The sequence below is a fragment of the Microbispora amethystogenes genome (assembly GCF_016863015.1).
GTDB lineage: Bacteria > Actinomycetota > Actinomycetes > Streptosporangiales > Streptosporangiaceae > Microbispora > Microbispora amethystogenes.
On record NZ_BOOB01000014.1, the window covers coordinates 57672 to 285094 of the forward strand.

The following is a 227423-nucleotide window of genomic DNA, read 5'->3' on the forward strand; positions in this document are numbered from 1 at the left end:
CAGGTACGTCTGGGACGGCGACGACAACAGCCAGGTCTGGATGGCCAGGGCCGCCCAGAGGTACGGGGTGAACCGCTTCTTCGCCGACGCGTGGAGCGCGCCCGGCTACATGAAGGACAACGGCGACGCGAGGAACGGCGGCACGCTGCTGCCGGAGTGGCAGCGGGCGTACGCGAACTATCTCGTGCAGTACACGAAGTTCTACGCGCGGGAAGGCATCAGGATCACCGACCTGGGCTTCACGAACGAGCCCGACTGGACGGCCGGCTACGAGTCCATGCGTTTCACCCCCGAGGAGGCCGCCCGGTTCGTGAAGGTGCTCGGCCCGGTCGCCAGGGCCGCGGGCGTGAACATGGTGTGCTGCGACTCGTTCGGCTGGGACCAGGCCAAGACGTACACGCAGGCGATCGAGGCCGACCCCGAGGCCGCCCGCTGGGTGAGGGTGCACAGCGGCCACTCCTACGCCAGCTCCCCGACCTCCCCACTGCCGACGGACCGCAACACGTGGATGTCGGAGTGGGGCCCCGGCGGCAGCACGTGGGACGAGAAGTGGGACGACGGCAGTGGCCAGGACGGCATGACGGTCGCGCAGGCCGTCAACGACGCGCTGACGCTCGGCGACGTCTCCGGTTACATCTACTGGCTGGGGGCTTCGAGCGGGGCCACCAGGGCGTTCATCCGCATCGACACCACGACGAAGACCTACCAGGTGTCGAAGCGGCTGTGGGCGATGGCCGCCTACAGCAGGTTCATCAGGCCCGGCGCGGTGCGGCTCGGGGCGACGGCCTCCGACCCCGGCCTGAAGGTCTCCGCGTTCCGCAACGCCGACGGTTCCCGCGTCGTCGAGATCCTCAACACGGGTACGGAGCCCGTCACCTGGGACAAGATCAAGGGCCACGGCCGGGCCAGGGCCTATCTGACCGACGAGAACAACGCGGTGGCCCCCATCCCCCTGCGGGACAAGGGCGTGACGATCGCGCCGCGCGCCCTGACGACGATCGTCCTCGGCTGAGCCGCCCCGTGTCGGTGCGGCTCGCCTCCGCCAGCCGGGAATGACATCGGTGGTTCCCGTGTTGCCGCAGCCATGGTCATCGGATTCATCGGCAGCGGCAAGATCGGCGGCACCCTGGCGAAGCTGGCGGTCGACGCCGGCCACTCAGTGGTGCTGAGCAACTCCCGCGGGCCCCAGACGCTCTCCGAACTCGTGGCCCGGCTGGGCCCGGCCGCGCGTGCCGCCACCCCGGCCGAGGCCGCGGAGGCGGGCGACATCGTCGTCGTCACGATTCCCTTCGGGCGCTACCGGGAGGTCCCGGCCGAGCCGCTGCAGGGCAAGACGGTGATCGACACGAACAACTACTACTTCGAGCGGGACGGCCGATTCCCCGAGATCGACGCGGACGAGACCAGCGACAGCGAGGTGCTCGCCGCGCACCTGCCGGAGGCCCGCGTCGTGAAGGCCTTCAACTCCATCAGCCACGTCCACCTGGCCGAGCAGGGCCTGCCCGCGGGCGCGGAGAACCGGCGGGCGCTGCCCATCGCGGGCGACGACGCCGAGGCGAAGAAGCAGGTCGCCGAGCTGATCGACTCCTTCGGTTTCGACGTGGTCGACGCCGGCCCGCTCGCGGAGGGACGCCGCTTCCAGCGGGACAGGCCCGCGTACGGCCCGCGTCTCACCGTCGCGGAGCTGCGCGCCGCGCTCGCCGAGGCCTGAGCGCCGGTCAGCCGGTCAGCCGGTTTCGAAGGCGATCCGGCCGGTGAGCCAGCGGTAGAACTTGATCGAGAACCTGACCCAGTGGGCGATCACCGTGCTCAGGTGCTCCCTGGTCACCCCGGCGCCGATGTAGAGCTGGGAGTCTCCGACCAGCCGGAGGGCGCCGTTGTCCTGGGTGAAGGTGTAGACCTTCGGCCACATGGTGTCGGCGTTCCACTCGTTGAGCGCCGTGAGCAGCATCGGCTTGTCGTCCACCGAGTACGGCCTGTCGTAGAAGGTGCGGACCGTGAACAGGTCTCCCTCCTTGCCGAACAGGAAGAAGATGGTGAGGTGGGCGGTGGAGATCGCCAGGTCGCCCTCTGTGTCTATCGTGTGCTCGATGTCCAGCTCGTCCAGGATCTCTTCGACGAGTTCCCGGTCCGGCTGGACGACCGCTGGGGAAGGCGTCACGGATCCCATCCTGCCGCATCGGGCGTACGGCACGGGGGCGGTCGTGACAGGCGAGCCGGCAGTGGAGTGAGGGGGCCACCGATCCGGGGTGTGTGGTAGGCGCGCTTACCGAAAGGTGATTGAACGGCCACGAAGCGTCACTTGCGCTCACGCCATGAGCATCCCCACCGAACCCATCGGCAGCATCCCCCGCCCGGCGTCCCTGCTGGCCGCTCTGGCCGGTCACGCCGAGGGGCGGGTGAAGGACGGCGAACTCGCCGCGCTGCAGGAGAAGGCCGTCGCCGACACCATCGGCAGGCTGGAGCGGATCGGCTGCCCGGTCGTGGTCGACGGCGAGCAGGCCAAGCCGAGCTTCGCCACCTACCCCGTCGCGGGACTGGAGACCCTCGATCCGGACGGCGCGGTCATCCCGTTCGCCGACGGCCACACCAGGCAACTGCCCCGGCTCGCCGAGGGGCCGTTCCGCTACGCCACCCGCGCCGACACGTACCTGCTGGCCGCCCGGCGGCACACGGATCTGCCGGTCAAGCAGGCCGTGATCGCGCCCTCCGCGCTGAGCCTGCTGTATCCGGCCGAGGGCCTCGACGGCTACTCCCGAGAGGAGTTCCTCGACGACCTGGTCGCCGAGGCCGAAACGGACATCCGCGCCTGCCTCGACGCGGGCGCCCACGTGGTGCAACTGGACTTCACCGAGGGCCGCCTGTCGCTCAAGCTCGACCCCTCCGGCGGCCTGCTGGACGATTTCGTCGCGCTCAACAACCGGGTGCTGGAGCGCTTCACGGCGGCCGAGCGCGCTCGGATCGGCGTGCACACCTGCCCGGGCGGCGACCAGGACTCCACGCACAGCGCCGACGTGGACTACGCCGATCTGCTGCCGAGGCTGTTCCGGCTGCGGGCGGGCAACTTCTACGTCCAGCTCGCCAGCGAGCCCGACCGGGAGCGGGTGCTCGCTGTCATCGCGGACGTCCTCCCGGCCGACGCCAGGATCTTCGTCGGCGTCGTCGATCCGATCGATCCCGTGGTCGAGACGAGCGAGCAGGTGCGCGACCGCGTCCTGGAGGCCGCCCGGCACATCCCGCCCGAGCGGCTCGGCACCTGCGACGACTGCGGGTTCGCGCCGTTCGCCGACGACACCTCGACGTCGCGGGAGACGGCGTTCGCCAAGATCAACGCTCGGCTGGAGGGCACCAGGCTCGCCGAGCAGGCGCTGGGGCTGTGACCCGTCAGGGGCGTGCTGCGGCCTCCACCTTGGGCGGCTCGGCCACATAGCCCTCCGAGACGATCCACTGGGCGACGGCGGCGTACCCGTCGGGGTCGTCGGGCGCGACCGTGGCGAGGCCGTCGACGTAGCGGTTGAACATGCAGAAAGCCGCGGCGATGAGCACGGTGTCGTGGATCTCCAGGTCGGTCGCGCCCTCGGCCAGCGCCGCGGCCACCTCCTGCTCGCCGACCTCGCGCCCGCCGCGCTGGACGGCCGCGGCGATGCCCAGCAGGGCCCGCAGCTTGGCCGGGATCGGGGCCGTCGCCGGGTCCCGCCGCACCTGCTCGACGAGCGTCATCCCCTGCGGCAGCTGGGCGGCGGCGAAGGCGGCGTGGGAGGAGTAGCAGAAGCGGCACTCGTTCAACGCCGACACGTACGCCGCGATCAGCTCCCGCTCGCCCCGCGACAGGGTGCTGTCGCCACGAAGCAGCGTCTCCACGAGCGCGTTGAGCGGCCGTGCGGTCTCGGGGCGGAACTCGAAGAGGCCGCGGATTCCCGGCGCGTCCGACCCCAGGGTGATGTGAGGCATAACCGCTCTCCTTTGCCGGCGGATGAGGAACAGGCGTTCTTCCAGCAGCGTCGGACGGCGCGGCGCCCCGCGACAACTCCCCCCGTGCTCACCCGACCCCCCACCGCGCTCACGATGCCCTCACCACCCACTCGACGCGGGGACACACGTCGAGTACTATCAGTGACGACGCCGCCGCTTCTCGGAGCGGTTGGAAGTGAGCCCGGGAAGATCCCTCCGGACGGTGGGGTCCCGGGCTCGCGGCTTTCACGGGCCGATGTAGTGGATCTCGATGCGGCCGTCCAGTCGCTTGATGTAGCCGGGATCTCCAATGCGACTCGCCACCACCGCTCCCGCCAGGCAGTCCGCCACCCAGAGCAACGGCTCCAGCGCACCGGCCATGTGCCGGACGCGAGCCCGCTCGGGCACCCGGCGTCGCGCGAGCAGCGCGTCCATGAGAGCCCGATCCTTTTTGTTCTGCGATGCCTCACGGGATTCAAGGACGATCTCTGCGACTCCTGACCTCGACAACTCCCAAAGCAATCGGTCCAGGCACTTTCGACGCCGTCGTTCCATGCTCGAGTTCGGGTCGCCCTCGTGCACCACGACGCCGAAGAGCACGTCGAGGTCTTCCAGAACGGCCATGATCTCCATGCGTCGGCATGCGGACTCCTTGGCCCAGTGAAGCTTGCGTTGCCCGTCCAAGCGGAGGTCGGCCATGCGTCGGCGGATCACCGGAAGTGCGGCACAGTGAACGGTGACTGCGGCAAGGAGATAGACATGGGGGTCGAGCCGCTGGTTGGACTCTGACTCGTCGATGAAGGCAACCCAGGAGTCGGCATCGATTGCGGTGAAGCTGTGGTGGGAGGACAGCACGTCGCATACTCTACGCAGTCGATCGAATACTCAATGTGCCATTCGATCGCGAGCGGAAGCCGCATCGAACTTTCGCAGCTGGAGGCTCGGCCGTTCAGGGGCCGGGGCGGGTGAGGATGTGCGGGGGGATGGGGTGGTGGGCTGCCCGGGGATCGGTTACGGGGGGTTGCCACGATGTTGTGAGCGGCAGGATTCCGGCCCAGACGTCGTGCGGGTCGCCGGCGTCGTCGGGGTGGCCTTCACGTACCTTCACCGACGCCTCGTCGAGCGGGATCGCCAGGATTGTGGTCGCGGCGAGTTCCCTGCGGTTCGGCTGGCGGGCGTGGTCCCACTGGCCGGGGGCGACGTGCTCGGTCAGGAGGCGCAGGGCGGTGAGCTTCTCGTCGCCCTCCAGCACGCGCGGCACGCCGTAGATCATCGCGCTGCGGTAGTTGACCCCGTGCTCGAAGACCGAGCGGGCCAGCACGAGGCCGTCCACGTGGGTGACCGTCACGCAGACCGTCGTGCTCCGGGTGAGGCTCTGGCTGGCCACCGAGCCGTGTACGTAGAGATGGTCGGCGTCGAAGCCGTAGACGGTGGGCACGACCATGGGATCGCCGTCCACCACCACACCCAGATGGCAGACGAACCCGGCCTGAAGCACCTCGAACAGCGCCTCCCGGCCGGTGCGGCCCTGCTCGCGCAGACGGCGATGCCGGGTCCGCTCCGTGGCCGACAAAGGGGCCGACAAAGGGTCGGGCAAAGGAGCCGACGAAGGAGCCCACAAAGGGGTGGACGAAGGGGTGGACGAATCGCTCATCGGGGGACATTCAATCAGTGAAGCGCCCGGCCCGCCCGGCGGGCGCGCCGGGCGGGCCGATCAGCGCGAATCGAGCAGGGTCAGGCCGCCGAGGTGGGACCCGCCGTCCGGGGAAAACGGATGACGTTCCCGCCCGTGTAGGCCCTGAGGTCGACAATCTTCCTGTCCTGCTGCTTGGGTCTGCGGCGCAGCGCGGGCCTGATGTCCCTGACCTTCGCGAGCGACGGCACCACCGTGACCATGTTGCATCCCCCCGACCGTGATGGTTCCGTTACCTTTCCGAATAAATACAGGAGGACGGGTAAAGCGGGCGTAAAGCTTCAGCCGTCACAGGAGTCTCAGTAGGGCAGGCGCCGTCCGGAGGGCGTGCGCAGGTCGAGATCGGCGGCGGGCCGGCGGATACGGCGAGGCCTCTGGATCCTGGTACGTCTCATGACCCTTGTCCTTCCGTGACACACGCAGACTATTCGCCCCGCCCGCCACCGTCCTCCTGTTTTTGCGCGAGCGCCCCGTTTTCCCGGTTCCGCCAGGTCAGACCCCCGAGCCGGGGACCGTACGGCTGATGACGCAGATCCGGTTCCAGGCGTTGATCTGCGCGACGGCCACGGTCAGAGCTGCCAGCTCCTCCGGGGAGTAGTGCCGCGCCGCCTCCGCCCAGACCTCGTCCGGCACCGGGTCGGGCCGGTCGGCGAGCCGGGTCCCGGCCTCGGCCAGCGCCAGCGCGGCCCGCTCGGCGTCCGTGTAGTACGGCGCCTCCCGCCAGGCGGCCACCGACCACAGCCGCTCGTCGCTCTCCCCGGCCTTCTTCGCGTCCCTGGCGTGCATGTCCACGCAGAAGGCGCAGCCGTTGATCTGGCTGGCCCGGATCTTGACGAGCTCCAGGGTGGCGTGCGGCAGGCCGCATCCGTCCAGGAACCGCTCCACCCCCCGCATCGCCTCGATCGCCTCCGGGGCCAGCTCACGCACACGGATTCTCGCGGTCATCGTTGGTTCCTCGTCTCGTCGGCCCGCGTCAGGCGGGCGAGTTTCTCCGGATTGAGGACCATGTCGACGGTGGTGATCCGGCCGTCCGCGACGGTGAGCCCGATCACGGTCGCCAGCCGGCCCTCGCGGTAACGCAGCAGCCCGGGCCGGCCGTTCACCGAGGCGCGCACGATCTCGAATCGGCCGAACCTGCGCAGGCCCATCAGCAGCCGGGCGACCTTGGCGGCGCCCAGGACGGGCCGCCGTGCCGCGCGCACCACTCCGCCGCCGTCGCTGCGCAGCACGACCTCCGGGTCGAGCAGCGCGAGCAGCGCGCCGACGTCGTCGCCGAGACAGGCGCGGGCGAAGGCGTCCACCACCCGCCGGTGCGCGGAGGGATCCACGTCGAACCGGGGAGCGCGGGACGCGACGTGCGCCCGCGCCCGGGCGGCGAGCTGCCGGCAGGCGGCCGGGCTGCGCCCGACCGCCTCGCCCACCTCGGCGAACGTCAGGCCGAACACGTCGTGCAGCACGAAGGCGGTCCGCTCGGCCGGGCTCAGCGACTCCAGCACGACGAGCATGGCCATGCTGATCGACTCGTCCAGTGTCACCCGCTCGGCGGGCCCGGTGGCGATCACCCCACCGGTCACGGGACCGGTGAGAACGGGCTCGGGCAGCCAGGGCCCCACGTACTCCTCCCGGCGGTGCCGGGCCGAGCGCAGCACGTCGAGGGCGAGCCGGGAGACGGTGACCACCAGCCACCCGGTCACGTCCTCGATCTCCGCGCCGCCCTCCTCCTGGTGGCGGCGCAGCCGCAGCCAGGCGTCCTGCACGACGTCCTCAGCCTCGTCGAGGCTGCCGAGCAGCCCGTACGCGACGCCGAGCAGCCGAGGCCGCAGCGCCTCGAACCCGGCGCCCCTGCCGGTCACACTGTCGATCACGCCGTCGTCATGGTCGTCCACGTCGTGAGGACGAGACAGCCCCTCCATGTGTGACATCGCCTCGCCCCCGAGGTCAGGCGGAGTCGCGCACGACCAGCGTCGTGGGGAGGATGACCGGGTCGACGCGGTCGGCGCCGTCGACCAGTTCGAGCAGCAGGCGTACGGTCTCCTCGGCGACCTGGGCGAGCGGCTGCCTGATCGTGGTCAGCGGCGGGTGCGTGGAGGCGGCGATCGACGAGTCGTCGAAGCCGCCCACCGCCACGTCGTCGGGCACACGCCGGCCCGCCGCCCGCAGCGTCGCCAAGGCTCCGGCTGCCATCAGGTCGGAGGCCACGAACACGGCGTCGAGGTCGGGCGTGCGCTCCAGCAGCCGCGCCATCGCGCTCTCGCCGCTGAGCCGGCTCCAGTCGCCGTGCTCGATGAGCCGCCGGGACGCCTTGCGGCCGAGCACGTCGGCGAAGCCCTCCAGCCGCTGGATGCCGCCCGGGGTGTCCATCGGGCCGGTGATGGTGGCGATTTTCCTGCGTCCCCGCTCGACCAGGTACCGCGCCATCTGCCGGGCGCCTTCGCGGTCGTCGGCGGCGGCGTACGGGATCGCGTTCTCCCGTCCGACCACCGCGCCCTGCGCGACCGCCGGCACCCTGGTCTTCACCAGGGCGTCCGCCAGCGCGTCGCCGGCGTGGGCGGACACCAGGAAGACGCCATCGGCGTGGCCGCCGCGCACGTAGCGCAGCACCCGCTCGCGGTCTCCGTCGTCGCCGGCCAGCATGACGACCAGCGAGACGTCGCGCTCGGCCAGGCGGCGGATCGCGGTGCGGATCAGCACGCCGTAGTTGGGGTCCTCGAAGACCTTCTCGTGCGGTTCCGACAGCACCATGACCACCGACCCCGTCCGCCGGGTGACCAGGCTGCGGGCGTTGCGGTTGACGATGTAGCCGGTCTCGGTGATCGCCCGGCGGACGGCGGCGTGGGCGGCGGGGCTCACGTACCGGTCGTCGTTGAGCACACGGGAGACCGTGCCGCGCGAGACGCCGGCCGCCGCGGCGACGTCGTGAATGGTCGGACGCTTCCCCATATCCGTAATTGTCCCCCGGCCGATCAGCGCGTTTCCCCCGCTCGTCAGCTTTTCACTGCTCCGCCGGACAGGTCGGCCCGCCAGTGGCGCTGCATGGTGAGAAACAGCGCGACGAGCGGGACGAGCGACAGCAGCGTCCCCGTGATGATCAGGTTGTAGAGCGAGGGCTGGTTGGCTCCGGCGGCGAGCAGGGTGTAGAGGCCGACCGTCAGCGGGAACCGGTAGTCGTCGCCCAGCATGATGAACGGCAGCAGGAAGTTGTTCCAGATCGCGACGAACTGGAACAGGAAGATCGTCACCATGGCCGGGGTGAGCATCGGCAGCGAGACCCGGTGGAACAGCCGCCACTCGCCCGCGCCGTCCAGCCGGCCCGCCTCCAGCAGCGACGCCGGGATCGCGGCCCGCGCGTAGATCCTGGCCAGATAGACGCTGTACGGGCTGAGGATCTGGGGCAGCAGCACCGACCAGTAGGTGCCGGCCAGGCTGGCCTCGGAGAACAGCAGATACTGCGGGATCGCGAGCACGACGGGCGGCACCAGGATCCCGCCGACGAGCAGGTTGAAGATCAGGCCGCGGCCGCGGAAGGCGTACGTGGCGAGGGCGTACCCCGAGACGGTCGCCACCGCGGTCGCCAGGACCGCGCCGCCCCCGGCGTACAGGACGGTGTTGAGCAGCCACAGCCAGAAGACGCCGTCGCGGTAGGCGAACAGGTCGGCCAGGTTGGACAGCAGGCCGGTGCCGGGCGCGAAGGTCGGGGTGGAGAAGAGCTCGGCCTTCGACTTGGTGGCCGCGACCACCACCCAGCTCACCGGAAACAGGGTGTAGACCGCGCCCAGCACGAGCACCCCGGTGGGGACGATCCCGGCCGGCCGGCGTGTCCCGGCCGGTGCGGTGGTGGCCATCAGCCCTCCCCGACCCATCAGTCCTCCCCGAACGCGTGGTTCTTCACGACCCGCAGAAAGCCGAACGACACCGCGAGGGAGATCCCGGCGATCGCCATGGACGTCGCGGCGGCGGAGTGGAGGTCGCCGGTGACGAACGCGTCGCGGTAGACCTTCATCAACGGGCTCCAGGTCGAGCTGATCGTGTTCGTCAGCGGCCGCAGCGTGGTCGGCTCGGTGAACACCTGGATGGTCGCGACGACGGAGAACACGGTGGTCAGGATGATCGCGGGGACCAGGATCGGGATCTTGATCCGTAGCGCGATGCCCAGTTCGCCCGCGCCGTCGATCCTGGCCGCCTCGTAGTACTCGCGCGGCACGGCCCGCAGGTTCGTGTACAGGACCAGCATGTTGAAGCCGGTGCCGCCCCACACCGCCACGTTGGCCATCGAGAACGTGACCAGGCCGGCGCTCAGGAACGGGTGGTCGCCGAACGGGCTGAGCCCGGGCAGGTAGAGGAACCCCCACATCAGCGTGGCGGCCACCCCCGGCACGGCGTACGGCAGGTAGATCGAGATCCGGGTGATCTGGGCCAGCCGCACGTGCGCGGCGTCGAGCATCAGCGCGAACACCAGGGCGAGCCCCAGCATGAGCGCGAGCACGAGCGCGCCGTAGCCGAGGACGCGCAGCCACCCGGCCCACAGTTCGCCGTCGCCGATCGCCGCGGCGTAGTTGCCGAGCCCGGCGAAGACCTCCGTACGGGCGCCTGCGCCGAGGCCGAGACCGGAGACCTTGGTGCGGCGCAGGCTCAGATAGGCGGTGTAGCCGATGGGCAGGGCCATGAAGAGCGTGAACAGCACCATCGCCGGGGCGAGGAACAGGTAGGGCACGGCCCCCGCGCGGGGAGCCCCCTGCCGAATCCGCGTCGTCACTGGGCGGCCGTCACTGGGCGAGGGTGAAGCCGGTCTTGCGCATGTCCGCGACGGTGGTGTCCTGCATCGTCCGGACGGCGGCGGTGAAGTCCGACCGGTCCGCGACGGCCTTGTCGAAGGCGTCCCGGTAGGCGTTGTACGTGACGTTCACGTCGGGCCCGAAGGTGAAGCCGCGGGCGGTGGCGCCGATGGCGGCGGCCTGCTTCCAGAAGTCGGGCTGGTTGGAGAAGTAGCCGGGGGCCTCGGTCATGAGCGCGGCGCCCTTCGTGGAGGCCGGGTAGACCGCGCCCTCCTCGATCAGTAGCCCGAGCGCCTGCGGGTCGGTGTTCAGCCAGGTGGCGAACGTCGCCGCCGCGGCCCTGGCGGCCGACTTGGCGGCGACGGCGGTGGAGGAGCCGCCCCAGAAGCCGCTGTGGTTCTCGCCGGCGTTCCACTGGGGGAGCGGCGCGACAGCCCACTTCCCCTTGGCCTTCGGCGCGTTGCTGGAGAGCACACCCGGCCCCCACACCGCCGACGGCCAGGTGAGCAGCCTGCCGTCGTTGAGTGCCTTGTTCCACTCCGGGGTGAAGTAGGGCGTGTCGTCGATGACCCCCTCCTTCACCAGGCCGCCCCAGTAGGAGGCGACCTTCCTGGTGGCCTCGTCGTCGACCGCGACCTTCCAGGCGTCGCCGTCGATCGACCACCACTGGGCGCCCGCCTGCTGGGCGAGCCCGGCGAACCAGCCCGGGTCCTTGCTGGAGAACGTGCCGAGGAAGACCTTCGGGTCCTTCCGGCGTACGGCCCGGGCGGCCTCGGCGTACTCGTCCCAGGTCTTCGGCACCTCGATGCCGTACTTGTCGAACAGGTCCCGCCGGTAGTACAGCATCATCGGCCCGCTGTCCTGGGGGACCGCGTAGACGGCCTCGGTGCCGAGCGTCACCAGCCCCCAGACGCCCTCGCCGAACTCGCCCCTGGCCTTCGCGGTCTCCGCTTTGATGTCGGCCACGGCGCCGGCGGCGACGAAGGAGGGCAGCATCTGGTATTCGGCCTGGACCAGGTCGGGCGGGTTGCCCGCCCTGGCGGCGGTGAGGAACTTGGCCGCCGCGTCGTCCCCGCCCGCCTGCTTGCTCACCGTGACCTGGATGTCGGGATGGGCCTGGTTCCACACGCTGACGATCTTGTCCATGTTCGGGACCCAGGTCCAGTACGTGAGCGTCACCGGGCCGCCGGACGCGGCGCCGCCGCCGCTCGTGGCGGACGGCTCGCCCGAGCCGCCGGAGCAGGCCGCGCCGAGCGCGGCGACGAGGATCGCGGCCGTGGCCAGCTGGTACACGCGCATCTGTTCCTCCAGGCGGGGGAGAGCGTCTGGGAGCGTTCACAGACTGAAGAGTCGCTACCGCGCTGTCAATGGCCGTTACGCGGTTGTTAACGGCCCTTCCTTATCTGGGTGAATCGCCTCAGACCTTCTCGAAGTGGTCGTTGTGGACTACTGTGCACGTTCACAGAAGAAGAGCTGAGGGGGAGACGTGCCCGGTTATCCCGTCCTGCCCGCGGGCCTCGCCTACGGCGGCGACTACAACCCCGAGCAGTGGCCGGAGGACGTGTGGCGGGAGGACGTCCGGCTGATGCGGGAGGCCGGGGTGAACCTGGTCACCGTGGGCGTCTTCAACTGGGGACTGATCGAGCCGAGGGAGGGCCAGTTCGACTTCGCCCGGCTCGACCGGATCCTCGACCTGCTCCACTCGGCGGGCGTGTACGCCGATCTCGCCACCCCCACCTCCTCGCCGCCCACGTGGTTCCGCCACCGTTACCCCGGAAGCCGCCTCGTGGACGAGGGGGGCCGCGTGCTCGGCGGGGGGTCCCGGCACAGCTTCTGCCCCAGCTCGCCCGACTACGCCGCCGCGTCGGAACGGGTCGTCGCCGCCCTCGCCGCCCGGTACGCCGGGCACCCCGCCGTGGCCATGTGGCACGTGCACAACGAGTACGGCTGGGCCAACGCGCACTGCCACTGCCCGGTCTCGGCCGAGGCGTTCCGCGCCTGGCTCAGGGAGAAGTACGGCGAGGTCGGCGCGCTCAACGCCGCCTGGGGGACCGTCTTCTGGGGGCTGACCTACGGCTCGTTCGACGAGGTCGAGCCGCCGGTCGCCGCGCCGCCCGGCCTCCTCAGCGGCCTCCGGCTCGACTTCATGCGCTTCTCCGTCGACGCCCACATCGCCTGCTTCCGCCGGGAGCGCGAGACGATCCGCCGCTTCGGTGACCAGCCCGTCACGACAAACTTCATGATTCCCAACTGCAAGCCGATGGACTACCGGCGCTGGGCGGAGGAGGTCGACGTGGTGGCCAACGACCACTACCTCGTCGCGGAGCGCCCCGACTCGCACATCGAGCTGGCCCTGGCCGCCGACCTCACCCGGTCGGTCGCCGGCGGCCGTCCCTGGATGCTCATGGAGCACTCGACCGGCGCGGTGAACTGGCAGCCGCGCAACGTCGCCAAGCGGCCGGGGGAGATGCGCCGCAACACGCTCGCCCACGTGGCGCGGGGCTCGGACGCGGCGATGTTCTTCCAGTGGCGCGCCTCCCGCCACGGCGCGGAGAAGTTCCACTCGGCGATGGTGCCGCACGCCGGCGTGGACTCGGAGGTCTGGCGTGACGTGGTCGCGCTCGGCGCGGACCTCCGCCGTCTCGGCGGCGTGCGAGGGGAGCGGGTGACGGCCGAGGTCGCCCTGGTCTGGGACTGGGAGTCCTACTGGGCCGTCGAGTTCGAGTGGCGGCCCTCGGCCGACCTGCGCTTCCGGGACCGGGTGGAGGCCTACTACGAGGCGCTGTGGCGCGAGCACGTCACCGCCGACTTCGTCCACCCGTCGGCCGACCTGTCGCCGTACCGGCTGGTCGTCCTGCCCAGCTCCTACCTGCTCGGCGAGGCGCCGGCCAAGAACCTGCACCGTTACGTGGAGGCCGGCGGCCACCTGCTGGTCTCCTGCTTCTCCGGGATCGTCGACGAGAACGACACCATCCACCCGGGGCCGCACCCCGGGGCGCTGCGCGAGGTGCTCGGCCTGACGGTCGAGGAGTTCCACCCGCTCCGCGAGCACGAGACGGTGCCGCTGCGGCGATCGGGGGACCCCGGCGGCACCGGCCCTGCGGGCCGGATCTGGTCCGAGCGCGTACGGCTCGCGGGGGCGCGGGCCGTGCACGACTTCGCGGGCGGCCCCGACGCCGGGCATCCCGCGGTCACCCGGAACGACCTGGGCGGAGGCACGGCGTGGTACGTCGCCACCGCGCTCGACCCGGCGCCGGGCGACGGCGCGCACGACGCCGACCTGCGCGGGCTCGTCGCCGGTGTCCTCGACCACGCGGGCGTGTCCCGGCCGCGCGGCCTCCCCGACACCCTGGAGGTCGTCCGGCGGGGCGACCACCTCTTCCTCCTCAACCACGCGGACGCCGCGGTGACGGTCGGCGGGGTGACCGGAACCGGCGTGCTGGACGGCGCCGCCTACACGGGGTCGGCGACGGTGCCCGCCGGAGGCGTCGTCGTGGTCCGCCCGTGAAACACATGAAAGTGCGTGAAAACACCTGAAATCAGCTGAAATCTCCCCTGGTGCTGCCGGGGGCGGGGGATCCTTTCGGGGGAATCCATCACATCCTTCCCTGACCGGAGGACACATGAGAAAGTTCCTGGCGGCGCTCGTCGCCTGCGCCGCCGCGGCTCTGGCCGCCGGGCCGCCGGCACTCGCCGCGGCCCCGCTGACCATGCTCGGCGCCGACGTCTCCTCCGTACAGCGCGCCCTGGATCTGGGTGCGAGGTACTACGACGCGGCGGGCAACCAGAGGGACCCGCTGGACATCCTCAAGGGCGTCGGCGTCAACTACGTCCGGCTGCGGATCTGGAACAACCCCGCCAGCGGCTACAACAACAAGGCCAAGGTGCTGCAGTACGCGAGGACGGTCAAGGCCAGGGGCCTCAAGCTGCTGATCGACTTCCACTACTCCGACACCTGGGCGGACCCGGGCAAGCAGTACAAGCCCGCCGCCTGGTCCGGCCACGGGATCGGCCAGCTGCAGAGCGACGTCTACAACTACACCTACGACGTGTGCTCAAGCCTCAAGGCGCAGGGCACGACCCCCGACAGCGTGCAGATCGGCAACGAGATCAACGTCGGCATGCTGTGGAACGACGGCAAGGTCGTCAACAACGACTTCACCAACCTCAGCCTGCTGCTCAAGGCGGGCTACAACGCGACCAAGGCGTGCAACGGCGGCACCCAGGTGATCATCCACACCGCGGACGCCGACAGCGACGCGAACGCCCGCTGGTTCTACGACGGCATCAGGGCCAAGGGCGTCGCCTGGGACATCACCGGCCTGTCGTACTACTGCATGTGGCACGGCACGCTGTCCAACCTCTCCTACGTGATCTCGGACATGCGGTCCCGCTACGGGAAGCCCGTCGTCATCGCCGAGACGGCATACCCGTTCACGGCCGACAACGCCGACTCCACCGGCAACTCGGTCACCTCGGGATGCTCCGGGTACGGCCTCACCTGGCAGGGCCAGGGCGCGGAGTTCACGGCGGTGCAGAACACGGCCCGCGACGCGGGCGCGATCGGCGTCTTCTACTGGGAGCCGACCTGGTACGCCGTGCCCGGCAACGGCTGGGACCCGGCCAACATCAACGGCAGCGGAGACGGCTGGGACAACATGGCCGTGTTCAACTGGACCGGCCACATCAACCCGAACGTCAGGTGGACCCCCTAGAGACTCGTGTCAGGCGGGCCGTCTCGCGGGGCACACCCCTTGGGCGGCCCGCCCCGGCATCCGGGCCGCCTCTACCCGAACAGTTCGTCGACCGAGGTGATGACGGCGGCCCCGCGAGCCCAGGCATCCGGTTGCTCCGGGTCCTCGCACAGGCGGATCCGCTCGCGCGCCTCGTCGGAGATCCGCAGGCCACGAGATTCGAGCACGAGGAGAATCGCCTTCGCCTCTCCTTCGGCGCGTCCTTTGGCCTCGCCCTTTTCCAGCCAGTGGGAGAAGTACTTCTCGCCGAGGTACTCGAAGTTGAACCGCTTGCCGCCGTCGTAGCCGCGCTGCACCTCCACGATGACGGCCATGGTCGCCTTGCCCTTCTCGTCGCGGACCACGACGACCGAGTCGGCCCGGCGTTCGACCGGCACCGGCTGGCTGCTGTCCACCGCCTCCACCCGGGCGGCCGTGAAGGGCGGGATCGGTTTCCCGGTCGCGACGTGGAGGAGTTCCAGCGCGGTCTCCGGCCGGTTGTGGATGAGAGCGATGGGCATCTCGTGGTCGAGTCCAGGAATGGCCGGGATATTACTCATGGTCACATATCAGTTACCTGGAGTTCTGGTAAGTCTGTGGGGTGAGCCGGAGGGGGTTGGGGGCCGTTATGGAGAGCATGAGGACTTCACGTGCCGCGCTGCTGTCGCTGGTGGTTCTTTCCATGGCGGCCCTGACGGGCCCGGCCGAGGCGACGACGGCGCCGAAAAGGCCGCTGGTCGAACTGCGCGAGCAGGGCGGGTTCGCGGGGCTGGACAACCGCGTGCGCGTCTACACCGACGGCTGCGCCCTGCTGAGCCGCCGTACGGGCCCGGTCACGCGCAGGTGCCTGACGGCGTCCGAGTGGCGCGGGCTGCGCGGGGCGTTGAAGAACCTGCGGCTCGGCCGGTCCGAGGCCCCGCCGCAGGGGGCCGACTTCCTCGCGTACGGCCTGACCTACCAGGGGCGCCGGGTCACCCGATACACGGTGCCGTCGTCCTGGCGGCCGGTGGTGGACGGGCTGGAGAAGATCCTGGTGAAGTACCGGCCCCGTTAGCCGAGGTCAGGCCTCGGGGACGGCCTCCCACTCGCGGCAGTGGCTGAGCGCGTAGTGGTGGTAGATCATGCCGATGGCCGGTTGCGGCCAGCCGGGCATCGCGTCGACGGCCGTGTCGACGGCTGGGGAAGGGGCCGGCTCGCCGATGTCGGCGGCGGTGACGGACTGCCCACCCGGACCGCAGACGCAGCCGGGGCTGCCCTCGTGGTCGATCACGTCGTCGATCGGCATCACGTGTACGAACCTGTCCATCCACATCACCCGCCCTTGACCAAGGATTGCGGACACGTTACCTGAAACTGTCATAAACGGGAATAACCTGCGCAAACTCCGCTCCTGCAGGGCCATTGATTTTTGTTGGGATGGACGGCAAACTAACTCCACAATCGCCGGATGAGCTTGATGGAGTGCCGCAATGCCGTACCGCCCCCCGTTGGTCGCGCGCGAGTTCTTCGTGGCCGATCCTCCCGAGCTACCGGTGCGTGAGCCGGGCGAGACGGGCCTGTCCGCGCTGACCGGCGCGGAGGTGGTGGCCGCCGACGAGCGGGGAGTGACGCTCAAGGGCTCCACCTCGGCGGAGGAGACGCTCGTCGTGCAGATCACGGCCGCGGGCGAGGGGGTGATCCGGGTGCGGCTGTCGGAGGACCCCGACGCCCGCACCCGGTCCGCCCGCGCGATCGGCATGGTCACCCCCGGCGAGTACGCCGGGACCGTCGTGGAGGCGAACCACAGCCGCGTCGTCGTCGACGCCGGGTCGCTGCGCGCCGAGGTGCGGCTGAACCCGTGGAACCTGCGCTTCACCGACCGGGCCGGCCGGACGCTGGTGGAGCAGGACCCGGGCCACCCCGACATCAGCGGCCGCCTCCGCACGCTGCCGTTCGGCCGTTCCGCCGTCGACGGCGCCCCCGTCGCCTATCACGACACGTTCCTCGCCCCGGCCGACGAGGCGTTCGGCGGGTTCGGCGAGTCGTTCACGCCGCTCGACAAGCGCGGCCAGCGCCCGCTGATGTGGAACTTCGACGCGTTCGGCGCCGAGTCGCAGCGCGCGTACAAGAACGTGCCGTTCTACCTGTCCAGCAGGGGATACGGCGTCTGCGTCGACAGCGGCACGCCGGTCGAGTTCGACATGTGCCAGTCCACCCACAGCGCCGTGCAGATCGTCGTGCCCGACGACCTCATCGACTACTACGTGATCGCGGGGCCGACCCCGGCCGAGGTGCTGGACCGGTTCGACGGGCTGACCGGGCGGCCGGAACTGCCGCCGAAGTGGGCGTTCGGCACCTGGATCTCCTCGGGCTTCTTCCGGGACAGCCAGGAGCGGGTGCTGGAGCGCGCCAGGAAGATCAGGGAGCGCGGCATCCCCTGCGACGTGCTGCACCTCGACTGTTACTGGCAGGCGGACGGCCACTGGTCCGACCTCCAGTGGGACCCGGAGACGTTCCCCGACCCGGCGGGCATGCTCGCCACGCTCAGGGAGCAGGGCTTCCGGGTCTGCCTCTGGATGAACTCCTACATCTCGCATCTCAGCCCGGCCTTCGCCGAGGCCGCCGCGAAGGGCTACTTCCTCAGGCGGCCCGACGGCGAGGCGTACGTCGCCGACACCTGGCACGGCTCCTATCCCGCCTGCGGCATCGTCGACTTCACCAACCCCGAGGCCGCCGAATGGTTCAAGGGACTGCTGCGCGACCGGCTGCGCGAGGGCGTCGCGGCGTTCAAGACCGACTTCGCCGAGGGCGTGCCGGCCGACGCGGTGGCGTTCAATGGCATGACCGGCACCGACCTGCACAACGTCTACACGCTGCTGTTCAACGACCTCGTCGCCGAGGTGACCCGCGAGGTCAACGGGCACGGCCTGGTCTGGGCGCGCTCGTCCTTCCTCGGCGGCCAGCGCCACTCGGCCCAGTGGAGCGGCGACGTCGACACGACCTACCCCGCGATGGGCAGCACGATCAGGGGCGGCCTGTCGCACGGCCTGTCGGGTGTCCCGTTCTGGAGCCACGACGCGGGCGGCTTCACCGGCACGCCCACCCCGGACCTCTACATCCGCTGGTCGCAGTTCGCCGCGCTGTCCCCGCTCGTGCGGTTCCACGGCACGACCACCCGGGAGCCCTGGGAGTTCCCGCCGCACGCCGAGCAGGCCGCCATCGAGGCCCTGCGGCTGCGATACCGGCTCATGCCGTACATCTACTCGGCGGCGGTCACCGCGGCTGAGACGGGCGCGCCGATGCTGCGCGCGCTGTGCGTCGACCACCCGGACGACCCGGTGGCCTGGCAGGCCGATCTGGAGTACCTTCTCGGGACCGACCTGCTCGTCGCCCCGATGATCTCCGCCGACGGCACCAGGAAGGTCTACCTGCCCTCGGGGGTGTGGGTGGACTACTGGACCGGCGAGACGGTGGACGGCGGGCGCTATGTCACGGTGTCGCCGCCGCTCGACCGGATCCCCCTGTTCGGACGGCACGGCTCGATGGTCCCGGTCACCGAGCCGGGTGACACCGTGGCCGACGACCCGCGGGTCTCCCTGCTCGTCTTCGGCCTGCCGGAGCGCGAGAGCCGTACGACGATCAGGGACCTGGACGGGGACACGAGGGTCAGGGCGGTGTGGGACGGCGAACGGCTGACCGTCACCGCCGACGGCCCCAAGCGGATCGGCGGCGTCGAGTTCGCCGGCCCCGGCGCCCCGGTCGTCATCAACTGAAGCGATACCCCCTGGAGAACAACCATGGTCAAGTTAGGCAGGAGCGCGGCGGTGGCGGCACTGGCCGCGGCCGTCCTGGCGCTGGGCGCGTGCGGCGGAAGCGACGGCAAGTCCGAGGGCGGCGGCGCGGGCGGCGGTGGTTCCGCGGAGGCCAAGACCCTCACCCTCTGGCACTACGAGACGGGCAACAGCGCCATGGGCACCGCCTGGGCCGAGGCGATGAAGGAGTTCGAGGCGAGCCACCCCGGCGTCAAGGTGAAGTTCGAGGAGAAGGGCTTCGAGCAGATCCAGAAGACCGCCGGCATGGTCCTCAACTCCGACGAGGCCCCGGACATCATGGAGTACAACAAGGGCAACGCGACGGCCGGTCTGCTGTCGAAGCAGGGCCTGCTGACCGACCTGACGGAGGAGGCGACCAAGCGCGGCTGGGACAAGCTGCTCAGCCCGTCGCTGCAGACCACCGCGAAGTACGACGAGCGGGGCATCATGGGCTCGGGCAAGTGGTTCGGCGTGCCGAACTACGGCGAGTACGTGATGGTCTACTACAACAAGGACATGTTCGAGAAGGCGGGCGTGAAGGTGCCCACCACCTTCGACGAGTTCACCGCGGCGCTCGACACGTTCGCGAAGAAGGGCACCACGCCGATCGCGATGGCGGGCGCCGAGTATCCCGCCCAGCAGCTGTTCTACCTGCTCGCTCTGAACAAGGCCAACCGCGCCTGGATCGACTCCTTCGAGCTCTACAAGGGCAAGGTCGACTTCCACGGACCCGAGTTCACGTACGCCGCCCAGACCATCTCCGACTGGGTGAAGAAGGGCTACATCGCCAAGAACTCGGCCGGCATGAAGGCCGAGGACATGGGCGTGGCGTTCATCGGCGGCAAGTTCCCGATCATGGTGTCGGGCAGCTGGTGGTTCGGCCGCATGCAGGAGGAGATCAAGGGCTTCAAGTGGGGCTCCTTCCTCTGGCCGGGTCAGTTCGCCCCGGGCTCCAGCGGCAACATCTGGGTCGTGCCGGAGAAGTCCAAGAACAAGGACCTCGCCTACGACTTCATCGACATCACGATGAAGAAGGAGGTCCAGAACCTGCTCGGCAACTCCGGCGGCATCCCGGTCGCGGCCGACCCCGCCGCGATCACCGACGAGCAGAACAAGGAGCTCATCGAGAACTTCAACAAGCTCTCGACGCAGGACGGCCTGGCCTTCTACCCCGACTGGCCCGCCCCCGGCTACTACGACGTGCTCGTCTCCGGCGTGCAGGAGCTGATCAACGGCGACAAGAAGCCGGAGGAGGTCCTGGACGAGATCGCCCAGCCCTACAACGACAACCTCGCCGACATCGGCAACTAGGAGACCCGCCGCACCTTCCTCCGACCCCGGCGGCGGGATCACCTGACCGGTCTCCGCCGCCGGACCCACCCCTGAAAGGTCCGCACATGGCACCACCCGACGCGGGTGCCGCCCGCCCGCGCGGGAGGGGCGGCTACTGGCTCTACCTCCTGCCGAGCCTGGTGCTGTTCCTCGCGATCATCGTCGTGCCGTTCCTCATGAACGTCGCGACGAGCTTCACCCGCTGGTCCGGCGTCGGCACCCCCACCTGGATCGGGCTCGACAACTACACCAAGCTCTTCCGGGACGAGCGGTTCTGGGCGTCCTTCCAGCACAACGTGGCGCTGATCGTCGCGATGGCGGTGGTGCCGACGATCGCCGGCCTGGTGCTGGCCGCCGCGTTGTTCGACTACATCGCCAAGCGGTTCGGCGCGCGTACGGCCTCGGCCCTGCGCGCGGCGTTCTACCTGCCGCAGGTGCTGCCCGTCGCGGTGGCCGGAGTGGTCTGGGGCTGGATGCTGCACCCGTCGTACGGCGCGGTGAACCAGATCTTCGGGCTCAAGGTCAACTGGCTGGGCGACCCCGACCTGGCGCTGGCCACGGTGATGGCGATCATGGTGTGGTTCCAGCTCGGCTACCCGGTCGTCATCTTCATGGCCGGGCTCCAGCGGGTGGACCCCTCGCTGTACGAGGCGGCCGAGATCGACGGCGCCTCCTGGTGGCGCAGGTTCTGGCACATCACGATTCCCCAGATCCGGCCCGAGATCTTCGTGGTCCTGCTCACCTGCACGATCGCGGCGCTCAAGGTGTTCGGCCCGATCTTCGTGCTCACCCGGGGCGGCCCGGGCTCGGCGACGATGGTGCCGTCCTACTTCTCCTACCTGAACTTCTTCCAGAAGGTGAACGTCGGATACGGCTCGGCGATCGCCACCGTGCTCGCCCTGATCATCGTCGTGGTGACCTTCCTCTTCCTGCGCGTCCAGGACCGTGACCAGGAGCGTGACTCGTGACCTCCGATCGCCACTTCGGCCAGCCGGGGCGCTGGGCGGTGCTCGCGGCGCTGGTCGTGCTCGCGGTCGTGATGCTCGTCCCCTTCGCGATCGTCACGCTCAACGCGTTCAAGTCACCGGCCGAGTACTCGTCGGGTGGCCCGCTCAGCCTGCCGCAGGGGCTGTACCTGGACGGGATCGTCACCTTCTGGCAGCGCGTCGACTTCGGCCTGAAGCTCTGGAACAGCCTCCTGATCAGCGGCGTCGTCGCGGTCGCCGCGGTGCTGCTGTCGGTGCTCAACGCGTACGCGCTGGGGGTCGGCCGGGTCCGCGGCCGGCTGTGGCTGCTCGTGCTCTTCCTGGTCGCCAACACGCTGCCGCAGGAGGCCCTCGTCTACCCGCTGTACTACCTGGCCAAGCAGGTGGGCCTGTACGACTCGAAGCTCGCGGTCATGCTGATCTTCACGGTGATCCAGGGGGCCTTCGGGACCTACCTGCTCTCGTCGGTGCTCGGGCAGTTCCCCCGGGGGATCCTGGAGGCGGCCGAGATCGACGGGGCGAGCAGGTGGCGGATCCTGTGGGGGATCGTCGTGCCCGTCAGCCGCCCGACCCTCACCGTGCTGCTCATCTTCTTCTTCATCTGGACGTGGAACGAGTTCTTCCTGCCGATGGTGTTCCTCATCTCCAACGACAACCAGACCGTGCCGGTCGCCCTCGGCGTCCTGCAGGGGGAGAAGATGATGGACGCCACCATGTCCAGCGCGTCCGCGCTGCTCGGCATCGTGCCGGCTGTGGCCTTCTTCCTGATCTTCCAGCGCACGCTGACCCGTGGCATCACGGTCGGCGCGATCAAGTAAGACCCCCACCCGAGAGAAACCCCAACCCGAGAAAACCGAAGAAACGCGTCACTACCTGACCTGGAGGCGCAATGTCCCGTCGCCGTTCGGCGATGCTGTCCGCGTCGGCCGCCCTGGCTCTGGCTCTGAGCCTGGGCGCCGGCCCTGTGCGGGCGGCCGGCGACTATCCGTTCCGAAATCCGTCGCTGCCGCTCGCGCAGCGCGTCGACGACCTGCTCGGGCGGCTCACGCTCGACGAGAAGGTGTCGATGTTGCACCAGTACGCCCCGGCGATCGACCGCCTCGGCGTCGGCATGTTCAAGAGCGGCACCGAGGCGCTGCACGGCGTCGCCTGGTCGACCGACATCGACAACAACGGCGCCGTGGTCACCGCCACCGGCACCGTCTTCCCCCAGGCGCTCGGCCTGGCCAGCACCTGGGACCCCGCCCTGATCAAGCGGGTCGGCTCCGCCGTCGGCGACGAGGCCCGCGGCTTCCATGCGCAGAACCCGCGCGTGTGGGGGCTCAACCTGTGGGCGCCCGTCGTCAACCTGCTGCGCGACCCGCGCTGGGGCCGCAACGAGGAGGGCTACTCCGAAGACCCCCTGCTCACCGGCGCCATCTCCACGGCGTACGGATCGGGCATGGAGGGCGACGACCCCGACCACCTCAAGTCGGCGCCGACGCTCAAGCACTACCTGGCCAACAACAACGAGATCAGCCGGGACGTCACCTCCTCGGAACTGCCGCCGCGGGTCAAGCACGAGTACGACGAGGCGGCCTTCAAACCGGCCATCTCCGCGGACGCCGCGACCGGCGTGATGGCGTCCTACAACCTCGTCAACGGCCGGCCCAACACGGTCAGCCCGGACCTGAACGACGTGGTCCGTTCCTGGACGAACCGGACCCTGTTCAACGTCTCCGACGCCTGGGCGCCGAACAACCTGGTGCAGAGCGAGAAGTACTACGCGACCCAGGCCGAGGCCGACGCCGCGCTGATCAAGGCGGGCCTCGACAGCATGACCGTCGACGACACCAACGGCGGCCCGACGGTCGCGGCGGTCAAGGAGGCCCTGTCGAAGGGGCTGCTGACCCAGGCGGACGTGGACGACGCCGTCCGGCACCAGCTCAGCATCCGGTTCCGGCTCGGTGAGTTCGACCCGGACGGCGGGCCGTACGGGAAGATCACCAAGGACGTCGTCAACAGCCCGGCGAACCAGAAGCTGAACCGCGAGACCGCGGCCAAGGCCATGGTGCTGCTGAAGAACTCCGGCGGCGCCCTGCCGCTGAAGCCCGGCAAGAAGGTCGCCGTGGTCGGCCCGCTGGCCGACGTCCTCTACACCGACTGGTACTCCGGCGCCCTGCCGTACAAGGTGACCCCGCTCGCCGGGATCAGGGAGCGCGCGAAGGCGGTGTCCTCCTCCGAGGGCGTCGACCGGATCGCCCTCAAGGACGTCGCCACCGGGAAGTACATCAGCGCGCCCGCCACCGGGGGAGACCTGAAGGAGAGCGCGGCCACGGCCGGCGCGACCGAGCAGTTCGACGCGTTCGACTGGGGCCAGGGCGTGCTGACGCTGCGCAGCGCGGCCAACGGCAAGTACGTCAGCCGGGCCAACTGGTCGACGCTCGCCAACACCGCCGACCAGCCGTCCGGCTGGTTCGTGCAGGAGCAGTTCAAGCTGGAGCAGCAGACCGACGGCACCTTCCTGCTGCGGTACGCCGGCTACGAGACGAGCGAGAGCTGGTTCGGCCCGAACGCGTACGTCAAGGCCGAGGCCGACGGCTCGCTCAGCCTGACCACCGCCGACCAGGCCACGCACTACGCCAAGGAGGTCGTCTCCCGCGGTGTGGACGACGCGGTCGCCAAGGCGAAGGACGCCGACGTGGCGGTCGTCGTGGTCGGCAGCATGCCGTTCATCAACGGCCGCGAGGCGCACGACCGCACCGACATGAACCTCGCCGAGGGCCAGGAGGCCCTGGTCAAGGCGGTGAAGAAGGCCAACCCCAACACGGTCGTGGTGCTGCAGAACAGCTACCCGACGACGATCAACTGGGAGCAGGACAACGTCCCGGCCATCCTGTGGACCACCCACGCGGGCGCCGAGACCGGCCACGGCCTCGCCGACGTGCTGTACGGCGACGTGAACCCGGCGGGGCGGCTGACGCAGACGTGGTACCGGTCGGCCGCCGAGCTGCCGGACATCCTCGACTACGACATCGTCAAGAAGGACCGCACCTACCTGTACTACCGGGGCAGGCCGCTCTACCCCTTCGGATACGGCCTGTCGTACACGTCGTTCGCCTACCAGGGCCTGAAGGCCGTGCAGAAGGGCGACGCGTACGAGGTCTCGGTGAAGGTGACCAACACCGGCTCCCGGGCCGGTGACGAGGTCGTGCAGCTCTACACCCACCAGCACCGGTCGCGGGTGAAGCAGCCGGTCAAGCAGCTGCGCGCGTTCCAGCGGGTGTCGCTGGCGCCGGGGCAGACGAAGACGGTCACGATGACCGTGAAGAAGGCCGACCTCGCCCTGTGGGACGTCACGCGGAACAAGTGGACGGTCGAGAACGCGACCCACGACATCCTCGTGGGATCGTCGTCGGAGGCCGTCCGCCAGCGCTCGACGATCAACGTCAGGGGTGAGGACATCCCGCACCGCGACCTGTCGACGACCACCCGGGCGATCGACTTCGACGACTACTCCGGCGTCCACCTGGTGGACGAGACCAAGGTCCGCGGCGACGCCGTGGCGGGCGCGGACGGCGGCTGGATCGCGTTCAGGGACGTCCAGCTCCGCAAGCCCGCCAAGGTGACCGTGGGTGTGGCCGCCGCGGCCGGCGGGAAGATCGAGGTGCGCCTCGGCTCCCCGAACGGCACGAAGGTGGCCACGATCCCGGTCGCCGCGACCGGCGGCGTCTACCAGTGGGCCGCCGCCACCGCTCCGGTCTCCGGCGCGAACGGCGTGAAGGACGTCTACCTGGTCTTCACCGGCGACGTCCGGGTCAAGGACCTGACCCTGAGCTGAGCCTCGGGCGGCAGGACCGGACCGGACATCGAGGACGCCCCGCGGGTGAGCACCGCCCATCCGCGGGGCGTTCCGTCGTCGTACGGCGGCAGCCGACCGGCATCACCACCGGCCGGAGCGGACCCAGGCGTTCTGGTTGAACCAGCAGTGGCCGCCCCGCCGCCTGCAGATGTTGCCCTGGGAGTTGGCGGAGCCGTTCACTCCGACCGTGGCCTGCTGCACACCGGTCGCGTTCTTGAGGCTGCCGACCACCATGTAGTTCCCGAAGACCCTGCCGTTGCCCACGGAGATGCGGGACCCGTTGCCGTTGTTGTCGGGTCCCACCCAGCCTCCGCCGCCGTCTCCGCCGTGGGACACCGGCACGGCGTACATCGGCCGGGCGTACGCGGCGGACGTGAGGCCGGGCAGGAAGCCGATCGCGAGGCCCGCCCCGAGGACCGCCGCGACCGCGACCACGAGTGCGGCACACCGGCACCGGGTCACTCGGATGAGCGCGTCGCGCGCAGCATGCACCTTCATCTCCGCCGGCTCCGCTCCTCTGGTGGACGTGCGAACGCGTCGCCTCCTGCGACCGCAGTCGTGACGTACCCCGATGCGCGGGGTCGCTCGCGGTCCACGTCGAGCCCCGACGCAGCGGATACCGATCCTTTCCCGGCACAGGGCGACTTAGGAGCATTCATCCCATTCGAACGCGGCGCGGGTCAGGCCGGCGCCAGCACGTCCAGCGCCCTGTGGTCCTCGTCCACCCCCGGGAGGAGCACGGCGTCCCCGGAGGAGTTCCGCGTGCGCAGGGGAAGGATCTCCTGGTAGGCGGGCGACCGGTACCACGCCCGCGCCGTGTCGAGGTCGGGGAACCCGATGACGATCAGGGTCTGCGGCCAGCTGCCCTCCAGCACCTCCGCCTCGCCGCCGTGGATGACGAACCGGCCGCCGAACGGCTCCAGCGTGGCGTCGATGCGCCGCAGGTACTCGACGATGTCCGCGCCGACGGCGACGTCGCGGAGCTGGGCGATGGCGTAGGCGGGCATGGGTTCCTCCTGTGGCCTGGGCGGCGATGCCGGGGACGGGCGTCCCCTCCTGGTTCCGAGCATGTCCCAGGCCGGTCACGGAGGCGATGACCCCTGAGGTAATGCCCGGGCGGCGGAGCCGTCCGCGTCTCGCCCGTCGGACGGGACCGGCGATAAGGAGGGCGATCGATCACGCTTTCGCTATTCTCCCCGTTATGGCCGAATCGCTGGGGGAGCCACTGGCCTCGCGATACCACCTGCTCCGCCCACTGGGCTCCGGCGGCATGGGCCGGGTCTGGCTGGCCAGGGACCCGGTGCTCGACCGCGAGGTCGCCGTCAAGGAACTGCGCCTCCCTGACGGCCTCGGCGAGCGGGAGCGGGCCGAGCTCGTCGCCAGGGTCATGCGCGAGGCCGAGGTCACCGCGCGGGTGCGGCACCCCGGGATCGTCGCGCTGCACGACGTGCTCGTCCAGGACGACCGGCCGTGGATCGTCATGGAGCTGCTCCGCGGCCGGGACCTCGCCGCGCAGGTCGCGTCGTACGGGCCGCTGCCGTACCGGCAGGTGGCCGACCTCGGCGCCCGGCTCCTGGAGGCGCTGTCGGCCGCGCACGCGCAGGGCGTGCAGCACCGGGACGTCAAGCCGGGCAACGTCTTCCTGTCCGCCGACGGCCGGGTGGTCCTCACGGACTTCGGCATCGCCCGGCCCGCCGGCCAGGCGTCGATCACCGAGGCGGGGCTGCTCGTCGGCTCGCCCGGCTTCATCGCGCCCGAGCGGCTCGCGGGCGACCGCGGGGGCCCGGCCGCCGACCTGTGGTCGCTCGCGGCCACGCTCTACACGGCGGTCGAGGGCGTCCCGCCGCACCAGGGCACCCAGGCCGAGGTGATCGCGGCGACGCTCACCCGGGACCCCCGGCCGCCGGTGCTCGCGGGGCCGCTCGGCCCGGTGCTGACCCGGATGCTGGCCCGTGACCCCGCGCACCGCCCGGACACGGGCGCGGCGCTCGCGACGCTGCGCCGGATCGCCGACGGCGGCACGCCCGGCCCGGAAATCCGGACCGACGCCCCCGCCGGGCCCGCCCGGCGCCGCCGGTGGTGGATCGCGGCCGTCGCCCTCGCCGTGGCCGCCGCCGCGGTGCCCCTGACGGCGTACGCGCTGCGGGACGGCGAGCCCGGCCCGCCCCCGCCGCGGGTCTCGCCGGTCTTCACCCGCGCCGTGGACCTGTGCCGGGCGCTGCCCGGAGCGGAGGTGCGCCGGATCCTGGGCGCCCCGGCGGACCCGCGCCCGGAGAAGGCGGGCTGCCAGTGGACCGTCACGGGCGCGGGCGTCGAACTGGGCGCCGAGACCGACTCCGACACCCCGGAACCCTGGGCACTGGACCTCGCCTCCGCGCGGACGCTCATGCAGGGACTGCGCCGGCAGTACGCCTCGGGGCCGCGCGACGGCGACCTGATCTGGTACGAGGTCGGGCTCGACCGGAAGACCCAGGTCGTCGAGTCGGCCGCGCGGGACGTGCCGGGGCTGGCCGACGAGGCCTTCGCCGTGGACGTCACCACGCCGGAGGGCACGGCGAAGGCCGCGTGGGTGTACTTCCGGCTCGGCGACCTGGTGGCCGTGCTGCGGTACGCCCACCTGGACGTGACGTCCCCGGCCCGGCTGCGGGACGCGGCGGTCGCGGTGGCCCGGTCGGCCGCCGGCGGCCTGAGCGGGCTGGCGTAGCCGTGGAGGTGCTCGCCGGGCGGTACCGCCTCCTCGAACGGCTCGGTGAGGGGGGCGGCGGCACGGTCTGGCGTGCCCACGACGAACTGCTGCGCCGCGAGGTGGCGATCAAGCAGCTCCGCGTCCCGCCGGATCTGGACGACCGGCGGCTCGCCGAGTTCCTCGGGCGGGCCGTCGACGAGGCCCGGGCGGCGGGGCGGCTGAGCCACCCCTCGATCGTGACGATCCACGACGTCGTCGGGCACGCCGGACAGCCGTGGATCGTCATGGACCTGGTGCCCGGCCGCTCCCTCGACAGGATCGTCCGCGAGCACGGGCCGCTGCCCTCCGAGCGGGTCGCGGAGATCGGGCTGGCCGTGCTCGACGCGCTGGAGGCGGCCCACGCGCGGGGCATCCTGCACCGGGACGTGAAACCGGCCAACGTGCTGATCGGGCCGGACGGCCGGGCCCTGCTCACCGACTTCGGCATCGCCGCGCCGATGGGGGAGGGCGGCGCCTCCTGGCGCAGCTCGGCCGGGTCGCCCGCCTACATGGCGCCGGAGCGGTTCCGGGAGGAGCCCGACGGGCCCGCCTCGGACCTGTGGTCCCTCGGGGCCACGCTCTACACGGCGGCCGAGGGCGAGACGCCCTTCCACCGCCCCACCGCCGCCGCGCTCGTCGCCGCCGTCCTGCTCCACGAACCCCCGCCGATGACGCGGGCGTCCCGGGTGCTGGCCTGGATCGTGCTCGCCCTGCTCGACAAGGATCCGGCGCGGCGCCCGCCGCCCGACGTCGTGCGGCAGGCCCTGCGCGCCGCCGCCGCCGCGCCGCCCGTCCCCGCTCCCGCCGTACGGCCCGCCCGGTCGTGGCGCCTGGCCGTCGTGGCGGCCCTGGTGATCGTGACCGGCCTGGCGGCGGGCCTCGGCGCCTGGCTTCTGACGTCGGGGCGGGACGAGGGCGGCGGGCGCTTCGCCGCCGTCCCCGACGCCTGCCGCAGCCTCACCGACACACAGATCCGCGACCTCCTCGGTGCGACGACCCGCCCGGAGCCCGCTGGGGACGAGGGGAGCGAGGGCGGCGGAGGCGCGCGGCCGGGCGGGAACGGCGGAGGCGGCGCGGGCGGATGCGCGTGGACCGAGCGCGTCAGCGGGCACGCCGGCACGATCACCGTCGGTTTCCGGCTGCCCGGCGACGGCGCGGGCGAGGCGGCGGCCGCCCGCGACCTCGCCTCGGAGCGGGTGGCCCGGGGCGCCGCCGCGCGGGACCGCCCGGGGATCGCCGACGAGGCGTTCGCCTGCGACACGGCCGACCCCGGAGCCGGGACCACCGGCGCCACGGTCTGGTTCCGCCTCAGCAACCTCGTCGTCGAGGTGGCCTACCGGCGCACCGGCGACCCGGCGGTCACCCAGGCCGACCGGAGCACCGCCGAGCGCGCCGCCGAACTCGTCGGCATCGGACTCGGCTGAGGTCGCCCCCCATTCGACCCTCCCGTTCGCACCCCCCTGTAGGAGACGTGTTGACATCCTCCCCTCCCTGAAGGGAGGGGATTCCAACCCTCACAGGTTGGTCTTCCTGTTTCGCTGCCGGCCGCCTCGTCCGAGAGGACTCTCGTTGAGGTCTTACACCAGCTCCACAGGCGTTTCACCTCTCCGCCAGCCCGGCGGCGAGGATGTTCCTGGCGGCGTTGACGTCCCGGTCGTGGACCGCGCCGCAGGCGCACTCCCACTCGCGGACGTGCAACGGCATCGCCTCTGCCAGGGTCCCGCAGACCGAGCACAGTTTCGAGCTGGGAAACCACCGGTCGATCACGACCAGTTCCCGCCCGTACCACCGGGCTTTGTAGGCCAGCATCGAGCGCAGTTCCCGCCAGGAGGCGTCGGAGATGGCGCGGGCGAGCGAGTGGTTCTTGACCATGTGGCGGACGGTCAGGTCCTCGATCACGACCGTTTGGTTATCGCGGACGAGCGAGGTGGTCAGCTTGTGCAGGAAGTCCCGGCGCCAGTCGGCGATCCGCGCGTGCAGGCGGGCGACCTTCACCCTGGCCCTGGCCCGGTTGCTGCTCCCTGCGGTTGTGCGGGCGAGCGCACGCTGAGCCCTGGCCAGCGCGCGCCGGCCGGCCCGCTCATGCCGGGGGTTGGTGATCTTCTCACCGGTCGAGAGAGTCACGAGGGCGGTGATCCCCGCATCCACACCAACCGCGCTTTCCACCGGGTCGAGCGGGCGAATGGTCTGCTCCACCAGAAGGGACACGAACCACCGCCCCGCCGCGTCCCTGCTCACCGTCACGGTGGACGGCTCCGCCCCCCGCGGGAGTGGACGCGACCACACGATGTCCAGCGGGGCGTCCATCTTCGCCAGCGTGAGCTGGCCGTCGCGGTAGCGGAACGCCGAGCGGGTGTATTCGGCCGACGCCCGCGACTTCTTCCGCGACTTGAAGGTGGGGTACTTGGCCCGCTTGGCGAAAAAGTGGGCGAACGCCGCCTGCAGGTGCCGCAACGCCTGCTGCAACGGCACGGACGACACCTCAGCCAGGAACGCCAGCTCTTCGGTGCGCTTCCACGCCGTCAACGCGGCCGAGGACTCCGCGTAGGAGACGCGGACGCCCTCCAGGGCATAGGCGCGGGTACGTTCCTCAAGAGCCTTGTTGTAGACCAGGCGCACGCACCCGAACGTCCGGGCAAGCTCGGCGGCCTGCTCGGAGGTGGGATAGAAGCGGTACTTGTAGGCACGCTTCACCGTCTGCGCCACACCGCACATCATGCCACCCGATCAATCGAGGATCGCCTAAATTCGTACAGCGGTTCGCTTTGCGGCGAAACGCCTACCCCTGCCCTGCTCCGCAGGCAGTCCGATTCCTCCCCTGCCTGAAGGCCGGGGGCTTCCTCGGAGGCTTCGATGAACAGCGGTGACGACAGGCCCGTCGGCCCCGGCGGGAACCCGCCCGAGGACCGGCCCTCGCGAGGCGGGCCGCCGTACCCGCCGCCCTACCAGCCCTCCCAGCAGTCGCCGCAGCAGCCGCCGTACCCGCCGCCCCAGCCCCCGTACGGCCCGCCGCCCGGCGCCGCCCAGCCCGGCCCGCCACAGGGTCCGCCCCAGGGGCCGCAGCCGGGCGGGCAGCCGGGCTTCTACCCCGGCGGTCAGCCCGGCCAATACCAAGGCCCGCCCCAGCAGGGTCCCTCCCAGGGGCCGCCGCCGGGGGAACAGCCTGGCCCTTACCCCGGCGGTCAGCCCGGCCAGTATCAAGGGCCGCCGCAGCAGTATCCGCCGCAGTACTCCCAGCCGTACCCCGAGCAGTATCCGCAGCAGTCCGGGCCGTCCGGGCAGCAGTATGGGCAGTCGCCGTACCAGTCGGGACAGCAGCAGTATGGGCAGCCGCCGTACCAGTCGGGGCAGCAGCAGCCCTGGCAGGGGTGGCAGGCGGCGACGCCGCCTCCGCCGGAGCTGTGGCAGATGCCGACGCAGCCGTCGGCCCCGGCGCGGCGGGGATGGGTGCTGCCCGTGGCGGCGGTCGGAGCGGTGCTGCTGGTGGCCGGGGGCACCTTCACGTACATGACCGTGCGGCAGGGCACGACCCCCGCCCGGCCGGTGGCGACCCCGGCCCGGCCGGCCGCCTCGTCCGCCACGGCGGCGCCGCAGGCGGCGGCCGCGGACGTGTGCGCGATGCTCGACCCGGCCGAGGCCGAGCGTCTCGTGCCGCGCGCCGAGATCAACTCGTCGAGCAACGACAACCGCGGCGGCACCCTCGTCAGCTACGTCCGGTGGACCTGCGAATGGAGGAACCGGAACATCTCCTACAAGGACGTCACCCGCAGCCGCGAGATCACGGTGAACGTGTCCAGGTTCGACGCGCTCGGGACGACCACCGCCGAGCAGGCGGCGCGCGTCCAGTACAACGGTGAGCTCAGCCAGTACAAGTACGGCGCGACCCACTCGGACAAGGAGCACTACTACTCGAAGCCCAGGGAGTTCCGGGAGATCGGGAACGGCGCCGTCGCCCGCTACCAGTGGACGCGGGAGGGCAAGCAGTACTGGTACTCGTTCGGCGAGGGGGCCGGCCGCGTCGGCGACGTGTACTTCCAGGTGAAGTACGAGGCCAGCCAGAAGAAGAAGGAGGCCGACTTCCTCTCGGCCGAGTCGACTCAGTCGATCACCGAGGAGAACGCCATTCGTGAGGTGAAGGGACTGCTCGCCCAGGTCGCGAAGTCGGTGACCGCCTGGCGGGCGGGGCAGCCGCTGCCCTACCACGCGCGTCCCAAGCCCAGCCCCACGCCGTCGCCCTCGCCCACCCGGATCCCGCTGCCCAGGGCCTGCGTGAACCTCAAGTCCCTGGCCGCCGGCCTGGTGCCGGGCACCGAGGGTGCGGCGGCGCGGAGCAAGGAGGGCAACTCGACCGTCACGCAGTGCCAGTGGTGGAACGACGCGCTTCCGGTCGGCGGCGGCAAGGTCCGGTGGCGCAACCTGCGCATCGCCGTGCACACCTTCTGGGATGCCGAGTCCGCCCGCTACTACTTCATCGACGAACGCTCGAAGACCAAGTTCACGGCCAGCAGCCAGATCGGCGGCATCCGGTGGGGCAAGGTCGAGAAGCTGAGCGGCTTCGGGCAGGACGCCTTCGGACAGGCGATCCGGCAGCGTACGGACACGGCCCAGTCCAACCGGTACGAGATCTACGCGCTCGACGGCAAGAACGTCATATGGGTGCTGTTCGGCGGCAGCGACCGTCCGGAGAAGACGCCGATCAACTCGTCCGACTCCGTGCTCATGGACCCGAAGGAGGCCGCCACCGGGGCCAGGTCGCTGGCCAAGGCCCTGCTCGACGCCCTGTGACATGACGGCTGCCGAGCGACGCGCTGCCACTCGACGAGCTGTGACGTGGCGGCCGGTGATGTCGCGGCCGGTGATGTCGTGGCCTGTGATGTCGTGGCCTGGGGTGACGGTGTTCGTCCGGGATCGCGCGGGTATCTCCCCCCTCGACCGCGAGTCGACGACGGGGGGACGACCATGGCTACGTGTGAGGTCTGCGGCAACGACTACGACATGGCCTTCGAGGTGCACAGCCAGGGGGCGGTGCACGTCTTCGACAGTTTCGAGTGCGCCATCAGCCGGATGGCTCCCGTGTGCGAGCACTGCGGGTGCCGGATCGTGGGCCACGGCGCGGAGTACGACGGCCGCTGGTTCTGCTGCGCGCACTGCGCCCGGCAGGAGGGCGCGACCAGGATCGTCGACAGGGAGGTCACCGGCGCCGGAATGCGCTAGGTCACGGTTCGAAGGCGACGAGGCGGATGACGAGGAATCCCTCGCCTTCGGGCTTCGGGGGCAGTGTCGCGCCGGGCACGGCCTCGAACACCTCGGGGTGCTCGTCGCGGGTCACGACCCCGAACAGGTCGTCCGGCGAGGCGACGCCGAGCCTCAGCGCGCGTCTCGCGACGGCGTGGACACCACCGCCCGCCTCCAGTTCGGCGGCGACCGCCTCCGCCGCCGACCGGCTGGACACGCGCAGCCGGGCGACCCGCGCCCGCTCCGGCGGGGCCGACCTGGCACGGAGATAGTCTTCGATCTCCCACACGAGTAGTTCGCCGAGATAGTGCGACTTATCCCTCTTCACGGTGACCAGGGTCGCCTGTCGCGTTTGATTCTCGTTTGCACTCGGGTTGCCCCGCCGACCGCCGACCGCCGACCGCCGACCGCCGACCGCCGACCGCGCCCGCCGACCGCCGACCGCGCCCGCCGACCGCCCGCCGCTGGCAACGGGCCGACGCCGGGCCGCGAGCGTGCGCTGCGGCCGAGACACGCGTGGCGGCGCGGCCCCTGGATTCACGTGCCGCCTCACGGTAGGCTTTAGTTAGTTCCATAGCCAAACAAATGCGGAGGAGCGGGTGCCACCAGGGTACCGGGGAGACGCTGGGACCGGTGGCCGGTGCCGAGCCGCGCGTGACGGAGCCGGAGCGGCCGTCCGTACCGCTGATCTCATGTCGGATTGCGCGCAATTGCGGCATGATGAGCCCAAGCGGGAACGAGGCGGACAGTGATCACTTCGCACAACGGGCCACAGCCGGCCGACTTCACGGACGTACGGGCGACCAACCTCGCCGTCGTGCTGCGGTTCGTCCGTGAGAACGCCCCCTGCTCCCGGGCCGACATCGCCGCCTCCACGGGCCTCAACAAGGCCACCGTGTCCAGCCTCGTCGCCGACCTCATCGACCGGCGCCTGCTGCGCGAGACCGGCCTGACCGAGCACCGGGTCGGCCGCCCCGCCACCATGCTCGTCCTGGACGGCTCGCCGTACGCCGCGATCGGGATCGAGGTCAACGTCGACTACATCACGGCGGTCGCCGTGGACCTCAAGGGCGAGGAACTGCTCAACTGGCGGCGCTCCTTCCCCGGCGGCACCTCGGGGCCAGGGCAGGCCGTCGTCGCGATGGCGGCGCTGGCCCGGCGGGTCGTCAGCCGGATGACCAAGGAGGCCCGGCAGGTGCTCGGCCTGACCGTGGCCGTCCCCGGCCTCGTGGACGTCGACGGCATCGTGCGGGTCGCCCCCAACCTGGGCTGGCGCGACGCCGACCTGGCCGGTGACCTCACCAAGGCGCTGCGCGACCCCGGCTTCCCCGTGCTGGTCGACAACGACGCCAACCTCGCCGCGCTGGCCGAGCACCGGTTCGGGCCCCATCGCAACGCCGCCAACCTCGTGTACGTCACCGGCGAGGTGGGCGTGGGCGCGGGCATCGTGCTGGACGGCCGGCTCAGGCGGGGCGGGCAGGGCTACAGCGGCGAGATCGGGCACCTCGAACTCGACCCCGCCGGGCCCGTCTGCCGCTGCGGCCGCCGCGGCTGCCTGGAGGCCGTCGCCGGGGTCGGCGCGATCCTCGCCCACACGGCCCCCGACGCCTCGCCGTCCGATCTCGAACTCGAGATCGACGAGGTCGTACGGCGGGCGCGGAACGAGGACCGGGAGGTCCTCGGGCTGCTGGAGAACCTCGGGCGCCACCTCGGCCGGGGAATGGCGGCCGTGGCCAACCTGCTCAACCCCGAGGTCGTGATCCTCGGCGGCTACTACGTGCCGCTCGCCCCCTGGCTCGTCGGCTGCGCCGAAGAGGAGATGTACGGCCGGGTGCTCGCCCCCGGCGGGGGCGGCTGCCGCCTGGAGGTCTCCACCCTCGGGTACGGCGCCGCCGCGCTCGGGGCGGCCGCGCGGGTGCTGGACTCGGTCGACTCCGGCCGCCTGCCCGCCCAGCGCTGACCCGGGCCCCGCCGGCGAACTCTGCCGGCCTCCCCCTGCCGATTCCGCCTGCCCATGCCCTCTCTGCCCATGCCCCTGCCGACGCGGCGGGCCCTGACGGCGGGGCATCGGCCGGAGCGCGAGCCGCTCCGATGTCGGACGGCGGCGAACCAACTGGCCCCGCCAGGCGTCGAATGACGGCACACCCGAGGAATTGGAAAAGCATTGAACACTCGCCTGCTCTCCGCCGCCGTGCTCGCGGCCGCACTGGTCGCCCCCGCGACCGCCGCCGCTCCGGCCGGGGCCGCCGCCGCGCTGAAGCCCCTCACCGGGGCGGCCGTCTACCTGTCGTACGGCAAGGGCTACCCGATCAGCCGTTACGAGCCCGGCAAGGGCTTCACGAAGCTGGGCGCCATGCCCATGACCGGCCAGTTCTCGGCGTCCCCGGACGGCAGGAGGATCGCCTGGATCACCGGCGGAGGAGCCGTACAGGTGAGCGACGGGCGCACGGTCTCGACGGCGGCCAAGGGCGCCGGAGCCGGAGCGCCGTGCCTCACGCCGGTCTGGTCGCCCGACTCCAGGCAGGTGGCCTTCCTGGCGCAGGGCCAGGGCGACGCGCAGCGCGTCGTCGTCGTCAACGCGGACGGCACCCGCCGCCGCACCGCCGGCAGCACGCGCGGCGTCTGTCACCTGGCCTGGTCCGCCAACGGCCGTTACCTCGCGGGGTACGCCGGGACGACCGAGGGCGTCTACCGGTTCGACCTCAGCACCGGCAGGTCGGTCCGGGCCAAGGGCATCGGCCTCGCCAACCACGTGCAGAGCCTGTCACCCGACGGGATGAAGGTCGTCGTGGCGCCGCTGTCGCGGAACGCGCCCGGGGGCGACGGCTCCTGGCCCGGCGGCTTCCGGCCGGCGATCGTGGACATCGTCACCGGGAAGAAGATGCCCATCCCGGTGAAGGGCTCGCTGATCGGCGCCTTCTACCTGCGGGACGGCCGCCTGGCCGTCCGGGTCGCCGGGCGCGCCGCCAACACCCTGGTCGTGCTGGACGCGAACGGCAGGCAGCTGCAGCGCCTGGCCGAACCGGCCGCCGCCAAGCGGCAGGCGCTGCTCCAGATCGTCCGCTGACCGGCCTTCCCGGACAGCCACGGAGCCGCTGACGCGGAACCCTCATCCACGAACCCTCACGCGGGGCATGCAAGCGCCCCGTCGCGCTGAACGAACGGGCGTGAGCCCCGGCCGTGCGTGCGGCCGGGGCTCACGCCCGTCCTTTACGACCTCTCTTTCCGTCGTCCGTCTCGCCGCGCGGGCCTGTGCGCCCGGTTGACATCGCGATGAAACAGGCGCGACGCGGGTCTTGACCTGAGACGAGTGAAAGGGCAATCTTCCGGATAAGCCCGGATTTACACGCCGGAAACGTCCGGTAGCCCTTTCGAAGCGCTTCGACAGGCGGCGCTTCCCAACCGAACAGCGGATCCCCGCGACGCCCCCGTGGGCACCTCTTTCGGCAGGTCATCGAAGCGCTTCGACGCGAAGGGGAAGTCTCCAGATGAACGAACCGGCTCAGGACCCGGCATTCAGGAACCCCGCGCTTCCTCCCGCCGACCGGGTGGAGGACCTGCTCGCCAGGCTCACGCTCGACGAGAAGATCGGCCTGCTGCACCAGTACCAGGCGCCCGTCGAGCGCCTCGGGCTGCGACCCTTCCGCACCGGCACCGAGGCCCTGCACGGCCTGGCCTGGCACGGCCCGGCCACCGTGTTTCCCCAGGCCGTCGGGCTGGCCAGCACCTGGAACCCCGACCTGGTCCGCCAGGTGGGGGAGGCGGCGGGCGACGAGGTCATGGCCTTCCACCACAAGGACCCGCAGAGCGTGGGCCGCAACGTCTGGGCGCCGGTCGTCAACCCGCTGCGCGACCCCCGCTGGGGCCGCAACGAGGAGGGCTACTCGGAGGACCCCTGGCTCACCGGCGTGATGGGCACGGCGTACGCCTGGGGCCTGCGCGGGAGCCACGAGGTGCTCAAGACGGCGCCGACGCTGAAGCACTTCCTGGGCTACAACAACGAGACCGACCGGTGCGTCACCTCCAGCGGCCTGCCGCCCCGGGTGCTGCACGAGTACGAGCTGAAGGCGTTCCGGCCCGCGCTCGAAGCGGGGGCCGCGGTGGCGGTCATGCCGTCGTACAACCTCGTCAACGGCCGCCCGGCCCACCTGTCGCCGCTGATCGGCAGCCACCTGCGGGAGTGGGCGCCCGACGACATCCTGGTGGTCAGCGACGCCTACGCGCCGGGCAACCTCACCACGCCGCAGGGCTACCACAAGGACCTCCCCGAGGCGTACGCGCACGCGATCAAGGCCGGGCTGGACAGCTTCACCCAGGACGACGCCGACGGGGCCGCGACCCTGGGCCACATCAGGACGGCGCTCGGCCGCGGCCTGCTGACCGAGGCCGACCTCGACGCCGCCGTGCGGCACACCCTGTCGATCCGGGTGCGGCTGGGGGAGTTCGACCCCGCCACGCCGTACGACGAGATCACCCACGAGGTGGTCAACAGCCCCGAGCACCGGCGGCTCGCACGGGAGGCCGCCCGCCAGTCGATCACGCTGCTCAAGAACGACGGGCTGCTGCCGCTGTCCGCGCCGCGCACCGTCGCGGTGATCGGCCCGCTGGCCGGCGCCCTGTTCGAGGACTGGTACAGCGGCACGCTGCCGTACCAGGTGACGGCGTTGACGGGGCTCACCGAGCGGTGCGGGACGGTCTACCACGAGGGCGTGGACCGGGTGGCACTGCGCACCGAGGGCGGCTACGTCGGAGCGTCGCCGGACCCCGGCGGCGGGCCGCTGTACGTCGGGAGCGAGCGGTCCTGCTTCGACGTGTTCGACTGGGGCGGCGGCGCGTTCGCCTTCCGGGCGTGCGCCAACGGACGCCACGTGCAGGCGGGCGAGGACGGCGTGCTCGTCAACGACCAGCCCGGCCCGAGCGGCTGGGAGGTGCGCCAGACCTTCCGGATCGAGGAGCGGCCGAGGGGCGTCGTGCTGCGCAACATCTCCTCCGGCCGGTACGTCACCGTGGCCGGCGGCGTCGTGCGGACGACCGACGACCCGGACGCCGCGTCCGTGCTGTCCGTCGAACTGGTCGAGAGCGGCGCCGCCCGCGCGGCGGAGGCGGCGGCCGGCGCCGACGTCGCGGTCGTCGTGCTCGGCGACCACCCCCTGGTGAACGGCCGGGAGACCGAGGACCGGACGACGCTGGCGCTGCCCGAGCGGCAGGAGACCCTGCTGAAGGCCGTCCACGCGGCCAACCCGGCGACCGTGCTGGTGATCTCCAGCGGCTACCCGTTCGCGGTCACCTGGGCGCAGGAGCACGTGCCCGCGATCGTCTGGTCGGCCCACGGCGGGCAGGAGTACGGCAACGCGCTCGCCGGCGTGCTGCTCGGCGACGACGACCCGGGCGGCCGTCTCACCCAGACCTGGTACCGCTCGGCCGCCGAACTGCCCGACCTGCTCGACTACGACGTCATCGCCTCCGACGCCACCTACCTCTACTACCGCGGCCGGCCGCTGTACCCCTTCGGGCACGGCCTGAGCTACACCCGCTTCGCCTACTCGGGCCTGGAACTGTCCACGGCGGAGGCCGGGCCGGGCGACACGGTGACGGTCCGGGTGACCGTGACCAACGAGGGCGGGCGCCCGGGGGAGGAGGTCGTGCAGGTCTACACCCGCCAGCGGCGCTCCCGGGTGAAGCAGCCACTGCGTCAGCTTCGCGGCTTCGCCAAGGTGCGCCTCGCGCCGGGCGAGAGCCGTACGGTGGAGGTGGAGGTGCCGGTCGACGACCTGGCCTTCTGGGACGTCACGCGCGGCCGGTTCGTGGTGGAGGACGCCGCGCACACGGTGCAGGTGGGCGCGTCGTCGGGGGACATCCGGCTGTGTGCGCCGCTGCGGGTGCGGGGCGAACGGATCCCCCCGCGGGTTCTCACCGGCCGGCCACTGGACGCGGCCGGCCACGACGAGTACGACGGGGTGGTGCTGTGCGACGCGGCGCCCGATGCCGGGGACGCCGTCCGCTCCGCCTCGCCCGGGGCCTGGATAGCCTTCCGCGACTGCGACTTCGGCGGGGAGCCGGGCGGGGACCCTGAGGGGGACCCGGTTCCCGGTGACGCGGGCCCGCGGACGTGCGCGCTCACGGTGTCGAGCGACGAGGGAGGGGTGGTCACGCTGCGGCTCGACGACCCCCTGACCGGGGAGGTGGCCGGTGCGGTCACCGTCCCGCCCACGGCTACCAGACACGATTTCGTCGGTGTGAGCACCCCCCTGGCGGGAGCGGCCGGAGTGCGCGATCTTTATGTGGTGTACGAAAGCGAGGGGGTCACGGTGAGCACGCTGGCTTTCCTCGGAGGGCTCCGCCCGTGAGGACCGTGACGATCGCCGACGTCGCCAAGCACGCGGGAGTCGCCGTCAGCACGGTCTCCTACGTGCTGAGCGGCAAGCGGGCGATCTCGGCGACGACCCGGCAGCGGGTCCTCGACAGCGTCCGGGTGCTCGGCTACCACCCCAACGCGGGCGCCCGCGCCCTGGCGAGCAAGCGCGCGAAGGTCATCGCGCTGGTGCTGCCGCTGCGGGCCGGCATGAACCTGCCGGTCCTCATGCAGTTCGCCACGTCGGTCGTCACCACGGCCCGCCAGTACGACCACGACGTGCTGCTGATGACGGCCGACGAGGGGCCGGACGGGCTGCACCGGGTGGCGGCGAGCGCGCTGGTGGACGGGCTCTTGCTGATGGACGTGGAGATCCACGATCCTCGCGTGCCGCTGCTGCGCCGGCTCGCCGAGCCCGCCGTGCTGATCGGTTTCCCGGCCGACCCGGAAGGGCTGACCTGCGTCGACCTCGACTTCGCCCGGGCCGGCGCGCTGTGCGCCGACCACCTGGCCGACCTCGGGCGCCGCGAGATCGTCCTGCTCGGCGCGCCGTCCGTGGTCTACGAGCGGGGCACCGGCTTCGCCGAGCGGACGATGGCCGGGTTCGCCGAGGCAGCGGCGCGGCACGGCCTGAAGGCAGGGGCCTGGCCGTGCGAGGAGTCGTTCGACGAGGTCCACGCCGCGGTGAAGCGGCTGCTCGACGAACGGCCGGGGCTTTCCGGGCTCGTCGTGCACAATGAGGCGGCCGCCGGCCATGTGCTGGGGGCTCTGCGGATCCTCGGCAGGCGGGTGCCCGAGGACGTCTCGGTGGTGGCGATCTGCCCGGACGACATCGCCGAGCGGGCCAGCCCCGCGCTGACCTCCGTGCTCGTTCCCGCCGAGGACGTCGGGCGTCAGGCGGTCCGGCTGCTCATGGCCAAGCTGGAGGGCCAGTCCGTCCCGGAGTCGACGCTCCTCGAACCACGGTTGACGATTCGCGAAAGTTCACGATGATCTCATTCCCCGACGGCTTCCTCTGGGGGGCCGCGACCGCGTCGTACCAGATCGAAGGAGCGGTCCACACCGACGGCCGCGTCCCCTCCATCTGGGACACCTTCTCCCACACGCCCGGCATGGTCAGCGACGGCCACACCGGCGACATGGCCTGCGACCACTACAACCGTTATCTCGAGGACGTCGAGATCATGGCGTGGCTGGGGCTCAAGGCGTACCGGTTCTCGGTGGCCTGGCCGCGCCTGGCCGACCTGGGCTTCTACGACCGGCTCGTGGACGCCCTGCTCGCCAGGGGCATCACGCCGGTGGCGACCCTCTACCACTGGGACCTGCCGCAGTCGTTGCAGGACGCGGGCGGCTGGACCAACCGGGAGACGGCCTTCCGGTTCGCCGACTACGCCGCGGCCGTGCAGTCGCGTCTCGGCGACCGCGTCGCCACCTGGACGACGCTGAACGAGCCCTGGGTGTCGGCCTTCGTGGGGTACGGCTCGGGGCGGCACGCGCCGGGCGTGACCGACCCGGCCGCCGCCTTCACCGCGGCCCACAACCTGATGCTCGCGCACGGTCTGGGCACGCAGGCCCTGCGTGCGGGGGGCGCCGAGTCGGTCTCGCTGACGCTGAACCTGACCCCGATCCTCGGCGACCCCGAGCCCGCCCGCCTGATCGACGGGCTGGCGAACCGGCTGTTCCTCGATCCGGTGCTGCGCGGCGAGTATCCCGCCGACGTCCTCGCCCATATGGAACGCTTCACCAAGGTGAACCTGGACGACCTGCCGACGATCGCGCAGCCGATCGACGTGCTGGGCGTCAACTACTACACCGTCAACCGGGTCGTCGCCGACCCCTCGGCGGAGGGGCACCCCGAGTATCCCGGCAGCGAGGGCATCGCCTGGGAGGACCCGCACGGGCCGGTCACCGAGATGGACTGGGAGATCAACCCGTCCGGCCTGGAGGACCTGCTCGTACGGCTGTGGCGGGAGTATCCCGGCACGCCGCTGATGATCACGGAGAACGGGGCCGCGTTCCCCGACGGGGTGTCCGACCCCGGGCGGATCGCCTATCTCGACACCCACTTCCGGGCCGCGCGGTCGGCCATGGACCGCGGCGCCGACCTGCGCGGATACTTCGTGTGGTCGCTGCTGGACAACTTCGAGTGGGCCCGCGGCTACCACAAGAGGTTCGGCATCGTCCGCGTCGACTACGACACGCTGGAGCGCACCCCCCGCGACAGCGCCCGCTGGTACCGCGACGTCATCGCCCGCGGCGGCCTGGAGGACTGACCGGAGCGCCGGCCGGCCGGGCCTTCGGAAATCTCGTGATCACACGCTCTCCCGCGGGCCCGGCGCGGGCGGCAGCACCCGGCCGCCGAGGTGGGGGAAGACCTTCGCCACCTTGGCGGTCAGATAGTCGCCGTACGTGCCGGTGAAGGCGCGCAGGTCCAGGCCGTCCCAGCGGGGACGGCCACCGTCGCGGGCGGGCAGGGAGGGCAGCGGCGGCACCTCGCAGTCCCACCCCGGATCGAAGAAGAAGGGGAAGGACAGCCTGCCGCGCCCGGTGTGGTTGCGTACGCGGTGCGGAGTGGACCGGTAGAGGCCGCCGGTCAGCCGGTCGAGCATGTCGCCGATGTTGCAGACCAGCGTCCCGGGGATCGGCGGCGCCTCGATCCAGCCGCGGGCCGTGTGCACCTGCAGGCCGGGATTGCCGTCCTGCAGCAGCAGGGTCAGCAGGCCGTAGTCGGTGTGCTCGCCGACCCCCCACTCGTCCGGCCCCCACCCGCCGCGTCCGGACTCGGCCGCGGGCGGGTAGTGGAAGATCCGGAACAGGACCGTGGGCGTCGCGGTGTAACCGGAGGCGAAGTAGTCCTCCTCCAGCCCCAGGCTCAGCGCCACGCCCCGCATGACCGCCTGTCCCACGCCGGTCAGCGCGTCCATGTACGCCCGTACGGCGGAGCGCAGTTCCGGCACCTCCTCGGGATAGAGGTTGGGCCCGTGCAGCGGCCGGGGATCCTCGCGGCCGAGGTCGGCGCCGAAGTAGAGGCCCTCCTTGAGATCGGGGCGGCCGGAGGTGAGCTCGCCGCCCACGGGGAAGTATCCGCGCCAGGCCCGCCCGCCCCGGTCCATCGAGATGCGCATCTTGTGCTCGGGCGGCAGCAGGAAGAAACGCGCGGCCGCCTCCCGGAGCAGCGCGATCAGGTCGTCCGGCACCCCGTGACCGCTGATGTAGAAGAAGCCGCTGTCGAGGCAGGCCGCCTCGATCCGGCGCGCGACACCGGCGCGCTCCCGGCCGGTGTCAGGGGTGGAGGGGCCGGTGAAAGGGCTCACGTCGATCACCGGCAATGGTCCCGCGGTGTTGCCCGCGGGGTTGACCGCACTGTTCATGCCTTCAGATTCCCTCATTCGGCACGCCGCCCGGAAGGTGGCTTTACGCGCTTGCCGTTCGCGTGACACTGGGGATGATTTGCGACAATTAGGCGCGATTCTTCAAGTTTATCTCATTACATCCTAATTAAGCTATTTGGCGTAGATTTCGGGGATGCGGTCTATAGGGCCGTATCAGGAGTAGGCGATCGGGTGGGTTTCGGGGATCGATGGACGATCAGGAGTCGTGTCGCGCTTTTCACCGGCACGGCTGTCGCCCTGTTGTGCCTGGCGTTCTCGGCCGTGCTGGTGTGGGCGCTGCACCAGGCGGCCGGCCGGCACCTCGTCAGTGAGGTGACGGCGGCGGGTGAGCGGGTGGCCTACCAGGTGGAACGCGCCCGGGCGGGAGCCGTGCTGCCGCCCGAGCCCAAGGCCTCGAACGGGTCGGTGCAGGTGGTGGGTCCATGGGGCCGGGTGCGGGCCGCGACGCCCGACATGCGGGGCAAGGGGCCCATGGCGAGCTTCCGCCCCGATGCGCCGCAGCGCAGGGCCGTCCGGGAGGTCTGCGGCGGCGTGTTCGGCCCCGGCCACTGCCGCGTCGTGGTCGCGCAGCGGGTCTACCACGACGGCAGGGACTGGACCGTCTACAGCGCCGCGCCGGTGCGGGCCTTCGACGTCCCGCCCGGGCTGGTGGCCGGGCTGGTGGCCGGGTCCGTGCTCGTCACCGCCGCCGTCGCGTACGGTGCCCGGCGCAGTGTCAGGCGGGCGCTCCGACCGGTGAAGGCCATCCGGGACGAGCTCGACGAGATCAACACCTCCGAGTTCGGGCGGCGGGTGCCGGTCCCGGCGGACAGAGGGGAGCTCCACGCCCTCGCCCAGAGCATCAACTTCACGCTGGACCGGCTGGAGGAGACCTTCGAGCAGCAACGCCGCTTCACCTCCGACGCCTCCCACGAGCTGCGCAGCCCGATCACCGCGATCCGCGCGCAGGTGGAGGACGCGCTGCTGGCCCCCGAGGACACCGACGTACGGGAGATCGGCGAGGCCGTGCTGCGGAGCCTCGACCGCCTTCAGGCGATCGCCGCCGACCTGCTGACGCTGACCCGCCTCGACGTCGGCGCGCCGTGCGAACGCGAGCCGCTGGACCTCGGCCGGCTCGTTGCCGACGAGCTGGGCCACCGCCGGGCCGTGCACAAGATGGTCCCGCGGCTGCCCCCCGGGGTGACCGTCCGGGGCGACCGCATCCGGCTGGGCCGCCTGATCACCAGCCTGCTCGACAACGCCGACAGGCACGCCGCGTCGTCGGTGAGCCTGGAGGTGCGGCGGGACGAGTCGCCCAACGGGGACCCCCGCTTCCTGTCCGGCACCGCGGTGCTGGAGGTGCTCGACGACGGCACGGGCATCCCCGGCGACCAGCGCGAGCGGGTCTTCCAGCGGTTCACCCGCCTGGACGCCGCCCGCAGCAGGGGCGCCGGGGGCGCCGGGCTGGGCCTGCCGATCGCCCGGCAGATCGCCGAGAGCCACGGGGGCACCCTGACGATCATCGACAGCCCGCGGGGCGCCCGCTTCCTGCTGCGCCTGCCGCTGTCGCGGGAGCTCTGACACCGCTCTCAGCGGGCGGGCGGCGCCTCGGCGCGGCTCTCCGTCGTGGTGTCGTCGTCGCGCCGCGTACGGCGCGGGCGGGGCGCGGCGGTCCGGCGGGTCGTCGTGGACGCCTGCCCGCTCGGGGGCGTCCCGGGGTCGTCGCCGGAGGGCGCGGCGTCCTTCCGGGCCGCCGGTGCGGCGGCGGAGGGAGCGGGATCGGCCGGCGCGCCGGGGGATGCCGTGCCGTCCGGGGCGTCCGTACCGGGTCGTGAGCCGGATCCTGTGCCGGATCCTGTGCCGGGTCGCGGACCGGAGGGGCGCGCCCCGGACCGCGCCGCCGTGTCCGGCGCGCCCGCCCCTGCCTCCGGACCCTCCCGGTTCTCCCGGACCTCGCCGCGAGACCCGCGGACGTCGCGGGTGTCGTGGGTCTCGCCGGGCCACGGCGGGCGCAGCGCCGCGATCACCGCGTCGGCCTCGGCGTCGGCGGCGAACTCACCGGCCGCCTCCGCCTCGCGGCGCTTGATGACGACCATGTGGTCCACCGAGACGCGGCCGCCGCCGGTGACGGCGAGCAGCACCGACGCGGCCCCCAGCGCCACGATGAGCTCGATGGCGCCGCCCGTCAGGGGCAGGCCGGCGTCACCGGCGGTGATCACGAACACGGCGAGCGCCTCGGCGAACAGCAGCAGCCCGACGGCCGGCACGGCGAGGCCCGCGATCAGCAGCGTGCCGCCCACCAGCTCGACCAGCATGGTGACGGCCGCCCAGAGATAGGGGACGGGCGCGTGGAGTTCGGTGAACTGCGCCTGGGTGGCGTTGAGGCCGGCTTCGAGCTTCTGCCAGCCGTTGGCGAAGAAGATCCCGCCGACGCCCATGCGGGCGGCCAGCGAGGCCAGGTCGTGCAAGGTTTTCTTCACGGCTTCTCATCCTGGGGGCTGGGGGGCAGCGGCTTGCCCGGATACTCTCCCCGGCCCGGCCGCCGTCATGCGCGGACCAGGTCAGGCGTCCGCGCGCTCGGGCGCCGGAGCCTCGGTGCCGGGTTCGCCGGCCGGGTGACGGGGGAGCAGCAGGGCCACGGCCAGCGCGGTGAGCGCGAGCAGCGCCACGCTGACGACGACGGTGCTGTGCAGGGCGGTGACGAAGGCCGCGCGGGCGGCGGCCAGGAGCGCGTCCCCGGCGGCGCCGGCCTTCCCGGCCACGTGCGCGGCCGCGGCCAGCGACTCCCGTGCCTGCGCCATGAGGCCGGACGGGACGCCGGGGACGGTTCCGAGGGACGGGGCGTAGACGATCGTGGTTATCGTCCCGAGCACGGCGATGCCGAGGCCGGCCCCGAGCTCGTAGGCGGTCTCCTCGATCGCGGCCGCGCCGCCGGCCCGCGACTCCGGCGCCGAGGCCATGATCGTGTCCGAGGCCGCGAGCAGGGCGACCTCGACGCCGAAGCCGATCCCGGCGAAACACGCGGCGAGCATCACGGGATGCTGCTCGGTTCCCCAGGTCAGCACCGGGGCGAGGGACAGCGCGGTGAGCGCGAGGCCGCCGCCGACCGTCGCGCGCAGCCCGATCCGCCCCAGCACGTGTGCGGCGGCGAGGCCACCCGCGATGGCCGCGACCATGAGCGGCAGCATCCGTACGGCGGCCTCCAGCGGGGACAGTCCCAGCACGAGCTGGAGATACTGCGCCAGCATCAGCTCCAGGCCGACCAGCGCGAAGACGGCCAGCACCACGCAGCCGACGCCGGTCGCGAAGCCGCGCTGCCCGAACAGCCCGATGTCGAGCAGGGGGAAGGCCAGCCGCCGCTGGCGCAGCACGAACCAGGCGAGCAGCGCGGCGCCGGCCACGAGGACGACGAGCGCGGGACCCCGGCCCAGCGTGTGGCCCGATCCCGCCTCCTTCAGCCCGAACGCGACCGACAGGATGCCGAGGGTGGAGAGCGCGGCGCTGAGCGCGTCCCACGGGTGGTCGGCCCGCCCCGGCGAGGCGGGCAGGATCCGTACGGCGAACGGCAGCGCGACCAGCAGCAGCGGCACATTGATGAGGAAGACCGCGCCCCACCACAGGTGCTCGACGAGCACCCCGCCGATCAGGGGCCCGACGGCCGCGCCCGCGGCGGCGACGGCGCTCCAGACGCCGAGCGCGACGGCCCGCTCCCGCCGGTCGGTGAACACCTGCCGGATGATCGACAGCGTCGCCGGCATGATCATCGCGCCGCCGACGCCGAGGAAGGCCCGCGAGACGATCAGCGCGAGCGGCGTCGCGGCGAACGCCGCCGCCAGCGAGGCCAGGCCGAACACCACGTAACCGCCGAGCACGAACGGCCGCCGGCCGTACCGGTCGCCCAGCGTGCCGAACGTCACCAGCAGCGGCGCGACCACCAGCGAGTAGACGTCGATGATCCACAGAAGCTGGACCGACGACGGCTCCAGCGCGGCCGTGAGCGCGGGGACGGCGATGTGCAGGACGGTCGCGTCGACCGCGATCAGGAGCAAGCTGAAACACAGCAGCACGAGGACCGACCACCGGCTGACCCGGGGCTCGCGCAGGGCGCCCGCCGCGCGGACGGTGACGGACCCGACCGAAACCATGATCATAAACCGCTCAGTGCTCGCGGCCCCGCTGGAACATGCGTGGCAGCTTAAGCCATGGGAAGGGGATCTCTCAGCCCTTCCGGTGATGTCGGGAACACCGCGCCGGTTCCGTATCGTTCCAGGTGATCACAGGGACCGGCGGGCGCCCCGTCCACCGTGCCGCGCGGGTCCACCCATTCCCTTCCCGCGTGCGGTATAACCGGGGTCGAAGCGGGGAGGCGTCGATGCGGGACTCCGACAGAGCACGGGCGGCGAGCCTCTTAAGTCGGACTGCGGCACGTGATCTGTTCGAACAGGTGCGTTTCCGCTATTTCCATCTTCCACCGTTCGGGCGGCGTGCGCTGTTCGTGGTGCTGCTCGTCGCCGTCATGGGGGTGGCCGCCGCGCTCAACTGGTCGCTGATGCCCACCTTCATCTACACGGTGGCGGCGCTGGCCTTCGTCGCGCTGGCGCTCAGCTATCCCCGCGCCGCCGCGACCGTGCTGGTGCTCGCCGGGTGGGGCCTGCTGCTGCCGCTGTTCATGGTGGTGTTCGGCGGCCAGACGCCCGTGCCCGGCCTGCTGATGCTGCTCGGCCCGCTGGTCGCGATCGCGGCCCACCTGATCCGGTGGGTGCCGCCCTGGCTGACGACGCTCATGTCCCTGGCGGCCGCCGGGCTGGTCGGGCTGTCGCTGTCGCCGCTGTCCTCCTCCACCGCTCTGTGGGGCGCGTACGGCGCGGCCGCCGCGGTGCTCCTCTACCGCCTGATCCTCGCCCGCAGGGCGCGCGCCGGCGCGGAGCGCGAGCCGACCGGCGGTGAGGCCCAGGAGCGGCAGCAGGTCAGGGCGGGCGGCCACCGGCCCGCCGCGGCCGAGACCGGCGCCCCGCCGCCGATCACCGTCGAGCAGGCCCTGGCCGAGCTGGAGTCCATGATCGGCCTCGAACCGGTCAAGGAGCAGGTGCGGGCCATCGCCGCGTCCATCGAGGCGGCCAGGCTGCGCAGGGAGGCGGGCTACACCAACGAGCGGCCGATGCGGCACTTCGTGTTCGTCGGCCCGCCGGGGACGGGCAAGACCAGCGTCGCCCGCACCCTCGCCAAGATCTTCTACGCCTTCGGCCTGCTGGAGACGCCCTTCGTGGTCGAGGCGCAGCGGGCCGACCTCGTGGGGGAGTACCTCGGCGCGACCGCCATCAAGACCAACGAGCTGATCGACCGGGCGCTCGGCGGGGTCCTGTTCGTCGACGAGGCGTACGGCCTGATCAACTCGGGCGACGGCCAGCCCGACCGGTTCGGCGCGGAGGCCGTGCAGACGCTGCTCAAGCGGGCCGAGGACGACCGTGACCGGCTCATCGTCATCCTGGCCGGATACGAGCGCGAGACGAACGACTTCCTGTCGTCCAACCCCGGGCTGTCCAGCCGGTTCGCCACCCGGGTCCGCTTCCCCAGCTACGACCCCGGCGAGCTGCTGGAGATCACCGAGGCGGTGCAGGAGCGCCGGGGCGACCGGCTCGCCCCCGACGCCCGTCCCGTGCTGCGCCGGCTGTTCGAGGACGTCCACCGGCGGGGGCTCGTCGACGACCTCGGCAACGCCCGCTTCGCCCGCAGCCTCGCCGAGGCCGCCGCGCAGGCGCGCGACGTGCGGGTGGTGAGCGCGGGCGGGGCGCCGCGCGGCGAGGACCTGGTGACGATCACGGCCGGCGACGTGACCAAGGCGTTCGACGAGATCACCGCCAGATACCGCGGCTACCAGGCCACGCCGACGCTGGACGAGGCGCTCGCGGACCTCGACAGGATGGCCGGGCTGGAGCCGGTCAAGCGGCAGGTCCACGCGATCACGGCCCAGCTCAAGGTGGCCAGGATGCGGCAGGAGCAGGGGCTGCCGGTCCAGTCGCAGATGCGGCACTTCGTCTTCGCCGGCCCGCCCGGCACCGGCAAGACGACCGTCGCGAGGATCCTCGGCCGGATCTTCTCGGCGCTCGGCCTGCTGGCCCGCCCCGACGTCGTCGAGGCGTCGAGGGCCGACCTCGTCGGCCAGCACCTGGGCGCCACCGCGATCAAGACCAACGAGCTGGTCGACCGGGCGCTCGGCGGCGTGCTGTTCGTCGACGAGGCGTACGGCCTGGTCAACGCCGGCTACTCGGGAGGCGACGCCTTCGGGGCCGAGGCCGTGCAGACCCTGCTGAAGCGGGCCGAGGACGACCGCGACCGCGTGGTGATCATCCTGGCCGGCTACGAGCGTGAGATGGACGCCTTCCTCGCCACCAACCCCGGCCTGGCCTCGCGGTTCAACCAGCGGGTGGCGTTCCCCTCCTACTCGCCGTCCGAGCTGGCCGAGATCGCCAATCTGCAGGCGGCCGCGTCCGGCGACAGGTTCGACGCCTCCGCCGGGCGCGACCTGGCCGACGTCTTCGACTGGGTCTGCCGCGAGGGGCTGATCGACGGGCTGGGCAACGGCCGCTTCGCCCGCTCGCTGTACGAGCGCGCGGCGCTGCGGCGCGACGTGCGCCTGGCCGCCCAGGGGACGGCGAACGCCGCCGAGCTGACCACGATCACCAGTGAGGACGTCCGCAGCGCGGTGGACGAACTGTCCTGACCCGCGCGCCGTTCTGATCCGCGCGAGGCCCTGATCCGGAGGAGAGCCGTGGCACGGCGGTGCGTGTCCCGCTGACGCCGGTCGTCACTTCCTGCTACTAATCTACTTCGAAGGGTAGCCGGAGGAGCGGAGAGACACGTGAGACCACGACGGCCGGTCGCCCTGGCCCTGCTGGCGGCCGTGTGGGCCGCCACCGCCTGCGGCGCGCAGCGGGGGCCCGGTGAGCAGGACGGCGCGCTCGCCCCCTCCCCGGTCAAGGCGTACGACATCAACCCCCTGCCCCGGGACAAGGTGAAGGACGGCGGCACCCTGCGGTGGGGGCTCGTCGACTTCCCCACCCAGTGGAACCGCAACCACGTCGACGGCGACGGCAACGCGGTCGAGGCCGTGACCGACGCGCTCATGCCGCGCACCTTCCGGTCCGACGAGCGGGGACGGCCGTCCCTCGACACCGATTACGTGACCAACGCCCGGATCACCGCCACCTCTCCCCGGCAGGTCATCACCTACTCGATCAACCCCAAGGCGAGATGGTCGGACGGCAAGCCGATCACCTGGAACGACTTCGCCGCCCAGTGGAAGGCGATGAGCGGGCGCGACCACGACTACCGGGTCGACGCGGCCATCGCCTACGAGAACATCCAGAGCGTGGCCCGGGGATCGAGTGACCGGGAGGTGGTGGTCACCCTCGCCCAGCCGTTCAACGAGTGGCAGTCGCTGTTCACGCCGCTGTATCCCAGCGCGACCAACGCGACGCCGGCCGCGTTCAACTCCGACTGGATCAACCGGATCCCGGTGACCGCCGGGCCGTTCCGGGTGGAGCGGCTCGACGCCAAGGGCAGGACGGTCACCCTCGCCCGCGACCCCGCCTGGTGGGGGAACCGGCCCAAGCTCGACCGCATGGTGTTCCGGACGGTGCGGCCCGACCAGATGGTGCGCGCGTTCACCAAGGGGGACGTCGACGTGTTCGAGGTCGGCCCGTCCCCCGACGACTACGCGCGGGTCAGGGAGGCCTGGGACGCGGTGGTCCGGCAGGCCGCCGGCACGCAGTACCGCCAGTTCACCCTGAACGGCGAGAGCCCGGTCCTGTCCGACGTCCGGGTGCGCCAGGCCGTCGCCGCGGCGCTCGACCGCCGCGCCCTCATGCAGGCCGACCTCAAGGGCCTCGGCTGGCCGACCGTGACCCTGGACAACCACTTCCTCATGAACAGCCAGTACGGCTACCAGGCCAACGCACGGGAGATCGGCGGCTACGACCCGGCCCTGGCCGGCCGGTTGCTCGACCAGGCGGGCTGGAAGATGTCCGGCAAGGCCCGGACGAAGAACGGCAAGCCGCTCACGCTGCGCTTCGTCGTCCCCGACGGGATCCCGCCGAGCCTCGCCGAGGCCCAGGCGGCCGGGCGGATGCTGCAGCGCGTCGGCGTGCGGACCGAGGTGCGCAAGGTGTCCTTCAACGACTTCTTCGGCAAGTACCTCATCCCCGGCGACTTCGACCTCGCCGCCTTCGCCTACCCGAGCACGCCGTACCCGGTGTCCGGCTCCTTCGACGTCTACGCCGACGGGGAGCGCGGCAAGGGCGACGACGTCGAGTGGTACTCCAACCTCGGGCGCAGCGGCAGCAAGCAGATCGACCAGGCGATGTACCGCGCCGGGAGCCTGCTCGACCCCGCCCGGGTGCCCGGCCTGCTCAACGACGCCGACCGGCTGGTCTGGAAGGAGGTCAACGTGCTGCCGCTCTACCAGTGCCCGCAGGGTGTCGTGGTGCGGTCCGCGCTGGCCAACATCGGCGCGGGCGGCTTCTACGACCTCAGGTACGAGGACATCGGCTACGCCTCCTGACAGGCGCCGCCGGGCCGGTCCACCGCCTCCCGGTGGCGGGCCGTGGCCCGGTCGTGAGAGGCCCGGTCGTGAGAGGCCCGGTCGTGAGAGGCCCGCCGTACCAGCCGGAACCGCAGCAGGTCGCCCGGCCGCGCCTGCGCGACCATCGGCAGGTCGGCGGCGGCGACGACGCAGACGACCGGATAACCCCCGGTCGGCGGGTGATCGGCCAGGAACACGATCGGCTGCCCGCCCGGCGGCACCTGGACGGCGCCGAGCGGCATCCCCTCGCTGGCCAGCTCACCGGCCCTGGCCCGCTCCAGCGGGGCGCCCCGCAGCCGCGCCCCGACCCGGTTGCTGTCCGCCGTGACCTCGTACGCCGCCGCGCACAGGGCCGTGAGCGCCTCCGGGACGAACCAGTCGTCGCGCGGCCCCGGCAGCACCCGGACGACCGGGCGGCGGGGCAGCGGCGGCGGGGCGGCGAAATCGGCGAGGATCGCGGCGGCCACGGCCCCGGCGCCGACCGGCAGCGTCGTCCCCGCCCGCAGCGGAGGCGGCCCGATGCCCGACAGAGAGTCGGTCGACCGGCTGCCCAGCACCCGCTCCACGCCGATCCCGTCGCGCACCGCCACGTAGGTCCGCAGGCCCCGGCGGGGCACACCCACCCGCAGCACGCCGCCGGGCGGCACCCACAGCGGCGCGTCCGTCCCGGCCGCCCGCCCGGCCGCCTCCACCGGGCACGGCGCCCCGGTGACCGCGACCCAGGCGCCGGCGGTGAAGCGCAGCGCCGCCCCGCCCAGGGTCAGCTCGATGCCCGCGGCGGTCTCCGCGTTGGCGACCAGCCGGTTCGCCAGCCGCAGGCTCGGCGGGTCGGCCGCCCCCGACCTCGGCACCCCCAGATGGGCGTAGCCGGGCCGCCCGAGGTCCTGCACGGTCGCGTACGGCCCGGGCGCCAGCACCTCGACGCGGGCGGTCACCGTGCCGTCCCCGGCCGGAACCGCACCCGCGTGCCGGGCGGCAGCATCGCCGGCGGCTCGGCCGCCGCGTCCCACACCCGCACGTCCGTACGGCCGAGGAGCCGCCAGCCGCCGGGGGAGGCCGACGGATAGACGGCGGAGTACGACCCGGCGACCGCCACCGAGCCGGGCGGCACGCTGGTGCGGGGCACCGCCAGCCGGGGCACGTGCAGCGCCGGATCCAGGCCGATCAGGTAGGCGAAGCCGGGGGCGAACCCGAGCCACCCCACCGTGAACTCCGAGGCGGCGTGCCGGGCGGCCACCTCCTCGGCCGAAAGGCCGCTGAGCTCGGCCACCTCCGCCAGGTCCTCCCCGTCGTAGACCACCGGGATCTCCACGAGCCGCCCCGGCCCGTCCGCGCCCGCCGGGGCGAGCGCCGTACGCAGGAGCGAGGCGAGCAGCGTCTCCAGGCGCGGCCGGTCGGCGGCGGGGGCCACGACGAGCACGGTCCGCGAGCCGGGCACCACGTCCTCCACCCCCGGCGGGAGATCCGCCCGCAGCAGCGCGTCCAGCCGGTGGGCCGCCTCCAGCGAGCCGGTCTCCACCAGCAGCGCGTGCTCGCCCGCCGCCCGGACGGTCACGTGAACGACCCCACGACGATCCCCGCGTCGATCAGGGCCCGCCGGACGGCCGTGGCGATCCGCACCGAGCCGGGAGTGTCCCCGTGCACGCAGACGGACCGGGCGCCGACCCGCACCTCGCCGCCCTCGATCGTCGTCACCACGCCCTCGACGGCCATCCGCACGGCTCGGGCCGCGACCTCCTCCGGGTCGTGCAGCACCGCGCCCGGCCGCCGCCGCGGCACCAGCGTCCCCTCCGGCGTGTACGCGCGGTCGGCGAAGCACTCGGCCACCGTGGGCACGCCGTGCCGGGCGGCCATCCGCGTCAGAGCCGATCCCGGCAGCGTGAGAATCGGCAGCGGCGAGGCGGCGGGAGCGAAGGACGTGACGGCCGCCACCACGGCCTCCGCCTGCTCCTCGTCACGGCAGGCCCGGTTGTACAGGGCGCCGTGCGGCTTCACGTACGACACCCGCCCGCCCATCGACCTCGCCATCCCGTCGAGCGCGGCGAGCTGGTAGAGCACGTCGGAGCACAGCTCCTCCGGGTCCACCTCCATCTCCCGGCGGCCGAAGCCCGCCAGGTCGCGATAGGAGACCTGGGCGCCGATCGCCACGCCGCGGTCCACCGCCGCCGCGCAGGTCCGGCGGATGATCAGCGGGTCGCCCGCGTGGAAGCCGCACGCCACGTTCGCGCTCGTCACCAGGTCGAGCAGGGCCAGGTCGTCCCCCAGCCGCCAGATCCCGTAGCCCTCCCCGAGATCGGCGTTCAAATCCATCATGTAGGTCATCTGGCGGTCTCCCCGGTCGGCCAGGTCCATCCTGCCGCAGGGGGTGCGGGGGTGGAGAGGTCAGAGGGGAGGTTCGTCGGGGATGTCGGCGATGTCGTCGAGGGCGGCGGCGAGCTCGTCCGGGTGGTCGCCGATGCGCTCGGCGATCTCGATCAGGACGTGCATCACCTCGTGCCGGTCGTGGCCGAGGTCGAGCAGGCGCTGGGCGGCCTCCCACAGCTGGGGCGGGTCGCCGATCCACAGGCGGCTCGCGATCTCCTCGTGCCAGGCCAGGTGCTCCTCCAGGTCGGCACGGTCCAGCTCGCCGGTGTGGTCGATCTCCAGCAGGATCCGCCGGTCCGCCTCGTCCGCCGGGTTGAGCAGGTCGAGGTTGGTCGCGCCGCGCATGCCCTGGAGCAGGGGGAACGCGAAGGCCCGCCGGGCCAGCGCCGACAGGTCGCCGTCGGGCAGCAGCCGTTCCACGAGGGAGCGGTCCAGCCCGAAGGTGGCCGGGTCCCGGTAGGCCTCGGAGAACCGGCCCATCGCCTCCCACACCGCGTCGAGTGTCGCCCGCACGCCCTGCTCCGGCAGCCCGATCCGGGGCCCCGCGAAGCGGACCCACGCCGACAGCACGTGCGGCATCGCGTCCTGCTCGGCCGGGGTCAGCAGGACCTTGCGCGGCAGCCAGTCCAGCAGGAACGTCTCGCACTTGGTGGGGCTGACCCGCGTCGGCCGGCCGAAGTCCTGGTCGCAGCCGTACTCGATGATGTGGTCGGCGCACCGCGAGGCGGCCGACGGGTCCGACAGGTTCTCCGCCGCGTCGGAGGCGAGGAACTCGGCGGCCAGCATCGCCCGGCGGTCGCGGCTGTAGGGGGCCTCGGTGTGCGCGGGGGCGGGCCGCATGCGCCCGGGCGGCAGCGCCTTGATCCGCGCCCGCGCGAAGGCGTGGTAGGCGCTGTAGCTGTCGCTGACCGGCTTCGGCCCCTTGCGGTTGTGCGCGGCGGCCCTGGCGGCCTTCATCGCGAACTCCAGCAGCGCCCGCGCCTGCTGCGGCTCCAGCTCCTCGAACCGGAGCAGCTCGTTGCCGGCCGCCTCCAGCCGTGCCTGGTCGAGCAGCTTGTCGACCTGCGAGGACACCCAGGCGTCCCGGGCCATGCCGCCCATGTTGTAGTCGACGACCACGACCAGCGCGTGCCTGTCCTCGCCGTTGTAGGCGAACGTGCAGACCACGGTGTCCTGGTCGCCGTACACGTCCCTGGAGACGTAGCAGCCGGCCGGCTTGACCGCGCCGACGCGGTCGGCCCAGCCGGGCCGGGGCACGTCGGACTCCATCAGCGCGAGCGCCGCGCCCTCCGCCTTCGCCGCCTGCCGGGCGGTGCCGAGGTAGGCGACGGAGACGAGCAGGGACAGGGCCGCGGGGGTGCCCGCCTTGGCCGCGTAGTCGACCAGGCCCTCGCCGAGGATCTGCTCGACGTCGCCGCCGCGCAGCCGCCTGCCCCACCACGCGCCGAGCATGTCGGAGACCATGAGCTCCGCGTCGAGCGGGCTGCGCACGGCCAGCAGCTCCCTGGCCGCCAGCAGCATCTCCGCGAACACGTCGTCCGGCGGCCGGGTCCCCCGGGGGTCACGTCGGCGCCGGTGACTCACGAGATATCGCTCCGCTCGCTCACGGTCACCACCCTCTCGCATTCGCGGCGGGAAGGGCACCAGGAACGCGGCCCGGTGACTTCCCCGTTATCTGCCGCTCCTGCCCCACTGTGCCGTACGGCCACCGATCGCGCGCCGTACGGGCGCCTCAGCGCCGGGAAGGCGGCGCCGAGTTCACCAGTCCCAGGAGGCGCTCCCGGGCGACCCTACCGGCGATCTCCGGCGTGACGGCCACCCCCAGGTGCTCACCGCAGGCCCAGGCGTCGGCGACGCAACGGGCGACGGTGGGCAGGGGGACGGTCAGGAACTCCGCGGCGAGCCGGGTGACCACCGGTTCCACCAGCTCCCGGAGCCTCGGCTCCGGCGATGGGCCGCCATAGATTCGTGCTGCGAGTACGGGCATCGACTGCATTCCTCGCTGAATGGGGACCTGCCGCCCCCAATTCCACCTCTTTCCCGGGCGGTGTCAACCCTCCGTTCGCCGGCGCGTGGGAAGCTGTGGGCATGCGCATCCGGCTCGCCCAGGATCCCGAGGCCGACGAACTGCTCGGACGCAGTCCGCTGGCGCTGCTGATCGGCATGCTGCTCGATCAGCAGGTCCCGCTGGAGCGGGCCTTCGCCGGCCCCCGCGCGATCGCCGCGCGCCTGGGCCACGACCTGGACGCCCGCGCGATCGCCTCCTACGATCCTGACCGGTTCGCCGCCCTGCTCGCGGACCCGCCCGCCGTCCACCGGTATCCGCGGGCGATGGCGGCCCGCGTCCAGGCACTCGCGGCCCACCTCTCCGAGCACTACGATGGCTCGGCCGAGAAGGTATGGCAGGATGTCCGCGACGGCGCCGATCTGCTGCGCCGGCTGCTGGCCCTCCCCGGATTCGGCCGGCAGAAGGCCCAGATCTTCCTGGCCCTGCTGGGCAAACAGTGCGGTGTGCGCCCGGACGGCTGGCGTGAGGCGGCCGGGCCGTACGGCGAGGAGGGGGTGCACCGGTCGGTGGCCGACGTCGTGGACGCCGCGAGCCTGCAGCTGGTCCGTGCGACCAAGCAGGAGGCGAAGCGGGCGGCCAAGAAGTAGGCCGGATCTTCCTGCGCGAGGTGCCGGTCTTTTGACAGGATGCGTTGACCGCATGGCTGGCGGGGCTTCCGTCCGCGCATGCCGATCGCCGATGATGTAGGGCAGATCGCGCTACCAATCACAGTTATGGAGATGTGCCTCGTGGGAGACGCTGGCACGCGACGGAGGTGCCGACCATGAGCGCCGAAACCTCCGTGCCCCGGCCCCGGGAGTCCGGTTTGGACATCTCAGACTCCGACCTCTTCAGAGGCCTGATGTCGGAGGCGCCCTTCGCCTTCGCGTTTTTCGACCCCTCCGGGCGGTTCGTCCGAGTCAACTCGACCTTCACCGAGTTGACCGGCCATCCTGTCGAGTCGCATCTCGACCGCCTCCCGGCCGAGCTGCTGCCGGCCGACCTGACGGCGCTGATCGAGTCGGCGCTGCGCCGGATCGCCGACGAGGGCCTGCCGGTCACCGACCAGCCGTACCCGACCAGGGCGGAGAACGGCGACGCCCGGCACTGGACCGTGTCGTTCTTCCCGATCCGCGGTGACGACGGCGTGCTCGGGACCGCCCTCTTCGGGGTGGACCTGACCGACCGGCAGATGGACAAGGAAGAGCTGGAGCGCAGCGAGGAGCGCTACCGCTCCCTCGTGGAGTCGCAGCAGCAGCTCGTCTGGATCACCTCGCCGAACGGCGGGGTGATCGAGGACGCGCCCCAGTGGCGGGCCGTCACCGGCCAGGGCCTGGAGGAGTACCTCGCGCACGGCTGGCTGGAGGCGGTGCATCCCGACGACCGCCCCGGCACCGACGAGGCGTGGCGCGAGGCCCTGCGCGGCCGGACCATGTTCGAGTGGAGCTAGCGGGTGCGCACCCGGGCCAGCGGCTACCGGCACTTCGAGGTGCGGGCCGTCCCGATCATGCGGCTGGGCCGCGTGGTGGAGTGGGTCGGCGCGAACACCGACGTCACGCCGCAGCGCGAGGCCGAGGACATGCGGGGACGCCTGACCGACCAGCTCGGCGCGGCCGCCCTGCGCACGGCCCGGCTCCAGGGCGCGACGGCGCAGCTCGCCGAGGCGCTGACGGTCGAGCAGGTGGTGCAGGTGATCATCGACGTCGGGCGGACGGCGCTGGCCGCCGACCACTCGGCCGTCGCCCTCCTCGACGACAACAGGGCCACCCTGAAGGTGATCAACAGCGGTGGCACCCCCGACGCGCCGGGCGAGGACATCGACCTCGCCCATCCCAGCGTCATGACGATGGCGGTGAACAGCCGCAGGCCCGTCTTCGCCGAGTCCCTGGACAGCCTGCGCACCCAGCTCGTGGACGCCGGCGCCGACGAGACGCAGATCGCCAAGTTCCTCGCGCAGACCGAGGAACGGGCCTGGGTGGGCCTGCCGCTGCTCGCGGCCGGCCGTGCGCTCGGCGCGCTGCGGTTCTCGTTCAACCGGTCACAGAAGATCTCGCAGGAGGACGGCGTCTTCCTGGAGGCGCTCGCCGGTCAGTGCGCGCTCGCGGTCGAGCGGGCCACGCTGTTCGAGCGTGAGCACCGGACCGCTGAAACGTTGCAGCGGAGCCTGCTGCCCGACCGGCTGCCGGTGGTGCGCGGCCTGGCTCTGGCCCAGCGCTTCCGCTCCGGCTCCCGGCACGTGCAGGTCGGCGGCGACTGGTACGACGCGTTCGTCCTGCAGGACGGCCGGGTCGCGGCCGTCGTCGGCGACGTCATGGGCAAGGGCGTCAAGGCCGCCGCCGGGATGGGCCGGATCCGCAACGCCATGCGTGCCCTCGCCCTGACCAATCCGCCGCCCGCGGCGGTGCTCACCGGCCTGGACCGGGTGTTCGAGGCCACCGAGGAGGAAGAGCAGGTCACGACGCTGGCCTACATGGTCGTCGAGCCTGGGACCGGAGAGGGCATGCTGGCGCTGGCCGGTCACCCGCCGCCGCTGCTGGTCTCGCCGCAGGGCGTCGGCCTGCTGCACGAGAGCGAGCCCGGGACCCCGCTTGGCTGGGCCACCAGCCGTAAGCAGGGCCGGTTCTGTGTGCCTCCGGGGCACACCGCCGTGCTGTACTCGGACGGGCTCGTGGAAAACCGCAAGCGCGGTCTGGACGCCGGGCTCAGGGAGCTCTCAAGCGTCGTGGCCGAAGCGCCGCCGGAAGTCGTGAGTCAGCCGCATATGCTGCTCGATTTCCTGGTGGAGCGGATGCTGGCCGGGTATGAACAGGATGACGACGTAACGGTACTCGCGGTCCACGTCCCATCGGCCACGAAGAGTGACTGAATGAAACAGTCATAACGGTTGCTTTCGGGTATCAGTGACCTCCGTCCGTACGCAGTAGTCTCTCGGTCGGCCTAGGGTGGAGGAGCAACCGGCGGGACGCGGCCGTATCACGGACCTTGGCGTGCCACAATGGCATGTCGCGGTTCGCGCGACCACACCACCGGAAAAGAAGAAGAACCTGGGTCCATTCTCGCCATGCGTTCGTTCGAGAGGTGTTCGTGTCGCCTGCAAGTTCGACTCGCTCGAAGCCGTCGGAGCTGAACGAGCCAGTGATTCAGCAGCTCCTCGAGCGTGGGCGCTCGCAGGGTTTCCTCGAGTCCGAGGATGTCCGCAAGGCCTTCGAGGAAGCGGACATCCCGATGTCGCAAGCCGCTGGATTCCTGCGAAGCCTCAGCAAGGAGGGCGTGACCGTCGTGGTGACGGCCGCCGACTCCGCGGCTCCCAAGCGTTCTCGAGGTCAAGCCAAACGCCGCACCACCGCGCCCGTCAAGAAGACCACCAAGTCCGCGGCGGCCAAGGAGTCGCAGCCGGAGACCGTCACCGCGGTGGTGACCGACTCCGCGCCGGCCGCCAAGCCTGCGGCGAAGAAGGCGGCCCCGGCCAAGCCCGGCGCGGCGGCGGCCAAGCCGGCTCCCGGCAAGCCCGCTCCGCCGAAGAAGGCCGCGCCTGCGGCCAAGGACGCCACGGCGGCCCCCGCCGCCGGCCCCGAGGGCAAGGCGCCCAAGGCCGATTCCAAGCCCAAGTCCGCCGACGTCGCCGAGGACGAGGAGGACATCGACCTCGAGGGTGACGTCGACATCGAGGACTTCGAGCTGGACGTCGAGGACGTCGAGATCGAGGCCGAGGCGGAGACCGAGGAGACCGAGACCGAGACCGAGGCGGAGACCGAGGGCGAGGAGCCCAAGGCCGAGGCGCTCGTGCAGTCCGAGGACGAGGTGCTGATCCTCACCGACGACGATGACGACGCTCCCGTCGCGCAGGTCGCGGCGGCCGGCGCCACCGCCGACCCGGTGAAGGACTACCTCAAGCAGATCGGCAAGGTGCCCCTGCTCAACGCCGAGCAGGAGGTCGAGCTCGCCAAGCGGATCGAGGCCGGCCTGTTCGCCGAGGAGCAGCTCGCCCAGGAGGCCGACAACCTCCCGGTCGACGTCCGCGCCGAACTGGAGTGGATCGCCGAGGACGGCCACCGCGCCAAGAACCACCTGCTGGAGGCCAACCTCCGCCTGGTCGTGTCGCTGGCCAAGCGCTACACCGGGCGCGGGATGCTGTTCCTGGACCTGATCCAGGAGGGCAACCTGGGCCTGATCCGCGCGGTCGAGAAGTTCGACTACACCAAGGGCTACAAGTTCTCCACGTACGCCACGTGGTGGATCCGGCAGGCGATCACCCGGGCCATGGCCGACCAGGCGCGGACCATCCGCATCCCGGTCCACATGGTCGAGGTGATCAACAAGCTGGCCCGGGTCCAGCGGCAGATGCTGCAGGATCTCGGCCGCGAGCCCACGCCCGAGGAGCTGGCCCGCGAGCTCGACATGACCCCTGAGAAGGTCATCGAGGTGCAGAAGTACGGCCGCGAGCCGATCTCCCTGCACACGCCGCTGGGCGAGGAGGGCGACAGCGAGTTCGGCGACCTCATCGAGGACTCCGAGGCCATCGTCCCGGCCGACGCGGTCAGCTTCACGCTGCTGCAGGAGCAGCTGCACTCCGTTCTCGACACGCTGTCGGAGCGGGAGGCGGGCGTGGTGTCGATGCGTTTCGGTCTCACCGACGGCCAGCCGAAGACCCTCGACGAGATCGGGAAGGTCTACGGCGTGACCCGCGAGCGGATCCGCCAGATCGAGTCGAAGACGATGTCCAAGCTGCGCCACCCGTCCCGGTCCCAGGTGCTGCGCGACTACCTCGACTGAGACACGAGTCGATCGTCCTTCGGCCCCGCGGGGAAGGCCGGGGGACGATTAACTTTTCCGTAACATCGTGGTAGCACCACGGGCACGCTGTCGCTCCTAGGCTCGCGCCTCATGGGAGTGATCGAAGTGGATCGGGCACGTGCTCGGGGGCCACGAATGATCCCGGACCGCCCGTGGGCGGACACCATCCTCGACGAGGCGGTCATCTCCGCCCAGCGGGGAGACATCGGACCAGCCATCGCCGCTCTCGCCGCGAGCAGGGGCGACCCGGAGACCCGGTCGCTGCGGGTGGAGGCGCTGTCCCGCGCCCTCATCGGCGCGAGCCGGTTCATCGAGGCGCAGCTCGCCTACGACCAGGGCAATCCCGACCTGTGGCTGTGGCTGGGGCGGACCCGGCTGGAGGAGGCCTGGGAACTTCGGCCCGACGTCCGGGCCAGAGCCGTGCAGGCCGACCGGCTGCACGCCTACCAGTCGGCGATGGAGGGCGCGAGGCAGCCGCTGCTGGCGGCGGCCGGGCTCGCCTCCGGCGACCCGGTGCCGTGGGAGTGCCTGATGTGGCTGGCCGTCGGGCTGGACCGGCCGCGGGCCGACAAGGACGCGGTCTGGCACGAGTGCTCGCGGCGGTGGCCGTCGCTCTACTCCGCGGCGGTGGTCCGCCTGATCACCCTGTCGCCGGGCTGGGGCGGCTCCGCCCAGGAGACGCTCGCCTTCGCCCGCTCGGCCGCCGCGCACGCTCCCGAGGGCAGCCCGCTCCCGGCGCTGGTCCCGCTGGCCCACTTCGAGATCACCGCCGCCGGCCGGGCGCCGATGTCCCGGGGAGGATGGTTCCCCTTCGAGGCGCAGCGCGACATCGTCTCGGCCGCCGGGCACTGGTCGGAGCGGCGGTTCGGCGGCGCGCACCCCCGGTCGATCGAGGCGCACAACGCCTTCGGCGCCGCCTTCTTCCTCGCCGACCTGCGCCGCCCGGCGCGCGCGCACCTCAGCAGGACGGACGGCCGCTTCAGCCGCCTGCCCTGGTCGCACCTCGGCGATCCCGCTCAGCAGTACCGCCGGGCCTGCGCCCGGCTCAACCTCTGACTCACTCGCCCACGATCACGTCGAGGGTCCGCGGCCGGTTCCCTCCGGCGGGCGCGGCCAGCTCGACCCGGTGCCCCAGCCCCGCCAGCAGGTCGGCGAGGTCGCCGGCCGTACGCGGCCGGTCGGGGGTCTCGACCAGCGAACGGGCGACCACGCCGCGCGTGGCCTTCGCCATGTGGCTGACGACCGTCCGCTTCCCGGCCGCCTCCCTGAGCACCCGTACGGCCACGCCGCGTTCGCCGGGCTGCCAGGCGGCGGTGTACGTCGCGGACCGCAGGTCCACCACCAGGCCCTTCGTCGCGTCGAGCACCGCGCCGATCGACGGCCGCCAGAACGCGGCCAGGCCGCCCATCGGCGGCAGCCGTACGCCCATGGACAACCGATAGGGCGGCACCCGGTCGGAGGGGCGCAGCAGGCCCCACAGGCCGGAGAACACGATGATCCGCCGGTCGGCCCGCCGCCGTGCCTCGGGGGAGAGGGCGCCGAGGCCGAGGTTGTCGTACAGCACGCCCGTGTAGAGGTCGGCCACGGGCAGCGTGCGTGCCGCGGGCAGCGCCCGGTTGCGCTCGATCTCCCCGGCCTGCCCGTCCGACAGGCCCAGCACGTCGCGCGCCTCGGGCGTGTGGCAGAGCGAGACGAGGGCGTCGAGGACCTTCTCGCGCGGGGAGGCGAGTTCGGGGAAGCTCAGCCGGCGGGCGCGGGAGGTCCCCCGCTCGGCCTTCCCCTCCGACGGAGGCAGCAGGATGAGCACGATCCCGCAGCTTACTGCGCCCCCGCCGGCGAGGCTCCCGGTCGGGGAGCGGCGGCGGTGCGGTGCTCACTCCCGCCCGGTCTCCACCGCCTTGAGCACGGCCTCCGCGATCGAGCGCGGATCCACCCCGAAGTGCCTGCGGACCGCCTCACGGGTGCCCGACAGCCCGAACCCGTCGGTGCCGAGCGAGGTCCACGGCCGGTCGATCCACGGGCTGATCTGGTCCGGTACGGCACGCATCCAGTCGCTGACCGCGATCACCGGTCCCGAGGTCCCGGCCAGGGCCTGCCGGATGTACGGCACACCGGTCGTGGTCATGGCGTCGCGGCGCAGCTCACTCCAGGAGGTGACGGACCACACGTCCACGCCCACGCCGTACTCCTCCCGGAGCAGGCGCTGCGCGGCCAGCGCCCAGTGGATCGCGGTGCCGCTGGCCAGCAGGTGAGCGTCACCGCCGCCGGCGGAGTACCGGTAGACGCCCCGGAGGATGCCCTCCTCGGCTCCCTCGGGCATCGGGGGCTGCGGCAGCGGCTCGTTGTAGAGGGTCAGGTAGTAGAACACGTCCTCGCCGCCCGGGCCGTACATGCGCCGGAGCCCCTCGCGCACGATCGTCCCCACCTCGTAGGCGAAGGCGGGATCGTAGGCCAGGCACGCGGGGTTGGCGGAGGCGAGGAGCTGCGAGTGGCCGTCGGCGTGCTGCAGGCCCTCACCGGTCATCGTGGTCCGGCCGGCGGTCGCGCCGACGAGGAACCCGCGGCCGAGCTGGTCGGCCAGCGCCCACATCTGGTCGCCGGTGCGCTGCCAGCCGAACATCGAGTAGAAGATGTAGAAGGGGATCATGACCTCGCCGTGGGTGGCGTAGCTGGAGGCCGCGGCGGTGAACGACGCCATCGACCCGGCCTCGGTGATGCCTTCCAGCAGGATCTGCCCGTCGGTCGCCTCCTTGTACGACAACAGCAGGTCCCGGTCGACGGACTCGTAGCGCTGGCCCAGCGGCGAGTAGATCCTGGCCGTGGGGAACAGCGACTCCATGCCGAACGTCCTGGCCTCGTCCGGCACGATCGGCACCCAGCGGCGTCCCGTCTCCGGCTCCTTCATCAGGTCCTTGACGAGGCGGACGAAGGCCATCGTCGTGGCCACGGGCTGCTTCGAGCCCTCCTCCAGGGCGCGGAACGCCGCCTCGCCCGGGGCTGGCAGAGGGCGGTGGGAGACGCTGCGGCGGGGGATGGGCCCGCCCAGGTCGCGCCGCTGCCCGGCGGCGTACCGCGCCTCCGGCGAGTCCGGCCCGGGGTGCAGGTACGGCGGCAGGTCGCCGTCGAGAGCCTCGTCCGGGACCGGCAGGCCGAGCCGGTCGCGCAGGGCGCGGAACTCGTCCTGGGTGAGCTTCTTCATCTGGTGGTTGGCGTTGCGCGCCTCGATCCCCGCGCCGAGGGTCCAGCCCTTCACCGTCTGCACGAGGACCACCGTGGGCGCGCCCCGGTTGTCCAGGGCCCTGCGGTAGGCCGCGTACACCTTCCGCGGCTCGTGGCCCGCCCGCGACCCGCCGACGACGCGCCGCAGGTCCTCGTCCGTGTACGGCACGTCGAGGCCCTGGAACAACCGCTCCCTGATGTAGGAGCCCGCCGAGGCGGCGAACGTCTGGAACTGCCCGTCCGGCACCTCGCCCAGCCGGGCCACCAGTTCGTCCGAGCGGAGCAGCTCGTCCCATTCCCGGCCCCACAGCGCCTTGACGACGTGCCAGCCCGCGCCCGTGAAGACGCTTTCGAGCTCCTGCACGACGCGGGTGTTGCCCCGCACCGGCCCGTCGAGCCGCTGGAGGTTGCAGTTGATCACGAACGTGAGGTTGTCGAGTCCTTCGCGGGCGGCCAGGGTGAGGGCGGCCGTGGACTCCGGCTCGTCCATCTCGCCGTCGCCGAGGAAGGCCCACACGTGGCTGCGCGAGGTGTCCTTGATGCCGCGATTGTGCAGATAGCGGTTGAACCTGGCCTGGTAGACCGCGTTGAGCGGCCCAAGCCCCATCGAGACGGTGGGGAACTGCCAGAAGTCCGGCATGGACCGCGGATGCGGGTACGACGGCAGCCCGCCCTCGGGCTCGCGCCGGAACAGGTCGAGCTGGGATTCGCTCAGCCTGCCCTCCAGGAAGGCCCGCGCGTAGACGCCCGGGGAGGCGTGGCCCTGGAAGTAGACCTGGTCGTGCCCGGCGTGGAAGAAGTGGTTGAAGCCCACCTCGTACAACCAGGCGGCCGAGGCGTAGGTCGCCAGGTGGCCGCCGAGCCCCAGCCGGCTTCCCCTGGTGATCATCGCCGCGGCGTTCCACCGGTCGTACGCGGCGATGCGTTCCTCCAGCTCAAGGTCACCCGGATAGACCGGCTCCTCGTCCGTCGGCACGGTGTTGAGGTAGCGGGTGCTCGTGGCCAGCCGCCTCAGCAGGTAACCGGCCCGTTCGGGGCCGGCCGCACGACGCACCGCCTCGAGGGATTCGAGCCATTCGGCGGTCTCCTGGGGATTCGTGTCTACGTCCATGGATCCATTAAACACCCAATGATCGATCATAGGATGTATGCCCTGCGGCCTATCATCGGTCTCGTGGAACCCGTCGTGCGGTCGCCGCTTCGCGACCAGATCCGGCAAGCCGTGCTCGACGGCCTGATCAGCGGGCGATGGAAGCCCGGTGACCGCCTCGTCGAGCGGCGCATGGCGGCCGAGTTGAGCGTCAGCCAGGCCCCGGTGCGCGAGGCGCTGCGCGAGCTGGAGGCCCTCAGGCTCATCGAGTCCGCGCCCAACAAGGGCGCGCGGGTCCGCAGGCTCACCCGGAGCGATCTCCGCGAGGTGTACGAGGTGCGGGCGGGCCTGGAGGAGACGGCCGTCCGGCTGGGCACGCCCCGCGTGGAGCCGCTGCGTGCGCATCTGCGCCGCCTGCACGAGGCGGCGGCCGCCGGTTCCCTGCACGATCAGGTGCGGCACGGCGTCGCCTTCCACCGTGAGATCGTGAAGGCCTCGGGCAACACGGTGCTGCTGTCGGTGTGGGAGTCGCTCGGCATCGAGGTGTGGACCCACCTGTCGATCCGCCTCTTCCGGACGCACCCGCACGAGAACGCCGCCGACCACGAACCTCTCGTGGAGGCGTTCGAACGGGGCGACCCCGAGGCGGGTGTCCTGCTCCGCGAGCACGTGCTCGGCTACGCCCCGGCCGAGCCCTGAACCCGGAGCGGTGCGGGCCGGTTAGGCTGCGGCGGGTGAGTCAGGACACGGCGGAGTTCGACCTGCTGGTGGACGAGGGCTGGCCGGCGCCGGGACGGATGGGGGAGGGAACCTGGGTCTACCGCCACGCGGGCGGGGTGACGAAGCGGGCCAACTCGGTGCTGCCGCTGGGGGAGCGGGCGGACCTGCCGGAGGCGGTGGACCGGGCCGAGCGCTTCTACGCGGACATCGGCCTGCCGTGCGTGTTCTCCGTGGGCATGGGCGCGACGCCGGGGCTCGACGGGGAACTCGACCGCCGGGGATACCGGCTGGTGGACCCCACCCTGGTGATGACCGGGCCGCTGTCCCCCGGCTCGCAGGACGTGGAAGTGGCGGGTACGCCGTCCGAGCGGTGGCTGCGTGCCTGGTGGAGCGTGGACGGCGGGCGGCGGAGCGCCACCGGGGACGTCCCGGCGCGGGTGTGGGCCGAGCGGATCGTCACCGGGGTTCCCGCCGGCTACGTCCTCCTCAGCGATGGCGCCTCTGAGGACGGCGACGCGGTGGGCCGGGGCGTACCGCAGGGCCGTTGGCTGGGGATCTACTGCATGGCCGTCCAGCCGCACGCCAGGCGGCGCGGGCTGGGCGGGGCCGTGCTGCGCGCACTGACCGCCTGGGGACGGCGGCAGGGCGCGGACAGTGCCTACCTGGTGGTCACGGAGGCCAACACCGCGGCCCGCGCGCTCTACGAGCGGGAGGGCTTCGGCGTCGCCGGCCGCTACCACTACCGCGTGCGGCCCTGACGGGCGCCGCGGTCAGGTCAGGTACGGCGGGACGGCATGAGACGGACGGGGAATCGAGGGAATCTATGGTGACGGCGCACGGAGCCGACGTCGTCGTCGTGATGCTCCGGCACGCCGTCTATGGGGTCAGCGCTCGCCGTCAGGGGCGATCGCGGGGGATGCGGAGAGTCGGGCCGACTCGTCCTGGATCTCAGCACCTTTGCCGCGCAGGACAGCCACGTGCTGACGCCCGTGGTGGGCGCAGAACAGCAGCTCCCCGCCCACGGGCAGGGTCGCGCGGATGTAGGCCTGAGCACCGCACCGGTCACACCGGTCCAGGGCCGTCAGCGGCTTGGCGGGGGCGAGAGCTCCAGTCACGTATCGCCTTTCGGGTCGCCCCACGGATGCGGGGTCGTTGGCGTCAGTCACTTGGGACAACATCTAACCGGATGCGGGCGTTCCCAATCATGCTCCGGCTACGCCCAGAGCAGAATGCCCCTGGAAGTGACGGGGATCACAGCGGAAGTGCCGGTCAACCCGCTGTGCCTGGCAAGCTTGTACGCGTACAAACGGAAGTGACGTTAAGCTGCGTACGCGTGTTCGATTGATAAGTGGGAGCTGGGTGTGACTGCGGTTCGCGCGGAGACGGGGTACACCGCCCGTCATCTCTCTGTGCTCGAAGGCCTTGAGGCCGTCCGCAAGCGCCCGGGGATGTACATCGGTTCCACCGACACACGCGGTCTCATGCACTGCCTGTGGGAGATCGTGGACAACGCGGTCGACGAGGCGCTGGGCGGCTTCTGCACCCGGATCGAGGTCGAGTTGCACCGCGACGGCTCGATCGAGGTGCGCGACGACGGGCGCGGCATCCCCGTCGACGTCGAGCCCAAGACCGGCCTGGCCGGAGTCGAGCTGGTCTACACGAAGCTGCACGCGGGCGGCAAGTTCGGCGGCGGCTCCTACGGCGCCTCCGGCGGCCTGCACGGCGTGGGCGCCTCGGTGGTCAACGCGCTGTCCTCGCGCCTCGACGTCGAGGTCGACCGCGACGGCCGGATTCACCAGATCAGCTTCCGGCGGGGAGTGCCGGGCCTGTTCGACGGCGACGGCCCCACCGCGAAGTTCCGCAAGAAGTCCGGCCTGCGCGACGGCGGCGCCGTCCCCGGCAGGGCCACCGGCACCCGCGTCCGCTTCTGGGCCGACCGCCAGATCTTCCTGCCCGAGGCAGAGGTCTCGCTCGACGAGATCCACGTGCGGCTGCGCCAGACGGCCTTCCTGGTGCCGGGGCTCACCCTCGTCGTACGGGACAGCCGGGGCGAGGAGGAGCCGGCCGAGGAGACCTTCCGCTTCGACGGCGGCATCAGCGAGTTCACCGAGTTCCTCGCCCGTGACGAGGCCGTGTGCGAGGTCCTGCGGCTGCAGGGCGTGGGCCACTTCCACGAGACCGTCCCCGTGCTCGACGACCAGGGCCACATGACGTCGACGGAGGTCGAGCGGGAGCTCACCGCCGACGTCGCGATCCGCTGGGGCAAGGGCTACGACACGACCGTCCGGTCCTTCGTGAACGTGATCGCCACGCCGAAGGGCGGCACCCACGTCGCCGGGTTCGAGCGGGCGCTGGTCCGCACGGTCAACGAGCAGCTCCGGGAGACCCGGCTGCTGAAGAACGGCGACGAGCCGGTCACCAAGGAGGACATCCTCGAAGGCCTGACCGCGGTCGTCACCGTGCGGGTGCCCGAGCCGCAGTTCGAGGGCCAGACCAAGGAGGTGCTCGGCACCTCGGCGGCCAGCCGGATCGTCGCCCATGTCGTCTCCCGGGAGCTCAAGGCGCTGTTCGCCAACCCCAAGCGGGTACAGAAGCAGCAGCTGCGCGCGGTCCTGGAGAAGGTCGTCGCCGCCGCCAAGGCCCGGATCGCGGCGCGGGAGCACCGGGACAACCAGCGGCGCAAGTCCGCCCTGGAGAACTCGGCGCTGCCGGCCAAGCTGGTGGACTGCCGCAGCGACGACGTGGACCGCAGCGAGCTGTTCATCGTGGAGGGCGACTCCGCGCTGGGCACCGCGAAGCTGGCCCGTGACTCGGAGTTCCAGGCCCTGCTGCCCATCCGAGGCAAGATCCTCAACGTGCAGAAGGCGTCGGTCGCCGACATGCTCAAGAACGCCGAGTGCGCCGCGATCATCCAGGTTGTGGGCGCGGGCTCCGGGCGTTCGTTCGACATCGCGTCCGCCCGGTACGGCAAGATCATCCTGATGGCCGACGCGGACGTGGACGGCGCGCACATCCGGTGCCTGCTGCTGACGCTCTTCCACCGGTACATGAAGCCGATGGTCGAGGCCGGGCGGGTGTTCGCCGCGGTGCCGCCGCTGCACCGCATCGAGGTCACCAACCCGGGGCGCGGCCAGGACAAGTACGTCTACACCTACAGCGACGCCGAGCTGCACAAGGTGCTGCGCGACCTGGAGCGGCGCGGCAAGCGCTGGAAGGACCCGGTGCAGCGCTACAAGGGCCTCGGCGAGATGGACGCCGACCAGCTCGCCGAGACGACCATGGATCCCCGCCACCGCGTCCTGCGCCGGGTGCGCATCGAGGACGTGGAGGAGGCCGAGCGCATCTTCAGCCTCCTCATGGGCAGCGACGTGGGCCCGCGCCGCGAGTTCATCATCGGCAGCGCCGCCGAGGTCGACCGCGACCACATCGACGCCTGACCCGGCGCCCGCACGGCGGGCGCCGGCTCATCCCCGCCTGGTCAGCATCGCTGGGCGCTGAGGAAGTCGGCCTCCGGGAAGTAGCCGACGTGCTCGCAGAAGTAGCTTCCTGACGGGATGGTGACGGTCCCGTAGGGGCCGGTGCCCGACCCGGTGCAGCCGCTGCCGAAGATGTAGTAGCCCAGCAGGTCGGACATCAGGTACCGGGTGCCGCTCGTGCAGGTGTAGTTGGCGTCCAGGGCCGCGGCGGGGGCGGCGGTGACGGCGGTCACCAGCACGGCGGCGGCGCAGATCGTGAGCGCGCGTTTGAACGGAGCGTTCATGGGGGGTGTCCTTTACCGGGGAGGAAGGTGCGGACGCCTGCATCCCTACCCGGCCGGCTCCGGGCCGATCCGCCACGCGGTGTCCGGAAGCGGTCACCCCCCCGGGACGCGGCCATGACCACCGGAGGCCGCGTCAGGGCTTGACCTCGCGCAGCCGCCCGGTCTCGACCTCGTAGACGAAGCCCCGCACCGAGTCCTTGTGCGGGATGAACGGGTCGGCCGTGATCCGGTTGATCGACTGGATGACGTCCGCGTCCAGGTCGGGGAACGCCTCGGCGGCCCAGTCGGGCCTGATCCCGACCTCGGCCTCGATGTCCCGCCGGAAGCCGTCGTCGGTGAAGGTCAGCATGCCGCAGTCGGTGTGGTGGATGAGGATGATCTCCCGGGTGCCGAGCAGGCGCTGGCTGATCGCCAGGCTGCGCCGCTCGTCGGCGGTCACCACCCCTCCGGCGTTGCGGATCACATGGGCGTCGCCTTCGCTCAGCCCGAGCAGGCCGTACACGTTGAGCCGGGCGTCCATGCAGGCGAGGACCGCCACGCCCCGGGCGGGCGGCAGCGGCAGGTGCCCCTTGTCGAATCCGGCGGCGTACCGCTCGGCGTTGGCGAGGAGTTCGTCGGTGACGCTCATGTGCTGCCCTTCCCGATCGCTGACATGGTCGACCTCACCTTTGCCGGTTATTCCTACCAAGTCAATAGGTAAAGTTGCGGAGAGTGAGTAGAGGGCGACCGAGCGCCCGGATTTCCGGTGTGGACCTGTGTGACGTTCTGGTTCCGGGAGGTGGAACAGGCGGAGTCATCCCCGATATGGTCCTTGTTGCAAGTAATTTGCAATTGCGATTAGTTCGCACTAGTGGAGGATCGTGATGGGCGCGTACACGCTGCCGGACATGCCGTACGACTACGGGGCGCTGGAGCCGGCGATGTCGGGCGAGATCCTGGAACTGCACCACAGCAAGCACCACGCCGCCTACGTCAAGGGCAGCAACGACGCCCTGGACCAGCTCGCCGAGGCCCGCGACGAGGGCGACTACGCCGCGCTGGTCGGGCTGGAGAAGACCCTCGCGTTCAACCTGTCCGGGCACGTACTGCACTCGATCTTCTGGAACAACCTGTCCCCGGACGGCGGGGACCGCCCCGACGGTGAGCTGGCCGCGGCGATCGACGAGCACTTCGGTTCCTTCGACGCGTTCGTCGGACAGCTGTCCACGGCCACGAAGACGGTGCAGGGCTCCGGCTGGGGCGTGCTGGCCTGGGAGCCGTTGGGCGGGCGGCTGATCGTGGAGCAGGTCTACGACCACCACGGCAACGTCGGGCAGGGCTCCACCCCGATCCTGGTCTTCGACGCCTGGGAACACGCCTACTACCTGCAGTACCGCAACGTGCGCCCGGACTACGTCGACCGGTTGTGGAATCTCGTCGACTGGGCCGACGTCACGGCCCGCTTCACGGCCGCGCGGGCGGCCGGCCCGGCGATTCCCGGCCTGCGATGACCCACCCGGACCCGGCCCGGCTGTTCGAGCACGGCCAGCAGGCCGCCGGCGTCATCGCCGCCAAGCACCGCGGCGACCTCGCCGGCGCAGAAGCGCTGCTGGCCGGCTTCCCCGACGACCACGCGCGATTGCAGGGATTCTGCCTGCTCGCCGAACTGGCCCTGTCCCTGGTTCGGGCGCAGACCGGGCAGAGCATGGACGACCTGGTGCGGGAGCTCACCCTGCACATGGCGGCGGTGGCCATGAAACCGCCGCCGGGAACCGCCGCGGCCTGACGCGCGGGCGCCGGTGCGATCCCGATCGCACCGGCGCCTTCCGTTGCCCCGTCGCTCACCCTGTCACCCATCCCGCCGGCGAACCTGGCGGGTGATGACTCGGGCCTTCCGGAGGGCTCAGCCGTTCTCGATTTCCAGGGTGCTGACCCGGTTGCGGGCCTCCAGCATGCCCTCCCGGTAGCGCTCGTCCCAGTCGGGATCGTCGTCGGCGATGGCGCGGACCGTCTGCCGGGTCAGCTCCACCGGGCCGTTCCTGCCGGGCGCGACCTTGCGCACCACGATCAGGGTCCACCCGTTCTCCATGACCGTGTCGGCCTCCCAGCGGGGAGGGCCGCCCACCTCCCGCCGGGACGCCGTCCCCGACCGGCGTACGACCGCGAAGAGCAGGTAGAGGAGCACGGCGAGCACGATGAGCGTCACCGGAAGGGTCAGCAGGCGCATCGGATCACGACCCTGTCACTTGGTGGGCGGATTCACTTGGTGGGCAGAGCGACGCCACCAGTATTGCCCGGCGCGTAGACCGTGATGCCCTGGGGCAGGGCCTTCAGCTTCTCGATCTCGGCGCACGTGGGGCACTTGTTGTAGCCGTCCTGCCGGGCCTTGTTGGCGTCCGCCTCGGCGCGGGCCTGGGCGACCTTCGCCTGCGCCTCGGTGACCTTCGCGAACGCCGCCTGCGCCTGGTTCACCGCCTCCTGGACCTCCGTGGGCAGGGTCACCCGGGAGAGGTTGAAGTGGATGCCGGTGAGGAAGTCGGCGCCGAGGGTCGCCTTGAGGTCCTCGGCCAGGCTCGTGTTGACCGCGTTCTGGATCTTGGCGATGTTGGCGTTGTTGCCCTGCTGCGGGGTGCCGCCGCCCTGCTGGCTGCTGTTGTTCTGCACGAGGGCGCAGGAGGAGACGAGTTCGGCGCAGCGGAAGTTGTTGATCTGGGTGCGCAGGTCGTTGTCGATCACCGGCCGGATGATCTGGTCGAGGAACGCCGACCAGCCCTCGTCGCCCTGCCAGGGGTAGTAGGTCCCGCCGTTGGTGCTGCGGAACTTCCGTGTGCCGAACTTGTCGTCGAACGACTTCAGCGTCTGGTGGTCGAGGTTGAGGGCGAAGTAGAGCGTGCCCTCGATGCCCATGTTGACGCCGTCACCGCTCGGGACGTTCACGACGTCGACGCCGGACCTCTCGCCGTGGCCGCTGTCGGAGGTGATCGTGTAGAACCGCTGCTGGGCGGGGTAGCGGTGCATCTGCGACCACCAGCCGATCCAGGTGACGCCGGAGCCGGGGGCGATGATCTGGCGGACCCTGTTGTCGTCCAGCGGGCCGCCGTCGCGCACGACCGCCACCTCGCCGCCGGTCGTGCGGTCGAAGCCCTGGAAGGCGCCGTACAGGGCCGGCACGCCGATCACGATGAGCGCGAGGATCAGGACGACGGTGAGCCCGCGGAACGACCGGCGGGAGGCGCCGCCGGACGCGGCGGAGGGGGTGCGGCTGGGCATATGTGCTCCTGGGGGTGGAGTGGCGAAAGGTACCTAAGTTACGTCAGTCGCCAGGAGAACGTCGTAGCCGCCATCCCGGGTTCCGTCCTCGCCGCCGGCCGCGCCCCCTCCGTACGGCGGGGTCAGAGCTCGATGGGCTGGAGCCTCCCCGAGTGCACGTCGTACAGCGCGCCGCCGACGACGAGGTCCGCCGGCAGGTACGGGCTGGACTTGATGCGGGTGATGTCGTGCCGCAGCGCCGCCGGCTGGTCGGGAACGGTCTGGAACTCCAGGCTGCGGGTGTCGATGCCGTGCTCCTCGGCGAGGAGCTTGTGGACGTCCTCGTCGGTCGACTTGGACATCCGGCAGTCGGTGTGGGGCATCACCAGGACCCGGTTCACACCGAGCAGGTAGACGGCGAGGACGAGGGTCCGCAGGACGTCGTCGGTCACCCGGGCGCCCGCGTTGCGCAGGATCTTCGCGTCGCCGGCCGTCAGGCCGAGCAGTCCGAGCGGGTCGATGCGGGAGTCCATGCACGTCACCACGGCGAGGCCGCGCGCGGCCCGGCCCGTGAGGCCGGAGTGCGAGAACGTGCTCGCGTACTTCTCGTTGGCGGCCAGGAGATCATCGAAAGCACCGGTCATGTGACAGATGTTGCCCGATCCCCTTTCGGTGGTCGTCGTGGGGGTAGCGGATTTCCCTCTCCGTGTCGCCTGGCCCTCGTCGCGACACCGGTATAAAGTCTTCACTGGTGTTGGGCTGGAAGGAGAAAGATCCCTCATGAGTGGTGTCGCGCGGATGCGCACGGTCGTGCTCGACTGTCCGGAACCAAAGGCCCTGGCCGCCTTCTACGCGGAGGTGCTGGGCTGGAAGATCGCCTACGAGGAGGGAGACGAATGGGTCACGGTCGCCGGTGACGACCAGGTTCGCGTCGCCTTCCAGCGCGTGCCGGACTACCGGCCCCCGCAGTGGCCCGGCTCCGAGCACCCCCAGCAGTTCCACCTGGATCTGACCGTGGACGACATGGCCGAGGCGGAGAAGCGGGTGCTCGCCCTGGGAGCGGTCAGGCACGAGCACCAGCCGGGCGAGGACGAGAACTGGACGGTCTTCCTCGACCCGGCCGGGCACCCGTTCTGCCTGATCCCGTCGGACTGACGCCGCGGCCGGGAGTGCCGGAGGCGGCCTCCTCCCGCGGCGCACGCGCGAGGCGCCGCGGGACGGGCCGCCGATTCCCGGCAACCACCACGGTCCTCGCCGCGATCGGCGTGACAGCCCTGGAGCCGGCGGTTGCCGCTACAACGGGAAAGATCACATACCGGGGAAAGTCCCGTCAGACGAAGATCGAATCCACTACGCTCTCCGCGTCTGAAACTGGGAGGATTCGGGATGCCCCTCATCTACGGCGGGTTCGGTCTGGTTCTGCTCGCCTTATGGATCTTCTGCCTGTTCGACGTGATCGTCACGGCGGAAGAGGACTGCCGCAACCTGCCCAAGGGGTTGTGGATCCTGATCGTCCTGCTCCTCCCCGAGGTCGGGTCGATCCTGTGGCTGGTCGCCGGCCGCCCGCAGACCGTGACGCGGCCCGGCGGGCTGCCGTACAAGGGCAACACCGGGCGTTTCCCCGAGTACGACCGGCCGGGCCGGTTCGTCCCCTCCGACCCCGACGACGAGGAGTTCCTCCGCCGCTGCCGGGAGCGGGCCGAGGAGCAGCGGCGCGCCTACCGCGAGCAGCAGCGTCAGGCGGAGAAGAACCAGGACCAGTAGCGGTCGGTTACGCGGCGATCCCGATCCCGCGCGACGTCAGCGCGGCGAAGTTGAGCACGGACCGGTGCCCCGCTCGACGAGTGCGGCCCGTGCGCCGGCGAGGCCGGTCACCGGCCCGGAGATCTTCAGCCGAAGGATTGCCTGGCCGGAGTGACGTCGTGAGTCGTGGTGAGTCCGAAAGCGTGCAGCTTGGCTCGCACGGTGTCGGCATCTGGATGGCCGAGCTCGGTGAGGATGGAAAGTGCGCGCAGCCAGGCGCGGTAGGCGGCGTCGTGCTCGCCCATCGCGCGCTGGGTTTCGCCGAGGCGAGTGAGGGTGTAGGCCTGTCCGTAAGGGTCGTCGAGCTGTTGGAAGAGCGTGAGAGCCTCCTGGTAGCCGGCGACGGCCTGGGCGTGTCGGCCGAGGTGGTGCAGGGTCTGGCCGAGGCTGTCCCAGGCGGCCGCCTCGCCGTGACGGTCGCTGATGCTCTGGTACAGGGCCAGAACCTCTGACAGGCGGGCAGGGCCCGACGGTGGTCGCCGAGCTGGCTGTGGGCCCACCAGATGCCCACCAGCGCGAAGGCCTGTCGGATCTGGTGGCCGGCGGCGCGGAACAGTTGAAGCGCCTGCTGGGCGTGGCGAAGCGTGTCGTGGTAGCCGGATTGGCGGGCGAAGGCCAGGGCGAGGCTGAGGTGAGTTCGGCCCTTGCCGGAGGACGGCTCCGATGAGGACCGTGTGCTCGGCGGAAAACCAGGCCAGCGCCTCGTCAAGGCTGGTGAGGGGGTGGATGGTTACCCCCGGCTGCGCCGGGGTCAGGGAGAGCGGATCGCGAGCCGGGTCCAGCAGCAGCGCCGCGGTATGAGCGGTATGCAGGTAGTGGTCGAAAACCCGGAGCAGCGCCGCGTGCCGATCGGCGTCGCTGTCCCAGCACCGGGTCAGCTCGGTGGCGTAGGTGCGTAGCAGGTCGTGCATTCCGTATCGGCCCGGGTTCTGCTCAGTCAGCAGGTGAGCGCGGGTCAGCTCGGCCAGCAGTCGCCGGGTCTGTTCCAGTGGCAGGCCGGCGAGGTTGGCCGCAGCAGGCACCCTGTCGTCCCGGCGTGGACGTGGGCGGCCAGGAAGAACGCGGTCATCGTGCGGCCTTCGGCCGGCGGTCGGCCGGCGCGGACGGACGGTGCTCGCGCCAGACGACGCCGCGCCGCTCATGGGCGACCAGCTGCTCCACGTCGCGGGCGACGCGCGGCCCGAACTCGCGCTCCACGAGGTGGAGGCCGAGGTGACCCCGGCGCCGCTCACCAGGTCGCCGTCGTCGACGATCCGCGCGTCGACCGCCACCCGCTCCGCGCCGGCGCATGTCACATCTGCGGCTCTTCGCCGCCCGTGTCACCGGTCGTGGCCATGCCGCCGTCGGTGGCGGCGGTCTCCTCGTCGTCGCCGCCCGCGCCGAGCGCGCCGCCGATCGCCGCGATGGCGTGCACGAGGCGCACCCCCGAGCCGTCGCGGCGGCCGATCTCCTCCGGCAGCGGCACCGGCCTGCCGTTCGACGAGACCGCCTTCACCGGCGCGGGCCCGGCGTAGGCGAGTAGCAGCACGTCCTCGCCCTTGAGGAAGCGCTGGGCGCGCACGCCGCCGGTCGCCCGGCCCTTCGGGGGGAAGTCGGCGTAGTCGGAGACCTTGCCCGCGCCCATCTGGGTGCCGGGCAGGGCCGTGGAGGAGCCGGCGATCGTCACGACGCGGGCCTCCAGGGCGGGATCGACGGCGCCGAAGAAGACCACCCGGGCATCGCCCTCCAGGCGCACGCCGGCCATGCCTCCGGCGGGACGGCCCTGGGGCCGTACGACGGAGGCGGAGAAGCGCAGCATCTGGGCGTCCGAGGTGATGAAGACCAGGTCGTGATCGGCCGAGGTGAGCTCCACCGCGCCCACCACCACGTCACCGTCCCGCAGCCCGATCACCTCGAACTCGTCGCGGTTGACCGGGTATTCGGGCACCACCCGCTTGACCACGCCCTGGCTGGTGCCGAGCGCGAGGCCCGGCCCGTCGGGGTCGAGTGAGCCGAGCCCGACGACCTTCTCGTCCGGTTCGAGCGAGACGTACTCCGACACCGGATGCCCGCCGGCCAGGGAGGGCGGGTTGGCCGAGGGCGGCAGGGCGGGCAGGTCGAGCACCGAGACGCGGATGACGCGGCCCTTCGAGGTGACCACGCCGACCTCGCCGCGCACGGTCGCGCGGACCACCGACACCAGCACGTCGTGCGCCGCCCGCTCGCCCTCACCGGAGATCGGCGAGGCGTCGGTCGTACGCGCGAGCAGGCCGGTGGACGACAGCATGACCAGGCAGGGGTCGTCGGGCACCTCCAGCGGCACGACGGCGGCCCTGGCGGCGTCCGACGACTCCAGCAGGACGGTGCGGCGCGGCGTGCCGTACGTCTTGGCGACCTCGGCCAGCTCGGCCGACACGACCCGGCGCAGCCGGTCCTCCGAGCCGAGGATCTCGTTCAGCTCGGCGATGTCGGCCTGGAGCTGCTCCTTCTCCCGGTCGAGCTCCAGCTTGTCGTAGCGGGTGAGGCGCCGCAGCGGGGTGTCGAGGATGTAGTTGGCCTGGATCTCGCTCAGCGCGAAGGTCTCCATGAGCCGGGCCCGGGCCTGCGCGGAGTCGTCCGACCCGCGGATCACCTGGATGACCTGGTCGATGTTGAGCAGCGCGACGATGAGGCCGTCGACCAGGTGGAGCCGTTCCTCGCGCCTGCGCAGCCGGTACGCCGAGCGCCTGCGCACCACGTCGAGCCGGTGGGCCACGTAGACCGAGAGCAGCTCGCGCAGGCCCAGCGTGCGCGGCTGGCCGTCGACCAGCGCGACGTTGTTGATGCCGAAGGTCTCCTCCATCGGCGTGAGCCGGTAGAGCTCCTCCAGCACGGCCTCGGGGTTGAAGCCGTTCTTGATCTCGATGACCAGGCGGAGGCCCTTGTGCCGGTCGGTCAGGTCCTTGAGGTCGGAGATGCCGGTGAGCCTCTTGGAGGTCACCAGCTCCTTGATCTTCGTCACGACCCGTTCGGGGCCGACGTTGAACGGCAGTTCGGTGACGACGATGCCCTTGCGCCTCGGGGTGACCTGCTCGACCGTCGCCTTCGCCCGCATCTTGAACGTGCCGCGCCCGGTCTCGTACGCGTCCCTGACGCCGCTCAGGCCGATGATCATGCCGCCGGTCGGCAGGTCGGGGCCGGGCACGAAGCGCATGAGCTCGTCGAGCGTCGCTTCCGGCTTCCTGATGAGGTGCCGGGCCGCCGCGACGACCTCCCCGAGGTTGTGCGGGGCCATGTTGGTGGCCATGCCGACCGCGATGCCGGAGGCGCCGTTCACGAGCAGGTTGGGGAAGGCCGACGGCACGACCGTCGGCTCGGTCTCCTGACCGTCGTAGTTGGGCTTGAAGTCGACGGTCTCCTCGTCGATCGACTGCACCATCAGCATCGCCGCCGGGGCGAGCCGCGCCTCGGTGTACCGCATCGCCGCGGGGGAGTCGTCGGGGGAGCCGAAGTTGCCGTGCCCGTCCACCAGCGGCAGGCGCATCGAGAACGGCTGCGCCAGCCGGACGAGCGCGTCGTAGATGGCGGTGTCGCCGTGCGGGTGGAGCTTGCCCATCACGTCGCCGACCACGCGGGAGGACTTGACGTGCCCGCGGTCGGGGCGCAAGCCCATCTCGCTCATGGAGTAGAGGATGCGCCGCTGGACGGGCTTGAGTCCGTCGCGCGCGTCGGGCAGCGCGCGCTGGTAGATCACCGAGTAGGCGTACTCAAGGTAGCTCGCCCGCATCTCGGCGGAGACGTCGATGTCGACGATCCGCTCCTCGAAGTCCTCGTCCGGCGGAGGTGTCGTCGTGCGTCGGGCCATGTGGATTCCTGCGTGTCGAGGAGCCGGGCCCCGGCCGTCGGGACCGGGGAGGGGCGAACGTCGGGCGTGAACATCGAACATTCTGCCGAGAGTTCGCCATGTTCGCGACTCACCACCCTACTGCCGGGCCCGTGCCCTCCGTTCCGGCTTCGCCGGTGCGCGCGGGCGTACGGCCGCCGCCGTGTGCCGGTTTCCCTGATCACAGGGGTGGCCGGGCATGGGATCGGGGACGCGGCGTCAGGTGCGGGGACCGGCGCCGGGCCAGGGGCCGGGCGTCTCGCCCTCGTCCTCGTCGCCCGGCGCGTTCAGCTTCTCGTCGTAGACGCGGAACCCCCGGGCCCGGTAGTTGGCGAGCGCCGCCGGGCCGTCGAGGGAGCAGGTGTGCACCCAGACCCGCCGGGCGGGCTCCAGGCCGGGCCACCGGCTCGCGATGTCCCAGGCGCGTGCCGCCGCCTCGCCGAGCAGCCATCCGCCGAGCCCCTGCCCGATCGCGTACGGCAGCAGCCCGAAGCTGGTGATCTCGACGGCGCCGTCGCGTGCGACGAGTTCGGCGTATCCGGCGGGAGTGCCGCGCGTCCAGGCCACCCAGGTCTCGACCCCCGGCCGGTCGAGCCAGTCCTTCCACTGCTTCCAGGTCCACGGCAGCCGGTTGGTCCACTGCCAGTCGCCGCCGACCGCCGTGTAGAGGAACCGGCCGAACTCGGGGCTGGGCACCTCCGCCCGGACGATCTCGGCGGGGAGCGCGGGCTTCCGGCCGGGGCGCAGGTCGGAGGGGCTGGTCTGTTCGAGGTACCACGTGGTGACGTCCATAACGGGGCTCATCCAACCACGGCGCCCGCCGGCCACTTCGTGCTCGGGGCCGAAACGGTCGGCCGGACCTGGTACCAATGGGCGGGTGAGCGAAGAAGAGGTGACGCTGCGGGAAGAGGCGGAGGCCCGGCTGCGGGCGCTCGCCGGAGACCACGCGCGGCTGCGCGACGACCAGTGGGCCGCAATCAAGGCCCTGGTCATGGACCGCAGGCGCGCGCTGGTGGTGCAGCGCACCGGCTGGGGCAAGTCGGCCGTCTACTTCATCGCGACCGCGCTCCTGCGCGAGCTCGGCGAGGGGCCCACGGTCATCGTCTCCCCGCTGCTGGCGCTGATGCGCAACCAGATCGACGCCGCGGAGCGGGCCGGCATCCACGCGGAGACGATCAACTCGGCCAACCCCGAGGACTGGGAGAAGGTCTACGGCCAGGTCGCCGAGGGCATGGTCGACGTGCTGCTGGTGAGCCCCGAGAGGCTGAACAACCCCGACTTCCGCGACCAGGTGCTGCCCGAGCTGGCCGCGAGCGCCGGGCTCCTGGTGATCGACGAGGCCCACTGCATCTCCGACTGGGGGCACGACTTCCGGCCCGACTACCGCAGGCTCCGCACCCTGCTGGCCGAGCTGCCGCCGGGCATCCCCGTGCTCGCCACCACCGCCACCGCGAACGCCCGGGTCACCCGCGACGTCGCCGAGCAGCTCGCCGTCACCCAGGAGTGGGACGAACTGCCCGGCGGCGAGGTGTTCGTCCTGCGCGGCCCGCTGGAGCGCGAGAGCCTCCACCTGAGCGTCGTACGGCTGGGCGGGGCCGGCCAGCGGCTCGCCTGGCTGGCCAGGACGCTCCACGACCTGCCGGGCTCCGGCATCGTCTACACGCTGACCGTCGCCGCGGCCCAGGAGATCGCCGCGTACCTGCGCGAGCAGGGCCACCCGGTCACCGCGTACACCGGGCAGACCGAGGCGGCGGACCGGCTGGCGGCGGAGGCCGACCTGCTCGGCAACCGGGTCAAGGCGCTGGTGGCGACCTCGGCGCTGGGGATGGGCTTCGACAAGCCCGATCTCGGCTTCGTCGTCCACGTGGGCGCTCCGGCCTCGCCCGTGGCGTACTACCAGCAGGTGGGCCGGGCCGGCCGCGGCGTCGAGCGGGCCGAGGTCATCCTGCTGCCCGGCCCGGAGGACAAGGAGATCTGGGCCTACTTCGCCTCGCTCGCCTTCCCCCCGGAGGGGGTGGTGAGGGCGACGCTGGAGGCGCTTTCGCAGGAGGGCGTGCTGTCCACTCCCGCGCTGGAGACGAGGGTCGACCTCAGCCGGAGCCGCCTGGAGATGATGCTCAAGGTGCTCGACGTGGACGGCGCCGTCCGCCGGGTCAAGGGCGGCTGGGAGGCCACCGGCGAGCCGTGGAGCTACGACACCGAGCGCTACGCCAGGGTGGCCGCCGAGCGCCGGGCCGAGCAGGAGGCGATGCTCGGCTACATCACGACGACCGAGTGCCGGGAGCGCTACCTGCGCCGCCATCTCGACGACGAGACGGCCGAGCCCTGCGGCCGGTGCGACAACTGCACCGGCGCCCACCGGTCCGCCGAGGTGCCGGAGGAGGCCGTACAGGCCGCCCGGCAGCGGCTGGCACGGCCCGGCGTGGAGATCGAGCCGCGCCGCCAGTGGCCCACCGGCCTGCCCGACCTGAAGGGGCGGATCAAGCCGGAGCTGTGCGCGGAGCCGGGCCGCGCGCTCGGCCGCCTCACCGACATCGGCTGGGGCACCCGGCTGCGGGAACTGTTCGCCGCGGGTGACGGGCCGGTCCCCGACGACGTGTTCGCCGCGGTCGTCGAGGTGCTGAAGTCGTGGGAGTGGGCGCGACGCCCGGTCGGCGTCGTCGCGGTGCCCTCGGGGTCGCGGCCGGTGCTGGTCGGGTCGCTCGCCGAACGGCTGGCCCAGGTGGGCCGCCTGGAGCATCTCGGCGCGCTCGGCTACCGCGACGGATCACCGGCGGCCAGGCACAACAGCGCCCAGCGGGTGGCGGCCATCCGGGGGACGCTCGCGATGCCGCGTGAGCTCGCCGCGCGGATCGCCGCCCTCGACGGACCGGTGCTGGTGGTGGACGACCGCGTCGACACCGGCTGGACGATGGCGCTCGCCGCCGCCCAGATCCGCCACGCGGGCGCCCCCGCCGCGCTTCCCCTCGCCCTCGCCGTCACGAACTAGTTCCGGGGCGCGTGGGAGGGCGCGCCGGGTCCGCTTCGGCTAGAGGCGGGGGCGGGCGCCGAGGTTGGAGATGCACCGGGCGGCGAGGGCGTTGCCCGCGGCCAGGGCCTCCGCGGCCGGCTTGCCGTCCAGCCAGACCGGCAGGAAACCGGCGGCGAAGGCGTCGCCGGCGCCGGTTCCGTCCACCACCCGGTCGACGACCTCGGCCGACGCTCTGACCGGCTCGGGGCGGGTGTTGGAGTACCAGAGCGAGCCCTCGACGTTGATTTTGATCACGACCTGGGGGAACCAGGCGGTCAGCACCTTCGCCGCCGAGGCGGGGTCGTCCCTGCCGGTGAGCACCTTGGCCTGGTCGCCGTTGGCGAACAGCAGCTTCGCGCCGTCGGTCCACTCCAGGAACGGCTCCGCGCCGGTCCGCTCCAGCGGGGCGGAGGAGGCGCAGTCGACGGAGATCGACATGCCCGCCCGGCGGGCCATGTCGAGAGCGGCGAGACCGGCGTCCCGCGACCCCTCGTTGATCAGCGTGTAGCCGGACACGTGCAGGTGGCCGCCGGAGGTGAACAGGTCGCGCGGCAGGTCCTCGGGGGACAGCGCGGCGTTGGCGCCCGGGTCGGAGAGCATGGTCCGCTCGCCCTTGTGCGTGACGAGGACGACGCAGGTGCCGGTCGGCCGTTCGGGGTCCATCACGAGCCGGGCGTCCACGCCGTAGCCCATGAGCTCCATGTCCCGGTTGCGGCCGGTGATGTCGGCGCCGCGGCGGCCGATGAAGGCCACCTCGGAGCCCTCCACGGCCAGCCAGGAGGCGATGTTGGCGCCGGATCCGCCGCCGTGCATGGTCACGACGGCTGGGGTGTCGCTCGCCCTCGCGAGAGGGAACTTCGCGCGTGCGACCGCGTCCGTCATGAGATCGCCCACCACGACGACCCGCGTCATGCTGTCACCACCTTGCCGACTGGCTAATGGAGGCGAGCCAGGCCCGAGGAGGGGCGGCGTCCGCTCCGTGCTGTAGAGGCTGACGCCCAGAAACCTAACAGCTTCCAGGGGCGCCGTGGGTGGAGAGCGGACAGACGGGAACAGTCGATGCACAAGCGTTGTCCAACTCGTCCCCCCACGGTTGGTAGATCCCTTATAAGTGCTCTCGCGCGGGTATCCCGATAAGTAAGTAGAAATCCCCCAATTGCCGCCAAGCCGGGCACGGATAATCTCGGGTGCGTGCACCCTCAGTACCCCGCCCACTGGGAGGCGGACGTCGTGCTGTCCGACGGCGGCACCGCCCATGTCCGCCCGATCAGGCCGGACGACGCCGGCATGCTGCGCTCCTTCTACTCACGCCTGTCGGCGGAGTCCATCTACTTCCGCTACTTCGGCCCGCGCCCCCGGTTGACCGACAAGGACGTCGCATTCTTCACGAATGTCGACTACGACAACCGGGTCGCCCTGATAGCCACGATCGGCACGGAGATGGTGGCGGTCGTGCGGTACGACCGCGTGCAGCCGCGCGACCACGCCGAGGTGGCCTTCCTGGTCGAGGACGCCCACCAGGGCAGGGGAGTGGCCTCGGTGCTGATGGAGCACCTGCGGGCCGCCGCCCGTGAACGCGGGATTAAGACGTTCATCGCCGACGTGCTGCCCGGCAACCACCGGATGACGGGCCTGTTCCGCCAGGCGGGATACACGGCGCAGAGCCAGTTCGAGGACGGCGTCGTCCGCATGACGCTCGACCTGTCGAGCACCGAGACGGCCCTGGAGGTGCGGCTCGCCCGCGAGCACCGCGCCGAGGCGCGCTCGATCGCCCGCCTGCTCACGCCGGAGTCGGTCGCGGTGATCGGCGCGAGCCGCGAACCGGGCGGCATCGGCCAGGCGGTGCTGCGCAACTTGCTCGCCGCCGACTTCACCGGTCCCGTCTACCCCGTCCACCGGCAGGTGCGGGCCGTGGCCGGCGTGCCGGCGCACCGCAGCGTGTCGGCGATCGACGGTGAGGTGGACCTCGCCGTGCTGGCGGTGCCCGCCGAGGGCGTGCTCGAACTGGTCGAGGAGTGCGCGCAGAAGGGCGTGAAGGGCCTGGTCGTCGTCTCCTCCGGGTTCGGCGAGACGGGTCCCGAGGGCCTCGCCCGCCAGGAGGAACTCGTCCGCATCGCCCGTGCGTACGGCATGCGGGTGGTGGGCCCCAACTGCCTGGGCATCGCCAACACCGACCCCGCCGTACGGCTCAACGCGACGCTCGCGGCGACCCTGCCGGGCCGGGGGAGGGTCGGCTTCTTCAGCCAGTCGGGCGCGCTCGGCACCGCGCTGCTGCAGCGGGTGGCGCAGCGCGGCATGGGCATCTCGACGTTCGTCTCGGCCGGCAACCGGGCCGACGTGTCCGGCAACGACCTCCTGCAGTACTGGGAGGAGGACCCGGCGACCGACGTGATCCTCCTCTACCTGGAGTCCATCGGGAACCCGCGCAAGTTCACCCGGCTGGCCCGGCGGATCTCCCGGTCCAAGCCGATCGTGGTGGTCAGGTCGCGGGGGGTGCCCGGAGGCCACGCCGCGCCGGTGCTCGCCATGCCCGACACCGCGCTGAGCTCGCTGTTCGCCCAGGCAGGGGTCATCCGGGTGGACGACCTCGTCCAGCTCTTCGACGTCGCCCAGCTGCTGGCGCACCAGCCCCTGCCCGCCGGTCCGCGGGTGGGCGTCGTCGGCAACTCCGACGCCCTCACGCTGCTGGCCGAGGAGGCATGCGTGGGGGCGGGCCTGGAGCCCCGCCCGCCGGTGAACCTCGGCGCCCGGGCCGGCGCGGCCGAGTTCGCCGAGGCGCTGAGGAGCGTGCTGCCCGAGGTGGACGCCGCCGTCGCGATCTACATGCCGCCGATCCCGGGCGACTGCCGCGAGGTCGCCGGGGCGCTGCTCGACGTCGCGCGGGAGTCCGGCAAACCCGTGCTCGCCACCTTCCAGGGCCGGCTGGGCATGCCGGACGAACTGCGCGTCCCGGGCGCTCCCGGCGACGACTCCCCGGGGCGGGGGTCGATCCCGTCGTACCAGGCCCCGGAGGAGGCGGTGCGCGCGCTGGCCCACGTGGTGCGGTACGCCCGCTGGCGCCGGGAGCCGGTCGGCCTGGTGCCGCAGGTGGACGGGATCGACCCGGCCGCGGCGCGCCGGATCGTCGCCGACGCGCTTGCCGGGGACGCCGGACCCACGGCCGGGGGCGGGGAGGCCGAGCGGGAGATCGACGCGACCGCGCTGCTGGCCTGTTACGGCGTCGAGGTGTGGCCGTCGTACGTCGCGGGCGACGCGGAGGAGGCCGTCGCCCTCGCCGAGCGCCTCGGCCCGCCCGTGGTGGTCAGGTCGGCCGACCCGGAGCACGTCCGCCGCGCGGGCACCGTCCGCGTCGGCCTCACCGACGCCGCCGGGGTCCGGCAGGCGTACGCCGGTCTGGCCGCGCTGCTCGGCTCCGGCACCCCGCTCGCGGTGCAGCGCATGGCGCCGCAGCCCTCGGTGCCGACCGTCGCCGGGGTGACGCAGGACCGCTACTTCGGCGCGGTCGTCACGTTCGGCCTCGGCGAGGTCACCGCCCGGCTGCTCGGCGACCAGGCGCACCGCCTCGCACCCCTCTCGGTCGAGGACGCGGCGGCGCTGGTGCGGTCGGTGCGCGCCGCGCCGCTGCTGTTCGGCGAGTACGGCTACCAGCCGGTGGCGGTCGAGGCGCTGGAGGACCTGCTGGTGCGGGTGGGGCTGCTGGCCGACGCGCTGCCGGAGGTCGTGCGGATGGACCTCGACCCGGTGCTGGCGGGCGCGTCCGGCGCGGTGGTGCTGGGCGCCCGCGCCGTCCTGCGGCCCGTCACCACGCTGCGCCCCGACGCCGGGCCCCGCCGTCTGCGCTGATCCCGGCACGGGCGGAAAACCCGTCCCGCCGGGGTGTGAAACAGGTGTCCCTTACAGGGCAGGATGGACCCATGAGGGAAACCCGAGTCTCCGCCGCGGGCTTGCGCGAGGCCATAGATCGCAGCGGCTACTACCCGGATCTGGTGGCCGACGCCGTCGACTCCGCACTCGGCAGCGAGCAGGTGACGGCGTACGTCGTGCATCACGAGGCGACGTTCGACCCGGCGATGGAGGTGCGCAGGCACGTCACCGTGCTGGTCCTGTCACCCACCCGGCTGCTGGTCTGCCACACCGACGAGCATCCACCCGCGGAGGGCATGCCCGCCTCGCACGCCTCCACCACCACGGAGGCGGTGCGGCTCAGCCGCATCCAGTCGGTCGCCGTGACCAGAGTCGTGCCCGACCCCGCGTCGTACGCGCAGGGCACGTCCCCCACGGAGGTCACGCTGACGATCGGATGGGGCGCGATCTCCCACGTCGACCTCGAACCGGCGACCTGCGGCGACGAGAACTGCGAGGCCGACCACGGCTACACCGGCGCGATCACCGCCGACGACCTGTCGCTGCGGGTCAGCGAGGCCGCCGACGGGCCGGAGGCCGTCACCCACGTGCTGGCCTTCGCCAAGGCGTTGTCCGAGGCCACCGTCTGAAAGGACCATACGAGAGGTCATCGTCCGAGAGGTCACCGTCCAGGAGAGCACCGTCCGAGAGAGCGTCGTCTGAGGAGCGTCCCGTCACGCCGGGGAGCCTGCGGGCACTCCCTGACGCCGTCCCCCTCCTCGTCCCGCCGGGAGGCAACGTGATCGACCCCCAGCTTCCAGCGGCGTCGCGCGGGGCGCCCGCGGAGGCCCCGGCGGCCGCGGTGGCACCCGCGGCCTCCCCGTCTCTCGCGCCTTCGGCGGATCCCGAGGCGCCCGAGGCTCTCGGGGCCGTCGCCGAGGGGCGGCCGGCCGTGCCGTACGTGCCCGCGTACGGCACGGCCTCGCTCGCCGACCTGCCGGGGTCGATGCTCGCCTCCCTCGGCCTGTCCACGGACAACACGCTGGCGCTGGAGCCGGCCGCGCGGGTGTGCCTGTTCCTCGTGGACGGGCTCGGGGCCGAGATGCTGGCCGCCCATCCCGGAACGGCGCCGTTCCTGTCGGCCCACCTGCGCGGCACGCTCACGGCGGGCTTCCCGTCCTCCACCCCGACGAGCCTCGCCACGCTCGGCACCGGCGCGCCTCCGGGGGAGCACGGCATGGTGGGGATCCAGATGGCGGTGCCGGGGGAGGGCAGGCTGTTCAACTGCCTGCGCTGGACCGCGCCCGGCCTGCCCGTCGACCCCGACGTCTGGCAGCCCGCCGAGACCGTCTACCAGCGCATGGCCGCGGCGGGGGTGGATCCCGTCTACGTCGCGCCCGCCTCCTTCGACGGCACCGGGCTCACCCGCGCCGTCTATCGGGGCATGCGCTACTGGGCGGCGGAGACCGCCGGCGAGCGCGTCGAGGCGGTGCGGCACGCGCTGCGGGAGACCTCCTACGTCACCGTGTACTACGGCGACGTCGACCGGGCCGGCCACGTCGGCGGCTGGGGCAGCGGCGCGTGGCTCGAACAGCTCGCCGTCGTCGACCGCATGGCCGAGCGCATCGCGGAGTCCCTGCCGCCGGGCGCCGTCCTGTACGTCACGGCCGACCACGGCATGATCAACGCCACTGACAAGGTCGACGTGGACCACCGCCCCGACCTGCGGGAAGGCGTGCTCATGCTCGGCGGCGAGGCACGTGCCCGCCACGTCTACACCAGGCCGGGCGCGGCGGAGGGGGTCCTGGAGACCTGGCGTGAGGCGCTGCGCGGCCGCGCCTGGGTGGTGACCCGCGAGGAGGCCGCCGACACCGGCTGGTTCGGCCGCCGCGTCCGGCGCGAGTGGCTCGGTCGCATCGGCGACGTGCTGGCCGTGCCGTACGGCGAGTGCGTGATCGTGGCCTCGGCCGCCGAACCGGTGGAGTCGTCCCTGACCGGCTACCACGGCTCACTGACCCCGGCCGAGCAGAACGTGCCGCTCCTGGAGATCCGCCGCTGACCATCCGCTGAGCCGTCGTCAGACGGATGTCACCTCCCTATGCGCAGAGTTAGACAGCTTGGACTGTGCAGTTTCAGGTGTACAGTTTGGACTGTCTTCTGGAGGTGTGCGATGAGTGATGCCGTCTCGGCGGCGGCCGCGCAGGCGGCCGGCGACACCTGGGTGGCGGTCAGCCGGCTCCTCCGCAGGCTGCGAGAGCTGAGCGGTGCGGGAGACCTCAGCGCCGGCCAGGTCTCCGTGCTGGTACGGCTGGGCAAACACGGCCCGGCGTCGGCCAGCGAACTGGCGGCGGCCGAGCGGGTCAAGCCGCAGTCCATGGCGGCGATCGTCCAGGCACTGGAACGGGACGGGCTGGTGGAACGCCACCGCGATCCCGAGGACGGCCGGCGTCAGGTCGTGACACTGACCGAGCAGGGGCGCGAGCGCCGGCTGGACGAACGCAGGGCCCGTGAGGCGTGGCTGGCACGGACGCTGCAGGACCACTGCACCGAGGACCAACTGCGGACGATCATCGACGCGATGGCGCTGCTCGACGCGGTGGCCCAGTCGTGATCGGTAGCAGCGATGATCGGGCGTCAGCGGTACTCAGCCTCGGCCGCGACTGGGCTCCGGTTCTGAATGGGCTCAGCCGCAATCGGGCTCCGGTGGTGAACGGGCTCAGCAGTGGCCGGATCCTGGCGGTGATCGGGTCTCGGCCGTGACCCGGCTTCGGGCCGCCTCCCGGGCCGGGCGACGCGCTGACGTGGGTTTCGACCGCGGGCTGATCGCCCCGATGATCCTGGGCTCGATCCTGAACCCGATCAACTCCTCCATGCTGGCGGTGGCGCTGACGCCCATCGGCCGGTGGTTCCACGTGTCGCCCGCGCAGACCGCGTGGCTCGTGACGGGGCTGTACCTCGCCACGGCGGTCGGGCAGCCGGTGATCGGACGGCTGGTGGACACCTTCGGCCCGCGCCCGCTGTATCTCACCGGAACGGCCCTGGTCGGCGTCGCCGGCCTGCTGGGCGTGCTGGCGCCCAGCCTGGGCGTCCTGGTGGCCTCCCGCGTCCTGCTCGGGATCGGCACCTCGGCCGCCTACCCCGCCTCGATGTTCCTGCTGCGGGCCGAGGCCGACCGCACCGGCATGCGGAGCCCCAGCGGCATCCTGGCGGCGTTGTCGGTCTCCAACCAGGTCATCGCGGTCATCGGCCCGGCGCTCGGCGGGCTGCTCATCGGCGCGGGCGGCTGGCATCTCATCTTCGCCGTCAACGTGCCGCTGGCGGCCGCCTGCCTCCTCCTCGGCGCGCTGCGACTGCCCCGGCGTGCCGCTGTCCCGGGATCGGAAGCGCAGGGGCCGGCCGGCCCAGGGTCGAAGGCGCGAGTGGACGCGGCCGGCATGGTGCTCTTCGCCGGCATGCTCACGGCGTTCATGTTCTTCCTGATGGACCTCCCGGCGCGTCCCGCGTCCGGGCGCCGGCTCCTGCTGGTGATCGCGGTGCTTGCCGGGGCCTGCTTCGCCGTACGGGAGCTGCGGGCGGCGCAGCCGTTCCTCGACCTGCGGATCCTGGGCGGCAACGTGCCGTTGCTGGCCACGTACGGCAGGCAGCTGCTGGCCTACACGACCTCCTACGCGTACCTGTACGGCTTTCCACAGTGGCTCACCGCCTCGGCCGCCGGGTTGCTGCTCCTGCCCATGTCGGCGAGCGCCATCGTCGTGACCATGATCACCGGCCGCCGCGTCGAGGTGCGCGGCAAGCTCCTCGTCGGCGCGGCGACGCAGATCGCCGGCTGCGCCGCGCTGCTGTGGGCCGGCCCGGGCAGCGCGCTGTGGCTGCTCGCCCTGGTCGGCGTGGTCATCGGCGTGCCGCAGGGCCTGATTGGGCTGGCCAACCAGAACGCGTTGTACGCGCAGGCCGACCCGGCCCGCATGGGGTCCTCCGCAGGGCTGCTGCGCACCTTCGCGTACCTCGGCGCGCTGACGGCCTCGGCCGCCGACGCGGCGTTCTACCGGCACGGCGCGACCACCGGCGGGCTGCACGGCCTGAGCCTGCTCCTCCTGGGCATCGCGGTCCTGCTCCTGGTGGGCGTCCTCGCCGACCGGTCGCTGCGCCGTGCCGGTCGGGCGTCGACCTCCTGATCACCCTCTGACCACCTACCCACCGCCACCGTCCGCTCCGCTCCGCACCTCGGAAAGGGACACCGTAATGCCCGTGACCACGCTCGATCCCAGGACCGCGCTCGTCGCCGTCGATCTGCAGAACGGCGTCATGGCCCTCTCCGGCAGCCCGCACTCCACCGGTGACGTGCTCACCCGGACGGTCCGGCTGGCCGAGACCTTCCGGGCGCGCGGCCTGCCGGTGGTGCTGGTGCGCGTCACCGCCGCGGCCGACGGCTCAGACGCCGCCCCGGGGCGCACCGACCTGCGCCGATCCTCCGGAGCCCCGTCCGCCGCAGCGTCGCCCGCCGGGTGGGACGAGATCACCGGAGACCTGGCCGGGCATCCGGGGGACATCGTCGTCACCAAGCGCAACTGGTCGGCCTTCTACGGCACCGACCTCGACCTGCATCTGCGCCGCCGCGGCGTCACCCAGATCGTGCTGACCGGGGTGGCTACCAGCATCGGCGTCGAGTCCACCGCCCGCGCCGCCCACGAGCACGGCTACCACGTCACCCTGGTGACCGACGCGATGACCGACCGCGACCCCGAGGCCCACCGCCACAGCGTCGAGAAGATCTTTCCCCGTCTCGGGGAGACCGGCACCACGTCCGACGTCCTCGGACTGCTCACCGCGACCACGTCCTGAAGGCGCGCGACGCCGGGCGGCGGTGACGGCTTGGCACAATGGCTGTGCCACCGTACCGGCCAGGAGGGGTCTCATGAGCGAGCGAGTCGGGGAAGAGCGGACCGGGGAGCACCGCGGCGGGGAGCACAGCCCGCTGATCACTCCCGAGGAACTCGCCGCGCTCGCCGACGTCACGATCCTCGACGTCCGCTGGCGGCTCGGCGGGCCACCCGGCATCGAGTCGTACCGTGAGGGGCACGTGCCCGGCGCGGTCTTCTGCGACCTGAACGCCGATCTCGCCGCCCCGCCCGGCCAGGCCGGGCGGCATCCGCTGCCCTCCCCGGAGGATTTCGGCGCCGCCATGCGCCGCCTCGGGGTGTCGGGCGCGCGCCCGGTGGTCGTGTACGACGACGCCGACTCGACGTCGGCCGCCCGGGCGTGGTGGACCCTGCGCTACTTCGGCCACGGCGACGTCCGCGTGCTGGACGGCGGCCTGCGGGCCTGGACCAAAGCCGGGCTCCCGGTGTCCAAGGAGGAAGGTCCGGTGACGCCGGGAGACTTCACCGCCCGGCCCGGCGGGATGCCGGTGCTCGACGCCGACCAGGCGGCCGCGCTCGCCGTCGATGGCGTGCTGCTCGACGCGCGGGCGGCCGAGCGGTATCGGGGCGAGGTGGAGCCCGTCGACCCGGTCGCCGGTCACATCCCCGGTGCGGTCAGCGCCCCCACCTCCGAGAACGTCGAGCCCGGTGGGCGCTTCCACAGCGGGTCGTTCCTCCGGGAGCGGTTCAACACACTGGGGGCCGTCGAGGGCGTGCCCGTCGGCGCCTACTGCGGGTCGGGGGTGACGGCCGCGCACGAGGTGCTCGCACTGGAGATCGCCGGACTGCCCGCCGCCCTGTACGCCGGCTCGTGGTCCAACTGGGTGGCCGACCCCGGCAGGCCCGTCGCGACCGGCTGACCTCATTCCGCCGGGAGGCGGCCGTCGCCGAAGCAGACGAATCCCGGCACGGCCGTCTTCTCCGACGCCAGGGCCAGCGCCTCGGCGGGGGAGCGGCCGTCCGCCAGCAGCGTGTGGAGAAGCGTCATCAGCGCCGGGGCCTCGTCGTCGCGGACCGGCACGACTCCGGCGACCACGCACGCCGCGCCCCGGTCGAGGAAGGTCCCGGCGAGTCCCAGCGCCGCGCCGTCCACCGGCGCGTGCGCCATTCCCGCGTCGCAGGCCGACAGGACGACGAGCCGGGGCATCCGGCGCGCGGTCAGCAGGTCGTACGCCATGAGCGGCCCGTCGTCCAGCGTGATGTGCGACAGCATGGGCCCGCGTGGGCTGAACAGCCCGTGGGCGGCGACGTGGAGCACGTCGGCCTGCTCCAGCGCGCGCAGCACCTCCGCCCTGGAGGCGCCGACGCGCCGCGCCCGCCGATGCGCGGCGGCGACCATCGCGGCCTCGGCGGCGGCGTGGTCGAGCCCCGGGCCCGCCACCGACATCACCAGCGGATCGCCGCCGGGCGGAGCGGGGGGCGGGGCGAACCATCGGGCGGCGTCCGCCGCGACCGACACCGGCCGTCCGCGCAACGAGGGGAGCAGCGGCCAGGGCAGTGTGCCCAGCGCTCCCGTGGGCACGATCGTCACCGGCCCGGCCGCCCCCTGCCCCGGAGAGCCGGGGGAGGCGAGCGTGCCGGGACCGCTCAGGAGCCGCCGGTCGAGGGCGGACAGTTCGCGGGCCACCGCCTCGTCGTCGGCGCCCGCCGGATGACCGGCGTCGCGCAGGACGCGGCGGCGCAGGCCGTACCTGATCCGCTTGGTCGCCTCCACCGCCGCCTGATAGGAGCCCAAGGTGCGCAGCGCGCACCCGCCGGCGTCCGCGGTGACGGCGAACAACTCGTCACCGCGCCGCACCAGCTCCACAAGCAGCCCAGCCCCAGCAAGCCGGTCCCCAGGCAGCGGCACAGGCAGGCGGCGGTTCTCGAGCGGCGGGAACGGCGGCGGTGCGCCGCGCACGACCGCCCGCCACCGCTCCGACCACTCCAGCACGGCCCAGGCGTCGCCCGTGCGGCGGGCATGGTCGATGGCGATCTCCAGGCCGAACGAAGCGAGATCCTCGGCGGGCCGTGCGGCGTGGGCTCGCAGCTCCGCGTCCCGCTCAGGCGCGTGAACGTCCTCCGAAGCCGCACCGCCCCCCGTCCGGCCGGTGCTTGCCTGCGGAACCGTGTCGCCTCTGGTCTCGTCGTCCGCGACGCACTGGGGATGGGTGGCTTCGATGCCGCGGGCGGCGGCGGCCAGGGCTTGGGCCAGGTCCCCGTCCAGGTGGTGCCGCAGGGCCACCGCGTGCCACCGGACGAGCGGGCGCGTCGCGGTGGCGGCGGCGATCCGCAACTGCTCGCGGGCGCGGCCGAGCGCGCCCAGCCGTACGGCCGAGGCGGCGGCGGTGAGCCGCAGCGCCGAGGACGCCGCGGACCACCCGCAGGCCGCCAGTTCGTCGGCACAGGCCACCAGTTCGGTGATCAGGTCCTCGCCCCGTGCATCCGGAGAGCGCGGTGCCTCCAGGGAGCCCGATGCCTCAAGGGCACTGGGTGTTTCCGGGGCGCCGGGGGCCGAGCCGGCCGCGGGACCGGTGAACCCGTCCTGTGGGTGGTCGGCCGTGTCCGCCAGGCGGGCGCGCAGGACGACCTCCGTGGCCAGAGGCAGCCAGGCGGTCCTGCCCTGCGCGGCCAGTTCCGCGTACGCCGTGCGCGCGGTCGCGCCGGCGAGCCGGGCGTCCCCGGAGAGGAGGGCGGTCTGGGCGAGCGACAGCCGCGCTTGGGGGATCGCCGCGTGCGCCTGTGCGGCCACCAGTTCGGGCACGGCCTGTTCGAGCAGCGCGCGTGCCTCGCCGGGCAGCCGGGCGGCCACGAGCGCCTCGGCGAAGTCCGTCCGCATCGCGGCGAGCCGCTCGGGAAAGCCGAACAGCGTCTCCTCCGCCGCGCGGTACCGCGTGAAGGCGGCGGCGATGTCGCCCCGGCGGGCCGCCACGAACGGCAGGTTGCCCTCCGCCAGCATCACGAGATGGTCGAGGCCCGCGAACCTGGCGATCCGGGCGCATCGGGCCAGGTCGGCCTCGGCTCTTCCGTACCGCTCCAGGTAGGCGTGGGCGAGGCCGCGGTTGAGCAGCGCGCCCGCCTGGAAGCGGGGATCTTCGTCCAGCGGGCCGATCGCCCGGTCGCAGTGCCGCACGGCCTCCGCGTGCCGCCCGAGCAGCATCAGGGCGACCGACCGCTGCACGTCCAGCCGCGCCAGGTCGGTCCCCGTGAGGTGCCGCTCGGCGAGGCCGGCCAGGCGCAGCCCGCCCTCGGGATCGCCGAGCTGGGCCCGGACCGTGACGAGCGACATCCGCGCCTGGGCCACCCGCCGCGGATGCTCCCGCGCCGCGCCGATCGCCTCTCGCAGGCGCTCCTCGGCCAGCTCCAGGTCGCCCAGCTCGCGCGCCGCCAGCGCAGACGCGCGCAGCGCCACCGAGGCCGCCTCGCCGTACGGCCCGGCCGGCTCCGCGCGCCGGGTCAGCTCCAGCACGGCCCGCGCCTCCGACAGGGCCCGTCGCGGATCGGTGCCCGAGAGCCGTACGGCCGCCTCGGCCCGGCCGACCAGCCGGTCGCCGTCCTGGTGAGGTTCATGGGAGGGGCCGGTGCACGGGCACGGTCCCGCGGCGTCCGGCCCGTGGGCGGGCTGCCGCGACATCACGGGCGTACGCGGAGCCAGCGGGTGAAGACGGGCGGCCGGCCAGGTCGATGGCAGACCACGCTGACCCATCCGGGCGGCAGGCCCGTGACCGCGAAGTGACCCGTCTCGGAGAGGGCGCGGACCTTGCCGACATGCGGGGTGCGCACCTCGATCCTGGCGTCCGGCCCGGGGGCGGGGGACACCTGCCCGGCCACCTCCATCCGCCCGCCGGTGATGGTCGTCTCCAGGTCGATGACCAGGCCCGCCGCGCTGAACCGGCGTACGTGCGCCGGGTTGTCCCGGCCGTCCCCGGCGCCCGGCCGCCATGACTCGTCGCCCGCTCCGGCGGCGCCCGGCTCCCCGGCCGCCGCGTCCGTGCCGGGCGAGGTCCCGGGCGAGGTCCCGGACGAGGCGTCGGTCGCGGGGGAGGAGCGCGCTCCGGGCGGCGCGGCGAGGTCCACCGGCCCGGCGGGCACTCCTCCGGGCACGCGCAGGCGGAAGACCGCCCGGGCCGCGGCCGAGACCCCCTCGGGCACGGGGTCGGCGCCCGCGCCCATGCGCAGGGCCGCGAGCAGGTATTCCTCCCTCATCGGCGCTCCTCCTGCCTCGTCGTCCCGCTTCGATACGGCCGCCCCGAGGGGTGGGCCCGGTTCCCGTTCACTCCGGTTCCTCCATCAGCGCGCGCAGCCGGGACATGCATCTGGCCCGGGTGGGTCCGATGCTGCCGACCGGCAGGTCGAGCCGGACCGCGATCTGGGCGTACCTCGCCTCGGGATGCAGCACGTAGAGGCGGATGAGCGAGCGGCAGGGCTCCCCGAGCAGGTCGAGCCGCCGCCACGCCTGCCTGCCGAAGTCGGCGTCGACCACGGCCGCCGTCGGGTCGGGCTGCGCCGTGTCCGGCACGTCCAGGTCGGAGATCACCTCACCACGGGCCCTGCGGCTGAGCCTGGCGGCCTCGTGCCGGGTGGTGGTGACGAGCCAGGCGCCGATCCGGGCGGGGTCGCGGATGGCGCCCGCGCTCTCCACGAGCCGGAGCCAGGCGCACTGCACCGCGTCGGCGGCGTCGGCGGCGCTGAGCCCGAACGCCCGCGCGACCGCCCACATCCTGCCGTCGAACCGGGCTACCAGGTCCTCCCAGCCGGCCTGGTCGATGGTGGCGAACGAGTCGTCTGTCGGCATGAAGTCACTCTTCGCGCTCGGGGGAATGCGAATGGTGACTGGAACCCTATCGATCCCCGGTCGTCACGACCACCCCGAGATCCCCGGCCCGCCGTCCCGCAGCAGGCGTCGTTCGGCCTGGTCGGGTGGAACCTCCCGGCACAGACGGGCGAGCGCGCCGGAGACCACGGCGGCGGCGAAGGACGTGCCGCTCCAGGAGGCGTAGCCGTGGAAGCCGCCGTGGTCCAGGAAGCTGCTGACGAGCCCGACGCCGGGCGCCCACACGTCCACCCAGGGCCCGTACGCCGAGAAGGGCGCGCGCATGTCCCCGTCGAGTGCGCCGACCGCGACGACGCCCGGCAGGGCGGCGGGCCAGAAGGGACGCGAGGAGGCCGTGTTGCCGGCGCAGGCCACGACGGCGGGGAAGGCGGCGAGCGCCTCGGCCAGCCCCAGGGGCGGCCCGTCGTCGAAGGTGTGCCCGCCGAAGGAGAGGTTGAGCACGTCGGCGGGCCCGCCGCGCAGCACTGAGAGGGCGCCCAGCAGCGCCGCCTCGTCGCTGACGCCGTCGCTGTCGAGGAGGCGTAGGACGCGCAGGCGCGCGCCGGGGGCGTGCCGCAGGATGAGCCCGGCCACGAACGTGCCGTGCCCGGCCTGCCGGTCGAGCACGCCGTCACCGTCGGCGTCGGGCGTCTCGGCGATGTCGGCGCTGTACCACCGCGCCAGCCACGGATGCGGGGCCAGGCCCGTGTCGAGCACCGCGACGGTGACCTCGCAGGGCTCCCCCGGCTCGTACGGCGGAGGCGGCGCGGGGGAGGGCGCCCCGCCGGGTCCGCCGAAGAACAACGGCTGGCCCGACAGGACGTGGTTGGGGGAGGCGGCGTGCCCGCGGTCGCGCAGCGTGGCCGTCAGGTCGATCACGTCGGCGTCCGGCGCGAGCCGTACGCGGTGCACGCGGCCCGTCCCGGGAAGCGGCCCGGGGAGCGGCTCGGCGGCGAGCGTCCACCGGGCGACCGCGGCGGGGGCGGAGGTCAGCAGTTCGCCCGGGCGGATGAGGGCGGGGCGCCCGGGGACGGGCTCGATGAGCCGGGTGCGCATTCGCGGAGCCTTTCCACGACCTATCTGGGGAGATCGCGGAAGGTGTCATTCCCAATGCAAAGAGTTGCCAAGCACCATTCGGTATGACCCCCCTCTGGTGCCAGGCTGCGACGGACGGTAGTCTCTCCTACAGTCATCCAACCGTGATCATCTCAAACCGTGAGGCCGTTGGGGAAGGCGCACCTCATGCGAATTGGGAGGTCCGGTGGCTGCTGCTCGTGGCGTCCTGTACGTCCACTCGGCTCAGCCTGCGCTGTGCCCGCATATCGAGTGGGCCGTCGCAGGCGTTCTTGGCGTGCCCGTCGACCTGACGTGGACCGCCCAGCCCGCCGCGCCCGGGACCCTGCGGGCCCAGGCGGAGTGGGAGGGCCGTCCCGGCACCGCCGCGGCGATCACGTCATCGCTCATGGGCTGGCAGCGCATCCGCTTCGAGATCACCGAAGACGCCTCGCCGGGTGTCGACGGCTCCCGGCATGCCTACACGCCGACGCTCGGGGCCTTCACGGCCGTCGTCGGCGCGAACGGCGACATCCTGGTCCCCGAGGACCGGCTACGCAACGTCATGCTGATGGCGACCCAGGGCCGGGTGGTCCTGGAGGACGAGCTCGACCGCCTGCTCGGCAAGCAGTGGGACGAGGAGCTCGAGTCGTTCCGCTACGCGGGCGAGGGAGCCCCGGTCCGCTGGCTGCACGCCGCCGTCTGACCCCCGCCGCCGGCCTCCGGCTCGTCCGGAGCCGTCCGCCGCGTCCCGGAGGTTCCCCGCTCGGATCGCCACAGCGGACGCCCGGCCACCGCTCACCCCGGCCCCTCCCCTGGGGGTCGTCCGGCTCTTCCTCATGCTGATCGCGCGGCCGGGCGTCGTCGTACCGCGTCCCGACCAGGCAAGAGAGTCCCGATCAGGCGAGGGCGTCCAGGACGGCGAGGTCCTCGACGGTCAGGCCGAGCCCGGCCGCCCGCATGTTCTCCTCCAGGTGGGCGAGCGAGGAGGTGCCGGGAATCGCCAGCGTGACCGGGGACCTGGTGAGCAGCCAGGCGAGCGCCACCTGCGCCCGGGCCGCGCTGTACCGGCCCGCGACTCGTCGAGCGTCGCGAGCCGCGCGGTGGAGGGGGCCATACCGGGCGGGGCCTGCGACAGGTCCAGCCCGGGGCGGAGCATGCCGGAGGCGAGCGGGAAGTGCGCGGTGAACGCGATGCCGGCGGTCTCGCACACGCCGAGGACCTCGTCGCCGGACCGGTCGAACAGATGCAGGCGGTTCTGCACCGCGGCCACCGGCGCGATCGCCCGCGCCGTCGTTGGCCACGTGCGGGCTGTAGGAGTCGCTCGTGTCGATATGGGTGACGCCCAGCTCCACGGCCCGGCGGAGTGCGGCGAGCGCGGCGGCGCGGTCCCACGGCGGTCCCCACACGCCCGGCCCCGGCAACTGCATGGTTCCATACCCGAGCCGCCCGACGGCCCGCCCGACGGCCCGCCCGTCGGCGAGCCGCAGGACGCCGGTGCTGGGAACGGTCATTCGGTCCTCTTGGTGCCGGCCGCGGCCTGGTCGCCGCGGCTGCGGGAGAGACGGGCACGGATCGACGCGGTGGTGATCGCGCCCTCGGGATCGCGGTCGAGCTTGTGCCGCCGTACGAGGTCGTGCACCCCCTGGCGGGTGATGCCCAGCATCGCCGCGGCGACCGAGACCGGAACCGAGGTGGCGGCCGGGTGCCCCGCGCGCCGGGCGACCGCCCGGCCCAGCGGGGTGCCCCACCACGCCGCGGGCGAGTCGAACGGCTCGTCTCCGGGATACAGGGCGCTCACGAGCCTGATCGCGAGGAAGGCGGCCGCGCGATCGTCCCGTCCGGCGCGTGGGCTCCGGACACGACGGAAGCGCCGGCCCCGTGATCGGGGGCCGGCGCTTCCGGAAAGCGATCAGAGCGGGATGTTGCCGTGCGCGCCGCGGGCCGGGGTGGCCTGGGCGAGCACCCGGGCGATCGCGCCGCGGGTCTTGGCCGGCTCGATGACCTCGTCGACCACGCCGAGGTCGATGGCGCGCTGAAGGCCGCCCGCGGCCTTCTCGTGCTCCTCGGCCAGCCGGGCCTCCAGCGCGGCCCGCTCCTCCTCCGGCACGGCGGCGATCTCGCGCCGCTTGATGATCCGCACCGCCGCGACCGCGCCCATGACCGCCACCTCCATGGTCGGCCAGGCGAACACGCGGGTCGCGCCGAGCGAGCGGGAGTTCATCGCGATGTACGCCCCGCCGTACGCCTTGCGGGTGATCAGCGTGACGCGGGGCACGGACGCCTCGGCGAAGGCGTGCAGCAGCTTCGCGCCGCGCCGGACGACGCCGTCGTGCTCCTGGCCGACGCCGGGGAGATAGCCCGGCACGTCCACCAGCACGATCAGCGGAACCCCGAAGGCATCGCACATCCGCACGAACCGGGAGGCCTTCTCCGCCGACGCGGAGTCGAGGCAGCCGCCGAGCCGCATGGGGTTGTTGGCGATGACGCCGACGGTGCGGCCGCCGAGCCGGCCCAGGGTGGTCACGATGTTCGGCGCCCACTTGGGCTGAAGCTCCACGCCGGGCTCGTCGAGCAGGCCCTTGACCAGGGGATGGACGTCGTACGCGCGGCGGGGGTTGTCGGGGAGCACGTCGCTGAAGTCGACCTCGTCCACCTCGCGCATCCGGCCCTGGTGGCCGAGGAGGCCGGCGAGCTGGCGGGCCCTCAGCAGGGCCTCGGGCTCGTCCTTCGTGACGACGTGGACGACTCCGCTGCGCTTGCTGTGCGGCTCCGGGCCGCCCAGGGCGGCCATGTCGATCTGCTCGCCGGTGACGCTGCGGACGACGTCGGGGCCGGTGACGAAGATGCGGCCGCTGTCGGCCAGGATCACGATGTCGGTCAGGGCCGGGCCGTACGCGGCGCCGCCGGCCGCCGGGCCGACGACGACGGAGATCTGGGGAACGACGCCGGACGCCTTGGTCATGGCCGCGAACACCCGGCCCACGGCGTGCAGCGACTCCACGCCCTCGGCGAGGCGGGCGCCGCCGCAGTGCCAGACGCCGATGACCGGCACCCGCTCGCGGACGGCCACGTCGTAGGCGTGGACGATGTGCTCGCAGCCCTCCGCGCCCATCGCGCCGCCCTGGATGCGGGCGTCGCTGCAGAACGCCACGACCGGCACGCCGTCCACCCGGCCGGTCACGGCCAGCACGCCGCTCCTGTCCTCGGGGGAGATCCGCCGGATCGAGCCCTCGTCCAGCAGGTGCCCGAGGCGCACCAGGGGGTCGCGAGAGTCGATGGCCGCCGCTTCGGCGGTCGCGGCCGCCGTCTCCCTGGCTGCCGTGGTCCCTCTGTCGGCCGTCGTCCCGCTGTCGAGCACAGTCATTCGAGACTCCCTTGTCAAACGGTCGTGAAGGCCACGGCGACGTTGTGGCCGCCGAACCCGAAGGAGTTGTTCACGGCCGCGATCTGCCCCTCGGGCAGGTCGCGCGGCTTGTCGCACACGATCTCGACGCCGATGCCGTCGTCCAGGTCGTCCACGTTGATCGTGGGGGGGATCAGCCGCTCGGCCAGCGTCTTGATCGTGAAGACCGACTCGATGCCGCCCGCGCCGCCGAGCAGATGCCCGGTCATCGACTTGGTCGAGGTGACGAGGACGTGCGAGCCGAACGACTTCTCGACCGCCTGGACCTCGATCACGTCGCCCGCGGGGGTGGAGGTGGCGTGCGCGTTGACGTGCAGGATGTCGCGCCCGGTCAGCCCCGCGTCGGTCAGAGCCTGGGTCATCGCCGTGATGAGCCCCCGGCCCTCGGGCTCGGGCTGGGTGATGTGGTGGGAGTCGGCGGACAGGCCGAGGCCCGCCACCTCGGCGTAGATCCGGGCGCCGCGGGCCACCGCGTGCTCGTACGACTCCAGCACGATCAGGCCGGCGCCCTCGCCGAGGACGAAGCCGTCACGGCCGCGGTCCCAGGGGCGGGAGGCCCGCTCGGGCTCGTCGTTCCGGGTCGACATGGCCCGGGCCGCCGCGAAGGCCGCCACGTTCAGCGGGTGGATCGCCGCCTCCGTGCCGCCCGCCACGACGACGTCCGCCCGGCCGGCGCGGATCATGTCCAGCGCGTACCCGATGGCTTCGGCGCCGGAGGCGCAGGCGGAGACGGTGGCGTGGACGCCGGCCCGGGCGCCCAGTTCGAGTCCCACCCAGGCCGCCGGGCCGTTGGGCATCAGCATGGGCACGGTGAACGGCGACAGCCGCTGCCAGCCCCGCTCCTTGAAGGTGTCGTAGGCCGACAGCGTCGTGCCGATGCCGCCGATGCCGCTGGAGACGCAGACCCCGAGCCGCTCGGCGGGCACCTCGGGGGCACCCGCGTCCTGCCATGCCTGGCGGGCGGCGATCAGCGCGAACTGCTCGCTGCGGTCGAGCCTGCGAGCCTCCGGCCGCGGCAGCACCTCGGCCGGATCGACGGCCGCCACACCGGCGAACTTCACCGGCACGGAGTCGACCCAGTCCTCGGTGAGCGGGCGGATGCCCGACCGCCCCTCGAGGAGCGCCGACCAGGTCGATGCGACGTCTCCACCGAGGGGCGTCGTCGCGCCGAGCCCGGTGACCACGACACGTACCCGGTCCTTACTCACTTCGTCTGCACTCCTCTTGCTGTTCGGGGCGTGAAGGGACCAGACATGCCCGGCCGCTCCCGGTGGCGCGGGCGGGGCACGTCCGGCGGTTCAGCTCTGGATGAAGCTGATGACGTCCTTGACGGTCTTCAGGTGCTTGAGCTGGTCGTCGGGGATCTCGACGCCGAACTCGTCCTGGGCCGCGACGGCGATCTCGACCATGGAGAGCGAGTCGATGTCGAGGTCGTCCACGAAGCTCTTCTCCGGGGTGACCTCCGCGGCCGGGATGCCGGTGATCTCGTTCACGATCTTGCCGAGGCCCGCGAGGATCTCCTGCTCGGTCAGTGCCATGTCGCGACTTCTCCTTGTTGTGTTTTCCTGGTTCGTCTGGGTCGCCCCAGATCCGTACGGCGGGCCGTACGGGGTCTCTCAGGGGATCTCGATCACCTGGGAGGCGTAGGTGAGGCCGGCGCCGAAACCCAGCAGCAGGGCGAGGCCGCCCGACGCGATCTCGCCGCGCTCCAGCATGCGGGAGAGCGCGAGAGGGATGGACGCGGCCGAGGTGTTGCCGGCGAGCACGATGTCCTTGGCGACGACGGCTTTGTCGGCGCCGATCCTGCGGGCGATGGCCTCGACGATGCGCAGGTTCGCCTGGTGCGGGACGAAGGCGGCCAGGTCGGCGGGGTCCACGCCGGCACGCTCGCAGGCGAGCATGGCCACCGGATGAAGGGTGGTCGTGGCCCAGCGGAACACCGCCTGGCCCTCCTGGTGGAGGAAGGAGTTCCGGTCCTTGATCATGATCGCGTCGGCTTTGTCGCCGGCGCTGCCCCAGGCCACCGGGCCGATGCCCGGCCGGTCGGAGGGGCCCACGACGGCGGCGCCCGCGCCGTCCGCGAAGATGACGGCGGTCGACCGGTCGTCGCGGTCGACCCACTGGCTGAGCTTCTCGCTGCCCACCACCAGCACGTTGGTCGCCGAGCCCGTCCGTACGGCGTCGGACGCGGCGGCCAGGGCGTAGCAGAACCCGGCGCAGGCGGCGTTCAGGTCGTAGGCGCCGGGCGCGCTGATGCCCAGCCGGTGGGCGACGCGGCCGGCGGTGTTGGGGATCGGCGCCTCGGGCGTGCAGGTCGCCACAATCACCAGGTCGATGTCGTCGCTCGACAGGCCGCTGGCGGCCAGCGCCTTGCCGCCCGCCTGGACCGCGAGGTCGATCTCCGACTCCTGCGGCCCCGCGATGCGGCGCTCCTTGATCCCGACGCGGCTCTGGATCCACTCGTCGTTGGTGTCGAGCCGCGCGGCGAGGTCGTCGTTGGTGACGACCTGCGCGGGCTGGTAGCCGCCGAACGCGAGGATGCGCGCGGCGGGGGCGCCCTGGCCGAGCCTCATCCGAGCACCTCCCGGGCCGTGTCGAGGTCGGCGGGGGTCTTGAGCGCGACCGTCCTGACGCCGGGCATGGCGCGCTTGGCCAGGCCCGTCAGCGTGCCGCCGGGCAGCAGTTCGATCATGGTGGTGACCCCCCGCTCGGCCATCGTCGCCATGCAGGCGTCCCACCGGACCGGGTTGGCGACCTGGGTCACCAGCCGCTCCAGGAACTCGCCCCCGGCGGTGACCGCCGCGCCGTCCGCGTTGGACAGCAGCGTGATCGACGGTTCGGCGGGGGTGACGGTCGCGGCCTCGGCGCGCAGGTGGTCCACGGCCGGGGCCATGTGGACGGTGTGGAAGGCTCCGGCGACCGCCAGGGAGCGCACCCGCGCCCTGGCGGGCGGGTCGGCCGCGAACGCCTCCAGGCGCTCCAGCGTGCCGCCCGCGACGATCTGGCCCGCGCCGTTGATGTTCGCGGGGGTGAGGCCGTGCCGGTCGAGCGCGGCCAGGACCTCGTTCTCGTCGCCGCCGAGCACCGCGCTCATGCCGGTCGCGGTGACGGAGGCGGCCTTGGCCATCGCCAGCCCGCGCTCCCGCACCAGGCCGAGGGCCTGCTCGGGGGTCAGCACCCCGGCGACCGCGGCGGCGGCGAACTCGCCGACGCTGTGCCCGGCGACCAGGTCGGGCCGCACGCCCAGCGTCTCGAAGGACGCCAGGGCCGCCGCCACCAGCAGCGGCTGGGCCACGGCGGTGTCGCGGATCTCGTCGGCCCCCGCGGTCGTCCCGTACGACGCGAGATCGAGCCCCGCGATGTCGGACCACGCGGAGATTCGGTCCCGGAACTCGGGGATCTCAAGCCACGGACTGAGGAATCCTGGGGTTTGGGCGCCTTGGCCCGGAGCGACGATGACGAGCACGTACTCAACCCTGCCCTGTAGAGGTTCACCACACTGATGGAGATCCGAACGAACTTTGTGGAGGTGGCGTTGTGGGGTACCTACAGTTTCGGTGTCGAGTGGATTAAGGAACCCGGCTCAGGTTACGGACAGGCGACCGAGTATGAGACCGACTTGGAGCGTGAATGCGGACCTGCCCTCCGTCGGCTGGTACCCGGTCAGCTCCGTGATCTTCCGTAGACGGTACCGCACCGTGTTGGGGTGGACGAACAGCAGCCGCGCGGTCGCCTCCAGCGAGGTCCCCTGCTCCAGGTACGTCGCGAGGGTGTCGAGCAGGGGGGTCCCGGCCAGCGGCTTGTAGACGTTCTCCACGAGCTGGCCGCGGGCGTCCTCGTCGCCGTCCAGGGCGCGCTCGGCCAGCAGGTCCTCGGCGAGCACGGGCCGGGGCGCGTCGGGCCAGCCGGCGGCGGCGCGCAGCCCGGCGATGGCGGCCCGGGCCGACCTGGCCGCCGCGTGCAGGTCGGGCACCTCCGGCCCGATCACGACCGGCCCGGGCCCGAAGCGCGACACGACGCCGCGCGCCGCGTCCTTGACGCCGTCCGCCCCGCCCACGATCACGATGAGCCGGTCGCCCTGCACGCCGGCCAGCAGCTCGTGGCCGATGCGGCGGCCCTTGTCGCGCAGCCCGTCGATGACGCTCTGCGGGTCCTCGTCCGGGGCGCACCCCGCGAAGACGACGACCGGCGCGGAGGTCCAGCCGAGCGCGGCGGCCCACGAGTGCAGGCCGTCGTCGACCTGGCCGCGCACCAGCGCGTCCACGATCAGCGCCTCCAGCCGCGCGTCCCACGAGCCGCGCGCCTCCGCCTCCCTGGCGTACACCTGAGCGGCGGCGAAGGCGACGTCGCGCGTGTAGCGCAGCATGGCGTGCCGCAGCAGCTCCGCGCCGCCGGGCGCGGCCAGCTCCTCCACCTGCGCCTCGACGACCTCGACGACGATGCGGACGAGGTCGACCGTCTGCTGCAGCGAGACGCTGCGCTTCAGCTCGCGCGGCGCGGTGCCGAAGAACTCGATGCTCGGCGTCGGCCTGCCCTCGCCCGCGTGGCCGAACCACTCCACGAACGCCGCGATGCCGGCCTGCGCCACCAGCCCGACCCACGACCTGTCCTCCGCGGACAGCGCCCGGTACCAGGCGAGCCGCTCCTCCATCCGGGCCATCGCGGCGGTCCCCAGGCTGCCCATGGCGCGGTCGAGCCGCCGCGCCGTGTCCTCCCGGATCCTGTCGCTCATCGGCACGTCGTCCCCGGCCCCCCGGGTGACTCCGTCGCTCTGCCCGTCCGTACGCACCTGTCCGCCGTTTCGCGCGCCCCGTTCGCTCACGTCCCCTAGCGTGCCAGGTCGCCGCACGGAACGCGCTCCCGGTCCCGTACGGCGCGTTGCGGCGGCAGCTGGGGACCTGGGACCTCAGATGACGGCGACCGCCGTGATGAGGCCGATGAAGAAGTGCGTCACCCCGAGGAGCACGGCGGCGGGCCGCAACGCGTCGTCGCTGACCAGCTCACGCACCGAGATCCCCGCGACCTTGTCGAAGGCGACCATGCCGAGCGTCTGCACGGCGATGCCGACCAGCCCGAACACGAGCGTCGCGAGCAGGCCCTCGCGCAGTTCGCCGCCCGACGACCAGATGGACGCCGCCACGATGAGCGCCACACCGGCCACGCTGGAGGTGGCGAGCACGGTCGCGTTGGGGTTGCGGTCGGTGCGGATCACCGTGCTGAGCCTGCCGGGGATCGCCAGGTCCACGACGTAGAACCCGGCGACGAGCAGCAGCACGCCGAGGACGGCGTACGAGACGATCGCCAGGGCGCCGTGGCCGAGCACACCGGCGAGATTGGTGGTGGTGTTCACGGGGGCCTTCGCTTTCAGCCGTGGATGCGGTGGGGGACGAATGAGGACGTGTCGTCGGTGACGAGGCCGGAGGTCTCCCGGATGCCGAGCCCGGCCGCCTCGTCGTCGACCACCCAGGCCCCGAGCACCGGACGCCAGCCGTCGAAGTCCGGCAGCGGCCGGAACTCCTGGTGGACGAAGCCCTCGGCGCCGTAGTCGCCGCCGGTCTCCAGCTCGACTCCGGGCGCGGAGATGCGCATGGAGGCGCCCTCGCGGCCGAGCAGCGGCTTGCGTACGTAGCCCGGCCCGGTGGCCAGCTCACGGGGCCCGTCGAGATAGGCGGGCAGCAGGTTGGGGTGGCCGGGGTAGAGCTCCCAGAGGATCGCCAGCAGGGCCTTGTTGGACAGCAGCATCTTCCACAGCGGCTCGATCCACGTCATGGAGACCTGCTGCGCCAGGGCCTGCGGGGCGAACGGCTCGGCGACGAGCCACTCCCAGGGATACAGCTTGCACACGGTGCGGATGACCCGGTGCTCCATGTCGACGAACCGGCGGTTGAGCGCGTCCCAGCCGATGTCCTCCATGGCGACCGCCGCGGTGGTCAGCCCGGCCTGTTCCGCGGTCTCCTGGAGATAGCCGACGGTCATCGCCTCCTCGCCCGTCTCGTCGGCGCTGGTCCACCCGAAGTGGACCGGGCCGGTCTGGAGCGTGAGGGACTTCCAGCGGTCGATCAGGCGCTCGTGGATCGAGTTCCACTGGTCGTCGCCGGGATGAACGTCCTTCAGCCAGAACCACTGCACGACGGAGCTCTCGACCAGGCTGGTCGGGGTGTCGGCGTTGTACTCCAGCAGCTTGGCCGGTCCGGCGCCGTCGTAGCGGAGGTCGAAGCGGCCGAACAGGTGCGGGTCGCGCCGCCGCCACGACTCGGCGACGGCCGTACGGCAGTGCGGGGGGATGCCGAGGTCGGCGTACCGGTCGTGGGTCACGACGTGGTCGGCCGCCGCCAGGCACATCCGGTGCAGCTCCTCGACCTGGTCCTCCAGACTGAGCACCTCGTCCAGCGTGAAGACGTAGTGGACGCCTTCGTCCCAGTAGGGCCGGGTGAGGCCCTCGGGATGGGCGGACCGGTGGTAGGCCAGGCCCTGCGACTCGATGATCGCCGCCCAGTCCTCCCTGGGCGCCGAGGTCTGCCTGCGCACCCGTCAGCCACCGCCGCCGCTGTGGAACCCGAACCCGCCCCGCTGGATCACCCGTCCCGTATGGCTGGTGATCCGGGCGTCGGCGGGCCGCACCGTCGTCCCGTTGTGCACCCGGGCGCCCGTGCGGCTGCCGCCGTAGTACCAGCGGTACGCGCCGTGCGAGCCGCTGTAGTGACGATGGTCGTCGTCGTCGTCGCAGTAGTAGTCGTCGACGACCAGGTAGGAGCCGTCCGGGTTGCGCGTCGAGGTGTCCACGCAGTCCGCGCCGACCTCCTCGTAGTCGTCCTGGGCCGCGCAGAAGCCCACGAGCAGCACCGACAGCACGCCCAGCGTGCCGAGCTTGACCGCCGTGGACGACTTGCCGCCGCCCTCGGGTGGCGGCGGAGCCGGCCTGCGCCCCGCCTGGCGCGCCGACCACTGCGCGCCCATCGCCAGGGGATGGGGCGGCGGCAAGGGCGGTGTTCCGCGTGGGGGACTGTCCCCGGGCTCTGGCAATCCGGCTCCTGCTGTCGAGATCGGCACACACTATCGTCTCGTCGGACGAACGGGACAGCCTGGTTCAAGGTTCCGGATCGGCGCGCGCGGCGCCGGGTAGCGTGCCCGGTGTGGACCCAGTCGAGGCGCTCAAGCGCATCGCCTTCCTGCTGGAGCGGGCCGGCGAGCCGACCTACCGCGTGCGCGCCTTCCGCGGCGCCGCCGCCGCGATCGAGGAGCTGCCCCGGGAGGAGCTGGTACGGCTCGCGCGCACCGGCGGCCTGACGGACCTGAAGGGCGTCGGCAAGGTCACGTCCCTGGCCGTCACCGAGGCGCTGGACGGCGCCGTGCCGACCTACCTGCGGCGCCTGGAGGACACCGCGGAGACCGATCTGGACGAGGCCGCGCGGGCGCTGCGGTCGGCGCTGCGCGGCGACTTCCACAGCCACTCGGACTGGTCGGACGGCGGGTCGCCGATCGAGGAGATGGCCGCCGCCGCACGGGAGCTCGGCCACGAATACCTGGCGCTGACCGACCACTCGCCCCGGCTGACGGTGGCGCACGGGCTGTCCGCCGACCGGCTGAGACGGCAGCTCGACGTGGTCGCCGCCCTCAACGAGACGTACGCGCGGGACGGCGGCCCGCCGTTCCGGATCCTCACCGGCATCGAGGTGGACATCAACACCGACGGCTCGCTCGACCAGGAGCCCGAGCTGCTCGGACGGCTCGACGTCGTGGTGGCGAGCGTCCACTCGCTGCTGCGGATGGACGCCGCGGACATGACGCGGCGGATGGTCACGGCGGTGGCCGACCCGGACGTGGACGTCCTCGGGCACTGCACGGGCAGGGTGGTGCGGGGCCGCGGACGGCCCGAGTCGCGCTTCGACGCCGAGATCGTCTTCGAGGCCTGCCGGAGGTTCGGGGTCGCCGTGGAGATCAACTCGCGGCCCGACCGGCTCGACCCGCCCAAGCGCCTGCTGCGCCTCGCGTACGAGATGGGCTGCGAGTTCGCGATCGACTCCGACGCGCACGCGCCCGGCCAGCTCGACTGGCAGCGGTTCGGCTGCGAGCGGGCGGCCCTGTGCGGCATTCCGGCGGAACGTATCCGCAACACCCGGCCATGGGGCACTTGAGGTGATAGGGGTGTGGCGTCTGGGTGAGGTGTGTTGTACCGGTCTGTCCGGGCTGATCGACGTAGCGTCGAATCATGAAACGCCGCGACGCGCTGGTGAAGGAGCTTGAGTCCGGCGGCTGCCTGCCGGCCCGCGAACTCGCCTCGCGCCTCGGGGTGAGCAAGAGCACCGTCATACGCGATGTGGCCAGGCTCCGGGAGGCCGGGGTCCCCATCCGGCTCGACCAGGGCGGGTACGCGCTCGCGGGGCCGGACACGGTGAAGCGGGCGATCGACCGGGCGCTGCGCGGGCGGCACGTGCTGCGCCTGGAGTACGTCGGCACCAAGGGCGTGGCCACCGTAAGGGACGTCGAGCCCAGCATCTGCCTCGGCGGCAGGGGCGGGCACTGGTATCTGGTGGCCTGGTGCCGGCTGCGTGAGGACGTGCGGGTCTTCCGGCTCGACCGGATCTCCTGGGCGGAGGTCACCGGGGAGCGCTTCCCCGAGCCGGGCCGCGACCGCCTGGCCGAGCTCGCCGAAGCCGCCGGCGGCTGACCGGGGAGGCGGCCCGGAACCGGCCGGCAGGCCGGAGAGCAGGACCGACGGCTTCTGGAGGAGCTGCGGGGACGGCCGGAGTCGAACGGGTCAGCGAGAAATGTCGGTGGGGTGGCTTACCTTCGAGGGCGTGAACCGTACCGACCGGCTCTACGCGATCGTCGAGGACCTGCGGGCGATCTCCCCGCGCTGCCGGTCCGCGCGTGAGCTCGCCCAGCGTTTCGAGGTGAGCTCGCGGACCATCGAGCGGGACATCTCCGCGCTGCAGCAGGCCGGCGTCCCCATCTACGCCGAGGTCGGGCGCAGGGGAGGGTATGCCCTGGACAGGAGCATGTCCCTGCCTCCGCTCAACTTCACCCCCGCCGAGGCCGTCGCGGTGGCGATCGCACTCAGCCGCACCGAGCAGCAGCCCTTCGCCGACGAGGCACGCAGCGCACTGCGCAAACTCGTCGCCGCCATGCCCGGCCCGGAGGGGGAGCGCGCCCGTCAGCTGGCGGCCCGCGTCCAGATCCTGACCGAGGAGAAGCCGGAGTCGCGATACACCGGGTCGATCGGCCGGGTCATCGAGGAGGCCCTGCTCAACGGCCTTGTCCTGCGCATCCGGTACGCCGACGCCCAGGGCGTGCTGACCACCAGGGACGTCGAGCCCGGGGCGTTCGTCGGCGGGCGGAGCGGGTGGTGGTATCTGGTGGCGTGGTGCCGCCTGCGCGACGCCGTCCGCGTCTTCCGGCTCGACCGGATCGCGGACGCCGCCCTCACCGACGAGCCGGTGCCCGGACGGCCTCTGGAGGCCTTCGACGCCGACATACCGCACATGATCGCGCGCACTCCGGCACTGGACTGAGATTCGAAAAAATGTTCGTGAGAGCGTGGAAACACCGACAGGGGGGTGTCGCGAGGGGCTGGGAGTCTCTACTCACGCGAGCGGCGCACCGGTCCCGGCCTCATCCGGCCGGATCCGGTCCGTCCGCCCGCATCGCTCGATCGGCCGCCCGGCGCACGCTCGCTTGGAACTCGCATGGAGACGGTGCGCGGAGGCACCGAGCGGAGGCACTGAGCGGAGGCACTGAGCGGTTCGACAGAACTCCACAGAGCTTCAGCGAGCTTTAGAGAGCTTCAGAGACTTAGCAGGACTTCAGAGGAAGAGAACGGACGATGACGACTCCCGCCGAGCCCGCAGTCAACACGGTCGCCTGGTTCGAGATCGCGAGCGACGACCCCGAGGGCGTCCAGCGGTTCTACGGCGGCCTGTTCGGCTGGCGCTTCCGGACCGACGAGAACTCGGCCGCGATGGGCATGGACTACCGGCTCATCAGCTACGCCGACGACGCTGAGGTGCAGGGCGGAGTGTTCGCCACCGGGGGCGACATGCCCGGCCACGCCGTCTTCACCGTGCTGGTGCGCGACGTCGTGGAGACCTGCCGGCAGGTGGAGGCCCTCGGCGGAAAGGTGCTCAGCGAGGTCGTGGGAAACGACAAGGGGCCCGACTTCGCCTACCTCCACGACACGTCGGGCAACCTCTTCGGCGTCTTCGCTCCCACCGTCTCCTGACCCTCCACATGCCCACGCTCCCGCAGACAGGCGGCCAGGCACCCAGGGTGCTGGTCCTTCACGACGCCGCTGCCCGGCCCGCCACGCCGGCGACCGTGTCGCAGCCGAGCGGTGTGGTGCCAGGGTGTGCGTGCGCGGTGCCGGGCCGCGTGCTGCCTGGTCGTGAGGTGCGGGTTGTGTGGTGCCAGGGTGTGCGTGCGCGGTGCCGGGCCGCGTGCTGCCGGGTTGTGCGTGCGCGGTGCCGGCGTGGGTGGTGCGAGAGTATGCGGGCTTCTCGTGTCGCAGCCGGGGCCGCACCTCCTGGCGGGCGATGCCTGGCCGGCGGCTGGTGAGCGGTGGCGAGTGAGTGAGGGTGAGAGTGATACGTCAGTAAGCTTCGCGACGGCCGGTGAGACCGGCCGGAGCGTACCGAGGCCGTCCGGACGCCCGCCGGGACTTCGTCCCGTGCTTCCCCTGCGGCGCCTTCCCCCCGGGTCCTTCCCCTCCGGGCCGTCTAGGGCGCACGGACGGCCCTTCCCCGCCCTGGCCGCGTACGCCCCTTCCGGGCGGGCCGGGCGGACTCGCCGGCCGTCCGCACGGGATGCCCGTGCGGACGGCCGGCGGAGGCGTCACCTCGCGTGCCCGGCGGAGCGGAGGGCGTGGGGAAGACGCCCTCCTGCCCGGCGCGTCACGCGTCCGGCTGGCGGTGCTGCAACTGGCGGCGCAGTTCGGCGATCTCCCGCTCCAGGTCGGCGACCTGGGGAGCGTCCGAGCCGGCCGGGGCCTGGCCGGGGACGGCCTGCGACGGCTGCGGACGGCCCGGCTGCTGCGCGTACGGCGACGGAGCGGGGCGCACGTACTGCGTCGCACCGTCGGGCCGCTGGGGCTCCACGCCCTCGCCCGGCCGCTGGGGGTCGTACCCCCCGGGACGCGGAGGCTCGTAGCCCCCGCCGGAGCGCTGGGCGTCGCCGCCGGCCGGCGGCAGGCTCTGCGGCTGCCAGCCCTGGGGCAGCACCTGGCCGTTCACCGGCTGCTGTCCGTAGCCGGCGCCCACCTGCGCCGGGTAGGAGGCGCCGTTCGGGCCGGGGAAGGGACCCCCGCCGTACGAGGGCGCGGACGCCTGGCCCTGCGGGGAGGCGGACGCCTTCCCGCGCCTGCGCAGCACGAGCAGCAGCAGGAGGCCGCCGCCGATCACCACCAGGGCGCCGGCGCCGATCGCGATCCACACCCACATCGGCTGCGGGGTCTCGTCCTTGCCGGACGAGATCGCCTGCTGGGAGTCGGTGATGTACTTCGCGACGTACGGATGGGACGGGAACAGCGCCTGGACCTCGCGGAACTTCGGCAGCGCGTCCTTGTAGTGCCGCAGGAAGAAGTCGTCGAGCGCCTCGTTGTACTTCGTCGTCGTCATCGACGCGGAGGGCTTGATGTTCTTCTCGTTGAGCTTCTCCTTGATGACCGAGACCGGGAGCACGAAGCTCTCGTTCTCCGACGCCTCGCCGTTCTCGCTGACGGTTCCGGCGATCAGCATGCCGACCACCTTGCCCGCACGGCTGAAGACCGGGCCGCCGGAGTTGCCGTGGTAGGAGGGCGCCTGCGTCTGGATGTACGGCACGCCTTCCTGCGTGGTGCGCTTGGCGTTGTACGGCCCCTCGGTCAGCGCGGGGTCGAGCTTCGACTCGACGCTGAACCACGGGGTGTTGGTCACCAGGCCGGGGAAGCCGCTGATGTAGAGCGTGTTGCCGGTCTGCACGTCCGCGTCGTCGCCGAGCGGGACCGTCGGCAGGTTCTGCTGGCCGTTGACCTTGAGCAGGGCGAAGTCCTTGCCCGGGTAGCTCTCGCCCACCGACACGAGCTCGGCCGGGACCTCCTTGGCCGTCTTGTCGACGCCGCCGCCGGGGAGGCTCTGCAGCACCGACAGGCTCTTCTGCAGGCCGCGGATCTGCAGGTGGTTGGTGTTGAAGGTGACGTAGACCTGCTGGGCGAGCTCGAGCAGCTCCTTGTCGGCCTCGATGCCCTGCAGACCGTTGATGATCTCCTTGGCGTCCTGCTTGTTGAACTTCTGCAGCGCCTGCTGGGCGAAGGTCTGCGACAGCTCGTCGTCGTTCAACTCGACGCAGTGCGCGCCGGTGACCATGTAACCGTCCGGGGTCACCCACCAGCCCGTGCACATGCCGCCGACCTGCGCCTTGGCGGTGCGCTCCGGCGTGACCGGCTCGAGATACCGGTCGACGTCGGCCGCCATGCGCTGGAACAGGAACTTGGCGATGCTGCGTTCGTCGGAGGGGATCTTGCCGGCGATCACCGCCTGGGTGGCGTCTTCGACCAGCTGCTGGAACGGTCCCTGCCTGACCTGGCTGGTCGGGACGACGACCTCGCCCGAGTAGGTGAGGCTGGTGAGCTGGACGGCCGGGTGCGTGCGCGCGGCCAGTTTGGTGCCCACGGGCACCTCGTCTGCGGTGTCCGCCGAAGCGGGAGCGGCGGTGACGACGGCGACGGCCGCCAGCGCGGCCATCCCTCCGGTCAGTCTGCCGAGATATTTTCTGAACGTTCCATCCACGGCAGCAATCGTGGAGGTTTGGTCTTGTTTCTTGCTTGGAGGTGGCTTGGGACTGCTTGGAACCCCTCCCGGAAGTCAACCGCAAGCCTGCCACACAGCGGCGGTCGTCGCGTACGCGCCGGTTACGCCGGTGACACGCCGACGGCCCCCGCCCGGAGGGCGGAGGCCGCCGATGTCGATCGTTGCCGCGTCAGACGCCCATGGACTGGGTGTCGTTGGTCTCCGGCGTCTGCTGGGCCGTCACCTCGGTCACCCCGTTCTTGAGGTGATACCGGGCGATGGCCTCCTGCAGCGTCTCGGCCTTGACCTCGCCCCGGCGGGCGAGCTGGGTCAGCACCGCCAGCGTGATCGAGGCCGCGTCCACGTGGAAGTGGCGGCGCAGCGCCGAACGCGTGTCGGACAGGCCGAACCCGTCGGTCCCGAGCGAGGACCAGTCACCCGGCACCCACTGGGAGATCTGGTCGGGGACGGCGCGCATGTAGTCGCTGACCCCCACGAACGGCCCCGGCACGCCGGACAGCTTGGTGGTGACGTACGGCACCCGCTGCTCGGCGTCCGGGTTGAGCAGGTTGTGCTCCTCGACGGCGAGGGCGTCCCTGCGCAGTTCGCTCCAGGAGGTGGCCGACCAGATGGCGGCCGACACGCCCCAGTCCTCCGCCAGCATCCGCTGGGCCTCCAGCGCCCACGGCGCGGCGACGCCGGACACCAGGATGTTCGCCTTCGGCCCCTCGCCGGCGGCGGGCGCGAAGAGGTACAGGCCCTTGAGGATGCCCTCGGCGTCGACGTTCTCCGGCTCGGCCGGCTGCGGGTAGGGCTCGTTGTAGACGGTCAGGTAGTAGAAGACGTCCTCGGGCCGCTCCCCGTACATCCTCCGCAGGCCGTCCCGCACGATGTGCGCGATCTCGAACCCCCAGGCCGGGTCGTACGACACGGCGGCGGGGTTCGTGGAGGCGATCAGCGGGGTGTGGCCGTCCTCATGCTGCAGGCCCTCGCCGTTCAGCGTGGTGCGGCCGGCCGTGGCGCCGAGCAGGAAGCCCCGGCCCATCTGGTCGCCGAGCTGCCACATCTGGTCGGCGGTCCGCTGGAACCCGAACATCGAGTAGAAGATGTAGACCGGGATCATGTGCTCGCCGTGCGTGGCGTAGGAGCTGCCGGCCGCGATGACCGACCCCATCGACCCGGCCTCGCTGATCCCCTCGTGCAGGATCTGGCCCTCGGTCGACTCCTTGTACGACAGCAGCAGCTCGCGGTCGACCGCCTCGTACGTCTGCCCGTGCGGCGAGTAGATCTTGGCGGTCGGGAACATCGCGTCCACACCGAACGTGCGGGCCTCGTCCGGGATGACCGGCACGAACCGCGCGCCGATCTCCTTGTCGCGCATGAGGTCCTTGAGCAGGCGGACGAACGCCATCGTGGTCGCGACGTTCTGCTTGCCCGAACCCTTGCGCAGGCCCGCGTACACCGGGTCGCCGGGGAGCTTGAGCGGCTTGGCGCGGACCACCCGCTTGGGCAGGTAGCCGCCGAGCGCCGCCCGGCGCTCCTTCATGTACGCGATCTCCTCGTTGTTCTCCCCGGGGTGGAAGTACGGCGGGATGTCGGCGTCGAGGTCCTTGTCGGGGATGGGCAGGTAGAGCCGGTCGCGGAACTCCTTGAGCTCGGCCTTGCTCATCTTCTTCATCTGGTGCGTCGCGTTGCGCGCCTCGAAGTCCTTGCCGAGCGTCCAGCCCTTGATCGTCTGGGCCAGGATGACGGTCGGCTGGCCGACGTGCTCACGGGCCGCCTTGAACGCGGCGTACACCTTGCGATAGTCGTGCCCGCCGCGCGACAGCTTGCGGATGTCGTCGTCCGACATGTGCTCGACCATCTTGCGCAGGCGCGGGTCGCCGCCGAAGAAGTTGTCGCGGATGTAGCCGCCCGACTCGACAGAGTAGGTCTGGAACTGGCCGTCGGGGGTGGTGTTCATCTGGTTGACGAGCACGCCGTCGACGTCGGCCGCCAGCAGCGGGTCCCAGTCGCGGCCCCAGACGACCTTGATGACGTTCCAGCCGGCGCCGCGGAAGTACGACTCCAGCTCCTGGATGATCTTGCCGTTGCCGCGCACCGGACCGTCGAGCCGCTGCAGGTTGCAGTTGATGACGAAGGTGAGGTTGTCGAGCTCCTCACGGGCGGCCACGCCGATCGCGCCGAGCGACTCGGGCTCGTCCATCTCGCCGTCGCCGAGGAAGCACCAGACGTGGCTGCGGCTGGTGTCCTTGATCTTGCGGCTCAGCAGGTAGCGGTTGAACCGCGCCTGGTAGATCGCGCCGATCGGGCCGAGGCCCATCGAGACCGTGGGGAACTCCCAGAAGTCCGGCATGAGCCGGGGGTGCGGGTAGGAGGGCAGGCCCTTGATCCCGTGCGACAGCTCCTGGCGGAACGCGTCGAGCTGGGCCGCGTCGAGGCGGCCCTCCAGGAACGCGCGGGCGTAGATGCCCGGGGCCGCGTGACCCTGGATGAAGATCTGGTCGCCCGACTCCCCGTGGTCCTTGCCGCGGAAGAAGTGGTTGAAGCCCACCTCGTACAGGGAGGCGGCGGAGGCGTAGGTGGCGATGTGGCCGCCGACGTTGGTCCGCGCGTTCGCCCGGGTGACCATGACCGCCGCGTTCCAGCGGATGTAGGCCCGGATGCGGCGCTCGACGTACTCGTCTCCTGGAAACCAGGGCTCGCGCTCGGGGGGAATGGTGTTGATGTAGTCCGTGCTGCGCAGGCCGGGTACGCCGACCTGGTGTTCCCGGGCGCGCTCGAGCAGCCGGAGCATCAGGTAGCGGGCGCGGGTGCGGCCCTCGGTCTTGATGACGTTGTCGAGCGATTCGAGCCATTCGTTGGTCTCGCTCGGATCGACATCAGGCAACTGGCTGGGTAGGCCGTCACTGATGATCGAAAAACGCTGGCGTCCGGAAGCCACTGGGTCTCGCCTTCCGAGAATGGACTTTGGTCTCGTCGGATCTGTTACGTCGGTGTTGCCTGCAGCGATGCGCTCAGCGCTTGGTCGCGGCGTTGCGGTCGTCTTCCATCCTGTCTCGTCCCACCGGAAAGCGCATCTCTACTTCCCGGTAACCGAACCGTCCCCGCTGGCAGCGGATGCGGCTTGGCCTAGACCACCGATGGTAGGACGATTTTCGCAGACTGCACATTCCTTGTTGCCCCGGGGTTTCCCCCAGAGCGAACGGGCGGCGTTCCCCCTGGTCACCCCAGGCGCCGTCCGCTGCCCCCTACCCCCTCCGGCGCCGCTTCACCCGGGCCGTTCCGTACGGGCCCGGAGAGGGGTGGACGGGCGGTGTCCCGGGTGTTCACCTTGGTCATGGGCCGATCTGTAGGCTTACGTAACGTTTTGGTATGAGTTGTCCCTCCCTCTGTGGAGGGCAGGGTTTCTCCCCTTTCCAGGTGGCGATAGCCGTACCAGGCTCTGGAAGAGGGGGAGGAGTGAGATGCACGCAGCGGTAGGGGACCGGCTCGTGGTGCACAGCGCCGTCGTGGGCGAGCACGAGAAGCACGGTGAGATCATCGAGGTCCGCGGTCCCGAGGGCGGCCCGCCGTTCCTGGTGCGGTTCGAGGACGGGCACGAGGCGCTCGTCTTCCCCGGGCCGGACGCCGTCGTCGTCGCAGCTCAGCGCGGATCGTAATATCACGGTGTGAAATCGACGGTGATCGAGGTGCGGACCGGCGCGCGGGAGCGCGTACACGACATCACCCGGGAGTGCGCGGACTTCGTGCGCGACTGCGGGGGAGACGGGCTGCTGCACGTCTTCGTCCCGCACGCGACGGCGGGCGTGGCGCTGCTGGAGCTCGGCTCCGGCAGCGACGAGGACCTGCTGGCCGCTCTCGGCGACCTGCTCCCCTCGGACGACCGGTGGCGGCATGCCCACGGCTCCCGGGGGCATGGAAGGTCGCATGTCATGCCCGCACTCATTCCGCCGTACGCCACGGTTCCCGTCCTGGGGGGCCGTCTCGCGCTGGGGACCTGGCAGTCGGTCGCCCTGGTCGACCTCAACGTCGACAACCCCGACAGGCGGGTCCGTTTGTCGTTTTTGACCGATTAAGAGATAACGGTGCGGGTCACCCGTCGTGGCGACCGTTGACGACGACCGGTCGCAGCGTGTGGACTGTGCCGAAGCATGGCTCTCAATGAGCCGCGACAACCGCAGACATGGGCGGGGTCACCCCAAGCAGGAGGGACGAACGTGAGCGCGACCGCGGGTCAGGCGCAAGGCGAGCGCGGCCTGGCCGAAAGACTCGGCCTCAAAGCCGGTCAGGTGGTGCAGGAGGTCGGTTGGGACGAGGACTGCGACGAGGCGCTGCGCCAGTCCATCGAGAACCTGACCGGCAACGAGCTGGTGGACGAGGACTACGAGGACGTCGTCGACGTCGTGCTGCTGTGGTGGCGTGACGGGGACGGAGATCTCTTCGACGCCCTGAGCGACGCGATGACGGCACTCGCCGACGGCGGCCAGATCTGGCTGCTCACCCCGAAGGCGGGGCGCGACGGCCACGTGGAGCCCAGCGACATCGGTGAGGACGCGGCGACCGCCGGGCTTTCCCAGACGAGCAGCGTGAGCGCCGCGAGGGACTGGTCGGGCACGAGGCTCGTCGCCCCGAAGGCCCGCCGCTGAGCGTCGCCCTGCCGTACGGCCCGGGGATGCCGTACGGCAGGCTGATGGGCGGACACCTGGGAGGGACTGCTCATGACGGTTGAGGTCGGGCAGCGGGCTCCGGACTTCGCGCTGAAGGACCAGCACGGTGTCCCCGTGCGGCTCTCCGACCTGCGGGGCAGGCGAGTGGTGCTCGTCTTCTACCCCCTGTCGTTCAGCCCCGTCTGCCACGGCGAACTCGCGGCGATCCGCGACGAGTTCGCCGGCTCACTGCCCGCGGACGTCCAGGTGCTGGCGGTCTCGGTCGACTCGATGTTCAGCCAGCGTGCCTGGGCCGACCAGGAAAACTTCACGTTTCCTCTGTTGTCGGATTTCTGGCCCCATGGTGAGGTCGCACGGGCGTACGGTGTCCTCGATGAGGACAGGGGGCTCGCCCTCAGGGGCACGTTCGTCATCGACGCCGAGGGCGTCGTGCGCTGGAAGGTCGTCAACCCGATCGGCTCCGCACGCGACCTCGACGAGTATCGCAAGGCGCTCGCGGCAGTCTGATCGTTTCATCGCCTGATTCCGGGCATTGACATATACGGTTTCGTCCCCCCACTCGCCCCATTGGAGGCCACGATGCCCTGCTACAGGTGCGGGGCCCGGCAGATCGACCCCGTACGCGGCGCCAGCCCCTGGAAGCGCGCCGTACGCCGCGAGGCGCAGGTGCTCGTCTGCCCGGACTGCCAGCGTGTGCACGACCTCGACCTCGACACGTGCGCCTCGTGCGGCTCGATCGCGTTGATCTGCCGCCTGGGGGAGATCGAGTGCCGCTCCTGCGGAGAGATTCGGCTCGCCCGCGCGGGTGAGCCGCTCGTCGCGGCCGGCTCCTCCGGCTCGCCGGCGTCCGCCGGGCCTTCGGGCTCGTCCGGCCTGGCGGCGGAGGTGGAGGCCGCGCTCAGCCGCGTGCTCGGGCGCCCGTGACGCGTCCGCCCGTGCCGTACGTGGTCGCGCTCGACGTGGGCGGCACCTCGATGAAGGGCGGGCTCGTCACCCGGGCCGGCGAGGTCACGGTCCTCACCGGCCGTCCCACGGGCCGGGAGAACGGCCCGGAGGCGGTGGTCGAGGCGGTGCGCGCCTACGTCGGCGAGATCGCCGAGCTCGGGCGGTCGCGGTACGCGGGTCCCCCCGCCGGGGTCGGGCTCGCCGTCCCCGGCATCGTCACCTCCGCCACCGCCGCCTACTCGGCCAACATCGGCTGGCGGGACGTGCCGGCCGAGGCGTTCGTGCCCTCCGGCGTCCCCGTGCGCCTCGGGCACGACGTCCGCACGGGCGGCCTGGCCGAGAGCGTGTTCGGCGCGGGGCGCGGCGTCGCCGACTTCCTCTTCCTGCCCATCGGCACCGGCATCGCCGGCGCGGTCGTGCTGCGCGGCGATCCGTACGGTGGGGCGCACGGCTGGGGCGGCGAGATCGGGCACGCGCCCGTCTGGCCCGCGGGGGAGAAATGCGCCTGCGGGCAGACCGGCTGCCTGGAGACCTACGCCTCCGCCTCGGCCCTCGCCCGCCGTTTCACAGTCCGTTCGGGGCGCACGGCCACCGCCAAGGAGGTGGTGGAACTCGCGGTCGCGGGGGACGCGGCGGCCGCCGAGGTGTTCGGCGAGGCGATCGAGGCCCTGGCCATCGCCCTCGCGTCGTACGTGCTGCTGCTCGACCCCGCGTTGATCGTCCTCGGCGGCGGCCTGTCGGAGGCCGGCGCGGCGCTGCTCGACCCCCTGAGGGAACGGCTGGCGGGACGGCTGACCTTCCAGGAGCCTCCGCCCCTGCGTACGGCCGCCCTCGGGACCCGGGCGGGCATGCTGGGCGCGGCCCTGCTGGGCTGGCAGGCGGCGGGGGAGCAGGACGCGGGAGCGGACTGGCCTATCGATGTGCTCAGAGGCGGGTCCGTGTCGTAAGGTGTAGACCGGTCCGGGCGGTTAGCTCAGCGGTAGAGCACTCGCCTTACAAGCGAGGGGTCACTGGTTCGAACCCAGTACCGCCCACCTGCGAAAAGAGCCCCGTCTCCCATCAGGGAAAACGGGGCTCGTGCCATTAACGTGCCATTAGCGAACGCAATCGATCTTGTTCAGTGACCACTCGCCTCGGCCGGTAGGACCTGTGTGATCTTGCCGTTCATGACGTCGGCGATCTTGTGGTCCGCCTCCGCCGTGCGGTGCTGGTAGATCATCGCGGCGCGCACGCTGTCATGGCCCATGCATGCCAGGTCGCGGAGAACTGCTTGGCGACCGCGTCGACCGCCGCCCGCGCAATGGCCCTCGGATGGGGTCATCACCAGGCGGCGTTCGGGGAGTCGCCCTCGCCGGGGTGCTCATCGGTCTTGATCGGCATCGGCGTGGTCGAACCATTGGCAAGATCGACTCGGAAGCCCCGCCATCGGTGCACGTAGAGCAGGTATCGGCCGGTTCCATCAAGGCTGAAACGGAGGGTGAGTGACGCGTCGGCTGGCGACGTCACCCGCGCGAGAACCCGCGGTTCCTCCCCACCCTCGATCGGTATACGCATGATGGCATGACCGGCCGAGCAGATCAGAGCCCTGCCATCGGGGGTATAAGCCACGGACTCCAGGAATGGCAGGTCGTTGCTCGGTTTGACGAGACGGGTGGCGGCCAGCAGATCGGATCCCTTCAAGCCGAGGTCGAGGACGCCGATGCCCCAGCCACCGACCACCAGTGCGATCCGCTGACCGTCCGGGGCCCAGGCCAGGCCGGTCACCACGGACGCTCGCATGCTCCAGTCGCGGCGCTGCCCGGTGGCGAGATCGACAACAGAGATCTTCGCTCCACCCGGGATGGAGGCGGCGTAGGCCAGTCTGGTGGCGTCCGGGCTCAGGGCGAGGATGTACCCGGCGCCCAGTGCGTCGCTCTCGAGTCCGGGGACGGGTATCGGGTCGCTCGGCGACCCGTCCTCGGCGAGGTGGACGCGGAAGAACCGGAGGGTAGAGTCTGGCCCGGTCCATCCGGACAGTACGAAGGTGCGGTTGTCGGGTGCTGCGGTTAGCACTTACCAGGAGGAGCGCACTCCTTCCGGCAGCGGGATGGCGGCCAGGAACTCTCCGGTTGTGGCGTCGTGCACGGCGGGCCGTACCGGAGTGAAGATTGCCGTCTTGGACTTATTCGGAAAGCGTGCGAGTGGAGCCCTCGCGGTGACAAAGAATCGCGGTGGGCCGGTGACCGGCAGGGGCGAAGAGGTCGCCATCGGCAGCGGCGGGGAAACGGCTGCGGAAATCTGACGATTGCGCGACTGTGGCGAGGAGAGATGGCAACGCTGACGGTGAGGACATCGCGCAAGCCGTAGAGGACGCCCGGTCCTTGAGCGAGACCCGCTCGTAGGCGTGATCCCCGCCGTTGTCGCCGCAGGCGCCCACCAGCGCCAGCACGAGTAAACCTGCCGTGGTGACACCTGCGCGTGGCAACATATGTAGATCATCTTGTGGTGTCGGATACGTCGTCAAGATCCAGAAATCGCATGCAGAGTAGGTATGGTATTGCGATCTGAGCGTCCGGTTCTGTTTGATCTGTGAAATTCCTAACGTTTCTGTCTACAAGCGATGGCAAGCAATCTCAGAGGCTGCAAGAGAGGGGCCGTACCAGCAACCTGGGGCTCCTCTTACGGCACTTCGCCTCTCATGCGGCTGCCCGGCCGAGCGAGCTCAGTCGCTCTCACGGTCCTCACCGACCTTATTTGGGCCGGGCTACGCCCAATACTTCTACCTTCGTCCTGCCTGACACCCAGACTGGAGGCATGAGCGCCATGCGCGAGGAACTGCACTACTGATCTTTAATTCGTGATGTCGACTCTTGTCCTCATGGCCAGGCCGGTCGGTGGGAGGCAGCCGTCGATGAGGTGGGGCCGGTACTGGATCTTCTTCAGGGCGCGCTTGATGACGCGGACGAGCTGGGGCAGGTCGGCGGCGGCGAGGTTGGCCAGGGCACCGCGTTTGAGCAGGGACCAGATGCCCTCGGTGGGGTTGAGGTCGGGGGCGTAGGCGGGGAGCTGGACGATGGTGAGCCAGTCGGCGTGCTCGGCGGCGAAGGTCTTCATCCCGGGCACCAGGTGCAGGTTCAGGTTGTCCCAGACCAGCACGATGGGCGCGCCGAGCTGGGCGTGGGCGTGCAGGATCAGGTCGCGGTAGTCCGTCCAGCCAAAGGTCTTGGACTCGCCCTTGCGACCCCGGTAGACGTGCAGGCGGTAGATCAGCCGGGAGCGTTCGCCGGGCTTGTAGCAGACCAGGGCGGCAATGTTCACCCGTCCGCTCCCGCGCCCGCGAACGTGGATCATCGGGGTGTGCCCGCGCCGGCCCCAGGTACGAGCGACAGGCGGCCTCAGCCCTTGACCGGCTTCGTCTTCGAAGCAGATCCAGGCGCCGTCGGCCGCCGCGGATCTTCCACCTGCGGCCAGACCTCCTTCTTCCACACCTCGATTGCGGCCTCGTCACGCTCGATCGCCCGCCGGGCGGGCCGCTGACAGGACCAGCCGTTACGCCGCAGCAGGTACCACACCCCCTGCAGGGTGTAGCCGATGTGGAACATCCGGCCGATCAGCGTCTTGATCCGTATCAGCGTCCAGCGCTGGTCGGCGAACCCGTGCGCCAGCGGCCCGCGTTGCAGTTCGGTCTCCAGCCGGGCGAACTGCGCGGGGCTGAGCCGGGGCAGCGCGTGCGGGCCTGCTGAGGCCAGCGCCGCCGTGCCGCCCTCGCGCCAGGCGCGCCGCCACCGCTCCACCGACCTCTGGGTGACCCGCAGCGTCTTGGCTACCGCCGCGTTCGTGACCCCCTGTGCGAACATCTCGGCTGCTCGCAGCCGTACCTGCTCGCGACGCCGCTGCTCCTGGGGGGTGAAGCCGCCGCCTTGGGCATACCGCACACCCTGGTCATACAGATCAGACCAGCCCTCGTCAGCTCACCGAAAAGACCCATTTAAGTTCCGTATCTCGTGGACCAGTTGCCGGAGTCAGAGCTACGCCCGGCTCTGGAGTTGATCCGTGGTCGTCTGGACGAGCCCGCCCCGGTGGAGCGTGACCTTCCGTTCTTCGCGTCGTTCGAGGCCGAGCCGGACCTTGCCGAGCGGCACGAGATGCCGCGCTCCGAGATGGGGCGCTGACACGGCCCCTACGGCACTGGTTCTCATCTCGATCTTCGCCAGGCAGTGGCCCCTGCTCGTGCCGCCCCAGTGGTCGGTGAGCCAGCCACGTCCTGGAGTCGCGCGTCGGCCCGCGGGCCAAATCACCTTCTCAAGTCCCGAGTTTGCCTGGGCCGCATCGAGCGCCTGTACATACACTGACGGCATGAGCGCGCAACCGCAGGAGTTCACTCCCGAAGGTCCCCTGCCGGAGAAGAACCTGCGTGCCATCCGAAGAGCGTTGGTCGTGCCACAGGACCGAGATGGGTTCGATGCAGGTCTTGACGTCGTCCTGGCTGAGGTCCGCGCCAGCTTGGACCTCGGTCGGTTGAGCGAGTTCATCCACACCTGGTGGCTGATCGCGTGTGACTCGGCCCAAGATCAGCAGGGCCGCAGAGACGCCTACGAGCGGGCCGCCCGCGTCCAGGAACTGGCTGACGCCGGCCAGTCGATCCCTCGAGGTGATAAGACGTGGCGCCAACTGCTGGCGGAGCGCGGGGTCGAGCGGTAGGTGTACTCGATCGTCGAGCCCGATCCCGTCGCTCAAGAACAGATCGCGGCCCTTCCCGAGTATGCCTTGCGGTATCTGGCCGGGGTACTGGACCTGGTTGAGCTGGAGCCCTGGGCGGGTGGACCGCAATCGCCGAGCAAGCCCGACGGCAACATGCGGGTCATGCCGTTTGGAGAGCGTGGGCTGGTGACCTATCTCGTCATGGAGCCCCAACGCGAGGTGTATATCGTTCGCGTGCAGTGGATCTAGTTTCTAGCTTGCCGGCAGGCGCGGCGCGCTGGGTGACCATCGCCGTGGACGAGCCTGGACGGCGGTGGACAACGGTGGACCGTACGCCAAGGTCAGGGCGGGTATAGGCGCTGGTCCCGCCCGTTCCCGGGCTGACCTACCAGCGAGGGGCCACTGGTTCGAACCCAGTACCGCCCACCAAGCCGTCGTCGCCAACGCGCTCCTGAGTCGAGGAACATCGGGAAGATGCGGGAATGCGAAACTGGCCGTATCTGACAGAAGATCGGAGCGGGGATGGACATGCGCGCGGAGGTGGAGTGGGTGGACTCGCGGCAGAGGCTGCCGGGGGACGGAATGCCCGTGGCCGCCGCGATCACGGGCCGTTTCGCGTCCGACGATACGGACGAGCGTGATCCGGACGCCGGACAGGAATTCTGGCTGGTGAGGCCGATGTACTTCACCACCCGTCACTTCGCTGAGGACGGGCGTGAGTACCGCGACTGTTTCGTCGACTCTGACGGTGTCGTCCGCCTGCCCTACGGCCGGGACCCTGACGAGCCGCGGGACTGTGACGATCCGATCACCCACTGGGCGGAACTGCCCACTCTGCCGGGCACGACCGTGCATTACCTGCTGGGTGAGAAGGCGGAGACCGCTCGCGCGAACGCCTTGGGCGAGGGAACGTAACGGCGTTCATCGGTCACATGCCTACCGACCGAGATCCCACATCACGACCTTCTCGGCTTTGCCGCCGGCAAGCACGACGGTGTGCCCGTTCACGTAGCCGAGTGCCATGACGATCAACCGATTGTGAGCTATGAGGGGCTCGCCGATCTGCCGTCCGTCGAGCAGGTTCCACACACGGATTTCGCCGCCCAGGGAGGCGGTCACCGCGATCGGGATGTCGCCGAGTCGCCCAGTGAGAATGTGGAGGACGCGCGTGCCGTGCCCTCGGAGAGCGGGCGTGAGTTTGCGACCGGTCCGCAGATCCCAGAAATAGACGCGACCGCTGCGTCTGGTGAGGACACCGGTCGTACAGCGTACGCGGGCCACCGCGATCGGGGATTCGCTGGAGCTGACCCCGCTCACCTCGCCGATGCGGCGGCCGCTCTGGAAATCCAGAATGCGGGTCGTTCCGTTCAGGCTGACGAGGAGAACCGGCCTGCCGTCGATTTCGGCCAGAGTCGTGAGCTGCAGTGGAGTGGTGGCACCGATCTTCACCGGGGCTCCGATTTCCGCACCCGTGACCGGGTCTTTTATCCATGCCCTGGCTCCGCTCCTGCCGAACAGCACGGTGCGATCACCGGCCCGGGTGACCAACGGCGCCGTCCTTTCGCCCCTGGCGAGAGCCTCCTCCAGGCTGGAGGCGACGAGATCCCGGAATCGTCCGCCTCCCGTTCGGTCCGCGACGACAGTGCGGTCACGCAGACGATCGGCCGGGATGCCGTCGAGGGAGCCGTAGGTGTCAGGGGGCGGAGCGGAGATTCTCTGTCCCGTGGCGAGGTCCCATTGGATCCTCCGGTCATCCCAACCCTGAGTGATCGCTACTGGGCGTCCGTTCGACTCGCTGACCGCGATCGCCAGAATCTCGTCGGTGTGACCGGGTGGGACGGTCGCGGCGAGCTGCCTCGCGGTGCCGAGGTCCCAGAGCCGGACGGTGTTGTCACCGCCTCCGGTCACCGCGATCGGCCGGCCGCCCAGTTCTCCCACGGCCAGTGAGACCTCGATGAAGGCCGGCCGCGAAAATCCGTAGGATTCGCCGCCCAGAGCACTGGGGGCCGGTGGATTGCCGGGCAGGAGCCCGATCTGCTCGCGCGAGACGGGGTCCCAAATGGAGACGCTGCCCGCGGGCCGGTTCACGGTCAGAAGGACGGTCTTCCCGTTCACCGTTGCCTTTCGCACAGTGGTGAAATCACCGTCGATTCCCGCGAGTTGTCTCCCGCTGGCGAGGTCGAAGAAACGGAGGGGATCCGGTCCCGGTTCGTTCTCGTCGCCGCCATCGTCGTTGACCACCGCGGTGAGCCTGCCGCGCAGAGTGACGAGTTCGAGCGCGTCAACTCCGTTGTCCTCTCCCAGCAGGATCCGCGGCCCGATCTCCCGCCCGGTCGCCGCATCGACCACGTGGAGCTCGTCGTCGGCGGTGACCTTCACGGGGCGACCGTGCAAGCGGCCGATCGCGGCACCTTTGGCATCGCCGCTGGTCACTGTCAGCGGTTGTCCCTGAAACCGCCCTACGGTGACTGTCTTCTCTGAGTGGCCCGCCTTGACGAACAGCGTGAGCGGGTGTCCCGGAAACAGACTCGTAGTGATCGCCCTGATCGGTCCACCGACCCTGACCGGCTCTCCGATCGGGGCGAGGGTGGGAAGGTCCCAGACACGCAGACTGCCCTCCTCTCCGGCGCTGACCGCGACGGGACGCGATCCCAGCAGGCCGATGGCCACACCGGTCACATTGGTGTGCCCGTCACCCCCGAGGGCCACCGGAGGCCCGAACGAGCGGGGAACAGGCGTCTTGGCCGTCTCCTCGCACGGTTTCGAGGCGTACGGCCATTTCGGCGGCCCAGCCGCTGACGCACGGAGCGCGGGTCCGGCCAGCAGCAGGCAAAGGAGCAGCGACAAAGGTCTGCGAACCACACTCACCCGCAACAGCTCCCCCAGGGACGGATGATTCGACGATCACTGTAGGGCTTTCCTCGGTTCAGTCGAGGAGTTCGACGTACCCGTCGGTTCCGTGGACGCGGATCCGCCGGCCGTCCCGGATCAGCCGGGTGGCCTGCTCCACTCCCACGACGGCCGGCAGGCCGTACTCTCGCGCGATCACCGCTCCGTGCGTCATGAGGCCGCCCACCTCCGTCACCAGTCCGGCGACGGAGACGAACAGGGGGGTCCAGCTGGGGTCGGTGTAGGTGGTGACCAGGATGTCGCCCGCATCGAGGTCGGCCTGCGCCATGTCCAGGACGACGCGGGCACGGCCTTCGACGGTCCCGGCCGAGACCGGCAGGCCCACCAGTGCGCCGGGCGGGGCGTCGTCACGCAGATACCGGCCGGTGACGGCCTCGCCGTCCGACGTGAGGACCCGGGGCGGCGTGAGCGCCTCGTACGACCGGAACGCCTCCCGCCTTTCCAGGATGAGTTCGGCGTCCACGTCGTCGGTGCGTACGACCTCACGCAGTTCCTCGAACCTGAGGAAGAAGATGTCGTCCTTCTCCCGCAGGACGCCGGACCGAACGAGGCGATCGGCCTCCCGCAGCAACGCCTGCTTGTAGACGAAGTAGCGGCTGACCATGCCGTACTTGGGATACTCCCGGTATCCGGCGAAGGTGCGGACGCGGTCGATCATCCGCTTGGTCTCCTCGGCCTTCTGCTCCCCGTCAGGCAGGGCGCGCAACCGCGTCAGCAGGTCCTCTTCTTTTCGTTGCGCCTCCTGGCGTCCTTGTTCGAAGCGTCGCTTGCCGGCGCCCGGCTCGAAGTTCCTGACGTTGCCGAGGATGCTGGGCACGAGCGTGGCGGGTCGCTCGCTCCAGCGCGTCCTGGTGATGTCGATCTCGCCCGTGCAGCGCATGCCGTACTCGTGGAGGTAGCTCCGGATGGCGTCACGTGCCTCCCGTCCGCCGGGCAGCCCGGTCAGCTCGTCGAGGAAGCCGTCTCCCTCCCGGCCTTCGTCCGCGACGCGCTGCAGGAACGCCACGACGTCCGCGTACGGCCGGATCGCGTCCGCGACGTCGAGGAGCGCCAGCCCCATCTCCGACGTGACGTTGTGGGGGACCGATTGCGTGAGCACGTCGGCCGCGTTCTTCTCGCCCAGCCACGTCTCGAGGTGGTCGTTGAGCCACCAGGCCGCCTCCATCCCCGCCATGATCACCTGGATGCTCCGCGGGTCGAACAGGACGCGCTTCAGCTCCGCGATGTCGGCCAGGATGAAGTCGAGCAGCGCCGGGCCGGAGAGGCCCTGGATCTCGCGCCGCAGGGTGGCGACGGACTCCTGACCGCGCCGGATCAGCTCGGTGACGACGGCGGGGTCGGTCTCGATCGGGGCGGGCGGGCCGCCGGCGGGCGCGCCGCCGGAGTCGTCGTCCGGAAGCGAGCGGAGGAAGTCGCCGCGGTCGACGACGCTCTGCAGCGCGTCCCGGATGAGCGGGTCGGATCTCCCCAGGGTCCCGATGAGGTTCGCGCGGCCGGCGGGTGTCGCAAGGATGGGAGCGACGTCGACGAACAACCGCCCGCCCGCCTCGTGCATCGGCCGGGGGGTCGTCAGCTGCCACAGGGAGAGTCCCAGCGGCTTCATCGCGTCGGTCATCATCTGCTGGTGACCGACGGAGACATAGAGGTGGTTGTCCTGGTCGTCGGTCACGGGGACGGGGAACAGGGTGGTGATCGGCCGGCTCTGGACGATGTGGAACTCGTCGCCGGCCAGGCACCATTCGATGTCCTGCGGCCGGCCGAAGTGCGCTTCGATCCGCCGGCCCAGCCGCACCAGGCGCACGACCTGCGCATCGGTCAGGGCCGGCCGCGTCTGCCGCTGCGGCTCGACCGGCACCTCCTGGGTACCGCCTCCCGGCGACGCCTGGACGAACCGCGGCTTGGCGGCGACGGTCGTGGCCACGACCTGGTCGTCGCGCACCGTGTAGACGTCGCCGGAGACCAGACCGGAGACGAGCGCCTCGCCGAGCCCCCAACCGGCCTCCACGGTGGCGATCTTCCGGTTCGAGGTCACGGGGTCGGCGGTGAACAGGATCCCGGCCGCGTCCGGGAACACCATCCGCTGGACGACCACGGCCATCCGCACCTTCCGGTGGTCGAAGCCGTTGCGGAGCCGGTAGGTCACCGCCCGTTCGGTGAACAGCGAGGCCCAGCACCGCCGGACGTGCCGGAGGATCTCCGCCAGGCCCACGATGTTCAGGTACGAGTCCTGCTGGCCGGCGAAGGACGCGGTCGGCAGGTCCTCGGCCGTCGCGCTGGAGCGCACCGCGTAGGAGGCGTCGTCCCCGAGCCGGGCGAGCGATTCGCCGATCGCCGCCACAAGATCGTCGGGCATCGCGACGCCTTCGACGACGCGGCGGACATCCGCGCTCAGGGTGCGGATCTCCGCGCGGTCGTCCGGCCGTACGCGGGACAGCAGGTCAAGCTGGGCGTCGATCGACGGCACCTCGGCCACGATCCGCTGAAAGGCGTCCGTCGTGACGCAGAAGCCGTCCGGCACGCGGATGCCGTCGATTCGCGACAGCTCGCCCAGATGCACCCCCTTTCCGCCGACTTCCGCGACATTCGTCGAGTCGATTTGCTGGAAACCCATCACGTAGCGCAATTCCGTCGCTCCATCGCTCGTCGGATCGGTTCGCGACGGGCAGTATGAAGCAATTTTTTGAGCCTCATGAGGTTCGCCGATCTGCTATACAGTGAAACTGGAGGGGAGTAGTGCGGCGCTTCGTGCGCGAACCCCGACATCCCCCCGGCACCGGGACTGAACTGCCGGCGTCGGCCCGTGGACATCCCCTAACGTGGCCCCGCTTGACCTTGACACAGTGATAAGGCCTTCACTGTGGCCAAGGAGGCGATCCCGATGACCACGCCAGAAGAGGACACGACCACGACGCGAGCTCTCCAGGGGCTGGAGAGCGGCAGCTCGTCGGTGCGGCTGCGGGCGGTGCTCGCGGTCGGCACGGCGCCGGACCCGCGGTTCGTCGGCAAGCTCGTCGAACGATGCGCGATCGAGCCCGATTTCTACGTGCGGGACATGCTCACCTGGGCGCTCACCCGCCACTCGCCGACGACGACGGTGCCGGCGCTCGTCGGCGAACTGCGCTCGGAGCGTGCGCAGGCACGAAGCCAGGCGCTGCACACGCTGTCCAAGATCGGGGATCGGCGGGCCTGGCCGGCGCTCACACGGGAGCTGCTGACCGACGGCGACGACGAGGTGGCGCGGAGCGCCTGGCGAGCGGCGGTCGTACTCGTGCCCGAAGGTGAGGAATCCGAGTTGGCCGGAGTGCTGGCGACACAGCTCGGACGCGGCGGGCGCGAGACGCAGCTGAGCCTCAGCAGGGCGCTGATCGCGCTCGGCGAGGTGATCACGCCGGTCCTGCGCGCCGCGATGACGAGCCGCGACCCTCGCGTGCGTCAGCACGCGAACGCCACGGAACGGCTGCTGCGCGATCCGGACGCGGGATTCGAGTTCGCGATCGAGGAGGCGAAGCGCGTCGCGGTCCTCGGAACGGGGGGCCAGGAGGGATGACAGGCCGTGTTGATCGGTGACGTGGCACGACGGTCCGGGGTCAGCGCCCGGATGCTCAGGCATTACGAGTCGCTCGGCCTGGTGCGGCCGACGGGCCGCACCGAGTCCGGTTATCGGGAGTACTCCGGCGAGGACATCCGGCGGATCTTCCATATCGAGAGCCTGCGGTCGTTGGGGCTGTCGCTGCGCGACGTCGGGCGAGCGCTGGACGATCCCGGCTTCGCGCCCTCGGAGCTCGTCGACGACCTCATCCGCCAGTCGCGGGAACGTATCGCGGCGGAGACGGAACTCCTCACGCGACTGCGCCGGATCGGTGCCGCGGGTCCCGCCGACTGGGAGGACGTCCTCCGAATCGTGGCGCTCCTGCAGGCCCTCGGGTCGGACAGCGCCGGGAAGCGCCAGCGCGCGGCCCTGTCCTCGGCCGAAGAGGTTCAGGTGCCGGTGGAGGCTCTGGTCGAGGCGGCGCTGAGCGAGACGGACCCGAACGTCGCCGGGACGCTTCGATGGGCTCTGGCGCGATCGGGCGACGGCGCGGTGGAACTCCTGGCGGAGGGCCTCGGCTCACCGGTGGCCGACGTACGGAAACGGGCCGTCCAGTCCATCGCCGAGATTCCGGACGGCGCGGCGACCGCGTCGCTGCGGGACGCCCTCACCAACAGCGACGTCGTGGTCCGCAGATGTGCGGCTCTGGCGCTCGGGGCACGTGGAGTGGCCGAAGCGGTCCCGACGCTCATCGACATGATCGTCGAGGGGGCGAACGACGTCGACGCGGCCGACGCGCTGGGCGCGCTGGCGAGTGATCCCGGACTGGCGGACCGGATCGCCACCGGGCTCGCCGGCCGCCTCGCCCATGGCGCCGCTGACCCGTCCGCACGTCTGCGGCTGGCGCAGGCGCTCGCGGACATCCCCGGGGCCACGACGTCACGCGCTCTCGCGGACCTGTCACAGGACGAGGACCGTGCCGTCGCGCTCACCGCGAAATACGTCCTCACGCTGCGCGACGAGGGGCATCGATAACGGCGGCGTGCCGATTCGTACCGCCCGCGCCCCGGTCCCCGTCCGGGCCCGACGAGATCACGCCCAGGACCGGCCATCGCCACGGTCGGCTCGGCCTGGCGCGGGAGCTTGCAGGGGCGGATTGGCAGGGGCGGCTCGTTCGCGTGAGCGAGCGGCTCACAGGTGGGCCAGCAGCGCGTCCAGTGGGCGCGGGACGCGATCGGGGTCCAGTGCCGCGACGAGCGGGCCCGCGTAGCGGATCTTGCGGCCGCTGCCTGCTCCCATGAAACGCCGTAGCTGGTCGTGCGTGCTGCGCCCGCGCCATCCGGGTTGCTTCTGAAGTGTCCTGAACGACCCGAGCTCGCCCCCGGCCTCGATGACGCGTTCCACCGCCGCGGTGCCGAGGGCGCGGATCAGCTCGTCTTCCAGGTCGGCCACGCACACGAAGAACCCGAGCGCCTCCAGATCGCTCCTGCCGAGACCGGACCCGAGACCGGACCCGAGACCGGACCCGAGACCGGACCCGAGACCGGAAGTGAGACCGGGCCCGAGGCCCGCGCGTTCGAGCGCCCTCCGGAAGGCGCCCTCTTCACCGGCGTCGCACAGGCCGGCCAGCCGCAGATCGCGTCCGGGAGGGCCGAACCTGCCGATGTACGTCCCGATGTTCGTGGCGCCGCCCATCGCCACCAGGGAGACGCCCTCGGCGGCGAGGTCCCGGCCCCGGCGGGCGGCCAGCGCCTCGACGGCCGACCTGTCGCTGATCCCTTCGACCAGGACCACGGTATGCGTGCGGGTCATCCGCTCAGCCTGGCACCTCATGCGGGGAGTTTCGTACCCATTTTTCCGGTGCGGGGCTCCCGCCGACCGCACGCGCGGGCGGACCGCCACCCGCCGTACGACGGGTGGCGGTCCGCCGGACGTCAGCGCAGCGCGGGCAGAACCTTCGCGCCGAAGGTGTCGATGAACGGCAGCAGGTCCTGGCCCACATGGTGCAGGTAGAGGCGGTCGAAGCCCAGATCGGCGTAGCCGCGCAGCCAGTCGATGTGCCGGTCGAGGTCGGCGGAGACGTTGACCACACCCCGCACCTGCTCGACGGTCACGTGCTCGGAGACCACGTCGAAGTGCTCCACCAGTTCCAGGTCCCAGGAGACCGGCGGGCCGAAGACGTTGCTGCGCCACTGGTCGTGGGCGATCGCCTCCGCCTCCTCCTCGGTCGGCGCCCAGCTCAGGTGGACCTGCAGGCAGACCGGCCCGCGTCCGCCCGCGTCGCGGTACGCCGAGATCATCTCGCGCAGGTGGTTCTCGGGGGCGTTGACGGTGACGAGGCCGTCCGCCCACTCCGCGCACCGGGCCGCCGTACCGGTGCTCACCGCCGCGCCGATCAGCGGCGGCGGGGTGTCCGGGCGGGTCCACAGGCGGGCGCGGTCGACGGTCACCAGGCCGTCATGGGTGACCGTCTTTCCGTCGAGCAGGTCGCGGATGACGTCCACGCACTCGCGCAGGCGGGCGTCGCGGACCTCCTTGCGCGGCCACTGCTCGCCGGTGATGTGCTCGTTGCTGTACTCGCCGCTGCCGAGCGCGGCCCAGAACCGGCCCGGGAACATCGCCCCGAGGGTGCCGATCGCCTGGGCGACGATCGCCGGGTGGTAGCGCTGCCCGGGGGCGTTCACGACGCCGAAGGTGAGCCCGGTGGCCTGCAGGGCGGCGCCGAGCCAGGACCAGGCGAAGGCCGACTCGCCCTGACGTTCGCTCCAGGGAGAGAAGTGGTCGGAACACATGGCGCCGTCGAAGCCGGCACGCTCGGCGGCGATCATCGCGGTGAGAAGGTCGGCGGGCGGGATCTGCTCGTGGGAGGCGTGGATTCCATACTCCGTCATGCGCCGCGCTGCTACCCCGGTGGAGCCCGGCCCAACCGCCGCCGGGGCCATTCTGGGCTAACCGGCCATACCGGCCGTACCGGCGGAGACGGCTGAGCCGCAGCCCGGCCGCCGGTCTTCCCGCCTGCTTCGCGCCGTCCTCTGCCGCAGGCGGCGCCCAGTGCGGCGGTCAGACCGGCTGCGGGCCGGTGTCCTCCGCGCGGAGAACATCGTCGGCCATCTGGTCGTACTTGGCGACGCGTGCCCTCCCGGTCTCGCCGAGCTGCTCGACCACCGCGGCGATCAGGGTCTCGATGAGCGCCACCGCGGGGGTGAGCGAGTCGAACGGCGACGGCGAGCGCACCTGGCCCGGCAGCACCACGTCGGCCACCGCCGCGGCCGGGGACAGCCACGGATCGGTGAACAGGATGATCTTCACGTTGCGGGCCGCCGCCGCGCGGGCGAAGGCGATCGACTCGCGCTGGTAGCGCCGGTAGTCGAACAGCACCAGCACGTCGCGCCGGCCCATGTCGAGCAGGTGCACCGCGTGGTCGGCCGTGGAGCCGCTGATGTAGGTGGCGTTCGGGCGTAGCTGGTGCAGGTGCGCGATGAGATAGTGCGCCAGGATCGTGCTGAACCGGCCTCCGGCCGCCGACACGCGGCGGGCGGAATCGGCCAGTAACTCGGCCGCCTTGACCAGCTCGCCCTCGGGGAGCTGGTCGAAGGTCATCGCGGTGGCCTCCAGCAGCACCCGGCGGGAACGCCCGAGCACCCCGGCGTCGTCGTTCGCCTCGCCGTCCTCGCCGACCGGCTCGTCGTACTGGGTGAGCGGGGAGGAGTAGCGCTGCTGGGTCTCGCGCTTGAGCACCTGCTGCAACTCCGGATAGCCCTGGAACCCCAGCCGGTAGGCCAGCCGCAGCACCGTGGCCGGGCTGGACTGCGCCAGCGTGGCCACGGTCGTGAGCGGCTCCAGCCCCGCAGTGGGGTAGTTGGCCAGCAGCGCGCGGGCGACGCGCTGCTCGGCCCGCGGGAGTTGCGGAAGCGCGTCGCGGAGCTGGGCCGCGACGGTACGCGGCTCTGTCGGGCCGGGCACGCTGCCTCCTTCGGCATAACCGGTCACCACGGGTCGCCGGCTCGGCGGAGCCCTGCGCCGCCCGGTCGCACAAGGGATCCTCGCACGGACGGGAGGACGGTGCGATCGGCGATCATCCGGTCTCCGCCAGGCCGCACCAGTTTATCGCGGTGATCGCGTAGGTCTTGGCCGACTGCACGAGCTGGGCGATCTCGACGTACTCGTTCTCGGCGTGCGCCGTGTAGCCCACGCCGGGGCCGTACACCAGGCCGCTGATCCCCTTGCGGTCCATCCAGGTCAGGTCGCACACTCCCATGAACCCGCTGGTCACCGGGGCCTGCCCGGCCGCGGCGGCGTGGGCGTGGGCCAGCGCGGCGCCGATCGGCGCGTCGGCGGGCAGCGCGTACGGCGGCCACAGCAGCTTCCAGTCGAACACCGGCGGGTGGGCGCGCAGCCACGGGTCCTGGCGGCAGGCGTCGGCGACCCGCGACTCGATCTCGGCCATGACCTCCTCGTTGGAGCGGTCCGGGTGGTGGTAGACGCAGTACTCCACGCTCAGTTCGTCGGCCAGGAAGAACGGCACCAGGATGCCGGACGGGTTGGCCCGCAGCACGCCGGGCAGCAGGTTGAAGTAGCCGGGTGGGAACAGCGGGTGCCTGTCGTGCCGGGCCCACTCGTCCTCCAGCGCGCGCAGCGCCTGGTAGACGATCCAGAACTTGTCCACCGTGTTGACGCCCAGCGCGTCGCCCTCCAGCGTGGGATGCACGGTCATGCCGCGCAGCCCCGAATGCGCGGTCTTGCCCTCCATGGTGATGGAGAACCACAGCAGGCCGGGCGTCACCGGCACCGACGCGGGCAGGGTGCCGGCCTGGCCGGAGGGCTCGCACACGATCGCCGCGTCGGCCCCGAACCCCGCCTCCAGCACCGCCGTGGTGCCGGCCTCGTGGTCGCCGACCTCCTCGCCGACGACCGCCTGCAGCACCAGGTCGCCGGCGAGCCGCACGCCCGCGCGGCGCAGCGCGACGGCGGCGTACGCGGCGGCGACCAGGCCGCCCTTCATGTCGGTCGCCCCGCGCCCGATGACGGTGTCGTCGGTGACCACCGCCCGGAACGGATCACCGTTCCACCGGTCGAGCCTGCCTGCCGGTACCACGTCGACGTGCCCGTTGAGCAGCAGCGAGCGTCCGCCGCCCGCGCCGGGCACGACGCCGACCGCGTTGTCCCTGCCACGCTCCACGGTCACATTGGTGACGTCGGCGCCCGCCTCGGAGTAGAGGTGGGCCAGCAGCGCGCTCATGTCGCCCTCGGCACCGACCACCTTGTCGTACTCCTGGCCGGGATAGCGGGGGTTGACGCTGGGCACGGAGATGGCGTCGGCGAGGCTGGCCACCATGCGGGTGGCCAGGCCGTCCACCTCGTCGAGCACCCTGCGGGTGACGTCGCCGTCCTGGCTGTTCATCGCTTCTCCTTCACTGTGGTCGGGGTGGGGGCCGCTGCGCCGGCGCGGCGGAGCGGGGGGACGGGCAGGGAGCGGGCGAGGCCGGCCAGACCCTTGGGCGCGACCCACAGGACCACCAGGATGAGCATGGCGATCGCGATGTCCCGCCAGGCGCCGGCGTCCTGCAACGCGTCGGCCACCACGGTGACCACGACGGCGCCCGCGATCGGGCCGTACACGCTGCCGCTGCCGCCCAGGAAGATCATGCTGAGCAGCAGGGTCAGGTAGCCGAAGCCGAACACGTCGGTGCTGACCACGCCGTTGAGGAAGGCGTTGAAGCCGCCCGCGACCCCGGCCACCGCCGCCCCGATCATGAAGACGATCAGATGCTGCCGCACGCGCGAGACGCCGCGGCTGGTGGCCAGTGCCTCGTTGTCGCGAATGGCCAGCAGCGACAGGCCGAGCGTGGAGCGGGTGATGAGCCGCACCAGGAGGGTGGCGGCGAACAGCAGCGCCGCGCCCAGGTAGTAGTAGCCGACGCGGCCGTCGGCGCGCAGGCTGGTCTCGCCCAGGGTCAGCCGGGGGATGCCGACGATGCCGTTGGAGCCGCCGGTCAGCCCCGCCTGGCCGAGCACCAGGTAGATACAGAGCTGCGAGAACACATAGGTCGCCAGGCCGACGTAGATGCCGCGCAGCCGCAGCACCGGCAGGAAGGCGACCAGCGAGGCCAGCACGGCCGAGACGCCGGAGATCGGCAGGGCCAGCCAGGGGTCGATCCCGGTCCGCGTGGCCAGGATGCCCGTGGTGTAGGCGCCCACCCCGAAGAAGGCGATCTGGGCGAAGTTGAAGATTCCGGCGAAACCCAGGGTGAGGTTCCAGCCCTGGGCGAGCATGCCGTACATCGTGATCAGGATCAGTAGCAGGCGGGTGTGCGGGTCGGTGAAGACCATGGGAAGGACGAACAGCACGATCGCGTAGAGCGTCCATCCGGACCAGGCGCGCGCGTTTCCCATGGCGCTCATGCGCTCCTCACCTGACTGCGCAGCAGACCCTCGGGCCGGGCCAGCATGATGACGATCATGGCGAGGAACACCAGGACCGGGCTCCACGAAAGCCCGAAGTAGTAGGTGGTCACCGCCTCCAGCAGGCCGATGGCGTACGCGCCGGCGATGGTGCCGCCGAGGCTGCCCGCGCCGCCGAAGGCGAGCACCACGAAGGCACGCAGCAGCGGATCGTCGCCCATGCCCGGCGAGATGAACCGGATGCTGCCCAGAAGCACCCCGGCCACCGCGGCCAGCCCGATCGCGACGATCACCACGAACAGGTAGACCCGGCGGGGTGAGATGCCCAGGAGCTGGGCGTGCTCGCGGTTCTGCTCCAGCGCCCGCACCGTCAGCCCGATGCCGGTGCGCTTGAGCACCAGCGCCAGCAGGCCGACCAGTACAGGCGCCAGCACGATGGTGACGAGCTGGGTGCCCTCGGCCACCGCGCCGCCCAGCTCGACCCTGGCCGAGCCGAGCCGCGGGATCTGTTTGATCTCCGGCCCCCACAGCAGCAGCGCGCCGCTCTGCAGCAGCATGGTGGCGGCCAGCGTGGCCACCATGACCAGCATGTCGCCGTTCGGGCGCCGGATGAACGGGCTGACCAGCAACAACTCGTAGACCACTCCGACCAGGGCCATCGCCAGCACTCCGCCCACCAGGGCGATGAGCAGGGGCAGCCCGGCGCGTTCCAGCAGCGTCCAGGACAGGTACGCCCCGAACATCAGCAGCGCGCCGTGCCCGAAGTTGAACACCCGCAGTGTGGACCAGATCAGCGTGAGCCCCGCCGCCATGAGCAGGTAGAGCCCGCCCAGGACGAGCGTGCTGGTCAGGATGGCGCTAATGCCGCTCATCGGCGGACCCTCCGAGGAAGAGCGACATCATCTCCTCGCGGCCGACCGAAGCGTCGGAGGCGCCGCTGTGCACGATGTCACCGTGTAGCACGACGTGGTAACGGTCGGTGAGAGCGAGTACGAGGTCCATGTCGCCGTCCACGAGGATGATCGAGGCCACCTCGGCGCGGATGCGCATGATGCACTCGCTCAGCTCATGCTTGACTTTCGGCGACAGGCCCAGCGTGGGCTCGTCCAGGATCAGCAGGGTGGGCCGGGCCATCAGGCCCATGCCCAGGCTGGCCATCTGCCGCTCGCCGCCGCTCAGGGTGCCGGTGAGCTGCCCGCGGCGCTCCTTCAGGCGGGGAAAGACGGAGAAGACGTGCTCCAGGCCCTCCCGCCAGTTCGCCGCGTGCCCGCTGGCGGCGGCCGACAGGCGCAGCGCCTCCTCCACGGTGAGGTGCGGGAACAGCCGGGAGCCCTGGGGGATGTGGACCAGGCCGCGGCGGACCAGGGCGCGGGGCGAGTCGCCCCGCGTGTCGCGCCCCGCGTAGGAGATGGTGCCGGAAGCCGCCCGGTGCAGGTTGGACACGCAGCGCAGCAGCGTGGTCTTGCCGTGGCCGTTGGGACCCAGCAGTCCCACGGCCTCGGTCTCGCCGACGAGCAGCGAGATCCCGCGCAGGACGGTCGAGTGGCCGTATCCCGCGCTCAGATCGGTCACGGTCAGCAGGTCGCTCATCGCCCGCCCCCCGGCCCGAGGTACGCCTCGACGACGCGGGGGTCGGTGAGCACCTCGGCGGGGGCGCCCGTCACGATCACCTTGCCGCTGTCCAGCACGGCCATCCGTCCGGCCAGGGCCTCCAGCACCGACAGGACATGCTCGATGATCACCATCGTGGTGCCGGTGGCGTGTATCCCGGCCAGCAGCCGGATCAGTGCCTCCTGGTCGGCGGGGTCCAGCCCGGCCGCGGGCTCGTCGAGCAGTAACAGGGAGGGCCCGCTCACCAGCGCGCAGGCGATCATCAGGCGCTTGCGGTCGATCAGCGACAACCCGTCGGCCGGCCGGTCCCAGTCGCCGCCCAGCTCCACCCGTTCCAGGGCCTCGGCGCAGCGAGCCCGGTCCCAGCGTGCCGTGCGCCCGGCGCCGCCGTAGGCGGATCCGACGCGTACGTTGTCCCGCACACTGAGCGACTCGAAGACCGCCTCGGTCTGGAAGGTGCGCTTGAGCCCGGCCTTGGCGATCCAGCGCGGCGAGCGGTTCTGCACCTCCTGCCCGTCAAAGATCACTTTTCCGGAGTCGGGCCGGATCGGGATGCCGGTCAGCAGGTTGAACAGCGTGCTCTTGCCCGCGCCGTTGGGGCCGGCCAGGCCGAAGACCTCGCCGCGGCGCACCTCGATGGAGACCCTGTCCACGGCGAGCAGGCTGCCGAAGGACTTGGTCACCTCCTCGGCGGCCAGCAGCACGGGCGCGGTCATGACGCCTCCGGTCCGCGCCAGTCGCCCTGGGCGAGGAACCCGCCGTCCACGGGCATCAGCACGCCGGTGACGAACGACGCGGCCGGGGAGACGAGGAAGGTCACCACGGCGGCGATCTCGCCGGTCGAGCACTGGCGGGCGATCGGCTGGCGGGCGGCCGCCGCCTCCCGCTGCCGGAGCGCCTCCGCCGCGTCGCCGGGGCTCAGCAGGCTGCGCGAGTCGCCCATGTCGTTGTCGACGTAGCCCGGGAGCACGGCATTGACCCGGATGCCCATCGGGCCGCCCTCGACGGCGAGCTGCCTGGTCAGGTTGGAGATCGCGCCCTTCGACGCGGAGTAGGCGGGGAAGGCGGGCAGGCCGGTCACCCCGAAGATGGACGACAGGTTGACCACCGCGCCGTGGCCGCCCCGGGCCAGCAGCGGGAACGCGGCCCTGCTGCACAGAAACGTGCCGGTCACGTTGACGTCCATCACCCGGCGCCACTCGGCGACCGGCACGCCGGTCACGCCGCCGCCGCTCTCGGCCACTCCGGCGTTGTTGACCAGGATGTCCAGCCCGCCCAGCTCCCGCTCGGCCCGGGCGACCAGCGCGGTCACCTCCTCCTCGGAGGAGACGTCGGCGCGCTGGAAGACGCAGCCGGGCCCGTCGCTCCCGCTCAGCTCGTGCGCTGTGCGCTCGCCGCGCCCGGCGTCCACGTCCGAGATCATCACCTGGGCGCCCTCGTCGAGCAGGCCGCGCGCGACGGCCGCGCCGATCCCGCCCGCGGCGCCGGTCACCAGGGCCCGCCGGCCCGCAAGAGTGCTCCTCGCCATCCGCGATATCCCCTCAGTCCGTTGGAAGTGATGCTGTGCCGTCGTGGCAGACGCCCACGCCGTGGGGCTTCATGCGATCGACGCCGGGCGTCCAGCCCGTCCCGTCGCGGCGCGCGATGCCGTTGGGGCGGGCGAAATGCCAGGTGGTGGGCTCCTCGGCGACGACGTGCACGTCGTGTCCGGCCGCCGCCAGGTCGGCGGCGGCCCGCTCCTCGCGGCGATCCAGCCAGACCCGCGTGCCCTCTGCGTGCAGCCGGGGGGCGTCCACCGCGTCCTGCAGGGTGGCGCCGTCGCGCCAGCGGGCGATGATCTGGGCGACGGCGGAGATGATCCGCCGTCCGCCCGAGGCGCCGAGCACCGCCTCGCCGCCGGGGCCGGTCACGATGACGGGGCTGACCGCGCTGAGCCCGGCGGCCCCGGGGGCGATGCTGGTCACGCGGCCGGGGCGCGGGTCGAAGTACATCATCCCGTCGTTGAGCACGACGCCGGTCTCCGGCTCCACCATCCGAGAGCCGAACAGGTCGAGCACCGTCTGGGTGAGCGAGACCGTCATGCCGCGGCCGTCCACCGCCGACAGGTGCGAGGTGCAGCCGGCCCTGGCGGGGCCCGCGAGCGGCCGCCGCGCGGTGCCGCGCCCGGCGGTCCACTCCGCGACGACCTCCTCGGCGTGCTCGGCGCCGGCCAGGCGCGCCCACGCCGGATCCTCCTCCCCGGTGCCCACCTCGCGCAGCCGGTCGTCGAAGGCGCGGGACAGGGCGCGCGCCCACAGGCGGGGGCCCCGGTCCAGGCCGGCCCGGCCCGCCGCCTCGACGATCTGCAGCGCCTCGGCGACGCTCACCACACCGGTGGCGAGCGGCCCGTACATGCGCAGCGGGCCGACCGCCACCGGCTCGATCTCGGCCTCGGCGGCCTCGTAGCCGGCCAGGTCCTCCTCCCGCAGCGCGCCGCCCGCCGCGCCGGTGAACGCGGCGATCGCCCGCCCGGCCCGGCCCCGGTAGAACGCCTCGGAGCCGCCCGCGGCGATGTCGCGCAGGGTCGCGGCCAGGCGGGGCTGGACCAGCGGGTCGCCCGGCCCCTGCGACGGGCCGCGCAACGGCAGCCCGCCGGGCAGGAACAGCGCCGCACTGTCCGGGTACGCCCGCAGTGCGCGGGCCTCGGCGCAGATCGCCGAGGAGGCGAACCAGTTGGTCTCGTGGCCCTCCTCGGCCAGTTCGATCGCGGGGGCCAGCACCTCGGCCAGCGGCAGCCGTCCGAAGCGGGCGTGCGCCCGGCACAGCGCGGCGACCGCTCCCGGTGTGCCCACCGACAGCGGCCCGGCGATGTTGGCCCCGCCGCGCACGGCCGGCCAGCCGTACAGGCCGGCCGTGTCCGCGCCGGCCGCGAGCGGGAACATGTCCGCCCTGGCCAGGCCGGGCGCCCGGATGGGACCGCAGACGGTGGTGGCGGTGCGCGCGCCCGGCTCGCGCACCACCAGCCAGGCGCCGCCGCCGATCCCGCTCATGAACGGCTCGACCACGCCGATCGCGAAGGCGGTGGCGACGGCGGCGTCCACGGCGCTGCCGCCGGCCCGCAGCATCAGGGCACCGGCGTGGGCCGCCCGCGGGTCGGGAGCGGTGACCATGCCGCCGGACGCGGCGCCCCGGTCAGCCACGCCAGGCATCGGCGATCTCGCTGAGGGTCGCGAACCACACGTCGCCCGCCTCCAGCATCCGCTCGATCAGCCCTTCCAGGACCAGCAGATGGTGCGAGCGGCCGATCGTCTGCGGGTGCATGGTGAGCACGTACACCGCGCCCGGCACCCGTTCGTGGGCGTACTGGAAGATGGTGTGCCAGCGGTCCTCCATGTCGCGGTGCGGTCCGAGCGCCGAGACACCCGCGACGTACTCCACCGACGGCCAGTCGTCGAGGTACCACGAGACCGGGATCTCGATGATCCGGCTCTCGGGGCCGAACTCGTTGGCCGACTCGTAGTTGAGGGTGACCCGGCGTGGCCGGTACAGCTCGAACTCCCGGCCCATCAGGGAGCTGTCCCAGTCGAAGCCGAACTCCTCCAGCAGGTCCAGGGTGGTCTCGGAGAAGTCCCACGCGGGGGAGCGATACCCGCGCGGGCGGCGGCCCACGATGCGCTCGTGCTGGCCGAGCGCCACCTCCATCAGCCGCCGCTCCTCGTCCGGCCCGAGGCTCGGCACCACCTCGTGGTAGCAGCCGTGCGCGGCGATCTCGTGCCCCGAGGCGAGTATCTGCTCGATGCGGTGCGGGAAGGTCACCAGGTCGTGGCCGGGGGTGGCCCAGGTGGCCGGCAGGTCGTGGCGGCCCAGCAGTTCCAGCAGGCGGGGCACGCCCTGCTCGGCGCCGAAGTCGCCGCGTGACAGGTAGGACGGTGAGGTGCGGCCCACCGTGCCCATCCAGGGCGAGTGCGCGTCGAAGTCGAAGGTCAGCGCCACCGCCATCCGCTTGCCCGGCGGCAGCGTCAGAAGGCTGTCGGTCATGTTCGCGTCCCTCCCGCCGGTCACTTCATCCACGGCGGCAGCCGGAAGGTACCGGTCTTGTACTTCTCCGGAGCGATCAGGACCTTCTTCTCGTCCTGGAACTGGAAGGACTGCAGCGGGACGAAGTCATCGCCCTGCTTCGCCAGGTGGGTGGCGGGGTCGAAGGCGATCCGGCCGTTGGCCTGCTCGGTGTCGCTCGCGCCGATCGCGGCGCCGACCGCCTTGGCGTCGTCGGGGTCGCCGACCTTCGCGAGCGCCTCGGCGTAGATCATGATCTCGGAGTAGGTGAGCACGCCCTGCGGGTCGACCTCCTCGGTGCCGTACGACGCCTTCCAGTCCTTCTTGAGCTGCTCGGACGGCGCGTAGTTCGGCGAGGGCACGAGCCCGGCCAGGTTGTTGAAGAGCACGCCGTCGGCCTGCTGCTTGGTCAGCTCGAAGAACTGGGGCTGGTTGGGGCCGTACTGCAGGAAGACCAGCGACTTGGTGGGATTCTGCAGGAACTGCCGCATGAAGCCGGCCTCGTTGGCGACCTGGTAGTCGGTGTTGACGATGAAGTCGGGGTCCGCTGAGCGGATCTTGCCGATCACCGTGCCCCAGTCGTTGACCGCGCCGAAGGGCACCTTCTCCTGCCCGGCGATCTTCCAGCCCTTGCTCTCGAAGGTCTTGACCAGGCCGTCGGCGATGCTCTCGCTGTAGGGGTTGTCGGAGCGGACCAGGAACACGGTCTTGGAGCGCGGCTTCCACAGGCCCTGATCGGCCCAGGACTCGGCCAGGGTCACCGGTTCGACGCCGTAGGCGTCGTAGTTGGGGGTGACCGACCAGACGGTGGGGTACTTGGCGGGGTCCTTCTCGATGATGGTCTGGGTCTGGGCGGTGTTGCCGCCGATCAGGTAGATCTTCTCGGCCGCGGCGAACTCGTCGATCTCGAAGTTGGAGGTGGAGGCGTACCCCGTGACGACGGCCTTGACCGACTCGTCGTCCACCAGGGTCTGCACGCCCTTGGTGACCGCGTCGTTCGACTGGCCCTGGACGTCGACGCTCTTGAGCTTGAAGGTGTACCCCGCGACGCCGCCGCGCTCGTTGAGCTGCTTGATCGCCAGTTCGGCGCCCTGCTGCATGCCCTTGCCGTCGGAGGCGGAGCCGCCGGTCAGGGGGGCCAGCAGGCCGATCTGGATCTCCCCGCCGCCGGCTTTCCCCGTGGACTCGCCCTCGGACGCCGGGGCGGTGGAGGAACAGGCGGTCATCGTGGCGAGGGCGCCCGCGGTCAGCAGTGCTGCCGCGGCCCGGACGGGTGGGATGCGAAGGAAGGAAGGACGGGCCACGGGGAACCTCTCTGCGTGATCAGGGCTGAGTTGATCGGAAGCCGGCCGGACGGAGGAGGGGCCGGACCGCGTACGGGACGACTACTTGTCTGTTTTGCACCGTTCCGTCACTTCGGGCAATTGAAATGTATGTTGCATCTATGGTTGAAGGCTATGTTTGTAAAAAATCTGTTACTCCTCTGGCATGGACCGGTAGGTCTGTGACCTCCTGCGACGGGTCTCAGCTCGGCGGCAGGGGAGTGCCGGCCAGGAATCCGCCGTCCACGTCCAGGACGCTCCCCGTGATGAAGGAGGAGCCGGGATCGGCCAGGAACAGGCAGGCTCGCGCGACCTCCGCGGGGGTGCCCATGCGGTGCACCGGTTGCCCGGCGACGAGCGTCGCGATGTACTCCGGGGCGAGCGCCGCGGTCGCCGGTACCTCGATCAGGCCGGGCGCGACGGCGTTGACCGTGGTGCCCGACGGCGCCAGCTCCAGCGCGAGGACCTTCACCAGCATCTCCAGGCCGGCCTTCGAGGCGCAGTAGTGCGCGGCCCCCACGCGCGCCGACCTGGCCGCTCCGGAGGAGATCGCGATGATCCTGCGCCCGGCCCCCGTGGCACCCGGCGTTCGGGCGAACTCGCGCGCCGCGAGCATCACGCCGCGGACGTTCACCGCGAACACCTCGTCCCACTCGGCCGGATCCATCTCCGGCAGGGGAGTGTTCGGGTAGACGCCGGCGCAGGCGACGAGGGTGTCCAGACCGCCGTGCCGGGCCGCCGCCTCCGCGGTCGCGGCCGCCACCGACGCCGGGTCGCGCACGTCCATCCGCACCCAGCTCACACCGGACAGCCCGGCGGCCGTCTCCGCCGCCCGGGCCTCGTCGACGTCGGCGATGACGACCTTCGAGCCCGCTTCCCGGAAGGCCGCGGCGACGCCTCTGCCGATGCCCTGGGCGCCGCCCGTGACCAGCGTCACGGTGCTGGCCGGCTCTCCGCCGGGCGGTGCCGTGCTGTTGGCCATGAAACGCCTCCCTGCCTGAGACGGCGCCGTCGCCACCCGCGTGACCTGGGCTTATTCCGTCAGGCCTGGCAGGCTACACGCAGAATAAATTTCATTTCAATCCCTTGACTCAACTTCTGAACCATATGTTTCACTAGGTCGGCCGGGACGCGACGGCCGGCCCGGCATGGAGAGGAGAGCCGATGACGACCGGGACCGCTTTCGTGGCGACCTGCGACCTCGCGGCCCAGGTGCGAGGCCGGGCGATCCCGGTGGCACGGCTGGCGCGGACGTTGGCGACGGGGGTGGGCTGGGTGCCCGCCGACCTGGCGTTGACCTGTTTCGGCCACCTCGCCGACGACAACCCGTTCGGCTCGACCGGCGACCTGCGCCTGCTGCCGGACCCGGCCGCCGGCGTGGACATCCCCGCCGACGGTGACGTGCCCGGCATGCGCCTGCACCTGGCCAACCAGACAGGCATGGACGGCGCCCCCTGGCCGGGCTGCCCCCGCGGGTTCCTCACCGCCGCCCTGCGGGACCTGCGCGAGAGCACAGGCCTCGAGATCCGCGCGGCCTTCGAGCACGAGTTCATGCTCGACGGGCCCGACGACGAGGCGCCGTTCTCCTTCCAGCGGCTGCGCGCGGCCGAGCCGTTCGGCACCGACCTGGTCGCCCTGCTGGAGAGCGCCGGCCTGGAGCCGGAATGCTGGCTGCCGGAGTACGGCCCCGGCCAGTTCGAGATCACCTTGCGCCCGGCCTCCGCCCTGGTCGCCGCCGACCGCGCCGTCGTGCTGCGCGAACTGGTCCGCGACCTGGCGCGGCGGCGCGGACGTCACGCCACCTTCGTCCCGATGGCCGACCCCGGCGGCGTCGGCAACGGCGTCCACGTGCACTTCTCGCTGTGCGACCAGGACGGCACCCCGGTGATGTACGACGCCGCCGCCCCCGGCCGCCTCTCCGCCGTCGCCGCGAAGTTCGCGGCCGGCGTCCTGCGCCACGCCGCCGCGCTCGTGGCGGTCACCGCGCCCAACCCCGTGTCCTACCTGCGCCTCACCCCGCACCGGTGGAGCGCGGGCGGGGTGTTCCTGGCCGAGCGCAACCGCGAGGCGCTGCTGCGGATCACGCCCACGGTCGAGATCGGCGGAGCCCGCCCGGCCCCGCAGCTTCACCTGGAGTATCGTGCCGCCGACGCCACGGCCAACCCCTGGCTGGTGCTCGGCGTCCTGGTCCGCGCCGGGCTGGCCGGGCTGGCCGAGGACGAGCCCGCCCGAGTCTGGCCGGAAAGCGCCACGGAGGCCGACCTCGCCGGCGAGCCCGCGCTGCCGGCCTCGCTGACGCGGGCGCTGGCCGCGCTTGAGAAGGACGAGGTGGCCCGGGGCTGGTTCCCGCCCGAGCTTCTCGAGGCCTTCCTGGCCGTGCGGCGCGCGGAACTGGCCGAGGTCGCCGAGCTTTCCCCCGCCGAACTCTGCCGTAAGGTCGCCGATGTCTACTGAGCCCCGCCTGGAGGACGTGGTCGCCGCGCTGCCGCTGGTCGACCACCACGTGCACGGCGCCTCCGCCGCCGACCTCGACCGGCCCGCCTTCGAGACGCTGGTCACCGAGTCCGACCGGCTGATTCCGCCGTTCATGACGCAGTTCGACTCCCAGATCGGCTTCGCGATCCGCCGCTGGTGCGCCCCCGTACTCGGGCTGAGCGCGCACGCCTCGCCCGAGGACTACCTCGCCCGCCGCGCCGAGCTGGGCGCGGCCGAGGTCAACCGGCGGCTGCTGCGGGGCAGCGGCATCGGCCGCTTCCTGGTCGAGACCGGCTACCGCGGGGAGGACGTGCTGGGCGTCGCGGGCATGGCCGAGGCGTCGGACCGCCCGGCCGCCGAGATCGTGCGGATCGAGCGCGTGCTCGAAGAGGTCGCCGCCACGGGGGTGAGCGCCGCCGAACTGCCCGGTCGGTTCCGTGAGGAACTGGCCGCCCGCTGCGCGGGCGCGGTGGGGTTGAAGAGCATCGTCGCCTACCGGTACGGCTTCGCCTTCGACCCCGAGCCGCCCTCGGAGCGCGAGGTCGTGGACGCCGCCGGACGCTGGCTCGCCACCGCACCCGAGAACGGCCCGCGGGTGGAGGACCCCGTACTGCTGCGCTTCGGTCTGTGGACCGGCGTGGCCCAGGGGCTGCCGCTGCAGCTGCACGCCGGCTACGGCGACCCGGACGTCGAGCTGCATCTGTGCGACCCGTTGCTGCTGACCCGCTGGCTGAAGCTGGTCGAGCCGCACGGCGTGGACGTGCTCCTGCTGCACTGCTACCCCTACCACCGCAACGCGGGCTACCTCGCCCAGGTGTTCCCGCACGTCTACTTCGACGTCGGGCTCGCGGTGAACTACACCGGCAGCCGCTCCGGCGCCGTGATAGCCGAGTCGCTGGAGCTCGCCCCCTTCGCCAAGATCCTCTTCTCCTCCGACGCGTGGGGGCCGGCCGAGCTGCACTACCTGGGCGCGCACCTGTTCCGCCGTGGCCTGTGCGAGGCGTTGCGGAGCTGGGTGGACGCCGGGCAGTGGACCGAGCCGGACGCGATCAGGGTCGCCACCATGATCGGTGCCACGAACGCGTCGCGCGTCTACGGGCTGGAGACCGCAGAGTGACCGGTCCGACGCCCTGCCCCGCTGTGATGCCGGACCGGGACGAGCCGCTGGCCGCTCGTCTGGAGCGCGCCCTGAGAGGAGAGACGGCCGCGGCCGTGGAGCTGCGCCACCGCCTGCACGCCGCGCCCGACCTCTCCGGAGCCGAAGGGCCGACCCGTGACCTGGTCCTGGCCGAACTTCCCGGTCACCCGGTCGATCTGGTGGCCGGCACCGGAGCGCTGGTGCGCGTCGGCGGTCCCGGCCCGGCCGTCGGCGTACGCGCCGAGCTGGACGCGCTGGCCGTGACCGAGCGGACCGGCGCCTCCTGGGCCTCCACCCGCTCGGGCCGCATGCACGCCTGCGGTCACGATGTCCACCTCGCCGCGCTGGTCGCGCTGTGCCGGGCCGTCGCCGTGACCCCCGGCGCGCCACCGCTGGTCGCGGTGCTGCAACCGCGGGAGGAGACCTATCCCTCCGGCGCCCTCGACATCGCCGGGTCGCCGCTCCTGCGCGAGCACGAGATGACCTCGATCATCGGGGCGCACGTCCAGCCCACTCTTCCGCAGGGGGAGGTGGCGGCGACCCCCGGCACCGTCAACGCCGCGGCGGACGAGTTCGTCGTCACCGTCACGGGCCGCGGCGGCCATGCCGCCTACCCACACCTGACCAGGGATCCGGTGCTCGCCCTCGCGCACGTCATCGTCGGGCTGCAGCACATCGTCAGCCGGAACGTCGACCCGGTCAGCTCCGCCGTGCTCGGTGTCTCGACGCTGCGCGCGGGCAGCGCCTCCAACGTCGTGCCGGACCAGGCTGTGGCGGGCGGCACCCTGCGCGCCATGAACGAGCCCACCCGCGAGCAGGTGCACACCCACCTGGCCGACGTGGCCGACCTGCTCGCCCGCGCGCATGGCTGCACCGCCGAGGTGACCATCACCCGCGGGGAGCCGGTCCTGCACAACGATCCCGCGCTCGCCGCGCGGGCAGGCGCCGAGCTGGCCGATCTGGGCCTGACCCCGTCGCGCCCCATGGTCTCCTACGGCGCCGACGACTTCTCCTACCTCTCCACCACGCTGCCCGGACTGATGATGTTCGTCGGTGTGGCCACGGGGGAGGAGGTCCGCCTGCACGCGCCCGACTTCCTGCCTGCCGACCAGGCCGTCACCGACGTGGCACTCGCCATGCTGGCCGGTTATCTCGCCGCCACCGGGCGCGGCTAACCGGTGCAGTGGTTCTCGGCGATGGCCGTGTTCGCGGCGGTGCTGCCGAGGGACGCCGCCGTGGTCCAGTCGGCGCAGGCGGCGCGGGTGTCGCCCAGGCGGGATTCGGCGACGCCGCGCTGGTGATAGGCGTCGGCGTATCCGGGGAACAGCCCGATCGCCGTGTTCAGATCGGACACCGCCCCCTGGGGGTTGCCCAGCTCGGTCCCGGCGACGCCCCGGAGATAGTACGCCTCCGCCAGTTGCGGGTCGTACTGAACGGCAGTGGAGAGGTCCGCGTACGCCCCCTGGTAGTCGCGCAGGGCGATCCTGGTCTTGCCGCGCTCGTTGTAGCCGGCGGCGAAGGTCGGCAGCCGCGACACGACGTTGTCGAGTTCGGTGAGGGCCCCCGAATAGTCGCCGTTGTGATACTTCGTCATGCCCAGGTAGTGGTGCGCGAGCATGAAGTCCGGGTCGAGTGCGACGGTGCGCTCGAAGTCCGCGGTGGCGCCGCCGTACCGGCCGTCGCGGAACCTGGCGATGCCCCGGGCGTTGTACGTGAACGCCACGCCGGGTTCCTTGGCGATGGCGTCGCTCATGATGGTCTCCGTGTCCCGCCAGGCGGTGTTCCGGATCACCGTCAGCGTGGCGAAGAACGCGACGAAAGCCGCCATCGCCCCGATCGCGGCGACCCGCAGCCAGCGGTGACGGTGCCGGATCGCCTGCTCCGCGAAACAGGCCGCGATCAGGAACAGGCCGAGATAGGGCAGGTACACGTACCTGTTGGCGTGGTAGCCGTCGATGAGGAGCACCGCTTGGGCCGGGGCGACGCCCACCAGGAAGAACCCGAGCCCGAACACCACGACCCTGCGGGTTCGCCTGACGAGCAGGAGAACGGCGGCTCCGGCAGCGAGGGCGAGCGGGACGAGGAAGTAGGCCCAGGGCAGCGGTGCGTGGGGGTACTCGTAGGCGAGGGACAGGCGCAGCGGATAGACCGCCTGCACCAGGTGGTTGCCCACCGCCGAGCAGGCCAGGAGGAACCGATCGAGGATCGTGTACCCCTGCGGCGGGACCACGTCCTCACGCACGTTCAGCGCGACGAGAACCGCGGCCGCGGAGACGGCGAGGAAGGGAATCTTCTCCAGCAGCAGGCGCCGGGACAGCGGGCGGCCCCGGAAGAAGTCCACGAGGAACAACATGAGGGGCAGCACGACCGCGGTCGACTTGGAGAGCACGGCCAGCCCGAAAAGGAGCATCGACCAGACCAGCGGCGGCCACCGCTCCGACTCCAGACGACGCAGGTACGCCAGCAGCGCGGCCAGCGAGAAGAGCGTGGCCAGGAGGTTGCTGCGGGTGGAGATCCACGCGACCGTGTCCACGTTCACGGGATGGATCGCGAACGCCGCCGCCACGAAGGCGGCCGGGAAGAGGCGTCCGATCAGCCGGCGGGTCAGCAGGAACACCAGGACCACGTTGACCAGGTGCAGCACCACGTTGGTGAAGTGGTACGCGCCCGCCGCGCCCTGCCCGAACAGGTAGTCCACCGCGTACGACACGTACACCAGCGGTGTGTACATGAACTGGAGCGGAGTCGTGAACCAGTGGCCGATGTTGGCCGCGCTGAACTCCCGGATGGAGATGTTGTCGATCACGCCCTCGGGATCGTCGAAATAGACGAAGCCGTTGCCGATGCCGTTGGCGTGCACGGCGAAGGCCACCGCGACGATCGCGAAGAGGATCTGCCGTCGCAGGGTGCGATCCTGCGCCTCGTCCGAGGCCCCGCGCGCGACCGCGGCGCGAGCGTTTCGGCGGGTGGCCGGCCGGGCGGCCGGGCGGGCGGGGGTCATCGCACCTCTCCAGCGGGCAACGGGCGCCGGACCCGCCCGGACGGCGGACCCGGTGACATATCAGGTAAGGGCCGGGAGCGGAGGCCACCCGGGCTCCACCCCTTGGTGCGCGGTTCTCCCACCATCACGCGACTTCCTGAGGTCTGTCAGCGTTCAGAACGGCGGGGGCCGCTCTGAGGCGCCTCCCTCTCCGGATGGCTGCCGGTGGTGGTGCAGCGGAGCAAATAGGACGCGATGGGATGCGTCAAGAAATCGGCCGTTCCCGGTGCGGAGCGCCCGGCCGCGACGATCGCCTGACCAGGGAGGTTCGGGACTCTCCTTGAGCGTCCTGCTGAAACGTTCACCTGCGGTGTCTTTACCGGTTCTGTGGTCTGATCGCCCGGCGCCGTCCGGCGAACCGATTCGTGATCGAGGCGATGGAATTTTCAGGCCGGGCGCCGGCAGGCCTGTCCGAGGGCGGCGCGAACTCCGACGTCAGCGGTGCCCGCGGGCGCCGGAAGCGGCTTTCGTACGGATTTGGACTGGCGCACGGCCTGCGGACCTTGACATCATCTCCGATCATGAGCGCGTCCGCGCTCGCCCGTACGGCCCCCGGTGCGGCAGGACCCCCGGCGCGCCCTCGGCCGCGCGGAGCACGACCGGTCCGGCGGCAGACTCCGCCGGAGGCGGAAGGACGTACGGCCACCGCGCACGCACGGCGGTGCCGGCAGGTGCGAGTGGAGGGGCGGCACGTGACGGCTTCTGTCCAGGAGACCGGCCGCGACCCGGAGCACGGGGAGCGGGCCGGGACGGACCCGGAGGAGCGCGCGCCGGAGGCGGAGGAGCCAGGGCGCGGCGACGAGGGTCCTCCGCCTGAGGACGCCTCCGCCGAGGCGGCGGAGCGGAAGGCCACGGTCCGCGACGCGCTGCTGCTGTGGGTCGGCACCAGGGCCGGGATCATCCTGATGGCGGTCTACGGCGTCCTGGCCGTCTCCGGCACCAACCGGGCCCCGCTGCTGGAGCGGTGGCACTACTGGGACGTCGACCTGTTCCGGGAGATCGCGGAGTTCGGCTACGACGGCGACCCGAGCCAGGACCCCGATCCCGGGCTGCCGGCCTTCTTCCCCGGCCTGCCGCTGGCGCTGCGCCTGGTCCACCTGGTGGTCCAGGACTGGACCCTGGCCGGGCTGATCATCTCGTTCGTGGCCGGCGCGGTGGCGATGGTGGCGCTGGCCAAGCTCGCCGACCTGGAGAGGCCCGTCGGCGCCGGGCGCTGGGCGGTGCTGGCTCTGCTGCTGTGCCCGCCCGCCGTCTTCCTGTTCGCCGGTTACTCTGAGGCGCTCTTCCTCGCCTTCGCGCTGCCCGCCTGGCTGGCCGTACGGCACCGCAACTGGCCGCTGGCCTGCGCTTTAGCGGCCGGGGCGTCGTGCGTACGGGTGACCGGCCTGTTCCTGGCCGCGGCGCTGGTGACGGAGTTCGTCGTCAGCAGGATCCGCAGGGACGGCTGGACCGGCTGGCGGGACGCGCCCTGGCTGCTGCTGCCGTTCGCGCCGATCGTCGCCTACTCCGCCTACCAGCACTCCCGTACGGGTGACTGGCTGGCCTGGAACCACGCCCAGGAGGCCGGTTGGGGTCGCCGGATGGTCTGGCCCTGGGAGTCGTTCCGCTCGACCTGGGACATGACCGGCGACGCCACGTTCGGGCCGATGTTCCGCCTGGAACTCGCGGTGGCGATCGTGGGGCTTCTCCTGCTCGTCTGGCTCCTGGTCACCCGCCGCTGGGCCGAGTTCGTCTACGTCGGGCTCCAGGTGGCGGTGCTGACCACGTCGACGTTCTACATGTCGATGCCCCGGGGAGCGCTGCTGTGGTGGCCGCTGTGGGTGCTCATCGGCCGCGTGGCCGTCCGGCGCCGATGGGTGATCATCCTCTACGCCACGGTGATAGGACCGCTCACGGTGCCGATGGTGATCTCCTTCATGAACAGCTCCTGGACCGGCTAAGGGGCTTATGGGCACGGCCTAGAGTGGGAGGATGCTGATCCACCCGTGGGACGCGGCGTCGGAGGAGGAGGCGCTGGCCTTCGTCCGGGCGAGCGAGTTCGGCCACCTCGTCGCGTCGGGACGCGGTCGCGATGTGCCGGTCGTCGTGCCGACCCAGTTCCTCCTCGCCGACTCTTCGACGGTCCTGCTCCATCTGGCCCGGCCCAACCCCGTCTGGGCCGCGATCGAGGAGAACCCCGCGGTCCTGCTGTCCCTGGCCGGAGACTGGGCGTACGTCAGGGGCGCGTGGAAGGCGCTGCCGGGCACCGGCGAGGACCCCCGGCTCGGCATCCCGACCACCTACTACGCCGCCGTGCAGCTGGTCTGCCACGGTGAGATCGTGGACGACGCGGAGGGCAAGGCGGAGATCCTCCGCGCCCAGCTCGCCCGGCTCGACCACGGGCTCGCCGACCCCGCCGAGCACCGCAGGTCCCTGCCCGGGATCCGGGGCCTGCGGCTCTCGATCCAGAAGATCGACGGCAAGTTCAAGTACGGCGGGAACGCGGACGAGGCCCACCGCCGGTACGTCGCCGAACGGCTCGCCGAGCGCGGCGGCCCCGGGGACGAGGCCGCCCGCGCTCATCTGCTCCGCCGGCTGGGCTGACCGGCCGCGAATCGGCGGTCAGAGCGCGGCGACGATCTCCTCGACGCGCTGCCGGGCGTCGCCGAAGAGCATCCGGGTGTTGTCGCGGAAGAACAGGGGGTTCTGCACGCCCGCGTAGCCGGTGGCCATCGACCGTTTGAAGACGACGACCCGGTCGGCCTCCCACACGCGCAGGACGGGCATGCCGGCGATGGGGCTGCCGGGGTCCTCCACGGCCGCCGGGTTGACGGTGTCGTTGGCCCCGATGACCAGGACGACCGACGTCCCGGCGAAGTCGTCGTTGATCTCGTCCATCTCCAGCACCACGTCGTACGGCACCTTCGCCTCGGCGAGCAGGACGTTCATGTGGCCCGGCAGGCGGCCGGCGACGGGATGGATGCCGAAGCGGACCTCCACCCCGCGGTCGCGGAGCCTGCGGGTGAGCTCGGCCACGGGATACTGCGCCTGGGCGACCGCCATGCCGTACCCGGGAGCGATGATCACGGACTTGGCGTCCTTGAGCAGTTCGGCGGTGTCGCCGGCCGTGATCTCCTGGTGCTCGCCGTAGTCGGTGTCGACGGCGTGTCCCGCCTCGACGCCGAAGCCCCCGGCGATCACCGACAGGAACGAGCGGTTCATCGCCTGGCACATGATGTACGACAGGTAGGCACCGGACGAGCCCACCAGGGCGCCGGTGACGATCAGCAGGTTGTTGTCGAGCAGGAAGCCGGACGCCGCGGCCGCCCAGCCGGAGTAGCTGTTGAGCATGGAGACCACGACGGGCATGTCGCCGCCGCCGATGGAGGCGACGAGGTGCCAGCCGAGCGACAGCGCCACCACGGTCAGCGCGACGAGCAGCCCGAGGCTGGGGGAGGCAACGAAGAGCACGGTCAGGACCGCGAACGCGGCGAGCGCGCCCAGGTTCAGGTGGTTCTTGCCGGGCAGCGTCATCGGCCGGGCGTCGATGCGGGCCGACAGTTTGAGGAACGCGACGACCGACCCGGTGAAGGTCAGCGCCCCGATGAACACCCCGACGGACACCTCGGCGTGATGGATGCCCAGCAGCGAGCCGGCGGCCTCCGGTCGCGCCGCGCCGCCCTCCTCGACCTGGAGGAAGCCGTTCCACCCCACCAGTACGGCGGCGAGGCCGACGAAGCTGTGCAGGATGGCGATCAGCTCCGGCATGGCGGTCATCTCGACGACCCGGGCCCGCCAGAGCCCGACGGCGGCGCCGATCGCCATCGCGGCCACGAGCAGGGCGACCGCGAGGGTGTCACCGCCGTCCGCGGCGAGGGCGACCGTCGCGGCGAGGGCGACGACCATGCCGGCGACGCCGGACACGACACCGGAGCGCGCGGTCTCGTGCCTGGACAGGCCCGCGAGGCTGAGGATGAACAGCAGGGCCGCGACGATGTAGGCGGCCTGCGCGGCGGTGGTGAGAGTCACGGTCAGCTCCTCGTGAACATGCCGAGCATGCGCCGGGTCACGGCGAAGCCGCCGAAGATGTTGATGCTCGCCAGCAGGATCGCGACGAACGCCAGGGCGGTGACCACCCCGCCCCCCTGTCCGATCTGCAGCAGCGCGCCGACGACGATGATCCCGGAGACGGCGTTGGTGATCGACATCAGCGGCGTGTGCAGCGCGTGGTGGACGTTCCCGATGACGTAGTAGCCGATCACGATCGACAGGACGAAGACGGTCAGGTGCTCGATCAGCGCGTTCGGCGAGAAGGCGGTCAGCAGGAACAACGCGACGGCGACGGCGGCGACGAGCAGATGCCGTCGCCGGCCCGGCGGGGGTGACGGCGTCGCCACGGGCGCCGGAGGCGCCGCGGCGGGTGCGGCGGGGGCCGCGCTGACCGCGATCGGCGGGGGCGGCCAGGTCTTCTCGCCGTCGCGGACGACGGTCATCGCCCGCTGCACGGGGTCGTCGAAGTCCAGCCTCAGGTGGCCGTCCTGGTCCGGCGTGAGCAGTTTCATCAGGTTGACGAGGTTGGTGCCGTACAGCTGCGAGGCCTGCGCGGGGAGCCGCCCGGCGAGGTCGGTGTATCCGATGATCGTCACGCCGTTGCCGGTGACGACCACCTCCCCGGCCCGGGTGCCGGCGACGTTCCCGCCCTGCGCGGCGGCCATGTCGACGATGACGCTGCCCGGGCGCATCAGCGCCACGTGCTCGGCCGTGAGCAGCGTGGGGGCCGGACGCCCGGGGATGAGCGCCGTGGTGACGACGATGTCCACGTCCGCGGCCTGCTCGGCGTACATCTCGGCGGCGCGCAGGTCGTAGTCCTGCGAGGTCTCCCTGGCGTACCCGTCCGCGCCCGACCGCTGGGCGACCCCGACGTCGAGGAACTCCGCGCCGAGCGACCGCACCTGTTCGGCCACCTCGGGCCGGGGGTCGGTGGCCCGCACGATCGCCCCCAGGCTGACGGCCGTGGCCGTCGCCGCCAGCCCGGCCACGCCCGCCCCCGCCACGAGGACCTTCGCCGGCGGGATCTTCCCGGCCGCGGTCACCTGGCCGGTGAAGAACCGCCCGAACGCGTGCGCCGCCTCGATCACCGCGCGATATCCGGCGATGTTCGCCATCGAGCTCAGCACGTCGAGCGACTGCGCGCGGGAGATGCGGGGCACGGCGTCCATCGCCAGCACGGTCACCGGCCGCCGCGCGAGCGAATCCAGCAGGCCCGGGTTCGCCGCCGGGCCGATCAGGGAGACGAGCGTCGCGCCGTCGGGCAGCGCCGCGATCTCCTCCTCCGCCGGAGCGTTCACCTTCAGCACCACGTCGGCGCCCCACGTCTCCGCCCGGCCGCCGATCCGCGCGCCCGCCCCGGCGTACGCGTCGTCGGTGAAGCCCGACCTCTCGCCGGCGCCCGATTCGACGATCACGTCGTAGCCGAGTGAGAGCAGTTGCGGGATCGTGGCCGGGGTGGCCGCCACCCGGGTCTCACCCGGCGCCGATTCGGCGACGACGCCCAGGCGCTGAGCTGGATGACTCATCGCGGCAATGGTCCTTCCTGTCAGGCGGGTCGCCGGGTGGCCGGCCCCGCTGCCGCACCGCCCGCCGCTCGCTTGTGGGTCGCGGTGGTCTGGCACGGCGGCCTGCCACGCGCCGCCGTAGGGCGGCGGTGAAAGGGGTGGATGCGATTTGACGTGAGTAACGTGGAGATTGTCCCGACTTTCCCGCGCAGGGATCAAGGGATACCCGCCGGTGGTTGCCCACACGGCATGACTCCTCACCTCTCCCGCTTCCCCGGGCGCTGCGATTTCATCCACGACGCCGGCCTGTCAGGCGAAAACCCGAGTTCGTCGGTGGCACATGCGGGGCGGCGCACCGGCCGAGGGAGTCCACCTGAACGCGGCACACTTCGTACGGGCCGGTCGACTTCGCCTTTGACCTCCTCCGCCCCCTTGTTCGCCGCGAACACCACCACCGCGAAGCACCCGCCAAGGAGCAGCAGGAGAAGCGCCGACAACGGCCAGGATCAGACCCACATCGGACTTCCTCGGTGGCGGGTGCGGCGGGTAGCCCGTGGCACAACGCTCGCAACCCGGGGTCACGCCCGTAGCCGGCGTCGGCCACCAGGTACGCGAACGGGGTCTGCGCATCCACCTCCTGCTGAAGCATCTCGATCACCAGGTGCGGCTTGGTGGCGAACGCGACGTCCTGGGGCACTCCGGACGCCGCCCGCCGCGGCCCGTCATGCGCCCAGGACTCCGGCAGGTAAAACCGGCGGTTGATGAACGCGTGCCCGGCCGCCGAGGCCTAGGTGAGCATCGGCATGACCTGGCAGTTGCCCGCCTTGTCCGACCATTTCGTCACCCTGCTCCTCCGGCGCGTCCGACCCCGTCAGCGGCGCAGCAGCCGTACCAGGCGGAAGCCCGCCAGGACGCCGACTCCGAGGTGGGCCGTGACGAGGGTGATCTGGAAGACCCGCTGACCCGCGGTGAGGTCGGCGGCGTAGCCGCCGTCGTAGAAGCCGGACATGAAGGCGAGCACTCCGGCGACGGCCAGGAGGGCCGAGGCGGGGACGGCGACGCCGCGATGACGCCGGGTCGCGCCGGTGACCAGCAGGACCTGCGCGATCATCATCGGAATCGGCGCCGACAGCCGCGCCTGCGGCCCGAGGGCGTCGAGCAGGGTCGGGCTGAGGCCGGCGGACAGGGAGATCACCGCGCCGGTGACATCCATGGCGAGCAGCAGGCCCACACCGGCGACGAGCGCGGACGCTAGCGGGCGAGCGGCGGGTGTGGTGGCGGGTGCGGACATGTCGTCTCCTCGAAGAACGCAGTGGGTGCTTACGAATTCGAGGGTCCGGCGGAGGACGTCCGGCCGGCATGAGCCGCCGGTCCCCCGCGGGACGGGACATCTCGTCCCGTGACGGCGGGACGCGCGGGTGGCAACATCCCCCTCATGACGGACAGATCGGCCCGGCGCGCCGCCGTGGCGGCGGGCGCGCTACTCGTCCTGGTCCTCGGGACGCTGGTCGTCGAGCCCAGGCTGCGGCAACTGGGCGTGACGGGGATCGTCGAACGGTTCGACGCCTTCCGCGCGGTCGCGGCGCTGTCGTTCGGCGTGCCCGGCCTGTTCGTGGTGGCGCAGCGGCCGGGGAGCCGGGTCGGCTGGGTGATGGTGATCGTCGGCACGGCCCAGGCGCTCGGGCTCGCCCTCGGCGCGTACGGCCTGCTCGGCATCAACAGCGGCCTCGACGACGATGCGGCCGGCAGCGGCATGGGCCTGCCGGGGGACGACTGGGCGATGTGGGTGTCCAACTGGCTGTGGATCCCCGCCTACCTGCTGGTCCCGACGATCTTCTTGCTGATCTTCCCGGAAGGCCGGCTCCTCTCGCCCCGATGGTGGCCCGCGCAGGCCGCGGCGTTCGCCGGCATAGGGGTGAGCACGCTCGACTGGATGCTCCGCCCGGTGACCTACGAGCAGGTCCCCGGGCTCTTCCCCAGCGGATACGCGGGCCCGCTGGCCGGACTCACCGGGGTGCCGGACGCCCTGAGGACCGCGGGTACGGTGTGCACGGTCGGTGCGGTGCTCGCCGCGGTCGGCTCGCTCGTCGTCCGTTACCGATCCGCGGGCGAGGAGGTGCGACGGCGGCTCCAATGGGTACTGGCCGCCGCGCTGCTGACGGTGGGCCTGCTCGGTGTCGCCCTGTTCGTGCCGTGGGGGCCGGTCATCGTGGCGCTCGCCGCCGTCCCGCTGCCGGTGGCGGTGTCGGTGGCCGTCGTCGCGCACCGCCTCTGGGACCTCGACCTCCTGCTGTCGCGCGCGCTCGCGTTCGGCGCCGTCAGCGTCGCCCTGCTGGCCGCGTACGCCATGGCCGCGGCCACACTCGGGAACGCGATCGGCTCCGGGGCGTCCGCTCTGATCGTGGCGCTCGCGGTGCACCCTCTCTATCTGCGGGTGTCCGCCGCCGCGAACCGCCTCGTGTACGGCGACCGCGACGACCCGGCGCGTGCGCTGCGCCGGCTCGGTGTGCGGCTCTCGGACGCGGGTGCGCCCGGCGACCTTCTGGAGCGGATGGCCGCGGAGGTCGGGCGGGTCCTGCGCATACACTACGTGGCCGTCGAGGAATCGGGGGCGGTCGTGGCCTCCTGGGGCCGCCCGAGCGGCGTCGGCGCCGATGTGACGGAGAGCGTCCCGCTCCTCCACCAGGGCGAGCCGGTCGGCACGCTCGTGCTGGGGGAGCGGCTGCGCCCCAAGGACCGTGCTCTGCTGGCGCAGCTCGCGCCGCACGTCGCGGTGGCCGTACGGGCGCACCGCCTCGGCGCGGACCTGGAGCGTTCGCATGGGCGGCTGCTGGCGGCCCGGCAGGAGGAGCGCGACCGGCTGCTCTACGAACTCCACGACGGGCTCGGTCCCACGCTGGCGGCCCTCGCGCTGCAGGTGGACCGGGGCAGGCGTCTGGTCGACGCCGACCCTGAGGGGGCGAAACAGGTGCTGGAGGAGCTGTCCGGCCGCATCCGCGGCACGGTCGTGAACGTCCGCGCGATCGTCAACGACCTGCGCCCGCCGCCCCTGGACGCTCTGGGGCTCACGGGCGCGCTGGCCGAGCTCGGCAGGGGCTTCGCGGGTGATCTCGTGGTCGAGGTGGACGCTCCGCCCGACCTGCCCGCCCTTCCGCCGCCGGTCGAGTTGGCCGCCTACCGGATCGCGGCCGAGGCCATGACGAACGCCGTACGGCACGCCATGGCGTCCCGGTGCACGGTCAGCCTGCGGGCGGGCGACGCGCCGGACGTCCTGGAGCTGCGGGTCGACGACGACGGCGTCGGGGTGGGGTCGCCCACCCGCCGCGGGTTCGGCCTCGCCTCCATGCGGCGCCGGTCCGAGGAGCTCGACGGCACCTTCGAACTGCTCGACCAGGGCGGGGTGGGCACACACATGGTCGTACGGCTCCCGCTGGCGGTCCGATGATCCGCGTCATGGTGGTGGAGGACCACCCGGTGTTCGCCGAAGGGCTGGTCGCGCTCTTCCGCGATCTGCCCGAGGTGGAGGTCGCGGGGGTGGCGAGCACCGGTGAGGCGGCCGTCGAACTGGTGGACCAGGTCGCTCCCGACGTCGTCCTGATGGATCTGCACCTGCCGGGCATCAGCGGCATCGAGGCGACGTCCCGGATCACGGCCCGGCATCCCGGCGTGGCCGTGCTGGCCCTGACCATGCTGTCCGACGACGCGTCGATCCTCGCCGCCGTACGGGCCGGCGCCCGCGGCTACCTGCTCAAAGAGGCGACGCCCGCGGACATCGTGCGCTCGCTGGAGGCGGTGGCCTCGGGTCAGGTCGTGTTCGGCGCGGCGACCGGAAGCCGGGTGCTGGCCGCTCTCACCGCGTCGGCCGTACGGCCCCGGCCGCTGCCCGAGCTGACGGAACGCGAGGTGGAGGTGCTCGACCTCGTCGCCGTGGGTCTCACCAACCACGCCGTCGCGCGGCGCCTGTCTCTGAGCGAGAAGACCGTGCGCAACCACGTGTCGAACATCTTCGCCAAGCTCGGCGTCTCCGATCGCGCCGCGGCGGTGGCGCGCGCCAGGGACGCCGGACTCGGCGGCCGGTAGGAGCGGGCCTCATCGGCTGCGGGCCGGTGCCGGGCCATCAGGATTGATCGTCGATGGGGCGCGATCGGCCTCGGGAGCCGAGGCCTTGAGGCTCGCAAACGGGCGAAGACCTGCCCATCTCTCGGATTTGTTCGGATTGTCCGTGCGTGAAGTGAGGGTGTGCTGATCCACCCCTGGGACGCCGCCGCGGACGAGGAGGCGCTGGCCTTCGTCCGTGCCAACGAGTTCGGCCACCTCGTCGCGTCCGGATGCGGCCGCGATATGCCGGTGATCGTGCCGACGCAGTTCCTCCTCGCCGAGGAGTCCACGATCCTGCTGACCTCGCCCGGCCGAACCCTGATCTGGTCGGCGATCGAGGAGAGCCCCGCCGTGGTTATGGCCGTGGCCGGCGACTGGGCATACATCGAGGGGGCGTGGAAGGCGCTGCCCGGCACCGACGAGGATCCCCGGCTCGAATCCCCACGACGTACTACACGGCCGTCCATCTGGTCTGTCACGCGGAGATCGTCGATGACCGCGACGGGAAGCTCGGCATCCTGCGCGCCCAGCTCGCCCGCCTGGAGGTGGCGCACGGCAGGTCGAACGCCGAAATCGCCGAGCGTCTCCACATGAGCGTCGCCACCGTGAAGGCGAACATCACGAGGATCTTCGCCAAGCCCGACGCAGACAACCGGGTCCAGGTGGCGATGAAGGTGCGCGACGCCGGTCTCCTGTGCGCGCGCCCCCCGAACGCGCCACGTCCGCATGTGTGCCGGAGGTCCCGGACGCTGGGGAGTCGCAGAGAAGCGCGGCCCGCCGACGGCGCCGATCTACCTGCGGGCCCCGTGGCCGAGGGGATAATCACCGGCGAAGCGCCGCGAAGCCTGTCACTGTGGATGATATGGATCTCACCGACGCCGAGAACCTGGCTCGGGCGCTGAGCGGCCTTCTCCAGGAAGCCCGCCGGAGCATCGACGAGGGCCGGGAGCCTCCCGAGCTCGTGGCGCGGGTCACCGGGCACCTCGGGTGCGACCTGCGGCACGTCGTGAACGTCGCCGAGAGCTTCCCCAGCTGGGAACACGTCAACCTGCAGCGCGGCACGGACGCGTACCTCGCGGCGTACAGCCCCGGCGCCGAGTGGGTCGGCGTCACCGGCCCGGGGCGTGAGCACACCGAGCTCGTCGACATGCTCGCCGCCGCCGCCCGCGGCTGGGAGCGGTTCGAGCCGGGTGCGGTCGACTACGCGACGGCGGCGACCGGGCCCGACCGGACCACGGAGGTCGTCTCGCTCGGCCTGGTCCTGACCCGGTCTCCGGAGGGCGTCCCGGTCGTGCTGAGCCTGCGGGGTCCCCATGAGCACGCGGGGCCGCAGTGCCGGCTCGTCGTGCTCGCCCCCGACCGGACGAGCGCGACCGCCACCCGCGACGAGGTCGAACGTCTCATGCGCGCCGAAGACGTCTACCGGGGGCAGGTCCTGTCGTTCCAGTGGAGCGAGCACCGGGGCAACGACCTCGTCACCTTTCTGCCCCGGCCGGACCTCGACGCCGAGCAGGTGATCCTGCCCGAAGGCGTGCTCGGCACGATCGAACGGCACATCGTCGGCATCGCCGAGCAGGCCGACCGGCTGCGCGCGCACGGGCAGCACCTCAAGCGCGGCCTGCTGCTGCACGGCCCGCCCGGCACCGGCAAGACGCACACGGTCCGCTACCAGAAGCCTCGGCCGGCTCTGTCTCGAAGTCGGCGCAGACGTCCCGCTTGATCTGTTCCATGCGCTTTATGCGTTCCGGTTGGGCGCCGGTGAGTACCTGATGCCGGAACGTGTCGCGACAACCAGATGAGCGTGCAGGACGAAGACGCGGAGAGCCTGCCCGTTCTGATGTCTCCCTGTAATCGGCCATGTGCCATCGGTAAAATCGTGGTGTGCGGCTCCGGTACAACTTCCGCCTCTACCCGACGCCGGGTCAGCGTCAAGCGCTGGCTCGGGCGTTCGGGTGTGCTCGGGTGGTGTTCAACGACGGGCTGCGCGCACGGATCGACGCCCACGACGCGGGGCTGCCGTACATCCGCGACGGCGAGTTGTCCAAACGGGTCATCACCGAGGCGAAGAAGACCCCGGGACGTTCCTGGCTGGGCGAGGTCTCCGCCGTGGTCCTGCAGCAGGCGCTGGCCGACCTGAACATCGCGTACCGGAACTTCTTCGCCTCGGTCACCGGTAGGCGCAAGGGGCCGAACCTGGCCCCGCCCCGGTTCCGGTCCCGCAAAGACAACCGGCAGGCGATCCGCTTCACCCACAACGCCCGCTTCGCCATCACGGCAGGCGGGAAGCTGCGCCTGCCGAAGATCGGAGACGTTGCGGTGCGCTGGTCACGGGACCTGCCCACCGAACCGTCCTCGGTCACGGTGGTCAAGGACGCGGCCGACAGGTACTTCGCCTCGTTCGTCGTCGACGTCGCCGAACAGCCCCTACCACCCGTCGAGCACGAGACCGGGATCGACCTCGGACTGGGGCACTTCGCCGTCTTGTCGAACGGGCGGAAGATCGACGCCCCGCGTTTCCTGCGCCGGGCCGAGAGGAAACTCCACAAGCTCCAGCAGGCGTTGTCGCGCACGCAGAAGGGGTCGAGCAACCGGGCCAAAGCCCGGCAGAAGATTGCCCGCCAGCATGCGAAGGTCGCCGATGCGCGCCGCGAGTTCCACCACCAGGAATCCACAACGATCGTTCGTGAGAATCAAACGGTGATCGTGGAAGATCTGGCCGTGAAGGGACTGGCGCGCACGAGGCTGGCCAAGAGCGTGCACGACGCGGGCTGGTCGGCGTTTGTCGGCATGCTGGAGTACAAGGCCGGCCTGTACGGGCGGGTCTTCCACCGGATCGACCGGTGGTTCCCCAGTTCGAAGCTGTGCTCCGCGTGCGGGACCGTCACCGGCACGATGCCGCTTTCCGTCCGGGAGTGGATCTGCCCCTGCGGGGCGGTCCACGATCGGGACATCAACGCCGCGCGTAACATCCTGGCCGCCGGACGGGCGGACAGGTTAAACGCCTGTCGAGGGCCGGTAAGACCACCGCTCGCGGTGGCACAGCCCGATGAAGCAGGAAGCCACAGAGGCGCCGCATGACGCGGCACGGGCTGAATCCCCGGCCTTCAGGCCGGGGAGCGCGTCAACTGATGGGCCGGATGACTGCACCGTCATCGTGATGACGGGCGCCGCGATCCGTTTCGTCGCGCAGGCGGCCGGTCTCGCCCGGAGACTGCAACCGGCGATCGTCGTGCTGGAGGACGTGGACCTGGTGGCCCGCGACCGCTCCTTCACCGAGGACGGCAACCCGCTGCTCTTCGCCCTGCTGGACGCCATGGACGGCGTGGGGGCGGACGCGGACATCACGTTCGTGCTCACCACGAACCGCGCGGACGTGCTGGAGCGGGCGCTGGCCGACCGTCCGGGCAGGGTGGACCTCGCCGTGGAGATTCCCCGGCCCGACGCGGCCGGCCGGGCCGCCCTGTTGCGCCTGTACGCCCGTGACCTTCGGTTGGAGGCCGACCTGGAACCGGTCGTCGCGAGGACCGAGGACGCCACCGCGTCGTTCTTCAAGGAACTGCTGCGCCGGGCCGTGCTGTCGGCGCTGCGCGGCGGGGACGGGACACCGGTGCTCACGGACGAGCACGTCGGGCGGGCGCTGGAGGAGATGCTGGGCGAGCGCGAGGCGCTGACCAGGTCGTTGATCGGCGCGGGGAAGCGGAGCCCGGACGAGGACGAGGAGGCGGTGGAGTTTCCGTCGATCACCGGTGGAGGCCCGGTGCCCGGTGCCTACGTTTCGAGGCTCCACCTCGGTTTCGACGGGCCCTGACAGCGGCGCGCACGCGACGCCGCCCGCACGCCATGCCGCCCGCGCTCCGGGCCGGCCCCAGCCGGCCGACCCGGGCCGTGTCCGACCGCTGCCCGCCCCGGCGGACGACGTGGGCCGTCCGGGCGGTCGCGGAAGGCCGGCGGTCAGGTCACCTCCTTGCGGAGCACGCGGACCAGACCGGCGGCCATCGGGACGACGATCCACAGGGTGGCCGACGCCGCGAGCCGGGCCCCGTCGCTCCAGGTCGGGTCGCCGGTCATCAGGGGTGCGGACGTGGCGCCGAGGTCGAGCCATCCGGCGAGGGCCGCGCCGGCCGGGCCGAGCCGGGCGGCCGCGCTCCACAGCATCGGAGCCGACAGGCAGATCACGATCGCGCTCGGCGCGTTCAGGAGCAGGGCGCCGAGGGCGAGGCCCATCGCGGTCACCAGGACGTTCGTCCCCGTCCAGCCGAGCAGCGCGGCGGGATCGACCTCCCAGGTGGCGGGCACGTTCCGGACGCCCGCCGCGACGGCCGTCACCGGCACCGCGACCAGCATGGCCAGCAGCGAGAGCGCCACCGTCGCGACCAGAGGCGGCACGCACTTGGCCGCGAGGACGCGATGACGCCGTGGTTCGAGCACGAAGGTGGTCAACGCGGTGCGGTGCGTCCACTCGCCGGTCATCGTGAGGATGCCGAGCACCGGGAGCAGGGTGCCGAGGGCGATCCCGGCGGTGAAGATCAGCCTCTGCGGTTCCGGGCCGGCCACGGTGGCGCGTGCGGCGACGGACGCGACCACCAGCGCGACCAGGAGCACCGCGATGATCTTTCCGCTGCGGGTGTCGGCGAGCTTGCGGGTCTCGACCCGTAGCAGCCGGCGAAAGGGGATGGGCGCGTCCTCGGTCGTCGTGCCGTGCTCCGCGACCGCGTCGCGCGGGTCTTCGGGGCGGTGTGTGCGGGTGGTCATTGTGCGGTCCTCCGTATAACCGGGGTCACTTGGGGGGCGCCGTGCGGGCGGTGGTCGCGGTCAGTTCGAGGAAGGTCCGTTCGAGGCCGCCGTCCCGGCCGAGTTCGGCGGCCGTGCCCTGGGCGAGCACGCGGCCCTGGCCGATCACGACGATGTGGTCCGCCACCTGCTCCACCTCGTGCAGCAGGTGTGAGCTGAGCAGCACCGCGCACCCGGCGCCGGCGAGGTCGCGCAGCAGGTGGCGCATCCAGTGGATGCCCTGCGGATCGAGACCGTTCACGGGCTCGTCCAGGACGAGCGCCTCCGGACGGCCGAGGAGCGCGTGCGCGATCCCGAGCCGCTGCCGCATCCCGAGTGAGTAAGCGCCGACCCGGCGCCTGCTCTCCCGCTCGGTCAGCCCCACCAGGCCGAGCACCTCGCCGACCCGTGCGCGCGGCAGCCCGAGGGTGAGCGCGCCGAGCGTCAGCACCTCCCGGCCGGTGCGGCCCGGGTGCCCGGCCCCGGCGTCGAGCAGCGTGCCGACCCGCAGCCCCGGACAGGCCATCTCGGCGTACGGGCGGCCGAGGACGGTCGCCGTGCCCGAGGAGGGACGGGCGAGCCCGGCCAGGATGCGCAGGGCCGTCGACTTCCCGGCGCCGTTGGGGCCGAGGAAGCCGGTGACGCTCCCCGGCTCGACGGTGAAGGACACGTCGTCGAGCGCCTTCACCGTGCCGTAGTCCTTGCTGACGTGCCTGAACTCGATCACGGAACCAGTTCATCGCGGGCCGGGAGGCCGCCGCATCAGACCCGGGGCCGCCGGCGCCGGACTCGGGGCGGCACTTCGGCCCCGGCGATCGATACCTTCGGCTGCCCACAGGTCGACCCAGGTCGCTAAGAGCAGGTCAGCGCGGTCTCTAGGCTGTGGGGCTGTGCGTGTCCGACCGGAGTACCAGCCGCCCCTGGACAGGTGGGGCGTCGCGCTGCGCTACCTGTGCGCCGCGGTGCCCATGCTGTTCCACGGGGTGGTGCTGGCCTGGCTCGTCGCGCAGGACGGGAGCCGCCTCGCCCAGGTGCTGATCGATGTGGGGCTGGGCGTCCTCGGCCTGGTCCTGATGGGGTGGCGGCGCAGGTGGCCGTGGCAGGTCGCGGTGGCGACGGTCCTGCTGACCGCCGTCTCCGCCACGGCGACCGGTCCCGCGCTGGTCGCGTACGTGTCGCTGGTGACCCACCGCCGGTGGAGCCGGACGATCCCCGTCGCGGTCGTGTCGGTGCTGTGCCTGCTGGCCGGCGCCGTCCAGGACGGGATCACCCAGGCCACGTACGTCTCGACGGTGTCGGGGGCGACGATCCTCGGCGCGCTCACGGTCTTCGGCCTCTATCTGCGCGGACGCCGCGACCTGGAGCTTTCGCTGCGGGAGCGGGCGCTGGCCGCCGAGCGCGAGCAGCGGCAGCGGATCGAGCGGGCGCGGCTGGCGGAGCGCGTCAAGATCGCACAGGAGATGCACGACGTGCTCGCGCACCGGATCTCCCTGCTGGCGATGCTGGCCGGGGGGCTGGCGTACCGGACGGACCTCACCCCCGAGCAGACGCGCGAGGCCGCGCTGGCCATCCAGGAGAACGCGCACCAGTCGCTCAACGAGTTGCGCACGGTGCTGGGCACGCTCCGTGACGACGGCGCGCTGGAGGCGCCGCAGCCGGGCCTGGATCACCTGGACGCGCTGTTCGGCGAGGTCCGCGCCGCCGGGCAGCGGGTGGAGGTGGACGACAGCGTCGACGGCCGGGAACGGCTTCCCGCGCCGACGGGCCGGCACGCGTACCGGATCGTGCAGGAGGCCCTCACCAACGCGCGCAAGCACGCGCCGGGCAGCCTGGTCACCGCGGAGCTCGGCGGCCAGCCGGGGGAGGGCCTGCGGATCCGCGTGACGAACCCGGCCAGGCCCGGCTCGTCGCCCGGGCCCGGCGGCAGGCTGGGTCTGGTGGGCCTGGCGGAACGGACCCGGATGGCCGGCGGAACCCTCAGCCACACGATTCGGGATGGCTGTTTCATCCTTGATGTCCGATTGCCATGGGAGACTGCGGATCGTGACCCGACTGGTGCTGGTGGATGACGACCCGATGGTCCGGACCGGCCTGCGCCTCATCCTCGGCGGAGAACCCGACCTGGACATCGTCGGCGAGGCGGAGGACGGGCGGCGGGCCATGGAGGTGATCCGCGACCTGCGCCCTGATGTTGTGCTGCTGGACATCCGGATGCCAGGCCAGGACGGGCTGACCACCACGGAGATGCTGCGCGCCTGGCCGGAGCCGCCGCGGATCCTCGTGCTCACCACGTTCGACGCCGACGAGATGGTGCTGCGGGCGCTGCGGCTCGGCGCGGACGGTTTCCTGCTGAAGGACACCCCGCCACCCCGGATGATCGAGGCCGTCCGCGCCGTCGCGAAGGGCGAGCCCGTGCTGTCCCCGAGCGTCGCCAGGCAGGTGATCGCCGCGGCCACCGCCGGACGGGAACCGGCCCGTCCGCAGGAGAGCACGGAACTCGGCGGGCTCACCGAGCGGGAGCTGGAGGTCGCGGTCGAGATCGCGCGGGGCCGCTCCAACACCGAGATCGCCGAGCGCCTCTACATGAGCGTCGCCACCGTGAAGGCGAACATCACCAGGATCTTCGCCAAGCTCGGCGCCGGCAACCGCGTGCAGGTCGCGATGAAGGTGCGCGACGCGGGCCTCCTGGGGGACACCAAGGATTGAGAGTTCCGACCGGCCGGCGAAGAACGCCGTCGGAGACGCCTCACCAGGGAGTTCAAGGATACCGTCACGATCATGGACATCAATGACTTAGCCCGGCCGCTCGACGGCGCGGCCGTCTCGGCGTTCCTCCGGTCGCTGCCGGCGCGGCCCCTGCTGCTCGGCCTGGGCGAGGCCAGGCACGGAGTGGAGGCGTTGCTCGAACTGCGCAACGAGATCTTCCGGCATCTGGTCGAGCACGAGGGCTACCGGTCGTTCGCGATCGAGAGCGACTGTCTCATGGGCCTGGTGGTGGACGGCTACGTCGCGACGGGCGCGGGCAGCCTCGACGACGTCATGGAGCGCGGCTTCAGCCACGGCTTCGGCGCCTACCCGGCCAACCGCGAGCTCGTCCGCTGGATGCGCGCGTACAACGAGGAGCACGACGAGAAGCTCCGGTTCTTCGGCGTCGACGCCCCGCTGGAGATCAGCGGCGCGGCGAGCCCGCGCGAGGCGCTCACCGGCCTGTACGGCTGTCTCGCCGGGCGGCTGGACCCCTCGTCGCTCCCCTGCACCCCCGGGACCCTGGACGAGCTTCTCGGCCCGGACGACCGGTGGTCGAACCCCGCCGCCGCCATGGATCCGTCCCAGTCGATCGGCCGGTCCGCCGAGGCCCAGCGGTTGCGACTGATCGCCGACGACCTGGTGGCGTTCCTCGACGCGCACGCGCCGCAGCTCGCCGGGACGGACGAGGACCTGGCGGCGCTGTACGGACGCACCGCCACCGGCCTGCTGCGCTACCACCACTGGATCGCCGACACGTCGCCGGCCCGGCTCACCTGGCTGATGAGCCTGCGCGACCAGATGATGGCCGAGAACCTGCGGGCCGTCGCCGGGCACGGCCCGGCCCTGGTCTTCGCGCACAACCGTCACCTGCAGCGGGACAAGAGCTTCCTGCTGCTGGGCGACGCGCCGGTGGAGTGGTGGAGCGCGGGGGCCGTCGCGGGCGTGGGCCTGGGCGACCGGTACGCCTTCCTGGCCTCGGCCTTCGGCACGGTCGGCGGCGACACCCCGGCCCCGGACACCGTCGAGGGCCTGCTGTCGGAGGCTCCGCCGGGCCGCTCCCTCGTCGACGCCCGCCGTCTGGCCGGAACCCTCCTCGAGCCCCGCCCGCGCGTCTCGCGGGACTTCGCCTACTTCCCCCTCGACCCCGCCCAGCTCCACCTGATCGACGGCATCGTCTTCCTCAAGGAGGCCGGCCGCCTGGACTGACCCGCGCAGCGTGACCAGCCGTCGCGCGTACGCCGGGAGGAGCCGCCGTCTCGCGGTCGCGGCCCGTCGTTCAGGCGGCCAGGAGATCGAGGATCCGGGTGGCGTACGCGCGGGGGTGGGTCGTGTTCCCGTTGTGGCCGCCGGGGAACTCCCGCGCCTCCACGCCGAGGAGGGCGGCGAGCTCGTGCGCGCACCGGTAGTCGAAGACGTGCCGGGGCGTGGTGCGCCCGAAGGCGGGGATGACGCGGACCGGTGTGTCCCCGAGCGCGGCGACGTCGAGCGTGTCGCGGGTGACGGCGGTGAAGTCGTTGCGGATGAAGAAGTCGAAGCCGGCCCGCCGCCGGTCGTCCAGCGGGTGCGGGGTCAGTCCGGGCTCGGTGTCCTGGGCGACGGGATCGATGCCCAGCGCCGCGGCGATCCCGGCGAACGCCTCGGCGAGGCCGCGCTCCCGGTAGAGGTCCTGCAGCTCCTCCAGCTCCCGGACGTGGCGGACTCGTTCCGGAGCCGGGAGGAGGCCCGGAGCGACCGGTTCGTGCGCGATCAGGGTGTCCAGCTGCTCCGGATGCTCGACGGCCAGATGCAGCCCGATGACGGCGCCGAAGCTGCATCCGAGCATGCGCGCCGGCCGGTCGGTCACGGCGGCGAGCAGGCGATGGACGTCGTCCACGTGGTCGGCCATGGTCGCGCCCCGGCCGGGGTCGTCCAGGGCGCTGCGGGACAGCCCCCGCCGGTCGTAGGTGACCACGGTGTGGTCGCCGGCGAGGTGCCGGACCAGGTCGGCGGTGCGGTCCGCGTCGCCCTCCCCGCTCTGTGAGATCAGGAGCACGGGACCGGCGCCGTGCACGTCGTAGTGCAGGGTCGCGCCGTTCGTGCGCAGCGAGCCGCTCATCTCGTCGTCCCTTCAGCAGTGGGCTTCGACGCACACCCTAATCCATCAAACTTGATGCATCAACAATGATGTATTGTGCGAGAGTGAACGGAGTCGACCTCTTCCTGCTCGGCAGGACCCTGATGAAGATCGGCGAAGAGGCCATGCCGGTCGAGGGCATCACCCCGTCGAGAACGACGCAGGCCGCCAGTCTCCGGACGGTGCTGGTGGTCGTCGCCGATCTCCGCGCCCATCCGGAGACCTCCGTCGGGGAGATCGCGGCGCGTACGGGCCTGCCGCAGAGCGCCGTGTCGGCGGCCGTCGCCCGGCTGAAGGAGGCCGGGGCGGTCGTCACGGCCCCGGATCCGGCCGACCGCCGCCGCGTCGTGATCAGGCAGGCGCCCGGGCGGTCCGCGCGCGTGGAAGCCGTACGGGCGGCCGGAGTCGAGGGGCCTCTCGCGGCGGCGCTGGGCACGGACGACCCGGCGCAGATCGCCGAGGTCGTCGCGGCGCTCACGTTCCTCGCGGGCCGCCTCGCTCCGGGATCGGCTCCGCGTCGTCCCTGACGGAGCTGCTCTCGTCAGCGGTGCGGCGGTCGCCGGCCCGCCGGACGGCCGCCACCGCGATGCCCGCCGCGATCAGCGCGGCGCCCGCCATGTGGAAGGCGTGGATGCGCTCTCCGAGGGCGAAGTAGGCCAGCACCGCTCCGAAGACCGGCATCAGATGGAGGAACTGCCCCGCCCGCGCCCCGCCGACGAGCTCGACTCCGCGGTTGTAACAGAAGTAGGACAGGATCGAGGGGATCAGAGCCACATAGGCGACGGCGGCGACGGCCCCCGTGGTGACGTGGACGACGTGCCCGCCGGCGGCTTCGGCCGCCGCCAGGGGCGCCAGCAGGAGAGCGCCGAGCCCGAACGTGACCGTCAGGAGGCTCAACGGGTTCACCTGGGGCCTGCGGCGCAGCAGGGCGGTGTAGAGGGCGTAGCTCACCACGGCCACGAAGATCCATCCGTCGCCCGCCCGCAGCCGCAGGCCACCGGACCCCAGCGGACTGCCCTGGGTGACCACGAGCCAGACCCCGGCCAGGGAGACGAGCAGCCCGCTTATCTGGGCGACACCCGGCCGCTCCCGGAACAACGCGAACGCGAACACGACGATCAGCAGCGGCATGACCGACTGCATCAGCAGCGCGTTGATCGCCGTGGTCGTCTGCAGCCCGGTGTAGATCAGGGTGTTGTACGCGGCGACGCCGAAGATCGACAGTGCCAGCACCGTCACCCAGTGCCGGACGAGGATCCGCCGATCCTGCCGCAGCTTCCTCCATCCGAACGGGAGGAGGAGGACGAACGCCGTCAGCCAGCGAAGGAGGGCCAGGGTCGCCGGCGGGATGGAGTCGTGGACGAGCCTCCCGACGACGAAGTTGCCCGACCAGCCGAGCACGGCGAGACACAGAAGCGGAACCGGGGATCCGTAGAGCCTGCCTGCCACCCCGCCTGGTCGCATCCGTCTCCTCCGTCCCCTCCACTGCGAGAGGTCTCAGATCGCCGCCTCCACCGTGGCCCCGCCCGGCTCGTCCAAGGTGAACACGGCCGTTCGCCCGCCGGCCGACACCTCGTACTCACCGAGGAAGCCGGTGAAGCGTACCCGGCCGTCGTCGTCGGTGACCATCGTCGTGGGCGGCAGCCACCACTCGTCCTTGACGAGCGAGCGCAGCGCCTCGTACGCCGGCTTGGGCGTGCCGTCGACCCGGACGAAGCCGCCCGGCGCGCCGAGCCAGCCGCCGTCCGACAGCCCCCAGTAGGTCATCGCCTCGACCGACGGATGCGACAGCAGCGTCTTGTAGTGGCGCACGACCTCGTCGGCCTGGCGGGCCTCACCCTCGGGGGTCGTCGGCCACTCGGGGATCTGGTAGTCGTTCAGGTCGACGATCTCCTCCGGCATGATGTGGCCGGAGACGATCGTCGTCTCGGTGAAGTGGATGGGCAGGCCGTACCGCGCGAAGCGGTCGATGGTGGCGAGCGTCTTCTCCTCGCCCCAGTAGCCCTGGTGCATGTGGCTCTGCAGGCCGAGCACACCGATCTCGACGCCCGCCTCCAGCAGGCCCTCGATCAGGCACTCGTACGCCGCGGACATGTCGAAGTCGTTGAGCAGCAGGGTGGCCTGCGGGTTGGCCTCACGGGCCGCGTCGAAGACCATCCGGACCATCGGGATGCGGCCCATCTCGCGGCAGATCCGGGTGATGCCGTTGTCGTACTTGTCGAAGATCGGCATGATCACGACCTCGTTGATGACGTCCCACATGTCGATCACGCCGGCGAACTCGGTCACCTCGCGCCGGATGCGGTCCACCTGCGCCTTGGCGATCTCGGCGTTCGGCAGGTCCATCAGCCAGCCGGCCGTCTCGGTGTGCCAGACCAGCGGGTGCCCCTTCACCACGCACCCCCGGTCGGCGAACCACCGCGCGGCGGCGAGTGTCCGCTCGGTGTCCGGGCGGCCGCGTTCGGGCTCGAACCACCCCCAGTAGAAGGGCAGCGTGGCGAAGTTGAACACGTCGAGCCACAGGTCGGCGACCTCCTGGGAGCCGGCGGCGGCCGGCTGGTCCGGCGCGGGGGCGTCGCCGTTCGCCAGCGGGATGAAGTCGCCGCCGATGCAGCCGAAGAGGAACTTGTGCCGCCGCTGCGCGACGACCACCTCCTGACCGGCCAGCGGCGCGCCCTGCGCGGTCACGGTGAGCGTGGCGTCCGCGGTGCGGTGCTTCCTGATCAGCGGGCCGGGGTCGAATGAGGAGGGGTCGGAGCCGGAGGGGTCGAAGGCGGAGCGCGACGACATGGGCGGCCTCCAGGGAGTGCGCGGGGCGGAGGACCCTCTCCGAGAGCCTCCACGCTCCGGCCGGAGGGGTCTCATGATCTCAAGCACAGTATCGCTTGTCTCCGGAAAGGCCCAGGCTGCCTGAAAGGTGCAGACATCGGCCGGGAACGCACATCGGGCTATCGCCAGAAAGTTCATGCGCTGTCACCATGAGTGCATGAGAGTCCCGGCAGGGTGGCGGCGCGCCGCCCTTCCCTCCGCGGGGCTGGTCGCCGTCGGCGGCCTCGGCTACGGCCTGACGAAACTCTCCGACTCCGACGCCGCGGCCAACTGGGCCCAGCTCGCGAGCGTGGCTCTCGCTGTGTTCGCCCTGCTCCCGCCCTTGATCAGCAGCTGGCGGCAGCGGCAGCCGGGCGGGACGAGCACGGTCGAGCAGATCGACCGTGCCGAGCGGACGCTGCGGGTGCTGGTGCGGGAGCAGTGGCGCGAGGAGATCGTCATGCGCGAGCTCGACCGCCCCGCCCGGCTGCCCGTCCGCTGGAAGATCTCCGGCCTCGACGTGATGGACCGGGGCGATCGGATCGACGGGGAGCGCCTGCTGCGCTCCTGGTTCGGCCTCGGCAGGGTGCGGTTCGACGGGCGCACCGACCGGATGCCCGAGATGGCCGGACGGTTCCGCAAGCTCGCGCGGCGCCGGCTGGTGATCATCGGTGAGGTCGGCATGGGCAAGACCACGCTGGCCGTCCTGCTGCTCAGCGAGCTGCTGAAGGAGCACGAGGAGGGCGACCCGGTGCCCGTGCTGCTGTCGATGTCCGGGTGGGACCCGTCGGCCGAGCCCGTCCACCGATGGCTGGCCAGGCGGTTGCGGGAGAACTACCCGGCGCTGCGCGCGTCCGGCTTCGGCCCCGACGCCGCGCGCGGCCTCGTGACGTACCGGCGGATCCTGCCCGTCCTCGACGGCCTCGACGAACTGCCGCGCCCGGTGCGGTCCAGGGTGATCGACGCACTGAACGACGCGGCGGCCGTGGAGGCGCTCATCCTCACCTGCCGTACGTCGGAGTATCTGGCGGCCGTGGGCGCGGACGGCGGCGCGCCGCTGGCCGGCGCGGCCGTCATCGAGCCCAGGGCGGTGAAGAGCGCGGACGTCATCTTCTACGTCCTCGACCGGCTCGCGCCCGGTCAGCGGGCCGGCTGGGCGGAGTTGCTGGCCACGTTGAAGAGCGAGCCGGACGGCCCGCTGGCCGAGGCCCTCTCCACGCCGCTGGTCGTGTGGCTGCTGTACAAGGTCTACATCGAGACCCGCGCCAACCCGGCGCCGTTGTGCGACTCCGAACGCTTCGACACGGCGGACGCCGTCACCGAGCATCTGCTCGACAATCTCGTCCAGGCGACGTTCTCGGCCGCAACGCCGGACGACGACCCCGGCGAGCGGCACGAACACGACCACCCGTTCCGCCCGCAGCGGTCGTGGGACCCGGAGGAGGCCCGCGGCCGGCTGGCCTTCGTCGCGCACCACATGTCCGAGGCCGGGAGCAGGGACTTCCGCTGGTGGCACCTCCACCGCTCGGTGCCGCGGCGTACGAGCATCCTGATCGGCGGCGTTTCCGTCGGCCTGACGGTCGGGACGACCGTGGGGCTGGTCAGCGACGCCGTCGTCGCGCTGCGCAGCCCGCACGCGGGCAGCCTGCGCGACGCCCTGCTGTTCGGCCTCGCCGGGGGGCCGGTGGGCGGCCTGGTGGGCGGCCTGACCGGCGGGATCATCCTGGAGCGCCTCAAGGGCTACACGCTGGAGCCGGCGTACGCGAACCTGCGCTGGCGGGGCAACGTCACCGGCCTCGCCGGGCAGGTGGCGCTCGGGCTGGTGACGGCGCTCCCGGTCGGCATGGTCGCGGCGTTCGCCCTGTGGCGGGTCGCGGGGATGTCCTCCGAGGTCGGCGGCCTGGTTCTCTACGGGCTCGTCGTGGGAGCCATCGGCGGCGTCACCCTCGGGCTGAACAAGTGGGTGACGACCCCCCTGACGAACGATCGGCCGCAGGGACCGGTGACCACGCTCCGGCGGGACCTCCGGCTCGTGTACGGCCGGTCCCTCACGTTCGGCACCGCGCTCGGCCTCGCCTTCGGCGTCGCCGGCACACTGGTGGACGGGTTCTCCGGGCTGCTGCGCGGCGCCGAGGCCGGGATCGCCTTCGGCCTCGCCGGTGGCGTCGTGTTCACCCTGACCTTCGGGTTCACCGGCGCCAGCTCGACCTATCTCGTGGCCGTCGCCATGCTCCGCGCCCGGCGCCGCGTCCCGCTCCGGCTGATGACCCTCCTGGAGGACGCCCATCGGGTCGGCCTGCTCCGCCAGGTGGGGCCGGTGTACCGGTTCCGGCACGAGAGGCTCCAGGACCGCCTCGCCCACCTGTACCACCACCCCGGCGAGAACCGCTGACCCTGCCACTTAATGGCTGAAACGGGCGCTGGGCTCGCCGCGCAGCCGTCCCTCGGGCAGCCTTCGGCCGGACAGCACCAGGACCAGGTCCTGTGCCGCGCCGGTGAGCGGGGTGCCCGACCCGAACGACCAGTCCACGTCGTCGGCCCGCAGCTCGATTCCGTCGAGATCGACGCCGAAGTAACGGCGGGCCCTCGGCGACAGCGCGCCGTCGAGCAGCACGCGCAGCCGTTCGCCGGGAATCGGCCGGTCGATCCCGAGGGCCACGGTGATGTCCATCCCGTGGATCACGTCGTGCGACAGCGCCCCCTCGAAGCCGCGGCCCGGGGGCCGCCACGGGTGCTCCGCGTTGTCCCGCAGGCACGCGGTCAGCTGCTCCGCGGTCAGCGAGGCGGTGTCGCGGCGGGCGAGCCGGTCGGCCAGCCGGTCGAAGTTCCCCCGGGCCGCGACCAGCCCGGCCAGCACGCGCGGCCCCGAGTGGCGGTAGGGCAGGGTCATATGCGCCACGACCTCCCGCACCCGCCAGCCCGCGCACAGCGACGGCGCGTCCCACGCCCGCGGCGGCAGCCCGCTCAGCAGGTCCGCCAGCTCGCGGCGCTCGGCCGCGATCAGCCGCCGTATGTCCGTTCCCATCTGTCCGCCGTCCTTCCGGTCGCTTTCCTGTACGTCCTACCGACGAATGGGCGCGGCCCGGACGGACACCTACTCCAGGGCCGCGAGGCGGCGGGCGAGATGGCGGCGTTCCGCAGCGGTCGCCGCCAGGCCCATCGCCTCCCGGTAGGCGTCGCCCGCCTCGGCCGTACGGCCCAGGCGGCGCAGCAGGTCGGCCCGGGCGGCGGGCAGCAGGTGGTAACCGGCCAGCGCGCCCCACTCCCGCAACGCGTCGAGCAACGCCAGACCGGCGGCGGGACCGGCCGACATCCCCACCGCCACCGCCCGGTTGAGTTCCACCACGGGAGACGGGACCAGCCCCTTGAGCCGCGCGTACAGGATGGCGATCTGGGCCCAGTCGGTGTCCTCCGGGCGGGCGGCGGTGGCGTGACAGGCGGCGATGGCCGCCTGCACCTGGTAGGGGCCGGGACGGCCCCGCAGCAGCGCGCCGTCCAGGAGGGCGACGCCCTCGGCGATCCGCGCGGCGTCCCACCGGGTGCGGTCCTGCTCCTCCAGGACCACCAGGTCACCGGTCTCGTCCTGGCGGGCGGCGCGGCGGGAGTCGTGCAGCAGCATGAGCGCGAGCAGGCCCGCCGCCTCGGGCTCGTCCGGCATCAGCCGCACCAGCACCCGGCCCAGCCGGATCGCCTCGGCGGCGAGGCCGGGCCGCATCGGGCCTGCGCCGGACGTCGCCGAGTAGCCCTCGTTGAACAGCAGATACAGCACGGCGAGCACGGCCGGGAGGCGCTCGGGCAGCAGATGCGCCGGTGGCACCCGGTAGGGGATCGCCGCGTGCCGGATCTTGTGCTTGGCCCGGGCCAGGCGCTTGGCCATCGCCTGCTCCCCGACCAGGAACGCGCGGGCGATCTCGGCGGTGGTGAGCCCGGCGAGGGTCCGCAGGGTCAGCGCCACCCGGGCCTCCGGCGCGAGCGCCGGGTGACAGCAGGTGAAGATCAGCCGCAGCCGGTCGTCGGGCACGTCCGGCTCGTCGCCGGGCTCCGGTGCGTACGGCACGCCGTCCTCCCGCATCGCGCCCGCGACCTCCCGCAGCTTGGCGGCGCCGGCCGCCTCACGGCGCAGCCGGTCCACGGCCCGGTTGCGCGCGGCGGTGGTCAGCCACGCCCCGGGCCGGCGCGGCACGCCGTCGCGCCGCCAGGCGCGCAGGGCCAGGGCGAACGCGTCCTGCGCGCACTCCTCCGCCAGGTCCCAGTCGCCGGTCCAGCGGATGAGCGTCGCCACGAGCTGTCCCCACTCCTCCCGGAACGCCTCGGCGACGGCGGCCTCGACCGGGGGCGGTACGGTGCCGGCCGTCGGGGTGCGGGGCGGTGTGGCTCCGGGTCTCATCGCGTGGGCACGCCTCACGGCGACACGAGCGGGCGGATCTCGATCGTCCCGTACGCCGCGGCGGGGTGGGCGGCGGCGATCTCGATCGCCTCGTCGAGGTCGGCGCACTCGATCAGGCAGAACCCGCCGATCTGCTCCTTGGTCTCGGCGAACGGCCCGTCCGACAGCAGCACCTCGCCGCCGCGCACCCGCAGCGTGGTGGCGTCGTCCGGCGGGCGCAGCCCGGCCCCTCCCTTGAGCACGCCACGCTCCAGCATCGTCTCCGACCACCCGCCGCAGCCGTCGTCGGCGTGTTCCGCCGCCGACTCGTCGCCGCAGATCAGCAGCACGTACTTCATCCGTCCTCCTCTTCCGGGTTTCCCATCCTGTCCGTACGACGAACAGAACGGCCCCGAACGGACACGACCGGCGGGAACCCGGCGGGGGAACGGCTCGTTCCGAGCGATGTATGCCGCAGACAAGGGAGTGATCGGTGTTCCGTAAGCTGATGGCCGCGCTGGGAGCCGGGGTCGAGGTCGACACGGTGCTGCGCGACCCGCACGTGCGTCCGGGGGAGACCCTGTACGGCGAGGTCCGTTTCAGGGGCGGTTCGTCCGACCACAAGGTGGAGGGGATCGCCGTCGAGTTCACCGCGGTGGTGGAGGTCGAGCGCGGTGACGAGGAACACCACGTCACCTACAGCTTCCTGCGGGCGCCGGTCTCCGGGCCGTTCGACCTGCGGGCGGGAGAGGCGCGCACGCTGCCCTTCGCGATCCCGGTGCCGTGGGAGACGCCGGTCAGCGCGATCGGTGGGCGTCCGCTGCCCGGCATGCGTCTCGGCGTCGCCACCGAGCTCGCGCTCGCGGGCGCGCTCGACAAGGGCGACCTCGACCCGCTCTACGTCAACCCGCTCCCCGCGCAGGACCACCTGCTGGGGGCGCTCATCCACATGGGCTTCCACTTCAAGCGGGCCGACCTGGAACGCGGCACGATCCGGGGCTCGTCCATGCCGTTCTACCAGGAGATCGAGTATCACGCGGGCCCCGAGTGGCGGCGCTACTTCAACGAGCTCGAGCTGACCTTCATCGCCGGGCCGCACTCGATGGACGTGATTCTGGAGGCCGACAAGAGGGGCGGCTTCCTCACCTCCGGTCACGACGTCTACAACCGGTTCCGCGTGGGGTACGGCGACCACCCCGGCGCGGTGGAGCAGGCGCTGCGCGACGGCCTCGCGTCCATGGCCCGCCACCGCGGCTGGTTCTGACCTCCCGGCCGCCTCCGGCGGGTCAGCCGGGGTGGCCCGCCGGGTGGTGGTCGTGCCGGCGATCCTGCCGGTGGTCGTGCCGGTTCTCGTGCCGGTGGGCCCGGCGGTGATCCTGGCTGTGATCCTGCTGCTGGTCCTGCCGCTGATCCTGGCGCTGATCCTGGTGGTGGCCGTCGAGGACGGCGTGGTGGTCCACGCCGTCACCGGGCAGCGGATCGGGGTGCACGATCGCGGCGGTCAGGCGGGGCACGGCGTGGATCAGGTTGTGCTCGGCCTCGACCGCGACCCGGTGGGCCTCCACCACGGTCGCCCCCGCGTCGACGATCACCTCGCACTCGGCCCGCAGCCGGTGCCCGATCCAGCGCAGCCGCACCTGGCCGACGTCCAGCACGCCCGGCGTACGGCGGAGGGTCGCCTCGGCGAGGTCCACGAGAGCGGGGTCGACGGCGTCCATCAGCCGCCGGTACACCTCCCGCGCGGCCTGCCGCAGCACCATCAGGATCGCGACCGTGATGAGCAGGCCCACGGCGGGGTCGGCCCAGGTCCAGCCGAGGGCGGCCCCGCCCGCCCCGGCCAGCACGGCCAGTGAGGTGAAACCGTCGGTGCGGGCGTGCAGTCCGTCGGCGACGAGCGCCGCCGAGCCGATCTCCCGGCCGACCCGGATGCGGTGGCGGGCGACGAGTTCGTTGCCGGCGAAGCCCACCAGGGCCGCCGCCGCGACGGCCCCGAGATGGGTGACCTCCTGCTGCTCCAGGAGCCGCGCGATCGCGGCGTACGCGGCGGCGGCCGAGGAGGCGGCGATCGTCAGGACGATGACCACGCCCGCGAGGTCCTCGGCCCGCCCGTAGCCGTATGTGTAGCGGCGGGTCGGCGGGCGGCGGCCGAGCAGGAACGCGATCCCGAGCGGCACGGCGGTCAGGGCGTCGGCCGCGTTGTGCAGCGTGTCGCCGAGCAGCGCCACCGACCCCGACAGCGCCACGACCACCGCCTGGACCAGCGTCGTCGCCCCGAGACCGGCCAGCGACACCCACAGCGCCCGCATGCCCCTGGCGGAGGACTCCATCGCCGGGTCGACCTTGTCGGCGGCCTCGTGCGAGTGCGGCCGCAGCAGGTGCGCGACCCGCCCCCGCCACCCGCCGCCACCATGCCCGTGCCCGTGCCCGTGGCCATGCCCACTGCCGTGCCCGTGCCCGTGCCCATGTCCGGGCCCGCCGCCCTGACCATGCTGGTGAGCGTGCCCGTGCCCGCCGCCCTGACCATGCTCGTGAGCGTGCCCGTGCCCGTGACCACCGCCGTGGTCGTCGTCATGACTGTGCCCGTGCCGGCGAGCAGGACCGGCCTGTTCCTGGCTCATGGCACAACGATGCCTCGGAAAAGCCGCCGCAGCATCTCGACAACAGCCTGCCCGGCGCAGTTGCGAGAGTCCCGCAGCCGCACCCCGTCCGCGGCGGGCGCCGAACCGGAGATCCAGCCGGCGTCAGCCGCCCGAGATCTCCCGTACGAGGGCCTCGCTGCGGCGGACGAGATGGGGCAGGCCGAGCCGGCGGTGCGCCTCGCGCGCCGCCTCGGCGTGCGCGAGCGCGGCGGAGGCGTCGCCGGTCCGGTGCAGCAGCCCGGCGACCACGTCGTGGAGTGTTCCCCAGGCGACGCAGCCGGTGCCCATGATCACCAGCTCGTGGGCGATGGGCCGCAGCTCCGCGAGCATGGCGTGGGGGTCCGGACGGCCGAGCCGCGCGGCGACCAGACCCCACTGCCAGGCGACGAACTGCCACGCCCAGTCCCTCGGCGCCACGGTTCCCCAGCGGTCGATCAGCCGGTGGGCCAGATCGCGGTCCCCCGCCTCGATCGCCGCGAGCACGGCGGTGGGCCGCGCGATCAGGTTGGACTCGTCGGCCGCGGTGTCGACGAGCTCGGCGAGGAGGTCACCGCCCCGGCCCTGACCCCATTCCACGAAGAACGAGTTGATCAGCTTCAGGACGTCCGGCCCCCAGAGGCTGGTGCGTCGGTAGCTCCCGGTGCCGAGGTCGGCGAGGCGCTTCGCCTCCGCCCAGTCGCCCGCCAGCATCGCCCGCCCGGTCGCCGCGTACGCGACCTGCGTCTCGATCTCCGGCATCCGCACGTCGGCGGTGAGCCGCAGGCAGCGGGCCAGCTCCGCGTCGTAGTCGGCGAGCAGGCCCGCCTTCAGGAACCTGGGCATGCGGTGCAGGCGGGCGATGATCTCGGTGGCCCGGGGGAGGCCCGGAAGGCCCAGCATCTCCTCGGCCGCGCGGTAGCGCTCCTCCTCGTTCTCCGGTGTCCAGGCCGCGATGACGAAGTTGTTCAGCGTGCGCGCCAGCAGCCGGGTGTCACCCGTACGGCGGGCCAGCTCCACGGCCTCCAGGGCGTGCCGGCGGCCCTCCCCGCGCCGCTCGCCGTAGTACAGCTCGACGGCGAGCGTGCCGAGCAGCTCCGCCCGGGTCCCGGCGGCCTCCGGATCCAGCCGGGAGAGCTGGTCCTCCAGCACGGTCACCATGCGCTCGTCCACGACGCCGTACGAGCGCCAGTTCCACAGCGTGACGCCGCCGAAGACCGTGGCCGCCTCGATGACGGCCGCGTCGTCGCCGAGGGCGGTGGCGAGCGTCACGGCCTCGTCGAGCGCGCTCCGCGCGCCGTCCACGTCACCGGTCACCCGCCGGGCCCGGCCGAGGCCGATCAGCAGCGAGCAGCGGGTGGCCGGGGGCCCGGCGGCGCAGGCGTCGAGCGCCTGCTCCCAGTAGAGGACGGCCTCGTCGTAGGCGAGCCGCGCGGTCGCCTGCCCGGCCGCCTCCACGGCGTACGCGACCGCCTTGCCGGCGTGGCCGACCCGGGCGGCCAGCGCGAAGTGGTGGGCCAGCGCGGGCAGCCGCGAGGCGGTCTCGCCCCACCGCAGGCTCTCGATCGCCTCGCCGACGCGGCCGTGGAGCTGGGCGCGCTGTCTCCGGCTGAGCCCGGAGTAGAGCGCCTCCTGCACCAGGGCGTGCGAGAAGCGGTAGTCCCAGCCGCCGTCCACCTCGACCAGCAGCCCGGTCGCGACGGCGGGTTCGAGCAGCATCATCACCCGGGAGCCGCCGATGCCGGTCGCGGTCTCCAGCACGTCGGCGTCGACGTCCCGGCCGATGACGGCGGCGGCGCGGAGCAGGGTCTGGGAGTCCTCCGGCAGCCGCGACACCCGCTGGTTGATCACGTCGCGCACGCCGTCGGGCACCGCGAGCGCCAGCACGTCCGCCGCGCCGACCCGGCCGCCGGTGTGGGTGCTGGTCAGCAGGCGCAGCAGTTCGCCGAGGAAGAACGGGTTCCCGCCGGTCCTGTCGTGCAGCGCGCGGGCGAGTTCGGGCCCGGAGCCGGCCCGGCCCGCCTCGCGCAGGTAGTCGGCGATCTGCTCGGGGGTGAAGGGCGCGACGCTCATCCGCTCGGTGCCACGCTGGCGGGTCAGCTCTCCGAGCGCCTCGGTCAGCGCCTGCCTGCCCGTCGCGGGTTCGGGCCGTACGGTCGCGAGCACCAGCAGCGGAAGGCGGTGCAGGTCGGCGCCGAGGAAGGTGAGCAGCTTCAGCGACGCCGCGTCGGCCCAGTGGAGGTCCTCGATCACGACCAGGACCGGGGTGGCGGCGGCCCGCCGCGCCAGCGCCCGCGCCACGGCGTCGTGCAGCAGGAACCGGGCGGTGTCGGGGTCGCCGGTGTTCGTCTGGTCGCCGTCCGACAGGCGGTGGGCGAGGCGGGCGAGGTCCCCGTCCGTCTCGCCGTTCGTGTCGCGGTCCGTCTCGCCGCCCGTCTCCCGGTCCGTCTCAAGGGCGTGCAGCGCCTGGATCCAGGGCCAGAACGCGGGAGCGCCGCTTCCCTCGACGCACCTGCTCCAGGCGACCACGGCTCCGCGTCCGGCGGCCGTCTGCGCGGCGGCCTCCGCCAGGCGGGTCTTGCCGATGCCGGACTCCCCGCTGACCAGGAACACTCCGCCCGCGCCCCGGCCCAGGTCGTCGAGCCGCTCGGCGATCCGGCGCAGGTACGGCTCCCGCCCCACGAGACCCGGCGTTCCGAGGGCGGACACGTCCGGGGCGCCGGGCGCGGTGTCCTCTCGGCCCGAAGAGACGGGCGTGTGCGGCGCGAGCCCGGCGAGCGGCGCCGGGGCGGCGGGCGGGGGCGGCCACGGGCCCGCCGGCGACTCGTCCTGGTGCAGGATGGCCTGCTCCAGCCGGCGCAGCTCAGGGCTGGGGTCGAGACCCAGTTCGTCGCCCAGCAGCGTACGGCAACGCTGGTAGGCCGCCAGGGCCTCGGCCTGCCGGCGTTCCCGGTACAGGGCGCGCATGAGCAGCGCCCACAGCCCCTCGCGGTAGGGGTCCCGCTCCAGCAGGCGCTCGGCTTCGACCGTCACCTCGGCCGCCCGGCCCAGCGCGAGCCACGCCTCCGCCCGCACGGTCAGCGCGGAGAGCCGGGTCTCGGTCAACCGTGAGATCGTGGACCGGGCGAACGGTTCGTCGGCGAGGTCGGCCAGCGGCTCGCCGCGCCACAGGGCCAGCGCGGGGCGAAGGATCCGGTCGGCCTCCTCGGGACGGCCGGCGGCGAGGGCGGCGTGCGCGGCCTCGGCGGCCCGGGTGAACCGCTCGGCGTCGATCTGGTCCGGCTCCACGTCGAGCAGGTAGCCGGGCTCCCTGGTGCGCAGCACCTGGGCGGGCGAGCGCGGACTGCGCCGGGGTTCGAGCGTCCTGCGCAGGTGCGAGACGTACGCCTGGAGCGTTCCCGTGGCGCTGGAGGGCGGCTCGTCGCTCCACAGCCGGTCGATGAGCTGGTCGAGCGGCACGACGTGGGGAGCGTTCAGCAGCAGCAGCGCCAGCACGGCGCGTTGCTTGCGCGGGCCGAGGTCGAGGACCGTTCCCGCGGCGTCGGCCACCTCCACCGTGCCGAGAAGGCGGAAGTCCAGAGCGGAGTTCCGCCGGTCGGCCCGGGCCGGGCGAGGCGCCGGTAATGGCCCGCCGTCGACGCTCGTCCGCATCACAACTCCCGAGCAAGCCAGACGGCCCCAAGTCGGATTTCGGGCTCATCATACTCATATGTCCGGTGATCCTCGCCAGTGAACGGATGGCCGGTCCGCTCGGTCCGCTCGGCGAAACCGGCGTCCTCCAACAGGGCACGCATCGCGGTGCCCCCGAGGCCGGACTCGGGTCCGTCCCCAGTGTCAGCGCCGGTGCCGTCGCGGGTGCCTGCGCCGGGGGCGGTGCGGAAGACGACGGCCCGGATCCCGTCCGCGCGCAGTTCCATCAGCAGGTCGTCGAGCAGGCGGCGGACGAGCCCTCCGCCCAGCGCGCCATCGCGGTCCGGCGGGGCGACGGCGAGGGCACGCAACAGGGCCCAGCGCCCGTCGCCCGCCGTGTCGCCCACCGCCTCGCCCGCCGCGTCGCCCACCGTGTCGCCCGTCGTGTCTCTCCCGCTGATCCGGGCGCACGAGGGCTCCGCCGTCTCCAGCAGCGCGGCGGCCAGGGGCGCGGCGGCGGCCGGGCCGGCGAGGTCGGCCAGCACGTAGACGCGGCAGCGCGCGGACGGGACCTCCCGCAGGGCGAGCGGCAGCGCCGGGCCGAGGATCTCGGCGCCCGGCGCGCCCGCGTGCGCGGGCACCTCGCGCAGCAGCAGCGTGCTCGGCGGCCGGCGGCCCCCCTGCTCGCCGGGGTACGGCTCGTCGAGGCACCGCTCGCCGGGGCGCTGCTCGTCGGGACCCGGCTCGCCGGCGTACGGCGGCCGCTCGTTCGTTGGCGACGACATCGCCCCAGCGTGTGCGGGGTCTCTTGGACGTCTCTAGGAGTTCGCTTGGTCCGTCCCGCCGACCGGCCGCGCGGGCGGCGCAAGAACATCCCAAGCGGTGGCTGCGACAACTGTGACCGTCAATCACAGCGACATCGAGGACGGACATGCACAGCACCATCGAGGACGCGCTCCGCGGGCAGGTCACCGGGCGGGTCCTGGTCCCGGGGCAGGACGGGTACGCCGAGGAGGCCGCCGGGTTCAACCTCGCCGTACGGCACCGGCCCGCGGTGATCGTGGCGGCGGAGGGCGCCGCCGACGTGGCCGCGGCCGTACGGCTCGCCGCCGCGCACGGACTGCCGGTGGCGGTCCAGTCGACCGGCCACGGAGCCGTGCAGGCGGCCGACGGCGCGCTGCTGATCAGTACCCGCGCGATGCGGGAGATCGTGGTGGACGCCTCCGCCCGCACCGCCGTGATCGCGGCGGGCTGCACCTGGGGCGAGGTGATCGCCGCCGCCGCGCCGTACGGGCTGGCCCCGCTGTGCGGCTCGGCGACCGGCGTCGGCGTGGTGGGCTTCACGCTCGGGGGCGGCATCGGGCCGATCGCGCGGACCTTCGGCTTCGCCGCCGACCACGTGCGGGAGATCACCGTGGTGACCGGCGACGGCGTGGTCCGCACGGCCGGCCCCGACAGCGAGCCGGACCTCTTCTGGGCGCTGCGCGGCGGCAAGGCCGGATTCGGCGTCGTCACCTCGATCACCGTGGACCTGCTGCCGCTCACCCACCTCTACGGCGGCGGCCTGTTCTACGCGGCCGAGGACGCCGGGCGGGTCCTGCACGCCTACCGCACCTGGGCCCGCACGCTGCCCGAGGCCACCACGACCTCGGTCGCGCTGCTGCGCCTGCCCCCGCTGCCCGAGCTGCCGCCGCAGCTCAGCGGCAAGTTCGTCGTCCACCTGCGGGTCGCCCACGTGGGGGAGGGGCAGGAGGCCGAGGACCTGCTCGCGCCCATGCGGGCCGTGGCCGAGCCGGTGCTCCAGGCCGTCGGGCCCCTGCCGTACGCGGCGATCGACTCCATCCACCAGGACCCGGCCGGGCCGATGCCGGTCGCGGAGCGGGGGACGCTCCTGCGCGAGCTGACCGAGGAGACCGTGGAGGCGCTGCTGGCGGCGGCCGGGCCGGACGTGCCCGCGCCGCTCGCCCTCGTCGAGATCCGCCAGCTCGGCGGGGCGCTCGCCCGGGAGCCCAGGCAGCCGAACGCCGTGGGCGGGCGCGACGCCGCCTTCTCGCTGCTGGCCGTCGGCGCGCCGGTGCCCGAGCTGATGGAGACGGCCGTCCCCGCCGCCGTACGGGCGGTGACCGAGGCGGCCGCGCCGTGGGGCACCGGCGGCACGCAGATCAACTTCCAGGGCGGCGCGCTGGCCCCCGAGGAGATCTCGCGGGCCTGGCCGGCGGAGACGCTGCGGCGGCTGGCGAAGCTGCGGGAGGTCTACGACCCGGCGAACCTGTTCCGCTTCGGCCACGTCGTTCCCCGCGAGGGCTGACCACGTCCGTACGGCCGCCTCGTCAATTTCGGCGAGAAGCCGCATCAGTGCGGCCGTACGCCCGCTCGACGGCCCTTGACTGGAGGAGACGACGAGGGGGACATCGATGCGCGGGCACAGGGACCGGCTCACTCCGGGCGAGGCACTCCAGGTGGCGCTGACGGCCGTCGGCGCCTTCCAGGGCTACGTGCAGCACGCCGACTCCAAGGTGGCCACGGTGACCACCGTGCACCTCGGGGCGGCGGCGGTGGCGGCCACGCAGATCGGGGTGCTCGCCGGTCTCCGGGCACCCGGCAGGCCGGTGCTGCTCGGAGTCGTGGCCGTAATCCTTCTCGCGCTCTACGCGGCGGGGTTCTTCGTCGCGGGGTACCACCTCGTCCAGGGGCTGCGGCCCAGGCTCGGCGGGCCGGCGGGTCCGAACAGGTTCGGCCTGGCGGGCGGCGAGCCCGGGTCGTCGCCCCCGGCGAACGTGACGCAGCAGGAGCAGGAGGCCTGGCTGCTGGCGGGCAGGCTCGCCGAGCTGAGCCGGGACAAGCACCTCAGGGTGGGACGGGCACTGCCGTGGACGGCGCTCATGCTCGTCGCCACCCTGCTGTGGCTGGCACTCGGAGGTCTCTACGGCTGACCGGTGCGACCCGGCGGCGACACGGCCTTCCCACCCGGCTCGCTCCCGCCTCGCCGACGGCGCGGCCTTCCCGTTCGGCTCGCTCCCGCCTCGCCGACGGACGCTGGCCCCGCAGCGGCGAAGGCGGCCCTGCGGCGCCCCGACCGGCTAGCCTGGTTTGACTTCGTCGCCGACTCTCAGCTCGCCGAGGTTCCTGGGCACCATGCGGATGCCGAACCAGGTATTCCCGTCCCAGCGGCGGTGCCTGGCCAGGGTTCTCAGGGGTTCCTTGCCGCGTTCCTGGGTGGCCGGGTCCCAGACGGTGGCGGCGCAGCGGTCGCACGCCACCGAGACGCGGAAGTCGATCTCGCCGATGCGGACCGACGTCCAGGCGTCCTCCGCGAAGGGTTCCGCGCCGTCGACGATGAGGTTGGGCCGGAAGCGGGCGACGTCGAGGGGGTCCGGGGGGTGCTCCCCGCGCTCCGCGGCGCCTTCGGCGATCCAGTCGTCCAGGCGCCGGAGCGAACCGGTGGAGACGAGATGGAGGGGTCCGTCCCAGAGGCCGCCGGTCGCCTCGGTGATCGTCCGGCGTCCGGGGTCGTCCAGCCAGACCAGGCGGGCGGGCCTGCCGAGCAGGCGGGTGAACCATTCGTGGGCGTCGGCATGGGCGAGCACGGCCCGGTCGAGGGCGGAGCAACCCAGCGAGATCGTGTCGCCGGCGGCCGGGGGAACCGTGAGTTCGCCCATGCCCGGCGCCGACAGGCGGAGGCCGCCTTCGGGGGTCTCGGCGGCCGAGACCGAGAGGAGCCGGGGGTGCTCGCCGACCCAGATCAGTTCTCCCTGCGGGTCCACCACGCCCCAGCGGCGGTCGCCTTCCAGACCCCAGGGGAGGACGCCGGCGGAGAGGCGCGGAACGCCTTTGCCGGACTTGATGGGATAGGTGCGGATCTCCGCGAGTTCCATTGCGCAAGAATATGAGAAAGCGCTCTCTCGGGATATGGGGGCGCGTTCACAGGGCGTCCGGAGGGCGGTCCCGGGGCCTTTCGGAATATGCGTTTCGCCTGCTCTTCGGCAAGGTGGCCAGGCCCGTTCGGGAAGCCCCCGCAGTGGTTCGGGGTGAAACACTCATCGCGGGCTCCGCCGAAGCCGGCTCGGTGCTTCACCGGCACGCCGTCCTGCGGGATTTCGGCGGCGTCTCGCGGGAATTCCGGCGGCGTCGTTCAGCCGGACGGCCGGAGGCTCAGGTCGGCGAACGTGGTGAGGCCTTCCATGTCCCGGACGACCACGCCGCGGTGGCGCTGGAGGACGAGGCCACGGGCGGACAGGTCGTGCATCGCCTTCTGCACCGTGCGTTCCCTGATCCCGACCAGCTCTCCCAGCTCGGCCTGGGTGACCGGCACACCGACGTCGACGCCCTCCCGGTGGGGTCTACCGTGTTGTACGGCCAGGTCGACCAGGACGCGGGCCAGGCGGACGTCGGCCTCGTATCCGGCGAAGTCGAGCCGCCGGCGGTTGGCGAAGCGCAGCCGGTCCATCGCGACCCGGCTGAGGGCGGCCGCGACCTCGGGAGCGCGGGCGAGATGCGCCGTGAAGACGGGTCCCTTCACGACGCGGACGAGTGATCGCCCGCAGGTCGTCACCGTCGCCGTGCGCGCGCAGTCGCCGAAGGCGGCCGTCTCGCCGACGACGTCGCCGGACGCCCGGATCGACAGCAGCGTCCGGGACCCGTTCTCGGTGAGAGCCGTGACCTTCACCAGCGCGTCGAGCAGCAGGTAGACCGCGTGGCCCGGGTCGCCCTCGCGGACGAGGACGTGCCGCCCGGGATAGGTCACCGGAGAGCCGAGGCGGAGGAGATCCTCCCGCGCGGCCTCCGGGAGCCGGTCGAGCAACGATCCGGGCGACCACGGTCGTCGCTCGCTCCTCCGCGTCACGTCGGCACCCCCAAGCGAAGTATGACCGGCAGGGCGCTCCACGTCACCGGGTCCTGGCGGGGGCCGAATGCCAAGACGCCCTTAGTCACTCATTACACTCATAACGTTGTGACACTGATCCGTCACGCGATGTAATCACATCGGCGATGGGCCGGACCTACTGGCTCCGAAGGAGTGACTATGACGTTCACAGCTATGCACCCCGCGTCCATGGCGACCACGCTGGGCTACGGCTCCCAGCACCAGATCACGCCGCTGCAGCTCGCCCAGCAGATTCCGGGGCTGCAGCAGCAGGTGTCGCCCCTGGCGCTGATCCAGCAGGAGGAGCAGATCCTCCCGCAGGAGCACCTGGTGAGCCCGGTGACCTTCTGGACCAAGGTCGCCAGGCACAGCGTCCGCTACGGCGCTCCCGCCGCCCGCCAGATGCTGGAGAGCGTGCTCTACCAGCACCAGGCGCAGCAGCAGATTCAGGCCCAGATCCAGCAGCAGCAGGTGCAGCAGCAGATCCAGGCCCAGATCCAGCAGCAGCTTCAGCAGCAGATCCAGCAGCAGGCTCTGCCGCCTCAGGTGCTGCAGGCGCTGCAGGCCATCCAGGCCCAGGCCCTGCAGGTCCCGCAGGCCGCCTACGCCCACCCGTACGCGCAGGCGTACGCCGCCCAGGCGTACTCCCAGCCATACGCGGCCCAGGCGTACGCCCAGCAGCCCGGCCAGCAGATCCCGCAGCTCGGCCTCCAGGCCGTACTGCCCCAGCACGTCCAGGCGGCGTACGGGCAGCAGGTCCCGCTGACGATGCAGCCGCTGAACCAGGTGTACGGCCAGCTGCACCAGCAGACCGCCCAGCAGGTCCCGGTGCCGGCCGGTGCCGGACTCTGAGCGGAGGAACACCGTGGAGTCGATGGGTCCCGGGATGGGCGTCCCCGGAACGGGCGCCGGAGTGGGTCCCGGAATGGGTTCGCCGACGCCCCCGGCCACGGGAGTGACGGCGGGGCAGCCGGCGCCGGCGGCGCACCTGCAGGCGCACTGCGCCGTGACGCTCCAGCGGCTGTACGAATGGCTGCAGGCGTCGATCCCGCAGGCGCCCCAGGTCGCGGGGGTCATCCCGCTGCTGGTGCAGGCGGTGCAGCTCTACCGGGCCGGGCGGTACGAGGCGTGCCTGGCGCAGATCCAGTACGCGCTCGGCGTCGTCGCCCCCGGACGGCCCATGGTTCCACTGCTGTGACGTGATCACCTCGGTGGCCCGGACCGGTCGGCGGCCGGTCCGGGCCCCCGCCGTCCCGAGACCGGCGAACCGTGACGCGTGATGACAGAGCCTGAACTGCCGGCCGCGCCGCGCGCGACCGGTGACACCAGTCTGAGCTGGGGAGAGTCGAGCCGTTGTGACCACTAACGACAAGCCCAAGGACGCAATCGAGGAGCCGCGCCCGCCGACCCCACGGGGGCGGCAGGCGTCGCGTCAGGCGCCGCGGCCGGTGGAGCCCCGGCCGCGGCGCTACATGGTGGCGGCGCTGCCGCAGCCGGACCCGGCGGCGCCGGCGTACGACGACGACACGGTGCGCAGGCTGCTGGAGGACGACCCCGAGGTGCGCGTGCTGCGCCGCGTACGGGGACGGGCGGCGGGGAACCCGGGGGCCACGGTCCCGGGGTTTCCCGCCGTGGTCGTGGCGGAGACGACCCCGGAGCACGTCGAGGCGCTGCGCCGCCAGTATCCGCAGCTGCACGTCGAGCGCGACCGATTGCTGACCTACAGCGAGGTGCCGCGGCCACCGCGCCGGCGGCGGCCCGCCCCGGTGGTGGCGCCGCCCGGCCTGGAGAGCACGTTCACCGTCCTGGTCAGGGACGCGGACGGCACGCCGCTGCCGGGCGCGAGCGTCCTGGTGACCGGGCACGGCTGGCCGGGCCAGGCGGTCACCGGGGCCGACGGACGCGCCGTGGTCACGATGGCGGGGGAGACGCCCGAGTCGATCACCGGGCTGACCGTCCGGCCGCGCTCGGGCTACTGGAGCGTGCACGTCGAGCGCCCCGCCCTGTCGACCACCCGCGACAACCTCGTCGAGCCGGTGCGCCTGGCCGAGACGTTCGGCGGCTTCCCGGACCGGCAGGTCTTCGGCTGGGGCCAGCAGGCGATGAACCTCGACCGGCTGCCCCCCACGCTGCGCGGCGCGGGGGTCAGGATCGCCATCGTCGACTCCGGGGCCGACGTCCGCCACCCGGACCTGCGCGAGCGCGTACGCGCCGGGATCGACCTGGTCGACGCCGAGCCCGAGGGATGGACGGCCGACACGGCCCACCACGGCTCCCACTGCGCGGCCGTCATCTCGGGCGCGGACGACGGCCGGGGCATCGTGGGCTTCGCCGTCGAGGCCGAGGTGCACGCGTGCAAGATCTTCCCGGGTGGGCGGTTCAGCGACCTCATCGAGGCGCTCGACTACTGCGTCGAGCAGCGCGTCGACGTCGTCAACCTGAGCCTCGCCAGCAGGCACCACTCCCCGCTGGTCGCCGCCAAGATCGAGCAGGCCCGGGAGGCGGGGGTGGCGTGCGTGGTGGCCGCGGGCAACGACGGGGGACCGGTCGCCTTCCCCGGCACCCTGCCCGGCGTGCTGACCGTCGCCGCCGTCGGCAAGGCCGACGCCTTCCCGCCCGGCACGGCGCACGAGGCCGAGATCGACGGTCCCGTCACCGGTGACGGATACTTCTCGCCCCGCTTCACCTGCCGTGGGCCCGAGATCGACGTCTGCGCTCCGGGCGTGGCCGTCCTGTCGGCCGTGCCACCGGACGCGTACGCCGTTCTGGACGGCACCTCGATGGCCGCGCCGCACGTCGCCGGCCTCGCGGCGCTCGTGCTCGCCCATCACGGCGACTTCCGCGCCGCCTACGCCGCACGGGACGCGCGGCGGGTCGACCGCCTCTTCCAGATCATCACGTCGAGTTGCGTGCCGCTGAACCTCGGGGACGTCCACCGCACCGGCGCCGGGATGCCGAACGCGCTGCGCGCCCTCGCGCCCGCTCTCGCGCAGATCACCCCCGAGCCGGCCGGGACGGACACACTGCTCGGACATCTGGCCGCCGAGATGACGGAGGCCGGGCTGCTCGCGCCCGCGCCCGTCGGACCGGGCGGCCGGTCCGGGCATCCCGGGCAGCTCGGGCCGGTCGGTCCGGGGGCGCAGCACGGCCTCGCGGGCCAGGCCGCGTACGGCGCGGGCGGCACGGCGAACGGGCCCCTGTCCGGAGGCTCCCTTCCGGGCGGGCTCGCTCCGGGCGGCGCCCGCGGGGAGGCCAAAGGCGGCGTCACCGGCTTGGACCCGCGCGGCGGAGCCGGGGGTGCCGGCTCCGCGGGCAGGCGCGGGAGCGGCCCGTCCGGTGGTTCGCCCAGTAGTCCGTCCGGTGGTCCGTCCGCCACCCGGTCGTACGCCACCGGTTCGACGCCGGGCCGCGCCCAGGGCGCTCGCGGCGGGGCCGGTGAGGCGGCGCCGGCGGTGGACGTCACGACCGGCGGCGCCGCGCGGACGGCCAACGGCTCGCCCGCGGCCGCGCCGGGTTCACCGATCGGCTCTCCGATCGGCTCTCCGATCGGCCCGCCGATGGGCCCAGCGATGGGTTCGGGGACGGGCGCGCCGATCGGCGCCGCGCCGTACGAGCAGGCCGCCCTGGCCTGGCTGGCCGAGGAGATGCGCGCCGCCGGGCTGATCGGGAGCCGACCATGGCCTGACGTGTGACGTGGGCCGAGCGGGACTGATCAGGGGCGGCACCTGACGGAACCCCGGCCCGGGCAGGGCCGGGGCACCGACGGCGACTCGTCTCAACAGCACCCGGCAGGCCCGAGGAGGGCCTAAGGGCCCGGCAGGACCTCAGGCCCCCCGGCAGGCCCTCACCTCGGCGGGACTCTCAACGGGACCTCTCGGTAGGGGCCGGGCACGGGCAGGACCTCTGGGCCCGGCAAGGCCTCGGTGGCACCTCTCGGCGGGGCCCGGTGGGACCTCAGTAGGACTCGTAGGCGGGCCCGGCCAGTTGGGCCACGTCCTCGGCTCCGTCGCCGATCAGTTTCGACCCCAGGTCGGCCAGTGCGCGCCCGGCCGCCAGCTCGTCGCCGATCTCCGGCACCGGCCTGTCGGCCGGGTTGCGGCGGGCCCGGCCCACGCTCTCGTGCCGCCGCCCGGAGGGCGTGTAGAGCACGGCGGTCGCCGTGGTGACGTCGTCCTTGTCGTCCTCGTTCACGAATATCTCGACGGTCCAGCGCTTCGATTCCATGCGGACCACCTCCCAGGAGTCCAGCATCCCTCCGGGCCCGTACGGCCCCGGCACCCACCCCGTCGTGAGGACCGACGCGGTCTGAAGCGCCGCCCCGGCGGTGGCCCCCACCGAGGAGGCGGCCAAGGAAGGAGCGCCCATGCCCGGTCAGATCGTCGTCGGCACCGACGGCTCGCCCGCCGCGACGGCCGCCGTGCGCTGGGCGGCGGACGACGCCGCCCGCCGCGGCTGCCCGCTCCGCCTCGTCTCGGTCGTGGACCACTGGGCGTACGGGATAGCGAAGTTCCCCACCTCGGGCGGCGATCCGCTGACCCGGCACGCCGAGCGGGCGCTCGCCGCCGCCGAGGCCGTGGTGCGCGAACACCGGCCGGACGTGCCGATCAGCGCGGAGATCGTCGAAGGCATCCCCGCCCGCACGCTGCGGGACAAGGGGAATGAGGCCACCGAGATCGTCCTGGGCAGCAGAGGGCTCGGAGGCTTCGCCGGCATCGTCGTCGGGTCGGTCAGCTCCCACGTCGCCGGGCAGGCGCCCTGCCCGGTCGTCGTCGTACGGCCGGGCTGGTCCGGAGGCCGCGGCGAGATCGTCGTGGGGGTGGACGACTCGCCCGAATGCGATCCGGCCCTGGCGTACGCCTTCGAGCAGGCGCGGCTGCACGGCTGCGGCCTGCGGGCGGTGCACGCGTGGCGGCTTCCGGCCCACCCGCTCGCCCCCGAGATCACCTACGACGTGGAGGAGGTGCGCGAGGCCCGCAGGCGCGTGGCGGAGGAGAAACTGGCGGGCCCGCGCCGGGGGTATCCGGACGTGGCGGTGCACGAGGAGAGCGTCTACGGCCACCCCGTCGACGCGCTCATCCAGGCGTCACGCACCGCCGACCTGCTCGTGGTCGGCTCGCGCGGCCGGGGCGCGCTGGGGTCGGCGATGCTCGGCTCGGTCAGCCGGGGCGTCCTGCACCACGCCGGGTGTCCCGTCGCCGTCGTACGGCCGCCGTGCTGAGCCGTGTTCCTCGCCGTGCGTGTCCCGCGCCCCGTGTCCCACGCCTCGCGTTCCGCGTTCCGGCCGAGGGTGACAACCAAGGGCGACGGCCCGCCCAGCCGGGCGGGCCGCCGGTGGCGCCCTCGACAGCGGGCCTGGCACGCCCGGACGGGTCGGTCAGACTTCCCGCTGGCCCTCCGGCCGCTCGATCGGGATGCGCCTGCGCTCCTCCCGCTCCTCGGCGAGCCGTACGCTCACCTCAAGGATGCCCTTGTCATAGGTGGCCTTCACGTCGTTCTCATCCACGTTCGGGGGCAGCACGATGGACCGGGTGAAGGTCCCGTACCGGAACTCGGTCCGGTGCCCCTGCCGCTCCTCGTGGCGCCTTTCGGCGTGGATGGTCAGGACTCCGCTCGACACACTGATCTCGACGTCCTTCTCCGGGTCGATGCCGGGCAATTCAGCCCGCAGCACGTACCGGCCGTCCCTGACGTAGTCCTCCAGTCGCATCTGCTGGCCGGCCATCGGCCTCATCGCGGCCAGCGGCGCCTCCAGCAGGTCGAACAGGTCGGGCACGAGGCCCCGGGACTCCCGCCGCATCGGAACGCTCATGGCTGTCACCTCCGTCCGGCAGAACTCATCAAGAAAGACGTACCCCGGCATGAATCGGACAAATCGCCATGGCTGGGGTGATGCCGCCTGATGCAGGATGGTGATCGTGATACCGGAAGGGCTGAGGCACGGCTTCGGCAGGGCGCGACCGGCTCGCGGCGAAGGGAGTGCGTGATGAGGTTCGTACGCGAAGGCGACATGAAGGCCACCCGGCCGGGACCGGACAGGTTCACCGACGGCGTGTGGGAGGCGGAGGCGCTGGAGACGGTGCGGCCGGACGGCCTGAGCGCCCAGCGTTTCTCCTACGCCCCGCGGGCCCGCTCGGGCTGGCACACCCACGACGGGGAGCAGGCGCTGCACGTGCTGTCGGGACGCGGGGTGGTGGTGCGCTGGGGCGAGACCGAGGGCACGCCCATCGGACCGGGCGACTGGGTCCACGTGCAGCCGGGCGAGAAGCACTGGCACGGCGCCGCCGCCGACGACACGCTGGTGCACATCGCCGTCACCGCGAGCGGCAAGACCCACTGGCACGGCCCGGTGACCGACGAGGAGTACCACGCCGGCCTGGGCTGATCAGCGGCCGGCCTCAGCGGGCGCCTCCTGGGTCGGTGACGATGACGAGGCCGGCCCGGGAGCGCACGTCGTGGCGGGCGTAGTACCGCTCCTCCTGCTCGGCCCAGCGCCGCCAGTGGGGCGCGTACGTCTCGCCGTCGCGGGCGAGCGCCCGCGCCCGGCGGACCTGCTCGCCGGCCTCCAGCCACACCAGCCCGGTGAGGTACGGCCGGGCCTCGCGGGCGCCGCAGCCCACGCCTTCGATCACGAGGGTGTCCGGCTCGGCGATCTCGTGCCATTCCGCGTACTCGCCACGTGCCCAGTCGTAGCGGCGCCAGCGTGCCGGGCGGCCGAGGACGAGCGGCCGCAGCACCCACTCCAGCAGGGCGTCCACCCCGGCCTGCAGGCCGTCCCAGCCGTCGTACAGGTCGTCCATGCGGACGACCGGCGCGGTGAGCGCCGCGGCAACGGCGACGGCCAGCGTCGACTTGCCCGCGCCCGAGCGTCCCTCGACGGCCAGGACGCGGGTGCCGCCCGCGCGGGCGGGCCGCGCGCGCAACCAGCGCGCGACGGCGGCGGCGTCCGGCGTCACGCGCGCCGGGCTCGACGGAGCCGCCGCGTACGGCCGGCGCCCCCTCCCCTCATCCACGGAGGGGGCTGACCCCCGCGACGGCCAGGCCGAGCAGCCGGTCCGCCTCGGCGGCGGCGTCCGGACGGTGTTCCGTGGCCAGGGCGATGCCGGTGATCAGGGTGAGCAGGTCGGCGACGGTCACGCCGGGTGCCAGCGCGCCGTCGTCCGCGGCGCGGCGCACCAGTGGCTCACCCGCCTCGGTGAGCTGCGCCGAGCAGCAGTACTCGTGCGCCGCGTCGCCGTCGAGCGTGGGGTCGAGGGTCAGCGCCGTGGCCAGCCCCCGGATGGTCGCGGCGTCCGCGACGATGGCGCTGAGCCATTCCAGCAACGCGGCGCGGGTGTCGGACCTGCCGGTCAGCTCGCGGGCGTGGGCGCACAGGGTCTCCACCCGTTCGCGGAAGACCGCCTCCAGCAGTGCGCGGCGGCTGGGGAAGTGACGGCGCAGCGTGGCGGAGCCGACCCCCGCGGTCCGGGCGATCTGCTCCAGGGAGGCCTCGGGGCCGTGGGCGGCGATCTCCTCCTTGGCCACGGCGAGAAGGAGGCCGTAGTTGCGCCGGGCGTCCGCACGCTGGACGGGCATCGCGTCACCTCGTGGTTGCTAAGTGGCGGGGTCCGCCGTATCTTACCGAAAGATAAACGGCGGGGCCCGCCGTTTAGCTGACATCCACCTGTAGGAGGGGACTCATGTCCACCGAATCCGCACCCGTCCTGGTCACCGGCGCCACCGGACGGCAGGGCGGCGCCACCGCCCGCGCCCTGCTCGCGAACGGCGTTCCCGTCCGGGCGCTGGTCCGCGACCCCTCGACTGCCCGGGCGAGGGCGGTCGAGGCGCTCGGCGCCGAACTGGTGACCGGCGACCTGAACGACCGCGACTCCGTGGTCAGGGCCGCGCGGGGAGCCCGGGCCGTCTTCTCGGTGCAGATGCCCCCGATCAAGGGAGACGCCTACGACTTCGAGGGCGAGGTGGCCCAGGCCGTCAACCTGGTGGAGGGCGCTCTGGCCGCGGGCGTGCCGCAGTTCGTGCACACATCAGTCACGGGCGCGGGACGTCACACCGAGGCCCCCGGCTGGGCCGAAGGCCGCTGGGCGTCGATAGAGCCCGCCCTCACCGCCAAGGCCGAGGCCCAGGACCGGGTACGGAAGGCGGGCTTCCCGCGCTGGACGATCATCAAGCCGGGATTCTTCATGGAGAACTTCCTGCCGTCGACGGCCTACCTGCTTCCCCGCGGGGTCGAAGGGGGAATCGTGACCGTGCTGAGGCCCGCCACCCGGCTCTCCCTCGTCGCGGCCGGCGACATCGGCGCGGCGGCCGCCGCGGCCTTCGCCGCGCCGGACCGGTTCCACGAGGTCGAGCTGGAACTGGCCAGTGACTATCTCTCGATGGCGGAGATCGCCGGGGTCCTCTCCCGCGCTCTGGGCAGGGAGCTGGCCGCGCCCGACATGACCATGGAGGAGGCGATCGCCGCCGGAATGCCGGGAGCGGGCGTCACCTCACACGAGTACCTCAACGCGGTCGGTCAGCACGCCCGCCCGGAGTACGCGCGGGCCTTCGGCATCCCGCTCACGACCTTCGAGGAATGGGCGCGCGAAAACTTCCGGGCCGCGGCCTGACTCTTCGCGGGGACACCGAGACTTGCCGAGGGGGTGGCGTACGCGGGTGGGCCCGGTTCGGGCATGGAGCGGCCACGGGTCGGACAAGGGGCGGACCAGGGCGGACCCGGGTCGCGGAGATGGCGAATGGCGAGGGCACGGTGTGGACGCGGTGTGGACACGGGGCGGCCCGGAGGGGCCGTCCGGTCCCTCCGGGCCGCTCGCGGAGCTCCCGGCCGAGTGCTAGACGCCTGCGCGGGTGGGGCGGCGGATGTCGCTGCTCTGCTCCTGCCACTCGGGGGTCTCGCGCCCCTTCTCCTCGGACATCTCCTCAAGTTGCAGGGCGATGCCCATCGCGAAGAAGGTCGGGGCCCACTCGCCGACGAACAGCGCCCAGCGGTCCGCGCGTTCGATGCCCGCCTGCTCGTATTTGTTCGAGAGGATCCAGGAGGCGATCGACATGCCGATCGACCCGAACGCCGCGCCGTACATCATGTTGGAGCGGAGCCCTATCTTGTGGAGCGTCTTGATCATGGTGTCCCCCTTGTGGTGATTTGCCCCTCTTTGTGGGCTACCCGGCCTCTTCTGACGTAACCCGCCGCACCCGTGACGGCGTGCGATACTCGCGACCGCGCATGAGGAGAGGCCGACGGGGTAGCCGTGGAGCCGGACCGGGAGGGAAGTCATGGAAGTTCTGGGCATCGACATCGGCGGCTCGGGCATCAAGGGCGCCACCGTGGACACGCTCACCGGGACGCTCACCCGCGAGCGCCTGCGTGTCCCGACGCCGCGTCCCTCCTCGCCGGGGGCCGTGGCCGCGGCGGTGCAGGCGATCGTGGACCACTTCTCCTGGACCGGCCCGATCGGCGTCACCTTCCCCGGGGTGGTCCTCGACGGCGTCATCCGTACGGCCGCCAACGTGGACAAGTCCTGGATCGGGGTGAAGGGCGCCGACCTGTTCGGCGACCAGTCGGTCGTCCTCAACGACGCCGACGCGGCCGGGGTCGCCGAGATGACGTTCGGCGCGGGGCGGGGCAGGCCCGGGGTGGTTTTGATGCTGACCTTCGGCACCGGCATCGGCAGCGCGCTGTTCGTGGACGGCCGTCTGGTGCCCAACACCGAGTTCGGCCACATCGAGATCCGCGGCAAGGAGGCCGAGCACCGCGCCTCCGACCGGGTGCGCGAGGAGGAGGACCTCGACTGGGACAAGTGGGCCGAACGTGTCGAGGAGTACCTCGCGCACATGCGCGACCTGCTGTCTCCCACCCTGATCGTCGTCGGCGGGGGCGTGAGCAAGAAGGCGGAGAAGTTCCTGCCGCACGTCCATCTTGGGGACACCCCCGTGGTGCCGGCCGTGCTGCTGAACGAGGCCGGGATCATCGGCGCCGCGATGGCCGCCGCGGGGCCCGCGCGCCTGTCCTGAGTCGGCCTGGCCGGGGTCAGCCCGCCCTGGGTCGGCCTGGCCGGGGTCGGCCTGGCCGGGGTCGGCCTGCCCTGAGTCGGCCTGGCCGGGGTCGGCCTGGCCGGGGTCGGCCTGCCCTGAGTCGGCCTGCCCTGAGTCGGCCTGCCCTGGGTCGGCCTGCCCTGGGTCGGCCTGCTCTGTGCCTGCCCTCCGCTGAGTCGGCCCGCGCTGCGCCTCCGCTGAGTTTGCCTGCGCTGAGTTGGCTGTCCTGGGCTCGCCTGCGCTCGGTCGGCCTGAGTTGGGTCGCCAGCACTGAGTTGCCTGCACTGAGTTGGCGGCTCTGCGCCCCCCAGCCCCGTGCACGCTTACCCCGAGCGATAGATCTCCCTTATTCCTACCTGGACAGCGGGTATTCTTGCTGTCATGATTGACTCATGAGCTTCTCGGGTGGGTTGACCCAGCGCCGGCACATCGACCTGCTGCGCGTCTGCGCCGCCGCTTGTTGACCGCCTGCCGGCGAATCGCCGGCGAGTGTGTCACCACCATTCCGTAAGACAGGCGTTCCGTACGCGACAGGCCCTTACGTGACAGGCGAGGAGAAGCGACATGTCCCAGAATGTGATCGAATCCGGCGTACAGGGCTACGAGCACGGCCATGAGCCCCCCGACCCCGGGCAGGGCTCCGTGCTCGGTGTGCTTCCCGTGCCGGGCACCGGAGCCGCGCTGATGATCGTGGGCTATCTCGTGCCCGCCGACAGCTCCCTGGACGTACCGGCCCGGACGCCCCGTCCGGCCGCCGAGGAGAGCGCCGCCGTGGAGAGCGACACGATGAGCAGGACGGCCCGGGCGGCCGTCGAGTTCGCCGGGGCCGCCATCGCGGGCGGGCCGCTGTCCACCGCGTCCTCCACCGCGTCCTCCATCGCGGGCGGGCCGCCGTCCGCCGGCTCCTCCGAGGCGCCGGCCACGCGGGAGCGGCCATCCGGACCGGCGTGGCACGAGTTCTCCGCCGCGTCCCCCGCGGAGGGGGAACTGGTCCTGGACCGCACCGCGCGGGTGGCCCGCAGCGGTGGCGAGGAGATCGAGCTCACCTACCGGGAGTTCGAGCTCCTCGACTACCTCACCTCGGCGCCGGGCCGGGTCTACAACCGCCGCCAGCTCATGGCGGCCGTCTGGGACCGGTACGACGAGGAGGGCGGGCGCACGGTCGACGTGCACGTGCTGCGGCTGCGCCGCAAGCTCGGCAGGCACGCGGGCCGGATCGTCACCGTCCGGAACGTGGGATACAAGTACCAACCCCCGCGCCGCCACTGAAGTTCACCACCGAAGTCGCCACCGGGCCGCCGTCTGGGCCTGGGGCCGCCATCTGAGGTCGCCGTCTGGGGTCATCACCGAAGTCGCCGCTGGGGTCGCCGTCTGAGGCCGCTGTCCGAGGCGTCCTTCTAGGGCGTCCGTCCGAGGCCTCCGTCTGTTTGGGGCCGCCGTCTGGGGTCGCTGTCTGTGGTCGCTGTCCGGGGCCGCTGTCCGAGGCTCCGTCTGGGGCGTCTGCCATCGGTGCCGTGATGACCGGGCATGGGCCCTGACCGGCCCGTGAGCCCACTGCGGGCCCACTGCGGGCCTGCCGTGGCCGGCCGTGGCGGGGGTGCCCGGCCGGCCCTCGGCGGCCTCCTCTGGCGGGCCCCCCGCCGCGCGGATCGAAAACGGCTGGCAGATCGGCCGGGGGCGTTGCCTATCCTTGAGCCTGGAATGAACACGCTCGCCGATCTCCAGGGCCGTATCCCCGATCTGATGCTGCGCGACCAGCGCAGGCTGCGCCGCCGTATCGACGGCATGCGCCGGGTCCGCGACCGCGCCTCCCGCCAGTCCGTCGTCCAGGAGATCGCGGGGGACGTGGAGGCCGCCGAACGCCGCGTGGCCGAGCGCCGCGCGGCCGTGCCGGCCATCAGCTATCCCCCCGATCTCCCGGTCAGCAAGCACAAGGACGACCTGCTCGCGGCCATCAGGGACCACCAGGTCGTGATCGTGGCCGGAGAGACCGGCTCGGGCAAGACCACCCAGATCCCCAAGATCTGCCTGGAGCTGGGCCGGGGTGTCCACGGGGTCATCGGGCACACGCAGCCGCGCCGCATCGCCGCCCGCACGGTCGCCGAGCGCATCGCCGAGGAGCTGTCGATCGACCTCGGATCGGCGGTCGGCTACAAGGTCCGCTTCACCGACCACTCCAGCGACGGGACGCTCGTCAAGCTGATGACCGACGGCATCCTCCTCGCGGAGATGCAGACCGACCCGCTCCTGCTGCAGTACGACACGCTGATCATCGACGAGGCGCACGAACGCAGCCTCAACATCGACTTCATCCTCGGCTACATCCGCCAGCTCCTTCCCCGGCGGCCCGATCTCAAGGTCGTCATCACCTCCGCGACCATCGACCCCGAGCGCTTCGCCCGGCACTTCGCCGCTCCGGGCGGCGACCCGGCGCCGATCGTGGAGGTGTCCGGCCGGACCTACCCCGTCGAGGTGCGTTACCGCCCGATCGACGAGGACGACGACCAGACCCAGGCCATCGTCGACGCGGTGGACGAGCTGTGCGCCGAAGGGCCGGGCGACATCCTGGTCTTCCTCAGCGGCGAGCGGGAGATCCGCGACACCGCCGACGCGCTGAAGGGACGCCCGGAGGAGGTCCTCCCGCTGTACGCGCGGCTGACGGCCGCCGAGCAGCACCGGGTGTTCCAGTCTCACCGGGGCCGCCGGATCGTGCTGTCCACCAACGTCGCCGAGACCTCGCTGACCGTGCCGGGCATCAAATACGTGGTCGATCCCGGAACGGCGCGGATCTCCCGGTACAGCCACCGGCTGAAGGTGCAGCGGCTGCCGATCGAGCCGGTCTCCCAGGCCTCGGCCAACCAGCGCAAGGGCCGCTGCGGCCGTACGTCCGACGGTGTCTGCATCCGCCTCTACTCGGAGGAGGACTTCCTCTCCCGACCCGAGTTCACCGACCCGGAGATCCTCCGTACGAACCTGGCGAGCGTCATTCTGCAGATGACCTCGCTGGGCCTGGGCGACATCGCGGCGTTCCCGTTCGTGGAGCCGCCGGACAGCCGCCAGATCAGGGACGGCGTCAACCTGCTGGTCGAGCTGGGCGCGCTCGCCGACCGCGGCGCCGAACGCAGTGCCGACCAGAGCGCCGACCAGAGCGCCGAGCTGGACGGCGAGCGGGACGGCGAGCGGAGCGTCGAAAGGGACGGAGGACGAGGCGGACGGGGGGGCGGTCGGGGCGGCCGAGGACTCCGGGGTCCGGGGCGCGAGGCCGGCCAGGGGCCGCAGCTCACCCCGGTGGGACGCAGGCTGGCCCAGCTGCCCGTCGACCCCCGGCTCGCCCGGATGGTGCTGGAGGCGGAGAAGAACGGCTGCGCCCGCGAAGTGATGATCATCGCGGCCGCGCTGTCCATCCAGGACCCGCGCGAGCGGCCGGCCGACAAGCAGCAGGCGGCCGACGAGAAGCACCGCCGCTTCGCGGACAAGGAATCCGACTTCCTGACCTATCTGAACCTCTGGAACTACCTGCGCGAGCGGCAGAAGGAGCTGTCGTCGAGCGCGTTCCGGCGGCTCTGCAAGGCCGAGTTCCTCAACTACCTGCGCGTACGGGAGTGGCAGGACATCGACAGCCAGCTCCGCCAGGTGGCGCGGACGCTGAACGTCGTGCCGAACAGCGCGCCCGCCGACCCCCGGCGCGTGCACGAGTCGCTGCTGGCCGGCCTGCTGTCGCACATCGGCGTCAAGGACGTCGAGGCCAAGCGCAGGCAGGACGGCCCGCGCCGGCCGCTCACCGAGTACATCGGCGCCCGCAACGCCCGCTTCGCGATCTTCCCCGGCTCGGCCCTGGCGAAGACGCAGCCGCAGTGGGTCATGTCGGCCGAGCTGGTCGAGACCTCCCGGCTGTGGGCCCGGGTCAACGCCAAGATCGAGCCCGAGTGGATCGAGCCGCTCGCCCAGCACCTCGTCAAGCGCACCTACAGCGAGCCGCACTGGGAGAAGGACCAGGCCGCCGTCGTCGCGCTGGAGAAGGTCACCCTTTACGGCGTGCCGATCGTGACCGAGCGGAAGGTCAACTACGGCCGCATCGACCCCGAGCTCAGCCGTGAGCTGTTCATCCGGCACGCGCTGGTCGAGGGCGACTGGCGGACCCACCACAGGTTCTTCCACGACAACCGCAAGCTGCTCGACGAGGTCGGGCGGCTGGAGGAGAAGGCCCGCCGCCGCGACATCCTCGTGGACGACGAGACGCTGTTCGACTTCTACGAGCAGCGGATCCCCGCCGAGGTGGTCTCGGGCCGGCACTTCGACAGCTGGTGGAAGAAGGCGTCCCGCGAGACGCCCGACCTGCTGACGTTCACCCAGGAGATGCTGGTCAACGACAGCGCCGGGGTCAGCGCCCGCGACTACCCCGACGCCTGGCGGCAGAACGGCCAGCGGATGCGGCTCACCTACCGGTTCGAGCCCGGCGCCCCGGAGACGGGGGAGGCGGACGGCGTGACCGTCCACATCCCGCTCGCCGTGCTCAACCAGGTGGAGCCGGAGGGCTTCGACTGGCAGATCCCGGGTCTGCGCGAGGACCTCGTCACCGCTCTCATCAGGTCGCTGCCGAAGAACCTGCGCCGCAACTTCGTGCCCGCCCCCAACTACGCCAAGGCCGTGCTGGAACGCGTACGGGCGGGCGGCGAGCCCATCCTCGGCGCGCTGGAGCGCGAGCTGCACGCGATGACCGGGGTGGCGATCCCGCGCGACGCGTGGGCCCTCGACCAGTTGCCCGCGCACCTGCGGATCACCTACCGGGTGGTCGACGACCGCAGGCGCACGGTGGACGAGGACAAGGACCTGGAGGCCCTCAAGCGGCGGCTCGCCTCGAAGCTGCGCGCCACCCTGTCGAGGGCCGCCGACGACCTGGAGCGCGACGGCCTGCGGAGCTGGACCATCGGCACCCTGCCGAAGGTGTTCGAGCAGGGCAGGATGCGCGCGTACCCGGCCCTGGTGGACGAGGGCGGCAGCGTCGCGGTCCGGATGTTCGACACCGAGGTGGAGCGGGACCAGGCCATGTGGGCGGGCACCCGGCGGCTGGTGCTGCTCACCGTGGTCAGCCCGGCCAAGGCCATCCTGCGCGGCCTCACCACCGCGCAGAAGCTCGCCCTCAGCCGCAGCCCGCACGGCGGCGCCGCCGCCCTGTTCGACGACTGCACGGAGTGCGCGGCCGACCGGCTGATCGCCGAGGCGGGCGGGCCCGCGTGGGACGAGGCCGCCTTCGAGGGGCTGCGCGACCACGTGCGCGCCTCGCTGTTCGAGACGACGGAGGAGGTCGTCACCCGGGTGGAGCGCGTGCTCGCGGTGTGGCACACCGCGCAGACGCGGCTCGACGCGCTGGGCGGCGCCGTCGCCGACCTCGCCGCCGACGTCCGCGACCAGCTCGACGCGCTGGTCCACGCGGGGTTCGTCACCGAGACGGGGTACGACCGGCTGCCGGACGTGCTCCGCTACCTGCGCGCGGTCGAGCGGCGGCTGGACAAGCTCCCCGACGACCCCGGCCGCGACCGCGAGTGGATGCACCGGGTGCACGACGTCGAGGACGACTACCGCGACCTGCTCGACAGGCTGAAGCCCGCCGAGCGGGACGCCAGGGCCGTACGGGACATCCGATGGATGATCGAGGAGCTGCGGGTGAGCTTCTTCGCCCAGCAGCTCGGCACCCCCACGCCGGTCTCCGAGAAGCGCATCCGCAAGGCCATGGAGCAGGCGGAGTCCGCCGCCCGGTCCGGGTGACCCCAGCCACCCCGGCGGGCTTCAGCGGCCGCTTTCAGCGGCCCAGCGCGGCGCCGATGAGGGCGCGGGGGTCGGCCGCTCCGGCGAGCATGCCCGACGGGAGCAGGTCGATCAGGTGGGCGTGCCCGAAGTCCGTGCCGTACGCGGTCGTCTCGACCGGATGGCCGCGCTCGCGCAGGCCGTCCGCCCACGGCGCCCCCTCCTCGACCTCGACCCCCTGATCGGACCGCCAGGTGTCGAAGCCGGTGTCGCCGCCGTTCAGCCGCCACCGGGGGGAGCCGACGGCCTCCGCCGGCGTCTGCCCGTGCAGGAGGAGCCGGGTGACGACCTGCAGCAGGATCTGTGGCTGGGCGTCCCCGCCCATCGTGCCGAGGACCGCGCGCAGGGTCCCGTCCGGCCGGGTGACCAGCGCCGGGCACAGGGTGTGGGGTGGCCGGCGGCCCGGGCCGTACTCCGCGGGATGACCGGGCGTGAGCGAGAAGCCGATGCCGCGGTTGTGCAGGTTGATGCCGGTGTTCGGCTCGAAGAGCAGGCTGCCGAATCCCGACGCGTTCGACTGGATCAGCGAGACGCCCATGCCGTCACCGTCCACCGCGCACAGGTACGTCGTGTCGCCGGACGCGGCGGGGGCGGCGGGCAGCGGGGAGCGGCGCCCGGGATCCACCAGGGCCCGCCGGGCGGCCGCCGTCTCCAGGGGCGCGACGGCCGTCTCGTGCAGCACGCCGAGGCGGTCGTGCCCGGCCGCCCTGGCCGACTCCACCAGCAGGTGTGCCCAGCCCGGGTCCGCGGGATCGGCGGGCGGGCCGAGCCCGGCGAGGATCTCCAGCGCGAGCAGCAGCAGGTAGCCCTGCGAGTTCGGCGGCGTCGTCCAGACGCGGTGCCCGAACACCTCGATCTCCAGCGGCTCCACCCAGTCGGCGTTCGGCCGGGCCAGGTCGTCGGCGGTGTACTCACCGCCGCCCAGCGCCAGCAGCCCCTCGCCGAACTCGCCCTGGTAGAACGCGGCCCGGCCGCCTTCGGCGAGCGCGGCGAGCGCCCTGGCTACCCCCGGGCGGCGGACCACGTCTCCGGTGCGCCGTACGGCCGCGAAGTCGCCGGCTCCGGCGAGCGTACCGACGAAGTCGGCCGTCGGCCCCAGCAGCGGCGAGGCGGGAAAGCCGCCGGTCGCGTGGCGGATCGCCGGGGCCAGCAGGTCGGCGAGCGGCAGGCGGGCGTACCGCTCGTGCAGCGCCAGCCATCCGTCCGCGCAGCCCGGCACCGGGACCGACCGGACGTCGAACAGGTGCGGCATGCGGGCACGGCCCTCCGCCCGCAGCCGGGCGGGGTCCGCGCCCGATCCCGCCCGTCCGGACGCGTTGAGCGCGGACACGGCGCCGTCGTGGACGAGCGCGAACAGGTCGCCGCCGAGGCCGCACATGTGCGGGGCGGTGACCGCCAGCACGGCGGCCGCGGCGAGGGCGGCGTCCGCCGCGTTGCCGCCCCGGTCGAGCATCGCGACACCCGCCGCGGAGGCCAGGTGGTCGGCCGTGCACACCATGCCGTTCAGGGCGTACCGCGTCTCGCTCACGACCGGTGATCGTACGGCACGCCGTAGAGTGGCTGCCGTCAATCAGGACGTAAGGGATGGGATGGTCATGGTCCGGGCGCTCGTGTTCGACGTGGGGGAGACGCTCATCGACGAGACCCGGATCTGGTCGCGGTGGGCCGACCGGCTGGGCGTGCCGCGCCTGACCTTCATGGGCGTCCTCGGCGGCATGGCGGCCCTCGACCGAAGCCACCGGGAGGCGTTCGAGCTGGTCAGGCCGGGGATCGACGTCGAGGCCGAGATCGAGTCGTGGCGGCGCGAGGACCCGGCCGGGCTGCGCGAGAACTTCGACGCCGACGACCTGTACCCCGACGTCCGGCCCGGCCTCTCGGCGCTGCGCGCGGCGGGGTACGACCTGGTCGTCGCGGGCAACCAGCCGCCCCAGGCCTACGACGCGCTGGTCGCGATGGACCTGCCGGTCGACGGGGTCCACACCTCCGCCGCCTGGAACGTGGAGAAGCCCGACCCCGCGTTCTTCGCCAAGGTCGCGGCCGTGTGCGGGCACGAGCCGGGGGAGATCCTCTACGTGGGCGACCGCCTCGACAACGACGTCCTCCCGGCCGCGGCGGCGGGGATGCGAACCGCCCTGCTGCGCCGGGGCCCCTGGGGCCATCTGCACGCCGCCCGCCCCGAAGCCGCCCGCGCCGACCTGGTCGTCGACGGACTCACCGACCTCGCTCACCTGGTCCCCACGCTCACCTGACCTCTTGCACCGCTCAGGTCGACCGAGTGCACGTGACCTTTCCCGCCCGCCGGTGACGTCCCTGGCGGGGATCGTCACAGAAAGCGACCAAAGGACCTGTCGGGCACAGTGAGTAGTACTACGATCACGCTGTGTCTGTGGACGTCGGCAGGAGCCAGCTACGCGGGAGCTTCTCTCTCCAGAGAGAAGCCGCGCTGTCGATGCCGGACAACGCGCCGGCGGCTCTTCTCACCTTCTATGGCGCGGAATGCGGCATGAAAGCCGCCATTCTGGACCGCCTCGGTCTGCGGTCCACCACGCAGCTCCCCGAGCACCTGAGAAACCACGATCTGCACCGGTTGGCCAAGGAACTGAGACTCCCTCCTTCCCTGTGCAGGCGGATGCGGCCCTGCGCGAGCCAGAACACACCTGGACAGGTGGCATTCGGCGATCTGCACCAGGCGTGGCGATACGGCCACCCCCTGCGGAAGGACCAGCAGCAGGAGGCGCTGACCGTGCTGCGTGAGCTGCTGGACTGGTGTCGGCGAGAATTGAGGACATGATCGTGCCCGATGAGACATCGGTCCCGGAGCGTCTCTACACCTGGGTTGACGTCGACGCGCATCTCGCGAATCTGGCTGTTCGCGATCAGTGGCCCCACTGGCTGCACGAGTGCGACGCGTTCTGGGACGGAGTGGAGCTGACCGTCAGTCCCAGCGCATCGCGTGAAGAGGCGCTCTCCTGGCTGGGGGAGAAGTTCGGCGTGGGCTCGATCGTGCGCGACGAGGAGGTCGCCGCACTCCGGCTCGACGACGTCCCAGGGCGGTTGTCCAACCGGCTGCTTCCGATCATGGTCCGGCATCGGGAGCCCGACCCGCCAAGGCGAGAGCCGCGATGGCGGGAGCGTCGGATCGTCCGTTCCCTCGGCCGGCCGCTGCCTCCACCTGGTGGTCCCTTTCAGGGCGACGTGCGGATCGCCGCTCTGCACTCCTTCAAGGGCGGAGTGGGGCGCACGCTGCACGGAGTCGCCCTCGCCGAGGCCATCGCCCAGCGTGGTGAGCGAGTGCTCCTGGTCGACGCCGATCTGGAGGCGCCCGGGATCACCTGGATGTTCACCGCTCATGGTCGTCGCGTGGACTTCGCCTACGAAGACTTCCTGTCGCTACTGCACGCGTCGGAGGACGGGCGGCCCGACGACGCGGTGACGCTCGGGTCGGCCTATCTGCCGAATCAGACGATCGACAATGTGATCGTCATGCCGACCAGGCGCACGCCGCAGGACATCGCCCCGCCGCGCATCCAGCCCACCGACCTGCTGACCCCCGAACGGTCGATCTACTACCTGACGGAGTCCCTGGGTCAACTCGCTCATCATCTTGAGGCGCGGGCGGTTCTGATCGACCTGCGCGCCGGCGGCAGTGAGCTGTCGGCCCCGGTGCTCCTCGACCCCCGGGTGCAGAGAATCTTCGTCACCACAGTCAGCAACCAAGCACTGACCGGTACTGCCCGCACCATCCAGGAACTCGGCAGGAGGGCCCCCTCACGCGCCGAGGATCCCGCGAGCGCGGCGGTCATCACCCAGTTCCATCCGCAGGGCCACGGCGAACTCGCCGTAGAGGCCGCGGCGATGCTGCGTGACGTGATCTCCAAGACGCTCGAGCCGGGCAGCCTGGAGAGCGAGGACCGGGTGGTCGATGGGGACGTCACACTGGAACCGATACTGAGCGTGTTCCAGGATGGTCTCCTGGCGCTTCCCTCGTCGTGGGAGGCCGTCGTTGATCTGGTGCGTCGGCAGCGGCTCCACCACACCATGGCCCCACTCGCGGACGAACTGAGCAGATCGGAAGAGCCCGCGTTCATGCCTCAGGCGCCACCTGTGTCGCCTTTTGGCCCGGATGAGCATCTGGCGGCGCTCCGGGGACGGCTCGGAGACTTCGCCCGGCGGCTCGCGTACGCCGAGACCGCTGACGACACGGCGTTCCTGCCGACGGAGTCACTCCGGAACCTTTTGACCTCCCACCGGACCGAGCCGCCCCTGTGCGTGGTGGCGGGTGCCAAGGGGTCCGGCAAGACGTTCACCCAGATCCAGATGTGCTTCCGGCGGACCTGGCGCGACTACGCAGCCGACGTCGGCGTTCCGGGGGTCTCGCTGCAGGCCTTGCTGGCTCCCGTTCTCATATCCAAGAATCTGAAGGACGACGCTTATCAGCGAATAAGGGCGATTCAGTGCGACGCCTGCATCTCCTCGGCGGCGGAGCCGGCGAGTCAACTGGAACTGCGCGATCTGATCGATCGGGCGTTGCGTTCGCAGCTCTCCGACTCGGATTGGCGGCGAATCTGGCTCACGTGTATGGCTCGAGCCGTGGGCATCGATGCCGAGCCCGCCGACGTGGAGCGGAAACTGGCCGACTTCGCCCACGGCGACTCGCGGATCTTTCTCATCGACGGGCTCGAGGACCTGCTGCAGGATTTCGCTCGAAGTGAGGCGCAGCGGCAGGCGCTTCGGGTGCTCATGGTCGACTGCCTCGACTGGCTGCGCAGCTTGAGGGGCCGGCCACTCGGTCTGGTCATCTTCGTGCGCCGGGATCTCGTCCAGGCGGCGGTACGGCAGAACTACAACCAATTTCTCGCCCGATACAGCGAGTACGAGCTCAAATGGAATCCTGCGGAGGCGCTGCGGCTCGCCCTGTGGACAGCCCATCGCTCCGGAAGCCTCCCTCGCCTGTCGTCCGAAGAGGTGGCCAAGGCGACGGACAAGGATCTGAGCAGGCGGCTCATACCTGTCTGGGGCGAGAAAATGGGATCGCCCCGCTCCCGGGAGGCGAGGTCGGACGGCTGGTTCCTCGCTGCGCTCTCCGACTTCACCGGGCAGATTCAGGCGCGTGACATCGTCATCTTCATCGCGGAGTCCGCGGACATCTCCGAGGATGACAGCCGGTGGTCGGATCGGCTGCTGACGCCATCCGCCATGCGGAACGCGCTGGTCAGATGCAGCCGGGAGAAGATCGCAGCGATCGGGGCGGAGAGTCCGCAGGTCGGAGAGCTCCTCAATCGGCTGGACGGCCTGAGCGCGGAGAAGAAGAAGATCCCTTTCAGTCCCGAGATCGTCGGCCTCTCGGGCGAGGATCTCGATCTCCTGGCCGCCAACGGAGTCGTCTTCCGAGAGGAGGACCAGTACTGGATCCCCGAGATCTTCCGTCACGGTCTGTCGTTCAAGGCAGCGGGCCGTCCGAAGATCCTGGCCATCGCCAACCTCGTCCGGCAGCGCAACAATCTCGACTGACGCGGTCCTTACCGGCCGTCCGGAGTCAGGGTCTGTTCATTGTGGTCGAAGCCGGCGGGAGAGCAGGTCGTTCAGGGCGCCGGTCTCCCGGGCGAGCCGGTCGAGCGACGCCAGGAACTCCTCCGGGGCGTCGAGGAGGCCGAGCATCCCGGCGGACATCTCGGCGCGGGCGGCACGGCCCGCCTCGATCGCGGCCCGGCCGTACGGCGTGAGTTCGATCATCCGCGCCCGCTGGTCGCCGGGATCGGTCCGGCGCGCGACGTAGCCGACGCGTTCCATCTCGGCCGCCACCTTTGACGCGCCCTGGGGGGTCATGCCGAGCAGCCCGGCCAGGTCGGAGACCCGTACGGGCCCCTGGAGCAGGTGCTGGAACACGTATCCGTGCACCGTGCGCACCCGGTCGTGCCCGGCCGCGGCCATCCGGGCGCGCACCTCGGCGTCGCAGGCCGCGGTGAGGGCGGTGAACAGCAGGGTCAGGTCACTTGACACCACGGGACGATCCTCAAATACTCAACCTAGGTTTCGCAACCATGGTTGATAATTGGAGCTGTGATGTGGTGTGATCCGGCGTTCCGGCCCGTCGCCGAGGCGTTCCGGAAGGTGTGCGAGGGGCGGCCGGGCGGAGCCGCCGTCGCCGTCTACGCGGGCGGGCGCCTGGTGGTGGACCTCTGGCACGGCACGGCCGACCGGGACGGCCACCGTGCCTGGGAGCGCGACACGGTCGTGAACGTGTTCTCCGCGTCCAAGGGCGTGCTCGCGACGCTCGCGCACCTGTACGCCCAGCGCGGGCTGCTCGACCTCGACGCCCCGGTGGCCCGCTACTGGCCGGGCTTCGCCACCCCGACCACCGTCGCCGACCTGCTGGCGCACCGGTCGGGGCTGCCCGCCGTCCGCCGCACTCTGCCGCCGGGCTCGCTGTTCGACTGGAACGCCATGACCGGCGCGCTCGCCGCGGAGACCCCGTGGTGGTCGCCCGGCGAGCGGCACGGATACCACGCGGTGACCTTCGGCTGGCTCGTCGGAGAGGTGCTGCGCCGGATCGGGGGACGGCCGGTGCGTGATCTGGTCCGCGACGAGTTGCGCGTGCCCGGCCTGTCGATCGGCTTGCCCGCCGCCCAGGCGGGCAGAGCGGCCTACCTGGCGCCCCCGGAGGAGGCCGGGCAGGGTGGGCAGGAGGGCGGGCAGGACGCCGCAGCGCCGGCGCTGGCGTCGGCCATGGCCGATCCCGGCTCGATCACCATGAAGGCCTTCTGCAACCCGCCGGAGCAGCTCACGCCCGGCCTGGTCAACACCGCGCGCTGGCGCTCCGCCGAGATACCCGCGTCCAACGGACATGCGCACGCACGGGCCCTGGCCACCCTGTACGGCCGGCTCGTGGTGGGCGAGATCCTGAGCGCGGACGTGCTCGGCCGGGCCGTCGAGCCGCGCAGCGAGGGGCGCGACGAGGTGCTGCTCGCCGATACCAGGTTCGCCCTCGGCTACATGCTGCCCTGCGAGATCCGGCCGTTCGCGCCGGACCCGCGCGCCTTCGGCCACAGCGGATCCGGCGGGGCGCTGGCCTTCGCCGACCCGGAGGCGGGCGTTGCCCTGGCCTACACGCCCAGCCACCTCATCACGAGCCCTGCCGGACCCGACCCGCGGTGGGAGCCCCTCGTCGCGGCCCTGTACGCCTGCCTGTGACCGGCCCCGGTACGCCCCCCCGCCCCTGGGCCGGCACGCGGGGCCGGGGAGCCCGGGCCGCCGGCCGGCACGTCAGGGACCGGCACCCCGCCCGAGCCATCGGTGCGCATCTGCTTCAGGCGAGGGCGAGAACGGCGAGGACCTCCGGGCCGGTCGGCGGCGGGGACACGGGAGGGCTCAGCCCTGCTGCTTCTTCTGCCTGATCGCGGCGACGAGCTCGTCCTTGGTCATTCCGGACGCGCCCTCGAGCTCCAGCTCCTTGGCCTGGTGCAGCAGCTCCTCCTTGGTGCGGGAGCGCGGCTTGATCGGCTTGGCCAGCACCTCGGCCTTCCGCCTGCTGAAGGCCTTGCCCGCCCGCACCCGCTCCTCCAGGGAGACGGCCTGCTCCAGGACGGGGAGGATGTCGTTCTCCTCCTCCTCGACGTGGTGGGTGACCGCCTTGACGAGCTCCTGAAGCAGGGTGTCGAACTCCGTGCTCTCCGGGTCGGCCTCCAGCAGTCGCGAGAGCATCTCCTCGGCCTCGTGGTGCTCCTCGGCCCCGTGGTGGACCTCTTCCTTCTCCTCCGGCCGCCGCCGGGCGAGCAGGGGATAGACCACGTCCTCCTCGCCTTCGCTGTGGGCGATGAACTTCGCCGCCAGCTCCGCGAGCAGAGCCGGACGGTTCTCCGGCATCTTCTGGAGCCGCTCGAACAGCGACTCCACATCTCGGTGATCTTCTTTGATCAGGCCGATGACGTCGGTTGCCATGGGTTTCCTCCCGTGCGTGGACGCCCTCGCGACTACCCCGCGTCCCGCCGCTCACACCGGTCACGGCCGGTAGGAGCACCCGCTTGTCGCAACCTTCGCCGGCGCTCCGCTCACGGCCGTGGGCGAATCGGCCCGAAATCGGCTCACACCGGAAAGGCGGCGAGTAGTGTCGCGCCGTGGACAACGGCGACCGCGACGATGCCGGGAGTTCGGCGGCCGGCAGACGCCGCGCCACCCTCATTCTGGTCCTGTTCGGCCTCTTCATCATGGGGATGAGCGCCCGAGGGATAACCTCGGCCTACCAGGCGGCCCACGGCGGCGGGGTGGCCGGCACCCTCACCCTCGCCTCCCGCACCTGCGGCAAGGCAGGGTGCCGCTACACCGGCTCCTTCGTCTCGGACGACGGACGCACCCGCGTGACGACGGTGGAGACGGACGACCTCGAAAGCGATCCGCGGATCGGAGACCGCGTGAAGGCGCGCTACGCCGGCGGCAGGGCCTACGCCCCGGAGGACTCCCACGCGTGGCAGGACGCAGCCGTCTTCGTCCTCGCCGGCGCGGCCATCGTCGTGTACGCCCTGTGGAGGCATTTCACCCACAGGCGGCGTCCCACCTGACGCCGATCAAGTACGGGCGGCCCGGCCGCAGACGCTGACGGGCCACCGTCGCCACGACGACCTTTCATCAGGTGGATGGATACTGGTTTTTCCTGGTGAGGTCGCCGGTGTAGGTGAACAGCTTGGCGTCGTCGCTGTGGCGGTAGGCGAGGGCGTCGCCCTTCCGGGTGAGCACCACGTCGCCCGGCACACATCCGGCCACCTCCTCCAGGCGGAAGGTGAGCGCGGGACCGGAGCTCCCTGTGAGCCCTCCCGTCAGCCGCAGCGTGCCCTCGCAGGAGTTCGCCGGCTCCTTCCACCTGCCCGTCTTCTCGCCCCGCCGCAGTTCGATCTCGATGTCGTACTCGCCCATCAGCGGGGTGTCGGGCGCGATGTGACCTTGCCACTTGCCCGCGAACGCGGCCGGAATGCCGGCCACTGTCGTGGTCGTGGCAGGGGGAGTGGGCGGCGTGGAGCCGCCTCCGGGCGAGGCGGTCGTCTCCGCGCCGGTCGTCTCCGCGCCGGTCGTCTCCGCGCCGGTCGTCTGAGTGCCGGTCGGCTCCGTGCCGGTGGGGTACGTGCCGGTGGGGTACGTGCCGGTGGGGTACGTGCCGGTGGGGTACGCGCCGGTCGTGCCGCTCGTCGGCGCCGGGCTTGTGGACGTGGCCGGGGAGGTGCCGTCAGGCGCGGCGGCGAGGCGCGGGACCAGCAGGGCCGCACTGATCCCGAGCGCCGCCACGACCGTGCCCGCCCCGGCCAGGAGGCGGGCGCGCGAGCCCTCGCGGGCCGCGCCGCCGGGAGACGTGACCGCCGCTCCAGGCCCCGCCACTCCGGGCCCTGTCGCTCCGGTCCCCGCCACTCCGGGCCCCGCTGCTCCGGGCCCCGTCACCCCGGTCCCCGCTGCTCCGGGCCCTGTCGGTCCGGGGTCCGGCGCGCCGTCCGGCGGGCGCGGGAGCGTCCCGTACGGGTCGCCGCCGGCGGCCGGGGCGGCTCCGCCGCTCACGGCGGCACCCGCGCGCATCGGGTCGGGCGCGCCGCCGACCAGTGTGAGCAGCAGGTCGCGGGCGGACGGCCGGGGCGCCGGATCCTTCGCCAGGCACCGTTCGACCAGCGCCCGCAGCGACGGCGGCAACGGCGTCAGGTCGGGGGAGGCCGTCATGATCCGGTGCAGCACGGCGGCGACGTTGTCGGCGCCGAAGGCCGCGCGGCCGGTGGCGGCGAAGACGATCGTGGCTCCCCACGCGAAAACGTCGGACGCGGGCGTGGCCGCCTGCCCGGCGATCTGCTCGGGCGCCAGGTAGGCCAGGGTGCCCACCGGCCCCCCCGTGATCGTCTGGCTCTCGCCCTGGCGGGCGATGCCGAAGTCGACCACCCGCGGGCCGTCCGGCCCCAGCAGCACGTTGCCCGGCTTGAAGTCGCGGTGCACGATCCCCGCGGCGTGGATCGCCGCGAGCGCGGTCGCCGTGCCCACCGCGAGCCGGTCGAGGTCGCCGCCGCGCAGCGGGCCCGAGGCGGCCACCCGCTGCTGGAGCGAGGGGCCGTCGACGAACTCGCTCACGATGTACGGCCGGCTCCCCTCGACGACCGCCGTGATCACCTTGGCCGTGCAGAAGGGGGCGACGCCGCGCATGGCGTCGAGCTCGCGGGCCAGCCGCTCGCGCACCGTGGGGTCGAGCCCGGTCTTGAGCACCTTGACCGCGACCCGCTCGCCGTCCGGCCCGTGACCGAGGTAGACGACGCCCTGGCCGCCCTCGCCGAGCCGGCCGCCGAGGCGGAACCCGCCGAGCGTGCGCGGGTCTTCTGGCTCAAGGGGGGCAAGCATGGTCAAACCGTAGCGACCCCTGGGCCGGTCCGGGTCACAGTGCGCTGAGGTTCACCGTGTAGGCGAGCTTGCGTCGGCCGGCGTCGCTCAGGTGCAGGTGGTCGCCCGAGTCGTACGACGCGGCGAGCTGCTCGGGGAACTCGGCGTCGCGCACGGCCTTGTCGAAGTCGAGGACGCCGTCGAACTCCTTGCTCGTGCGGATCCACTGGTTGAGCCGCAGCCTGACGTCCTCGCGTTCCGGCGTCCAGGTGCCGAACCCGTAGAACGGGGTGAGCGTGGCGCCCACCACCTTGATCTTGCGGGCGTGCGCGAGGCGGATCAGCCGCTTGTAGCCGTACGCGAGGGGTTTGATCGAGGTGTACTCGCCCCGGGAGATGTCGTTGATGCCCATGAACACGACGACGGTCCGTACGCCGGGCTGGGTGAGCGCGTCGCGGTAGAACCGGCTGAGACCGCTCGGGCCGACGCCGGAGTGCAGCAGCCGGTTCCCGGAGATGCCGGCGTTGAGCACCGCCATCCTTCGCGACGGCGAGACCCGGGTCATGCGCTGCCGCAGGTAGTCGGTCCAGCGGCGGTTGGCGTCGGTGTTCTGGCCCGCGCCGTCGGTGATCGAGTCGCCGAAGGCGACGACCGAGCCCGCCTTCGACGTGGTCTCGACCGCGATGCGGTCCAGGAAGTACCACTGCGTGCTGGTGTAGGTGAAGCCGTCGGCGGTCTCCTCCGCCGCGTGGTCGCCGGGGTCGGACAGGAACGTCGTGGCGTAGGCGCGCTCGTGCCCGGTGATTCCGCTGACCGTGCCCGGCAGATAGAGGCTGACGACCAGGGCGGAGCCGGCGACGATCCGGCCCGGGATCGGATCGCTCCAGACCGCCCGCCCGGCCGGCACCCGCACCGACTTCCGGCCGCCGAAGGTGACCTGCCGGTTGGTGCCGGTGAGGATCTCCGCGCCGTACGCCTGGACGCCCACGTGGACGTCGGCGAAGGTCACCGGTGCCGTCCCGAACACGTTGGACAGGCGCAGGCGCGTTCCGCCGCCGCCGGCGCTCACGCGCACGACCATCCGCACGGTCTGCCCGCCGAGAGCCGCCACCACGCGGTCGGTCGAGGTGGTCCAGGCGCCCACCAGGCGCGGCCGGACGGGCGTGTCTCCCTTCCGCCGCGAGGCCGCGGCCGAGGCTGACGACGAGGCCGACGACGAAGCCGACGACGGGGCCGCCGCGCGTGACGCGGCCGCAGCGTTCGCCGTCGCCGGAGACTCCGCGTGGACCGGTGCCGTGGGGAGCGCGGTGGTCGCGCCGGTCACGGCGAGGGCAAGAGCGGCCATGGTCAACCGGTGAGCCGGCCGTGCCATCCGGGTCCTCCAAGTGGGTCGGGCTGCCTGGGCGGGTCGACGGCGGCGGGACGATCAGCCCGCCGGAACCGTTGATCGTAGAGCATGCGCGCCGCCCTACATTACGGCTCTTTGCCGAAGTCCGGGGGAGAACTTGACGGGTACGAGTGATCTTCGGCGCCGTCCCGGTCGCCGAGGGGGTTTCGGACCTTCACTCTGCCCACATTCTTCCGTCACAGAGGGGCGGATAGGCTCGGAATGATGAATGCACACAAGCGTTGGATCCTTCTCGAAGGCGCGGCGAACGTACGGGACCTCGGCGGGCTCCCCACCGAGGACGGCGGGACCACGGCGCCGGGCCGGATCCTGCGGGCCGACAACCTGCAGGGCCTCACCACCCGTGACGTCGCGGTGCTCGTGGGCGACATCAAGCTGCGGCACGTCGTCGACCTGCGGTCGGGCACGGAGGTGCGCCTGGAGGGGCCCGGCCCCCTGACCCGCCTGCCCGAGGTCGCCGTACACCACCACAGCCTGTTCGCGGAGGGCGGGCGGTTCACCGACGTCGAGGCCGACACCATCGACGACAGGGCGCTGCCGTGGCAGGACGAGCGGAGCGAGGAGGACCTCGCCGAACTGCGGGTGACCGGCTACTACTACGGCTACCTGCGCGACCGGCCCGACTCGGTGGTGGCCGCGCTGCGGGTGCTCGCCCGCGACGACGGCGCGGCCGTGGTGCACTGCGCGGCGGGCAAGGACCGCACCGGGGTGGTCTGCGCGCTGGCCCTGGCCGTCGCCGGGGCCACCCGGGAGGCGATCATCGGCGACTACGTCGCGACCGGGGAGCGGCTGGAGGGCATCCTCGCCCGCCTGCGGGCCAGCCCCACCTACCGCGCCGACCTCGACGGAAAACCGGTCGACAGCCACCTGCCGCGGCCCGAGTACATGGCCCAGCTCCTGTCCACCCTGGACGACCGGTTCGGCGGCCCTCTCGGCTGGCTGCACGCCCACGGCTGGACCGGCGCCGACACCGAGGGGTTGTACGGCCGCCTCCGCGGCTGACCCGGCCGGGACCGGAGTCGTGGGCCGGCGGGCTCACTCCCCGAGGCGGTCACCGTGCGCGGGGACGGGCACCACCTGGCCGAGGGACGCGGAGAGCCGGGCCGCCTCGAGAACGGCGATCGTCTCGACGGCCTCCTCCGCCGGCACCGGCGGCGGCGCGCCGTCGCGCAGGCAGGCCACGACGCCCTCGTAGAACCGCTGGTAGGCGCCCGCCTCCGTGCGGACCGGGCGCACGTCGCCCTCGACCCCGAGGGTGCCCCAGCGCCCGGGCGGCTCCGTGCCCCAACTGCCGCGCGGCTCCCTGCCTCCGAGGTCGCGTGGCTCCGTGCCCCCGGGGTCGCGTGGCTCTGTGCCCCCGGGGTCGCGTGGCTCTGTGCCCCCGGGGTCGCGTGGCTCTGTACCCCAATCGTCGCGACGCTCCGTGCCACGGCCGAAGTCGGCGGGACCCGGGCGCTCACCCGCGCGCAGGCGTTCCTCCTGCGGGTCGAGGCCCCACTTCACGTAGGCGGCGCGGGAGCCGAGCACCCGCAGCCTCGGGCCGGGCTGCCCGGCCACCGCGCTCATCCACAGATGCGACCGGGTCCCGCTCCGGTGGGTCAGCGCGACGAACGCGTCGTCGTCGTTGCGGATCCCGGCCCGTCTGACGTCGGTCTCCGCGTACACGTGGGCGACCGGGCCGAACAACGTCAGGGCCTGGTCGACCAGATGGCTGCCGAGGTCGAAGAGCGTGCCGCCGACGTCCTCGGGGCCGCCCGCCTCGCGCCAGCCGCCCTTGGGCTCCGGCCGCCACCGCTCGAACCGCGACTCGAAGCGGCGGATCTCGCCCAGTTCGGGCAGCAGGCGGCGCAGCGTGAGGAAGTCGCCGTCCCAGCGTCTGTTCTGGAAGACCGTCAGCATGATGCCGCGGTCACGGGCCAGCCGTACGAGGTCGCGGGCCTCGTCGGCGGTGCCGGCCAGCGGCTTGTCGACGACCACGGGGAGACCGGCCTTGAGCGCCTCGGTCGCCAGCGGGACGTGCGTGCGGTTCGGCGTCGCGATCACCACGAGGTCGCAGGCGTCCCACAGGTCCTCCGCCGACGCGACGACCTCGGCTCCGGGGTGCTCAGCGCGTACCCGCGCCGCCCTGCCGGGGTCGCGGGTGACGACGGCGGACAGGCGCAGCCCGGGGGTGGCGGCGATCAGCGGCGCGTGGAAGAAGGCCCCGGCCGGGCCGAAGCCCGCGAGCCCGACCCGGATGTCGGCGGCGCCGGACGAGGGAGTGAGCGGCGAAGGCATGAGCGGTGGCCCGGTTCTAACCGTCGTGGTCGTCGCGTTCGGCGAGGAACGCCTCGAACTGGGCGGCGAGCTCCTCACCCGTGGGCATGGGCGTGTCCTCCGCGAGGAGGCTCTCCCGCGTGGCGCCCGACTGGAACGCGTCGTACTGCTGCTCCAGGCCGTGGATCGCGCCCGCGAGCTCGTCGGAGGCCGCGATCTGCTCCTCGATCTCGGCGGTGGTCTTCTCGGCCGCGTCCCGGAGGGCCTCCGTGGGGAACACCAGCCCGGTGCCGCGGGTGATCGCCTCCAGCGCCGTGACGGCGGCCTGCGGATACTCCGCCTGGGCGAGGTAGTGCGGCACGTGGATCGCGTAGCCGAGGGCGTCGTGTCCCTTGGCCCCGAGACGCAGCTCGATGAGCCCGGCGAGACTGCCCGGCACCCGGACCTTCCCGAACGGGCTGTTCTGCCCGTTGACGAGCTCGGGGCGGCTGGCGTGGGACGTCAGCCCGAGCGGCCGGGTGTGCGGGACGCCCATCGGGATGCCGTGCACGGTCACCAGCGTACGGACGCCGAGCCTGGTCACCAGCATGCCGACGGCCTCGGTGACCAGCTCCCACTCCCGGTCGGGCTCGGGCCCGCTCATGATGAGGAACGGGGTGCCGGTGACGTCACGGGTCAGGTAGACGGCCAGTTCCGGAGTCTCGTAGTCGGTCCAGCGGTCGGTGTCGAAGGTCATCACCGGCCGGCGGGACCGGTAGTCGAGCAGCCGGTCGACGTCGAACGTCGCGATTACCCGGTGCTCCAGCTCGGCGAGGAGGTGCCCCAGGGCCAGCCGCCCCGTCGCGCCGGCGTCGACGAACCCCTCGAAGTGGTAGATCAGCACCGGATCGGTCAGCTCGGGAAGGTCCCCGTCGAGCCGATAGAGATCCGTGGGGTCGGACACGTGTCCCAGCCTTTCTCACGAAGCCTTTACCTACTGAACCTACGGGGTGCCCGGTCGATTCCGCGGCGGTTGCGGCGACCTTATCGGTGGACGGTGTCCAACAGGCACCCCGGACCCGGAGCAGGACCGGCCGCGCGCCGGGCGCACCGGCCCAGTGGGAACGGTGTGAACCGGCCGCGCCGAATCGCTGCCCGATGTGTCCGTAATCAGGGCAAGGGTGGCCCGTGTTCACCGGCGGGATCATCCTTGTCGGATGGCTACTGCGAAAGCGGATTCCCTCAGTGGGCACCCCCTCCGCATCCCCCCGCTCGCCTGCCCCTTCCCCCGTGCGGTGAACCCCCACGTGGACGCGGTGGACCGGGACACGCTGGCCTGGCTGGCCGCCTCCGGCATGATCGCCGGCGACCAGCTCGAGCGTTTCCGGCTCGCCCGGTACGGATGGCTCGGCGCCCGCACCTACCCGTACGCCTCACGGGAGCTGTGCCAGCTCGTCACCGACTGGTGCGTGTGGCTCTTCGCGTTCGACGACGCCTACTGCGAGTCGGACCGGCGGGCGGCCGAGATCGCCCGGGCCCTGCCCCAGCTCTACACCGTCGTGGAGGAAGCCGAAGGAGGTGATGTGGTCGAGAACGTCTTCGCCCGGGCGCTGCTCGGCATCAGGGCCCGTATCGCCGCCCACGCCACCCCCGACCAGCTCGACCGATGGCGCACGACGACCAAGGACTACCTGTTCGCCCAGGTGTGGGAGGCCGCCAACCGGGAGGACGACGTGCTTCCCACCATCGACGACTATGTCTTCATGCGCCGCAGGACCGGCGCGATGCTCACCGTCTTCGCGCTGATCGACGTGGCCGCCGGGGAGCGCCTCACGGTGGACGAGTGGCTCCACCCCGCCGTCCACGAGATGACCGGGCACGCCAACGACGTGGTCGTCTGGGACAACGACCTCATCTCCTACGCCAAGGAGCGGGGACAGGCGAACATCCGCAACAACCTCGTCAGCGTGCTGGCCGGGCACACCGGCTGCGGCGTCCAGGAGGCGATGGACCGGATCGGCGTCATGCGCGACGAGGCGGTCGCCGCCATGGTGGCGCTGACCCCCGCCACCGAGGCGCTCGGCTCGCCCGCGGTCGACGCGTACGTGCGGGGCCTGAAGTTCTGGGTCAGCGGCAGCGTGGACTACTCGCTGACCAGCTCCCGGTACTCCGGCGCCTGGCAGTGACCCCAACTCCAACCGGCCCGGTCAGTCCCCGGGGAGGTCGTCGAGATCGTCGAGGTCGTCCAGCGCGTACTCGACGAGGTCGCCCAGGCTGAACCGGGCCCCGGCGGCGTACGCCTCGTCGTAGGCGGTGTCGCCGACCAGCTTCTTGCACTCCTTGACGCACTGCTCGTGCTCGGTCGTGAAGAACGGCGACCCGAACTGCGGCAGCCCGAACGTCCGCCAGTTGGCCTGGGCCGCCCCGAGGAGGGTCGCCGTCCTTTCCGGCTCACCGGCCTCCAGGCCCAGCCGGGCGAGGTTGTCCACGCACAGGACGATGCCGAGCACGTCGTGGAAGCGCCGCTTGATGCGCAGCGCCTCCTTGCACGCCACCAGGGCCTCGTCCCGCCGCCCGGTCTCCCGGTGGACGAGGGAGGTGACGTACTAGGCGTAGGAGCGCAGCCACAGCTCACCACGCTCCTGGCACACCTGGAGGCAGTCGGCCAGCAGCGTCTCCGCCTCCTCGAACTCGCCCTGCGCGAGCAGCACCATGGACAGCTCGACGATCGCCGGGAGCAGGCCCGGATTCAGCTCGCGGCCGCCCCGGTGGAACTCGATCGCGACGCCGAGCAGCGCCGTCGCCTTCTTCGCGTCGCCCTGCAGCATGGCGGCGGTGCCCTGCATCTTCGTCGCGAGCAGCACGGCGCCCGAGTCGCCCACCCGCACCGCGTCGGTGCTGCACCGCTCGGCCGCGGCGAGCGCGCCGGCCATGTCGCCCTGGGCGCTGCGGATGTAGGCCAGGACCCAGAGCGCCTTGCAGCGTTCCCTGCTCGGCGTCGGGCTCGCCGTGAGGGCGCGCTCCAGGTAGACCACACCCTCGCGGGCGAAGCCGCAGGCCACCCAGAGGAACCACAGGGCCGACAGCAGTTCCAGGCCGACGCGTTCCTCTCCCGGCGTCGACAGGCAGTAGTCGAGGGCGACCCGGATGTTGTCGTGCTCCTGGCGCATCCGGCTGAACCAGTGCACCTGGCGGGGGCCCGACCAGGAGTGCTCGCTGAGCTCGGCGAGCCGGAGATAGTAGTCGCGGTGGCGCCGCCGGAGGTCCTGCGTCTCACGGAGCTTGTCGAGCCACTCGCCGCCGTACTGCCGCAGCGTGTCGATCAGCCGGTACCGCTGCCCGGCCGGGGTGGCGAAACTCAGCAGGACCGACTTGTCGACCAGGCCGGTGATCACGTCGAGGATCCGGCCGGCGGGCAGGGCGTCGCCGGCGCAGACCTGCCGGGCCGCCTCCAGGTCGAAGTCGCCGGCGAACACCGACAGCCGGGCCCACAGCAGCCGCTCGGCGGGCTCGCACAGCTCGTGGCTCCACCCGATCGCCGCGCGCAGCGTCTGGTGCCGCGGCAGCGCCGTACGGCTGGCCCCCGCGAGCAGGCTGAACCGGTCGGCGAGCAGGGCGAGGATCTGCTCGACCGACAACGTGCGCAGGCGTACGGCGGCCAGTTCGATCGCCAGCGGGATGCCGTCGAGGCGGCGGCACAGCTCGGCGACGGCCGCGACGTTGTCCTCGTCCACCGCGAAGTCGGGCACCACGGCGGAGGCCCGCGTGCCGAACAGCTCGACCGCCTCGTTGGTGAAGGGGTTCTCCGACGGGCCCTCGCCGGGCACCGAGAGCGGCGGCACGGCCACCGTGTGCTCTCCGGCCGCGTTCAGCGAACGACGGCTGGTCGCGAGGATCCGCAGATGCGGCGCCGTGCCGAGCAGGTCCTCCGTGAGCTGGGCGCACGCGTCGACCAGATGCTCGCAGGTGTCCAGGATGAGCAGGATCTCCCGCTCGGCCAGCCATTCGGCGAGCGTGTCCGACCCCTCGCGCGGCGACTGGTCCGCGATGCCGAGCGCGGCCGTGATCGTGTGGTAGACCATCGCCGGGTCCTGCAGGCGGGCCAGGTCGACGTACCAGACGCCGTCCCTGAACCGCCGCCGCACCTGATGCGCCAGACGCAGCGCGATGCGGGACTTGCCGACTCCGCCGATACCCGTGACGGTGATGAGCCGGGACTCCTGCAACCTCTGCCTGAGCGACGCGAGCAGTCGTGTCCGCCCGACGAAGCTGGTGTGCTCCACGGGCAGGTTGCCCTCCTGCCGCCATCCTGCTGGCGCTGCCATGCCGCCTCACGGGGGGATTTGTCCGGCGTGCTCCCTGCTCCCGCATCGTACCCGCGCCGCCGTCGGCTGTCCGGTCGTACGGGCGTGAGACCGGTACGCCCGCGAGGCTGTTGTTTCTGCCCTCACCGGAAGGAGTCCCAGGGCGGCGCGATCGGCGTTTCCACGGCCGCCGCCGGAGCCGATAACATTGGGATCGTGAGTGTGCGGCATCCGGATGACATGCGTCCGGTGGACCTCTTCGACGAGGGACTGCCGGTGCTGCCAGACCAGACGAGCGACGACACCGACCTCGGATGGGGCGAGTGGCGCTCCGACTCCGACGTCTCCCACCTGATCGAGGAGCGCCCGCCCCACTGGGACTAGGGATACACCGGGAGCTCGAACCAGACGGCCTTGCCCCTGCGGGTGGGGCGCACGCCCCAGGCGCGGGACAGCGTGTCGACGATCAGCAGTCCCCGCCCGCCCTCGGCGTCGCACGGTGCTGCTTGGTTCCAGGGTGCTGTTTGGTTCCAGGGTGCTGTTTGGTTACCCGGTGCCGTCTGGTCGTGAGGTGATGCGCCGCGCGTCAGGACCGGGACGCGGGCCTCGTCCTCGACCTCGCAGCGCAGGGTGTCGTCCGGCAGCAGCAGGAGGGTGAGGAGGGGTGCTCCCCGCCCGTGCCGCATGGCGTTGGCGACCAGTTCGCTGACGAGGAGTTCGGCCACCTCCATGACATCCCGGTCTCCATCGGCGCACCAGTCGCCCAGTGCGGCGCGGACGAACCGGCGTGCGAGGCACGTGGACGACGCGTCGGCCGGCAGGGCCCAGCAGGAGCGGTGGACCGGCGGCACGTCGGCGTCCGCCGTGACCGGGGGTCGCCCGTGCGGCATGTCGTCGTCGGGCCGCCTGCTCAACGGGACGAGCGAGCACATCATGACGTCCCCGCCTTCACGCGGCCGGCGCGCAGCGGGCCCGGTGCGCGGGACGGCTCCGGCCGTCGGGCAGCAGTTCGCCGGTGTCCTCGAACACCACGACGCCGTTGCAGAGCAGGCCCCACCCCTGCTCGGGATGGAACGCCACCAGCCGGGCCGCGTCGTGATCGTGCGCGTCCGCGGGCGGACACGGCGGAGTGTGCGGGCACGTGTCCGGGCACATGCGGGTCACCTCGATCCTTCACATACGGAGGAGGGCTCGCGGGGAGCAGGGCCCGGCCTGATGGACCCGTCGGCCCGAGTCTCGTGACGGTCGGTCAGCATCGCCGCCTTCTTCCTGTCCCGGGTGACCTCGCCGGCTTCGCGCGTCGCCCGCTCACCCTTCCCACGATCGCGCGCGGAGGGCCCGGCGTCTGCGCGGGCAGCCCCCATATCGCGGGAGTGTTCCCCGGCACGCCGGGATGCCCGCTACCTGCAATGACGCGCGTGGGGCCGGATGGCAGTCTGGTGGTGTGCCCGTGCGGTGTCTGATCGTCGACGACAGCGATCACTTCAAGGAGGCCGCCCGCCTGGTGCTGGAGGCGGACGGCATCGCCGTCGTGGGCGTCGCGTCGACCACGGCCGAGGCTCTGCGAAGCCTGCGGGAGCTCCGGCCGGATCTCGTGCTGGTCGACATCGATCTGGGCGAGGAGAACGGTTTCGACCTGGTGCCGCGGCTGCGCGCGGAGACGGGGGAGTGCCCGCCCCGGATCATCCTGATCTCCACGTACGACGAGCAGGACTACGCCGAGATGATCGCGTCCAGCCCGGCTCTCGCCTTCCTGTCCAAGCCGAGCCTGTCGGGCCGGGCCATCGACGAGATCCTGCGCAGAGCGGACGCCTGAACCGGCCGTTCCGGTCCCGGTCGAGCCGAGGTGGGCGCGGCCGGGAAGCGGTCGTGCTCGTCCGGGCGCACGCCGTACGGCGTCAGCGGGCGTCGAGGAAGGCGAGCACCGCGAGAACCCGGCGGTGGTCGTCCTCGGCCTCCGGCAGCCGCATCCTCGACATGATGCTGCGCACGTGCTTCTCGACGGTGCCCTCGGTGATCCACAGTTTGTGCGCGATCCCCGCGTTCGAGCGGCCCTCCGCCATCAGGGCGAGCACCTCGCGCTCACGCTGGGTGAGCTCCTCCAGCGGATCGTGCCGGCGGCGGGCGTTGATCAGCTCCGCGACGAGGCTGGGATCGACGACCGAGCCGCCGTGGACGATGCGTTCGAGCGTCTCGACGAAGTCGGAGACCGCGGTCACCCGGCTCTTGAGCAGGTAGCCGACCCGGTGGCCCGCCGCGAGCAGCTCCATCGCCTGGTCGACCTCGACGTGCGCGGACAGCAGCAGGATGCCCACGTCGGGGAGCTCCGCGCGGATGACCTTGGCCGCCTCGACGCCCTCCGTGGTGTGTCCCGGGGGCATCCGGATGTCGATGACGGCGAGGTCGGGGTGGTGCTCCCGGACGAGGGCGAGCAGCTCGGACGCGTTCCCCGCCTGGCCGGCGACCTCGAACCCCGCCCGCTCCAGCAGGCTCGCGAGCCCCTCCCGAAGCAGGACGTCGTCGTCCGCCAGCACCACCCGCCTCGGAGTCTCGTCCACCGTTCCGCCGCCTTCCGCGTGCGCCCGCCACCGGATCGAGGGCCGTGCCTCGATCGCGCCGCGGCGATCGGGGGCGGTCGTGCCGTGGTCGTACGAGCCGCGTCGACGTGGTGCGAACAGCCGCGTAACGTGGGCTTATGCGCGCGCGAGTGCTGTCGTCGCTGCTACGCGTGACGCGCCCGCCCTTCCTGGCGGGCGTCATCGTCGCCGTCGCATGCGTGACGGCGGAGACTTTTCTGACCTTCCTGCTGGAGCGGATGGCCCCCCCGAACGCCCTGGACGTAGTCTATCTGCCCGGCGTTCTCGTGGTCTCCTACCTGTGGGGGCTGCCGCTCGGCGTGCTGACCGCGCTGGCCAGCGGCTTCGTCTACGACTTCTACCTGATCCTGCCCCGCTACGAGGTCACCGTCTTCAGCAGCTGGTCGTGGATGCCGCTGCTGATCTTCCTGGTCGTCGGGCTGCTGGTCAGCGCCGCCGCCGCGCTGATGCGGGCACTGTTGATCGAGGCGGAGGAACGCCGCGGCGAGGCCGATCTTGAGGCCGCCACGGCCCGTCTCCTCCTGCGCGCCGAGCACCTGCGCGCCGCGCTGCCGGTCGTGGCCCGTCGTCTGGCGCAGGGCCTCGGCCTGCCGTTCCTGGCCGTGGAGCTCGGAGCGGCCGGCGTGGAGGATCCCGGCAAGGTCACCCTGCCGCTGAGCGACGACGACGTGCGGCTCGGCACACTCGTCGCGCCCGCGGACCTGCCGGCGGCGACGATGCGCCGCCTCCGGGAGCGCGTGGTGCCCTCACTGGAGGCGGTGCTCGCGGCGGCGTGTGACCGTGAGGCCATCGGGAACGCCCTGGCCGCGAGCCGGGACGAGCTCGCCAGGGTCGCCGACGAGCAGGCCGCCCTGCGCCGGGTCGCGACGCTGGTCGCGCGTGGCGTCCGCCCGGCGGAGATCTTCGGCGCCGTCGCCCGCGAGATGGGCCTGATCGTGAACGCGGACCACACGGCGGTCGAACGATACGAGCCCGACCGGACGGTCGCCCTGATGAGCTTCTGGAGCGCCTCGGACGGCGGCCCCGCGCCGCCGGTCGGCTCGCACCGGCCGCTCCGGGAGGACGGCCTGTCCGCCCTCGTCGTGCGTACGGGACAGCCGGCCAGGATGGCCGCGACCGAGGGGACGGCCGAGGGCGCGGCGGGAGAGCTGGACACCTGGGTCGGGGACGAGAAGGTCGTGTCCGCGATCGCCAGCCCGATCGTCGTCGAGGCCCGACTGTGGGGCGTGGTGATCGCCTTCTTCCGCGGCCTGGAGCCGCAGCCGGAGGACGTCGAGGAACGCATCCGCGACTTCACCGAACTCGTCGCCACCGCGATCTCCAACGCCCAGGCCCGCGACGAACTCGCCGCCTCACGCGCCCGCGTGGTCGCCGCCTCGGACGAGACCCGGCACCGCATCGAACGCGACCTGCACGACGGGGCCCAGCAGCGCCTCGTCTCCCTGGGGCTGCAACTGCGGATGGCGGAGAGCGCCGTGCCGCCCGAACTGCCGAAGCTCAAAGAACAGCTGTCCCACATGGCCGAGGGCCTGACGCTGGTGCTGGAGGACCTGCGGGAGCTGTCCCGCGGCATCCACCCCGCGATCCTGTCCAAGGGCGGCCTCGCACCGGCCCTGAAGATGCTCGCCCGCAGATCGCCGGTCCCCGTCGATCTGCGGGTGCGGGTCGACGGGCGTCTTCCCGAACGGGTCGAGGTGGCGGTCTACTACCTCGTCTCCGAGTCGCTGACGAACGTCGCCAAGCACGCGCACGCCTCGCTGGTGTGCGTCGACGTCGACGCGGTGGGCGACGCCGCGCGGGTCGCGATCCGCGACGACGGGAAGGGCGGCGCCGACCCGCGCGGGGGTTCCGGTCTCATCGGCCTCCTCGACCGCGTCCAGGCCCTCGGCGGCACGATCGAGGTCACCAGCCCGGCCGGCCGCGGCACCACGCTGACGGCCGTCATCCCGGTCGGCGGCGGCTGACATCTGGCGCGCGAGGGAAGCGCATCGGCCCCCCAGCCCAGGCCCCGCTCCGCCAGGCGGGGAGACGCGGCCGGGTCAGGAGACGACGTCCCGGCGCCGGAAGCGGCGGAAGGCGAGGGCGATGATGACCGCCGAGTAGGTCACCGAGATCGCCACGCCCTTCACCATGCCGCCGTAGTCGGGCTCCGGAGCGAGCGCGTCGAGCCATGCGGCGTTCCAGAACGTGGGCAGGAACTCGCGCAACGAGCCCAGCGCCTCGACGGCCTGGAGGATGCTGCTGACGATCACCAGGCCGACCGCGCCGCCGACCGCGCCGAGCGGCGAGTCGGTGGTCACCGACAGCAGGAAGGCCACCGAGGCGACCACCAGCTGGCTGACCAGGGCGTATCCGATGACGACGGCGAACTTCGGCAGCACGTCGGCGGCGGGGATCACCTCGCCCGTTCCCGGCACGGTGATGTCGTTCCACCCGAAGGCGAGCGTGCCGGCGAGCAGGGCCATCAGCGGGAGCACGGTCACCGCGGCGGCCGAGTACGCCAGCGCCACCACCAGCTTCTGGCGCAGCAGCCGGTCGCGGGGGACCGGGGCGGCCAGCAGGTAGCGCAGTGACGACCAGCTCGCCTCGCTCGCCACCGTGTCGCCGCAGAACAGCGCCACGGCGACGACCAGCAGGAAGCTGGCCGACACCGACAGGGCGAACACCGCGAAGTTGAGCCCGCCCGCCGTGGCGAGATCCGACAGCCGAAGGTTGCCCTGGCCCCGCCCGGCCGGGCCGAACTGGAACGCCACCACGAGCACCCAGGGCAGGGCGAGCAGCACGCCGAACATCGCCATCGTCCGGCGGCGGCGCAACTGCCGGACGAACTCCACCCGCAGCGGCAGCGTGCGCCCCGGCGCGTATCCGGGCGCGTGCCCTGCCGCTCGTCCGGCCGCTCGTCCGGGCGTGTGGCCTTGCGCGTCCTTCCCGGGTGCGTCCGGCCCGTCGTGCCGCGCGGGTACGGCCCGCCCGGCGGCGGGGACTTCTCCGGTCAGGTCCGGGGCCGGTCGTTCCGCCGGGCTCATCGGCGCTCTCCGATCAGGTCGAGGAACACGTCCTCCAGGCGCGGGCCGGCGCCGTTGACGGTGGTGGCGGCGCCGAGCAGGTCGCCGACCGGCCCGGCCGACACCAGCCGCCCGCGGTGCATGACGACCACGTGGGTGCAGGTCTGCTCGACCTCCGCGAGCAGGTGGCTGGAGACGATGACCGTGCGCCCCTCTTCGGCGTACGCCTTCAGCACCCGGCGCATCTCGGCGATCTGCGGCGGGTCGAGGCCGTTCGTCGGCTCGTCGAGCACGAGCAGGTCGGGGAGGCCGAGCATGGCCTGCGCGATGGCCAGGCGCTGCCGCATGCCCTGCGAGTAGGTGCGCACCGCGCGGTCCAGGGCCGCGCCGAGCCCGGCGATCTCCAGTGCCTCCTCCAGGTGCGCGTCCTGGGGCGGCCGGCCGGTGGCCCGCCAGTACAGCTTCAGGTTGGCCCGCCCGGACAGGTGCGGCAGGAACCCGGGCCCCTCGACGAACGACCCCAGCCGCGACAGCACGGGAGCCCCCGGCGCCACCCGGGTGCCGAAGATCCGGATCTCACCCTCGTCGGGATGGATGAGACCCATCAGCATGCGCATGGTGGTCGTCTTGCCCGCGCCGTTCGGCCCGAGCAAGCCGAGCACCTGCCCCTTCTCGACCCGGAACGACAGGCCGTCGACCGCCTTCTCGCCGTTGCGGTAGCGCTTGACCAGTCCGCTGATCGCGAGGGGCACCTCGGCCGGCCCGATGTCCGCCGCCGGCTCGCCGGGAGCCTCCGGGTCGCGCCTCGCGGTGCGCCCGGTCAGCAGGAGCACCGCCGCGATCACGATCGCCGCGAGCGGCAGGGCCCACGTCCACCAGGCGGGACCCGTGGCGGGCGTCCTCAGCGCCGCGAACCCGGGGACCTCCAGCGCCGGGGACTCCAGCGCGATCCGGTACACGGCGGGAGCGGCGGGCGTCGCGTAGCCGAGGTCGGTGGTCGACACCACCACCCGCATCCGGTGCCCGGCGTCGAAGCGCCTGTCGACCGCCGGGAGGGCCACCGTGACCGGCGTGCCCGCCTCGCTCGCGGTCACCCGCAGCGGTGCGACGAGGCCGGACGGCAGCACCGGGAGCGACCCTCCGGAGACATCGTAGAGCTTGGCGAACAGCGTGGCCTCGCCCGTGCCGTAGACCCTGATCCGGACGGCCGGGCTGCCGGTGACCTGGGTGGGCCGGGCCAGCGGGGCGGACTCGAAGACCGCCGCCTGGCCGGGCATGTCCAGCGCGACCGACACGCTGCCGCCACCGGCGGCGCCGCCGAGCAGCCCGCCGAGGCCGGGCACCGCCGAGATCGACGCCGGCGACCCGCCCGCGGGGTTGGCGACCGGTTGGGCC

Annotated in this window: 206 protein-coding genes, 2 tRNA genes and 5 pseudogenes (2 of these 213 cut by a window edge); 101 read left to right on the forward strand and 112 right to left on the reverse strand. The window is 72.1% G+C overall.

The genetic code is table 11. The features are described 5' to 3' along the window. Both Mam01_RS09875 and Mam01_RS09880 read left to right on the forward strand, forming a co-directional pair. Nucleotides 1-1012: the 3' portion of a glycoside hydrolase family 30 protein gene (locus Mam01_RS09875; protein WP_204285081.1), read on the forward strand. It extends 338 nt beyond the left edge of the window; only the last 1012 of its 1350 coding nucleotides appear in the window; its start codon lies off the left edge, out of view; its stop codon occupies nt 1010-1012. Between the two features lie 72 nt (nt 1013-1084). After that, a complete protein-coding gene (locus tag Mam01_RS09880; RefSeq protein ID WP_204285082.1) occupies nt 1085-1711 on the forward strand; it encodes an NADPH-dependent F420 reductase in 627 nt (208 codons plus the stop codon). Between the two features lie 15 nt (nt 1712-1726). Here the strand turns inward: Mam01_RS09880 and Mam01_RS09885 are convergent, their stop codons facing one another. Continuing rightward, nucleotides 1727-2161: a type III secretion system chaperone family protein gene (locus Mam01_RS09885; RefSeq protein ID WP_191909987.1), complete on the reverse strand. Its 435-nt coding sequence runs from the start codon at nt 2159-2161 to the stop codon at nt 1727-1729. Nucleotides 2162-2315: 154 nt separating this feature from the next. On the opposite strand from Mam01_RS09885, the gene Mam01_RS09890 reads away from it, so the two are divergent. Then, entirely contained in the window at nt 2316-3380 is a 1065-nt protein-coding gene (locus tag Mam01_RS09890; protein WP_204285083.1) for a cobalamin-independent methionine synthase II family protein, read from the forward strand. Between the two features lie 4 nt (nt 3381-3384). Here Mam01_RS09890 and Mam01_RS09895 read toward each other — a convergent pair whose 3' ends face one another. From Mam01_RS09895 to Mam01_RS09940, 10 genes are all read right to left on the reverse strand, one after another. Further along, complete coding sequence (locus Mam01_RS09895) at nt 3385-3951, reverse strand: carboxymuconolactone decarboxylase family protein (RefSeq protein WP_204285084.1); 567 nt, start codon at nt 3949-3951, stop codon at nt 3385-3387. A 246-nt stretch (nt 3952-4197) separates the two neighbouring features. Next, nucleotides 4198-4806, reverse strand: a complete 609-nt coding sequence (locus Mam01_RS09900; RefSeq protein ID WP_204285085.1) for a hypothetical protein — start codon at nt 4804-4806, stop codon at nt 4198-4200. Between the two features lie 94 nt (nt 4807-4900). Next, nucleotides 4901-5524, reverse strand: coding sequence for a pyridoxamine 5'-phosphate oxidase family protein (locus Mam01_RS09905; RefSeq protein WP_239101180.1), 624 nt, complete (start codon nt 5522-5524; stop codon nt 4901-4903). Nucleotides 5525-5685: 161 nt separating this feature from the next. Next, a complete protein-coding gene (locus Mam01_RS09910; protein WP_204285087.1) occupies nt 5686-5847 on the reverse strand; it encodes a hypothetical protein in 162 nt (53 codons plus the stop codon). Between the two features lie 289 nt (nt 5848-6136). Next, entirely contained in the window at nt 6137-6589 is a 453-nt protein-coding gene (locus Mam01_RS09915) for a carboxymuconolactone decarboxylase family protein (protein WP_204285088.1), read from the reverse strand. Beyond that, entirely contained in the window at nt 6586-7530 is a 945-nt protein-coding gene (gene sigJ, locus Mam01_RS09920) for an RNA polymerase sigma factor SigJ (RefSeq protein ID WP_239101181.1), read from the reverse strand. The genes Mam01_RS09915 and sigJ overlap by 4 nt, the downstream gene beginning before the upstream one ends. A gap of 52 nt (nt 7531-7582) precedes the next feature. Beyond that, nucleotides 7583-8584, reverse strand: coding sequence for a LacI family DNA-binding transcriptional regulator (locus Mam01_RS09925; RefSeq protein ID WP_204285090.1), 1002 nt, complete (start codon nt 8582-8584; stop codon nt 7583-7585). Nucleotides 8585-8628: 44 nt separating this feature from the next. Beyond that, nucleotides 8629-9486, reverse strand: coding sequence for a carbohydrate ABC transporter permease (locus Mam01_RS09930; RefSeq protein WP_204285091.1), 858 nt, complete (start codon nt 9484-9486; stop codon nt 8629-8631). A gap of 17 nt (nt 9487-9503) precedes the next feature. Then, complete coding sequence (locus tag Mam01_RS09935) at nt 9504-10397, reverse strand: carbohydrate ABC transporter permease (protein ID WP_239101182.1); 894 nt, start codon at nt 10395-10397, stop codon at nt 9504-9506. A 10-nt stretch (nt 10398-10407) separates the two neighbouring features. After that, complete coding sequence (locus Mam01_RS09940; protein WP_204285092.1) at nt 10408-11715, reverse strand: ABC transporter substrate-binding protein; 1308 nt, start codon at nt 11713-11715, stop codon at nt 10408-10410. Nucleotides 11716-11902: 187 nt separating this feature from the next. On the opposite strand from Mam01_RS09940, the gene Mam01_RS09945 reads away from it, so the two are divergent. Both Mam01_RS09945 and Mam01_RS09950 read left to right on the forward strand, forming a co-directional pair. Continuing rightward, complete coding sequence (locus Mam01_RS09945; protein WP_239101183.1) at nt 11903-13924, forward strand: beta-galactosidase; 2022 nt, start codon at nt 11903-11905, stop codon at nt 13922-13924. Between the two features lie 115 nt (nt 13925-14039). Continuing rightward, nucleotides 14040-15131: a glycoside hydrolase family 53 protein gene (locus tag Mam01_RS09950; RefSeq protein ID WP_204285093.1), complete on the forward strand. Its 1092-nt coding sequence runs from the start codon at nt 14040-14042 to the stop codon at nt 15129-15131. 71 nt (nt 15132-15202) lie between these two features. Here the strand turns inward: Mam01_RS09950 and Mam01_RS09955 are convergent, their stop codons facing one another. After that, nucleotides 15203-15670 (reverse strand): hypothetical protein, encoded by a 468-nt coding sequence (locus tag Mam01_RS09955; RefSeq protein ID WP_204285094.1) that lies wholly within the window; start codon nt 15668-15670, stop codon nt 15203-15205. 116 nt (nt 15671-15786) lie between these two features. On the opposite strand from Mam01_RS09955, the gene Mam01_RS09960 reads away from it, so the two are divergent. Beyond that, complete coding sequence (locus Mam01_RS09960; protein WP_204285095.1) at nt 15787-16203, forward strand: hypothetical protein; 417 nt, start codon at nt 15787-15789, stop codon at nt 16201-16203. A gap of 6 nt (nt 16204-16209) precedes the next feature. Here the strand turns inward: Mam01_RS09960 and Mam01_RS09965 are convergent, their stop codons facing one another. Beyond that, nucleotides 16210-16455, reverse strand: a complete 246-nt coding sequence (locus Mam01_RS09965) for a hypothetical protein (protein ID WP_204285096.1) — start codon at nt 16453-16455, stop codon at nt 16210-16212. Nucleotides 16456-16618: 163 nt separating this feature from the next. On the opposite strand from Mam01_RS09965, the gene Mam01_RS09970 reads away from it, so the two are divergent. The 5 genes from Mam01_RS09970 (at nt 16619) to Mam01_RS09990 (ending at nt 25078) form a co-directional block, all read left to right on the forward strand. Further along, a complete protein-coding gene (locus Mam01_RS09970; RefSeq protein ID WP_204285097.1) occupies nt 16619-18901 on the forward strand; it encodes a TIM-barrel domain-containing protein in 2283 nt (760 codons plus the stop codon). A 24-nt stretch (nt 18902-18925) separates the two neighbouring features. Next, entirely contained in the window at nt 18926-20251 is a 1326-nt protein-coding gene (locus Mam01_RS09975) for an ABC transporter substrate-binding protein (RefSeq protein WP_204285098.1), read from the forward strand. An 86-nt stretch (nt 20252-20337) separates the two neighbouring features. After that, nucleotides 20338-21240 (forward strand): carbohydrate ABC transporter permease, encoded by a 903-nt coding sequence (locus Mam01_RS09980; protein WP_204285099.1) that lies wholly within the window; start codon nt 20338-20340, stop codon nt 21238-21240. Then, nucleotides 21237-22076 (forward strand): carbohydrate ABC transporter permease, encoded by an 840-nt coding sequence (locus tag Mam01_RS09985; protein ID WP_225311236.1) that lies wholly within the window; start codon nt 21237-21239, stop codon nt 22074-22076. Before Mam01_RS09980 ends, Mam01_RS09985 begins: the two co-directional genes overlap by 4 nt. 71 nt (nt 22077-22147) lie before the next feature. Continuing rightward, on the forward strand, nt 22148-25078 hold the full coding sequence (locus Mam01_RS09990; RefSeq protein WP_239101184.1) for a glycoside hydrolase family 3 protein: 2931 nt from the start codon (nt 22148-22150) through the stop codon (nt 25076-25078). 102 nt (nt 25079-25180) lie between these two features. On the opposite strand, the gene Mam01_RS09995 is transcribed toward Mam01_RS09990, so the two are convergent. Then, a complete protein-coding gene (locus Mam01_RS09995; protein ID WP_204285100.1) occupies nt 25181-25597 on the reverse strand; it encodes a hypothetical protein in 417 nt (138 codons plus the stop codon). 182 nt (nt 25598-25779) lie between these two features. Beyond that, nucleotides 25780-26106, reverse strand: coding sequence for a DUF1330 domain-containing protein (locus Mam01_RS10000; RefSeq protein WP_150932373.1), 327 nt, complete (start codon nt 26104-26106; stop codon nt 25780-25782). Between the two features lie 194 nt (nt 26107-26300). On the opposite strand from Mam01_RS10000, the gene Mam01_RS10005 reads away from it, so the two are divergent. Both Mam01_RS10005 and Mam01_RS10010 read left to right on the forward strand, forming a co-directional pair. Beyond that, the gene (locus Mam01_RS10005) at nt 26301-27803 is read left to right on the forward strand and encodes a serine/threonine-protein kinase (protein ID WP_204285101.1); all 1503 of its coding nucleotides are present in this window, start codon (nt 26301-26303) and stop codon (nt 27801-27803) included. A gap of 2 nt (nt 27804-27805) precedes the next feature. Continuing rightward, entirely contained in the window at nt 27806-29248 is a 1443-nt protein-coding gene (locus tag Mam01_RS10010) for a serine/threonine-protein kinase (RefSeq protein WP_204285102.1), read from the forward strand. 91 nt (nt 29249-29339) lie between these two features. Here Mam01_RS10010 and Mam01_RS10015 read toward each other — a convergent pair. Then, nucleotides 29340-30539 (reverse strand): annotated as a pseudogene (locus tag Mam01_RS10015) (RNA-guided endonuclease InsQ/TnpB family protein); the annotation flags it as partial. Between the two features lie 138 nt (nt 30540-30677). Here Mam01_RS10015 and Mam01_RS10020 point away from each other — a divergent pair. After that, complete coding sequence (locus Mam01_RS10020) at nt 30678-32609, forward strand: hypothetical protein (protein WP_204285104.1); 1932 nt, start codon at nt 30678-30680, stop codon at nt 32607-32609. Between the two features lie 174 nt (nt 32610-32783). Then, nucleotides 32784-33038 carry a metallothionein gene (locus tag Mam01_RS10025; RefSeq protein ID WP_150932365.1) on the forward strand — a complete coding sequence of 85 codons (255 nt, stop codon included), beginning with the start codon at nt 32784-32786 and terminating at the stop codon, nt 33036-33038. A gap of 1 nt (nt 33039) precedes the next feature. Here the strand turns inward: Mam01_RS10025 and Mam01_RS10030 are convergent, their stop codons facing one another. Then, nucleotides 33040-33387, reverse strand: coding sequence for a hypothetical protein (locus Mam01_RS10030; RefSeq protein WP_133306092.1), 348 nt, complete (start codon nt 33385-33387; stop codon nt 33040-33042). A gap of 420 nt (nt 33388-33807) precedes the next feature. Here Mam01_RS10030 and Mam01_RS10035 point away from each other — a divergent pair, with 420 nt between their 5' ends. From Mam01_RS10035 to Mam01_RS10055, 5 genes are all read left to right on the forward strand, one after another. After that, nucleotides 33808-35019, forward strand: a complete 1212-nt coding sequence (locus tag Mam01_RS10035; RefSeq protein ID WP_204285105.1) for an ROK family transcriptional regulator — start codon at nt 33808-33810, stop codon at nt 35017-35019. A gap of 204 nt (nt 35020-35223) precedes the next feature. Then, the gene (locus Mam01_RS10040) at nt 35224-36126 is read left to right on the forward strand and encodes a TolB family protein (RefSeq protein ID WP_204285106.1); all 903 of its coding nucleotides are present in this window, start codon (nt 35224-35226) and stop codon (nt 36124-36126) included. 421 nt (nt 36127-36547) lie between these two features. Then, nucleotides 36548-39406, forward strand: coding sequence for a glycoside hydrolase family 3 protein (locus tag Mam01_RS10045; RefSeq protein ID WP_204285107.1), 2859 nt, complete (start codon nt 36548-36550; stop codon nt 39404-39406). Next, nucleotides 39403-40404, forward strand: coding sequence for a LacI family DNA-binding transcriptional regulator (locus Mam01_RS10050; protein ID WP_373868687.1), 1002 nt, complete (start codon nt 39403-39405; stop codon nt 40402-40404). Before Mam01_RS10045 ends, Mam01_RS10050 begins: the two co-directional genes overlap by 4 nt. Beyond that, the gene (locus Mam01_RS10055) at nt 40401-41684 is read left to right on the forward strand and encodes a GH1 family beta-glucosidase (protein WP_204285108.1); all 1284 of its coding nucleotides are present in this window, start codon (nt 40401-40403) and stop codon (nt 41682-41684) included. Before Mam01_RS10050 ends, Mam01_RS10055 begins: the two co-directional genes overlap by 4 nt. 39 nt (nt 41685-41723) lie before the next feature. On the opposite strand, the gene Mam01_RS10060 is transcribed toward Mam01_RS10055, so the two are convergent. Next, the gene (locus Mam01_RS10060; RefSeq protein WP_204285109.1) at nt 41724-42782 is read right to left on the reverse strand and encodes an isopenicillin N synthase family dioxygenase; all 1059 of its coding nucleotides are present in this window, start codon (nt 42780-42782) and stop codon (nt 41724-41726) included. Between the two features lie 492 nt (nt 42783-43274). On the opposite strand from Mam01_RS10060, the gene Mam01_RS10065 reads away from it, so the two are divergent. Further along, the gene (locus tag Mam01_RS10065) at nt 43275-44363 is read left to right on the forward strand and encodes a sensor histidine kinase (protein WP_425563118.1); all 1089 of its coding nucleotides are present in this window, start codon (nt 43275-43277) and stop codon (nt 44361-44363) included. Nucleotides 44364-44371: 8 nt separating this feature from the next. On the opposite strand, the gene Mam01_RS10070 is transcribed toward Mam01_RS10065, so the two are convergent. Continuing rightward, nucleotides 44372-45262, reverse strand: a complete 891-nt coding sequence (locus tag Mam01_RS10070; RefSeq protein WP_204285111.1) for a DoxX family protein — start codon at nt 45260-45262, stop codon at nt 44372-44374. A gap of 81 nt (nt 45263-45343) precedes the next feature. Continuing rightward, nucleotides 45344-46933, reverse strand: coding sequence for an MFS transporter (locus tag Mam01_RS10075; protein WP_204285112.1), 1590 nt, complete (start codon nt 46931-46933; stop codon nt 45344-45346). A 221-nt stretch (nt 46934-47154) separates the two neighbouring features. Here Mam01_RS10075 and Mam01_RS10080 point away from each other — a divergent pair, with 221 nt between their 5' ends. Next, entirely contained in the window at nt 47155-49503 is a 2349-nt protein-coding gene (locus Mam01_RS10080; protein WP_204285113.1) for an AAA family ATPase, read from the forward strand. A 138-nt stretch (nt 49504-49641) separates the two neighbouring features. Next, nucleotides 49642-51342, forward strand: a complete 1701-nt coding sequence (locus tag Mam01_RS10085; protein WP_204285114.1) for an ABC transporter family substrate-binding protein — start codon at nt 49642-49644, stop codon at nt 51340-51342. On the opposite strand, the gene Mam01_RS10090 is transcribed toward Mam01_RS10085, so the two are convergent. The 5 genes from Mam01_RS10090 to Mam01_RS10110 form a co-directional block, all read right to left on the reverse strand. Then, complete coding sequence (locus Mam01_RS10090; RefSeq protein ID WP_204285115.1) at nt 51330-52298, reverse strand: 5-oxoprolinase subunit C family protein; 969 nt, start codon at nt 52296-52298, stop codon at nt 51330-51332. The two genes, Mam01_RS10085 and Mam01_RS10090, sit on opposite strands and share 13 nt — an antisense overlap. Beyond that, nucleotides 52295-52918: a 5-oxoprolinase subunit B family protein gene (locus tag Mam01_RS10095; protein ID WP_204285116.1), complete on the reverse strand. Its 624-nt coding sequence runs from the start codon at nt 52916-52918 to the stop codon at nt 52295-52297. The genes Mam01_RS10090 and Mam01_RS10095 overlap by 4 nt, the downstream gene beginning before the upstream one ends. Then, complete coding sequence (locus Mam01_RS10100; RefSeq protein WP_239101185.1) at nt 52915-53685, reverse strand: LamB/YcsF family protein; 771 nt, start codon at nt 53683-53685, stop codon at nt 52915-52917. The genes Mam01_RS10095 and Mam01_RS10100 overlap by 4 nt, the downstream gene beginning before the upstream one ends. 60 nt (nt 53686-53745) lie before the next feature. Further along, nucleotides 53746-55248 (reverse strand): hypothetical protein, encoded by a 1503-nt coding sequence (locus tag Mam01_RS10105; protein WP_239101216.1) that lies wholly within the window; start codon nt 55246-55248, stop codon nt 53746-53748. A 211-nt stretch (nt 55249-55459) separates the two neighbouring features. Beyond that, nucleotides 55460-55714, reverse strand: coding sequence for a hypothetical protein (locus tag Mam01_RS10110; RefSeq protein ID WP_191909983.1), 255 nt, complete (start codon nt 55712-55714; stop codon nt 55460-55462). A gap of 101 nt (nt 55715-55815) precedes the next feature. On the opposite strand from Mam01_RS10110, the gene Mam01_RS10115 reads away from it, so the two are divergent. The 4 genes and pseudogenes from Mam01_RS10115 (at nt 55816) to Mam01_RS10130 (ending at nt 61624) form a co-directional block, all read left to right on the forward strand. After that, nucleotides 55816-56382, forward strand: coding sequence for an HhH-GPD-type base excision DNA repair protein (locus Mam01_RS10115; protein ID WP_204285117.1), 567 nt, complete (start codon nt 55816-55818; stop codon nt 56380-56382). 176 nt (nt 56383-56558) lie between these two features. Continuing rightward, nucleotides 56559-58640: pseudogene (locus Mam01_RS10120) on the forward strand (SpoIIE family protein phosphatase). A gap of 218 nt (nt 58641-58858) precedes the next feature. Beyond that, entirely contained in the window at nt 58859-60547 is a 1689-nt protein-coding gene (locus Mam01_RS10125; protein WP_150932330.1) for an RNA polymerase sigma factor, read from the forward strand. Nucleotides 60548-60703: 156 nt separating this feature from the next. After that, entirely contained in the window at nt 60704-61624 is a 921-nt protein-coding gene (locus tag Mam01_RS10130) for a hypothetical protein (RefSeq protein ID WP_239101186.1), read from the forward strand. A 1-nt stretch (nt 61625) separates the two neighbouring features. On the opposite strand, the gene Mam01_RS10135 is transcribed toward Mam01_RS10130, so the two are convergent. Continuing rightward, nucleotides 61626-62375, reverse strand: coding sequence for a YaaA family protein (locus Mam01_RS10135; protein ID WP_204285119.1), 750 nt, complete (start codon nt 62373-62375; stop codon nt 61626-61628). Nucleotides 62376-62441: 66 nt separating this feature from the next. Beyond that, complete coding sequence (gene aceE / locus Mam01_RS10140) at nt 62442-64898, reverse strand: pyruvate dehydrogenase (acetyl-transferring), homodimeric type (protein WP_239101187.1); 2457 nt, start codon at nt 64896-64898, stop codon at nt 62442-62444. Between the two features lie 63 nt (nt 64899-64961). On the opposite strand from aceE (Mam01_RS10140), the gene Mam01_RS10145 reads away from it, so the two are divergent. Further along, the gene (locus tag Mam01_RS10145) at nt 64962-65576 is read left to right on the forward strand and encodes a GntR family transcriptional regulator (RefSeq protein WP_239101188.1); all 615 of its coding nucleotides are present in this window, start codon (nt 64962-64964) and stop codon (nt 65574-65576) included. 35 nt (nt 65577-65611) lie between these two features. Beyond that, nucleotides 65612-66355, forward strand: a complete 744-nt coding sequence (locus Mam01_RS10150; RefSeq protein ID WP_239101189.1) for a GNAT family N-acetyltransferase — start codon at nt 65612-65614, stop codon at nt 66353-66355. 126 nt (nt 66356-66481) lie between these two features. Here the strand turns inward: Mam01_RS10150 and Mam01_RS10155 are convergent, their stop codons facing one another. Next, on the reverse strand, nt 66482-66712 hold the full coding sequence (locus tag Mam01_RS10155; RefSeq protein ID WP_150932318.1) for a DUF7455 domain-containing protein: 231 nt from the start codon (nt 66710-66712) through the stop codon (nt 66482-66484). 246 nt (nt 66713-66958) lie between these two features. On the opposite strand from Mam01_RS10155, the gene Mam01_RS10160 reads away from it, so the two are divergent. Next, entirely contained in the window at nt 66959-69034 is a 2076-nt protein-coding gene (locus tag Mam01_RS10160; protein WP_204285121.1) for a DNA gyrase/topoisomerase IV subunit B, read from the forward strand. A 41-nt stretch (nt 69035-69075) separates the two neighbouring features. On the opposite strand, the gene Mam01_RS10165 is transcribed toward Mam01_RS10160, so the two are convergent. Further along, a complete protein-coding gene (locus tag Mam01_RS10165) occupies nt 69076-69357 on the reverse strand; it encodes a hypothetical protein (RefSeq protein WP_204285122.1) in 282 nt (93 codons plus the stop codon). Between the two features lie 133 nt (nt 69358-69490). Then, nucleotides 69491-69985, reverse strand: a complete 495-nt coding sequence (locus tag Mam01_RS10170; protein ID WP_204285123.1) for a beta-class carbonic anhydrase — start codon at nt 69983-69985, stop codon at nt 69491-69493. Between the two features lie 235 nt (nt 69986-70220). Here Mam01_RS10170 and Mam01_RS10175 point away from each other — a divergent pair, with 235 nt between their 5' ends. Together Mam01_RS10175 and Mam01_RS10180 are read left to right on the forward strand one after the other, a co-directional pair. Continuing rightward, entirely contained in the window at nt 70221-70847 is a 627-nt protein-coding gene (locus Mam01_RS10175) for a superoxide dismutase (protein ID WP_373868688.1), read from the forward strand. Continuing rightward, nucleotides 70844-71122, forward strand: coding sequence for a hypothetical protein (locus Mam01_RS10180; protein WP_204285125.1), 279 nt, complete (start codon nt 70844-70846; stop codon nt 71120-71122). Before Mam01_RS10175 ends, Mam01_RS10180 begins: the two co-directional genes overlap by 4 nt. 117 nt (nt 71123-71239) lie before the next feature. On the opposite strand, the gene Mam01_RS10185 is transcribed toward Mam01_RS10180, so the two are convergent. The 3 genes from Mam01_RS10185 to Mam01_RS10195 form a co-directional block, all read right to left on the reverse strand. Continuing rightward, nucleotides 71240-71563 carry a hypothetical protein gene (locus tag Mam01_RS10185; protein ID WP_204285126.1) on the reverse strand — a complete coding sequence of 108 codons (324 nt, stop codon included), beginning with the start codon at nt 71561-71563 and terminating at the stop codon, nt 71240-71242. Between the two features lie 32 nt (nt 71564-71595). Continuing rightward, nucleotides 71596-72606: an SPFH domain-containing protein gene (locus tag Mam01_RS10190; RefSeq protein ID WP_204285127.1), complete on the reverse strand. Its 1011-nt coding sequence runs from the start codon at nt 72604-72606 to the stop codon at nt 71596-71598. 122 nt (nt 72607-72728) lie between these two features. Next, entirely contained in the window at nt 72729-73229 is a 501-nt protein-coding gene (locus Mam01_RS10195) for a beta-class carbonic anhydrase (protein ID WP_204285128.1), read from the reverse strand. Nucleotides 73230-73365: 136 nt separating this feature from the next. Here Mam01_RS10195 and Mam01_RS10200 point away from each other — a divergent pair, with 136 nt between their 5' ends. Both Mam01_RS10200 and Mam01_RS10205 read left to right on the forward strand, forming a co-directional pair. Then, complete coding sequence (locus Mam01_RS10200; protein WP_204285129.1) at nt 73366-73740, forward strand: VOC family protein; 375 nt, start codon at nt 73366-73368, stop codon at nt 73738-73740. 231 nt (nt 73741-73971) lie between these two features. Continuing rightward, on the forward strand, nt 73972-74349 hold the full coding sequence (locus Mam01_RS10205) for a PLDc N-terminal domain-containing protein (RefSeq protein ID WP_204285130.1): 378 nt from the start codon (nt 73972-73974) through the stop codon (nt 74347-74349). Nucleotides 74350-74474: 125 nt separating this feature from the next. On the opposite strand, the gene Mam01_RS10210 is transcribed toward Mam01_RS10205, so the two are convergent. From Mam01_RS10210 to Mam01_RS10225, 3 genes are all read right to left on the reverse strand, one after another. Next, the gene (locus Mam01_RS10210; RefSeq protein ID WP_239101190.1) at nt 74475-75659 is read right to left on the reverse strand and encodes a tetratricopeptide repeat protein; all 1185 of its coding nucleotides are present in this window, start codon (nt 75657-75659) and stop codon (nt 74475-74477) included. Between the two features lie 20 nt (nt 75660-75679). Continuing rightward, entirely contained in the window at nt 75680-78211 is a 2532-nt protein-coding gene (locus tag Mam01_RS10220; protein ID WP_204285132.1) for a DNA gyrase/topoisomerase IV subunit A, read from the reverse strand. A 237-nt stretch (nt 78212-78448) separates the two neighbouring features. Continuing rightward, nucleotides 78449-79021 carry a GNAT family N-acetyltransferase gene (locus Mam01_RS10225; RefSeq protein WP_150932291.1) on the reverse strand — a complete coding sequence of 191 codons (573 nt, stop codon included), beginning with the start codon at nt 79019-79021 and terminating at the stop codon, nt 78449-78451. Nucleotides 79022-79106: 85 nt separating this feature from the next. On the opposite strand from Mam01_RS10225, the gene Mam01_RS10230 reads away from it, so the two are divergent. After that, on the forward strand, nt 79107-81218 hold the full coding sequence (locus Mam01_RS10230) for a RecQ family ATP-dependent DNA helicase (RefSeq protein WP_204285133.1): 2112 nt from the start codon (nt 79107-79109) through the stop codon (nt 81216-81218). Nucleotides 81219-81257: 39 nt separating this feature from the next. Here Mam01_RS10230 and Mam01_RS10235 read toward each other — a convergent pair whose 3' ends face one another. Then, nucleotides 81258-82151, reverse strand: a complete 894-nt coding sequence (locus Mam01_RS10235; protein WP_204285134.1) for a carbohydrate kinase family protein — start codon at nt 82149-82151, stop codon at nt 81258-81260. 279 nt (nt 82152-82430) lie between these two features. Here Mam01_RS10235 and Mam01_RS10240 point away from each other — a divergent pair, with 279 nt between their 5' ends. The 7 genes from Mam01_RS10240 (at nt 82431) to Mam01_RS10270 (ending at nt 90861) form a co-directional block, all read left to right on the forward strand. Next, nucleotides 82431-85082 (forward strand): bifunctional acetate--CoA ligase family protein/GNAT family N-acetyltransferase, encoded by a 2652-nt coding sequence (locus Mam01_RS10240; RefSeq protein ID WP_204285135.1) that lies wholly within the window; start codon nt 82431-82433, stop codon nt 85080-85082. Between the two features lie 71 nt (nt 85083-85153). Beyond that, nucleotides 85154-85732 (forward strand): DUF5998 family protein, encoded by a 579-nt coding sequence (locus tag Mam01_RS10245; protein ID WP_150932283.1) that lies wholly within the window; start codon nt 85154-85156, stop codon nt 85730-85732. A 149-nt stretch (nt 85733-85881) separates the two neighbouring features. Beyond that, nucleotides 85882-87141 carry an alkaline phosphatase family protein gene (locus Mam01_RS10250; RefSeq protein ID WP_307819945.1) on the forward strand — a complete coding sequence of 420 codons (1260 nt, stop codon included), beginning with the start codon at nt 85882-85884 and terminating at the stop codon, nt 87139-87141. Nucleotides 87142-87252: 111 nt separating this feature from the next. After that, entirely contained in the window at nt 87253-87693 is a 441-nt protein-coding gene (locus Mam01_RS10255; protein WP_204285136.1) for a MarR family winged helix-turn-helix transcriptional regulator, read from the forward strand. Nucleotides 87694-87883: 190 nt separating this feature from the next. Further along, nucleotides 87884-89257: an MFS transporter gene (locus tag Mam01_RS10260; protein WP_204285137.1), complete on the forward strand. Its 1374-nt coding sequence runs from the start codon at nt 87884-87886 to the stop codon at nt 89255-89257. Nucleotides 89258-89330: 73 nt separating this feature from the next. After that, a complete protein-coding gene (locus Mam01_RS10265; protein ID WP_239101191.1) occupies nt 89331-89924 on the forward strand; it encodes an isochorismatase family protein in 594 nt (197 codons plus the stop codon). Between the two features lie 73 nt (nt 89925-89997). Beyond that, nucleotides 89998-90861, forward strand: coding sequence for a sulfurtransferase (locus Mam01_RS10270; protein ID WP_204285139.1), 864 nt, complete (start codon nt 89998-90000; stop codon nt 90859-90861). Nucleotides 90862-90863: 2 nt separating this feature from the next. On the opposite strand, the gene Mam01_RS10275 is transcribed toward Mam01_RS10270, so the two are convergent. The 4 genes from Mam01_RS10275 to Mam01_RS10290 form a co-directional block, all read right to left on the reverse strand. Beyond that, nucleotides 90864-93614 carry a CHAT domain-containing protein gene (locus Mam01_RS10275; RefSeq protein ID WP_239101217.1) on the reverse strand — a complete coding sequence of 917 codons (2751 nt, stop codon included), beginning with the start codon at nt 93612-93614 and terminating at the stop codon, nt 90864-90866. Beyond that, on the reverse strand, nt 93614-94186 hold the full coding sequence (locus tag Mam01_RS10280; RefSeq protein WP_204285141.1) for a hypothetical protein: 573 nt from the start codon (nt 94184-94186) through the stop codon (nt 93614-93616). Before Mam01_RS10280 ends, Mam01_RS10275 begins: the two co-directional genes overlap by 1 nt. A gap of 67 nt (nt 94187-94253) precedes the next feature. After that, entirely contained in the window at nt 94254-94775 is a 522-nt protein-coding gene (locus tag Mam01_RS10285) for an RNA polymerase sigma factor (protein ID WP_204285142.1), read from the reverse strand. 63 nt (nt 94776-94838) lie between these two features. Next, nucleotides 94839-95849 carry a S8 family peptidase gene (locus Mam01_RS10290; protein ID WP_204285143.1) on the reverse strand — a complete coding sequence of 337 codons (1011 nt, stop codon included), beginning with the start codon at nt 95847-95849 and terminating at the stop codon, nt 94839-94841. Between the two features lie 205 nt (nt 95850-96054). Between Mam01_RS10290 and Mam01_RS10295 the strand changes: the two genes are divergently transcribed. Continuing rightward, complete coding sequence (locus Mam01_RS10295; protein WP_204285144.1) at nt 96055-96552, forward strand: DUF3145 domain-containing protein; 498 nt, start codon at nt 96055-96057, stop codon at nt 96550-96552. Nucleotides 96553-96745: 193 nt separating this feature from the next. Here the strand turns inward: Mam01_RS10295 and Mam01_RS37615 are convergent, their stop codons facing one another. The 13 genes and pseudogenes from Mam01_RS37615 to Mam01_RS10350 form a co-directional block, all read right to left on the reverse strand. Beyond that, nucleotides 96746-97057 carry an aldo/keto reductase gene (locus Mam01_RS37615; RefSeq protein ID WP_345530756.1) on the reverse strand — a complete coding sequence of 104 codons (312 nt, stop codon included), beginning with the start codon at nt 97055-97057 and terminating at the stop codon, nt 96746-96748. Then, a pseudogene (locus Mam01_RS37620) lies at nt 97051-97119 on the reverse strand (hypothetical protein); the annotation flags it as partial. The pseudogene Mam01_RS37620 and the gene Mam01_RS37615, both read right to left, overlap by 7 nt. Nucleotides 97120-97162: 43 nt before the next feature. Continuing rightward, nucleotides 97163-97360 (reverse strand): annotated as a pseudogene (locus Mam01_RS37625) (aldo/keto reductase); the annotation flags it as partial. Continuing rightward, on the reverse strand, nt 97357-97647 hold the full coding sequence (locus tag Mam01_RS10305) for a hypothetical protein (protein ID WP_204285146.1): 291 nt from the start codon (nt 97645-97647) through the stop codon (nt 97357-97359). The pseudogene Mam01_RS37625 and the gene Mam01_RS10305, both read right to left, overlap by 4 nt. 111 nt (nt 97648-97758) lie before the next feature. Then, complete coding sequence (locus tag Mam01_RS10310) at nt 97759-99213, reverse strand: acyl-CoA carboxylase subunit beta (protein WP_204285147.1); 1455 nt, start codon at nt 99211-99213, stop codon at nt 97759-97761. A 14-nt stretch (nt 99214-99227) separates the two neighbouring features. After that, nucleotides 99228-100460: a beta-ketoacyl-ACP synthase II gene (gene fabF / locus Mam01_RS10315; RefSeq protein ID WP_204285148.1), complete on the reverse strand. Its 1233-nt coding sequence runs from the start codon at nt 100458-100460 to the stop codon at nt 99228-99230. 90 nt (nt 100461-100550) lie between these two features. Then, nucleotides 100551-100790, reverse strand: coding sequence for an acyl carrier protein (locus tag Mam01_RS10320; protein WP_150932264.1), 240 nt, complete (start codon nt 100788-100790; stop codon nt 100551-100553). A 78-nt stretch (nt 100791-100868) separates the two neighbouring features. After that, a complete protein-coding gene (locus tag Mam01_RS10325) occupies nt 100869-101825 on the reverse strand; it encodes a beta-ketoacyl-ACP synthase III (RefSeq protein WP_204285149.1) in 957 nt (318 codons plus the stop codon). After that, nucleotides 101822-102718, reverse strand: coding sequence for an ACP S-malonyltransferase (locus tag Mam01_RS10330; RefSeq protein WP_204285150.1), 897 nt, complete (start codon nt 102716-102718; stop codon nt 101822-101824). The genes Mam01_RS10325 and Mam01_RS10330 overlap by 4 nt, the downstream gene beginning before the upstream one ends. 117 nt (nt 102719-102835) lie before the next feature. Next, a complete protein-coding gene (locus tag Mam01_RS10335; protein ID WP_239101218.1) occupies nt 102836-103984 on the reverse strand; it encodes a PucR family transcriptional regulator in 1149 nt (382 codons plus the stop codon). A gap of 174 nt (nt 103985-104158) precedes the next feature. Next, complete coding sequence (locus Mam01_RS10340) at nt 104159-104602, reverse strand: DUF350 domain-containing protein (RefSeq protein ID WP_150932257.1); 444 nt, start codon at nt 104600-104602, stop codon at nt 104159-104161. Nucleotides 104603-104616: 14 nt separating this feature from the next. Then, nucleotides 104617-105780, reverse strand: a complete 1164-nt coding sequence (locus Mam01_RS10345) for a glutathionylspermidine synthase family protein (RefSeq protein ID WP_204285151.1) — start codon at nt 105778-105780, stop codon at nt 104617-104619. 3 nt (nt 105781-105783) lie between these two features. After that, complete coding sequence (locus tag Mam01_RS10350) at nt 105784-106209, reverse strand: hypothetical protein (protein WP_204285152.1); 426 nt, start codon at nt 106207-106209, stop codon at nt 105784-105786. Nucleotides 106210-106385: 176 nt separating this feature from the next. Here Mam01_RS10350 and Mam01_RS10355 point away from each other — a divergent pair, with 176 nt between their 5' ends. The 4 genes from Mam01_RS10355 (at nt 106386) to Mam01_RS10370 (ending at nt 109471) form a co-directional block, all read left to right on the forward strand. Then, entirely contained in the window at nt 106386-107387 is a 1002-nt protein-coding gene (locus Mam01_RS10355; RefSeq protein WP_204285153.1) for a PHP domain-containing protein, read from the forward strand. Between the two features lie 74 nt (nt 107388-107461). Beyond that, the gene (locus Mam01_RS10360; RefSeq protein ID WP_204285154.1) at nt 107462-107920 is read left to right on the forward strand and encodes a helix-turn-helix transcriptional regulator; all 459 of its coding nucleotides are present in this window, start codon (nt 107462-107464) and stop codon (nt 107918-107920) included. 130 nt (nt 107921-108050) lie between these two features. Further along, the gene (locus Mam01_RS10365; protein ID WP_150932249.1) at nt 108051-108764 is read left to right on the forward strand and encodes a helix-turn-helix transcriptional regulator; all 714 of its coding nucleotides are present in this window, start codon (nt 108051-108053) and stop codon (nt 108762-108764) included. A 311-nt stretch (nt 108765-109075) separates the two neighbouring features. Then, nucleotides 109076-109471 carry a VOC family protein gene (locus Mam01_RS10370; RefSeq protein WP_204285155.1) on the forward strand — a complete coding sequence of 132 codons (396 nt, stop codon included), beginning with the start codon at nt 109076-109078 and terminating at the stop codon, nt 109469-109471. A 667-nt stretch (nt 109472-110138) separates the two neighbouring features. Here Mam01_RS10370 and Mam01_RS10375 read toward each other — a convergent pair. Next, the gene (locus tag Mam01_RS10375; protein ID WP_239101192.1) at nt 110139-112010 is read right to left on the reverse strand and encodes a trypsin-like peptidase domain-containing protein; all 1872 of its coding nucleotides are present in this window, start codon (nt 112008-112010) and stop codon (nt 110139-110141) included. A gap of 190 nt (nt 112011-112200) precedes the next feature. Then, nucleotides 112201-114900 carry a pyruvate dehydrogenase (acetyl-transferring), homodimeric type gene (aceE, locus tag Mam01_RS10380; protein ID WP_507762926.1) on the reverse strand — a complete coding sequence of 900 codons (2700 nt, stop codon included), beginning with the start codon at nt 114898-114900 and terminating at the stop codon, nt 112201-112203. Between the two features lie 577 nt (nt 114901-115477). Here aceE (Mam01_RS10380) and Mam01_RS10385 point away from each other — a divergent pair. The 7 genes from Mam01_RS10385 to Mam01_RS10415 all read left to right on the forward strand — a co-directional run bounded on the left by Mam01_RS10385 (nt 115478) and on the right by Mam01_RS10415 (nt 118659). Beyond that, complete coding sequence (locus Mam01_RS10385; RefSeq protein ID WP_150932243.1) at nt 115478-115672, forward strand: DUF1918 domain-containing protein; 195 nt, start codon at nt 115478-115480, stop codon at nt 115670-115672. A 9-nt stretch (nt 115673-115681) separates the two neighbouring features. Further along, entirely contained in the window at nt 115682-116089 is a 408-nt protein-coding gene (locus Mam01_RS10390; protein WP_204285156.1) for a secondary thiamine-phosphate synthase enzyme YjbQ, read from the forward strand. A gap of 141 nt (nt 116090-116230) precedes the next feature. Next, complete coding sequence (locus Mam01_RS10395; protein WP_150932239.1) at nt 116231-116659, forward strand: DUF3052 domain-containing protein; 429 nt, start codon at nt 116231-116233, stop codon at nt 116657-116659. A gap of 72 nt (nt 116660-116731) precedes the next feature. Beyond that, nucleotides 116732-117187, forward strand: coding sequence for a peroxiredoxin (locus Mam01_RS10400; protein WP_204285157.1), 456 nt, complete (start codon nt 116732-116734; stop codon nt 117185-117187). Nucleotides 117188-117259: 72 nt separating this feature from the next. Further along, nucleotides 117260-117604 (forward strand): hypothetical protein, encoded by a 345-nt coding sequence (locus tag Mam01_RS10405; RefSeq protein ID WP_150932235.1) that lies wholly within the window; start codon nt 117260-117262, stop codon nt 117602-117604. After that, nucleotides 117601-118572 (forward strand): ROK family protein, encoded by a 972-nt coding sequence (locus tag Mam01_RS10410; protein WP_239101193.1) that lies wholly within the window; start codon nt 117601-117603, stop codon nt 118570-118572. The genes Mam01_RS10405 and Mam01_RS10410 overlap by 4 nt, the downstream gene beginning before the upstream one ends. A gap of 15 nt (nt 118573-118587) precedes the next feature. Further along, nucleotides 118588-118659: transfer RNA gene (locus Mam01_RS10415), tRNA-Val, on the forward strand. A gap of 83 nt (nt 118660-118742) precedes the next feature. On the opposite strand, the gene Mam01_RS37290 is transcribed toward Mam01_RS10415, so the two are convergent. The 4 genes from Mam01_RS37290 to Mam01_RS10430 form a co-directional block, all read right to left on the reverse strand. Next, nucleotides 118743-118871: a hypothetical protein gene (locus tag Mam01_RS37290; protein WP_275408937.1), complete on the reverse strand. Its 129-nt coding sequence runs from the start codon at nt 118869-118871 to the stop codon at nt 118743-118745. A gap of 74 nt (nt 118872-118945) precedes the next feature. Continuing rightward, nucleotides 118946-119389, reverse strand: coding sequence for a TolB-like translocation protein (locus tag Mam01_RS10420; RefSeq protein ID WP_204285158.1), 444 nt, complete (start codon nt 119387-119389; stop codon nt 118946-118948). Between the two features lie 1065 nt (nt 119390-120454). Next, entirely contained in the window at nt 120455-121090 is a 636-nt protein-coding gene (locus tag Mam01_RS10425; RefSeq protein WP_204285159.1) for a transposase, read from the reverse strand. After that, a complete protein-coding gene (locus Mam01_RS10430) occupies nt 121000-121539 on the reverse strand; it encodes a winged helix-turn-helix domain-containing protein (RefSeq protein ID WP_204285160.1) in 540 nt (179 codons plus the stop codon). The genes Mam01_RS10425 and Mam01_RS10430 overlap by 91 nt, the downstream gene beginning before the upstream one ends. 69 nt (nt 121540-121608) lie before the next feature. Here Mam01_RS10430 and Mam01_RS10435 point away from each other — a divergent pair, with 69 nt between their 5' ends. The 5 genes from Mam01_RS10435 (at nt 121609) to Mam01_RS10455 (ending at nt 123220) form a co-directional block, all read left to right on the forward strand. After that, nucleotides 121609-121776, forward strand: coding sequence for a hypothetical protein (locus Mam01_RS10435; protein WP_204285161.1), 168 nt, complete (start codon nt 121609-121611; stop codon nt 121774-121776). Nucleotides 121777-121960: 184 nt separating this feature from the next. Continuing rightward, on the forward strand, nt 121961-122305 hold the full coding sequence (locus Mam01_RS10440) for a DUF6247 family protein (protein WP_204285162.1): 345 nt from the start codon (nt 121961-121963) through the stop codon (nt 122303-122305). Further along, nucleotides 122306-122554: a hypothetical protein gene (locus Mam01_RS10445; RefSeq protein ID WP_150932203.1), complete on the forward strand. Its 249-nt coding sequence runs from the start codon at nt 122306-122308 to the stop codon at nt 122552-122554. Between the two features lie 95 nt (nt 122555-122649). Continuing rightward, nucleotides 122650-122734: transfer RNA gene (locus tag Mam01_RS10450), tRNA-OTHER, on the forward strand. Nucleotides 122735-122827: 93 nt separating this feature from the next. Next, entirely contained in the window at nt 122828-123220 is a 393-nt protein-coding gene (locus Mam01_RS10455; protein WP_204285163.1) for an AQJ64_40280 family protein, read from the forward strand. 21 nt (nt 123221-123241) lie between these two features. Here Mam01_RS10455 and Mam01_RS10460 read toward each other — a convergent pair whose 3' ends face one another. After that, the gene (locus tag Mam01_RS10460; protein ID WP_204285164.1) at nt 123242-124975 is read right to left on the reverse strand and encodes a WD40 repeat domain-containing protein; all 1734 of its coding nucleotides are present in this window, start codon (nt 124973-124975) and stop codon (nt 123242-123244) included. Nucleotides 124976-125231: 256 nt separating this feature from the next. Then, nucleotides 125232-127826: a rifamycin-inactivating phosphotransferase gene (gene rph / locus Mam01_RS10465; RefSeq protein WP_204285165.1), complete on the reverse strand. Its 2595-nt coding sequence runs from the start codon at nt 127824-127826 to the stop codon at nt 125232-125234. Between the two features lie 267 nt (nt 127827-128093). On the opposite strand from rph, the gene Mam01_RS10470 reads away from it, so the two are divergent. Together Mam01_RS10470 and Mam01_RS10475 are read left to right on the forward strand one after the other, a co-directional pair. Beyond that, entirely contained in the window at nt 128094-128762 is a 669-nt protein-coding gene (locus tag Mam01_RS10470) for a HEAT repeat domain-containing protein (RefSeq protein WP_204285166.1), read from the forward strand. Nucleotides 128763-128768: 6 nt separating this feature from the next. Beyond that, nucleotides 128769-129779, forward strand: coding sequence for a HEAT repeat domain-containing protein (locus Mam01_RS10475; RefSeq protein WP_204285167.1), 1011 nt, complete (start codon nt 128769-128771; stop codon nt 129777-129779). 156 nt (nt 129780-129935) lie between these two features. Here Mam01_RS10475 and Mam01_RS10480 read toward each other — a convergent pair whose 3' ends face one another. The 13 genes from Mam01_RS10480 to Mam01_RS10540 all read right to left on the reverse strand — a co-directional run bounded on the left by Mam01_RS10480 (nt 129936) and on the right by Mam01_RS10540 (nt 143096). Beyond that, the gene (locus Mam01_RS10480) at nt 129936-130556 is read right to left on the reverse strand and encodes a TOPRIM nucleotidyl transferase/hydrolase domain-containing protein (protein WP_204285168.1); all 621 of its coding nucleotides are present in this window, start codon (nt 130554-130556) and stop codon (nt 129936-129938) included. Nucleotides 130557-130678: 122 nt separating this feature from the next. Beyond that, on the reverse strand, nt 130679-131635 hold the full coding sequence (locus Mam01_RS10485) for a TIGR03885 family FMN-dependent LLM class oxidoreductase (RefSeq protein WP_204285169.1): 957 nt from the start codon (nt 131633-131635) through the stop codon (nt 130679-130681). A 169-nt stretch (nt 131636-131804) separates the two neighbouring features. Beyond that, a complete protein-coding gene (locus Mam01_RS10490; RefSeq protein WP_150932192.1) occupies nt 131805-132707 on the reverse strand; it encodes a MurR/RpiR family transcriptional regulator in 903 nt (300 codons plus the stop codon). A 112-nt stretch (nt 132708-132819) separates the two neighbouring features. After that, nucleotides 132820-134145 (reverse strand): ArgE/DapE family deacylase, encoded by a 1326-nt coding sequence (locus Mam01_RS10495; RefSeq protein ID WP_275408938.1) that lies wholly within the window; start codon nt 134143-134145, stop codon nt 132820-132822. After that, nucleotides 134142-135146 (reverse strand): branched-chain amino acid ABC transporter permease, encoded by a 1005-nt coding sequence (locus Mam01_RS10500; protein ID WP_204285170.1) that lies wholly within the window; start codon nt 135144-135146, stop codon nt 134142-134144. The genes Mam01_RS10495 and Mam01_RS10500 overlap by 4 nt, the downstream gene beginning before the upstream one ends. Further along, nucleotides 135143-136018, reverse strand: a complete 876-nt coding sequence (locus Mam01_RS10505; protein WP_150932185.1) for a branched-chain amino acid ABC transporter permease — start codon at nt 136016-136018, stop codon at nt 135143-135145. Before Mam01_RS10505 ends, Mam01_RS10500 begins: the two co-directional genes overlap by 4 nt. Beyond that, on the reverse strand, nt 136005-136736 hold the full coding sequence (locus Mam01_RS10510) for an ABC transporter ATP-binding protein (RefSeq protein ID WP_204285171.1): 732 nt from the start codon (nt 136734-136736) through the stop codon (nt 136005-136007). The genes Mam01_RS10505 and Mam01_RS10510 overlap by 14 nt, the downstream gene beginning before the upstream one ends. Next, nucleotides 136733-137473, reverse strand: coding sequence for an ABC transporter ATP-binding protein (locus tag Mam01_RS10515; RefSeq protein WP_204285172.1), 741 nt, complete (start codon nt 137471-137473; stop codon nt 136733-136735). Before Mam01_RS10515 ends, Mam01_RS10510 begins: the two co-directional genes overlap by 4 nt. Further along, nucleotides 137470-138285: an SDR family NAD(P)-dependent oxidoreductase gene (locus Mam01_RS10520; RefSeq protein ID WP_204285173.1), complete on the reverse strand. Its 816-nt coding sequence runs from the start codon at nt 138283-138285 to the stop codon at nt 137470-137472. Before Mam01_RS10520 ends, Mam01_RS10515 begins: the two co-directional genes overlap by 4 nt. Before the next feature lie 13 nt (nt 138286-138298). Then, nucleotides 138299-139945 carry a gamma-glutamyltransferase family protein gene (locus Mam01_RS10525; protein ID WP_204285174.1) on the reverse strand — a complete coding sequence of 549 codons (1647 nt, stop codon included), beginning with the start codon at nt 139943-139945 and terminating at the stop codon, nt 138299-138301. Next, a complete protein-coding gene (locus Mam01_RS10530; protein WP_204285175.1) occupies nt 139929-140774 on the reverse strand; it encodes a polysaccharide deacetylase family protein in 846 nt (281 codons plus the stop codon). The genes Mam01_RS10525 and Mam01_RS10530 overlap by 17 nt, the downstream gene beginning before the upstream one ends. Nucleotides 140775-140794: 20 nt before the next feature. Beyond that, a complete protein-coding gene (locus tag Mam01_RS10535) occupies nt 140795-142096 on the reverse strand; it encodes an ABC transporter substrate-binding protein (RefSeq protein ID WP_204285176.1) in 1302 nt (433 codons plus the stop codon). A 220-nt stretch (nt 142097-142316) separates the two neighbouring features. After that, nucleotides 142317-143096, reverse strand: coding sequence for an SDR family NAD(P)-dependent oxidoreductase (locus tag Mam01_RS10540; protein ID WP_204285177.1), 780 nt, complete (start codon nt 143094-143096; stop codon nt 142317-142319). Between the two features lie 182 nt (nt 143097-143278). Between Mam01_RS10540 and Mam01_RS10545 the strand changes: the two genes are divergently transcribed. From Mam01_RS10545 to Mam01_RS10555, 3 genes are read left to right on the forward strand one after another with little or no spacing between them, the layout of a single operon-like run. Then, nucleotides 143279-144568, forward strand: coding sequence for a glutamine synthetase family protein (locus Mam01_RS10545; RefSeq protein WP_204285178.1), 1290 nt, complete (start codon nt 143279-143281; stop codon nt 144566-144568). Then, nucleotides 144558-145706: an amidohydrolase family protein gene (locus Mam01_RS10550; protein WP_204285179.1), complete on the forward strand. Its 1149-nt coding sequence runs from the start codon at nt 144558-144560 to the stop codon at nt 145704-145706. The genes Mam01_RS10545 and Mam01_RS10550 overlap by 11 nt, the downstream gene beginning before the upstream one ends. Further along, a complete protein-coding gene (locus Mam01_RS10555) occupies nt 145703-146902 on the forward strand; it encodes a M20 metallopeptidase family protein (protein WP_225311225.1) in 1200 nt (399 codons plus the stop codon). The genes Mam01_RS10550 and Mam01_RS10555 overlap by 4 nt, the downstream gene beginning before the upstream one ends. On the opposite strand, the gene Mam01_RS10560 is transcribed toward Mam01_RS10555, so the two are convergent. After that, nucleotides 146899-148728 carry a glycosyltransferase family 39 protein gene (locus tag Mam01_RS10560; RefSeq protein ID WP_204285180.1) on the reverse strand — a complete coding sequence of 610 codons (1830 nt, stop codon included), beginning with the start codon at nt 148726-148728 and terminating at the stop codon, nt 146899-146901. The two genes, Mam01_RS10555 and Mam01_RS10560, sit on opposite strands and share 4 nt — an antisense overlap. 731 nt (nt 148729-149459) lie before the next feature. Between Mam01_RS10560 and Mam01_RS10565 the strand changes: the two genes are divergently transcribed. Together Mam01_RS10565 and Mam01_RS10570 are read left to right on the forward strand one after the other, a co-directional pair. Then, a complete protein-coding gene (locus Mam01_RS10565; protein ID WP_239101194.1) occupies nt 149460-150707 on the forward strand; it encodes a putative hexosyltransferase in 1248 nt (415 codons plus the stop codon). Between the two features lie 31 nt (nt 150708-150738). Further along, a complete protein-coding gene (locus Mam01_RS10570; RefSeq protein WP_204285181.1) occupies nt 150739-151350 on the forward strand; it encodes an FMN-binding negative transcriptional regulator in 612 nt (203 codons plus the stop codon). Nucleotides 151351-151368: 18 nt separating this feature from the next. Here the strand turns inward: Mam01_RS10570 and pntB are convergent, their stop codons facing one another. The 4 genes and pseudogenes from pntB to Mam01_RS10590 all read right to left on the reverse strand — a co-directional run bounded on the left by pntB (nt 151369) and on the right by Mam01_RS10590 (nt 155592). Continuing rightward, a complete protein-coding gene (gene pntB, locus Mam01_RS10575; RefSeq protein WP_204285182.1) occupies nt 151369-152775 on the reverse strand; it encodes a Re/Si-specific NAD(P)(+) transhydrogenase subunit beta in 1407 nt (468 codons plus the stop codon). A 2-nt stretch (nt 152776-152777) separates the two neighbouring features. Beyond that, on the reverse strand, nt 152778-154322 hold the full coding sequence (locus tag Mam01_RS10580) for a Re/Si-specific NAD(P)(+) transhydrogenase subunit alpha (protein WP_204285183.1): 1545 nt from the start codon (nt 154320-154322) through the stop codon (nt 152778-152780). Nucleotides 154323-154854: 532 nt separating this feature from the next. After that, a pseudogene (locus tag Mam01_RS37855) lies at nt 154855-155118 on the reverse strand (transposase); the annotation flags it as partial. 54 nt (nt 155119-155172) lie between these two features. Then, entirely contained in the window at nt 155173-155592 is a 420-nt protein-coding gene (locus tag Mam01_RS10590; protein WP_204285184.1) for a hypothetical protein, read from the reverse strand. A gap of 144 nt (nt 155593-155736) precedes the next feature. On the opposite strand from Mam01_RS10590, the gene Mam01_RS10595 reads away from it, so the two are divergent. The 7 genes from Mam01_RS10595 to Mam01_RS10620 all read left to right on the forward strand — a co-directional run bounded on the left by Mam01_RS10595 (nt 155737) and on the right by Mam01_RS10620 (nt 162207). Then, on the forward strand, nt 155737-157746 hold the full coding sequence (locus tag Mam01_RS10595; protein WP_204285185.1) for a GAF domain-containing sensor histidine kinase: 2010 nt from the start codon (nt 155737-155739) through the stop codon (nt 157744-157746). Nucleotides 157747-157754: 8 nt separating this feature from the next. Beyond that, nucleotides 157755-158381 (forward strand): response regulator, encoded by a 627-nt coding sequence (locus Mam01_RS10600; protein WP_239101195.1) that lies wholly within the window; start codon nt 157755-157757, stop codon nt 158379-158381. 159 nt (nt 158382-158540) lie between these two features. Further along, a complete protein-coding gene (locus Mam01_RS36520) occupies nt 158541-158993 on the forward strand; it encodes a hypothetical protein (protein ID WP_239101196.1) in 453 nt (150 codons plus the stop codon). Further along, nucleotides 158945-159301, forward strand: a complete 357-nt coding sequence (locus Mam01_RS36525) for a response regulator transcription factor (protein WP_239101197.1) — start codon at nt 158945-158947, stop codon at nt 159299-159301. The genes Mam01_RS36520 and Mam01_RS36525 overlap by 49 nt, the downstream gene beginning before the upstream one ends. Further along, nucleotides 159262-160119: an ATP-binding protein gene (locus Mam01_RS10610; RefSeq protein WP_204285188.1), complete on the forward strand. Its 858-nt coding sequence runs from the start codon at nt 159262-159264 to the stop codon at nt 160117-160119. Before Mam01_RS36525 ends, Mam01_RS10610 begins: the two co-directional genes overlap by 40 nt. A gap of 161 nt (nt 160120-160280) precedes the next feature. Beyond that, nucleotides 160281-161477, forward strand: a complete 1197-nt coding sequence (locus tag Mam01_RS10615; protein WP_204285189.1) for an RNA-guided endonuclease InsQ/TnpB family protein — start codon at nt 160281-160283, stop codon at nt 161475-161477. 79 nt (nt 161478-161556) lie between these two features. Continuing rightward, entirely contained in the window at nt 161557-162207 is a 651-nt protein-coding gene (locus Mam01_RS10620) for an AAA family ATPase (RefSeq protein WP_204285190.1), read from the forward strand. A 143-nt stretch (nt 162208-162350) separates the two neighbouring features. Here the strand turns inward: Mam01_RS10620 and Mam01_RS10625 are convergent, their stop codons facing one another. Together Mam01_RS10625 and Mam01_RS10630 are read right to left on the reverse strand one after the other, a co-directional pair. Further along, nucleotides 162351-163151: an ABC transporter permease gene (locus tag Mam01_RS10625; protein WP_204285191.1), complete on the reverse strand. Its 801-nt coding sequence runs from the start codon at nt 163149-163151 to the stop codon at nt 162351-162353. A gap of 25 nt (nt 163152-163176) precedes the next feature. Beyond that, complete coding sequence (locus Mam01_RS10630; protein WP_204285192.1) at nt 163177-163896, reverse strand: ABC transporter ATP-binding protein; 720 nt, start codon at nt 163894-163896, stop codon at nt 163177-163179. A 163-nt stretch (nt 163897-164059) separates the two neighbouring features. Here Mam01_RS10630 and Mam01_RS10635 point away from each other — a divergent pair, with 163 nt between their 5' ends. The 3 genes from Mam01_RS10635 (at nt 164060) to Mam01_RS10645 (ending at nt 167123) form a co-directional block, all read left to right on the forward strand. Continuing rightward, the gene (locus Mam01_RS10635) at nt 164060-165238 is read left to right on the forward strand and encodes a sensor histidine kinase (protein ID WP_204285193.1); all 1179 of its coding nucleotides are present in this window, start codon (nt 164060-164062) and stop codon (nt 165236-165238) included. Next, on the forward strand, nt 165213-165875 hold the full coding sequence (locus Mam01_RS10640) for a response regulator (protein WP_239101198.1): 663 nt from the start codon (nt 165213-165215) through the stop codon (nt 165873-165875). Before Mam01_RS10635 ends, Mam01_RS10640 begins: the two co-directional genes overlap by 26 nt. Before the next feature lie 72 nt (nt 165876-165947). Then, the gene (locus tag Mam01_RS10645; protein WP_204285195.1) at nt 165948-167123 is read left to right on the forward strand and encodes an erythromycin esterase family protein; all 1176 of its coding nucleotides are present in this window, start codon (nt 165948-165950) and stop codon (nt 167121-167123) included. Nucleotides 167124-167193: 70 nt separating this feature from the next. On the opposite strand, the gene Mam01_RS10650 is transcribed toward Mam01_RS10645, so the two are convergent. Then, nucleotides 167194-168012 carry an alpha/beta fold hydrolase gene (locus tag Mam01_RS10650; protein ID WP_204285196.1) on the reverse strand — a complete coding sequence of 273 codons (819 nt, stop codon included), beginning with the start codon at nt 168010-168012 and terminating at the stop codon, nt 167194-167196. A gap of 83 nt (nt 168013-168095) precedes the next feature. Here Mam01_RS10650 and Mam01_RS10655 point away from each other — a divergent pair, with 83 nt between their 5' ends. After that, complete coding sequence (locus Mam01_RS10655) at nt 168096-168557, forward strand: MarR family winged helix-turn-helix transcriptional regulator (protein ID WP_150932137.1); 462 nt, start codon at nt 168096-168098, stop codon at nt 168555-168557. Here the strand turns inward: Mam01_RS10655 and Mam01_RS10660 are convergent. Further along, a complete protein-coding gene (locus Mam01_RS10660) occupies nt 168505-169494 on the reverse strand; it encodes a DMT family transporter (protein ID WP_204285198.1) in 990 nt (329 codons plus the stop codon). The genes Mam01_RS10655 and Mam01_RS10660 overlap by 53 nt on opposite strands. Before the next feature lie 33 nt (nt 169495-169527). Beyond that, nucleotides 169528-170820 carry an endo-1,4-beta-xylanase gene (locus Mam01_RS10665; protein ID WP_204285199.1) on the reverse strand — a complete coding sequence of 431 codons (1293 nt, stop codon included), beginning with the start codon at nt 170818-170820 and terminating at the stop codon, nt 169528-169530. Nucleotides 170821-171016: 196 nt separating this feature from the next. On the opposite strand from Mam01_RS10665, the gene Mam01_RS10670 reads away from it, so the two are divergent. After that, complete coding sequence (locus tag Mam01_RS10670; RefSeq protein ID WP_204285200.1) at nt 171017-173230, forward strand: NACHT domain-containing protein; 2214 nt, start codon at nt 171017-171019, stop codon at nt 173228-173230. A 9-nt stretch (nt 173231-173239) separates the two neighbouring features. Here the strand turns inward: Mam01_RS10670 and Mam01_RS10675 are convergent, their stop codons facing one another. From Mam01_RS10675 to Mam01_RS10685, 3 genes are all read right to left on the reverse strand, one after another. Then, nucleotides 173240-173863: a maleylpyruvate isomerase family mycothiol-dependent enzyme gene (locus Mam01_RS10675; RefSeq protein ID WP_204285201.1), complete on the reverse strand. Its 624-nt coding sequence runs from the start codon at nt 173861-173863 to the stop codon at nt 173240-173242. Nucleotides 173864-173932: 69 nt separating this feature from the next. Continuing rightward, on the reverse strand, nt 173933-175225 hold the full coding sequence (locus Mam01_RS10680) for an RNA polymerase sigma factor (protein ID WP_204285202.1): 1293 nt from the start codon (nt 175223-175225) through the stop codon (nt 173933-173935). Nucleotides 175226-175239: 14 nt separating this feature from the next. After that, nucleotides 175240-175563: a YciI family protein gene (locus tag Mam01_RS10685; RefSeq protein ID WP_204285203.1), complete on the reverse strand. Its 324-nt coding sequence runs from the start codon at nt 175561-175563 to the stop codon at nt 175240-175242. 134 nt (nt 175564-175697) lie between these two features. Between Mam01_RS10685 and Mam01_RS10690 the strand changes: the two genes are divergently transcribed. Further along, a complete protein-coding gene (locus Mam01_RS10690; protein WP_239101199.1) occupies nt 175698-176468 on the forward strand; it encodes a sporulation protein in 771 nt (256 codons plus the stop codon). A 22-nt stretch (nt 176469-176490) separates the two neighbouring features. Here the strand turns inward: Mam01_RS10690 and Mam01_RS10695 are convergent, their stop codons facing one another. From Mam01_RS10695 to Mam01_RS10705, 3 genes are all read right to left on the reverse strand, one after another. Further along, nucleotides 176491-177822: a cation diffusion facilitator family transporter gene (locus Mam01_RS10695; protein ID WP_239101200.1), complete on the reverse strand. Its 1332-nt coding sequence runs from the start codon at nt 177820-177822 to the stop codon at nt 176491-176493. Between the two features lie 123 nt (nt 177823-177945). Beyond that, a complete protein-coding gene (locus Mam01_RS10700) occupies nt 177946-181470 on the reverse strand; it encodes an ATP-binding protein (protein ID WP_204285204.1) in 3525 nt (1174 codons plus the stop codon). Next, complete coding sequence (locus tag Mam01_RS10705) at nt 181470-182234, reverse strand: hypothetical protein (protein WP_204285205.1); 765 nt, start codon at nt 182232-182234, stop codon at nt 181470-181472. Before Mam01_RS10705 ends, Mam01_RS10700 begins: the two co-directional genes overlap by 1 nt. Before the next feature lie 146 nt (nt 182235-182380). Here Mam01_RS10705 and Mam01_RS10710 point away from each other — a divergent pair, with 146 nt between their 5' ends. Together Mam01_RS10710 and Mam01_RS10715 are read left to right on the forward strand one after the other, a co-directional pair. Beyond that, the gene (locus tag Mam01_RS10710) at nt 182381-183757 is read left to right on the forward strand and encodes an FAD-binding oxidoreductase (protein ID WP_204285206.1); all 1377 of its coding nucleotides are present in this window, start codon (nt 182381-182383) and stop codon (nt 183755-183757) included. 106 nt (nt 183758-183863) lie between these two features. Next, nucleotides 183864-184382 carry a Pycsar system effector family protein gene (locus Mam01_RS10715; protein ID WP_204285207.1) on the forward strand — a complete coding sequence of 173 codons (519 nt, stop codon included), beginning with the start codon at nt 183864-183866 and terminating at the stop codon, nt 184380-184382. 147 nt (nt 184383-184529) lie between these two features. Here Mam01_RS10715 and Mam01_RS10720 read toward each other — a convergent pair whose 3' ends face one another. Further along, a complete protein-coding gene (locus Mam01_RS10720) occupies nt 184530-185324 on the reverse strand; it encodes an MOSC domain-containing protein (RefSeq protein ID WP_204285208.1) in 795 nt (264 codons plus the stop codon). A gap of 257 nt (nt 185325-185581) precedes the next feature. Next, nucleotides 185582-186292, reverse strand: coding sequence for a Crp/Fnr family transcriptional regulator (locus Mam01_RS10725; RefSeq protein ID WP_204285209.1), 711 nt, complete (start codon nt 186290-186292; stop codon nt 185582-185584). Between the two features lie 180 nt (nt 186293-186472). Between Mam01_RS10725 and Mam01_RS10730 the strand changes: the two genes are divergently transcribed. From Mam01_RS10730 to Mam01_RS37295, 3 genes are all read left to right on the forward strand, one after another. Next, nucleotides 186473-187165 carry a hypothetical protein gene (locus tag Mam01_RS10730; protein WP_204285210.1) on the forward strand — a complete coding sequence of 231 codons (693 nt, stop codon included), beginning with the start codon at nt 186473-186475 and terminating at the stop codon, nt 187163-187165. 22 nt (nt 187166-187187) lie between these two features. Next, a complete protein-coding gene (locus tag Mam01_RS10735; protein WP_204285211.1) occupies nt 187188-187511 on the forward strand; it encodes a hypothetical protein in 324 nt (107 codons plus the stop codon). A 157-nt stretch (nt 187512-187668) separates the two neighbouring features. Continuing rightward, nucleotides 187669-190005 (forward strand): S8 family serine peptidase, encoded by a 2337-nt coding sequence (locus tag Mam01_RS37295; RefSeq protein WP_204285212.1) that lies wholly within the window; start codon nt 187669-187671, stop codon nt 190003-190005. 262 nt (nt 190006-190267) lie between these two features. Here the strand turns inward: Mam01_RS37295 and Mam01_RS10745 are convergent, their stop codons facing one another. After that, nucleotides 190268-190678: a DUF1876 domain-containing protein gene (locus tag Mam01_RS10745; RefSeq protein WP_239101201.1), complete on the reverse strand. Its 411-nt coding sequence runs from the start codon at nt 190676-190678 to the stop codon at nt 190268-190270. On the opposite strand from Mam01_RS10745, the gene Mam01_RS10750 reads away from it, so the two are divergent. Then, a complete protein-coding gene (locus tag Mam01_RS10750; RefSeq protein WP_204285213.1) occupies nt 190677-191531 on the forward strand; it encodes a universal stress protein in 855 nt (284 codons plus the stop codon). The genes Mam01_RS10745 and Mam01_RS10750 overlap by 2 nt on opposite strands. Nucleotides 191532-191687: 156 nt before the next feature. Here the strand turns inward: Mam01_RS10750 and Mam01_RS10755 are convergent, their stop codons facing one another. Beyond that, complete coding sequence (locus Mam01_RS10755; RefSeq protein WP_150932096.1) at nt 191688-192122, reverse strand: Hsp20/alpha crystallin family protein; 435 nt, start codon at nt 192120-192122, stop codon at nt 191688-191690. 174 nt (nt 192123-192296) lie between these two features. Here Mam01_RS10755 and Mam01_RS10760 point away from each other — a divergent pair, with 174 nt between their 5' ends. After that, nucleotides 192297-192695: a cupin domain-containing protein gene (locus tag Mam01_RS10760; RefSeq protein ID WP_204285214.1), complete on the forward strand. Its 399-nt coding sequence runs from the start codon at nt 192297-192299 to the stop codon at nt 192693-192695. Nucleotides 192696-192708: 13 nt separating this feature from the next. On the opposite strand, the gene Mam01_RS10765 is transcribed toward Mam01_RS10760, so the two are convergent. Further along, nucleotides 192709-193266, reverse strand: coding sequence for a nucleoside/nucleotide kinase family protein (locus Mam01_RS10765; protein ID WP_239101202.1), 558 nt, complete (start codon nt 193264-193266; stop codon nt 192709-192711). 49 nt (nt 193267-193315) lie between these two features. Beyond that, complete coding sequence (locus Mam01_RS10770) at nt 193316-193885, reverse strand: TetR/AcrR family transcriptional regulator (protein ID WP_204285215.1); 570 nt, start codon at nt 193883-193885, stop codon at nt 193316-193318. A 104-nt stretch (nt 193886-193989) separates the two neighbouring features. Here Mam01_RS10770 and Mam01_RS10775 point away from each other — a divergent pair, with 104 nt between their 5' ends. Then, nucleotides 193990-194916 carry an NmrA family NAD(P)-binding protein gene (locus tag Mam01_RS10775; protein WP_204285216.1) on the forward strand — a complete coding sequence of 309 codons (927 nt, stop codon included), beginning with the start codon at nt 193990-193992 and terminating at the stop codon, nt 194914-194916. A 222-nt stretch (nt 194917-195138) separates the two neighbouring features. On the opposite strand, the gene Mam01_RS10780 is transcribed toward Mam01_RS10775, so the two are convergent. Further along, on the reverse strand, nt 195139-195429 hold the full coding sequence (locus tag Mam01_RS10780; protein ID WP_150932089.1) for a hypothetical protein: 291 nt from the start codon (nt 195427-195429) through the stop codon (nt 195139-195141). A gap of 151 nt (nt 195430-195580) precedes the next feature. Between Mam01_RS10780 and ppgK the strand changes: the two genes are divergently transcribed. The 3 genes from ppgK (at nt 195581) to hrpA (ending at nt 202105) form a co-directional block, all read left to right on the forward strand. After that, a complete protein-coding gene (gene ppgK / locus Mam01_RS10785; protein WP_204285217.1) occupies nt 195581-196318 on the forward strand; it encodes a polyphosphate--glucose phosphotransferase in 738 nt (245 codons plus the stop codon). 585 nt (nt 196319-196903) lie between these two features. Continuing rightward, entirely contained in the window at nt 196904-197608 is a 705-nt protein-coding gene (locus Mam01_RS37300) for a winged helix-turn-helix domain-containing protein (protein WP_275408940.1), read from the forward strand. Nucleotides 197609-198040: 432 nt separating this feature from the next. After that, nucleotides 198041-202105, forward strand: a complete 4065-nt coding sequence (gene hrpA, locus Mam01_RS10795; protein WP_204285218.1) for an ATP-dependent RNA helicase HrpA — start codon at nt 198041-198043, stop codon at nt 202103-202105. 34 nt (nt 202106-202139) lie between these two features. On the opposite strand, the gene Mam01_RS10800 is transcribed toward hrpA, so the two are convergent. Continuing rightward, nucleotides 202140-203672, reverse strand: a complete 1533-nt coding sequence (locus Mam01_RS10800; RefSeq protein ID WP_204285219.1) for a gamma-glutamyltransferase family protein — start codon at nt 203670-203672, stop codon at nt 202140-202142. 67 nt (nt 203673-203739) lie between these two features. Between Mam01_RS10800 and Mam01_RS10805 the strand changes: the two genes are divergently transcribed. The 3 genes from Mam01_RS10805 (at nt 203740) to Mam01_RS10815 (ending at nt 207655) form a co-directional block, all read left to right on the forward strand. Beyond that, nucleotides 203740-204393, forward strand: coding sequence for an HAD family hydrolase (locus Mam01_RS10805; protein ID WP_204285220.1), 654 nt, complete (start codon nt 203740-203742; stop codon nt 204391-204393). 131 nt (nt 204394-204524) lie between these two features. Then, nucleotides 204525-204935, forward strand: a complete 411-nt coding sequence (locus Mam01_RS10810; protein ID WP_204285221.1) for a hypothetical protein — start codon at nt 204525-204527, stop codon at nt 204933-204935. Next, nucleotides 204932-207655 carry a MinD/ParA family ATP-binding protein gene (locus Mam01_RS10815; protein WP_204285222.1) on the forward strand — a complete coding sequence of 908 codons (2724 nt, stop codon included), beginning with the start codon at nt 204932-204934 and terminating at the stop codon, nt 207653-207655. Before Mam01_RS10810 ends, Mam01_RS10815 begins: the two co-directional genes overlap by 4 nt. Nucleotides 207656-207691: 36 nt before the next feature. Here the strand turns inward: Mam01_RS10815 and Mam01_RS10820 are convergent, their stop codons facing one another. Beyond that, the gene (locus Mam01_RS10820) at nt 207692-208147 is read right to left on the reverse strand and encodes a MarR family winged helix-turn-helix transcriptional regulator (protein ID WP_204285223.1); all 456 of its coding nucleotides are present in this window, start codon (nt 208145-208147) and stop codon (nt 207692-207694) included. A gap of 60 nt (nt 208148-208207) precedes the next feature. On the opposite strand from Mam01_RS10820, the gene Mam01_RS10825 reads away from it, so the two are divergent. Continuing rightward, nucleotides 208208-209335, forward strand: coding sequence for a serine hydrolase domain-containing protein (locus Mam01_RS10825; RefSeq protein WP_204285224.1), 1128 nt, complete (start codon nt 208208-208210; stop codon nt 209333-209335). 177 nt (nt 209336-209512) lie between these two features. Here the strand turns inward: Mam01_RS10825 and Mam01_RS10830 are convergent, their stop codons facing one another. Beyond that, nucleotides 209513-210082, reverse strand: coding sequence for a hemerythrin domain-containing protein (locus Mam01_RS10830; protein WP_204285225.1), 570 nt, complete (start codon nt 210080-210082; stop codon nt 209513-209515). Between the two features lie 176 nt (nt 210083-210258). Between Mam01_RS10830 and Mam01_RS10835 the strand changes: the two genes are divergently transcribed. Beyond that, on the forward strand, nt 210259-210699 hold the full coding sequence (locus Mam01_RS10835) for a hypothetical protein (protein WP_204285226.1): 441 nt from the start codon (nt 210259-210261) through the stop codon (nt 210697-210699). A gap of 67 nt (nt 210700-210766) precedes the next feature. On the opposite strand, the gene Mam01_RS10840 is transcribed toward Mam01_RS10835, so the two are convergent. Both Mam01_RS10840 and Mam01_RS10845 read right to left on the reverse strand, forming a co-directional pair. After that, on the reverse strand, nt 210767-212500 hold the full coding sequence (locus Mam01_RS10840; protein ID WP_239101203.1) for a serine/threonine-protein kinase: 1734 nt from the start codon (nt 212498-212500) through the stop codon (nt 210767-210769). A gap of 34 nt (nt 212501-212534) precedes the next feature. Beyond that, on the reverse strand, nt 212535-213623 hold the full coding sequence (locus tag Mam01_RS10845; protein WP_204285228.1) for an SGNH/GDSL hydrolase family protein: 1089 nt from the start codon (nt 213621-213623) through the stop codon (nt 212535-212537). 19 nt (nt 213624-213642) lie between these two features. Between Mam01_RS10845 and Mam01_RS10850 the strand changes: the two genes are divergently transcribed. Further along, on the forward strand, nt 213643-213837 hold the full coding sequence (locus Mam01_RS10850) for a hypothetical protein (RefSeq protein ID WP_204285229.1): 195 nt from the start codon (nt 213643-213645) through the stop codon (nt 213835-213837). Between the two features lie 254 nt (nt 213838-214091). After that, nucleotides 214092-214889, forward strand: a complete 798-nt coding sequence (locus tag Mam01_RS10855; RefSeq protein ID WP_204285230.1) for a tyrosine-protein phosphatase — start codon at nt 214092-214094, stop codon at nt 214887-214889. Nucleotides 214890-214922: 33 nt separating this feature from the next. Here Mam01_RS10855 and Mam01_RS10860 read toward each other — a convergent pair whose 3' ends face one another. Continuing rightward, nucleotides 214923-216164: a Gfo/Idh/MocA family oxidoreductase gene (locus Mam01_RS10860; protein ID WP_239101204.1), complete on the reverse strand. Its 1242-nt coding sequence runs from the start codon at nt 216162-216164 to the stop codon at nt 214923-214925. A gap of 16 nt (nt 216165-216180) precedes the next feature. Further along, complete coding sequence (locus Mam01_RS10865) at nt 216181-217086, reverse strand: proteasome assembly chaperone family protein (RefSeq protein ID WP_150932067.1); 906 nt, start codon at nt 217084-217086, stop codon at nt 216181-216183. A gap of 253 nt (nt 217087-217339) precedes the next feature. Here Mam01_RS10865 and Mam01_RS10870 point away from each other — a divergent pair, with 253 nt between their 5' ends. After that, on the forward strand, nt 217340-218308 hold the full coding sequence (locus tag Mam01_RS10870) for a 4-epi-cubebol synthase (protein WP_204285231.1): 969 nt from the start codon (nt 217340-217342) through the stop codon (nt 218306-218308). Between the two features lie 21 nt (nt 218309-218329). Here the strand turns inward: Mam01_RS10870 and Mam01_RS36540 are convergent, their stop codons facing one another. Further along, nucleotides 218330-218677 (reverse strand): hypothetical protein, encoded by a 348-nt coding sequence (locus tag Mam01_RS36540; protein ID WP_239101205.1) that lies wholly within the window; start codon nt 218675-218677, stop codon nt 218330-218332. 51 nt (nt 218678-218728) lie between these two features. Further along, nucleotides 218729-220447 (reverse strand): ATP-binding protein, encoded by a 1719-nt coding sequence (locus Mam01_RS10875; RefSeq protein ID WP_239101206.1) that lies wholly within the window; start codon nt 220445-220447, stop codon nt 218729-218731. Between the two features lie 195 nt (nt 220448-220642). On the opposite strand from Mam01_RS10875, the gene Mam01_RS10880 reads away from it, so the two are divergent. Then, nucleotides 220643-220810: a hypothetical protein gene (locus Mam01_RS10880; RefSeq protein ID WP_204285293.1), complete on the forward strand. Its 168-nt coding sequence runs from the start codon at nt 220643-220645 to the stop codon at nt 220808-220810. Here the strand turns inward: Mam01_RS10880 and Mam01_RS10885 are convergent. After that, nucleotides 220807-221361, reverse strand: coding sequence for an ATP-binding protein (locus Mam01_RS10885; protein ID WP_204285232.1), 555 nt, complete (start codon nt 221359-221361; stop codon nt 220807-220809). The genes Mam01_RS10880 and Mam01_RS10885 overlap by 4 nt on opposite strands. A gap of 13 nt (nt 221362-221374) precedes the next feature. Beyond that, the gene (locus Mam01_RS10890) at nt 221375-221581 is read right to left on the reverse strand and encodes a DUF5999 family protein (RefSeq protein WP_150932059.1); all 207 of its coding nucleotides are present in this window, start codon (nt 221579-221581) and stop codon (nt 221375-221377) included. 289 nt (nt 221582-221870) lie between these two features. On the opposite strand from Mam01_RS10890, the gene Mam01_RS10895 reads away from it, so the two are divergent. After that, nucleotides 221871-222242: a response regulator transcription factor gene (locus tag Mam01_RS10895; protein WP_239101207.1), complete on the forward strand. Its 372-nt coding sequence runs from the start codon at nt 221871-221873 to the stop codon at nt 222240-222242. A gap of 82 nt (nt 222243-222324) precedes the next feature. Here the strand turns inward: Mam01_RS10895 and Mam01_RS10900 are convergent, their stop codons facing one another. Then, nucleotides 222325-222984, reverse strand: coding sequence for a response regulator (locus Mam01_RS10900; RefSeq protein ID WP_150932057.1), 660 nt, complete (start codon nt 222982-222984; stop codon nt 222325-222327). A gap of 137 nt (nt 222985-223121) precedes the next feature. On the opposite strand from Mam01_RS10900, the gene Mam01_RS10905 reads away from it, so the two are divergent. Beyond that, on the forward strand, nt 223122-224987 hold the full coding sequence (locus tag Mam01_RS10905) for a sensor histidine kinase (RefSeq protein WP_204285234.1): 1866 nt from the start codon (nt 223122-223124) through the stop codon (nt 224985-224987). Nucleotides 224988-225062: 75 nt separating this feature from the next. Here the strand turns inward: Mam01_RS10905 and Mam01_RS10910 are convergent, their stop codons facing one another. Next, on the reverse strand, nt 225063-226049 hold the full coding sequence (locus Mam01_RS10910) for an ABC transporter permease (RefSeq protein ID WP_204285235.1): 987 nt from the start codon (nt 226047-226049) through the stop codon (nt 225063-225065). After that, nucleotides 226046-227423, reverse strand: partial view of an alpha/beta fold hydrolase gene (locus Mam01_RS10915; RefSeq protein ID WP_204285236.1) — the 3' portion only. 1334 nt of this gene lie beyond the right edge of the window; 1378 of the gene's 2712 nt are visible here — the last part of the coding sequence; the start codon falls outside the window, past its right edge — the gene reads right to left on this strand; its stop codon occupies nt 226046-226048. The genes Mam01_RS10910 and Mam01_RS10915 overlap by 4 nt, the downstream gene beginning before the upstream one ends.

What these genes read in the sequence shown, in the direction of transcription:
- hrpA (WP_204285218.1), top strand. Translation starts at nt 198,041, where the DNA reads ATGAACACGCTCGCCGATCTCCAGGGCCGTATCCCCGATCTGATGCTG.
- Mam01_RS10000 (WP_150932373.1), bottom strand. Translation starts at nt 26,106, where the DNA reads ATGCCCGCCTACGCCATCGCCCAGCTCCGCGACGTCGCCGTCGGCGCG.
- Mam01_RS10590 (WP_204285184.1), bottom strand. Translation starts at nt 155,592, where the DNA reads ATGTCCGCACCCGCCACCACACCCGCCGCTCGCCCGCTAGCGTCCGCG.
- Mam01_RS10400 (WP_204285157.1), top strand. Translation starts at nt 116,732, where the DNA reads ATGACGGTTGAGGTCGGGCAGCGGGCTCCGGACTTCGCGCTGAAGGAC.
- Mam01_RS10840 (WP_239101203.1), bottom strand. Translation starts at nt 212,500, where the DNA reads ATGCTTGCCCCCCTTGAGCCAGAAGACCCGCGCACGCTCGGCGGGTTC.
- Mam01_RS10405 (WP_150932235.1), top strand. Translation starts at nt 117,260, where the DNA reads ATGCCCTGCTACAGGTGCGGGGCCCGGCAGATCGACCCCGTACGCGGC.
- Mam01_RS37290 (WP_275408937.1), bottom strand. Translation starts at nt 118,871, where the DNA reads ATGGGCCATGACAGCGTGCGCGCCGCGATGATCTACCAGCACCGCACG.
- Mam01_RS10620 (WP_204285190.1), top strand. Translation starts at nt 161,557, where the DNA reads ATGACGGGCGCCGCGATCCGTTTCGTCGCGCAGGCGGCCGGTCTCGCC.
- rph (WP_204285165.1), bottom strand. Translation starts at nt 127,826, where the DNA reads ATGGGTTTCCAGCAAATCGACTCGACGAATGTCGCGGAAGTCGGCGGA.
- Mam01_RS10055 (WP_204285108.1), top strand. Translation starts at nt 40,401, where the DNA reads ATGATCTCATTCCCCGACGGCTTCCTCTGGGGGGCCGCGACCGCGTCG.
- Mam01_RS10890 (WP_150932059.1), bottom strand. Translation starts at nt 221,581, where the DNA reads ATGTGCCCGGACACGTGCCCGCACACTCCGCCGTGTCCGCCCGCGGAC.
- Mam01_RS09880 (WP_204285082.1), top strand. Translation starts at nt 1,085, where the DNA reads ATGGTCATCGGATTCATCGGCAGCGGCAAGATCGGCGGCACCCTGGCG.
- Mam01_RS09970 (WP_204285097.1), top strand. Translation starts at nt 16,619, where the DNA reads ATGCCGTACCGCCCCCCGTTGGTCGCGCGCGAGTTCTTCGTGGCCGAT.
- Mam01_RS10710 (WP_204285206.1), top strand. Translation starts at nt 182,381, where the DNA reads ATGCACAGCACCATCGAGGACGCGCTCCGCGGGCAGGTCACCGGGCGG.
- Mam01_RS10885 (WP_204285232.1), bottom strand. Translation starts at nt 221,361, where the DNA reads ATGATGTGCTCGCTCGTCCCGTTGAGCAGGCGGCCCGACGACGACATG.
- Mam01_RS10670 (WP_204285200.1), top strand. Translation starts at nt 171,017, where the DNA reads ATGAGAGTCCCGGCAGGGTGGCGGCGCGCCGCCCTTCCCTCCGCGGGG.
- Mam01_RS10745 (WP_239101201.1), bottom strand. Translation starts at nt 190,678, where the DNA reads ATGGGCGCTCCTTCCTTGGCCGCCTCCTCGGTGGGGGCCACCGCCGGG.
- Mam01_RS10360 (WP_204285154.1), top strand. Translation starts at nt 107,462, where the DNA reads ATGAAACGCCGCGACGCGCTGGTGAAGGAGCTTGAGTCCGGCGGCTGC.
- Mam01_RS10075 (WP_204285112.1), bottom strand. Translation starts at nt 46,933, where the DNA reads ATGATCATGGTTTCGGTCGGGTCCGTCACCGTCCGCGCGGCGGGCGCC.
- Mam01_RS10830 (WP_204285225.1), bottom strand. Translation starts at nt 210,082, where the DNA reads ATGGCAACCGACGTCATCGGCCTGATCAAAGAAGATCACCGAGATGTG.
- Mam01_RS10875 (WP_239101206.1), bottom strand. Translation starts at nt 220,447, where the DNA reads ATGGCAGCGCCAGCAGGATGGCGGCAGGAGGGCAACCTGCCCGTGGAG.
- Mam01_RS10560 (WP_204285180.1), bottom strand. Translation starts at nt 148,728, where the DNA reads ATGACCCCCGCCCGCCCGGCCGCCCGGCCGGCCACCCGCCGAAACGCT.
- Mam01_RS10470 (WP_204285166.1), top strand. Translation starts at nt 128,094, where the DNA reads ATGACCACGCCAGAAGAGGACACGACCACGACGCGAGCTCTCCAGGGG.
- Mam01_RS09980 (WP_204285099.1), top strand. Translation starts at nt 20,338, where the DNA reads ATGGCACCACCCGACGCGGGTGCCGCCCGCCCGCGCGGGAGGGGCGGC.
- Mam01_RS10675 (WP_204285201.1), bottom strand. Translation starts at nt 173,863, where the DNA reads ATGGGAACGGACATACGGCGGCTGATCGCGGCCGAGCGCCGCGAGCTG.
- Mam01_RS10060 (WP_204285109.1), bottom strand. Translation starts at nt 42,782, where the DNA reads ATGAACAGTGCGGTCAACCCCGCGGGCAACACCGCGGGACCATTGCCG.
- Mam01_RS10275 (WP_239101217.1), bottom strand. Translation starts at nt 93,614, where the DNA reads ATGTCGCGGCAGCCCGCCCACGGGCCGGACGCCGCGGGACCGTGCCCG.
- Mam01_RS10280 (WP_204285141.1), bottom strand. Translation starts at nt 94,186, where the DNA reads ATGAGGGAGGAATACCTGCTCGCGGCCCTGCGCATGGGCGCGGGCGCC.
- Mam01_RS10285 (WP_204285142.1), bottom strand. Translation starts at nt 94,775, where the DNA reads ATGCCGACAGACGACTCGTTCGCCACCATCGACCAGGCCGGCTGGGAG.
- Mam01_RS09960 (WP_204285095.1), top strand. Translation starts at nt 15,787, where the DNA reads ATGAGGACTTCACGTGCCGCGCTGCTGTCGCTGGTGGTTCTTTCCATG.
- Mam01_RS10105 (WP_239101216.1), bottom strand. Translation starts at nt 55,248, where the DNA reads ATGCTGCTGGCGGCCAGGGAGCTGCTGGCCGTGCGCAGCCCGCTCGAC.
- Mam01_RS10695 (WP_239101200.1), bottom strand. Translation starts at nt 177,822, where the DNA reads ATGAGCCAGGAACAGGCCGGTCCTGCTCGCCGGCACGGGCACAGTCAT.
- Mam01_RS10855 (WP_204285230.1), top strand. Translation starts at nt 214,092, where the DNA reads ATGAATGCACACAAGCGTTGGATCCTTCTCGAAGGCGCGGCGAACGTA.
- Mam01_RS10065 (WP_425563118.1), top strand. Translation starts at nt 43,275, where the DNA reads ATGGCGAGCTTCCGCCCCGATGCGCCGCAGCGCAGGGCCGTCCGGGAG.
- Mam01_RS09890 (WP_204285083.1), top strand. Translation starts at nt 2,316, where the DNA reads ATGAGCATCCCCACCGAACCCATCGGCAGCATCCCCCGCCCGGCGTCC.
- Mam01_RS10110 (WP_191909983.1), bottom strand. Translation starts at nt 55,714, where the DNA reads ATGCCCGTACTCGCAGCACGAATCTATGGCGGCCCATCGCCGGAGCCG.
- Mam01_RS10170 (WP_204285123.1), bottom strand. Translation starts at nt 69,985, where the DNA reads ATGAGCGTCACCGACGAACTCCTCGCCAACGCCGAGCGGTACGCCGCC.
- Mam01_RS10870 (WP_204285231.1), top strand. Translation starts at nt 217,340, where the DNA reads ATGGCTACTGCGAAAGCGGATTCCCTCAGTGGGCACCCCCTCCGCATC.
- Mam01_RS10700 (WP_204285204.1), bottom strand. Translation starts at nt 181,470, where the DNA reads ATGCGGACGAGCGTCGACGGCGGGCCATTACCGGCGCCTCGCCCGGCC.
- Mam01_RS10385 (WP_150932243.1), top strand. Translation starts at nt 115,478, where the DNA reads ATGCACGCAGCGGTAGGGGACCGGCTCGTGGTGCACAGCGCCGTCGTG.
- Mam01_RS10180 (WP_204285125.1), top strand. Translation starts at nt 70,844, where the DNA reads ATGACCCACCCGGACCCGGCCCGGCTGTTCGAGCACGGCCAGCAGGCC.
- Mam01_RS09895 (WP_204285084.1), bottom strand. Translation starts at nt 3,951, where the DNA reads ATGCCTCACATCACCCTGGGGTCGGACGCGCCGGGAATCCGCGGCCTC.
- Mam01_RS10770 (WP_204285215.1), bottom strand. Translation starts at nt 193,885, where the DNA reads ATGCCCGTCCAGCGTGCGGACGCCCGGCGCAACTACGGCCTCCTTCTC.
- Mam01_RS10220 (WP_204285132.1), bottom strand. Translation starts at nt 78,211, where the DNA reads ATGGCCCGACGCACGACGACACCTCCGCCGGACGAGGACTTCGAGGAG.
- Mam01_RS10520 (WP_204285173.1), bottom strand. Translation starts at nt 138,285, where the DNA reads ATGGCGAGGAGCACTCTTGCGGGCCGGCGGGCCCTGGTGACCGGCGCC.
- Mam01_RS10205 (WP_204285130.1), top strand. Translation starts at nt 73,972, where the DNA reads ATGCCCCTCATCTACGGCGGGTTCGGTCTGGTTCTGCTCGCCTTATGG.
- Mam01_RS10780 (WP_150932089.1), bottom strand. Translation starts at nt 195,429, where the DNA reads ATGATCAAGACGCTCCACAAGATAGGGCTCCGCTCCAACATGATGTAC.
- Mam01_RS10080 (WP_204285113.1), top strand. Translation starts at nt 47,155, where the DNA reads ATGCGGGACTCCGACAGAGCACGGGCGGCGAGCCTCTTAAGTCGGACT.
- Mam01_RS10185 (WP_204285126.1), bottom strand. Translation starts at nt 71,563, where the DNA reads ATGCGCCTGCTGACCCTTCCGGTGACGCTCATCGTGCTCGCCGTGCTC.
- Mam01_RS10905 (WP_204285234.1), top strand. Translation starts at nt 223,122, where the DNA reads ATGCGCGCGCGAGTGCTGTCGTCGCTGCTACGCGTGACGCGCCCGCCC.
- Mam01_RS10525 (WP_204285174.1), bottom strand. Translation starts at nt 139,945, where the DNA reads ATGCCTGGCGTGGCTGACCGGGGCGCCGCGTCCGGCGGCATGGTCACC.
- Mam01_RS10860 (WP_239101204.1), bottom strand. Translation starts at nt 216,164, where the DNA reads ATGCCTTCGCCGCTCACTCCCTCGTCCGGCGCCGCCGACATCCGGGTC.
- Mam01_RS10730 (WP_204285210.1), top strand. Translation starts at nt 186,473, where the DNA reads ATGACGTTCACAGCTATGCACCCCGCGTCCATGGCGACCACGCTGGGC.
- Mam01_RS10235 (WP_204285134.1), bottom strand. Translation starts at nt 82,151, where the DNA reads ATGACGCGGGTCGTCGTGGTGGGCGATCTCATGACGGACGCGGTCGCA.
- Mam01_RS10200 (WP_204285129.1), top strand. Translation starts at nt 73,366, where the DNA reads ATGAGTGGTGTCGCGCGGATGCGCACGGTCGTGCTCGACTGTCCGGAA.
- Mam01_RS10350 (WP_204285152.1), bottom strand. Translation starts at nt 106,209, where the DNA reads ATGGGCGCGCAGTGGTCGGCGCGCCAGGCGGGGCGCAGGCCGGCTCCG.
- Mam01_RS10760 (WP_204285214.1), top strand. Translation starts at nt 192,297, where the DNA reads ATGAGGTTCGTACGCGAAGGCGACATGAAGGCCACCCGGCCGGGACCG.
- Mam01_RS10255 (WP_204285136.1), top strand. Translation starts at nt 87,253, where the DNA reads ATGAGTGATGCCGTCTCGGCGGCGGCCGCGCAGGCGGCCGGCGACACC.
- ppgK (WP_204285217.1), top strand. Translation starts at nt 195,581, where the DNA reads ATGGAAGTTCTGGGCATCGACATCGGCGGCTCGGGCATCAAGGGCGCC.
- Mam01_RS09955 (WP_204285094.1), bottom strand. Translation starts at nt 15,670, where the DNA reads ATGCCCATCGCTCTCATCCACAACCGGCCGGAGACCGCGCTGGAACTC.
- Mam01_RS10540 (WP_204285177.1), bottom strand. Translation starts at nt 143,096, where the DNA reads ATGGCCAACAGCACGGCACCGCCCGGCGGAGAGCCGGCCAGCACCGTG.
- Mam01_RS10545 (WP_204285178.1), top strand. Translation starts at nt 143,279, where the DNA reads ATGACGACCGGGACCGCTTTCGTGGCGACCTGCGACCTCGCGGCCCAG.
- Mam01_RS09930 (WP_204285091.1), bottom strand. Translation starts at nt 9,486, where the DNA reads ATGGCCACCACCGCACCGGCCGGGACACGCCGGCCGGCCGGGATCGTC.
- Mam01_RS10325 (WP_204285149.1), bottom strand. Translation starts at nt 101,825, where the DNA reads ATGAGGCTCGGCCAGGGCGCCCCCGCCGCGCGCATCCTCGCGTTCGGC.
- aceE (WP_239101187.1), bottom strand. Translation starts at nt 64,898, where the DNA reads ATGGACGTAGACACGAATCCCCAGGAGACCGCCGAATGGCTCGAATCC.
- Mam01_RS10245 (WP_150932283.1), top strand. Translation starts at nt 85,154, where the DNA reads ATGAGGGAAACCCGAGTCTCCGCCGCGGGCTTGCGCGAGGCCATAGAT.
- Mam01_RS09990 (WP_239101184.1), top strand. Translation starts at nt 22,148, where the DNA reads ATGTCCCGTCGCCGTTCGGCGATGCTGTCCGCGTCGGCCGCCCTGGCT.
- Mam01_RS10115 (WP_204285117.1), top strand. Translation starts at nt 55,816, where the DNA reads ATGCGCATCCGGCTCGCCCAGGATCCCGAGGCCGACGAACTGCTCGGA.
- Mam01_RS09925 (WP_204285090.1), bottom strand. Translation starts at nt 8,584, where the DNA reads ATGGGGAAGCGTCCGACCATTCACGACGTCGCCGCGGCGGCCGGCGTC.
- Mam01_RS10660 (WP_204285198.1), bottom strand. Translation starts at nt 169,494, where the DNA reads ATGCGACCAGGCGGGGTGGCAGGCAGGCTCTACGGATCCCCGGTTCCG.
- Mam01_RS10645 (WP_204285195.1), top strand. Translation starts at nt 165,948, where the DNA reads ATGGACATCAATGACTTAGCCCGGCCGCTCGACGGCGCGGCCGTCTCG.
- Mam01_RS10625 (WP_204285191.1), bottom strand. Translation starts at nt 163,151, where the DNA reads ATGACCACCCGCACACACCGCCCCGAAGACCCGCGCGACGCGGTCGCG.
- Mam01_RS10020 (WP_204285104.1), top strand. Translation starts at nt 30,678, where the DNA reads ATGAACAGCGGTGACGACAGGCCCGTCGGCCCCGGCGGGAACCCGCCC.
- Mam01_RS10455 (WP_204285163.1), top strand. Translation starts at nt 122,828, where the DNA reads ATGGACATGCGCGCGGAGGTGGAGTGGGTGGACTCGCGGCAGAGGCTG.
- Mam01_RS10685 (WP_204285203.1), bottom strand. Translation starts at nt 175,563, where the DNA reads ATGAAGTACGTGCTGCTGATCTGCGGCGACGAGTCGGCGGCGGAACAC.
- Mam01_RS10680 (WP_204285202.1), bottom strand. Translation starts at nt 175,225, where the DNA reads ATGAGACCCGGAGCCACACCGCCCCGCACCCCGACGGCCGGCACCGTA.
- Mam01_RS10595 (WP_204285185.1), top strand. Translation starts at nt 155,737, where the DNA reads ATGACGGACAGATCGGCCCGGCGCGCCGCCGTGGCGGCGGGCGCGCTA.
- Mam01_RS10440 (WP_204285162.1), top strand. Translation starts at nt 121,961, where the DNA reads ATGAGCGCGCAACCGCAGGAGTTCACTCCCGAAGGTCCCCTGCCGGAG.
- Mam01_RS10505 (WP_150932185.1), bottom strand. Translation starts at nt 136,018, where the DNA reads ATGAGCGGCATTAGCGCCATCCTGACCAGCACGCTCGTCCTGGGCGGG.
- Mam01_RS10495 (WP_275408938.1), bottom strand. Translation starts at nt 134,145, where the DNA reads ATGAACAGCCAGGACGGCGACGTCACCCGCAGGGTGCTCGACGAGGTG.
- Mam01_RS10530 (WP_204285175.1), bottom strand. Translation starts at nt 140,774, where the DNA reads ATGACCGACAGCCTTCTGACGCTGCCGCCGGGCAAGCGGATGGCGGTG.
- Mam01_RS10815 (WP_204285222.1), top strand. Translation starts at nt 204,932, where the DNA reads ATGATCGTGCCCGATGAGACATCGGTCCCGGAGCGTCTCTACACCTGG.
- Mam01_RS10570 (WP_204285181.1), top strand. Translation starts at nt 150,739, where the DNA reads ATGCTGATCCACCCGTGGGACGCGGCGTCGGAGGAGGAGGCGCTGGCC.
- Mam01_RS09910 (WP_204285087.1), bottom strand. Translation starts at nt 5,847, where the DNA reads ATGGTCACGGTGGTGCCGTCGCTCGCGAAGGTCAGGGACATCAGGCCC.
- Mam01_RS10100 (WP_239101185.1), bottom strand. Translation starts at nt 53,685, where the DNA reads ATGACCTACATGATGGATTTGAACGCCGATCTCGGGGAGGGCTACGGG.
- Mam01_RS37300 (WP_275408940.1), top strand. Translation starts at nt 196,904, where the DNA reads ATGTCCCAGAATGTGATCGAATCCGGCGTACAGGGCTACGAGCACGGC.
- Mam01_RS10715 (WP_204285207.1), top strand. Translation starts at nt 183,864, where the DNA reads ATGCGCGGGCACAGGGACCGGCTCACTCCGGGCGAGGCACTCCAGGTG.
- Mam01_RS10750 (WP_204285213.1), top strand. Translation starts at nt 190,677, where the DNA reads ATGCCCGGTCAGATCGTCGTCGGCACCGACGGCTCGCCCGCCGCGACG.
- Mam01_RS10775 (WP_204285216.1), top strand. Translation starts at nt 193,990, where the DNA reads ATGTCCACCGAATCCGCACCCGTCCTGGTCACCGGCGCCACCGGACGG.
- Mam01_RS10580 (WP_204285183.1), bottom strand. Translation starts at nt 154,322, where the DNA reads ATGAGTCATCCAGCTCAGCGCCTGGGCGTCGTCGCCGAATCGGCGCCG.
- Mam01_RS10735 (WP_204285211.1), top strand. Translation starts at nt 187,188, where the DNA reads ATGGGTCCCGGGATGGGCGTCCCCGGAACGGGCGCCGGAGTGGGTCCC.
- Mam01_RS10510 (WP_204285171.1), bottom strand. Translation starts at nt 136,736, where the DNA reads ATGAGCGACCTGCTGACCGTGACCGATCTGAGCGCGGGATACGGCCAC.
- Mam01_RS10755 (WP_150932096.1), bottom strand. Translation starts at nt 192,122, where the DNA reads ATGAGCGTTCCGATGCGGCGGGAGTCCCGGGGCCTCGTGCCCGACCTG.
- Mam01_RS10370 (WP_204285155.1), top strand. Translation starts at nt 109,076, where the DNA reads ATGACGACTCCCGCCGAGCCCGCAGTCAACACGGTCGCCTGGTTCGAG.
- Mam01_RS10045 (WP_204285107.1), top strand. Translation starts at nt 36,548, where the DNA reads ATGAACGAACCGGCTCAGGACCCGGCATTCAGGAACCCCGCGCTTCCT.
- Mam01_RS10515 (WP_204285172.1), bottom strand. Translation starts at nt 137,473, where the DNA reads ATGACCGCGCCCGTGCTGCTGGCCGCCGAGGAGGTGACCAAGTCCTTC.
- Mam01_RS09995 (WP_204285100.1), bottom strand. Translation starts at nt 25,597, where the DNA reads ATGAAGGTGCATGCTGCGCGCGACGCGCTCATCCGAGTGACCCGGTGC.
- Mam01_RS09940 (WP_204285092.1), bottom strand. Translation starts at nt 11,715, where the DNA reads ATGCGCGTGTACCAGCTGGCCACGGCCGCGATCCTCGTCGCCGCGCTC.
- Mam01_RS09950 (WP_204285093.1), top strand. Translation starts at nt 14,040, where the DNA reads ATGAGAAAGTTCCTGGCGGCGCTCGTCGCCTGCGCCGCCGCGGCTCTG.
- Mam01_RS10610 (WP_204285188.1), top strand. Translation starts at nt 159,262, where the DNA reads ATGGATCTCACCGACGCCGAGAACCTGGCTCGGGCGCTGAGCGGCCTT.
- Mam01_RS10310 (WP_204285147.1), bottom strand. Translation starts at nt 99,213, where the DNA reads ATGACTGTGCTCGACAGCGGGACGACGGCCGACAGAGGGACCACGGCA.
- Mam01_RS10705 (WP_204285205.1), bottom strand. Translation starts at nt 182,234, where the DNA reads ATGTCGTCGCCAACGAACGAGCGGCCGCCGTACGCCGGCGAGCCGGGT.
- Mam01_RS10480 (WP_204285168.1), bottom strand. Translation starts at nt 130,556, where the DNA reads ATGACCCGCACGCATACCGTGGTCCTGGTCGAAGGGATCAGCGACAGG.
- Mam01_RS10650 (WP_204285196.1), bottom strand. Translation starts at nt 168,012, where the DNA reads ATGAGCGGCTCGCTGCGCACGAACGGCGCGACCCTGCACTACGACGTG.
- Mam01_RS10485 (WP_204285169.1), bottom strand. Translation starts at nt 131,635, where the DNA reads ATGACGGAGTATGGAATCCACGCCTCCCACGAGCAGATCCCGCCCGCC.
- Mam01_RS10175 (WP_373868688.1), top strand. Translation starts at nt 70,221, where the DNA reads ATGGGCGCGTACACGCTGCCGGACATGCCGTACGACTACGGGGCGCTG.
- Mam01_RS10165 (WP_204285122.1), bottom strand. Translation starts at nt 69,357, where the DNA reads ATGAACGCTCCGTTCAAACGCGCGCTCACGATCTGCGCCGCCGCCGTG.
- Mam01_RS10550 (WP_204285179.1), top strand. Translation starts at nt 144,558, where the DNA reads ATGTCTACTGAGCCCCGCCTGGAGGACGTGGTCGCCGCGCTGCCGCTG.
- Mam01_RS10025 (WP_150932365.1), top strand. Translation starts at nt 32,784, where the DNA reads ATGGCTACGTGTGAGGTCTGCGGCAACGACTACGACATGGCCTTCGAG.
- Mam01_RS10600 (WP_239101195.1), top strand. Translation starts at nt 157,755, where the DNA reads ATGGTGGTGGAGGACCACCCGGTGTTCGCCGAAGGGCTGGTCGCGCTC.
- Mam01_RS10130 (WP_239101186.1), top strand. Translation starts at nt 60,704, where the DNA reads ATGATCCCGGACCGCCCGTGGGCGGACACCATCCTCGACGAGGCGGTC.
- Mam01_RS10320 (WP_150932264.1), bottom strand. Translation starts at nt 100,790, where the DNA reads ATGGCACTGACCGAGCAGGAGATCCTCGCGGGCCTCGGCAAGATCGTG.
- Mam01_RS10195 (WP_204285128.1), bottom strand. Translation starts at nt 73,229, where the DNA reads ATGACCGGTGCTTTCGATGATCTCCTGGCCGCCAACGAGAAGTACGCG.
- Mam01_RS09975 (WP_204285098.1), top strand. Translation starts at nt 18,926, where the DNA reads ATGGTCAAGTTAGGCAGGAGCGCGGCGGTGGCGGCACTGGCCGCGGCC.
- Mam01_RS10805 (WP_204285220.1), top strand. Translation starts at nt 203,740, where the DNA reads ATGGTCCGGGCGCTCGTGTTCGACGTGGGGGAGACGCTCATCGACGAG.
- Mam01_RS10500 (WP_204285170.1), bottom strand. Translation starts at nt 135,146, where the DNA reads ATGAGCGCCATGGGAAACGCGCGCGCCTGGTCCGGATGGACGCTCTAC.
- Mam01_RS10720 (WP_204285208.1), bottom strand. Translation starts at nt 185,324, where the DNA reads ATGGAACTCGCGGAGATCCGCACCTATCCCATCAAGTCCGGCAAAGGC.
- Mam01_RS09915 (WP_204285088.1), bottom strand. Translation starts at nt 6,589, where the DNA reads ATGACCGCGAGAATCCGTGTGCGTGAGCTGGCCCCGGAGGCGATCGAG.
- Mam01_RS10225 (WP_150932291.1), bottom strand. Translation starts at nt 79,021, where the DNA reads ATGGACGTCACCACGTGGTACCTCGAACAGACCAGCCCCTCCGACCTG.
- Mam01_RS10335 (WP_239101218.1), bottom strand. Translation starts at nt 103,984, where the DNA reads ATGAGCGACAGGATCCGGGAGGACACGGCGCGGCGGCTCGACCGCGCC.
- Mam01_RS10290 (WP_204285143.1), bottom strand. Translation starts at nt 95,849, where the DNA reads ATGCGCACCCGGCTCATCGAGCCCGTCCCCGGGCGCCCCGCCCTCATC.
- Mam01_RS10270 (WP_204285139.1), top strand. Translation starts at nt 89,998, where the DNA reads ATGAGCGAGCGAGTCGGGGAAGAGCGGACCGGGGAGCACCGCGGCGGG.
- Mam01_RS10190 (WP_204285127.1), bottom strand. Translation starts at nt 72,606, where the DNA reads ATGCCCAGCCGCACCCCCTCCGCCGCGTCCGGCGGCGCCTCCCGCCGG.
- Mam01_RS10005 (WP_204285101.1), top strand. Translation starts at nt 26,301, where the DNA reads ATGGCCGAATCGCTGGGGGAGCCACTGGCCTCGCGATACCACCTGCTC.
- Mam01_RS10665 (WP_204285199.1), bottom strand. Translation starts at nt 170,820, where the DNA reads ATGTCGTCGCGCTCCGCCTTCGACCCCTCCGGCTCCGACCCCTCCTCA.
- Mam01_RS10825 (WP_204285224.1), top strand. Translation starts at nt 208,208, where the DNA reads ATGTGGTGTGATCCGGCGTTCCGGCCCGTCGCCGAGGCGTTCCGGAAG.
- Mam01_RS09965 (WP_204285096.1), bottom strand. Translation starts at nt 16,455, where the DNA reads ATGGACAGGTTCGTACACGTGATGCCGATCGACGACGTGATCGACCAC.
- Mam01_RS10910 (WP_204285235.1), bottom strand. Translation starts at nt 226,049, where the DNA reads ATGAGCCCGGCGGAACGACCGGCCCCGGACCTGACCGGAGAAGTCCCC.